Consider the following 228,290-nt stretch of genomic DNA (forward strand, 5'->3'; position numbering starts at 1 on the left):
ATTCCCCCGCTGGTCGGCGGTCTGGTCACGATGTCGTGGTGGGGTGCGTTCACCGCCTTCTTCTGGGGTTCGCTGGTCCGGGTCGCGCTGCTGCACCACGTGACGTGGTCGATCAACTCGATCTGTCACGCGGTCGGGAAGCGGCCCTTCAAGTCCCGTGACAGGTCGGGGAACGTGTGGTGGCTGGCGGTGCTCTCGTGCGGTGAGTCCTGGCACAACCTGCACCACGCGGATCCGACGAGCGCGCGGCACGGGGTGATGAGGGGCCAGATCGACTCGAGTGCCCGGCTGATCCGCTGGTTCGAGAAGCTGGGCTGGGCGCACGACGTCCGGTGGCCGGATGCTTCGCGTATCGCCTCCCGGCGCAAGGCCGCGGCCGCCGACCCGGCATGATTGACGACGTGGCGACCGACGGAAGTACCAGCGGCGAGAAGAGCAGGCCCGCCCCGACGAGAAGAGCCCGGCGGGTCCGGATGACGGGCAAGGAGCGCCGCGAGCAGCTCCTGGACATCGGCCGCACCCTGTTCGCCGACAAGGGCTTCGAGGGCACCTCGGTGGAGGAGATCGCGGCGCGTGCCGGGGTCTCCAAGCCGGTGGTGTACGAGCACTTCGGCGGCAAGGAGGGCCTGTACGCCGTCGTGGTCGACCGTGAGATGCGCCAGTTGCTGGACCTGGTGACGGGGGCGCTCACGGCGGGTCATCCGCGTGAGCTGCTGGAGCAGGCGGCGTTCGCGCTGCTCGACTACATCGAGACGTACACGGACGGTTTCCGGATCCTGGTCCGTGACTCGCCGGTCGCGCAGTCCACGGGCACCTTCGCGTCGCTGATCAGTGACATCGCGACGCAGGTCGAGGACATCCTGGGCCTGGAGTTCAAGGCCCGGGGCTTCGATCCGAAGCTGGCCCCGCTGTACGCGCAGGCCCTGGTCGGGATGGTGGCGCTGACCGGCCAGTGGTGGCTGGACGTGCGGAAGCCGAAGAAGGCCGAGGTCGCCGCCCATCTGGTGAATCTGGCGTGGCACGGGCTGGAGAACCTGGAGTCGAAGCCGCGGCTGATAGGCCACCGGAAGAGCTGACGCCCGGCGCGTCACCCACTGTGGCCGGCAGTCCTGGCCACCGCGAAGATCCGGCGGAACGGGAAGACCGTGCCGTGCGGGCCGGCCGGGTAGGCGGTGCGCAGCAGGTCACGGTATTCGGTGAGGAACGCGTCGTGGGCGTCCGGGTCGTCGGCGAGGGTGTCGAGGACGGGGCGCAGGCCGGTGCCCTTGACCCAGTCGAGGACGGGGTCCTCGCCCTGGAGGAGGTGCAGGTAGGTGGTCTCCCAGACGTCGACGGCCCGGCCGGGTGCGGTGAGGTGCTCCAGGTAGTCGGCGGGGGTGTGTACGGCGTCCGAGTGGCGCAGGACGCCGCCGAGGCGGTCGTGCCAGCGGGGTGAGTCGGCGAGTTCGCGCATGAGGGTGTGACTGGGCGCATCGAAGTTGCCGGGGACCTGGAAGGCGAGGGTGCCGCCGGGGGCGAGGGCGTCCAGCCAGTGGGGGAAGCGGGCGGTGTGGCCGGGGACCCACTGGAGCAGGGCGTTGGAGACGATGAGGTCGTACGTCTCGGTGGGCTCCCAGGTCGCGGCGTCGGCTTCGGTGAAGTCGAGGAGGGGCCCGGCGTGGGTGCGGGCGCGTTCGAGCATCTGGGGTGAGCTGTCGTAGCCGGTGATACGGGCGCCGGGCCAGCGGGCACCGAGGAGGGCGGTGACGTTGCCGGCGCCGCAGCCGAGGTCGGCGATACGGGGTGCGGGTTCGTGCGGGAGGGGTCCGGTCCGGGCCAGGAGGTCGTGGAAGGGACGGGTGCGGTGGTCCGCGTGGCGGAGGTACTGGCGGGGGTCCCAGGTGGGTGCTGTCATGGGGTCAGGATCACCAAGCGAATCTCTTGATGTCAAGACACTTGAATTCAAGAGACTTCATGTCGAGGGACCCTCTACACTGATCCACATGGAGGACGAGGTCGACCGACTGGTCGCTGCATGGCGCCGCGAGCGCCCCGACCTCGACGTGGAGCCACTCGAGGTCCTGAGCCGCGTCTCCCGTCTGGCCAGGCATCTGGACCGGGCCCGCAGGATCGCCTTCACGGAGCACCAGCTGGAGCCCTGGGAATTCGACGTACTGACGTCCCTGCGCCGGGCCGGCGCCCCGTACCAGCTCTCCCCCGGCCAGCTTCTGACCCAGACCCTGGTCACCTCGGGCACGATGACGAACCGCATCGACCGGCTGACCAAGAAGAATCTGGTGGAGCGGCTGCCCGACCCGAGCGACCGCCGTGGTGTCCTCGTCCGGCTGACCGACCTCGGCCGCGACAAGGCCGACCAGTCGCTGGCCGGGCTGCTCGACCAGGAGCGGGCCATCCTGGGCGAGCTCTCCCGCCAGCAGCGGTCCGAACTGGCCGGACTGCTACGCCAGTTGACCGCCCCGTTCGACAACATCCCCGGTTAGCGCGGCCGGGCCCACCCCGGCCCGCCGGGCCAGCGCCACGGCCGCCAGCGTCGAGTGCACACCCAGCTTTCCCAGCACGTTCTGCATGTGCGTACGCACCGTGTGCGGGGAGAGGAAGAGCCGCTCCGCGACCGCCTTGCGGCCCAGCCCCGCCACCATGCAGCGCAGCACCTCGCGCTCGCGCGGCGTCAGCGACTCGACGAGCTGTTCGCTCTCGGTGCGGTGCTTACGGGCCGCGGTCAGCTCCCGCAGGACACCGGTCAGCAGCGCGGCCGGCAGATGCGTCTCGTCGCGCAGGACACCCCGTATGACCGCCAGCAGCCGTTGCAGCGAGCAGTCCTTGGCGACCCAGCCCGAGGCACCGGCCTGCAGCGCCATCGCGGCCCGGCGCGGGTCGTCCTTCTCGGCGAGCACCACCGTACGGATCTGGGGCTGGCTCGAACGCACCCCCGCCACCAGCGATATGCCGTCCACCGGAGCGGCGGCGGGCGTACCCGGGGGCGCGCCGTCCGGCGCTCCGCGCGGGGCGGGAACGGTGCGGGTGCCACCCGGGGCGAGGGTGCCCAGTTCGGCGTCGACCAGCATCACGTCGTAGCGGCGGCCCTCGGCGGCCGCACGCTCCAGACACCGCAACGCGGCGGGGCCACTGCCCGCCGCGGACACATCGATGTCCGGTTCGGCCGCGAGGGCCGCCGCGAGGGACTCGGCAAAGATGCGGTGGTCGTCGACCACCAGAACCCGGATACGAGCCACAGACACCCCCATGCTGTGTGAGCTCCTGGGGCGCCCCGTTCATGGCCGACCCCGACGGGGACGGACCACGGCGGGTACGGCGCCCGGAGCACTCCGGTGGACCGCCGGCGCACGGCCGCCGCCGTGTGCCGGCCGGCCACCCGCTCCGGGCGCCGTACCCGACTGTCTCGTCCCCTGAAACGGCACCGGCCCCCACCGGTGCTGCGCATCAGCCTACGGCGGGCGGTGTGCGGCGGAAGGCGATTCGCAGAACTGACCGCCATGGGTGTTCAGGGTGTTGTTCATGTTCCGTATTGAGACCGAAGTAGACAGAGAACGTCGCATTCCGCTGGGTTCGGCCCCGGCACGCGGCTGCCCGCCGAGGCGGAGCGCCCCGGCGGGTGTCGCGGATTTCGTCCTGGTCAAGCAGCCGGAGCGATCCGCCGGCCGCCCGCCGAGGGAACCGCCGGGAAGATTCCCGGGGCGGCGTGACCGGCCGAGGTGAAGGCCTCGGAGACGGCCTTGGCGACGGTGTCCTCCATCGCCTCCTCCACCAGCACGATCGCCGAGCCTCCGAAGCCGCCCCCGGTCATCCTGGCTCCGAGCGCGCCGGCGTCGTTCGCCGCGGAGACCACGAGGTCCAGCTCCGGGCAGGAGACCCGCAGGTCGTCGCGGAGCGAGACGTGGCCCTCGTTGAGGACCGGACCCGCCGCGCGCACCTCGCCCGCGTCGAGCAGCGCGATGACCTGCTCCACCCGGTGGTTGTCGCTCACCACATGGCGGACGTAGCGCACGACCGACTCGTCCTCGCCGGCGGCGAGGGTCTCCAGCGCGGCGTCCAGGTCCTCGTACGGAAGGTCGCGGAGGGTGCCGATCCCGAGCGCGCGGGCTCCCGCCTCGCAGCCGGCCCGGCGTTCCGCGTACGCGCCGTCGCCCAGGGCGTGCTTGACGCGGGTGTCGACGACCAGGAGCTTCAGCCCGTGTGCGGCCAGGTCGAACGGGACCTGGCGCAGGGTGAGGTCGCGGGTGTCGAGGTGCAGCGCATGGCCCTCGGTGCAGCACGCGGAGGCCATCTGGTCCATGACGCCGCAGGGCACACCGACGAACGCGTTCTCGGCCCGCTGGCCGAGCACGGCGATCTCGGGGGCGCTCAGGCCCAGTTGGAAGAGGTCGTTCAGGGCGAGCGCGGTGACGACCTCCAGGGCGGCCGAGGAGGAGAGGCCGGCGCCGACGGGGACGGATGAGGTGAGCTGGATGTCCGCCCCGGTGACGTCGTGGCCGGCCTCGCGGAGCGCCCAGACGACACCGGCCGGGTAGGCGGCCCAGCCGTGGCCCGAGTGCGGGGCCAGTTCGTCGACGCGCAGGGAGACGACTCCGCCCGGTACGTCGGTGGAGTGCAGGCGCAGCTGCCCGTCGGTGCGGCGCGCGACGGCCGCGCGTGCGGTGTGCGGAAGGGCGAGCGGCATGACGAAGCCGTCGTTGAAGTCGGTGTACTCACCGATCAGGTTCACCCGTCCGGGCGCTGCCCAGATCCCTTCGGGGGCGGTCCCGTAGAGCTGGGTGAAGGAAGCGGTGAGCTCGGCGTTGTCGGTCATGGTGCGGTGGGCTCCTCTCGGCGGGCGAACGTCCACGCGTCGGCGACGATGGCGGCCAGGTCGGCGCGCGACGGCTGCCAGCCGAGCCGCTCCCTGGCGGTGGCGGCGGAGGCGACGAGGACGGCCGGGTCGCCGCCGCGCCGGGGCGCGGCGGTCTCCGGGACGGGGTGGCCGGTGACCTGGCGGACGGTCTCGATCACCTGGCGTACGGAGAAGCCGTTGCCGTTGCCGAGGTTGCAGATGAGGTGTTCGCCCGCGGTGGCCGCTTCGAGGGCCAGCAGGTGGGCCTCGGCGAGGTCGGCGACGTGGATGTAGTCGCGTACGCAGGTGCCGTCGGGGGTCGGGTAGTCGTCGCCGTAGACGGAGATCGACTCGCGCTGCCCGAGGGCGACCTGGAGGACCAGCGGGATGAGGTGCGACTCGGGGTCGTGGCGTTCGCCGTGGCTGCCGTAGGCCCCGGCGACGTTGAAGTAGCGCAGGGAGACCGCTGCCAGACCGTGTGCGGCGGCCTCACCGGTGATCATGTGGTCCACGGCGAGCTTGGAGGCGCCGTACGGGTTGGTGGGCGCGGTGGGGTCCGACTCGGTGATGGGGCTGGAGACGGGTTCCCCGTACGTCGCCGCGGTGGAGGAGAAGACGAGCGTGCGCACCCCGGCGTCGCGCATGGCGGCGAGGAGGGCGGTGGTGCCGCCGACGTTGTTGACCCAGTACTTCTCGGGGTCGACGACGGACTCGCCGACCTGGGAGAAGGCCGCGAAGTGCAGCACTCCGTCGTAGCTGGCGTCCAGCCACTTCGCGGCGTCCTGGATGCGGCCCTCGATGAACTCGGCGCCCTGCGGGACCCCCTCGCGGAAGCCGGTCGACAGGTCGTCGAGGACGGTCACGGTGTGACCGGCCTCCAGCAGGTGTGCGGCGACGACACCGCCGACGTATCCCGCGCCGCCCGTCACCAGGTACTTCTTGCCGGTGTTGCTCACTCGCTCGCTACCTCTCGCAGTCGCTGGGCCGCGGCCTCCGGCGGCACGTCGTTGATGAAGACGCCCATGCCGGACTCGGAGCCCGCGAGGAACTTCAGCTTGCCGGTGGTCCGCCTGATGGTGAAAAGCTCGAGGTGCAGCCCGAACTCCTCACGCCCGGGGACCCTGAAGGGTGCCTGGTGCCAGGCCGAGATGTACGGGGTCGGCGGCTCGCCGGGGCCGAAGATCCGGTCGAATCGCCTCAAGAGTTCCAGATAGAGCTGTGGGAACTCCGTGCGTGCGGCCTCGTCGAGTTCCCGCAGGTCGGGGACACGGCGGCGCGGGTGGAGGTGGACCTCGTACGGCCAGTGCGCGGCGTACGGCACGAAGGCGACCCAGTGCTCGCCCTCCAGGACGATCCGGTCGCCGTCGGCCAGTTCGCGGGCGACGACGTCGTCGAAGAGGTTGCGGCCGGTTTCGGCGCGGTGGGTCTCCATCGACCGGAGCATCTGCTCGGTGCGCGGGGTGACGAAGGGGTAGCCGTAGATCTGCCCGTGCGGGTGGCCGAGGGTGACGCCGATCTCGGCGCCCCGGTTCTCGAAGCAGAACACCTGGGCGACCTGCGGGAGCTCGGCGAGGTCGGCGGTGCGGTCGGTCCAGGCCTCCAGGACCAGGGCGGCCTGGTCCTCGGTGAGCCCGGCGAAGGAGACGTCGTGGTCGGAGGTGAAGCAGACGACCTCGCACCGGCCGGAGTCGCCGGCGAGGGAGGGGAAGCGGTTCTCGAAGACGACGACGTCGTAGTCGGTGTCGGGGATCTCGCTGAGCCTGCCCTCCCGTGAGGGGCAGAGCGGGCACTCGTCGGCCGGCGGGTGGTAGGTGCGCCCCTGCCGGTGCGAGGCGATGGCGACCGAGTCACCGAGCAGCGGGTCGCGGCGGATCTCCGAGGACGTCGAGACGGCATCCAGCGGCCGCAGGTCGACGGCGTCGCGGACGGTGTCGTCCGCGGAGTCGTAATAGATCAGCTCACGGCCGTCGGCGAGGGTCGTAACCGTCTTCTTCACCAGGCTCCTCCATGTAACGCCCTCTAAACAGAACCGCACATAACTAATCACAACTCAACAGGTGCGTCAATCACGTCGAATCCTGTGACGTCCCTGTGCCCCTGGGTAGCCGAACTCGGACATATCAACCCGTGCGATCACGATCAAACAAAGAACGCCATGCAGACTGTTCATTTTCTGAACACAAAGGCGTAGGTTCCGACGGGTTCAGTTCGCGCAACGAAGCGAGTACCCCCCCATGCAATATCTGGCCGAAGGGCTCCGGCTCCCCACGAACGGGCTCGATTACACAATCCTGGCGATCTACTTCGTCGTGGTGCTCGGCATCGGCTTCGCCGCCCGGGCCAGTGTGAAGACGAGCCTCGACTTCTTCCTGTCCGGACGGTCCCTGCCCGCCTGGGTGACCGGTCTGGCCTTCGTCGCGGCGAATCTCGGGGCCACCGAGATCCTGGGCATGGCGGCGACCGGCGCGCAGTACGGCGTCGCGGTCGTCCACTGGTACTGGATCGGCGCCATCCCCGCCATGGTCTTCCTCGGCCTGGTGATGATGCCCTTCTACTACCGGTCGAAGGTCCGATCCGTCCCGGAGTTCCTGCTCCAGCGCTTCGACAAGTCCGCGCACCTGCTGAGCTCCATACTCTTCGCCTTCGCGGCGATCCTGATCGCGGGCGTGAACCTCTACGCCCTGTCGATCGTCGTGGAGGCGCTGCTGGGCTGGCCGCAGTGGGTCGCGATCGTCGTCGCGGGGCTCTTCGTCCTCGTCTACATCACCATCGGCGGGCTCTCCTCGGCGATCTACAACGAGGTGCTGCAGTTCTTCGTCATCCTCGCGGCGCTGATCCCGATCACGCTGCTTGGCCTGAAGCGCGTCGGCGGCTGGGACGGCCTGAGCGGCTCGCTGGAGAAGCAGCACGGCGCGGACTTCATGTCCGCCTGGGGCGGCACCGGCATCGGTGACGCCAACCCGCTCGGCGCCAACTGGCTGACGATCATCCTCGGCCTGGGCTTCGTGCTCTCCTTCGGCTACTGGACGACCAACTTCGCCGAGGTGCAGCGCGCCCTGTCCGCGAAGAACCTCTCGGCCGCCAAGCGCACCCCGCTGATCGCCGCCTTCCCGAAGATCTTCATCGTCTTCGTGGTGATGATCCCCGGCCTGGTCGCCGCCGTGATCGTGCCCAAGATCGGTACGCCCGGTTCGGATCTCACGTACAACGACGCCATTCCGCTGCTGATGCAGGAGCTCCTGCCCAACGGTGTGCTCGGCATCGCGGTGACCGGCCTGCTGGCCGCGTTCATGGCCGGTATGGCCGCCAACGTGTCGTCGTTCAACACGGTGTTCACCACGGACATCTGGCAGCGGTACGTGAAGAAGGACCAGCCGGACGCGTACTACCTGAAGTTCGGGCGGCTGATCACCGCGGTGGGTGTGCTGGCGTCGATCGGCACGGCGTTCATCGCGGCCAGCTTCTCCAACATCATGACGTACCTGCAGACGCTGTTCTCGTTCTTCAACGTCCCGATGTTCGTCGTCTTCATCATCGGCATGTTCTGGAAGCGCGCCTCGATGAAGTCCGGTGTGTGGGGGCTCGTCGCGGGTACCACGGCCGCGATGGTCAACTACTTCGTCATCTACAAGCAGGGCATCATCGACATCCCGTCCGACCAGGGCGCCAACTTCGTCTCCGCCATCGTCGGATTCGTCGCCGGTGCGGTCGTCATGGTCGCGGTCACCCTGTTCACCGCCCCCAAGCCGGAGGCCGAACTGGCCGGTCTGGTCTACGGGACGGAGTCCCCGGACGCCGAAGAGGTCCCGGAGGAGGGCGACAGCGCCTGGTACCGCAAGCCCGCACTGCTCGGCTGGGGCGCCATGGTCCTCGCCGCCCTCTGCTACCTGCCCTACTCGCTCTGATCGGAGGCACTCACCATGTCCGACCTGCACAAGGAAGTCTCCGAGCTGGAGCGCAAGTCCGCGACGGCGGCACGGCTGTTCGACATCCGGCGGATCATCGGCGGTCTCTTCGTGGTCTACGGAGTGATCGTCACCATCGCCGGCATCAGCCCGTCCGATGCCGACCTGAAGAAGGCCGAGGGTGTCCACATCAACCTCTGGACCGGCCTGGCCATGCTGGCGCTCGGGCTCTTCTTCCTGATCTGGATGAAGCTGCGCCCGACCCAGGTGCCCGACGAGGCCCCCGGCACGCCGGAGAGCTGACCCCGGTACCCCCGCGGGGGCCGGACGATCACGCGTTCACGCGTGGCCGTCCGGCCCCTGCGGCGTTCCCGCCGCGGCCCGGTCGAGCAGCCCCGTGCGGGCCGCGAGCGCGGCGGCCTCCAGCCGGGACCCGACGCCGAGCTTCATCAGCACCCGCTGCACATGGGTCCGCGCGGTGCTCGGCGCGATCCCCATCCCGGCCGCGATCAGCCGGGTGTCCTCACCCTCGGCGACCCGCACCAGCACCTCGATCTCGCGCGGGGTCAGCATCCGCAGCAGCCGCTGGCCCTCGTCGTCCGGCTGCGCCGCCGGGTGCAGCAGCTCCGCGAAGGCGCCCCGCAGCAGCTGGGGTGCGACCGCGACCTCCCCCGCCCGGGCCTTGATCATGGCGCGCTCGACGCCCTCTATGCGCTCGTCGTGCCGGACGTAACCGGCCGCCCCCGCCGCGAAGGCCGCGGCGATCCCCCGCGGGCTCGGCACCGGGCCCAGCACCACCACGGCCACCTGCGGGCGCTCCCGTCCGATCCGCACGATCGGGTCGAAGGCCCCGGGTTCGGCGGGCGCCGCCGTGCCGAACAGGCAGACCTCCGGCGCCCTGCTGACGACCAGATCCGCGGCCCCGGACGTCGGCGCGGCTGCCGCGAGCACGCGGTGCCCACGCAGTTTCAGTGCCGAGGCGAGTGCCTCGGCGAGCAGTCGGTGGTCGTCGACCACCATGAGCCGCACGCCCATCGAGATAGCCCCCATGTGTGCAGCGCACCAGCGCTGCGTAACCCTGAACAGGCCCCCCGGCCCCTCTGACCCGGCAAGCTACACGCTTGTTCGACGCTGCGCGCCCCCTACCGGGCAGAAGCCCCCCAGAATGCCGAATTCTGCGTCATTCGGGGCCGCTTGCCCGTCGGAAAACGATCGGCCCTGCCGGTCGGATGATCAACCGGCAGGGCCGTCGCCGCCGGCCCGCGAACGGGCCGGGCGGGTGGGTCAGTTGGTGCTGAAGGAGACGACGAGGTACTGCTTGTCGTCCAGCGAGCTGGACTTGCTGGGCTCACTGACCATCTGCTCGGAGATGAACAGCCGGCCCTTCTCGTAGATGAACTCGGCGTAGTCGACGGAGAAGCTCGTCTCCGCGTCGCGGACCGACTCCTCGTCCGGGTTGACCATCAGCACGGTCTGCTCGAAGGTCGAGCCGTTGATGGAGACGATCTGGCCGCCCTTGTCGTAGGGCGGCTCCTTGTACGCGATGACGTTGGAGCCGTCCATGCGCAGCGGGGTCAGCGCGTAGCGGTCACCCGCGTCCGCCCTGCCGCCGACGAGCTTTCCGGTGGTGAGATCGAAGGCGACGATCTCGTTGGTCTCGCCGTACTCGCCGCCGCCCTCGTGCCTCTCGGTCGGCACGTAGAGCTTGTTGTTCCCGACGGCCAGGGCGGTGCACTCCTCGACCTCGGTGGAGCCGCAGTCCGCGGCGTACTTGTCCGCGTCGGCCGAGATCCGGACGATGAGCTTGCCCGTTGCCGCGTCGATGGAGAAGAAGTCCGAGATACTGCTGCCGTCGCCGGCGGTGTCGCCGACGTCGGCCGCGACGACGAGCGGCTTGGTGGAGACGATGCTCGCGTACTCGACGCCGGCCGGCATGTTGTACGAGGAGAGCGGTGCGCCGGTGGTCGGGTTCAGCGCCTGGATGGTCAGCTGCGGATCGTCGTAGCTGCCGCACTTGCGGACCACGGCGAGGGCCTCGCCGCCGCCGTAGCCCATGTCGTAGCAGTTGTTGGTGTCGGCCTTCGGCTTCCAGAGCTCGGCGCCGTTCGCGAGGTTGAAGGCGGCGCCGCCGCTGGTGCCGCCCGCGGCGACGGTGGATCCGCTGAGCGTGACCTCGTTGAACCTGACCGCCTCGTCACCGCTGGACGCGGAGGTGACGGACTTGCTCCACATCAGCTTTCCGGTGGCCAGGTCGAGCGCGCCGATCTGGGTGCAGGAGGGGTACTTGTCCTCGGCGCTCGGCTTGCCGTCCTCGAAGGCGATGGCCGTCCTGTAGTCCTTGCTCATGTGCCGGGAAGCGGCGCAGACCTGGCCGGTCAGCGGGATCGTCCAGAGCTTGGTGCCCTTGGCGAGGTCGTAACCGACGACCTCGTACACGCCGGTCTTCACATAGACCTTGTCCGTCACCCAGGAACCGGCCACGACCGTGGTGTCGGTGACCTTCGGGTGGGGAAGCTGGAAGCCGACCTTGGACTTGGTGTCGGCCGGGGCCTTCTCGGTGCCGCCGGCCAGGCCGCCGCCCTCGCCGCCCTTGCCCTCGCCGTCCTTGCCCTCGGTTCCGGCCGAGGACGCCTCGTCCTGCTTGCCGTCGTCACTGCCGCTGGAGGCGTAGAAGATCCCTCCGCCGACGATGAGCAGCACGGCCACGACCGCGGCGACGATGATCTGCATCTGGGTGTTGAACTTCTTGCCGCCGCCCGGCTGGGGTGCGACGTAATGCGGCTGCATCGGGGCGGTCGGGTAGCCGTACCCCTGCTGCGGAGGCATGCCGGGCTGTCCGGGCGGGGGCCCCTGCGGGAAGCCGTAGCCGGGCTGGGCCGGCGGCTGGCCGGGGGCCGGCGCCTGCGGGTAGCCGTACGCGGGATTCTGCGGCGGCTGCTGCCCGGGCGGGGGCGGGCTGCCGTAGCCACCGGCGGGCGGCGGGGGCGGACTGCCGTAGCCGCCCGCGGGCGGGGTGGGCGGACTGCCGTAGCCGCCCGCGGGCGGGGTGGGCGGTGGGGGCGGGGGCTGCTTGCCGAACGGGTCGGCCGGCGGCGGGGTGGGCGCGCCGAATCCGCCGGGCGGCGGGTCCTGCGGGGCTCCGAATCCGCCCTGGGGCGGTTCGTTGGGCGGCTGGGGCGGCTGGCTCATGGCGTACGTACCTCTGCGGAGTCTGAGAAGGAGGGGCTGGGGATGCCGACGTCGGCCGTCACTTGCCGAAGGCCATGATGGTGGTCTCGCCCTCCGAGTCGTCGTTTCCGCTGACACGGTCGCTGACGACGAAGGAACGGCCGCCCGCGTAGACGGTCTTGGACGAGTAGAAGTTCTCGATCTGCGCGGTCGAGTCCAGGTGCTGGAGCAGCACCTTCGGCGCGCCTCCGGTGGGTGCGATCGTCGCGATCGCCCCGCCCTCCTCGTACGAGGGCTCCATGTAGACGAGGACGTTGCCGCCCTCCATGCGGAGCGGCTTCATGGTGCGCTCGGCGGGGGCGGGGGCCTTCCACTTGACCTTGCCGGTGTTCAGGTCGAACGCGACGACCTTGTTGGTACGGGCGGCGCCGCTGGTGTCGTCCCCGGTCATCATGTAGAAGGTGTTCGCGTCGGCGGCCAGGCCGCCGCAGCCTTCGAGCGTGTCGGCGAAGTCGATGATGCCGCCACCGCACTCGACGGTGACCTTGTCCTCGTCGTCACCGTCGAGCTGTGAGCGAAGCGTTCCGTTCTCCTTGAGCGCGACGATGGCCCACTTCTTCTCCTCGTACTGGGTCAGCGAGACGACGAGGGGGCTGACCGAGTAGACCTTGTCGACCTCCCAGCCGCGCTTGACCTGGTACGTCCACTTGGTCTTGCCCGTCGTCGGGTCGAGCTCCTGGACCTGCTGCTGCGGGTTCTCCACGTCGCCGGTGCTGCAGTTGACCGCGGCGATCAGCTTGGGGCCGCCGGCGAACGAGTACGGCTTGCAGTTGCCCGAGGGGTTGCCGAAGAGCTCCTTGCCGTCGCTGACCCGGTAGGCGCTGGAGTTGCTCGTACGGCCGACGGTCACGGTGTCACCGCTGATCGCCAGGCCGATGTTGGTCAGCAGGTCCCAGGTGCCGTTCTTGGTGACCGTCTTCTTCCATCCGGCCTTGCCGGTGTTGAGGTCGATCATCTGGAGCACCGAGCAGTTCGCCTTGTCGGTGGTGCCGCTCATCACGCCGATGACGATCTTGCCGTCGGCGGTGGTCGTCGCGGGTGCGGCGCAGATGTCAGCGGGCAGCGGGAGGCTCCACTTCTGCTTGCCGTCGCCCACCGAGTAGCCGGTGACCGAGCGGTACATGCCCTTGACGAGCGTGTCCCCGACGATCCACGGGCCGTACACGTCCGCGCCGTTGCGCGGCAGGTCGATGTCGTTCGTCGTGGTCCAGAGGACCTTCGCCTCGCCGTCCTTGCGTCCGGCGTTCAGGTCGTCGTTCGCCTCACGCCCGTCGCCCTTGCCGTCGCCCTGGTCGACGCTGGGCGAGCCGCTCGGGTCCGGGGCGCCGCTGCTGGACTTGGCGACGGGCTTCTCCGGGTCGTCGTCGCCACCGCTCGTGGCGAAGAAGATGCCTCCGCCGACGACGAGGAGCACGGCGAGCGCCGCACCGATGATGACGGCGGGCTTGCCCTTGAAGGGACTGCCGCCGGAGCCGCCGGGTGCGGGCGCGCCGGGGTACTGCTGCTGCGGGTAGCCGTAGCCGGGCTGCTGACCGTAGGGGCCCGGCTGCTGGGCGTACGGGCCGGAGGGGGCGCCGTAGGGGCCGGGCTGCTGGGCGTACGGGCCGGGGGCCTGCCCGGGCGCCTGGGGGTAGCCGTAGCCGGGCTGCGCCCCGGGGGCCTGCGGGTAGCCGTAGCCCGGCTGCGCGGGCGGAGGCGTCTGCGGTGCCCCCGGCGGCGGAGTCTGCGGCGGTGCGGGCGGCATCTGGGGCGGAGTGGCGGGTGGCGGCGGCTGAGGAGTGCCCTGCGGATCCTGCGGAGCCCCGAAGCCCCCCTGCGGCGGTTGCTGGCTGGGCGGCTGGGTCATCAGCACGTCCCCCTTCGTGCGGTCCGGTGCCCGGTCCGGTCTCCCCCGCGATTCCGCTGGGCTCAGAGGATCAGGTGCAAGAAATCTCTGAATTCCCCCCGGAAAGGAGCGAATCGGGCATGGCTTCCGCGGCGTTACGACAGTCGAGCGGGGCTTCTTTGTACCACCCGCACCACACCCGGCACCGGATCGGTCCATCCCCTGTTCCCAAGGGAGAACCGGGCCGTGATGCCGCCGTTACGCGCCTGCGGCGGCCGCCCGGGGGCCCTTGCCCTCAATGCTCCGTCAACTGCGCCCGGCAGGTGCGGCTTTCACAGGATCCTCGCAGGTACGCCCTCGGACACGCCCTCTTCACCGAAGACCGGCAGCGCGGTCGCCGCCGTCTCCTCCTCGTCGTCGTCCGCGCTGATGCGGGTCGCCAGCAGTACGGAACGGCCTCCGCACAGGCGACTTCCGGCTCGGGCTGAGGAGGCCCCGGCGGAGGGTCGTACGCGGCCCCGAAGTCTCCCTCCGGCGGTTGCGGGCCGCGCGGCCGGGTCATCAGCACGTCGCCCCTTCGTGCGGTCCGGTGCCCGGCTCGTTCACACGGCCGGGCGGAGTTCTTCCGCCGCGGGACGGGCGGGCTGCCCGCTCACTCGCCGAAGGCGAGCATCGTCTTCATGCTCATCTCGGCCTCGTCGTCCTCGGTGGTGCCGACCAGCGGCAGGGTGAGGAGGGAACGGCCGTCCTCGTAGTCGACCTCGGCGGCGGTCATGCCCGCCTCGACGGCGGCCGTCGACGCCGGATGGGTGAGCAGCGTCCGGGGCTCACCACCGGTGGGTGCGAGCGTGGCGATCTCGCCACCCCGGGTCCTGGTGGCGGCCACGTGGACGAGCAGCTTCCCGCCGTCCACACGCATCGGTTCCATCCTCCGCCCGAGCGGGGCGTCGGCCGCCCATTTCTGCCGGCCGGTATCGAGGTCGAACGCGACGATCCGGTTGTCGATGTCGAACTCGACGTGCTTCCGCTTGGTGGAGATGTAGAAGGTGTCGTCGTCCGCGGCGACGCCCTCGCAGTCGTCCCTGTTCCGGGAGACGACCAGGTAACCGCCGCACCTCACCTCGTAGCCGGCGAACCCGAGGTCGACGTCCCGGGTACCCAGATCGATCCCCGAACGGTAGGTGCCGTCGTCCCGCAGGGCGACGAGCCGCCATGCGTCGTCCTTCCCCATCGCCACCACCAAGGGGCTGACCGAGTAGACCTGTTCGACGGACCAGCCCTTCTCGACGGCGTACCGCCACTTCAGCTCCCCGGACGCCGGGTCGAACTCCTGGACCTCGTGGCCCTCCGCGCAGTTCGCGAGGGCCACCATCCGGGGCCCGCTCACGAAGGAGTAGGACTGACAGCCGCGTGGCTGTGCGGCGAACAGCTCCTGCCCGTCCGCCGCCCGGTAGGTGTGGACCTGTCCGGGACGCGCGAACGTCACCGTGGCGCCGTTCGCCGCCATGGCGGGCCGCCTCTGGGTGTCAGGGTTGTTCGGCATGGACTTCGTCCAGCCCGTCTTCCCTGTCCGCAGGTCGATCATCCGCATGACCGAGCAGTCCGCGCCGGTGTCGGTCTTCTCCCCCTCGGTCACGACGACGATCTTGCCGTCCGTGGTGGGCAGTGTCGGTGCTCCGCAGATGTCCTCAGGCAGTCGCAGGCTCCACCGCACCGCTCCGTCGGACATCGAGTAGCCCGACACGGTGCGGTAGAAGGCCTTGGCGACGATGTCGCCGGCCCTCCACGGCCCGTACACGCCCATGGCCCGGGCCGGGAGGTCGACGCCCAGGCTCTGGACCCAGCGGACCTTCGCCTCGCCCGGCTCGCGGAGGCCGTCGAGCCGCGTCGCCAGTTCCGCGTCGCTCTCGCCCTTGCCGTCGCTCTTCCCGTCACCCTGGCCGGCCGTGGGCGCGGGTCCGGCGGCCGGCTTCTTGCCGTCGTCGTCACCGCTCAGGGCGAACCAGACGCCGCCCCCGGCGACCAGGACCAGGGCGAGCACGGCGCCGACGATCGCGCCGGTCCTGCCCTTGAAGCGCCCACCGCCACCGGGCCCGGCCGGTCCCGTGACGGCGGGCGGCTGCGGCGGATGGCCGTAACTCCCCTGCGCCGACGGCCCGTACGGCCCGGGATGCGGGGCGTACGGGGTCGGCGGGCAGCCGTATCCAGGGGGGCCCGGCGGCGGATCGTACGGTGCGCCGAAGCCTTCCTGCGGTTGCCGGCCGGCAGGCTGAGTCATCGGCGGAGTCCCCCTCGTACGGTCATGGTGCCGCAGGGGTCACGCCAACCCGGGCGGGCCTACTTTCTACCACTCGCCCGGGCGCGGCCTCCGGCCGTACCCGGGACCATCCGTCAGGCGTCCTCGGCCAGTTCGAGCCAGCGCATCTCCAGCACGTCCCGCTCCGCGACCAGTTCACGCAGCTCGGCGTCGAGCGCGGCGACCTTCTCGAAGTCGGTGGCGTTGTCGGCGATCTGCGCGTGCAGCGTCGTCTCCCTGGTCGACATCTTGTCGAGCTGCCGCTCGACCTTCTGGAGCTCCTTCTTCGCGGCACGCGCGGCCTGCGGCGAGACGGCCTCGGCCGGCGCCGCCTTGGGCGCCGAGGACCCGGCGGCGGACGCGGGCGTCGCCGTCTCCTCCATGCGCTGCCGGCGCTCGATGTACTCGTCGATGCCGCGCGGCAGCATCCGCAGCGCACGGTCGCCGAGGAGCGCCATCACCTTGTCCGTGGTCCGCTCGATGAAGAACCGGTCGTGGGAGATCACGATCATCGACCCGGGCCAGCCGTCGAGGAGATCCTCCAGCTGGGTGAGCGTCTCGATGTCCAGGTCGTTGGTGGGCTCGTCGAGGAAGAGGACGTTGGGCTCGTCCATCAGCAGCCGCAGGATCTGCAGCCGCCTCCGCTCACCACCGGACAGGTCGCCGACGGGCGTCCACTGCTTCTCCTTGACGAAGCCGAACTGCTCGCAGAGCTGGCCGGCCGTCATCTCTCGGCCCTTGCCGAGGTCGACCCGGTCGCGCACCTGCTGGACGGCTTCGAGCACGCGCAGGTTCGGGTTGAGCTCCGCGACCTCCTGGGAGAGGTAGGCGAGCTTCACGGTCTTGCCGACGACGACCTTCCCGTCCGCGGGCTGCACGTCGCCCTGGCTGCGGGCCGCCTCGGCGAGCGCCCGCAGCAGCGAGGTCTTGCCCGCGCCGTTCACGCCGACCAGGCCGATGCGGTCGCCGGGTCCGAGCTGCCAGGTGAGGTGGGTGAGGAGCGTCTTGGGCCCTGCCTGGACGGTCACGTCCTCCAGGTCGAAGACGGTCTTGCCGAGCCGGGCGTTGGCGAACTTCATCAGCTCGCTGGTGTCGCGCGGCGGCGGCACGTCGGCGATCAGCTCGTTGGCGGCCTCGATGCGGTAGCGCGGCTTGGACGTGCGGGCGGGGGCGCCCCGTCGCAGCCAGGCCAGCTCCTTGCGCATCAGGTTCTGCCGCTTGGACTCCTCGGTCGCGGCGATACGCTCCCGCTCGGCCCGCGCGAACACGTAGTCGCTGTAGCCGCCCTCGTACTCGTGGACGGCTCCCCGCTGGACGTCCCACATGCGGGTGCAGACCTGGTCCAGGAACCACCGGTCGTGGGTGACGCAGACGAGCGCGGAGCGCCGGGTCCGCAGGTGTCCGGCGAGCCAGGAGATGCCCTCGACGTCGAGGTGGTTGGTGGGCTCGTCGAGGACGACCAGGTCCTGCTCGGCGATGAGCAGCTTCGCCAGCGCGATCCTGCGCCGCTCGCCGCCGGAGAGCGGGGCGATGACGGTGTCCAGGCCGTGCTCGAAGCCGGGGAGGGCGAGGCCGCCGAAGAGCCCGGTCAGCACGTCGCGGATCTTGGCGCTGCCGGCCCACTCGTGGTCCTCGAGATCGCCGATCACCTCGTGGCGGATGGTGGCCCCGGGGTCCAGCGAGTCGTGCTGGGTGAGGACACCGAGGCGCAGCCCGCCGTTGTGGGTGACCCGGCCCGTGTCCGCCTCCTCGAGCTTGGCGAGCATCCGGATGAGCGTCGTCTTGCCGTCGCCGTTGCGGCCGACGACGCCGATCCGGTCGCCCTCGGAGACCCCGAGGGATACACCGTCGAGCAGGGCACGGGTGCCGTACACCTTGCTGACCTGCTCGACATTGACCAGATTGACGGCCATTTCACTCCTGCCTCGGGGGTCCTTGCGTCGGGGACCGCTCGATGTCCCAGAGTAGTCGCCGCGCGGGGTGCGATAGCGTGCGGCGATCGATCATGGGGAGTAACCCCAGGTCGGAGCGGTTCGGAACATCTCTGGGGTGGGGACTTCATGATGCGTGGTGCGGGGCGGGTCCTGGTTTCGGCGGTCGTGGCGACGGTGGCGCTGGCCGGCTGTTCGTCGTCGTCCGGCGGCGGCGGAACGGTCGCGGATACGGGCAAGAACGGGGACAGCGCCCCCTCGGAGGCCGCGGGGAGCGCCGCCACGGAGGAGGGCGTCACGCTCGGGGGCGCGGGTTCGGCCTGCGAGCTTCCGGTGACCTTCGATCTGGCGGCGGACTGGAAGCCGGAGGCCGTCGAGATCGAGCCCGGCTCCGACCTGGCCGCCCTGGGCGAGCAGGGCCCGGTCACGATGGTCTGCGAGGTGGACGCCAAGCCGGCGGGGAACATCGGCTACCTCCGGGTGTGGCAGGGCAAGCCGTCCGACGACGCCCCCCGCGCGGTGCTGGAGGCCTTCGTGACGGCCGACCCGAACGCGGGCAAGGCCACGTACACCGGTTTCCGCGCGGGCTCCCTGGCCGGGACCGAGGTCGGCTACACCGTGGACGGCGAGCTGCTGGACGAGCCCAAGGCCGAGCGCGCCTTCGCGGTCACGACGCCCGACGGCCCGGTCGTGGTGCACCTGGGCGGGCTGGACTCCCAGGAGCACCAGGAGATGCTCCCGGCGTACGAGCTCGCGAGGAGGACTCTGAAGCTGAACTGACGGAACGGGCCGGTCACCGCCCCGCCCGTTCGACCAGCAGCCAGCCGCCGAGCGCCATCGCGACGGCCGCGGGGGCGCTGACGTGGACGGCGATCAGCAGGGCGGTGTGCCCTTCCAGCAGTCCCGCGTAGCCCACCATGGACAGACCCAGCACGCCGAGCAGTGCGAGGGTCACACCGATCGCCGAGACGGCTCCCGCGCCGATCGCGGCCCGGCCGGGGGTGACGCGGACCGGCCGCTCGAACGTACGGAAGGCCGCGACCAGGGCCGCGGTGACCCCGGCGGCGACCACCATCCGCAGCGGCACCTGCGCCCACCATGCGCCGGTGGCCGGCTCGGGCAGCGGGACGCCGAGGGCGAGCATCGCCCCGTACACGCCGAGCATCGCGGTGAGGTGCCAGAGGAACGCGCTCATGGCGACGCCGTTGGCGGCCACGACCGCGCGCCAGACCCGGGGCCGGGCCACCAGCCGGGCACCCGGAGCACGCAGCAGCTCCACGGCGCCGACGAGCCAGAGGCCGTGGCAGAGCAGCGCGAGGGTGGGCGGCGCCATGTTGCTGATCTTCTCGCCGGGCATGCCGACCATGGACAGCGGATACGGGCCGAGGGCCACCAGCGCGGCCGCGGCGGCCAGTCCGCCGCCGGCGAGGAGCGCGGGGCGGCGGATCCGGCCGTCGGCGCGCAGGAAGCCGAGCTGGTGCACGGCGAGCCAGACGAACGCGAAGTTGAGGAATTCGAGGTACGGCGCCCCGGCGGCGAACCTCAGCACGTCCACCGCGGCGGCCGCCCCCGCGAGCGCGGCGAACGCGCCCCAGCCGTAACGGTCGTGCAGCTTCAGCAGCGGCGGGGTGAAGGCGACCATGGCCAGGTAGATCCCGATGAACCAGAGCGGCTGGGTCACCAGGCGGAGCGTGACACCGGTCAGGCCGCCGCCACCGCCGAGCAGTTGGACGAGCAGCGCCGCGGCGCCCCACACCAGGACGAAGACCATGGTGGGGCGCAGCAGTCGCTGCAGCCGGGCCCGGAGGAACGCCGCGTAGACGGAGTCCGTGGAGCCCTCGGGCCGCTTACGGAGCAGCGAACGGTAGGAGAGGGCATGGGAGAAGCCGCCGACGAAGAAGAAGACCGGCATGACCTGGAGCACCCAGGTCAGCGGTTGCAGGCCGGGGACGACGGCGAGGAGGTTGCCGACCCCGTCGGTGGTGACGGCGGCCATCAGCCAGTGGCCGAGGACGACCGTGCCCAGCGAGGCGACCCGCAGCAGGTCGATGTATCGGTCCCGGGTGGCGGGCGTCGCCCCGGCCAGTTCACGAACACTTGATCCCATGGGAGTACGGTCGCGTCGAGCGCGGGGCCGCGGCAGCGCGACCGTACTCAATTCCCGTCTGAGTACCGGCTGTCAGACGACGGTGGCGCCCGCCGCCGGGGACACCGCCACCCGTGCGTCGCGGCAGGTGCCGGACGCCAGCAGCGCGTCGGCCACCTTCCGCGCCGACTCCTCGTCGGCGGTCAGGAACGCGGTGGTCGGCCCGGACCCCGAGACCAGGGCGGCCAGGGCGCCGGCTGAGGTGCCCGCCGCGAGGGTGTCGGCCAGCGAGGGGCGCAGGGAGAGGGCGGCGGCCTGGAGGTCGTTGCCGAGGGCGCCCGCGAGTGCGGTGGTGTCCCCCTTGCGCAGGGCGGCCAGGAGTGCGGGGGAGGCGGCCGGCTCCGGCACGTCGGTGCCGGCGGTGAGCCGGTCGAACTCGCCGTAGACCGCGGGGGTGGAGAGTCCGCCGTCGGCGACGGCGAAGACCCAGTGGAAGCTTCCGCCGACCTCGACGGGTGTCAGCTGCTCACCGCGTCCGACGCCGAGTGCCGCCCCGCCGATCAGGCTGAACGGAACGTCGCTGCCCAGCTCGGCGCAGATCTCCAGGAGTTCCTCCCGGGTGGCGCCGGTGGCCCAGAGCGCGTCGCAGGCCAGCAGGGCGGCGGCGCCGTCGGCGCTGCCGCCCGCCATGCCGCCGGCGACGGGGATGTCCTTGGCGATGTGGATGTGCACATCGGGGGCGATGCCGTGCCGGGCGCCCAGCGCGATCGCGGCACGGGCCGCGAGGTTCGTGGCGTCCAGCGGGACCTGATGGGCGTCCGGCCCGGAGCAGGTGACGCGCAGGGTGTCGGCGGGGGTGACGGTGACCTCGTCGTAGAGGCCGACGGCGAGGAAGACGTTGGCCAGGTCGTGGAAGCCGTCGGGGCGGGGGGCGCCCACCGCGAGCTGCGCGTTGACCTTGGCGGGTACGCGGACGGTGACGCTGCGGGTCATGCGGAGGGCTCCGGCTTGTTCTCGGCGATGGCGGCGAACTCCTCGACGGTCAGGGACTCGCCCCGCGCCTGCGGCGAGATCCCCGCGGCGGTCAGGGCGGCCTCGGCGGCCGGCGCGGAGCCCGCCCAGCCCGCCAGGGCCGCGCGCAGCGTCTTGCGGCGCTGGGCGAAGGCGGCGTCCACGACGGCGAAGACCTCGGTCCTGCTCGCGGTGGTACGGATCGGTTCCGTGCGCCGGACGAGGGAGACCAGGCCCGAGTCGACGTTGGGCGCGGGCCAGAACACCGTGCGGCCGATCGACCCGGCGCGCTTGACGTCGGCGTACCAGTTGGCCTTGACCGACGGCACGCCGTAGACCTTGTTGCCGGGCCGGGCGGCCAGCCGGTCGGCGACCTCGGCCTGCACCATCACGAGCGTCCGCTCGATGGTGGGGAAGCGCTCCAGCATGGTGAGCAGGACCGGCACGGCGACGTTGTACGGCAGGTTGGCGACGAGCGCGGTCGGCGCGGGGCCGGGCAGCTCCGTGACCAGCATCGCGTCCGAGTGGACCAGGGCGAAGCGGTCGGCGCGCTCCGGCAGCCGTGCGGCGACCGTGGCCGGCAGGGCGCCCGCGAGCACGTCGTCGATCTCCACGGCGACGACCCGGTCGGCCGCCTCCAGCAGGGCGAGGGTCAGCGACCCCAGGCCGGGCCCGACCTCGACCACCACGTCGTCGGGCCGCACCTCGGCGGTCCGTACGATCCTGCGGACCGTGTTGGCGTCGATGACGAAGTTCTGACCGCGCTGCTTGGTGGGGCGTACGCCCAGCGCTGCGGCCAGCTCGCGGATGTCTGCGGGGCCCAGGAGGGCGTCGGGCTCTGTGGTGCTCACCCGTTAAGCCTACGGCCGCCGCGGCAGCCAGGAGGCGTCGCCCGGCACCGGGCCGAAGCCGCGTGCCTCCCGGAGGACGACGACCTCGTCGCCGTCGTCCAGGGCCGTGGCGGGGGCGGGGGCGACGGTGTCGCGGGTGCCGACCGTGACGCCCTCGGCCTCCAGGAGCTCCCCGACGTCGTCCGCGAAGGTGTGCAGGGTGCGTGAGGTCCCGTCGACGTCGACGCGGACGGCCTTGTCCTGGGCGAGGAATCCGGCGGTGCCGCCCGCCAGAACGGCGACGACCAGTGCGCGCGGGACGATCCGCCGCAGGCTCCCCGGAGCGCCGGCACCCACCGCACGCCGGTGGCGCCGGGCCGCCCGGTGTCCGCCGGTCTCCCTCCGCGGGACCGGCTGCCGGGGCACCAGCGGGGTGTCCAGCACGGTGGGGTCGTGGACCGGCAGGGGCCCGGTCCGGAGCCCGGCGACGATCGTCCGCTCCTCGTGGAGGGAGCGCGGCGGCGCCGGGGGCGGGAAGGGGGCACGCGCCGGGGCCTGCCTCCTACGCCGACTGCCGCGCGCCGCGCGGTGACTGCCCTGTGGATGGCCCACGACGCTCCAGACGTTCCGGCCTGCCGTCCCCGTTGCGCGGGCACGATAGCGGACACCTCGTAACCGTACAAAGTCGTACGATTACCCGACGTGTCGCCCGGAGCGCCCGGCAGCCCTCAGAAGTCGAACGCCCGCGCGGTGTTGTCGTAGACGGCGGCGGCCAGGGTGTCCTCGTCGGTGCCCCTCACCTCGGCCATGGCACGGAGCGTGACCGGAATCAGGTAGGGCGCGTTGGGCCGTCCGCGGTACGGGGCGGGGGTGAGGAAGGGGGCGTCCGTCTCGACGAGCACGAGCTCGGCGGGGGCGACGGCCAGCGCGTCGCGCAGCGGCTGCGCGTTCTTGAAGGTGACGTTGCCGGCGAAGGACATGAAGTATCCGGCGGCCGCGCAGATCCGGGCCATGTCGGCGTCCCCGGAGTAGCAGTGGAAGACGGTCCGCTCCGGCGCGCCGGCGTCGGCGAGGATCCGCAGCACGTCCGCGTGGGCCTCGCGGTCGTGGATGACCAGGGCCTTGCCGTGCCGCTTGGCGATCTCGATGTGGGCGCGGAAGGACTCCTCCTGGGCGGCCATGCCCTCGGGGCCCGTACGGAAGTAGTCCAGGCCGGTCTCACCGACGGCGCGTACGTGGGCGAGGGCGGCCAGCGCGTCGATCTCGGCGAGCGCCTCGTCGAGGGCCGCCTTCCCGCCCGGCTCCCTGACCCCCTGCCGCGCAGCGCCATCCGGGTCCCCGTGCACGATGCGGGGCGCCTCGTTGGGGTGCAGGGCGACGGAGGCGTGCACGGACGGGTGCGCGGCGGCGGTCTCGGCAGCCCAGTGGGAGCCCTTCACGTCGCAGCCGACCTGGACGACGGTGGTCACGTTGACCGCCGCGGCCCGGGCCAGCCCCTCCTCGACGGTTCCGTCCTGCATGTCGAGATGGGTGTGCGAATCGGCGACCGGAACCCTGAGGGGTTCGGGGAGCGGCGGGGCTTCGGTACGGCTCATGCCTCGACTCTACGAGGGCATGAACCTCCTCTCACCGCCGGTGGAAGGGGCGGAGCAGATCGGACAGCTGCCAGTGGTGCGATCCCGAGCCGGCCGCCGGGACGGCGGTGGCCACGGACATCTCCTCACGGGCCTCGTCCCCGCCCGCCATCACGGGACGTGTCAGTTCCCGGGGCCTGAGCAGCTGCTGGACGGTGGAGACCCGGCCGGCGCGCATGATCCGCACCACGTGGCCGCCGCAGTTCGCGCAGGTCGGGGTGGACAGCGGCGACGGCACGCGCAGCCCGTCCGCCTTGTACACCACGAACGCGTTGCCCGAGCCGTCGACGTGGTGCTCTATCTCGTAGGCCTGTTCCCAGCCGTGCCCGCACCTCATGCACGCGAAGGCGTACGCCTCGTGCACGGTGCCTGCTGCGATCTCACTCATGCCTGCTCCTCTTGTCCGCTGGACAAGCACTCCGGACAAGCACTCCGGATGGTGCGTTCCACCCTCAAGTGGACGCCTTCGCCGACGGCGATGCACCAGGTCTGCCGAGTGTTGGAACGCTTTTGGCCTATTCGTGGCCGAACGGCCCGGTACGCGGCTCAGGCTTTACATTTCAGGTTAGTCCTTTGCCCTGCTCCTGGCCGGTCCGAGCCGCGTTCTTTGCCGCGACCACCGCATCGAACACCTCGCGCTTGGGCAGCCCCGCCTCGGCGGCGACCGCAGCGATGGCCTCCTTGCGCCGCTCCCCCGCCTCCTCGCGCACCTGCACCCTGCGCACCAGCTCGGCGGCGTCCAGTCCCTCGTCGCCGGAGTCCGTCGCACCCTCGACCACGACGGTGATCTCGCCGCGCACACCCTCGGCCGCCCAGACCGCCAGCTCGCCCAGGGGGCCGCGCTTCACTTCCTCGTACGTCTTGGTCAGCTCCCGGCACACGGCGGCCCTGCGGTCAGCCCCGAACGCCTCGGCCATCGCGGCGAGGGTGTCGTCCAGCCGGTGAGGGGCCTCGAAGAAGACCATCGTGCGGCGCTCGTCCGCCACCTCGCGCAGCTTCCCCAGCCGCTCGCCTGCCTTGCGCGGCAGGAAGCCCTCGAAGCAGAAGCGGTCCACGGGCAGCCCGGACAGCGCGAGCGCGGTCAGCACGGCCGACGGGCCCGGTACGGCGGTGACCTTGATGTCCTGTTCCACGGCGGCGGCGACGAGCCGGTAGCCGGGGTCGGAGACGGACGGCATCCCGGCGTCCGTGACCAGCAGGACACGCGCGCCGCCGACGAGGGCCTCGACGAGTTCGGGCGTGCGCGCCGACTCGTTGCCCTCGAAGTAGGACACGACACGCCCCGTCGTGCGGATGCCGAGCGCCTGGGTGAGCCGGCGCAGCCGCCGGGTGTCCTCGGCGGCCACGACATCGGCCGTCTCAAGCTCGGTGGCGAGCCGTGGCGGGGCGTCCGCCACGTCGCCGATGGGGGTCCCTGCGAGTACGAGCGTTCCAGTCGTTCCAGTCACATCGGCCATCCTCCCAGCACGGGCGGCGCCACTCGCACAGATGCGTTCCCTACGATGGCGCGGTGACGAGTACTGCGCCCGAAGCCCAGCAGGGCAACGACGCCGGGGATCACACCGGCGACCAGCCGCCTTCCTGGCAGCAGCGGCTGCGCCGCTTCGGCCATTCCCCGCGGCCGGAGACGGGGCTGCGCGAGCGCCTCGATCCGCCCTACGCCCGCCCCGGCCGCCAGTTCTGGAAGGTGCTCGCCGTGCCGCCGGTCCTCGCCGGCCACCTGGTGCGCTGGTCCGCCTGGGGCGGGCCGCTGCTGGTCGCCCTGGTCGCCGGGGTGCTGCGGTTCTGGAACCTGGGCAGCCCGAAGGCGGTGATATTCGACGAGACGTACTACGCCAAGGACGCCTGGGCCCTGGTCAACCAGGGATACGAGGGCTCCTGGCCCAAGGACGTCGACAAGCTGATCCTCAGGGACCCGTCCTCGGTGGACATCCCGGTGGACCCGGGGTACGTCGTCCATCCGCCGGTCGGCAAGTGGATCATCGGGTTCGGCGAGCAGCTGTTCGGGTTCACCCCGTTCGGCTGGCGCTTCATGGTGGCGCTGCTCGGCACCCTCTCGGTCCTGATGCTGTGCCGCATCGGCCGCCGGCTGTTCCGCTCGACGTTCCTGGGCTGCCTGGCGGGCACCCTGCTGGCCGTGGACGGGCTGCACTTCGTGATGAGCCGCACCGCGCTGCTCGACCTGGTGCTGATGTTCTTCGTGCTGGCGGCCTTCGGCTGCTTCCTCCTCGACCGCGACCGGTCCCGCCGAAAGCTGGCCGCGGCGCTCCCGGTCGACGAGGAGGGGGTCCTGCGTCCGGACGCCCACATCGCCGAGACGCTCCGCCTCGGGTGGCGTCCTTGGCGGATCGCGGCCGGCCTGATGCTCGGTCTGGCCTTCGCCACGAAGTGGAACGGGCTCTACATCCTGGCCGCGTTCGGTGTGATGGCGGTGCTCTGGGACGTCGGCGCGCGGCGCACGGCGGGCGCCGTGCAGCCGTACCGGGCCGTGGTCCTCAGGGACCTGCTGCCCGCGTTCGTCTCCACGGTGCCGGTCGCGATCAGCACGTACCTCGTCTCGTGGACGGGCTGGATCGTCACGGACAAGGGGTACTACCGCAACTGGGCGGCCACCGAGGGCAAGGGCGGCAGCTGGACGTGGCTGCCGGACTGGCTGCGCAGCCTCTGGCACTACGAGAACCAGGTCTACGAGTTCCACGTCGGCCTGACCTCCGGCCACACCTACCAGTCCAATCCGTGGAGCTGGATCGTGCTGGGCCGCCCCGTCTCGTACTTCTACGAGGAGAAGACGGGCTGCCTGGAGTCCAGCAGCGGCAAGTGCGCCCGCGAGGTCCTGGCGCTCGGTACCCCGCTGCTCTGGTGGGCGGCGTGCGTGGCGCTGCTGTACGTGCTGTGGCGCTGGGCCTTCCGCCGCGACTGGCGGGCCGGTGCGATCGTGTGCGGGGTCGCGGCGGGCTGGGTGCCCTGGTTCTTCTACCAGGAGCGGACGATCTTCCTCTTCTACGCGGTCGTCTTCGTGCCGTTCCTGTGTCTGGCGGTCACGATGATGATCGGCGCCCTCCTGGGCCCCGCGGCCGGCACGGGTACCAAGCACCGTCTCGGCATGGACACCGCCGATCCCACGGGTGAGCGCAGACGCACTCTGGGCGCGATCGCGGCGGGCGTCCTGGTGCTGCTGATCGTCTGGAACTTCATCTACTTCTGGCCGATCTACACGGGCACGTCACTCCCGGACGACTCCTGGCGCGACCGGATGTGGCTGGACACCTGGGTGTAGCGGGGCAGTTGCGGGCCCGGGGTCCTGCGGCACGGTGCCGAGGGAGCCCGGGCCCTCGTGTGCGCGTGTGATTGACTCCTCCGCATGGCCCCGTCCCCGCTTCCGCCGGTTCGGCCGTGACCGATCCGGCCGCGGCCACCCGGCCCCGCAACCGCAAGCAGCTCATCGTCGAGGCGGCCGGCCGGGTCTTCAGCGAGCACGGGTACCACGCGGCGTCCATGGAGAAGATCGCGGCCGGCGTGGGTATCACCGCGGCGGCCCTGTACCGGCACTTCCCGAACAAGTACGCGCTGTTCGCCGAGTGCGCCGACGTCACGGCGGAGCGGCTCGTCACCGCGCTCGACGAGGTCCCGTCCGGGGCCCCCTTGGCGGAGGTCCTCGACGCCGTCACCCGCGTCACCGTCGCCCACCGCGCGTCGGGCGGCGTGTACCGGTGGGAGGCCAGGTACCTCGGGACCGAGGACCGCCGGCGCCTCATGGCGAAGTTCGGGCACGTCGTCGGACGGGTCGACGAGGCGGTGCGGCGCACGTACCCACTGCCCGGCGGGCGCCTGCGGGCCATGGCGGCCCTCGGTGCGATCGCGTCCATCACGATGCATCACACCTCGATCGCTCAACGCCGGGCCGAGGACCTGCTGTCGGCGTCCGCCCTTCGTGTCGCCGCGACCGACACCGCGGTTGCCCGGAGGAGCGGCGCACACCCCGTCGAGCTGCCCGCCCGGACGGTACCGCGTACGCGTCGCGCGGAGATCCTCGCGGCCGCCGTCCCGCTGTTCGCACGGGACGGGTTCACCAGCGTCACGAACGGGCAGATCGCGGAGGCGGTGGGGCTGGCGCCGTCGGCGCTCTACCGTCACTACGACGGCAAGGTCGACATCCTGGCGGCGGCGTGCCTCCAGGCGGCGGGACTTCTGGCCCAGGGTGTGGAGCAGAGCCTTCACGGGGTGGCCGGCCCGCACGAGGCCGTAGCCGCGCTGGCGGCGACGTACGTGGCCTACAGCTTCGAGTACACCGCGCTCAACAGCGTCGCCGAGGCCGAACTCGTCGGCCTGCCGGACGAACTGCGGCGGTCCTTGGTCCTCGCGCAGCGTGAACACATCGCCGTCTGGGAGCAGCAGCTGCGGCTGGCCCGTCCGGAGCTGGACCCGCGCCAGGCCCGGGTGCTGGTGCACGCGGGGTTCGGGGTGGCGGTCGAGGCCGGACGCGCGCTGCGGTGGCGGGACGGCCAGGACCGCCGTGACGCCGTGACCGCCCTGGTCGTGGGCGCCCTGGGCGTCTGAGGGCAGCCGGTGGGTGCCCCCGGGTGCCCACCCCTCGGCGCTGAGGCCGAGGGGTGAAGGCCTGTGGGGCCGGGGGCGGTTCAGCTCGTCGGCCTGTTCCCGGTCGGGATCGTGATCGGGGTGGTCGTCCCGGAACCGCCCTTGTTGAGGAACAGCATGGCCACGGCGCGCAGGAACTGGTCGAACATGTAGAAGGCGCCGGGCATGACGGGCGACAGTCCCTCACGGAACAGGATGAAGGCCGGCCACACGGTGCGGACGAGGGCCGCTGCCGCGTAGTCGCGCGGCAGTTTCAGCCAGTCGCCGACCTCGTTGCTCAGGGCGTAGCGCACGAACTCGTTCAGGAAGCCGCGCGTGACACCGAGATCGATCTCCGCGGTCAGGCCGAGCAGCACCTCGGCCAGGTCGAGACCCTCGGGCGTCGGGGCGAGGATCGGGGTGAGGACCTGCGCCGACTGCGCTTCCGCGGCCGCCCAGGTCTTCGGGATGTACTCGGTCGGCACCCCGAGCAGATAGATGGCGACCTGCCAGGAGTGCAGGAACGCCTCCTCGTCCGCGGCCGACATCGGGATCTTCCAGTCACGCATCTTCCTGTGCACGTAGGTGCCCAGGCTGTGGAAGGTGACCAGGATGTCGGCGACGCTGATCGGAATGGTCTGGTCGGCGCCGTTCTTCCAGTGCGGCGACTGCGGCAGCAGGTGACGCACCGCTCCGTGCACCAGCCGTGTCTTGTTGGCGGTGACGATGAACTGCCCGCTCGGCTCGAAGGCGCGCAGCTGGGACAGGTCGTAGCCGAACGTGAACGTCTTGGCCGCACGGTCCTTCATGTCGGCGCCGCCGAAGGACCAGTAGACGCTCCTGGCCTCCCGCGGGATCACGGTGCTCATGATCCCGCTGCCGAGGCCGTAGAGCATGAACAGGTAGGTGTCCTTGCGCCGGTTGAAGTCGGCGGCGCGGGTCAGCTTCGCGGTGTCGGCCCAGGCGGGCAGCTTGTTGAAGGTCCGCAGATGCGTGGTGAGGGCGGCCGGCAGTCCGCTGGGCAGCGGGTCACCGTTGTTCACCCACTTCTCCATCGCGGTGTTGACCGACGGGATCTGGCCATTCTCGAGCAGCGACACCATGAGGGGGTCCGTCGCGCTGTCCCACACGTACTCCGGATCGGCTCCCGAACCGGTTCCGGCCACCGAGTCGGCCGACGCCCAGGCCCACGCCTTGGCGGGGGCCGCCACACCCACGAGGCCGAGCGCGGCACCGAGCGACAGGATGCTTCGCCTGTTGAGATCGTGCATTTACTTACCCACTTCCCAGCTGGACCAGACGGCGCTATGCGCCTTTTCTGGCTTGCGAGTTGCACTGCCTCCACGTTCCGGATCGTGCTGAGTCATGTGATTCTCGATTAACATAGCGACGCATGCCACCGTGGGCAATGGTCGTGACCGACACCGCGCCACCGGACCTCCGCGATGCACGTACACACCGAGGTCGGAGCGCCGCGGCGAGGCCTCCGGGGCGCATCCCGGTCCGGTAACAACCCCCTCAGGGCCCACTCCCGTCCCGTAAAGTGCCGAGGGAACGCTCTTCTTGAACATGTTCAAGAAGAGCTCCTGGGGAGGGGGACTGCACAGATGCGCAGTGGAGCGAAGGTCGCCGTGGTCGGCGGAGTGTTCGTGCTGGTGGCCGGAGGGCTCGGCTACGGCGTGTACGAGGTGGTGCTCGGAGGGAGCGAGTCCGGGGGGATAGGGAACGCCTCCGAGTCCTCCGAGGTGAAGACCGGGCCTCCGGACAAGGAGGAGACCGAGGAGACCGCCAAGGGCTTCCTCGAGGCGTGGGCGTCGGGTGACGCGTCGGCCGCCGCCCTGCTCACGAACAACGAGTCCGTCGCCGAGCCGCTGCTGGCCGGTTACGCCGACGAGGCCCACGTCACGAAGGCGGTGATCACGCCGGGTGCCGCCGTCGGCACGAAGGTGCCGTACACGGTCAAGGCGACCGTCTCCTACGACGGGAAGACCAAGCCCTGGTCGTACTCCTCCGAGCTGACCGTGGTGCGCGGCCTGACCACCGGTAAGGCGCTCGTCGACTGGCAGCCCGCGGTGATCCATCCGCAGCTGACCGAGGGGGCGTCGCTGAAGACCGGCGAGTCCTCCTCGGCGGCGATCGAGGCCGTCGACCACGACGGCAAGGTGCTCGACAAGGAGACGTACCCGTCGCTCGGTCCGATCCTGGACTCCCTGCGCGAGAAGTACGGCGACAGGACAGGCGGTTCACCGGGGATCGAGACCTGGATCGAGCCTGCTGACGAGCAGCTTCCGGACACCACGCTGCTGACGCTCGCCAAGGGGAAGCCGGGCAGGCTGCAGACGACGCTCGACGCGGGCGCCCAGGCGGCGGCGGAGAAGGCGGTCAAGCAGTTCAGCGGGGCGTCGGTGGTCGCCGTGAAGCCGTCCACGGGCTCCATCCGCGCCGTCGCGAACAACCCGGCGACCGGCTTCAACGCGGCGATGCAGGGCAAGCAGGCGCCCGGCTCCACGCTGAAGATCATGACCGCCGCGATGCTCCTGGAGAAGGGCCTGGTCACGGCGGGCGGGGCGACGGAGTGTCCCAAGGACGTGATGTACCAGGGCCGCTCCTTCCACAACCTGGACAACTTCGAACTTCCTGCCTCCAGCAGCTTCTCCACCAGCTTCGCCCGCTCGTGCAACACCGCTTTCATCAAACTGATCGACGACACCAAGGACGACGCCGCACTCGCCAAGGAGGCCCGGGACGTCTTCGGAATCGGCCTGAACTGGCAGACCGGCGTGGTCTCCTACGACGGCAGCGTGCCCGAGGCCACCGGCGGTGAGGCGGCGGCGCAGTACATAGGCCAGGGCACCGTCCAGATGAACGCACTCAACATCGCGTCCATCACCGCGACTGCCCGCACAGGAACGTTCCACCAGCCAGTGATCGTCCCGCAGTCCCTCGACGACCGTCAGCTCGCCACCGCGTCCCGTTCGCTCTCGCAGAACGTCACCGGGCAGCTGAACGACATGATGCGGGCCACCGCCTCCTGGGGCACCGGCAAGGAGGCCATGGCCTCGGTCGGCGGCGACAAGGGCGCCAAGACGGGCTCCGCCGAGGTCGACGGGCAGTCCACGTCCAACAGCTGGTTCACCGGCTTCAGCGACGACCTCGCGGCGGCGGCGGTCGTCCAGTCCGGCGGCCACGGCGGCGACGCGGCCGGCCCGGTGGTGGCGGCGGTGCTGCGCGCGGGTTCGTAGCGGACGTCCGGACGGCCGGGCCGGAGGCGGGTCACGCCTCCGGCCCGGCCTGCTTTCCCGTGTCACCCCGTCCGCGTCGCCGGCGGGCGGCGATCGCCTCCGGGTCGATCTCCGGGCGGGACCACCGCTCCGCGAGGGCGAGACTGGTGGCACGGCCGTCCGCGACATGCTCATGGGCCAGACGGGCCGCACGGTCGGCGTCGCGGGCGGCGATCGCCTCGTACATCCTCTGATGTTCCGCGCACTGCTGGGCGGGGTCCCGCTGGGCCGTCAGGCGGAAGAGCCAGTGCATGCGCGCCTCCAGAGGCCGCATCACCCCGCTGAGCAGCGCATTGCCGGCGAGTTCGACGATGTCGGTGTGAAAGGCCGCGTTGGCCGCGGCGATCGCGGCACGGTCGTGCGCGCGGGTCGCGGCGCGGGCCGCCCCGAGGCCGTCCGCAAGACGGGCCAGCCCCTCCTCGTCCGCCCGCTCCGCGGCCAGGCGGGCCGCGAGGGACTCCAGCGATTCACGTACGTCGAAGAGGTCGCGCACGTCGCCGGGCGTGAACGGCGCGACCAGTGCGCCGCGGTGCGGTACCAGCAGCACGAGCCCGTCGGCCGCCAGGAGCCGCAACGCCTCGCGCAGCGGGATGCGCGAGACCTCCAGCTCGGCGGCCAGGTCGCGCTCGACGAGCCGCTCCCCCGGCTGGAGTTCGACCTCGATGATGCGCCGCCGCAGCGTCTCGTACGCGAGATCGCGCAGCGAGGGGCGTCCCGCGTCGGACGGTCGGGCTGCTGTCACCAAGGCTTTCCTCCGGTATCGGAACGGTCCCACCGTATGCGGATCACCAGCCGGGTCCGCTACTGCTAACCGCTCGCTAACACGGTGGCAACAAACGGCGCGGAAACTGGGGCGCCATAGCGGTATACCACTAACCGGCTCGCGGGCCCCGTCCCCTGGAGGCATCCCAGTGGCACCTTCCCGACCCCTCCCCTCCCCCGTCGCGGTCGCCGCGGCCGTCGTGTCCGGGCTGCTCCTGCTGACCGCCTGCGGCGGGTCCTCCGCGGCCGACGGCGGGGGCAAGGACGACGGCAAGCTCAAGGTCGGCGTCCTCTTCCCCGGTTCGCTCTCCGACGACGGCTTCATGGGCTCGGCCCACCTCGGCTACCAGCGGGCGGAGAAGCAGCACGCCGGCACGGTGGAGTTCAGCAAGGTCGAGCAGGTGGCGACCGCGGACTACGAGAAGGCGCTGGTCCGCTTCGCCACCACCTCCGACCTCGTGATCTCCCTGGGCGGGCAGACCGACGCCGACGTACGCAACGTCGCGGCGCGCTTCCCCCAGGTGAAGTTCGCCGAGATCGGGGGCCCCGCCGACGGCGAACCCCTCGCGAACCTCGCGCTGTACGACCCGCAGCAGGCCGAGGCGGCCTTCCTCTCCGGGGCGGCCTCCGCGCTGCTCTCCAGGAGCGGGAAGGTCGGATTCATCGGCGGGGCGGAACTCCCGGCGATCGTGAACGCCGCCAAGGAGTTCGACAGGGGCGCGGAGGCCGCCGACCCGCAGGTCGAGGTCCTCCCTCCGCAGTACGTCGGCGACTTCAACGACGTCGCCAAGGCCAAGCAGTCCGCGCTCGCCGACTTCGGCGCCGGCGCGGATGTCCTGGGGCAGGTCCTCAACCTCGGCCACAAGGGCGTCGCCCAGGCGGCCGGCCAACGCGACGGAGCACTCATCGGCGGCCCGATCGCCCACGCCTGCGGCAGCGATCCCGCGTACGCCGGGTATGTGGAGACGGACATCGGCGCCGAGATCGAGTACGCGGTGGATCACCTGGTCGCCGGTGACTGGAAGGCGGAAGCCGTCCACTTCGGGCTGACCTTCGAGGAGCCGCACAACGACATCGTGCTCTGCGCCGAAACCGACCCGGCGGTGGGCGAGAAGCTCGACGAGCTGAAGCGGAAGATCACGGCCGGCGAGATCACCACCCGATGAACACCGCCGCTCCCGCGCTGGAGATATCCGGACTCACCAAGTCCTTCGGCACGATGCGGGCCCTGGACGAGGTGGACCTCGTCGTCGAGTCAGGCACCGTCCACTGCGTGCTCGGCGAGAACGGCGCGGGCAAGTCGACCCTGTGCCATGTCGTGGGCGGTTCGCTGGTCCCGGACGGGGGCGGCCTCCGCCTGTACGGCTCGCCGTACGCCCCCCGCCGGCCCGCCGACGCCCTCGCCGCCGGGATCGCCATGGTGCACCAGCACTTCAGCCTCGTACCCACCCTGACCGTCGGCGAGAATCTGCGCCTGCTGCGGCTGAAGGACCTGCCGCGCCGGGTGGCGCGCGTCCGCGAGGAGTACGGACTCGATCTGGACCTCGGCGCGAAGGTGAGCGAGCTGCCCGTCGGCGTGCGCCAGCGGGCCGAGATCGTCAAGGCCCTGCTGCGGGAGCCCCGGCTCCTGGTGCTGGACGAGCCGACGGGCGTGCTGGGCCCGGCCGAGACGGACGCGCTGCTGGCGACCTGCCGCCGGATCGCCGATTCGGGTCACGCGGTGGTCCTGGTGACGCACAAGCTCGGTGAGGTGGCACGGGCCGGAGACGCGGCGACCGTGCTGCGCGGCGGCCGGGTGTCCGGTGGCGGACCGCTGGCCGAACTGCCGCCGGAGCGGCTGGTCCCGCTGATGATCGGCCGGCCCGCCGGCTCGCTGGACGCAGGGCTCGCCGGGACGATCGGGCTGGCCGCCGACGAGGACGCCGCGGAACCGGACGGGGACGCCCCGGAGACAGTGGCCTCCGTCAGCCGTCGGGAAAGGTCCGGCACTCCGACGCAGGCGCTGCGTCTGTGCGACGTCAGCGTACGGCGCGCGGACGGGACCACCGCCCTGGACGGCGTCTCCCTGGACGTCGGGCACGGGGAGATCGTCGGGGTCGCCGGAGTCGAGGGAAACGGTCAGAGCGAGCTCATGGCTCTGCTCGGCGGCTCCCTCGCCCCCGCCGCGGGGCGCGTGGAGCTCGGCGGACGGAACCTCACACGTACGGCACCGCGTGAGCGGAGCCTGGCGGGACTCGGCGTGGTGCCCGAGGACCGGCTCCACGAGGGATGCGTGCCACCCCTGCGGGTGGCCGACAACCTGTTCCTCGGCCGGCTCGAACGGTTCCGCCGGTACGGGGTGCTCCTGGACCGGCGGGCCATGGACCGTGCCGCGGACTCGGTGCTCACCGAGCACGGGATCCGGGCCGAGGGCCCAGGGGCCCTGATGTCGTCGCTGTCCGGCGGCAACCAGCAGAAGGTCGTGCTGGCGCGGGAGTTGGCACTCGACCCGCTGATCTGCCTGGCCGCGGCCCAGCCCACCCGCGGCCTGGACATCGGAGCGGTGGGCGCCGTGCACTCCCGTATCCGTGGCGCGGCCGCGGCGGGGACCGGCGTGCTGGTGGTCTCCAGCGAACTGTCCGAACTCCTCGCCCTGTGCGACCGGATCACCGTGGCGTACCGGGGGAAGCTGCTGGGTCCCGTCGACCCTGCGGAGCCGGACGCCCGGGAACGGATCGGCGCCCTGATGCTCGGCGCGCACGCACCTGGTTCCGGAGCGGAGAGCGCGGTCCCTGCCGCCGCCGAGCGCTGAACCCGTCCCCATCCGGCACCTCCGCCCGCCCCGGACGTGTGCCCTGACATCTCAAGGAGCCGCCATGCCGCCCCCTCCCCTCCCTCTGTCCCGCCCCGCTCCCGCTCCCGCCCCCGCCCGCCCGGCACGCACCCGCGTCGCTCCGGTCCTGACGCACCCCGTCGCCGTCGGTGTCCTCGCGGTCCTGCTCGCCGGCGCGGTCGGTCTCGGCCTCGTGAAGGGTGCCGGAACAGAGCCCTCGATCGCCTGGGACGCCCTCGTCGAGGGCATGTTCGGATCGCCTTACGCCGTCGGGAGCTCCCTCAACTCGGCGGCCGTACTGGCCCTCATCGCCACCGGGTTCACCGTGGCCCACCGCGCCGGGCTGGTGAACGTGGGCGGCGAGGGGCAGCTGTGCGCGGGAGGGCTCGCCGCCGCGGCCGTGGCACTGACGCTGCCGGCCGGCATCCCGGCCGTGCTCGGTGTGCCGCTGGTCCTCGTCGCGGGATGCCTGGCGGGCGGTGTCTGGGCCGGGATCGCCGGATGGCTGCGGGCGAAGAGGGGCACCAGCGAGGTCATCACCACGCTGCTGCTCAACTTCGTCGGCGTGGGGCTGGTCTCGGTGGCCGTCCACGAGGAGGCGCTGCTGCGCCAGCCCGTGACCTCGTCCGAAACGCTTCCGCAGTCCGCGCCCCTGCCAGAAGGCGCCCGGCTGCCGCTGATCGGGGGCATCGAGTCCCCCGCGACCGCGATCGTCGTGATCGCGGCGGTCGCAGCCGTGGTCACGGGTGTGGTGCTGCGGCACACGGCCGTCGGGCTGCGGCTGCGGTCCGTCGGCCACTCCCCCGCCGCCTCGGCCCGGCTCGGACTCCCCGTGGCACGCCTGGAGACGGGCAGCCTGGCCTTCGCCGGCGCCGCGGCGGGGCTTGCCGGCGCGGCCCTCGTCGCCATCGCCCCGTATGTGCTGGCCGAGCACTTCTCCTCCGGCTACGGCTTCTCCGGACTGGTGGTGGGACTGCTCGCCAGGGGCTCGCTCACCGCCGTGGTGGCCGTGTCGCTCCTCTTCGGCTTCCTCACCAACGGCGGCATCAACCTCCAGCTCGCGGCCGGGGTCCCCGCCTCCTCCGTGCAGATCGTGCAGAGCCTGCTCGTCCTGTTCGTCGCCGCGGCCATGTTCGGAACCACACGCAACGGGAGGGCCTCATGAGCGCGGTCGTGGAGGAGCTCGCCTCCGGCGGGGTGCGCCTGGCCGTACCTCTCCTGCTGGCCTCCTCGGGAGAGCTGCTGAGTGAACGCGCCGGCGTCCTCAACCTCTCCGTCGAGGGCATGATGCTGACCGGCGCCTTCGCGGGCGCGGCAGGGGCCCTGGTCTCGGGGAGCGCCGGTGTCGGCGTACTGGCCGCGCTGGCGGCGGGGCTGCTCTTCGCCACGCTCCAGGCCCTGCTCAGTGTCGTCCTGCGCGCGGACCAGATCGTCACCGGCATCACCGCGAACGCCCTCGCACTCGGTGCGACGACATACGGCTCCCGCGTCCTCTTCGGCGACGGAGCGGCGGACTCCGTGCCCGGTTTCGACCCGATCGCCGTCCCCGGCCTGCACCGCATCCCCGTGCTGGGGCCGGCCCTCTTCGAGCAGACCGCCCTCGGCTACGCCGCCTTCGCCGTCGCCGCGGTTCTGGCGCTGGGATTCAGCAGGCGTACGGGGTGGGGTCTGGCGGTCGACGCGATCGGGGAGGACGCCACCACGGCCGACCGCTGCGGCCTTCCGGTGCGGGCCGTCCGGTTCGCGGCCGTGCTGCTCACCGGAGCCGTATCGGGCCTGGCGGGTGCACAGCTGGCCCTGTCGGAGGTGCACGCCTTCAGCGACAACATCACCGGCGGCATCGGCTACCTCGCGGTCGTCGCGGTGATCGCGGGCCGCTGGCGGGCCTGGCCCACGATCGTCGCCTGCCTCTTCTTCGGCGTCGCGCAGTCGCTCCAGTTCGTCGCACCCGCGCTGGGACTGCATCTGTCCGCGCCCCTGCTGACCACACTGCCGTACGTCATCGCGCTGCTCGCGGTGAGCGGCCTGGTCGGCCGCAGCCGGGCACCGTCGGGGCTCACCGTCCCGTTCCTGCGCGGCACCTGACCGCCGCCGTCGTCCGCACCCGCACACCTCCCCCTGAGGACACACGACATGACGCTGATCCTGACCCGCTCCGACATCGCCGCGCTGCTCGCGGACGTCCGGGAGGACGTCGAGAGGGCGGTGGAGAGCTGTCACCTGGACCTGGCACTGGGCAGGGCCGTCCTGCCGCCCCCGCCGGCCATGCGGCTCCCGGGGTCGGACGGGACGTTCCTCGCGATGGCATCGGCTTCCGCTCCGGCAGGTCTCGCCACCGTGAAGCTTCTGGCGGACCTCCCCGCCAACCGTGAACGTGGCCTGCCCGTGCAGCGGTCGTCCGTCCTGGCCGTGTCCGCGGACACCGGTGAGTGCGAGGCGCTCCTCGACGGGGCCGAGGTCACCCGCGCGAGAACCGCCGCCGCCACCGCCGTCGCCACCCGGGCCCTCGCCAGGAAGGACGCACGCGTCCTGGGTCTCGTCGGCACCGGCCCGCTCGCCCGGGCCCACGCCCGCGCCCTGCTGCCGGGCCGCGCGTACGAACGGATCGTGCTGTGGGGGCGCGATCCCGGCCGGAGCCAGGAGCTGGCCGCCTGGATCGGCGCGGAGCTCGGCGTGGACGCGCACGTGCTGGCCGGGCCCCGGGCCGTGACCGAGGCCTCGGACGTCCTGTGCACGCTGACGCCGTCCCGGGAACCGCTGATCCGGGGCGCGTGGCTCTCCCCCGGCCAGCACATCAACGCCGTGGGCGCCCCGCCACGCCCCGACCACCGGGAGATCGACACGGAAGGCGTCGTACGCTGCCGGATCGTCGTCGACGCCTGGACGACGGCCCGGGAGAAGTCCGGCGAGGTGCTGATCCCGCTCGCCGAGGGCGCGCTCGGCGAGGACGACTTCCGCCGCGAACTCGGCGACGTGCTCACGGGATCCGTGCCCGGCCGGACCGCGGACACCGACCTCACACTCTTCAACTCGGTGGGTGTCGGACTCCAGGACCTGGCCGTGGCGCGGCTGCTCATGGACGCCGCGGCCGTGCGAGGGGCGGGCACCCGGATCGACCTGAGCAGCTGACCCGGGGACGGGGGCGGGATGCCCCCGCCCTCGGGGTCGTGAGGACCGGCACAGCACAGCCGGGGGAAACACGTGGTCCGCCACCAGGACCGTTCAGTAGCGTGCGGGTATGAGCACTTCCGGGACCACCCCCTCCACGACCTCGTCCGATGCCCACCCCCGGTTCGCCGAAGCACTGCGGGAGCTGGGCCTCGACGTCGAGGTACGCCGCTTCCCCGACGCCACGCGCACCGCGGTCGAGGCCGCCGCGGCGATCGGCTGCGAGCTGAGCCAGATCGTCAAGTCCCTGATCTTCGAGGCCGACGGCGTGCCCGTCCTGGTCCTGATGGACGGCTCGTCCCGCGTGGACGTCGAGCGCGTGAGGGCCGAGCTCGGCGCCGGAAAGGTCAAGCGGGCCGGAGCCGATCTGGTCCGGGAGACCACCGGGTACGCGATCGGCGGGGTCCCGCCCTTCGGGCACCGTACGAAGACCCGGGTGCTGGCCGACCGGGGCCTGCTGGACCACACGACGGTCTGGGCGGCCGCGGGCACCCCGCACACGGTCTTCGCGCTCGACCCCGGGAGCGTGGTCGAACTCGCGGGCGGCACAGTGGTGGACGTGCGGGAGGACACGGCGTGACCCCCCTGGTGGCGGCGGCCGTCCTGGCCGCCGCGATCACGCACGCCAGCTGGAACGCCATCGCCCATGCCATACGTGACCAGTTGGTGTCCTTCACCCTGATCTCCGGCGGCGGGGCGCTGATCGGGCTCGTGCTGGCCTGCTTCGCCCCGCTCCCGGCCGCCGGCGCCTGGCCGTACCTGCTCGTCTCCGCGGGTCTGCACGTGGCGTACATGCTGCTGCTGATGCGCTCGTTCACCCTGGGCGACTTCGGCCAGATGTATCCGATCGCCCGGGGCACGGCCCCCCTCGTCGTGACGGTCCTGGCCGCCGTGTTCGTCGGGGAGCGCCCGGACGGCTGGGCGACGGCGGGCGTCGCCGTGGCCTCGGCGGGGCTCGTCGGGCTGGCGCTGTGGGGCATCCGGGGCTCCGGCAAGCGTCCCCACTGGCCGGCGATCCTGGCGGCCCTCGCGACGGGTCTGGCCATCGCCGGCTACACGACGGTCGACGGTGTGGGGGTGCGCGCCTCGGGAACACCGATCGGCTACATCGCCTGGCTGATGATCCTGGAGGGGGTCGCCATCCCCGCCTACGCGTTCTGGCGCCGCCGGGGTGAACTGGTCCCCCAGCTCGCCCCGTTCGCCGCGCGGGGGCTGCTGGGCGCGACCCTGTCGGTCGCCGCGTACGGTCTCGTCCTCTGGGCGCAGACGAAAGCGGCGCTCGCTCCGATCGCCGCGCTCCGCGAGTCCTCGATCATCGTGGGCGCCGCGATAGGGACCCTGTTCTTCAAGGAGCGGTTCGGGGCTCCGCGGATCGCCGCGGCCGGGCTGATGGTGGTCGGCATCGGCCTGATGCTGCACACGAGTTGAGCGGTCCGGGCCGGCAGGGCGTCACCGTGCGGCCGATGCCGCCAGCTCCACGACCACCTCGCCGTCCTCCTCCTCGCCCGTGGGCCGGAAGCCGAGCGAGGTGTAGAGGTGTCCGGCCGCCGTGTTGACGGGATCGTAGGAGAGCCGGAGCACCTCGCAGCCCTCCTGCTCCGCCAGCCACGCGGCCAGCGTGCGTACGGCGGCGCGGCCGACACCCCGGCCCTGTTCGGGGCCGTCGACGAGCATCCCTCCGAGCCAGTACGAGCCGTCCTCGTCCCTGGCCCACATCACGTGCCCGGTCACGGCGTCGTCCCCGTACACCGCGAGCGAGTGCCAGGTGTCCTCGCGCAGGGTCAGCAGCAGATAGCGGGCGGCCAGTGCGGGAGCGTGGGCACGCTGGGCGTCGAGGGGCGCGATGTCGGCGACCGCACGCCAGTTGGCGTCGTCGACCGGGCGCAGGGTGACGCGCCGGCCGGTCCGGTCCGTGAGTCCGTGGTCGATCATCCGGGCAGGGTAGGCAGCGGTCCGGGGCCCCGGCTACCGGGTTTCCCTGTCCCCGTCCATGGCCGCGCGGAAGGCCGTGTTGACGGCGAGCAGGCCGCCGTCGACCCGCAGCGTGGTGCCGGTGATCCAGGCCGCGTCCGGGGAGGCGAGGAAGGCGACGGCGGACGCGATGTCGTCCGGTTCGCCGACCCGCCCGAGCGGGTAGAGCGCGGCGGCCCGCTCCAGCTCGGCCTCACGGCCCGCCCAGGCGTCCGTACGGATCGTGCCGGGCGCGACGAGGTTGACGCGGACGCCGCGGGGCCCTGCGTGGCCGGCGAGGGTCCGGGTCAGGCTGGCCAGCCCCGCTTTCGCGGCGCTGTAGGCGTGGCCGCCGAAGTCCTGTTCGCCGTTGACCGAGCCGATGTTGACGACGGAGCCCCGGCCGGAGGCCACCAGGTGCGGCAGTGCGGCGCGGGAGCAGCGGTACGGGCCGCCGAGCGTGATGTCGAGGCTGCGGGCCCAGGGTTCGTCCGCCTCGTCCTCGAAGAGCGGGGCGTCCACGTGGTCGGCGTAGGCGTTGTTGACCAGGACGTCGAGCCTCCCGAAGGCGGCGACCGCGTGGGCCACCGCCGCCTCGACCGCCGCCCGGTCGCCCACGTCGCAGGCCAGGGCCTCGGCGGTGCCGCCCGTCCCGCGTATCCCGGCCGCCGTGCGCTCGGCGCGGCCGGCGTCCAGGTCGGTGACGAGGACGGCCGCCCCCTCGGAGGCGAGCCGACGGGCGGTGGCCGCCCCGATGCCCTGTCCCGCGCCCGTGAGGAGCGCGGCGTATCCGTCGAGGCGAGGAGTCATAGCGCCGACCGTACTGCCCGGACCAGGGCCTGGGCACGGGGATCGGCGGTAACTCCCTTCTGCAGACCGTTCGTCACATAGCCGAGCGCTATGCCCGTTTCGGGGTCGGCGAAGCCCAGCGAACCGCCGCGGCCGGGGTGCCCGAACGACCCCGGGCCGAGCAGCGGCGCCGCCGGGCCGTGCAGCATGTAGCCGAGGCCGAAGCGGGTGCTGACGACCAGCACACGGTCCGGCCCCGCGGACTCCTCGGTGCGGGCCAGGGTGAGGGTGGCGGGCGCGAACAGCCGCTCTCCGTCGACCTGGCCGATCATCGCGGCGTAGCAGCGGGCGAGGCCGCGCGCGGTGGCGACGCCGTTGGACGCGGGGAGTTCCGCCGCGCGGTAGTCCGGGGCGTTCTCGTCGGGGAAGGGGTCGATCGCTCCGAAGGCGCGGCGGGTCAGCGAGGCCGGATCGGCGTAGGCGTCGACGACGGAGCGCTTGGGACGCATGCGCAGTGCACCGCTGCCCTCGGCCGGCGGGGGCTCGACGGGGCCGATCCGCCCGATGCGGTGCGCCTCGTCGGCCGGGAGCCCGAACCAGAAGTCCAGGCCGAGCGGGCGTGCGATCTCCTCCGCGACCCAGCGGCCGATGGTCCGCCCGGTGACCCTGCGCACCAGTTCTCCGACGAGCCAGCTGTAGGTCTGGGCGTGGTAACCGTGGTCGGTGCCGGGCTCCCACTGGGGCCGCTGGGCGGCGACGGCCGCGGCTCCGGTGGTGCCGTCCGCCGCCTCCTGGGGCGTCAGCGCCCGGTCGAGGGCGGCCAGCCCGGCCCGGTGGGCCAGAAGGTGGCGTACGAGGACACGCTCCTTCCCGTTCGCCTTGAACTCCGGCCAGTACGTGCCGACGGGGGCGTCGAGGTCGACCTGTCCGCGCTGGTGCAGCAGCAGCGGCACGGCGGCGGCGACACCCTTCCCGGCGGAGCGGACGATCTGGACGGTGTCCACGGCCCAGGGTTCGGTGCCGTCGACGTCTCTCGTACCGGCCCACAGGTCCACGACCTTGCGGCCGTGCCGGTAGAGGGCGACGGCCGCTCCCCGTTCGCCGCGCTGTTCGAAGTTACGGACGAAAGCGTCCCGTACCGCCTCGAATCCCGGCTCCACCGTGCCCCGTACGTCCACACCTGCCACCGCGCTCCCGCTCATCCCCCCATGGTGCATCGCGCAGCAGGTGGAACGGGTGGCGGGTCACCCCCTGTTCACGAACGCGGTACGGACACGGAACGCGGGTCGAAGCCGAAGGGCAGCTCCAGCCGGTGCCTGCGCATGAGGTCTTCGTCGCACAGGAGGTCGTAGGTGCGGTCGTCGGCGGCGATCACCCCGTCGCTCAGGATGACGGCGCGCGGGCAGAGTTCGAGGGCGTACGGCAGGTCATGGGTGACCATCAGCACGGTGACGTCCAAGGAGCGCAGGATGTCGGCCAGTTCACGCCGGGATGCCGGGTCCAGGTTCGACGAGGGCTCGTCCAGGACGAGGATCTCCGGCTCCATGGCGAGGACGGTGGCGACCGCGACCCGGCGGCGCTGGCCGAAGGAGAGGTGGTGCGGGGGCCGCCCGGCGTACTCCTCCATGCCGACCTGCTTGAGCGCGGTCATGACCCGCTCCTCCAGCTCGGGGCCGCGCAGTCCGGCCGCCGCGGGCCCGAAGGCGACGTCCTCGCGGACGGTCGGCATGAAGAGCTGGTCGTCGGGGTCCTGGAAGACGATGCCGACACGGCGGCGGATCTCGGCGAGGTGCCGCTTCTCCACCGGCAGCCCGGCGACCCGGACGGTGCCGGCGCCCGCGTCGAGGATTCCGTTGAGGTGGAGGACGAGGGTGGTCTTGCCCGCGCCGTTGGGGCCGAGCAACGCCACGCGTTCACCGCGGGCCACGGTCAGATCGACGCCGAAGAGGGCCTGGTGGCCGTCGGGGTAGGCGTAGGCGAGGCCGCTGACCTCGAGGGACGGGGCGGGGGCGGTGGGCAGGCTCATACGGTCCATCCCAGCAGACATACGACGAGGGCGAGCACGGGGAGGGCCGCGGCGTGCGCCCACTCGGTGCGGGAGGCGGTCACCTCGTCGATCACCGGCATGGTGCCGGTGTAGCCGCGGCTGACCATCGCGAGGTGGACGCGCTCGCCGCGCTCGTAGGACCGGATGAAGAGGGCGCCCGCCGTCTTGGCGAGGATGCTCCAGTGCCGCACCCCGCTCGCTTCGAAGCCCCGGGAGCGCCGTGCGATCGACATCCGGCGCAGCTCGTCGGTGATGACGTCGCCGTACCGGATCATGAAGGACGCGATCTGGACGAGCAGCGGCGGCAGCCGGAGCCGCTGGAGGCCGAGCAGCAGGGAGCGCAGCTCGGTGGTCGAGGCGAGGATCACCGAGGCGGCCACGCCGAGGGTGCCCTTCGCGAGGACGTTCCAGGCGCCCCAGAGCCCGGGGACGCTCACGGAGACGCCGAGCAGCTCGGTCTGCTCCCCCGGCACCACGAATGGCATGAGCAGCGCGAACGCCACGAACGGCACCTCGATGACCAGCCGCTTCAGCAGGAACCCGGCGGGGATCCGGGCCACCGCGGCGACGGCGGCGAGCAGCACGGCGTACAGGCCGAAGGCCCAGACGGCCTCGCGTGGGGTGGAGACGACGACCACGACGAAACAGAGGACGGCGGCGAGCTTGCAGTGCGGCGGCAGGGCGTGGACCGGTGAGTGCCCGTGCCGGTAGAGCTTGTGTGCGTGACCCGCGCCCATGTCAGACGGACTCGGTGGTGCGGGACTCGGGAGCCGCCGGCGTACGGCGTCGGCGCACAACCCAGAAGACGCCGCTGCCGACGGCGACGGTGACGCCGACGCCGATCACCCCGGCGAGGCCGCCGGAGACACGGGCGTTGCTGATGTCCTTGACGCCGTAGCCGGCGAGCGGGGAGCCCGCCGCGTCGTGTTCCTGGACCTTCTCGTCGATGCCCTTGTCGGCGGCGACCTTCTCCAGGCCGTCGGGGTTGGCGGAGGCGTAGAAGGAGACGAAGCCGGCGAGGACGAGCGCGGCGACCAGGCCGGCGGCCCAGACCCTGCGCGTGGAGCGGGCGGCCGCGGGTGCGGGGGCCGGTGCGGCCGGTGCGTCGACGAGTTCACCGTCGACACGGAGCTTGAGCGGGGCGGCGAGTCCGCGCGCCCCGTGCACCAGGTCGGGACGCACGGCGATCACGGCACCGACGGTCAGCGCGGTGATCGCCGCCTCCCCGATGCCGATCAGGACATGGACGCCGACCATCGCGGTGAGCACCTTGCCGATGGGTACGTCGGTGGTGCCCCCGATCGCGTAGATGAGGGTGAACGCGACGGCGGCGGCCGGCACGGAGACGAGCGCGGCCACGAAGGCGGCGGCGGTCGTCGAGCGGCGGGTGCGGGGCAGCACACGGGTCAGCCCGCGGAAGAGCGCGTAGGCGACGACGGTGGTGACGACCCCCATCACCGTGATGTTCACGCCGAGCGCGGTGAGGCCGCCGTCGGCGAAGAGGATGCCCTGCATCAGCAGGACGACCGCTATGCAGAGCAGCCCCGTGTAGGGGCCGACCAGGATCGCGGCCAGGGCCCCGCCCAGGAGGTGTCCGCTGGTGCCGGCCGCGACCGGGAAGTTCAGCATCTGCACGGCGAAGATGAACGCGGCCACGAGCCCTGCCAGCGGGGCGGTCCTCTCGTCCAGTTCACGCCGGGCGCCGCGGAGACCGACGGCGACCGCGCCTGCGGCGACGACACCTGCGACGGCGGAGACGGGTGCGTTGATGAAACCGTCGGGTACATGCATGGAGTGGCTCCGCTTCGGGCGTTACTGCTGCGGGGTCGGGAAACGCTCCATGATAGAGCCCTGTTGCAAATAGTTCGCAAGAGCGCAGGGACGACAACTACGCCAGCCCTCAACATGCCCAAATGGGAATATATGGGACATTAGGGGGAGAGATTTTCACACAGGAGGAGCCGGCCATGTCCCTCGTGATCCAAGAACACGCCCGAGCCCGGCTCATCACCGACGGCCCGGACCCCCGGCGGGTCCCCGTCGAACTGCGCTACGACCCCGAGGAGCCGCAGACCGTCCAGGTCCGGCTTCCCGGCGCCGACCGGACCTTGGGCCTCGACCTCCTGGAACGCGGGCTGCGCTCCCCCGTCACCCGCGGCGACATACGGATATGGCCGTGCGGCCGGGCCCAGCTGATCCTGGAACTGCACTCGACGGACGGTGTCGCCGTCTTCCAGTTCGACATCGCCCCCGTCATCCGCTTCCTGTCGCGGACCCGCGCACAGGCGGCGAAGCGCCCGCCGGCCGCCACCACCACCCCCGCCTGAGCAGGGATGAGCCCCCGTGCCGCGTGCACGGGGGCTCATCGTCGCCCCGGCCCCCCGTCCCCACAGGTAACCGGCGCTCCGGGGCCGCGCTCCGCTCGGACGCGCGCCCCGGGGTCTCGGTGCGTCAGGCGCGGATCAGCTCCCGCTCCCCGCCGCCCTCGGCCGGGCCGCCGGCGGAGAGGTCCTTGCGCAGACCCTCGCCCTCGACGTCCACGTTGGGCAGCGCACGGTCCAGCCAGCGCGGCAGCCACCAGGCACGCCTGCCGAGCAGGGCGAGCACGGCCGGCACGATGGCCATGCGCACGACGAAGGCGTCGAAGAAGACGGCGATGGCGAGCGAGAAGCCGATCATCTTGATCATCTGCTCCGAGGAGCCGATGAAGCCGGCGAAGACGGCCATCATGATCACGGCGGCTGCCGTGACCACCCGGGCCCCGTGCTTGAAGCCGGTGACGATCGCCTGTCCGGGCGTCTCCCCGTGGACGTACGCCTCGCGCATCCGGGTGACCAGGAAGACCTCGTAGTCCATCGCGAGGCCGAAGACCACGCCGACCATGAAGATCGGCATCATGCTCATGATCGGACCGGTCTGTTCGACCCCGAAGAGCGATCCGAGCCAGCCCCACTGGAAGACCGCGACGACGGCACCGAGAGCCGCGACCACCGAGAGCAGGAAGCCGAGGGCCGCCTTCAGCGGAACGAGGACCGAGCGGAAGACCACCATCAGCAGCAGGAACGCCAGGCCGACGACGAGCGCCAGGTAGGGCAGCAGCGCGTCGTTCATCTTCTGCGAGAAGTCGATGTTCATGGCCGTGGCGCCGGTGACCAGCACCTCGGCACCGGTCTCGCTCTTGACGGTCTCACCCGCGTCACGGATGGCGTGGACCACGTTCTCCGTCTCGACGGAGCTCGGCCGGTCCTTGGGGATGACCGTGATGGTCGCGGTGTCGCCGGCCTTGTTGAAGGTGGCCGGCGTGACGGCGGCGACGCCGCCGGAGCCTTCGATCTCGTCGGAGACCCTGTTCACCGCGGCCTTGCCGTCGGAGCTGTTCCTGGTGTCGACGACGACCATCAGCGGACCGTTGAACCCGGGGCCGAAGCCGTCGGAGAGCATGTCGTACGCCTGGCGCTGCGTGGTCGACTTCGGCTGGGCGCCGTCGTCCGGGAGCCCCATCTCCAGCGAGGCGGCCGGTACGGCGATGGCGCCGAGGCCGATGACGCCGGCCAGCAGGACCCAGACCGGCCTGCGCAGCACGAACCGTGCCCAGCGGGTGCCCATGTTCGGCTTCGCCTCGGGCTTGTTCTCCGCCTCGGCGGCCTTGCGCGCCCGGCGTCCCATGACCCGCTTGCCCGCGAAGCCCAGCATCGCCGGCACGAGGGTCAGCGCGATGAGGACGGCGATGGCGACGGTGCCCGCGGCGGCGAAGCCCATCTTGGACAGCATCGGAATGTTCACGACGGCGAGGCCGACCAGGGCGATGACCACGGTGAGGCCCGCGAAGACCACCGCGGACCCGGCCGTTCCGACGGCCCGCCCGGCCGCTTCCTCACGTTCCCGGCCCTCGGCCAGTTCGGCCCGGTAGCGGGAGACGATGAAGAGCGCGTAGTCGATGCCGACCGCGAGACCGATCATCATCGCGAGCGTCGAGGTGGTGGAACCCAGGTCCAGGACGTTGGCGAGCGCGGTGATCGTGGAGACCCCGATGCCCACCCCGATGAGGGCGGTCAGCAGCGGCAGCCCGGCAGCGATCAGCGAGCCGAAGGTGATGACCAGGACGACGGCCGCGATGGCGACGCCGATGATCTCGGTGGCGCCCGTCTCCGGCATCACCTGGAGCGCGTCACCACCGATCTCGACCTTCATGCCGCTGCTCTGCGCGTCGTGGCCCGCGTCCTCCAGAGCCTCACGCGTCCCGTCGGTGAGCTCCATGGAGCTCACCTTGTAGGAGACGGAGATGTACGCGGTGGAGCCGTCCTTGCTGACGGCGTTCGCCTGGTACGGGTCGGCGACCGAGGCGATCTGGTCCGAGCCGGACTTCAGCTCGCCGACGATGTCCTGGATCTCGGCCTTGTTGGCGGCCGCGGTGACCGTCTCGCCTTCCGGCGCCTTGAAGACGACCCGGGCGGTCGCGCCGTCGGCGCTGCCTCCGGGGAAACGTTCATCCAGCAGGTCGAAGGCGCGCTGGGCCTCCGTGCCGGGGATCGAGAAGGAGCTGGAGGTGGCGGTGGCCGCGGAGGTGGCGCCGAATCCGGCCAGCGCCAGCAGAGCCACCCAGATGAGGGCGACGTAACGGCGGCGCCGGAAGGCGAGCCGTCCCAATTTGTACAGGAATGTAGCCACGGAGGGGTACTCCCGGTCAGGTCGTGGAGTGGAAGAGGGCGTGAGGAACCAGCCCGACGACGAGAGCGGCGTGTCAGGTGGAGCGTCGGGGAGACAGGTCGTACTGGAAAAGGGGGACGTCAGACGCCGAGGGCGGGGAACACCACGGCTTCCGCGTAGTCGGTGAGGAACGCCTGGTCGACAGGGCGGTCGTCGACCAGTTCCCGGGCGGCAAAGGCACCGATCATCATGTGCGGCACATAGGGAAGCGCAGGATTGTCCGGCCGCACTTCCCCTCGGTCCACAGCCCGCTGGAGCATCGACCCGAGACCGGTGATCTCCGGCTCGATCAGCAGCTCGCGCAGCGCCTGGAACAGATCGGGGTTGTTGTGGACGGCATGGCTCAGACCCCGCAGCAGTGCGGAGTTCTTCTCCATCTTGCAGTCGTCGGTCTGCCCCATCACGGCCAGGAAGTCACCGCGGAGCGAACCGGTGTCGACATCGGCGAGGTGCACCGGCTTGTCGTTCCGGAGCGCCTTGACGACCAGCTCGGCCTTGCTCCCCCACTGGCGGTAGAGGGTGGCCTTGCTGGAATGGGTGCGGGCGGCAACGGCGTCCATGGTCAGGGCTTCATAGCCGACCTCGCCGAGCAGGTCGAGCACGGCGGAGTACAGCTCGCTCTCGCGTTCGGGCGTGAGCCGGCTGCGTGCCATGGGTCGACCTCCTCTTCCTTGCGTCCGCTGGATCGTACGTCAGCCGAAGATCAACTAACGGAACGAAACTGTTTCGTACACCTTGACCGTACTCCTCTCCCCAAGCGAAACGAAACAGTTTCGCTTGTGTCCTGCACCACAAGTTGCCGCGGGCCCTCCGCACCGAAAGCATTGGAGGGTGAGTGACGACGTCGCGTATCTCCGTTTCCCGCACCTCCACGAGGACTTGCTCTGCTTCGCGGCGGAGGACGACCTCTGGGTCGCTCCTCTCGCGCCGCCGGGGCAGCGGCCCGGCCGGGCGTGGCGGCTGACTGTCGACCGGACCAGGGTCAGTCATCCGCGCTTCTCGCCCGACGGGGGCCGTATCGCCTACACGACCTGGCGCACGCTCGATCCAGAGATCCACCTCGCCCCCGTCGACGGCGGGCCCGCCCGCAGACTCACCTACTGGGGGTCGACCGACGCCCGGGTCTGCGGCTGGAGCCCCGATCCGGGCGACTCGTCCCAGATCCTCGCCGTGTCCTCGCACAACCAGCCGTTCTCGTACTTCTCATGGGCGTACAGCGTCCCCACCGACGGCAGCCCCGGCGGCAAGCTCCCCTGGGGACCCGTCTCCGACATCGCGGTCGCCGACATCGACGGTGAGCGCCGCACCCTGCTGCTCACCGGGAAGCCGCCGCACGAGCCGGCGGCCTGGAAGCGGTACCGGGGCGGTGCCATGGGCAGGCTGTGGCTCCACGGCGAGCGGTTGCTGCCGGACATCGGCGGGCACCTGGACGCGCCGATGTTCGTCGGGCGCAGGATCGCCTTCCTCTCCGACCACGAGGGCGTCGGCAATCTGTACTCCTGCCTGATGGACGGCAGCGACCTGCGCCGGCACACGGACCACGACGCGTTCTACGCCCGGCACGCCTCCAGCGACGGCAGCAGGGTCGTCTACCAGTGCGCCGGCGATCTGTGGCTGGTCGAGGATCTGGAGTCGCCGGACGCGGTACCGCGGAAGCTGGAGGTGCGGCTCGGAGGCCCCCGCACGGGCCGGCGTACGTACCAGGTGCCGGCGTCCAGCCATGTCGACTCGCTGACCGTCGACGAGACGGGCCGGGCCAGCGCCGTCTCCGTGCGCGGCAGCCTCTACTGGCTCACCCACCGTGACGGCCCCGCCCGTACGATCGCCGACACCCCGGGGGTCAGGGTCCGGCTGCCGGAGATGCTCGGCAGCAGCGGCCAGGTCGCGTACGTCACGGACGCGGAAGGGGAGGACGCGGTCGAGATCGCCTACCTCCCCCGGGCCAGCGGCGACCGTCCGCCCCGCAGGCTGGCCGCCGGGCGGCTGGGCAGGGTCCACGAGCTGATCTCCGACCCGGAGGGTGAACGGCTGGCCATCGCGTCGAACGACGGCAGGCTGCTGCTGCTGGACACGGCGGAGGAGGCGGAGGCCGGGGCCGTCGAAGTCGTCGAGGTCATCGAGGACCTCGAGAGCGGGCGGGTCGAAGGCAGCATCGTGGAGGCCGGGAACACCGGGGCGGGGGGCTCCGGGGCGGAGGTCACCGAGCTCATCCGGTCCGTGAACGGCCCCGTCCGCGATCTGGCGTTCTCCCCCGACGGACACTGGCTGACCTGGTCGCACCCCGGTGTCGGACGGTCGCTGCGGCAGATCAAGCTCGCCCGGATCACCGGCCCGGACGCCCCGGTGATAGTCGATGTCACCAACGGCCGCTTCGAGGACGAGAACCCCGTCTTCACGGGCGACGGCCGCTATCTCGCCTTCCTCTCCTGGCGCGGATTCGACCCGGTGTACGACGTCCACACCGGCGACCTCTCCTTCCCGCTGGGCTGCCGCCCGTATCTGGTCCCCCTCACCTCGGCCACCCCCTCCCCCTTCGCCCTGCTCCCGGACGGCAGGCCCGCGGCGGGCGGCCTGGACCCGGTGGACATCCCCGAGGGCCCGGTCGAGGGGCCGACGGTCATGGTGGAGTTCGAGGGGCTGGAGAACAGGGTGACCCCGTTCCCCGTCTCCGCGTCGAAGTACTCGGGCCTCCAGCCGGTCAGCGGCGGCGGCCTCGTCTGGCTGCGCTGGCCGATCTCCGGCGCCCTGGGCGAGACCTTCGCGAACCCGGCCGACATGTCGGGCCGTCCCACACTGGAACACTTCAACATCGCCAAGGCCCGCAAGACAGAACTGGTCGGCCATCTCGACTGGTTCGCGGTCAGCGGGGACGCGACGCGGCTGGTCGTCATGGACGACGGCGAGCTGCGCGCCGTGCCGTCCAACGAGCCCGGCGACAACGACACGACGGTCTTCCTCGACCTGCGCCGCATCCTGCACGACGTCGACCCGGCGGCCGAATGGCGCCAGGCGTACGGGGAGGCGGGGCGCATCACCCGGGCCTACTTCTGGGAACCGGACATGTGCGGCATCGACTGGGACGGCGTCCTGGAGCAGTACCGGCCGCTGGTCGAACGGGTCGCCTCCCCCGACGAGTTCGCCGACCTGCTGCGCGAGGTCCTGGGCGAGCTCGGCACCTCCCACGCGTACGTCTCGCCCGCCCGCCGCAACGAGGGCCCCCCGCACTACCAGCGGGCGATCGGGCTGCTGGGCGCCAACCTCGTGTGCCGGGACGGCGACTGGACGGTGCAGCGGATCCTGCCCGGCGACTCCTCCGACTCCAAGGCCCGCTCACCACTGGCCGGTACGGGGATCCGGGAGGGCGCCGTCCTCACCCATGTCGACGGCCGGCCGGTCGACCCGGTGGCGGGGCCGTACCCGCTGCTGACGGCTGCGGGCGGCACCACGGTGGAGCTGACGTTCCGCCCGGCCGGGGGCGAGTGCGGCGGCCGGTCCCGGCGCATCGCGATCGTCCCCCTGGTCGACGAGCGTCCGCTGCGCTACCAGGACTGGGTGGCCAAACGCCGTGAGGTCGTACGGGAGTTGAGCCACGGCAAGTGCGGGTATCTGCACATCCCCGACATGGGCGGCTCCGGCTGGGCCCAGTTCAACCGCGACCTACGGCTCGAGGTGGCGCGCCCGGCACTGATCGTGGACGTACGGGGCAACGCGGGCGGACACATCAGCGAGCTGGTCGTCGAGAAGCTCACCCGCACCATCCTGGGCTGGGACCTGACCCGCAACGCCCAGGCGGTCAGTTACGCGTCCAACGCGCCCCGGGGGCCGGTCGTCGCCCTCGCCGACGAGGCCACCTCCTCCGACGGGGACATGATCACGGCCGCGTTCCGGCTGCTGAAGACGGGGCCCGTGGTGGGCCAGCGCACCTGGGGCGGCGTGGTCGGGATGACCGGCCGGCACAAGCTCGGCGACGGCACCGTGATCACGGTGCCGATGAACGCGGCATGGTTCGACACGTACGGCTGGTCCGTCGAGAACCACGGCGTCGAGCCCGACCTGGAGGCCCTGCGCACCCCGCTGGACTGGGCGGAGGGCCGCCACGCGGTGCTGGACGACGCGGTCAGGGTCGCCCTGGACCTCCTGGCCGCCCACCCGGCGGCCACACCCCCCACCTACGACACGGCCCCGAACCTACGCAGGCCCCCACTGCCGCCGAGGTGACCAGCCCCAACCCGAGCCCAGCGGGGCACGATCAAGCCCCTTGGGGGTCCCCCGGACGAAGTCTGGGGGAGTTTGACGAGCGGGGTCCGGGGCAGAGCCCCGAAGCCCCGCTCCGCGCGCAACCCGCACCGCACGGCGCACCCGCACCGCGCACGCGGAAGGGGCGTACCCGGCACCCGGGTACGCCCCAACAGACCGCGGACGCTAGACGCGTCGGCCGTCAGCGCTCAGAACGCTCACGCGTCCGGTCCGCCGCGTCCTGCGCCCGGTCACGGGCGCCGGGCCGACGGCCCTGCGCCTGCTCCGAGGCACGGTCCTGGCGGCCCGAGGAACGCTCACGCGCCTCGTCCCGCTTGCCGCCGGCCTTCTGCTGCTTGGCCTGGTCGGCGAGCTCCTGCGCCTTGTCCTTGAACTGGTCTGCGATGCCCATGCTGTTCACTCCTATGTGGGTGCGTGGGGTCGGCCCCGGTGGGACCTCGATCAGACTTACACACCCGGACATTCACCGCATTTCGATCATCCGCGCTGCACTCGCGCCTTCCGGTCGGCCTCGCCTCCGGCCCCCACGAGCCCCTTGCTGACACCGTCCAGCCGGGACCCGAAGCGCTTCATCTCGCGCTGTCCGACAGTCCCTATCACTGCCGGGAGGTACCCCCGGATCGACTGCATCCCCCGCAGCCACCACTGGGCGTACACATGCGCGGAGCGCCGTTCGATCCCGGCCACGATCCGGTCGACCGCCGGGCCGAGGGGGTACGTGCGGTTCGTCGGCCACGGCAGCCGCTGCCTCAACTCCCGCATGACGTCGTCCTCGTCGGCGCCACGCACCATGTCCGTGTCGGTCCAGGACAGGTAGCCGACCCCGACCTTCACACCCCGGTAGCCGACCTCGCCTCGCAGGCAGTGCGCGAACGCCTCCACGCCCGACTTGGACGCGCAGTACGCGCTCATCATCGGCGCCGGGGTGATCGCCGCCAGCGACGCTATCTGGAGGAAGTAGCCACGGCTCTCGATGAGCACCGGCAGGAACGCCCGTGCCGTCACCGCGCCGCCTATCAGGTTCACCTCGATGACCCTTCGCCACGCCTCCGGGTCGGAGTCCACGAGCGGACCTCCGGTGGCGACGCCCGCGTTGGCGACGACGACGTCGATCTTCCCGAAGCGCGCCTTGACCTCTTCGGCGACCCGGCCCATCGCCTCATGGTCGGTGACGTCCGCGTGCCAGTGGTCGCTCGGGGAGTGCAGCCGCTCCGAGACCTTCTTCAGCTCGTCCGGCTCCAGGCCGACGAGCGCCAGCGTGGCGCCACGCGCCGACAGCTTGCGGGCCAGCAACTCACCCACGCCCCGCGCCGCACCGGTGACGACGACGACCTGTCCTTCGAGACTCCGCCTGCCGCTCATGCGACCTCCTCCTCGCTCACGGCTTCCGCCGTACTGCCCGCACCGTCCACAGTGACGTACAAGGCCACCAGCTCGCGTAGCTTCGCCGTGACCGCCTCCGGTGCCTCGACAGGCGTCATGTGGCCCATGCCCGCCAGTTCGGTGAGCCCGAGGCTCTGCGGCAGCGCCGCCTCGATGGCCCTCGCGTGCACGGGCGGCGTCAGCCGGTCCTCCGTGCCCGCGATCACCGCGGTCGGGAGCCGCAGTTCCCGTAGACGCGCCTCGAGGTCGAGCTCCGCGAGCACGTGCCCCCAGGCGACGCGTGCCCCGCGAGGACACGCATGGACGATCCTGGCACAGGCTTCCACCCGTTCCGGGGCAGAACCACGCCCCATCGTGGCGTACTTGAGGATCGCCTTCGACACCGCGTTGACCGGACCGAGCGGCGCGCGCGCACCTAGGACCGCCGCGGTCATCCGGGTGCGGAGGGCACCGGCCCGCAGCGGGAGCACCAGCGACTCCGCCGTGAGGCGCGAGCTTCCGGTGCTGCACAGCAGCACGGCCGCCCCGTGGTCCCGTACGGCGGCGCGGCCGGCCGCCGCCATCAGAGTCATCCCGCCCATGGAGTGTCCGCCGAGCACGGCCTTCTGCCCCGGCGCGAGCGTGGCCTTCAGCACCGCCTCCAGGTCGTCGGCCAGCGCCCTCGTGCTGTACCCGCCGGGGCCGGGGGCGGGCGTACGCCCATGACCCCGCTGGTCGTAGACGACGACCCTGTGGTCCACCGCGAGGTCCCGCACCTGGGCGTCCCAGAAGCGGGTGTTGCAGGTCCAGCCGTGGGCCAGGACCACGGCTGGGGCGCCCTCGGGTCCGTGCAGTTCGACGTGGATGCGCGAGCCGTCGGCGGAGACGACGCTCGGTTCGCGTACGGCCACGGGTATGAGCGGGGTCTCCGCCCGCTGGGTCAGCCTGCTCATCGTGCGGCCTCCTCGGTCACGGCCTGCGCCGCGGAGTGGATGACGGGGGGACGGATGACGTCGTACTCGCCCAGGTCGACCGAGCGGGTGGCCCGCCGGAAATCGGCCGTGGTGCCCGGCCAGACCGTGGTGTTGCGCCCGTTGGCGTCGAGGTACCAGCTGGTGCAGCCGCCGGTGTTCCAGACGGTCCGCTTCATCCGTTCCTGGACCCGGTGGTTCCAGGCGCCCACGGCGGCGGGCCGCGCGTCGAGTGCGACGCGCCCGCCCAGGACGTCCAGCTGGCGCATGAAGTCGGCCATGTAGTTCAGCTGGGACTCGATCATGAGGATCATCGAGGAGTTCCCGAGCCCCGTGTTGGGGCCGATGATCGTCATCCAGTTCGGGAAGCCGGCGGCGGTCGCACCCCGCAGCGCCTGCATCTCGTCCTTCCAGGACTCGGCGAGGGTGATGCCGTCGGCGCCGACGACCCGGGTCGCGATCGGCATGTCCGTCACGTGGAAGCCGGTGCCGAGGATGATCACGTCGGCCTCGGTCTCCGTGCCGTCCGACCCGACCAGCGTGGAGCCCCGCACCTCGGAGAGGCCGGAGTCGACCACGTCCACATTCGGCTGCGCGAGCGCCGGGTAGTAGGCGTTGGAGAGCAGGATGCGCTTGCAGCCGATGCGGTACGAGGGGGTCAGCTTGGCCCGCAGCGCGGGGTCCTTGATGGCCCGCGCCATGTTCGACTTGGCTATCGTCTCGACCAGCCCGAGCTGGTTGGGGTGCTTGGTGAAGGCGCCCACCTGCAACTCCCGGATGCCCCACAGGAGTCCGCGCCGCGCGGTGGCCGTGAAGGGGAGCGCCCGGTGCAGCCACTTCTCGGCGCCGCTGATGGCACGGTCCATGCGGGGCATGACCCAGGGCGGCGTCCGCTGGAAGAGGGTGAGCCGGCCGGCCTTCGGCTGGATCTCCGGAACGATCTGGATCGCGGAGGCGCCGGTGCCGACCACGGCGACGCGCTTGCCGCTCAGGTCGTAGTCGTGGTCCCACTGCGCGGAGTGGAAGACCTTGCCGGGGAATTCGGCGAGCCCCGGTATGTCCGGCAGCTTCGGGTCGGAGAGCGGGCCGGTGGCGGACACGACGGCTTCGGCCGTGATCGTGGCGCCGTTCGCCGTCTCGATCACCCAGTGCAGCTCGTCGTTGTCCCAGCGCATGACCGTGACTTCGTGGTTCAGCCTGATGTGGGGGCGCAGCCCGAAGGTGTCGGCCACGTGCTCCAGGTAGGCGCGGATGTGCTGCTGCCCGGAGAAGGTGCGCGGCCAGTCGGGGTTGGGCGCGAACGAGAACGAGTACAGGTGGGACGGGACGTCGCAGGCGCAGCCCGGGTAGCTGTTGTCCCGCCAGGTGCCGCCGACGGCACCGGCGCGTTCGAGGACCAGGAAGTCGGTGATGCCTTCGCGGCGGAGCCGGACCGCGGCTCCGAGGCCCCCGAATCCGGATCCGATCACCGCCACTCGTACGTGCTCGTGCTGGGCCATGCTGCCGCCTCCCCGCGGTACGTGACACGACTCTGCCAGCAATCACTGGCATTGTTGGGAGAGTAGGGCAGCTCCGTACCGATGGGTAGGGGTCGGACCGAGGAAAGTTACCGGCGGTACAACATAGGGTGCGGGTGTGGCTGAAGGACGCGAGCACCGCGAGTACCGCATGGAGGAGCTGGCCAAGGAGGCCGGCATCCCCGTGCGCACCCTGCGCTTCTACCGGGAGCGCGGCCTGATCCAGCCACCTCGCCGCGAAGGCCGCATCGCCTGGTACGACGACCACCACCTGGCCCGGCTGCGTACCATCACGGGCCTGCTGGAGCGGGGCCACACCCTCAACGGCATCGCCGACCTCGCCAGCACCTTCGACAGCGGCCGCGATGTCGCCGAGGTGCTGGGCCTGGGCGAGCCGACCGAGGAGACCCCGGTCCGGCTCACGCCCGAGCAGCTCGCCGACTACTTCCAGGACCAGGCCACGGCGGAGAACCTCGCCGCCGCCATGGAGCTGGGCTATCTCGGCATCGACGGCGACGAGATCGTCCACATCAGCCGCCGGCTGCTGGAGGCGTCCTCCGAACTGGTGCGGGCCGGGGTCCCGCTCGACGCCGTGCTCACCGCGGGCCGCCAGGTCCGCGAGCACGCCGACGCCCTCGCCGACCTCTTCGTACGCGTCCTGCGCACCCACACCGCGCAGACCGAGCCGGAGCAACTGCGGACGCTCGCCCAGGCGGTGGTGGACGCCGAGCTGTCGATGGCCCTGGACCGGCGACTGCGCGAGGACGACCAGCAGCACCCGTAGCCGACGGCCACCGACCCGAGGGCGAGCAGCGCTCGTAGCCGACGACTGCCGACCCAAGGGCGGTCAGCCCCCGTAGCCGACGCCACCGACCCGAGGGCGATCAGCGCTCGTACGTGACCGTCACCGGTGCGTGGTCGCTCCACCGCTCGCCGTGCGTGGCGGCGCGCTCCACCCACGCCTTCGCCGCACGCCCGGCGAGGCCGGGAGTGGCCACCTGGTAGTCGATGCGCCAGCCGGCGTCGTTGTCGAAAGCCCTGCCCCGGTAGGACCACCAGGAATACGGGCCCTCCTCCTCCGGGTGCAGCGCGCGGACCACATCGACGTACGCCGCCTCGTCGAACACCCGGGTCAGCCACTCCCGTTCCTCGGGGAGGAAGCCGGAGTTCTTCTTGTTGGCCTTCCAGTTCTTGAGGTCGGCCTCACGGTGGGCGATGTTCCAGTCGCCGCACACGACCACCTCGCGCCCCTCCGCCGCCGCCCGCACCTTCAGGCCCTGGAGATAGGGGAGGAAGGCCGCCATGAAGCGCTCCTTCTCCTCCTGCCTCTCCGTGCCGACCTCGCCGGAGGGCAGGTAGAGGCTGGCGACCGTCACGCCCGGCAGGTCCACCTCGATGTAGCGGCCGGAGGTGTCGAACTCCTCACACCCCGGCACCTCGAACCCACCGAACCCGGTCTGGACGCGCTCCGGCGCGTGCCGGGTATAGACGGCGACCCCCGCACGCCCCTTGGCCGCGGCCGGGGCGAACACGACGTGCCAACCCTCGGGCTCACGCACCTCTTCAGGGAGCTGCTGCGCTTCGGCGCGGACTTCCTGGAGGCAGATCACATCGGCCTCGGTCTGCCCCAACCACTCGACGAAGCCCTTCTTCGCGGCGGCACGGAGCCCGTTCACGTTCACGGTGGTAACAGTCAGCATCCAGGTACAGTACCTACACATAGTGGATGCATACATGTACTATGGCGCGCATGAATATCCACCCTCGGCCCTTCGACCACCCCGACGCCGTGAAACTCAACGACCAGGTGCAGCTCGAATACGCCGCGCGCTACGGCGACGAGGGCGACATCACACCGCTCGACGCCACCATGTTCGACCCGCCTCGCGGACTGTATCTGCTCGCCTACGACGAGCAGGACCGTCCTGTGGCCACCGGCGGCTGGCGCAGCCAGGAGCGGAACGACGAGGGCTACTCCGACGGCGACGCCGAGATCAAGCGGATGTTCGTCATCCCCGAGGGCCGCGGCCGGGGTCTCGCCCGCCGCCTCCTCGCCGCCCTGGAGGACGACGCCCGCGCCGCCGGCCGCACGCGCATGGTCCTGGAGACCGGCGACCAGCAGCCCGAGGCCATCGCGCTGTACACCTCCAGCGGCTACACGCTCTGCGAGAAGTTCGGGCACTACCGCACGTACGACAGCAGCATCTGCATGGCCAAGCCGCTGCGGCAGCCCTCCTAGGGGACCCGCGCCACCCCCACGTAGAACCCGCTCCGCTCGTACGCCGGCGCGGGCTCATCCTGGTACCACTCGGGAGCCGTGACCAGCCCCGGCTCGACGAGCTCCAGCCCCTCGAAGAACGGCTCGACCTCCGCGCGTGAACGCATGCGCAGCGCGATCGCGCCCTTCCTGTACGCGGACTCCGTCTCCTGCCTGAGCTCAGGATGCTGATCGGCGGTCCCGTGCGACAGCACGAGGAAGCTCCCCGGAGGCAGCGCCGCGACCAGCGTGCGGGTGATGCCGTACGGATCCTGCTCGTCGGGCAGGAAGTGCATCAGCGCGATGAGGGACAGCGCGACGGGCTTCCCGAAGTCGAGCGACCGCGCCGCCTGTTCGAGAATCGCCTCCGGCTGCCGCACATCCCCGTGGATGTAGTCGGTCGCGCCCTCGGGATGGCTCACCAGCAGCGCTTCCGCGTGACGCAGCACGATGGGGTCGTTGTCCGCGTAGACGACCCTGGCACTCGGGGTGACGGCCTGGACGATCTGATGGAGGTTCGGCGAGGTGGGGATGCCGGTCCCGATGTCCAGGAACTGACCGACGCCCTGCCGGGCCAGCCAGGCGGAGGCACGGTGCATGAAAGCCCGGTTCCGCGCCGCGTTCGCCCGCGCCTCGGCGGGCAGCTTCTCCGCGACCTCCTGGTCGACCGGGTAGTTGTCCTTCCCACCCAGCAGCCAGTCGTAGACCCGTGCCGGATGCGGCTTGCTGGTGTCGATACGGGAGCTGGGTATACCGGCTGTCACAGTGCGCCCTCCTACGGAACCACGAACAGGCACCCCCGCACCTGACCCGCGCAGCCCTCAACAGCGGTCACCGGAAGGGCGGGTGAGCGAGGAAGGCCCAGGCTACCGGGTGGTCGGCCGGGCGAGCGCCGCCCCGGCCGGGCCGGGCGCACCGGCCCGTCGCTCCGGGCAGCCCTCATGAACGCCACCGGGAAACGACGAGATCCCGCCCGATCTTGCGATCGGACGGGATCTCGTGTGTGCGGTGGACCTGTGGGGATTTGAACCCCAGACCCCCTCGATGCGAACGAGGTGCGCTACCAGACTGCGCCACAGGCCCTTGCAACGAGTGAAACTCTAGCACCCTCATCGGGGTGCTCGGAAATCCGTATCCCGGCAGGTCACCGAGTCGGGTTCCCAGCCGGGCTCACTCGTTGGCCGCGCGCGGCCGGTCCTCGTCGTCGTACTGGTCGAAGAGGGGCGTACGGCCGCGGTCACGGGTGCGCTTGGCCGGGTTGCCGCGGCGGCGGGGGGCCGGTTCGGCGTCGGGTGTGGCGGACTCCTGCGTGCCCGTCCGGGTCGGCTCCGCCGGGCTGGAGCGGGCCGCGCTCCAGGTCTCCGGGTCGCCGACCTCGACGCCGCCCGTGGCACGCGGGGCGACCGGGGCGGTGACGTAGGTCGGCAGCGGGACCGGCACCGGCTCCCAGCTGTCGCCCTGGGCGGGTCCGCGTTCGCGCTGCTGGTCGACCCACTCGGCGTGGTCCGTCTGCTCGACGAGGGCGCGGCGGCCCGCCTCCTGGGGGGAGACCGTGGGGACGGGGACGGCCGCTTCGGGCTCCTCGTCGGGCTCGGCGGGAGCCGAGGACGCGGGCTGGTGTCTGCGGGGCCGGTTCTCGCGCAGCCGCTGCGCGGCCACCTCGGCCCGGCGCCGGTCCATGGTGAAGACGAAACGACGGCGCTCCTGGGCCCGCAGATGCACGATGTACGAGCTCAGCAGCACGGCCGGAACGGCCGGCGCCCACAGGAAGCGGAGTCCGCCCACCGCCGCGACGACCGCGCCGAGCGTGAACGCCATGAACAGGATCGTGGTGGTACGCCGACGGCGCGCCAGGACCTGCGAGCGCCGTCGGCGCTCGCGCTCGGTCTCGGCGCCGGAAGGCCGCCGCCCCTCCCGCCGGACGGACTCCGGACGGGAGGCCCGGTCCTGCGGGCGCTCCTGGTCCGGCCTGCCGGGGGCCGGGAGGCGCAACCGCGCTTCCGTATGTGCCGGGGGCGCGGAAAAGGCCCGGACGTCGACGGACTCCAATCGGTCCGTGACGGCATCCGGGTCCACGTCGCCAGGCGCCTCCTCGGCATTCCGCTCCCGCAGCTCCTTGGCGTAACGGCGCTCCATGGCCGCCCGTCCGGACAGCAGCCGGATGGCGGTGCTGAAGCGTTCCGTCGGACGGGCTTCATTGAGCTCGTCCTGCCTGCGGAGCCACATCGGCACCAAGTAGGCGGCCCATGCACCGACGATGACTGCGTAGATGAGGCCGCTGCTGCTCACGCTCACACCGTAGAGGGGTTTGGACGGCGGCATCCGCCAATTGGCCCGGTGTGTCGCACGATCCGGCTGATATGACGGACTTTTTTTGCGATTGTTCGGCTCAACAGTCGCCGAAAGTGAGGTTCATTACCGTCAGAGAGCGATCAAATTCGAACACTTATTTTATTTCCCCGGGTGTGCGCGGCGTCCCCGGAGTACCCGGCCGCATCCTGCGCCAACGCCGCAGCAGCCCGTCGGGCACTTCCTCGGCGGTGAGGGCGAAGATCAGATGATCCCGCCACGCACCGTCGATGTGCAGATATCGTGGACGTAGTCCTTCCGCACGGAATCCGAGTTTCTCCACGACCCTTCGACTGGGGGCGTTCTCGGGCCGAATGCATACCTCGATCCGGTGCAGCCCGACCGTACGGAAACAGTGGTCGACGGCGAGAGCCACCGCGGTCGGCATCACACCGCGGCCCGCCACCTCCTGGTCGACCCAGTAGCCGACATGGCCCGAGCACATCGAGCCCCAGGTGATGCCCGCCACCGTCAACTGCCCGACGAGACGCCCCTCGTACTCGATGGCGAAGGGCAGCATGCGCCCGGCGTTCGCCTCGGCACGCAGGTGGCGGATCATCTGCCGGTAGGTGGGGCGCTGGGCCACCGGGCCGCCGGGGGCGGGCGGCGGGACGGTCGCCTCCCAGGGGCGCAGCCAGTCGCGGTTACGGCGGTTGACCTCGCGCCACATGCTCTGGTCACGCAGCTTTATCGGGCGGAGGGTGACGGCGCCGTCGGTCAGGATCACCGGCCAGGTCCGGACGTTCAGCTCGGGCTCCCCGGTCGGGGGTGATCGCCGCCGCGCAGCTGGTCGACGGCGTGCACCAGGAGCCTGCTCAGGACCGCGAGCCCGTCGCGTACACCACCGGTCGAGCCCGGCAGGTTCACGACGAGGGTGCGGTCAGCGACGCCTGCGAGGCCGCGGGAGAGTGCGGCGGTGGGGACCTTGTCGCGACCCTCGGCTCGGATCGCCTCGGCGATGCCCGGGATCTCACGGTCCAGGACGCTGCGGGTGGCCTCGGGCGTGCGGTCGGTGGGCGAGATGCCCGTACCGCCGGTGGTGACGATCACGTCGTAGCCCGCGGCCGCTCCGGCCCGGAGGGCCGCTTCCACCGGATCTCCGTCGGGCACGACCTGGGGGCCGTCGACCGCGAACCCGAGACCGGTGAGGGCCTCGGCGATGACGGGGCCGCCCTTGTCGGCGTAGACGCCGGCGGAGGCACGGTTGGAGGCGGTCACGACGAGGGCGCGGTATCCGCCGGTGGCAGGGTCGCTGCCGGGCGCGGTCATACGTCCGCCCCCTCCGGTGCGGGGCGCCGGTAGTCGCCGGACTTGCCGCCCGATTTCGCCTCGACCCGGACGTCCGTGATCACCGCGCTCTTGTCGACCGCCTTGATCATGTCGATCACCGTGAGCGCGGCGACCGACACGGCGGTCAGGGCCTCCATCTCGACGCCCGTGCGGTCCGTGGTCTTCACGGTGGCCAGGATCTCCACCGCGTCGTCGGCGACGCTCAGGTCGACCTTCACACCGGAGACGGCGAGCGGGTGGCAGAGCGGGATCAGGTCCGGGGTGCGCTTGGCCCCCATGATCCCGGCGATGCGCGCGGTGGCGAGCGCGTCGCCCTTGGGGACGCCTTCGCCCCTGAGGAGTTCGACGACACGCGGTGACACGAGGACCCGGCCGCTCGCCCGGGCGACACGTGCCGTGACGTCCTTCTCCGACACGTCGACCATGCGGGCGGCGCCCGCCTCGTCGATGTGCGTCAGCCTGTTCTGCGTACTCAACTCACTCCGCCTAGCGGTAGGGCGCCGGTTGCCCGCCCGTCCGCACCGTGGCGCGGACCGAGGGGCCGGGGGGCTTCCCCCGGTAAGGCACAGCGCCAGATACGGTACCGCCACCGCGCCGAAGTCAGCGGAGGAGGATCACCTCGACCTCCGTGCCGGGCTCGGCGGAGGTGACGTCCTCGGGCAGCACGATCAGCGCGTCCGCCTGGGCGAGGGCGGCGATCAGATGCGATCCGGGCCCACCGACCGGAGTCACGGTGCCCGCCTCGGCGTCGTAGGTCCCGCGCAGGAACTGGCGTTTGCCGGACGGCGAGGCGAGGGCCTCGTCGGTGCTGAGCGTGGCCCGCACCTTCGGGCGGTGGACGTCGTCGAGGCCCATCAGCGTCAGGATCGCGGGCCGGACGAACAGCTCGAAGGAGACGTACGAGGAGACCGGGTTGCCGGGCAGCGCCAGCAGCGGCGTGTGGTCGGGGCCGATCGAGCCGAAGCCCTGCGGCTTGCCCGGCTGCATGGCGAGCTTGCGGAAGTCGATGCCCCCGCCGGGCTCGTCCTCGTCGCCCACGGAGGACAGGGCCTCCTTGACCACGTCGTACGCACCGACACTCACACCGCCCGTGGTGACGACGATGTCGGCTCGGATCAACTGGTCCTCGATCGTGGCCCGCAGCGTCTCGGCGTCGTCGGCGACCGCCGGCACACGGTAGGCGATGGCGCCCGCGTCCCGGGCCGCGGCGGTCAGCGCGAAGCTGTTGGAGTCGTAGATCCGGCCGCCGGTCAGCTCCTCGCCCGGCTGCGCCAGCTCGCTGCCGGTGGACAGCACGACGACGCGCGGACGGGGCCGCACCCGCACCGTCGAGCGGCCGATCGCGGCGAGCAGCCCGATCTGCGGCGGCCCGACGACCGAACCCGCGCGCAGTGCCAGGTCGCCCGGCTGTACGTCGCTGCCCTTGGCCCGGACATGGGCGCGCGGCTTGACGGGACGGTGGACGCGGACCTCACCGCTCGCCCCCTCCGGGGCGTCGCTGTGGGCGCGCATGGCGGAGGCGGGGCCGCCGCCCGTGCCGCCGTCGGTCCACTCGACCGGGACGACCGCCTCGGCCCCCGCGGGCAGCGGAGCGCCGGTCATGATGCGGGCGGCCTCGCCGGGGCCGACGGACCGGCCGTCGGCCAGGCCGCCGTCGCCGGCGGCCACGTCGCCGATCACGGTCAGGACGGCGGGGAACTCCTCGCTGGCGCCCTCGACATCGGAGATCCGGACGGCGTATCCGTCCATCGAGCTGTTGTCGAAGGGCGGCAGGGCGACCTCCACCACGACGTCCTCGACCAGGACGCAGCCCTGGGCGTCCGGCAGTTGCAGCTCGATGGGTTCGAGCGGCTTCACCGCGGCGAGGATGTCGTCCAAGTGCTCGTCCACCGACCAGTTCGTGCTGCTCAAGCTGTTACAACTCCTCGTCGACGTAACTGCGCAGCCAGGTCCGGAAGTCCGGGCCCAGGTCTTCACGTTCGCACGCCAGTCTGACAATGGCACGCAGATAGTCACCGCGGTCGCCGGTGTCGTAGCGGCGGCCCTTGAAGACGACACCGTGCACCGGGCCGCCGATCTTCTCGTCCTCGGCCAGCAGCTGGAGGGCGTCCGTGAGCTGGATCTCGCCGCCGCGGCCGGGCTCGGTCCGGCGCAGTATGTCGAAGACCGCGGGGTCCAGGACGTAGCGGCCGATGACGGCGAGATTGCTGGGCGCCTCGGCCGGGTCGGGCTTCTCCACGAGCCCGGTGACCCGGACGACGTCGCTGTCGTTGGTCACCTCGGTGGCCGCGCAGCCGTACATGTGGATCTGCGAGGGGTCGACCTCCATCAGGGCGACGACACTGCCGCCCACGCGCTCCTGGATCTCGACCATCCTGGCGAGGAGAGGGTCGCGCGGGTCGATGAGGTCGTCGCCGAGAAGCACGGCGAACGGCTGGTCGCCGACGTGAGGGGCGGCGCAGAGGACGGCGTGGCCGAGGCCGCGGGGGTCACCCTGGCGCACGTAGTGCATGGTGGCCAGGTCGCTGGACTCCTGGACCTTGGAGAGCCGTTCGGCGTCTCCCTTGCGGGTCAGCGCGGACTCCAGCTCGTAGTTCCGGTCGAAGTGGTCCTCCAGGGGACGCTTGTTGCGACCGGTGATCATCAGTACGTCGGAGAGGCCTGCGGCGACAGCCTCCTCGACGACATACTGGATGGCGGGCTTGTCGACGACAGGCAGCATCTCTTTGGGAGTGGCCTTGGTGGCCGGCAGGAACCGGGTGCCGAGACCTGCAGCTGGGATGACAGCTTTGCTGATCCTGGGGTGCGACTGAGTCATGCCCAGAACTGTAACCGGTGCGTATGGGCGGAAGATGAGGCTCCGGTTAACTTCGTTCTCATACATCCACATAAAAGAACTATGTGAGCACCCGTTGAACGATGACATGTCCGGAAAGACAACACTGCGACGTGAACTGCTCGCCGCGCGGAGGCTCCTCACCTCGGAAGACGTCAGAAGGACCGCCGCGGTTCTCGCCTCGGCCGCCGCGGATCTCCCCGAGCTGACCGACGCCCGGACCGTCGCGGCCTACGTGTCCGTGGGGCGCGAACCGGGAACGCATGCCCTCCTGGACGCCCTGCGGGCGCGGGGCGTACGCGTACTGCTCCCGGTCCTCATGGCGGACAACGACCTGGACTGGGCCGTGTTCGAAGGCGCGGAGCACCTCGTGCCCGCCGGCCGGGGGCTGCTGGAGCCGGACGGCGCACCTCTCGGCCCGCAGGCGGTCCTGGACGCCGACGCGGTCCTGCTGCCCGGCCTGGCCGTGGACGGCCGCGGGATGCGGCTGGGGCGGGGCGGGGGCAGCTACGACCGGGTACTGGCCCGGCTCGCGTCGGCCGGGGCGCACCCCGCTCTGATCGTCCTGCTGTACGACGACGAGGTGGTCGCGCGGGTTCCTGATGAACCGCACGACCACCCCGTGGATGCCGTGGTCACGCCCGCCGGAGCGCTGCGCTTCCCGCCCGGGGACCGGGCCTAGGGTTTCTTGAGCGTCAGGCTGTCGACGGTGGACTGCTTCACGGCGTCCGCCCCGAATGACCAGTCGAGCAGTTCGCCCTCGACCCACTTGTCGGTCTGATCGGTGTAGTGCGCGCTGAACGCATGCCCCGAGGAGCCGGTGAGGTTGATCCACCGGGACTTGTCCCAGTCGCCGACGTTGACGACCATCCGCATCGACGGGACCCAGATGACCTCATAGCCGCCCGCCGCGTTCCAGCCGGTCGCGTTGACCGCCGCCTCGCCGCCGCCGAGGTCCCAGGGGCCCCGGTTGAGCGCCCGCTGCAGGAGGTCGGGTCCCTCCTTGCCGAGCGTCTGATTGCGCAGGGTCAGCTGGTGCAGCCTGCCCCAGCTCCAGGTGGACATGTCCTTGCCGAGCTCGGCGGTCAGCTCCCAGCGCGCGTCCTCCATGGCACGGGCGAAGAGCTCGTCACGGCTGTCGATGGCCTCCTCGCGGCCCTTGGCCGGGACCTTCCACCACGCGTTGTCCTGGTCGTCCAGGATGCTCTCGACCACCTCGTACCAGCGGTCGCCGCCGTCCGGCTGCGCCGCGTCCGGGGCACGCTGACCGCATTCGCGTACGAGCTTGTTCTGCTCGTCCACGGGCCCGGTGCCGGGGACCGGCTTCACATAGACGCAGTCGCCCTCGGCCCGCATCTCCTTGGGAAGCTTGTCGCCGAACGCCAGCTTCAGGATGTTGCGCCAGACACCGTTGAAGTACGCGGCGGCGGCCGAGTCGGACTCCTGGGTGTAGTCCCAGCCCTCCAGCAGCTTCTGCGCCTCGCGGACACTCTTGTCGGCGATGCCGATCTTCTTCAGCTCCGGCACCAGCTTCGCGGCGATCGCGCTCTGGTTGTCCATCTGCATCGTCTGCATGTCGTCGGTCGAGATCTTCTCGCCGCCGTCGATCTTCTTCTGGATCAGGTCGTTGATCCGCTGGCTGCGGGTGCCGTAACCCCAGTCCTTGGTGAGCATGTGCTCGTAGTCGTCACCGATGACCGCCTGGTTGGCGGTGACGATGTAGCCGCGGTCCGGGTCGTACTCGTACGGCAGTTCGTCGAACGGGACGGGTTCCTTCTCCCAGCCGTAGGCGGCGGACCAGCCGGGGCTCGGCGTCGTTCCGTCACCCTTGAGGCGGACCGGGATCTTGCCGGGCGCCTGGTAGCCGATGTGCCCCTCGGTGTCCGCGTAGATGAGGTTCTGCGACGGCACCTCGAAGTGCGCGGCCGCCTTACGGAAGCTCGTGAAGTCCTTGGCCCGGTTGAGCTCGAAGACCGCGTCCATGGACTTCCCCGGGTCCAGCGCCGTCCACTTCAGGGAGACCCCGTACCCGTCACCCCGGTCCGGTGCCGAGGTGGTGACGGGAGCCTTCTTGCCGACCTTCTCCAGCTCGGCGCTGCGGTCGGAGACCAGCGGACCGTTGTTGGTCTCGCGGACGGTGATCGTCCTGCTCCTCCCGCCCGCGACCTTGATGGTCTCCTCGCGGGTGATGAAGGGCTCGGTCTTGCCGTCGTACTGGTATCCGTCGGCCGAGACCTTCTCCAGGAAGAGGTCGGTGACGTCCGCGCCCAGGTTGGTGAAGCCCCAGGCGATGTCCTGGTTGTGGCCGATGATCACACCGGGCATCCCGGAGAACGTGTAGCCGGCCGTGTCGTACTGGCACGACTCCGAGAGCTGACGGCAGTGCAGCCCCATCTGGTACCAGAGCGAGGGCAGCTGCGGCGCCAGGTGCGGGTCGTTGGCCAGCAGCGGCTTGCCCGTCGTCGTGTACTCGCCGGAGACGACCCAGGAGTTCGATCCGATGCCGTTGCCGTTGGGGCCGAGCAGCGCCGGGATCTCGTCGAGGCTCTCGGAGAGCGCGGAGAGCTGGGTGTTCAGGCCCTCGGTCGCGCCCTCGACGGTCCCCGAACCGATGGCGTCCGACGGCTCGGCCTCGGGGTCGTACTTACCGGTGACCGGGGAGACCGCACCCTCCTCGACGATCGGCTTGTTCTTCTCGTAGGGGTAGTCCGGGTAGAGGTCCTTGATCTGCTTCGCACTGAGCCTGCTGGTCATCAGCGAGCGGTCGATCTCGTCCTGCATGTTCCCGCGCAGGTCCCAGGCCATCGCCTTCAGCCAGGCGACCGAGTCGACCGGGGTCCACTCGGCGGGCTTGTAGTCGTTGGTCAGGCCGAGCGCCGCGTACTCGACGGAGATGTCCTTGCCGTCCTTGCCGTCCAGATACGCGTTCACCCCCTCCGCGTACGCCTGGAGGTTCTTCTTGGTGTCCTCGTCCAGGACCTCGTCGTACTCCTGCTGTGCGACCTTGCGCCAGCCCAGCGTGCGCAGGAAGGAGTCGGTCCCGACCTGGCCGGCGCCGAACATCTCGGAGAGCCGTCCCGAGGTCATGTGACGGCGTACGTCCATCTCCCAGAAGCGGTCCTGGGCCTGGACGAAGCCCTGGGCGCGGAACAGGTCGCTGTCGGTGTCCGCGTAGATCTGCGGGATCCCGTAGTCGTCGCGTTTGACGTCCACGTCGCCGGAGAGGCCCTTGAGTTCGAGCGAACCGGTGGTCTGCGGGTACGAGGCCCGGACTGTGGAAACGGACCAGTACGCGCCGTATCCGACACCCGCGACAAGCGCCAGCACCAGGACGATCACGATCAGGCGGGCGCGTCGCCCCTTCTTCCTGCCGGTCTTCTTCGCATCGGAAGACCCGGAAGGGGCGGTTGTGTTGGCGGGCATCGCTGTCCTTCGAGGGGCAGGGTGGTCCTGGGAGTGCAGGAGCAACCATAGGCGCCCCGCCGAAGCCACTCGGACGCGGTATGGGGATGCATCCATTTGCGCACCGGTTCGCACGAACACTCGAAGGCGTCAAGAAAACGTTAAAGATTAGGTAAGGTAACGAAGTACTGGCCGCCGGAGGACGATCCGGAAGGCTTACGCAGGGAAGGAACGGACCCTGACTGTCCACGCGCTCAACGAACTTCTGCTCGTCTGCTCACTCGTCCTGCTGGTCGCCGTCGCGGCCGTACGCATTTCGTCCCGCAGCGGGCTCCCCAGCCTGCTCCTGTACCTCGGCATCGGCATCGCCATGGGGCAGGACGGCATCTTCGACGTCAAGTTCGACAACGCCGAGCTGACCCAGGTGATCGGCTACGCCGCCCTGGTCGTCATCCTGACCGAGGGCGGCCTGGGCACGAAGTGGAAGGAAGTGAAACCCGCGCTGCCGGCGGCGGCCATGCTGTCGACCATCGGCGTGGGCATCAGCGTGGGCGTCACCGCGAGCGCGGCGCACTATCTCGTCGGCCTCGACTGGCGGCAGGCCCTGATCATCGGAGCCGTCGTCTCCTCCACCGACGCCGCGGCCGTCTTCTCCGTCCTGCGCAAGGTCCCGCTGCCTTCCCGCATCACCGGTGTCCTGGAGGCCGAATCCGGCTTCAACGACGCCCCCGTGGTGATCCTCGTGGTGGCGTTCTCCGCCGTCGGCCCCGTGGAGCACTGGTACGTGCTGGTCGGCGAGATAGCCCTGGAGCTGGCCATCGGTGCCGCGATCGGCCTCGCGGTGGGCTGGCTGGGCTCCTACGGGATCCGCCATGTGGCGCTGCCCGCCTCCGGGCTCTACCCGATCGCCGTGATGGCCATCGCGGTGTCGGCGTACGCGGCGGGCGCCATGGCCCACGGCAGTGGCTTCCTGGCCGTCTACCTGGCCGCGATGGTCCTCGGCAACTCCAAGCTCCCGCACTGGCCGGCGACCCGGGGCTTCGCCGACGGGCTCGGCTGGCTGGCGCAGATCGGCATGTTCGTCCTGCTCGGCCTGCTGGTCACCCCGCACGACCTGATCGACGACTTCTGGCCCGCCGTGGTCGTGGGGCTGGTCCTCACCGCCGTCGCCCGGCCGTTGTCCGTCTTCATCAGCCTGGCGCCGTTCCGGCTGCCACGGCGCGAGAAGGCGCTGATGTCCTGGGCGGGCCTGCGGGGCGCCGTCCCCATCATCCTGGCCACCATCCCCATGGTCTCCGGGATCGAGGGGAGCACCCGGGTCTTCAACATCGTCTTCGTGCTCGTCATCGTCTACACGCTGATCCAGGGACCGACCCTGCCCTGGCTGGCGAAGACCCTGAAGATCTCCGACGACCCGTCGGAGACCGCCGACCTCGGCATCGAGTCGGCACCCCTGGAACGGCTGCGCGGCCACCTGCTGTCCGTCGCGGTCCCGGGCAAGTCCAAGATGCACGGCGTGGAGGTCGCGGAGCTGCGGCTGCCCGCCGGGGCCGCGGTCACCCTCGTCGTACGGGACGGCAAGAGCTTCGTCCCCGCCCCCTCGACCGTGCTGCGCCGCGGGGACGAGCTACTGGTCGTCGCGACCGATCCGGTGCGCGACGCGGCGGAGGCCCGGCTGCGGGCGGTCGGACAGGGCGGCAAGCTGGCCGGCTGGCTGGGGACGGGCGGGGCCGACCGGTCCGACGAGGCCACGGTGGACATGCCGCACCTCGCGAAGCTGGCCCGGAAGCTGGGCAAGGGCGGCGAGAGCCGTCCGGCGGACAAGGCGGACAGCGGCCGGACCCCTCACTGACCGGAGTGGCGGCGAGGGCACCCGCGCACAATCGCAGGTGTACCGGGGCCAAGGCCTGTAAGATGAAGGACCGGATCTTCGGATCCACACGATGTGAACGTGATCGACCAACCCTGATCGACCAACTCTGTCTGATGCAGAGCTGGCGCGACCGTATGGCGGTCGTGGCGTCCTTCGCCTCTGGAGCGAGCGCCCGGCATCTACCGCAGTCCCGCGCGAAGAGGACAGCTCTCGGCAGCTCCCGCACGCTCCACGCACTCCGGTGCGAGGCGTCCCGGGGACACGGCCACCAGGCGGCAGAAAGGCATGGACCGTGGCGTCCACGGTCTCCGACCGCCCCGGTTACGGGCAGTTGCTGCGCACCCCGGGTGCGTGGACCTTCCTCCTCCCGGGCTTCGCAGCCCGGCAGCCCTTCGCGATGCTGACCATCGGGATCGTGCTCCTGGTTCAGCACACCACCGGCTCGTACGGCAGTGCGGGCGCCGTCGCCGCCGTCTCCGGCGTCTCCATGGCGCTGTTCGCGCCGCAGAGCGGCAGGCTCGCCGACCGGTTCGGCCAGCGGGCCGTGCTCCTGCCCGGCGTCCTCATGCACGCCGTCTCCGTCGGCGGCCTCACTGCACTCGCCCTGGCGGACGCGCCGCTGTGGGCCCTCTTCCTGGCGGCGGTGCCCACCGGGGCGTCCATCCCGCAGATCGGGCCGATGGTGCGGGCGCGCTGGGCGGCCCGGCTCGGCGCCGCCCCGGGGCGTCCGGCCTCCCCGCTGATGGCCACGGCCGCAGCCTTCGAGTCCGTGACGGACGAGTTCACCTTCGTCGTCGGGCCCGTGCTCGCGACCGCGCTGTGCACCGGCGTGCACCCTGCGGCCGGTCTGATCGCGGAGGCGGCGCTGACACTGCTGGGCGGCATCCTGTTCGCAGCCCAGCGCTCCACCCAGCCCGCCCCCCGGGGCGCGGCCACGGCGGACGGACCGCACCGCTCGGCACTCTCCGTGCCGGGGGTGCGCGTCCTCGCGATCACCTTCCTGGGCATCGGCGCCGTGTTCGGCGGCATGCAGGTCTCCCTGACGGCGTTCTCCGAGGAGATCGGCCGGCCGGGCGTGAACGGGCTGCTCTACGGAATCTTCGCGGCCGGCAACATGCTGGCAGGTCTCGCCTGCGGGGCCATCGCCTGGAAGAGCAGTCCGCGCCGCCGGTTGATCGTCGGCTACGTGGCCCTGACGCTGACCGCTTCCGGTCTCTGGGCCGTGCACTCCGTACCGCTGCTGGCGGGGCTCGGACTGCTGGTCGGACTGTGCATCGCGCCCGCGCTGATCAGCGGCTACACCCTCGTCGAATCCCTGGTGCCCGCGTCCGCCAGGACCGAGGCCTTCACCTGGCTCACCGGCGCCGTGGCGCTGGGTCAGGCCGCAGCCGTCACGGTGGCCGGACAGCTCGCGGACGCCCATGGCGCGAGCACGGGTTTCGTGGTCCCGCTGGCCGGCACGGCGCTGGCCCTGGCGACCCTGCTGACCCTGCGTTCACGGCTGACGCCGAGGGCCGGAGGACGGACGGTGGCACGTGGGATCGGTCACCGTGAGCCGGTCACGGTGGACTGATCGCTCGGAATAGGTCAGTATGGAGCGTCGTTAGCACTCATTGAGTGAGAGTGCCAGGAGGAGCAAGTGCCGACCTATCAGTACCAGTGCACCGAATGCGGCGAGGGCCTCGAAGCGGTGCAGAAGTTCACCGATGATGCCCTGACCGTGTGCCCGAACTGCGAGGGACGCCTCAAGAAGGTGTTCTCGGCCGTCGGCATCGTCTTCAAGGGATCCGGTTTCTACCGGAACGACAGCCGCGGCTCCTCGTCGAGCAGCACGCCGGCCACGTCGTCGTCCGCGAAGACGTCCGATTCCTCCGCCGGGTCGGCCTCCGGGTCCTCCTCGGCGAAGTCGGACGCGAAGCCGGCCGCCTCGGCCGCGTCCTCGACCTCCTCCTCGGCTTCTTCCTCGTCGAGCGGTACGTCGGCCGCCTGAGGCACCCGCACACCACACGTTCCACCCCGGACCCCGCTGATCGACTCGGCGGGGTCCCGGTCGTGCGCGCCCGGTTAGTGTGACCGCATGGTGAACGCAGAGACGGCTACAGCGGAAATCGGTGTCATCGGCGGATCGGGCTTCTACTCCTTCCTGGAGGACGTCACAGAGATCCAGGTGGACACCCCGTACGGAGCGCCGAGCGACTCCCTCTTCCTGGGTGAACTCTCGGGCCGCCGGGTGGCCTTCCTCCCGCGGCACGGCCGCGGCCACCACCTCCCACCGCACCGGATCAACTACCGCGCCAACCTCTGGGCCCTGCGTTCCGTCGGCGTACGCCAGGTGCTCGGCCCGTGCGCGGTCGGTGGTCTGCGTCCGGAGTACGGCCCCGGCACCCTGCTCGTACCGGACCAGATGGTCGACCGTACGAAGGCCCGCACGCAGACGTATTACGACGGTGAGCCCCTGGCCGACGGCACCGAGCCGAACGTGGTGCACCTCGGCTTCGCCGACCCGTACTGCCCCCAGGGCCGCAAGGCGGCCCTGGCCGCGGCACGCGGCCGGGACTGGGAGCCGGTGGACGGCGGAACCCTGGTCGTGGTCGAGGGCCCGCGTTTCTCGACCCGCGCCGAGTCGCGCTGGCACGCCGCGATGGGCTGGTCGGTCGTCGGGATGACAGGGCATCCGGAGGCGGTGCTCGCCCGTGAACTGAACCTCTGCTACACGACGCTGACGCTGGTGACGGACCTCGACGCGGGGGCCGAGGCCGGCGAGGGCGTCAACCACGCCGAGGTGCTCGAGGTGTTCGCGGCCAATGTGGACCGGCTGCGGTCGGTGCTCTTCGACGCGGTGGCCGCTCTGCCCGCGAACGAGGGCCGTGACTGCGTGTGCGCGCACGCGCTGGACGGGGTCGATACGGGGATCGAGCTGCCGTAGCCCGGCACGTCCCGGGCGCCACCGGGCTCGTGCTCTGCCGCCTCGGCCCCGTACGGGTGGCGGGGTTGTCCACATCGTGGGGGCTGTCCACAGGGCCGGGCGGGATTTCCGCGGAGGGTGGATCATGAGGGGGTCCGGCGGGGCCTCCCGCGGGACTCCCCTCACGGCAGGTGGTGTTGGCCATGTTTCCGTCGGTTCCAGATACACGTCCGGCGCCTCCCGCACCGTGCGGGGTCCCGTCCTTCGGGCCCCTGCGCGTGCGGGGCGGCGGCGGGCGGCGTCTCCGGCGGGCGCTGCGGGGGCAGCGCCGGGCGCTGGCCGCGGGCTTCGCGCTGGCCTCCGCCGTGCTCGCCGCCTCAGGGCTGGGCGGGGAGAGAGGGGCGGCCGCGGTCGGCGGGGAAGCGCCGCCGGGGCCCGACCGGCGGCCGGTACGTCTGGTGTCCGCTCCGGTGCGGATCGCCGACGCGGCGACGGTGGGGCTGCTGCGGCCGGGCGACCGCGTCGACGTGCTCGCCACGGCCGACGGGGAGCCCCGGGCCGGAGTGGTGGCACGGGACGTGCGGGTGGCGGAGGTTCCACGCGGTGCGGGCGGCGCGGAGGCGCCGTTCCCTGCGGCCGACGGCGGGGCGGGGATGGGACATGGCGCCCTGGTGGTCCTGTCCGTGGAACGGGAGACCGCGGCGGCTCTGGCAGGCGCCGGTGCGTCGGGGCGGCTCGCGGTGGCGGTGTCCCATGCCGAATAGAACTGGTATCGCGTCAACTCACCCGTGCGACGTACCCGATTGGACAGTGTTGGCTTCTGCCGCCTTATGTGGCGGGGCGGTTCGCTCCCCCTACGGCACGCGCAGAGGAAGGCTCATTTGTGAGCGAGAAGAAGGTCGGCCTTCTGGAGGGCTTCAAGGCGTTTCTGACGCGCGGCAATGTGATCGACCTCGCGGTCGCCGTGGTCATCGGTGCCGCCTTCACGAACGTGGTGAACGCGGTCGTGAAGGGAATCATCAATCCGGTGGTCGGTGCGTTCGGCACCCAGGACCTGGAGAAGTACACATCCTGCCTCCAGGGGCCCTGCGCGGTGGATCCGGAGACCAAGAGGATGGACGGCATCGAGATCCTGTGGGGCTCGGTGCTCAGCGCCACCCTCAGCTTCCTGATCACCGGCGCCGTCGTCTACTTCCTGATGGTGCTGCCGATGGCGAAGTACCTCGCCAGGCGGGCCGCCTCCCAGGCGGCGAAGGAGGGCGTGCAGGAGACGCTGGAGGTCAGCGAGCTGGAGGTGCTGAAGGAGATCCGGGACGCGCTGGTCGCCCAGCGGGGCCAGGCCTGAGGTCGTCTCCGGACGGCCGGAACCCTGCCCGGCACGCCGCGTCAGATGTGGTGGGGAGGCTTCTCGTCGAGGAAGCGGGCCAGGTCGGCCGCGCCGCCGCCGGCCGGAGCCCGCTCACCCCACCCCTGGTCCGTGTCGTCCGCGGACTGCCGGTCCAGCGGATCGTCGAAGACCAGAGCCGACGGCTTGGGCCCGGACTCCTGCGGGGGCCGCTGCTGGGGCTGCGGCGGCTTCGACTCTCGCGGTCCGGGGGCGGGGGCGGTACTCATACCTCCAGGGTACGGCCGCCCTCAGCGATCCTTGGGATCGAGCAGCCACAGTCCCAGCACGACGAGGAACGACAGGCACAGAAAGCCGGCGCCCCACCAGGCCGTGCCCGTGTCGCCCTCCATCCACACGTTGACGACCTCCGTCAGAGCCCACAGCTGGCCGATGACGACGCTCATCGCCAGCACCAGCCGGGCCGTCAGCTTCGCGGAGCGCTCGGGTTCCTGCTCGGAGCCCGCTCCCGGCCCCGGGCCGGTGTGGCGCACCCGGGGGTCGGCGTAGCCGCTGGTGGGCCGGATCTGGGGGTAGCGCTCATGGAGGGGGCGGTTCAGCTCGGCCCGCTCGCTGCCGGGGTGGTAGTCGGGATACCGCGTGCCGGCGGGGCTGGGGGGCCGCGGCGGCTCGATCGGGTCCAGGGGTTCGGTCATGACTGCCTCCCCGGGCGGACGGCGTCGGACGGAGCCGGCGCGGGTGGCGCCTCCGCGCCGCCACCGGTGCCGGGGCAGCCGATCCGTGCGGCGAGATCTGGGCGGTCCTCGCCGAGCTGGCGGCACAGCCCCGCTTCGGCGCTCTCCCCGGAGCGGGTGGTTCCGACGGCCCAGATACTGCCGTCCTCCAGCTCGGTCAGCACCACCTTCGGCAGCCCGCGGGGCGGCGGGCCGGCCGTGACCGCACCGGTGCGGGCGTCGAAGACTCCCTCGTGGCAGGGGCAGTACAGCTCGCCGTCCGTGCCCCGGTCCTTGCGCCAGAGGACGCCACAGGCCAGATGGGTGCAGACGGCGGAGTAACCGACGAGGGTGCCGTCGTCCATCCGCACGGCGACCGCCCGGTCCTCGTCACCGGGGTAGCGGAAGGCGAGGGACTCTCCGGGCGGCAGCTGCGCGGCGATCCGCTTCGGGGACGGTGCCTTCCCGTCCTCCGTCTCGCCGTGCCGGTGGAGGATGCCGCCCGCCACCGCCAGACCGCCCACGGCGAGGCCACCGGACACGGTGGCGACGATCCGGAGGTAGTCGCGGCGGGTGGTCAGCGAGTCGGCGGCGATCCGGTCGTGCAGGGCTTCACGGGGGTCGCTCCCGGAGCCGTGGTCGGGGCCCGGCTGCTGCTGTTCGGTGACGCTCATCGGCGGACGTCCTTCCCGTTGATCTCGACGACGGGAAGTCCGCCCGGTACCGGCCACTGGACCCGCTCCGCGGGCACGACCATGGCCACGCCCGTGCGGACCTCGCTCTCGCCGAAGACGAACGTGTCGGCGACCTGCACACCGGGGCGCTCCGCCTGGAGCTCCTCGAGGGTGCCGTAGTAGAGGGCACCGGTGGGGCAGACGGTGGCGCACATGGGGGCGAGGCCGTAGGCGGTGCGGTCGTAGCAGAGGTTGCACTTCATCTGCAGCTTCGCCTGGAGGTCGATCTTCGGGACACCGAAGGGGCAGGCGTTCACGCAGTTGGCGCAGCCGATGCAGCGGGTGGTGTCGGCCTGCTGCACGACGCCGTCCGCGGTGACCAGGATCGCGTCGGCCGGGCAGACCTCGGCGCAGGGGGCCACCGGGTCCTCGCAGTGCATGCAGACCGTGGGGAGGGAGGCGACGGATGAACCCTCGTCGGTGTAGTCGAGGTGGATCATCGACTTGCCTCGGTGCGAGTCGCATTCCCGGCAGGCGGAGACACAGGCCTGACAGCCGATGCAGCGCCCCGGGTCGATGAACATCGTTCTGCCCATCATCCGGGCATCAGCTCCTTTCCGAGGTGCCGCGGCCCTGCGGGGCCGTGGGCGGCAGCGGGTCGGTGCGGGAGACCTGGGTCTCGGGATAGGCGACATGGCCGGGGGCGACGGGGGGTGCGGGGACCTCGTCGATCGCCTCGGCGTGCTCGATGCGGCAGGCGCAGACCTTGTACTCGGGGATCTTGGAGCGGGGGTCGAGGGCGTCGATGGTCAGGGCGTTGGCAGCCGTGGGGACGGGCCAGTGATAGGGGATGAACACCGTGTCGGGGCGGATCGCCTCGGTGACCAGCGCGGGGAAGACCTCGCTGCCGCGCCGGGTGACGACGCGGACCGGTTCGCCGTTGCGGAAACCGTGGGAGGGGTGGACCTCGGCCCAGGGCCGCGGGGTCTGCTCCACGAGGGCCCCCAGCCGGCGGGTCTGGTTGCCGGAGAGGAAGTGGGCGACGGTGCGCCCGGTCGTCAGCGTCATCGGGTGCTCGGCGTCGTACGGGTCCGCCGGCGGGTGCCACTCGACGACCTGCATGTGGATCTTGCCGTCGGCGTGGTAGGTCGTACCGTCCTCGAAGAGCCTGGGGGTGCCGGGGTGGTCGGTGGACGGGCAGGGCCAGGAGATTCCGCCGGTCTCCTCGAGCCGTTCGTAGGTGATTCCGGAGTAGTCGATGATCGTGCCCGCGGAGGCCCTGCGCAGCTCGTCGAAGACCTCGCGGGAGCTGCCGAAGGCGAATTTGTCGCCTTCTCCGAGGCGGCGGGCGATCTCGCACATCACCCAGGTGTCGGTCCGCACCCCGGACGGCGGTTCCTGCGCCTTGTTGTGCTTGACGACGCGAGCCTCCGCGTTGGCCATCACCCCTTCGTCCTCGGCCCAGATGGTGACGGGGAAGACGACGTGCGCGTTGGCGGCGGTCTCGGAGAGGAAGAAGTCGAACTGGGCGTGGAATTCGGTGGTGTCGTACCCCTCCTTGACCACGGCGTAGTTGGGGAGCGACACGAAGGGGTTGTTGCAGATGCCGATGAGACCGCGGATCTCCTGGCGCTGCATCTGCCAGACCATTTCCATCATCGAGGTTCCGGCGGCCGGGAGTTCGGACTCCTCGATGCCCCAGACCTCGCAGATCTGCCGGCGGTGCTCCTCGTTGAGGATCGAGCGGCCGCCGGGGAGGAGGTCGGCCTTCTGACCGTGCTCCCGTCCTCCCTGGCCGTTCCCCTGCCCGGTGAGGGTGCCGTATCCGGCGCCGGGCTTGCCGATGTGGCCGGTGGCGGTGCAGAGGTTGATCACGCTGAGGCAGTTCTCGACGCCCTGCGTGTGGTGTTCGATGCCCCGGGCGTGGAAGGCCATGGCCTTGGGCGCGCGGGCGAAGGCACGGGCGACCTGGACGACCTGCTCGGCGGGGATCCCGCAGATCTCGGCGGCGCGGGACGGGGGGTACTGGGCGACGTTGGCCTTGACCTCCTCCCAGCCGGTGGCATGGGCCGCGAGGTAGGCCTCGTCGGTGAGCCCCTCCTCGACGACCACGTTCAGCACGGCGTTGAAGAAGGCCGAGTCCGTGCCCGACTTGAGTGCGACATGGATGTCGGCGGTGCGCGCGACCGCTGTCTCGCGCGGGTCGACGACGATCAGAGTGGCGCCGCGGTCCCGGGCCCCCCAGACGTACTGGGTCAGCACGGGGAAGCACTCACCGACGTTGGCCCCGGCGAGCAGGAGGCAGTCGGTGAGCAGGATGTCGGAGAAGGGGTTGCCGGCCCGGTCGATGTTGAAGGCGAGCTTGTTGGCACCGGCGGCGCTCACCATGCAGAGCCGGCCGTTGTAGTCGACGTGCTTGGTCTTCAGCGCCACCCGCGCGAATTTGCCGACCAGATACGTCTTCTCGGAGAAGAGGCTCGCCCCGCCGAGGACGCCGAAGGCGTCCCGCCCGTGCGCCTGCTGGATGCGCCTGATCTCGGAGACGGTGAAGTCGAGCGCCTCGTCCCAGGAGACCTCCCGCAGTTCCTCGTCGCGGGAGCGCCGCATGAGGGGTGCGGTGAGCCGGTCCGGGTGGTTGACCTGCTGGTAGGCGTTGATGCCCTTGGGGCAGAGCCGCATGCGGTTGATGTCGTGGTTGCGGGGCTCCACGCCGAAGACCTTGCCGCCGCGGTCCACACGGAGATACATCCCGCACTGGACACCGCAGAAGCAGCAGTGGGTGGGGACGAGCGTCTCGCCGTTCTGGTCGGCGTGCCACTGGTCGGCCGGGATGCCGCCCGCGTCGCGGAAGCCACGGGTGCCGGGCGGGGCGAGGGAGGGATCGAGGGGGACGGTCGTACGGCTGTCGGCTGCGCGTGGGTCCGCGGTCACTTGAAACCCTTCTTGACCTGGGTGAGATAGGCGTTGCCGCGCAGTACCCGCTTGCAGCGCGGGCAGTATTCGGCCCATGCGTCGAAGCCGAGTTCGAGGTCACGCATGGTGCCGCGCAGATTCTCGACGTACGGGCCGGTGTCGATGGCCTCCCCGCAGCGGCGGCAGGCGAAGACCTCGTCGTCCTGGCGCCCGGTGTACTTGAAGAGCTGCATGCCGACCGCTGCCGGTCGCTGCACGATGTGGAAGAACTTCCCGAAGGGGATGTAGATGAGGGTGAATACCACCGACACCATGTGGAGGATCGCCAGGAACTCGTAGCCTCCGCCGTGCAGGAAGATCGAGGAGAAGGTGAGCAGCAGACCCGTCACGGAGATGATGATCAGAGCGAGCAGCGGCACCATGTCGTAGGCGAACCGCTGACCGGTGATGGCCCCCCGGTCCTTCATACGGCGCCAGAGGAAGTACCCCGCGCCGGGGATGACGAGCACCGCTGCGATGTCCAGGCCGTGGAACATCAGCCAGCCGATGATGTTCAGCGAGTCGAAGCCGATGACCTTGAGGCCCCAGATGCGCATCTCGTAGCCCGGCCCCGACCCGGTGTCGGAGGTGAAGGTGAACCAGCCCCAGGTCAGCGGGAAGGTGATCAGTGCGGCGAGGATGCAGCCCCAGAAGATCAGCTGGTGGGCCGCCCAGCGTGCGTGGGAGCGGGCGCCGAGGAATTTCTGGAAGCCGAGGTAGGTCGCGATCATCTTCGGCAGGGCGGTGGGTGTCCTGCGGAAGTTCTCTGCCGAGAACAGGCTGCCCCAGCCGTTCTTGAAGAGCCGTCGGGCGCCCGGTGCCGAGACCCAGACCGTGTAGCGGTAGGCGACGCCGAAGGCGAGGAAGACGCTGGCGACGGCGTACGGGAGCAGCGCCGAGTCGAAGTCGTGCAGCAGGCGGCTGCCGAACACGATCGCGAGAATCAGCAGGCAGGAGACCACGGCTCCGGCCAGCGCCGCGCGGCCGGAGACGGATCGCGGAAGGTTCCGGGCCGCCCTCGCGACGACGGAGGGCCCCTTGCCGGGTTGCCGGCCGTCCGTCCCACCGGACGTGGCGGTGCGGACACCGGTCTCGGGCTGCTCGGCTGCGGCGGGTTCTGGTGGCTCGGTCACCCGGCCACGGTAGGGCCGCAATGGGCGTTTGGTCCCGTTATGTGCCCCGATGGTGTGAGCGCGTCGCCCAGGTGGCCCGAGCCCTGCTCTTCCCGGATCCCCGTGCGCCCATCACCGGACGCAACCGCGGCAGCCGAGGCAGTTACTCGTCGGCCGGTTCGTCCGAGGAGGCGTCGCGCTGCTGCGGGCGGCCGATGGCCACGGCACCGCGGAAACGGTCCGCCGAGAGGGTCGACATCGTGTCGAGCGACGAGTCGGGGACCGGCAGCAGGTGGGCGTCGACCCAGGTGTCCCCGGCGGCTGCCTGGGCCCACGGGTCCTCGATCACTACGGCGCCAGGCACGACGCCGTGGCAGAGCACCCAGTGCGGCACGTCGAACCCCTGCATCCTTGCCAGCGAGAGCAGGAGCAGCACGTGCTCACGCCTGCCGATCGCGCTCCGGATCGCGGCAAGGGAGAGATGGCCCGGGTCGACCGGGACGCCGGTCCGCCCGGCTTCCGTGCGCGACGTGTGCTGGAGCAGGGCTCGCCACTCCTGTTCCTCCTCCGTGTAGTGGTCGAGCAGGACGGGCCGGTCCGTATCGAGGTGGACCGTGACGGGGGCCGACGGCCACGCCCGGCGCACGGCGACGCCCAGTCCGATCGGCTCGCACGCGGGGAAGTTGGTGGCGTCGCGCCACAGGGTCAGCTCCGCCTCGCGGTCGAGTGCTTCCCAGGGCAGCGTCCCCCCGTGCGCCTGCGCGACCAGGGCGGTCACGGCTCCGCACGTGAAGTGCGTGGTCTGCCCGTAGTACGGGGGGTCGGTCCCCGGGCCGTCGCACAGCCAGCGCACGTAACCGGTGCCGGGCCCTGCCCCGTCCTCCACCGGCGACAGCGGAGGTCGCAGCGGGGCGAATCCGGCCGCAGCGGCGGTCTCCGGGCTCGCTGTCCATCCTTCCCACTTGACCTGTACGAGCCCGCGGTCCCGTGCGTGCGCGACGACGGCCTCGACGGCCGCCGGCACGTCGCCGACCGCGTCGACGATCTTGAGGTAGGCCGTGTGCGGGCGGGCCGTCACGAGCGCGGCGGCCCGGTCCCCGCCCTCATCACCCGGAACAGCCACGATGTGGGGGGCATGGGCGGAGCGGTCGACCGTGTGCCAGCGCTCCGGGACCTCGTACCCGAGGCGCCCCAGTGGGCTCGGGGACGTGTCGGGCTCGAACGGGACCACGACGCTTTTCACGGGCGTTCCCTGCGGGGACGGCATTCCGGCACTCCTTGGCGGGTCGGGGAGGTGAAGGACGGGTTCTCGGGAACGGGATCCCGCCCGGTGTCAGGCACGGGACCGCCGGAGCACCCATACGAAGTACGGGGCGCCGACCAGGGCGATCATGAGGCCCGCCGGCACCTGGGCCGGTACGACGACCGTGCGGCCGAGAGCGTCGGCCACACAGACCAGCAGTGCTCCGAGCAGCATCGCGACCGGGATCGACCGCCCGTGGCGGGCGCCCACCAGAGACCGGGCGAGGTGCGGGGCGACGAGCCCCACGAAGCCCACGACACCGACAGCGATCACGCTGAGCGCCGCGAGCACCGCTGCGATGGCCAGTGCGGCGAAACGCGTGCGTTCCGGCCTGACGCCGACGACGCGCGGGGTGTCCTCGTCGACGGCGAGCAGGTCGAGATGGCTGCGCATGGCGAGCAGCACGGGTAGCGCGAGCGCCAGGGCCACCGCGACCGGTACGACGTCGGGGAACGTACGCCCGTAGGTCGTGCCGGAGAGCCAGGTGAAGATCCGCGGGGTGTTCCACGGGTCGGCGCGCAGCAGGAGGAAGGTGGTGAGGGAGGTGATGCCGTACCCGCAGCCGATGCCGATCAGCACGAACCGGTCGGGCAGGAAGCCCCCGCGCCAGGACAGCAGGGCGATCAGCCCGAACGTGGCGAGTCCCGTCACGACCGCCGCCACGATGAGCAGCGGCCGTCCGCCGGGCAGGCCCGAGGTGACGACGGCCACCGCGCCCAGCCCGGCGCCCGCCGTGATGCCGAGCACGCCCGGCTCCGCCAGCGGATTGCGTACCGCACCCTGTACGACGCATCCGGCCAGTCCGAGAGCCGCGCCGGCGAGGATCGCGGCGAGCACGCGCGGGACCCGGTCGTCGAGCGCCTGCCCGATGAGGTCGGGGGCCGTGCCCTGGGCCCAGAGCGCGATGTCCCCCGTCCGGAGCCAGAGGCTTCCCGCCAGGACCGCGACGAGAGCCGCCGCCGCCAGGAGTGCCACCGCGCCGAGCGCGACGAGAAGGAAGGCGCGGCGCGACCGTGCCGCGACCCGTGCGTGCGGTGGCTGACGGAGCCGGCCCGTGTCGCGGAGGCGGAGCGCGAGGATCACGATGACGACGGAGCCGAGCAGCGCGGTCGGCACACCGGTGGGGATGGAGGCGGCCCCGTCCGCGCCCTGCAGCGCGCGCAGCGACGCGTCCGCGAGCAGGATGAGCAGCGCGCCGAGCAACCCGGCCGCGGGCACCAGGAAGATGTGCCGCCGCAGCGCCCGGACCCGTCCCGCGATCAGCCGCGCGAACACGGGGGCGCCGAGGCCGACGAAGGCGATCGGGCCCGCGAGTGTCACCGCCGTGCTCGTCATGACCACCGCGCAGATCACGGCGATCACACGGGTGGTCCGGATCGGCACGCCGAGGGTGGACGCGGCGTCGTCGCCGAGGTTCATCACATCGAGCCTGCGGGACAGCGCCAGAGCTGCGCAGAGCACCATGGCCAGAAGGGGAAAGGCGCGTAGCGACGCGTCGATGTTGATCTGGGCGAGCGAACCGCTCCCCCAGGCGAAGAGGCCGGTCGTGTTCTGCTTGAACAGGATGAGGACCATCGCGGTCGCCGCGTCCAGTGCCAGCGCCGTCGCCGACCCGGCGAGGATGAGGCGGGTGCCGGTGGTGCCCGCGGCCCGGCCCGCGAGGAGCAGCACGAGTGCCGCCGCGGCCAGGCCGCCGGCGAACGCCACGGCGCCCGACGCCCAGAGCGGGACGGCGAGACCGAACGCCGCGACGAGCGAGAGCGTGAAGTAGGCCCCGGCCGTGACCGCGAGGGTGTCGGGGGAGGCGAGCGCGTTGTGCGTGACGGACTGGAGCAGCGCCCCGGCCGCGCCGAGGGCGACGCCCACCGCCACGCCCGCGAACAGGCGCGGCAGGCGCGAGCCGGTGAGGATCTCCCCGACCGGAGCCCCACCGGTGTTCCCCCGTTCCCCGCCGAGGTAGCGCACCAGGTCACCGACGCCGACACCCGATGTCCCCTGCGTCAGGTGCCACATGCCCACCAGGACGGTCACGACGAGAAGGAGTACGAGGACGGCCACCCCGGTGGGGCCGCCGCCGCGCTCGGCGCGCGGCAGCGCCTCCCTCCGGAGTGCCGATGACTGTGTCGTGCTCACTTCTTGTCGAGTACGTCGACGTAGGCGTCGATCGCCTGCGCGCAGGAACGCGGGCCGCCGGCGCCCCACACCCGCGCCGGGAACGCGTGCGCGCGGCCTTCCTTCACGGCGGGCATGGTCTTCCAGAGCGGGTTCTTCTCCAGTGCGGCGACGTACCCGCCGGCTCCTTCGTCGTTGGCGTAGAAGAGGTTGGCGTTCCCCACCGAGGTCAGCCCCTCGACGTCGGTCTGCGCGAGACCGTACGAGGGGTCGACACCCCCGTCGCCGTGCGCCTTGTTGACGTCGTCGGTCCACGCGGGGTTCATGCCGAGCTCTTTGCCGATCTCGGTGAACAGGGCGCCGTCGCTGTAGGGGCGGACGGTGAGGTTGCCGCCCTCCAGCCATCCGTCGAAGAACAGGAAGTCCTTCGTCGGCAGATCGGCGTCGGTGACCTGCTTCTTGGCCGTCGCGAGGTGCGTGTCGAACTCCTTGAGCACCTGGTCGGCCCGTTCGGTGCGCCCCGTGGCCTTGCCGATCATGCTGAACACTTCTCGCATGTTCCCGATCGGGTCCTTCGGGTCCGCCCCCCGCGTGGCCATCACGGGCACGCCCCGCTTCTCCAGCTTCGCGATGGTCTCGTCGTCGGCGTCGAACGCCTCCACCACGATGAGGTCGGGCTTCGCCGCGTAGAGGGTGTCGAGGTCGGGCTCCTCACGGGTACCGATGTCGGTCACCCCGCCGGGCAGCTTCTCCGCGCTGACCCAGGTGCTGTACCCCTTGGCGTCGGAGACGGCGGTGGGGGTGACGCACAGGGTCAGCGCGTCCTCGACCTGCTGCCACTCCAGGACCGCGATCCGTTCGGCGGGCTTGTCGAGCTTCACCTGACGGCCCACGCCGTCCTTGAAGGAGACAGGCTTCGTCGAGGTGGTCGTGGTGTCCTGGGCACAGCTCTCCGAGGCGGGCGCCGCGTCGGCGCTGCTGCCGGCACCGGCCTTGTCGACGGTGGTCGTGCCGCAGGCCGTTGCGGCGAGGACTATGAGCCCTGCGGAGGCTGACGCCGCCAGGCGACGGGCACGGTTCATGAACGATCCTCTTCCTTGCGATGAGTTGCGGCGGCGGATGTGCCGCTTCAGGCGGAGTGGCGTACGACGGCTTCAGCCGGGATGGCGTACGGCCGCTTCAGCCGGGATGGCGTCCGATCGGGTCGATACGGAGACGGCCCGTGCGGGGGTCTACGCCGACCTCGACACGGATGTCGTAGACCTCGCCGATGTTCTGCGCCGTGAGGACGTCGACGGGTGCGCCCGCCGCGTGCACTCGGCCGGAGCGCATCAGGACCAGCGTGTCCGCGACGCGGGACGCCTGGTCGAGGTCGTGCAGCACGATCCCGACCGCGATGCCGTGCCCCTCGACGAGATCGCGCACCAGGTCGAGCGTCTCGATCTGGTAGCGCAGGTCCAGGTGGTTGGTCGGTTCGTCCAGCAGCACGACGCCGGTGTCCTGGGCCAGGCAGGCCGCGAGCCAGACCCGCTGCATCTCCCCGCCGGAGAGCTCCCCGACCGGCCGCCCGGCCATGTCCCGTACACCGGTCACGCCCATGGCGTGATCGACGGCACTCCGGTCCTCGGCGGTCGGTCCGGCGAAGCCACGCCTGTACGGGTGGCGGCCGAACGCCACGACCTCCGCGACCGTCAGCCCTTGGGGTGACGGCCTCGACTGGGAGAACAGCGTGACCTCCCGGGCGAACTGACGGGCGCCGAGCAGGGCCGCGTCACGCTCGGTCGGTCCGCCGGGGGCGCCGAGCGTCACCCGGCCGCCGTCGACCCGGTGCAGTCGCGACAGCGCGCGCAGCAGCGTGGACTTCCCGCTGCCGTTCGGCCCCACCAGGGCGGTCGCGCGGCCGGGTTCCAGCGTCAGCGAGACGCCGTGGACGACCTGTGTGCCGCTGTACCGCAGTACCAGGTCGTGCCCGTTGAGGGCTGCCGCCGGCGTGGCGGTGTCGGCCGCGGGGCGACCGGCGCGCCGGGAAGGGCTCGTGAACATGGGTGGGTCCGGACGCTCGGAGGGGCAGGGAGTGCGGCACCCTCCGTCCGGCTTTCGCCGGCCGGGCAGCGGACTCCCCCACGCACGGAAGCACCGTGCGCGGCGAGCAAGAACTTAGGGTCGCCTAACTCCGAGAAGGGTATGTTCCGGTTGCCACGTCGGCAATCAGGAGTTTTGGACAGGCAATACGGGATTCCGGACATCCCCGGATGAGCTGTCGGCGGCGTCGAAGTAGGCGCCCGGTGTGGTGCCCATGACCCTCCGGAAGGAGGCGATGAAGGTGCTGGGCTGCGCATAGCCGAGCGACTCGGAGACGGTCGCCACGTCGAGCCCCTCGGAGAGGAGCGTCAGCGCCCGGTGCACCCGCAGCACCTGCCGCCACTGCGCGAAGGACAGGCCCGTCGCGTGGCGGAACGCACGGGTGACCGTGCGGTCGCTGACCCCCAGCCGCCGCGCCCACTCCTCCAGCGAGCGGCAGTCGGCGGGATCGTCCAGCAGCGCTTCGGCGATGGCGTCGATCCGGGGGTCACCGGGCAACTGCAGCACCAACTGGCGTTCCGACGGCCGGAGCACATCGAACACGACCGACTCCGCACGTGCTCTGGCCGACGCGTCGAGATCCGCGCGGGACAGATGGGTCAGCAGCGACTCCAGCAGCGGCGTCATCGCGATCGCCTGTGGCTCCTCGAACGCGAACGGCGCGCGGTCGGGGGCGAAGAAGGCCTCGTAGAACCTGGCGCCCGCCGTCGCCCTGCCGCCGTGCACCAGTCCGGCGGGCATCCACAGCCCCTGCCCCTCGGACACGGTGAAGACGCGGTCCGCCACCCGGGACGTCAGCGTCCCCCCGCGTACCCAGACGAGCTCGTGGAGGGAGTGCGAGTGGGGCGCCCACTCCGTGGGAACGGGAGGTATCTGCAGCCCGGCGATGATGGCGAACGGGGCTGTCGCATGCTCGTGGAGGGGCGCGACCCGGCGCACGACGGTGCCCGCCTCGCGCCGCCACATCCCGGGGCGCGCGTCGCCATGGGACGGTCGGACCATGCGGACGACTCTATCCGGCCACCCCCGCTCCCCCGTCCGCCGCCTGTACGTTCGCCCCTGCACGGCGACCCCGCACTCACGAGGAGCTCTCCATGACCGAGGAACTGCCCGGCCAGGGCCCGCTGGACGCGCTGACGGACGTGGACGGGATCCGCGTCGGCCACGCCGGGGTGCCGGGCGAGGGCGCGCTGAGCGGGACCACCGTCGTCCTGGCGCCCGAGGGGGGAGCGGTGGCGGCCGTGGACGTACGCGGCGGAGGCCCCGGCACCAGGGAGACGGACGCCCTCGATCCGCGCAACCTGGTGCAGCGGATCGACGCGGTCGTCCTGACCGGCGGCAGCGCGTTCGGCCTCGACGCCGCGTCCGGCGTGATGGCCTGGCTCGAGGAGCAGGGGCGCGGCGTCCGGGTCGGCCCGGACGCCTCCCAGGTGGTCCCGGTGGTGCCGGCGGCCTGCCTGTTCGACCTGGGGCGGGGCGGTGAGTGGCGGGCCCGCCCCGACGCGTCGACCGGCCGCGCCGCCGTGGAGGCCGCCGCCACCTCCGAGCCGGGCGCACGGGTGACCGAGGGCTCGGTGGGCGCGGGGACGGGAGCGGTGGCCGGGCAGGTCAAGGGGGGTGTCGGCACGGCGAGCGTGCGCCTGCCCTCCGGGGCCACGGTCGCCGCTCTGGCCGTCGTCAACGCGGCGGGCTCCGTCCTGGATCCCCGGACCGGGGTGCTGTACGGGGAGTACGGCGCGGGAGAGCCGCCCGTGCACCCCGCGCCCGCCGTGCACGAAGCCGCGCGCCGGCGGCTGGCGGAGATCCGGGGCGCGCGGGCGGACCGGCCGGAGGAGGCCGGCGGCGCCTTCAACACCACGATCGCCGTCGTCGCGACCGACGCCGCCCTCACCCGGGCCCAGGCGCAGAAGCTCGCGGGCACGGCGCACGACGGGCTGGCGCGCGCCGTCCGGCCGGTCCACCTGCTCACCGACGGGGACACCGTCTTCGCCCTCTCCACCGGCCGTCTGCCGTTGCCCCAGGAATCCGTCGCGGCGCTCAACGACATCCTGGCGGCGGGGGCGGCCACCCTGGCCCGCGCCATCGTGAAGGCCGTCAGGGCGGCACGGGGTTCCGACGGCCCCGGAGGCACGTTCCCCTCGTACAGCGAGCTCTACGGCACATCCTGAAGCTGCCGGGAACCTCTTGCGGGGTATCCCGAACAGCCGGGAATTTTCTGCGTGCGCGGTACGTTTTTCGTGAACCCCGGTCACGATGACAGACCCAGGGACTACGTTATGCACGCATCGGGTAACACGCGGCGACGGCCTGGAGACAGCACCTTGAGCGATCCGTACGAGACAACCGAGCAGCACCTCGAGCGACTCCTGCGATGCGCCCTCAACTCCTTCGAACTGTCCGACACGACGGTCGACCGGCTCGGGACGGCACTGGCGCACAGCAGCTCCCTGCACTCGTCCCACCACAGCTCCGTACTCCACCGCGAGACCTACCGGCACACGTATCTGCTCTCCGACGGCACCACACTCACCCTGTGGGAGCTGGTCCACGGCGGCGGCAGGGACATCCCGGCCCCTCGCAGCCACGAGCTGTACGACGACGAGGGCGACGCCCAGCTCGCCGCCACGCGCCTCGCCGGCAGCTTCTGGGACGCCCCCGCCCTCGGCGACGAAAGCCTGCGGGAGGACCTGGAGGCGCTCGCCCTGCTCATGAGCGTCCCCCCGGCCCCCCTGCCCCGCATGTACGCCCCGGACAATTCGGCGGACCACGCCCGCCGCGTCCTGCGCCGCGCGGAGAACGGCGACCGGCCGGGCGCCGCGACGGCCGGGCTCCTCCGGGCCGCCTTCGCCCACCACATCACCCAGGTCTTCGGCCGCCAGTACCACGTCGACGGACGGGATGCCGGTTTCACGCTCTACGAGCACGCCTTCCTGCTCCTGGACGGCAGCGAGACGAGCCTGTGGGAGGTCGAGCACACGGCCACACCCGACGGCCGGCACATGTGCGAGGTGTACGACGACGAGCAGAGTGCCCGCATGGCCATGGAGAACCGCACCCGGATCTGCTGACCCGGCTGTCCGGTTCAGCTGGTCAGCGCGGGCTCCTTCCGGACCTCGCCGTCCTGGGGCTCTCCGGGGCCCGTGTCCTCGTCGGCTCCGCCCTCCAGGTGCACCTGGGGCCTGGCCGGCAGGGCGAACATCACGAGGAAGATCACCGCGAGCACCCCGGCCACCCACCACAGCGACTGCTGGAACGCGTCCACGAACGCCGCACCCATCGCTTCCGGCGGCAGCCGGTCGCTGATCGAGCCGAAGAAGACCACCGAGACGAGGCCGAGCCCGAGCGCCGTGCCCATCTGCTGCACGGTGTTGATCAGCCCGGATGCCGAGCCGGAGTGCTCCTTCGGCACACCGGAGAGCACCGCGTCCGTCAACGGGGCCACGATCAGCCCCATTCCCACGCCCATGACCACCAGCGGGAACGCCATCTGCCAGGTGCTGATGGCCAGCCCGTAGCGCCCGGCCTCCCAGATGTAGAGCAGCAGCCCGGCAATCATCAGCAGGGCACCGGCCTGCAGCACCTTGCGGCCGAAGCGGGGCACCAGCTTCTGCACGGAGATCCCCGCCGCCGCCGAGACGGCGACGGAGAACGGGATCCCGGTCGAACCGGCGCGCAGGGCGCTCCAGCCGAGTCCCATCTGCAGGTAGAGCGTCCAGACCAGGAAGAAGATGCCCAGGGCGATCCCGAAGGTCAGCTGAACGGCGGTGCCGGCGGCGAAGCTCTTCACCCGGAACAGCGAGAGTTCGATGAGCGGCGAGCCGTCCCGGTCCGCCTTCCTGCGCTCGAACACGATGAGCGCCGCGAACACCAGGAGGCTGGCGGCCATCGACAGATGGCCCCACAGCGGCCAGCCCAGCTCGCGTCCCCTGGTCAGCGGGTAGAGCAGCATGAGGAGGCCGAGCGTCACCAGGGCGACGCCGGTCAGGTCCAGCCGGAGTGCCTTCGGAGCCTTGGACTCGCTGATGAACTTCCGCCCGAGCACCAGTCCGGCGATGCCTACGGGCAGGTTGATCAGGAAGATCGGCCGCCACTCCAGGCCGAAGAAGTTCCACTCGGTGAGCAGGGCGCCCAGCAGCGGCCCGGACACCGCACCCAGACCGACGATCGCGCCGAACAGCCCGAAGACCTTGCCGCGCTCGTGCGCCGGGAAGGTGGCGTGCACGATCGACAGCACCTGCGGCACCATCAGCGCGGCCATACCGCCCTGCAGGATGCGCGAGGCGACCAGCATCTCCGGGTTCACGGCGAAGCCGCAGAGGGCCGAGGCGATCGTGAAGCCCCCTATGCCGATGAGGAAGAGCCGCTTGCGGCCGTGGATGTCACCGAGCCGGCCGCCCGTGATCAGACCGGCCGCGAAGGCCAGCGCGTATCCGGCGGTGATCCACTGGATCGACGTGAACGAGGCGCCGGTGTCCCGCGTGATGCTCGGGATGGCGATGTTGACGATCGTGACGTCCACCAGGTCCATGAAGGCCGCGGTCATCACGATCGCGAGCGCGAACCAGCGGCGCCGGTCCGCCGGGTCCTGCGGCGTGGCCCGCCCTGTCGGCTCCGGGCGGGCGGCTGCCGTGACCGGCAGAGATTCGGATGAAGTCATGGGAGGAAGCTAGAGGCCCAACAGGTCAGATAGTGACCTAATGGATGGGCATGCTGTACCCATGACCGACACCCCGGCACGACTGCTGAAGCTGCTGTCGCTCCTCCAGACACCTCGCGAGTGGCCGGGCAGCGAGCTGGCCGAGCGGCTCGACGTCACCGCGCGCACCATCCGCCGCGACATCGACCGGCTCCGCGACCTGGGCTATCCGGTCGAGGCGTCGCGGGGTTCGGTCGGCGGCTACCGCCTGGTCGCGGGCACCGCCATGCCGCCGCTCCTCCTCGACGACGAGGAGGCGGTGGCCATCGCGGTGGGCCTGCGGGCCGGGGCCGGTCACGCCATCGAAGGCGTCGACGAGGCATCCGTACGGGCACTGGCCAAGCTGGAGCAGGTGCTCCCGTCACGGCTGCGGCACCGGGTCTCCTCCCTGCAGAACGCCACCGTGCCGCTCACCCGCGGCGACGGTTCGACGATCGACCCCCGCACGCTCACGGCGATCGCCTCGGCGGTCACCGGGCGGGAGCGGCTGCGTTTCGCCTACCGCTCCGGGGACGGCACCGCCTCCAAGCGGCAGGCCGAGCCGTACCGGCTGGTGAGCACGGGCAGCCGCTGGTATCTCGTGGCGTACGACATGGACCGCGAGGACTGGCGCACCTTCCGGGTGGACCGGGTCAGCGAGCCCTTCGCCACCGGCTCCCGCTTCACCCCGCGCGAACTGCCCTCCGGGAGCGGGGACGCGGCGGAGTTCTTCACCGCGTCGATGTCGCGCACACAGCCCGAGCTGCGCCTCGACGTGACCTTCCGTGCCCCGGCGGGCTTCGTGACGGCACGGCTGCCCTCGACGCTCGGCCCGGTGGAGCCGACGGGTGAGCGGAGCTGCCGGCTGCGCACGGCCTCCTCCGACTCGATGGAGTGGGTGGCGCTGCGGCTGGCACTCGTGGACTGCGAGTTCGAGGTGCACGGGCCCCCGCACCTGGTGGAGCACCTCAGCGGCCTGGGTGCCCGACTGACCCGCGCCGCATCGGCCGACCGCGGGGCTGAGGTGAAAGCTGCGGGCGGACATGAATGAGCCCCGGCGCCGGGGGGGGTGGGCGCCGGGACTCAGCTCAGGGGACCGGAAAGGAGACCGGTCGTCGGGCCGGTGCGAACCGGCTTGATGGGGAGATTACGGGCTATCGGCTCACGCCGCAGCATCAAAGCCCGTGTCGTGAGCCATTCGCTTCAATTCGAGCAGTGCGTGCTTCTCGATCTGGCGGATCCTCTCCCGCGTCAGACCGTGCTGCTTGCCCACCTCGGTGAGGGTCCGCTCACGGCCGTCCTCGATGCCGTACCGCATCTTGATGATGGAGGCGGTGCGGTTGTCGAGCTTGGAGATGAGCTCCTCGAGCTCCTCGCTGCGCAGCAGCGTCATCACGGACTGCTCGGGCGACACGGCGGAGGTGTCCTCCAGCAGGTCACCGAACTGTGTGTCTCCGTCGTCGTCCACGGACATGTTCAGGCTGACGGGGTCACGGGCCCAGTCCAGGACGTTGCCCACGCGCTCGGTGTTGGAGTCGAGCTCGGCGGCGATCTCCGCGTGCTCCGGGTCGCGCCCGTGCTCACGGTTGAACTCGCGCTGCACACGCCGGATCCTGCCGAGCTCCTCCACGAGGTGGACGGGGAGCCGGATCGTGCGGGACTGGTCGGCGATGGAACGCGTGATGGCCTGCCGGATCCACCAGGTGGCGTACGTCGAGAACTTGAAGCCCTTGGCGTAGTCGAACTTCTCGACCGCGCGCACCAGGCCGGCGTTCCCCTCCTGGATCAGGTCGAGCAGGGGCAGACCCGCCCTGGGGTAGCGCCTGGCCACGGCAACGACGAGCCGGAGGTTGGAGCGGATGAATATGTCCTTGGCGCGCTCGCTCTCGGCGACCAGCGCCTCCAGCTCCTCACGCTTCGCTCCGCCGGCCTCGCTCTCCACCACTCCGTCGAGGATCTGCTGGGCGTAGACGCCCGCCTCGATCGTCTGTGAGAGCTCGACCTCCTTGGCGGCGTCGAGCAGCGGTGTGCGAGCGATCTCGTCCAGGTACATGCCGACCAGGTCGCGATCGGCGATCTCCCCGCCCACGGCGCGAACACTGCTTGCCCGGTCGGTCCCGCCGGTGCTGGCGGACGAACGACGGGCGACGGCACGGGTTGCCATGCGTGCTCCCTTGCTGAGTAGGTCGCGACACCCTCCCGGGTGCCCTGCATCCGATGGAAACAACGACTGGAATCCGGACAGAATTCCCACGGGGGCCATTCACTTTCGAGATCATGCAGTACCCTGTCGCCCCCAACGCGAGGACACAAGGTGCAGATACCCCCAGAAACGCAGGTCAGGCCCGGTGTGGAAGCCGACCTGGAGGCCCTGACGGACATCTACAACCATTACGTCCGTGAGACCGCGCTCACTTTCGACACGGTTGCCTTCACCCCGGAGGAGCGCCTGCCCTGGTTGCGCTCCCATCCGGAAGACGGCCCCCACCGGCTCCTGGTTGCTCTGGACCCGCGTACCCGGGACAACGCTCCGCATGTCCTCGGCTATGCCACCAGCAGTCCGTTCCGCCCCAAGGCCGCCTACAGCACCTCGGTCGAGGTGAGCGCGTACTGCGCCCCCGACGCGACGGGCCGCGGCATCGGCACGCTCCTGTACAAGGCGCTGTTCGAGGCTCTGGCCGACGAGGACATCCACCGCGCGTACGCCGGGATCGCGCAGCCGAACGAGGCCTCGGGGCGGCTGCACCACGCCTTCGGCTTCCGGCACATCGGCACCTACACGGAGGTGGGCCGGAAGTTCGGCCGGTACTGGGACGTGGCCTGGTACGAGAAGCCGTTGCTCAGCCGAACTGCACGGAGCGCTTCGCCAGACCCATCCAGAAGCCGTCGATGACGCTGCGCCCCTGATCGAGTTCGCCCTCGGCCGCGCCGAGGGTGACGAACAGCGGCGCGAAGTGCTCGGTGCGGGGATGGGCCAGCCGGCCGGCCGGCGACGCGTGCTCGAAGTCCAGCAGGGAGTCGACGTCCTGCGCCTGGAGCGCACGGTGCCCCCAGTCGTCGAACTCCGCCGACCAGCCGGGCGTGGAACCCCCGGGGTGCCGCAGCGCCGCCAGGTTGTGCGTGAAGAAGCCGCTCCCGACGATCAGCACACCCTCGTCGCGCAGCGGCGCGAGCTTGCGCCCGATGGCCATCAGCTTCTGCGGGTCGAGCGTCGGCATCGAGATCTGGAGAACGGGGATGTCGGCGCCCGGGAACATCTCGACCAGCGGCACGTACGCCCCGTGGTCGAGGCCCCGGTCGGGGATGTCCTGGACCGGGGTCCCGGCGCCGCGCAGCAGCTTGCGGACGTCGTCCGCGAGCTTCGGAGCCCCCGGGGCGGCGTACGTCACCTGGTAGTAGTGCTCGGGGAAGCCCCAGAAGTCGTAGACCAGCGGCACGGACCGGGTGGCGCCGAGAGCGAGCGGGGCCTCCTCCCAGTGCGCGGAGACCATCAGGATCGCCTTGGGCCTCGGCAGCCCCTCCGACCAGGCGGCCAGCTCTCCGGGCCAGACCGGGTCGTCGGCGAGCGGCGGCGCACCGTGGGAGAGGTAAAGGGCGGGCATGCGTTCCGCGGTGACTGTCATGACACTCCCATTCCTCTGCCGATCAAGGTATGTGTGTTCTCTACAGGTACCGGGAACGGGCAACTGCGCGAGCACCGGGGATTCGGCAGATCGGCCCCTCAGGACCGAGTCTTTGAATCTTCAAGTTCCAACTACCAGAGACCTTAGCTCTATCTAGTTCAACTTTCAAGAAAAGGTCGTACAGTGGAGTACATGACCACGGCATCCCCCGGCGGGCCCCGGTGGCTCACCGACGAAGAGCAGGGCGTGTGGCGCGCCTACCTCCACGCCACCACGCTCATGGAGGACCATCTCGACCGCCAGTTGCAGCGCGACGCCGGCATGCCGCACGTCTACTACGGACTGCTCGTCAACCTCTCCCAGGCCCCCCGGCGGCGGAAGCGCATGACCGAGCTGGCCAAGGACGCCAAGATCACCCGCTCCCGCCTCTCGCACGCCGTCGCCCGGCTGGAGAAGAACGGCTGGGTCCGCCGCGAGGACTGCCCCTCCGACAAGCGCGGCCAGAACGCGATCCTCACCGACGAGGGCTACGACATGCTGGCGCGGTCCGCGCCGGGCCACGTCGAAGCGGTGCGCCAGGCGATGTTCGACCGGCTCAGCCCTCAGCAGGTGCAGAGCCTGGGCGAGATCATGCAGGTCATCGCGACCGGCCTGCAGCCGGAGGGCACGGACGCGGATCTGCCCTGGCTCCGCTGAGCGGAACCAGGGCAGACGTGCGGGGCCGTGCGCTCAGTGCGCGACGACCGGGATCTTGAACTCTTCCTCGATCCCGTCCGCCAGGTCCCCCGAGCCGCTCGCGGCGCCGGTGCCCGGACGTCCGGTGTTGATCAGGCCCACCGCGATCGCCGAGGCGGCGACCAGGATGCCGACCGCCCACCAGATGGCGCTCGCGAAGCCGGCGACCATGGCCTGCAGCTGGAGCAGCTTCGGGTCGCTCGCACCGGCGGCGTGATCGGCGATGAACGCGGTGGTGGCACCGGCGGCGATGGTGTTGAGCAGCGCCGTACCGATGGCCCCGCCGACCTGCTGCGAGGTGTTCACCATCGCGGAGGCCACACCCGCGTCACGCGGCTCGATGCCGTGCGTGGCCAGCGACATGGCCGGCATGAACGCCGTGCCCATACCCAGGCCGAGCAGCAGCTGGCCCGGCAGGATGACCGCCGCGTACGAGGTGTCGATGTCCAACTGGGTCAGCAGCAGCATGCCGACGGCCGCCATCAGGAACCCGGGGCCCATCAGCAGCCTCGGCGGGACCCGGGTCATCAGCCGGGCGCCGATCTGCGTGGAACCGGTGATCATGCCGACGATCATCGGCATGAAGGCGAAGCCGGTCTTGACCGGCGAGTATCCCTTGACCACCTGCAGGTAGTACGTCAGGAAGAGGAAGAGCCCGAACATCGCGATGATGGCGAGGCCCAGCGAGAGGTAGACCCCTCCACGGTTGCGCTCGGTCAGGACGCGCAGCGGCAGCAGCGGCGACTTCACACGCGACTCGGTGACGACGAAGGCCAGCAGCAGCACCGCGGCCGCGACGAACATTCCGATGGTCAGCGAGTCCGACCAGCCGGCCGACTCGGCACGGGTGAAGCCGTACACCAGCGAGACCAGGCCCAGCGTGGACAGGACGACGCCGGGGATGTCGAGCGTCGAGCGGTTGCGGCCGCCGGCCGGCTCGCGGATGACGAAGTAGGCACCGGCCGCGGCGACGATCGCGAACGGGATGTTGACGAAGAAGGTCCAGCGCCAGTTCAAGTACTCGGTCAGGAAGCCGCCCAGGATCAGGCCGACCGCGCCACCGCCACCGGCGATGGCCCCGTAGATACCGAAGGCCTTGGCGCGCTCCTTGGCGTCCGTGAACATCACGGCGAGCAGGGAGAGGGCCGCGGGGGCGAGCAGTGCGCCGAAGACACCCTGCAGGGCGCGGGAGCCGAACATCATGGCCTCACCCTGGGCCGCGCCGCCGAGCGCGGAGGCCGCGGCGAAGCCGAGCAGGCCCACGACGAAGGTGCGCTTACGGCCCCACAGGTCGGCGATGCGTCCGCCGAAGAGGAGGAGTCCGCCGAACGCGAGGGCGTAGGCCGTGATGACCCACTGCTTGTTGCCCTCGGAGATGCCCAGGTCGGTCTGGGCGGAGGGCAGGGCGATGTTCACGATGGTCGCGTCGAGCACGACCATCAGCTGGGCGAGGGCGATGAAGGCCAGCGCTTTCCAGCGACTGGGATCCGGAAGGGTGCCGGCTGTTTTCGACATGGGAGTAGCCACCTAAGGACACGAGGAGTTACGGGTCCGGCGTACGGGCCGCGAACGGACCCGCGTGCGAAACCGGAAAAGGGCGAACGGCGCCGACGGCCGGACGCATGAGGTCCGGGCCGGCATTCAGGGCTGGTGCGGCCGCCGAGGGCTGCTTACTGAGGGCTGTGGGTCGGGGTTCTCCGGTGCGCGGGTGTCAGCACCCGCTGCGCAGGTCCTCCAAGGTCGCCGCCGATCCGGGCAACTCCGAGCGGGCCGGGGCTTCCAGACCGTCAAGGAACAGCTGCAGATGGCGGTGGGTGAACCGGTCGATGTCCAGGCAGGCGATGCCGGGCAGGGGCCGGGTGAGCTGGGAGAGGGCGACGAGTACGTCACCGACGGCGATGTCGGTGCGCAGCCTCCCTGCGGACATGGCACGCTCCACGAGCCCTTCGACGGCCTCTTCGAGGCGTCGGCGCTCGGCGAGCAGTTCGGGATGGTCGGTGTCGAAGCCGCCGGACAGCATCGGGCACAGGGCGCCGATCCGTTCGTCGGCCGCCGCGTGCACGAAGCGGCTGAGGGCGGCGAAGGGGTCGGACTCGGCCGCGACGGCTTCCTCCGCCCGGTCGGTGGTGCGGGAGGTGACGGCGAGGACGACCTCGTGGATCAGGGCCGCCCGGTCGGGGAAGTTCCGGTAGAGCGTGGCGTTGCCGACTCCTGCCCTCCGCGCGACCTCGTCGAGCGGCACATCCGGGCCGAACTCGACGAACATCTCGCGCGCGGCCGCCACGATCCGCTCCCGGTTGCGCAGCGCGTCGGCCCGCGGGCGGGACGTACGGCGCTGTGCGGCGCAGGTGGCGACGGGCTTCACGGCTTCCCTTTCCGGTGTGTGACCGGCCCCTCGTGTCAACCGGGGACCGTTTCCCCGTTTCGCGGGGACACAGGTGCAAACGGGGAGAGGGTCCCCGGTTATTTCCCGCCCTCCATGTGACCTGCATCACATATATGCCGTGCCAAGAAACCCTCCATCGGCGCACCCAGCGAGCGGTCCCCCACGACCCGGCAGAGGCTGATCGCCAGAGCGCAGTCAGGGCCGGCCGGCTGCCGCGGACCGAAGGCGACGCCCTATGCAGCAGCCCCGCCACCGGATACGCGGGCACCGCCGCCCCCTCGCGCTCGCCGGAGCGACGGCCCTGGTCATCGCCACGATGGCATCGGCCAGCTCCACCCTCCCCATCGCCAGCCGCGCCTCCGCCGGACCGGCGGCCACCCCTCGGGGCACCGGCCTCGCGCCGTGCCGAATACCCACGGCCATGGGCGTACAGATGTCGGAGGGCCTGCCGACGCCCCCCGGCTACGCGCGTTCCACCGGCCGGATCAAAGCGCTCAACCTGATGATCGATTTCCCCGACGCGCAGGCGACGGAACCCGCCGAGGACCGGCTCGCGGAATTCTTCCCGCAGACCTCCGACTGGTTCCGCACCAGCTCCTACGGCCGGCTCACCTACCTGCCCGAAACACCCGTGAAGGACTGGCTGCGGATGCCGCTGCCGTTCTCCGAGTACGGCATCGAGCGCGGCTCACCGTACGAACCGGGCTACCGCAAGATGGTCAAGGACCTGGTGACCGTCGCCGATCCGAAGGTCGATTTCTCGGCGTACGACCTGATCAACGTGCTGGTCACCCCGAACGCCGGACCCTCTGCGCTGGACACCGTCCTCTCGGTGACCTTCTCCGGCAACGACGACGCCCCCTTCGCCGACGGCATCCCGCTCGCCAACACGTCCTTCGTCTACAGCCGCCAGGACGACGGCTCGGGCTCGTACGCGGAGACCGGCTACCGGGTGCTGCCCCACGAGAACGGCCACGTCTTCGGGCTGCCCGACCTCTACACGATGGAGGGCGGCGGCTCCGTGGGGCACTGGGACATCATGTCCGAGGACTGGGGGGCCAACAACGACCTCCTGGGCTGGCACAAGTGGAAGCTCGGCTGGCTGGCCAACGACCAGATCAGCTGCGCCGCCATGCCCGGCACCAGCGAGCACCTCCTCGGACCGCTGGCCACGACGGGCGGCCCCAAGCTGGCCTTCGTCCCGGTGAGCGCGGAGTCCGGCTACGCGGTGGAGGTACGGACCCCGGAGGGCAACGACGAAGCGGTCTGCCGGCCCGGTGTCCTCATCTACAAGGTGAGCTCCGACGTCGACACCGGCCAGGGCCCGGTCTCCGTCGAGGACAGCACCGAGGACAGCGGCGGCTGCACCCGGCGGCCCAATGTCCACGCCGAGCTCTCCGACGCCCCGTTCGAACCCGGCGAGACGTTCACCGACCGGGCCGACGGCATACGCATATCCGTACTGGAGAAGGACCCCGACGGGAACTACCGGATACGGATCACCCGCCCGTAGAGCCCTGGAAGCCCTGCCGCGCACGCTCCTGGACCACGCCGCGCAGCTCCCGCTTGAGGATCTTCCCCGTGGCGTTCCGCGGCAGCGGCTCCCTGGTCACCAGCACATGGGCGGGGACCTTGAACGCCGCCAGGCTCCGGCCCACGTGCTCCCGCAGCGCGTCCGCCGTGACGGCGGAGTCCGGGCTCACCCTGACGACCGCCGCGACCTCCTCGCCCAGGACCGGATGCGGGACGCCGAGCACCGCCGCGTCCTCGACGTCGGGGTGGTCGTGCAGTGCGGCCTCGACCTCCACGCAGTACACGTTCTCGCCGCCCCGGATCACCATGTCCTTGATCCGGTCCACGACGGACACCCGCCCGTCCCGCACGACGGCGAGGTCCCCCGTACGGAACCAGCCGCCGGTGAACGCCTCGGCCGTCGCCGCCTCGTCACGCCAGTAGCCACGTACCAGGGACTGACCGCGCAGCCACAGCTCGCCGGTCTCGCCGTCCGGGAGCGCCTCGCCCCGGGGCCCGGCAATCCGCACCTCGGTGACCGGCGTCGGGGTTCCGACGGAGTCCGGGTGCGCCCGGTAGGCGGCGCCGAAGACGGCCAGCACCCCGCCGCTGGTCTCGGTCAGGCCGTAGCCGTTGCGCGGCTCGATCCGCTCGCCGTGCCGGGCCGTGAGCCGGGCGACCAGGTCCGGCGGAGCTGCTGCGCCCCCGGTGTTCAGCCCCTTCAGGCTCTCCAGCACGTCGCCCGCGCGGTCCGCCGCCGCGAGCAGCTGGAGCGCGGTGGCCGGGACTCCCGCGTAGTGGGTGACACCGTGCCGGCGGATCAGCCGCAGGGCCTCCTCGGCATCCCACTTCTCCATCAGGACGAGGGTGCCGCCCGCCGCCATTGCCGCGTACAGGCCGGTGAACGCGGCGACGTGGAAGAACGGGAACGTCATCAGCGTGACCGGCGCCGGACCCTGGCCCGGGACCACTCCACGGCCCAGCGCCGAGGCTGCCGCCTGGTAGCGCGGGTTGAGGGCCGCGCCCGCCTGCGCGAGGTGGGTGGCCACGGCCCCCTTGGGCCGCCCCGTGGTGCCGGAGGTGTAGATGATCGTGGAGTCGTCCTCGGGCCTGATCTCCACCTCGGGCGGCGCGGCGTACGGATCGGGCTCCGGCAGGTCCGCGTACCTCTCGGCCCCGGGCGGCAGCTCCCCCTCCCCCTGGAAGACGACGAGGCGCGCCCCCGTCTTCCGGCACCGGTCCGCCACCTTCGGCAACTGCTCCCCGTCGACCAGCAGCACCGCCGGCTCGCAGTCGTCGAGGGCGTAGCCGAACTCCGCCTCCGTCCACCATGTGTTGAGCGGCACGGCGACGAGACCGGCGAGCTGCGCGGCCCAGAACGCGATCTGCCACTCGGGGCGATTCCGCATCGCCACCACGGCCCGGTCCCCGGGGCGGAGCCCGTACGACTCGGTGAGCCGCCGGGCGAGCGAGGAGGCGGCCGCGAAGAACTCACCGTACGAGCAGACGCGTTCGCCCGAGATCAGGAACGGCTGGTCGCCGAAGGCCCAGGTGGCCTCCACGAACTCCCGCAGTGTGCGCGGGCCGCTCGCGTAGATGAGGGGCCCGTGCTCGGCGCGCACCACGGCGAACGGCGCCCCGGGGCCGGTCAACGACGCCTCGATACGGGCGGGGGCTGCGGGCTCGGACGAACTGCTGGGTTCGGCGTGCGGCACGGACGGCCTCTCGATGCACTGCGGACTGGCTCAGCGACCCGGCGACGCTATGCCCGCACCCATTCCCCGTCAACCGGCCCCTACCGGAAGGCGGGCAGGCTGCGCTCCGCCCACGCGGCGAAGGGGGCGGCGGGGCGGCCGAGGACCTTCTCGACGTCCGGGCTGACGCGCTGCTCAACGGGGAGCGGCAGCCCCAGGATGTCCAGGGTCCCGTCGACGACGGCCCCCGGCATGAACTGCGACATGTGGGCGAAGGCGGCCTCGCGGGTCAGCTCGACGAACGCCACTTCCTCGCCCAGGAGATCCGCCAGGGCCGCGGCCTGCTCGCGCGGAGTGACAGCGGCCGGCCCGGTCAGCTCGTAGGCCTGCCCGGCGTGGCCGTCCTCCCGCAGGACGACCGCGGCGACCTCGGCGATGTCCGCGGGGTCGACGACCGGCAGCGCGACATCGCCGAACGGCGCGAGCACGGTGCGCCCGGTGCGCACCGAATCGGCCCACGCGAAGGCGTTGGAGGCGAATCCGCCGGGCCGCAGAATCGTCCACTCCAGGCCCGAGTCGCGGACGGCGTGCTCGAACTCCCGCAGTCGGCTGTGCGAAACCGCTTCCGGGCGGGTCGCGGTGACCTGCGAGGAGAGCAGGACGACCCTGCGGACCCCCTCCTCCCTGGCGACGCTCAGCAGGGCCCCGGCGCTCTCGCCGCCGGTCAGCATCTCCCCGGCCAACAGGATGAACAACGCGTCGGCACCCTTCAGTACGCCGCGGAGGCTTTCCGCCACCCCCAGGTCCGCCCGCACGTGGCGGGCGCCTTCGGGCAGCTCGGCGGGGAGCGGCCCACGCGAGACGGCGGTGACCTCCTCGCCCTGGGCGGTGAGGGCGGCGACCAGCGCGCGGCCCACGTTTCCGGTGGATCCGGTGACAACGATCACGAGACTGCTCCTCGACAGGGGACGGAGAACCGCCGGCAGACAGCGCCGGTGACATCGCGTTCTGTGGCTTCTTTCGGGAAGCTAGCATCCTGAATAAAGTAGGTACCTAGAGGAAAGTGACTACCCGGAGGGTTCGTATGACCACCAGCACCGCACGGCCGGACACCTGGGCCGCCCCCGCGCAGGGAGTGACCTCGGAGCAGGCATGCCCGATCGCCCCGGTGCTCGACATCGTCTTCAGCCGGTGGACGACGCCGATCCTCTGGACGCTCCACGCTTACGGGCGCCAGCGCTTCGTCGTGCTGCAGCGCAACATCGGCACCATCACCCCGAAGGTGCTCACACAGCGCCTGCGGCAGATGGAGCGCGACGGTCTGGTGCTGCGGACGTACCACCCGGAGGTGCCTCCGAGGGTGGAGTACGAGATCACCGGCCTCGGAAGCAGCCTGGCACCGCTCTTCGCCCACCTCGCGGACTGGTCCGCGGACAACCTGCCGCGCGTCGAGCAGGCGCGGCGGGAGTTCGACGCGACGGAGGAGACGACCTCCGGCCGCGGCCGCTGAACGCGAGAGCGGCGCCTCGGCACGGCCGGGACGCCCCCCTGGCGGAGCGCGCCCACCCGCTACACTGATCCCGGTGCAGGGCCACACCCTCGCACCGCACGGCTCAAAGGAACCGAGTGCCTGGGTCCGCAGGGACCCGATACCCGTTTCCCGGGCCGCGCCTTCGTAGCTCAGGGGATAGAGCACCGCTCTCCTAAAGCGGGTGTCGCAGGTTCGAATCCTGCCGGGGGCACAACGCGTTACTGCTCTGACCTGGGGTTTCTCCCCAGGAAGGGGCTCTGCTCGGCCTCGGACTTCTCGTCCGGGGCCGTTTGCGTGAGCAGTGCGTGAGCGGACGGACCGCCAAGGCCCGATTTTCCTCCCGCCTGATCAGCATCAGTCGGCACAGACACCGCCGTGATGTCGGACGAGTGCCGCCTGCAGCCCACTAACCCCCGGCGATCCACAGCGAGGGTGCTCCTAGCTCGACTAGGCTTCCCTCGTTGCCGGAGCAGTACGGGGAGGGGCAGCAGTGGCGCAAGTGGGGCGTGAACATTTCGTCGCCGTCGTAGAAGAGCTCACGGCACGGTGGCTTCAGGACGGCGAGCGAGAACTGCCCGTCCGCACGCGTGCGGAATTGATCGGAGAACGGGCCCTCGACTCATACGAGAGGGCAGCGTCCGAGGGCGCTCTCCCTGACGCCCTCGCGGCGCTGGGTGCAGCTGACGCCCTCGGCTCCAACCTTCCGGCCCTGCGGCAGCGGCTGGGCCACCTCTCCGACGCGGTCAGGTATGCCCGGCCCCAAAATGCAGAGCTCCAGGGCCGGTCCGAACCGGATGTAACCCGGCTTGACGAGCTGCACGGCCTTCTTCGCGTACAGGCCAGTGAGGGCCGAACCGCCTACCGGGCTCTCCGTCCCAGCCTGGAAACCGCCCGCGGCTATGAGAGCGAAGCCCTAGGTTTCGCCCTACTGGTCTACACCTGCCAGCTACGCGACGCACTCGACACGCACCTGGAAGAGGTCAGAAACACCCCGCCTATCGAGCACACCCAGCTCTCCCCTAATGACCGCGCTCGCCTCCTCCAGTGCGTCCGCACCCGAGCCTCTGGCGCACTGAACCAGGCGGTCGACGGACTGCAGACTGCCGTCGACGCCAGCACCAACGACGGGCATCCTCGGGGACGGAGCTACACGCTCGGCGATCTGGCTCAGGCCCTGCTTCTGCGCTACGAGGCCCTCAAACGACCTTCTGACCTCGAACATGCGGTGAGCAATGCCAGGGCAGCGGTGCGGCTGGCTCGGGGCGTCGACGATCGAGACTTGTCCCTATTGTGGACGGGTGTGCTCGGGGTTGCGCTACGAATGCGGCACGATGCCAATGGTGACAGCGAAGATCTGAAAGCTGCCGCCGACGCACTATGGCAAACCAAAGACCTGAACTCGCTGAGCATCGAACGGGGCGCGCTGAACGGGTGGGTGCGAGCCGTAGGGGCTGTGCAGCGGTATTACTACGCCATCTCGCATGAAGTTCCCTATCTGGAAAAGGCGTTCGAGACCCATCTCGGCCTCTTGCAAGCACACGCATCGCTCGACCTACGCGATGCTCGTGGCACCTCCTCATCCGCGGTGTACGCCAGTTTCGGCTACAGCTGCCTCACCATGTATGAGCACTCAGCCGAGCCGGACCTGCTTGGCAGAGCCGCGCATGCCCTGGACAGCGCCTTGGACCCGGCAGCTTCCGAGGAACGCGGCCCGGTCGAATGGACGGAGTGGACAGGAGCTCTCGCCACAGCTCTGCGGCTCCTCTTCGAACAGCAGGGCGACTCCACCTCCCTAGAGCGGCTGGTCACCGTCCTCACCCTCGGTCTGAAGTCCCCAGCCCTACCGGAGTCGAGCCCAGACCGTACGAGGTGGCGTAAGAAGCTCGGTGAGGCATTGCTGCGACGCTATGAACTCACCGGCGCAGCTACGGACTTGCACACCGCCCGCGGCCTCCTGAGCCATGCGCACTCAGACGCCCAACTCGCCGCTGCACATTACGCCGAATATCTACGCGCCAGCGACCTGCGTGCTCTGGACAGCGCAGTCCTGACCGCCGTCGCAGCAGTTCGAACTGTGGTGGGGCCGGAAGGTGCACACCTTCCGGCAGCCTTCCAGCTCGCTCAGTGCCTGCTCGCCCGCGCAGACGTGCTGCGTGCGCCAGACGACGCAAGGCACGCAGCCGATCTACTTGAGCACTGCCTGGGGTGGTCCGACCAGCCAGCCGAACAGCTAGCACTGCAGACCGTCGAGTACGGACACGCACTACTGACGCTCTATGAGGCACGGACGTCCCCAGTATTGGGCCTCGGAGGGGGCGACCCCCCGGATATCAGCACCCTGGAAACCGCAGTGGTGACTCTCACGGAGGTGCTGGTTAATCCCGGCCCTCGGGAGAGGGTCAAAGCACGGGCTGCGAGCCTTCTGGAGCAAGCCGTGTCACTGGACAGGGAGCGCCGCGCGCGTTCCCTTCGACGGGCTGAGGACGACTACGGCAGTCATCTTGACGCCCACGCGTGGCGGCAAGCTCACGCCGTCCTGGAGGAGCGGGCCACGGACGACAGGCGGCCTCATCGGCCACGAGCGACGGACGACCTCCGCGGCGACCTCGCAGCGATCCGGGACGAGCTTCACCATCGTGTCGTCGATGTGGTGATGGAACACCCCGACGCCGGGCCAGTCGTGCAGGCCCGGTTGGTTACGGCCAAGGCCGACGTTCTTGCTCGTTGGTGCCTGGAGGCCGGTGAGATCCGCGCCGCCCTCGAAGTCACGGAGTCGGGTCGGGCTGTGCTGACGGCAGCGGCCGCAGGAGCAGACGTGATCGGTGACCGGATCGCCCTACGGGCCCTTTCCTCCCTACAGGAGCAGGGTATGGAAACCCGGGTCGCGATCGATGCCGCGGAAGTCGGCCGGCTGGCCACCGCCGATCCACGCCATGCCCTACCCGAGGCCGTCTCCGGGCGCAGTCGCCTTCCCCTACCAGAGAGCATGCGGGAGTCTGTGCGTGCTGCCCTTCGTGACGTCATTCCCCCACCCACGGCGCATGACATTGCGGAGTGGTGTGGTTCGCTGGGAATCGATGCCGTGGTGCATCTATTCGCCGGACGGCACTGTGGCTGGGCTCTCATCACCCTCTGGGACGGGCGCATCGCTTCTCTGCGGCTGCCCCTCCTTCGACTGAACGCAACCGAGTTGGTTCATTTCACGGCAGCGCACGACAGCCAGCTACGTGGGAGCCCGCCAGACGATCTTTCCCGACGGACGGCTATGCGCAATGTCTGCGACTGGGCCTGGAAAGCTGCGATCGGGGCACTGCACGAACATCTCGCCACCGTAGGAATCGAAGGTATACCGCGCGTCGCCGTTATTCCGGCCGGGCCCCTGGGCCTCGTGCCGTGGCACGCGGCCCGGCACCGTGTGAAGGAACCCGGCGGATGGGGACACCGTTTCGCAATCGAGTCGATGGCGTTCACCTACGCGCCGTCAGCACGAGCTCTGTCCTGGTACGCCTTCCGTGCCCTCCTGCCACTCACGGGAAGTGGCGTGGTTGTCGTCGACCCAACCCGGGACCTACCTCATGCCCGCCAGGAGGGCGAGGACGTTTACCGCTGGTATTACTCCAAGGGCCGACGGTTCAGCGGGTCCGGCGAGCCCGGCTCGGTGCCCGCTACCCCGCGAGCAGTGCTGTCCGCGCTGAGTGACACGTTCGACGATCTTTCACCCCCATACCCGGTGGCCCATTTCGCTTGCCACGCGCGCAGTCTGGCACTCGCCAACGAGTCGCACCTGGTCTTGGCGAACGAGCAACGGCTCAGCGTCGCCACGGTTCTCGACCGACTCCGATGGGATAGCCAAAGGCCAGGTCTAGCACCGCTGGTCGTGCTGTCCGCCTGTGCCACGGCCGTACCGGGAGCGCACTATGACAGCGCCTTGAGTCTGGCCACAGCATTCGGAGCAGCAGGCGCGGCAGCCGTAGTGGGGTCGTTGTGGGCGGTGGACGACGCCACGACCGCTGCTCTGATGCGCGACTTTCACACGCTACTCAATCTGGAGGGACTGCCGCCCGCCGAGGCACTGCGCACGGCACAACTACGTGCTTTGCGGGAGTGCCGGGCCCGAGCACGAGGGAAGAAGACCAAAGCCAAGGCCATGGCTGGAGACCCTTCGTCCTGGGCCGCATTCGTCCATCAGGGTCTCGGAAACGCACCGGCCACTCAGGGCTCGGTCGTCTCCTCCGCTGTCGCCAGGCTCCCAGAAGGTGAGGGCTCCAACGTCGGCTCTGCGCCCGGCAGCCCGGGGCTTCGTCTGCCGATCTTCGCAAGCCTCCCCGGGCCAGATCCATCCGCCATCGTATGGAAGTGTCCGGTGGACGACTGCATCCAGCAGGCCGACGGCGATATGGACTCCCCGTTCGACGCCGACTGCTGCCCGAGCCACCCCGACAACGCGTTCATTCTGGCTTAGGGGCAGAGTTGGGCGGCCTGGTCAAAGGACTCCTCGAACCCATCGCGAAGCGGTGGAGTGCGGTCATGGGTGGCCCCCTGCTTCTGTTCTGGCTGGCGGGTGCGGTGGCCGTGGTGTGGCGGCGGGGTTCAGGTAAGGACCTATGTCGCCTGCCTGAGCGCCACACCGACGTGCTGTGCACGATCGCTGCGCAGAGGCCGTTGGGGCCAATCCTCTGGGCTGCGGCGGCGACCGCGGTCATCGTGATGTCGGCGTGGGCACTGTCAGCGTCGGCAGGGTTGGCACTTGAGATACTCGCCGGCCGCTGGGGTACCTCAAAGATCGCTCTCGCGTATACCCGGCACCGCATAGCCCGGCATCGCGCCCGCCGCAGTGACCTCGCCACCTGGCGTCAGGCGCCACCCGCTGGCCTGAGCCGCGAAAACCTTGATGCCTGGCACAGTCAGAACGGTTGGCGCGCCACCCGAAGGCGGGCCGCGTATGCGCGCTACCCACGGATGACCGACTCCCACCACCTGCTCCCTACGTCTGTGGGCAATGCCCTCGTTTCCGTGTCGGCCGAAGCACGTCGCACATACGGACTCGACCTCGCCGTATGCTGGGACCCGTTCGTGAAGGCCCTAGAAGCACCCGTACGGAGCGAACTAACCGTCGCCGCGACCCGCGTCTTTGCCCGGGTGCAAGGGCTTGTGTGCGCGGCGGGGGCCGCTCTCTGGGCGGCCGTGATCCCGGGAGTGCTACCGCGGCTGCTATGGGTGGCGGTATGCGTACTGCTCGTCTGGGGCGCGCACCGTTCTATTCGGGCTGGCGTCGACGCGTACTGCCGTGACGTGGCCAGCCTCTTCGCTATTCATCGTGTGCGGCTCTACTGGGCGCTGGGATTTACTCCGCCGGCGACCGCGCAGGCCGAGGCGGACTGCGGCGCAACCCTAAGTGCCGTACTGTCCCGTAGCCTTCCCACCGGCGCAGACCCGGTGCCGTATGAGTGGGCCTCGCCGGGCGATTCGGGCGCTTAGCAGGGCGGTTTCAGGGCACGTCAGACAGCAGAGATACGAAGAGGTAGACCCGAGTGAGACAGCAGTGGTCGGCCCTTTCACCAGCCGCGGTATACCCAAAGGCATCTCGGAAATGATTCCGCAGGTTCAAGGCAGATCCAATTACCGATCTGACCTGGGGTCTAGGTAGCAGATTCATCCGTCCTCGAACTCCTCGTTCGGGGCCTATTGCGTGGGTGGGCGGCTGCCGGATGCCAGAGGACCACCCAACTGATCGGCACCATCTGGCACAGTGAGCCCTTTCCAACCTCACGCGGAGGCGTGTTGAAGGATGAGGACGGCTTGGACGATCGCGGTGATGCGGTTGGTGCTGCAACGGAGCTTTCGTAGGAGGCGCCAGTCCTTCAGGGTGGCCATGGCCTGCTCGCCGAGGCAGCGGATCTTGGCGTGTGTGCTGTTGTGCCGGCGCTGCCAACGGCCTCTTGCAGGACAGCCGTAGACGGTGGTTGATCGGTGTCGTAGCCGTCAGCGTTGCCGTCAAAGACACCAGGAGCGGGAAGCCGGAGACGGCCGCATAGATCGAGCCGACCAACCCTGCGCCGGCCACGCCTGCCAGGTCCGCCTGAACAAGCCGCGCAAGCCAAGCACCCCGCGACCAGTGGCCGCAGGGCTGTTCTATGTGCAGACGGTCGAGTCCCCGTGCCCGCCGAACCAACTCCGCGCTCACTGCTCAGGCAGTAGCCACTCCTCTATGACCGATGCGGTTTCCTCGACACAGCTGTCAACGACCTCGACGAACGATGCAGCGTCGTGCGACGGAAAATAGATCGGCACGAGTCCAAAGAGTGGCTGAGTTACATCCACCCTCGCCAGGTCGACGCGAGAGTCTAGGTTGTAGTGCATCAGGGTGTTGCGGAACGGCTTTGCTGAGCGATCCATAATCAGGCTTGCCGACCACGTGCCCGTGATCTTCTCGATAAGCCTCGTGGACTGCGTGGTGAGGTCACCGGGTCGTTCGTCATGAAGCATCTGCAAGCTGCCAAGAACCTGGTACAGGGTCAGAAAGCGCATCTTGAATACGGTGTACTCGACCTCATTCGCATCTGCGCCCAGCCCGACCATCGAGTCGACGAAATTCATCAAACCCCGGAACACCATCAGTAGCCGGTTGATGTCTGGCGTACCCTTGCCATTAAATACCTGACCGTAGTACTTAGTCGATCGAACGTCGTTGTCCCGCTGATCAAAGCGCATCGGATCGAGATGACTCACAAAGGTCTTCGCGCCTGAATCGGTCCTCGCGCCCAGACCGCGGAAGTAACGGCCGTACTCTTCGTAGACGGATTGCAGATTCGGACCCGACCCCTCCTCCAGTAGTGCGACAGGATCAAATCCCAGATGGAACGTGGCGGCATGCGTTGTCGAGATAATCCTTCCGTCGTAGCTATAGAGACCCAAGTCTGTCTCTAGAAAGCGGGCGGCCTTAAGCCACGTGTTGTTCAGGAACCTATCCGCGTGTGCAGGCGAGATCTCGTCACGGAAGTACGCAAGCTGCCCTTCAATGCCGCGCCGGTTGTCCTCGAAAAGCTTCAAACTGTGGCGTGAACGCGCCACGATTGCTTCGGCGTCAGCCGACAACAAGGCGGGCAATGCGGGATCAATGCGCTTGAGCTTGCTATACGACTCATGTACAAACAGTGACAGGTACGGCGCCAAACAGAACATGATGGTACCGCTGTGTCCGGAGGCTCTCGATGCACCCAAATCGCGACTGAACCGGCCGACATAGGCAGCATCACTTCTTATGCCGAGCGCCACCACATCATCTTGAACTGTCATTATTCCCTCTTCTTTCGATCAGAATTATTCTCGGCGCACCTGACGTCATGACATCATCACAATGGCCCAAGTCATCCGTACGCTAAGGGTGACTGCTAGTGAGAAGTCTTCACACCTACCCCTGACCTACTGGGTTCGCCTACGCTGGGTACTTCCTCATGAAGGCTTCTACTCCACCGATGAGCCGACGTACCTGATCGCGGTCGTAGTCGGCGTAGTCCCCTTGGGCTGCCTTGTTCCGGAGGTCCATCCAGGCGGTAACTTCCTTCTGCTGCAAGCCGTCGTACACTCCAGCCTTCTTGAGGTCGGCGTTCATGGTGTCGGCCTTCTTTGGCTTGCCTGCCACTGCCGTGGTCACATTGTTCTTCGCGCACAGAGCACGCACGTGAACTTCGAGGGACGTTCCCGTGATGACGGCCGCGGCGTCCTTGTATCCCTTGGCAAGCAGCCCCTCCGCCATTTCCAAGTAATCGCGGTAGGTATCGGCGTGCACCAGCTCGACGACCGATTCAACCCACCCGGCGACCAAATCGTCACGTAGTCCCAGTGCGACGATGCGCACTTCTCTGAGTCGATAAGGCTGTACTCTACGGCGGGCAGTGTCAAGCTGCTTTATATACATAGAGGTCGGTCGCGTAGCTCGCTCGATTGCGGCTTCGAGCCGGTTGCTGAGAACAACGGGGTCGTCTGCCCCGTCATGCAGGAGAGACCAGTTATCGTTCCGTGCGTAGTTTTCGGAAGCCTTGATCAGAAAGTTGAGCTGCTCGACTAGCTTGTCGATGTTGGCCATCGTTTAGTCCCCTTGTCTGCGCGCTATGCCGAGTACTTCAGCATGAAGTCCCGCACGCCATCAATGAACATACGTACCTGGTGTTCGTCGTACCTTTGGTAGTCACCGTGCGCCGCCTTGTTGCGCAGGTCCATCCAGGCCGTAATCTGCTTTTGCCGTAGTCCGTCATAGACGTCAGCCTTCTTCAGGTCGGCGTTCATGACGTCGGCCTTCTTCGGTGCACCGCTGGCCAGTTCGGTGTATACGCCATATTTAACACAGAGCGTTCGCACATGAACTTCCAATGACGTACCTGTGATGACAGCTGCGGCGTCCTTGTACCCCGATTGCAGCAACGTCTCTGCCATATCCAGGTAATCGCTATGGGTGTCAGCGTGCACCATCTCAACAACTGTCTCCACCCATCCGGATGCCAGATCGTGATGGAGGCCAAGAGCAATGCTAAAGACCTCGCGAATCTTCAGCGAGGTTCGCTTTTGTTCCCGATAGACATCTAGCTGCCTTACGTAGCTACTACCAGGAGGTGCCAAGCGATCGATAGCGGCTTCGAGACGGCTCACAAGGAACTTGGCTCGATCAGAGGCCAGTACTCCTTCGGTACGGGTGCTGATCATTTCTCGGTACTCAACAATAAGCTCATCAAGCTGAGCCATCATCCTCGCTACGTCCATCAACTCGCAGCCTCCGTGTAGTAGTTGATCATCGAAGAACGGATCAGGATATGACCCGACAGCGCCCTCGCGCCAGTGGATTGCCGAGGTCCACCGAACCGGCGCGGCCTGCTAGGCCGTGTATCGAAAGTGGATCTTGGGCAGTGAGCCTTTTCCAACCTGACGGGTGGTTGGGCTGGCAGCCCCGGCGGCGGGCATGAAGAAAGCTCCTGGTAGACGGGTTCACGACCAAGATCACCAGTCCTCCAGGAGCTTTCGCGTGCTTGTCTACCCGTCCGGCTCGATCTGCTCGTCCTGGCCCACCTACGCTGCGGCGACACCTACGCCCGCCTTGCCGCGGGCTTCCGCATCGGGATCGCCACGGCCTACCGCTATATACGCGAGGCCGTCGACCTACTGGCCGCCCTCGCGCCCACGCTGCAACAGGCCATGACGACCGTCCGGAAGAAGGCGTACGTGATCCTCGACGGCACCGTGCTACCCATCGACCGTATCGCCGCCGACCAGCCGTACTACTCCGGGAAGAAGAAGCACCACGGGATGAACGTGCAAGTCCTCGCAGATCCCGCCGGGCGCCTGATCTGGGCCTCGGACGCACTGCCGGGAGCCACACACGACCTGACCGCGGCCCGGAACCACGGCATACCCGCCGCCCTAGACGACATCAAGTGCTGGGCCGACAAGGCGTACCAGGGCGCCGGCCCTGCGATCCGTGTCCCGATCCGTGGCAAGCACCTCCGCGGCTGGCGCCGACACCACAACCGCGATCACGCCAAGATTCGCAGCCTCGGCGGGCGCGCCATGGCCATACTCAAGTCCTGGCGGCTCCTGCGGAAGCTCCGCTGCAGCACCACCCGGATCACAGCCGCCGTCCGTGCCGTCGTCGCCCTCGAACTCGCCATTTGATCAAGATGGAAAAGGCTCAGTGCTTTCCGCCTCTTCGGACTGAGGATCTACCTCGGACCCGGTGTCCCAGGATGCGACCCGGGCTCGCGGCACAAGCCGCGCCGCGGCCTCCGCGATCGCCAGATCCGCCTCGGGGAGCAGGCTGGTGTACGTGTCCGACGTGATGGTGATCGACGAGTGGCCGAGCATCTCCTGGATGTCCTTCAGACCGGCACCCGCTGCGTGAGCCAGAGTCGCGGCACCGTGACGGAGGTCGTGAAGCCGGACCGGCGGGAGACCGATCTCCTCGCACACTTCGATGAATCGTCGAGTGACGTTGGCGGGGTGGAGCAGCTCTCCGTTCTCGCGGGTGAAGACCCTTCCGGTCTCCACCCAGGCGCTTCCCCACTTCTCTCGGTCCCTTTCCTGCTGGGCTCGGTGCCGCTTGAGGGCCTGGACCGTGTCGGAGTCGAGGGCGATGGTGCGCGCTCCGGCGTCGGTCTTGGGGTCGTCCTCGTACACCTCCCAGCCGTTCACCACGAGTTGCTTGGCGACGGTAAGAAGGCCGGCGCTCAGGTTGGTGTCGGTCCACCTCTGACCGCATGCCTCACCTCGCCGTAGCCCGCGGAAGGCGACCAGGTGAAACAGCGCGTACAACCGGTCCTCGGCTACATGGTCGAGGAAAAGGCCGGTGTGTTCCGGCGTCCAGACCATCACCGGCGAGGGCTTCTCGCCGGTGCGCCTCCAGTGGAGGATGCGCTCCTCGGTCCACACGAGCGCCTTGGGACGCCTGCCGGCCTCCAATTCGACGTGGGAGGCCGGGTTGAAGGTGATCAGCTGTTGAGCGATCGCGGCGTTCAACGCAGCACGCAGTGTGGAGCGAACGCGTTGGCGCGTCGCCGGACCGACGATCCGGCGGTAGGGCTCCATCTCAGCGATGGCCGCTTTCATCGCCTTACGGCGGGCGCGCGGCTCGCGCCCCTTCCAGGGGATCTGCGCGAGATCCTCGACCGCTTTGCGCCGTGCGACGTTTCCCTCGGCGATCTCGACGTTGTCCTCGGCTATGGCCTCGAACATCTCCGACAGATGGGTGACCCGAAGGCGGTCGAGTCGTAGGTGTCCGATGCGCGGCTGGAGATGGACACGAATGCTGCTCTCGTCGCGGCTGATCGCGCTCTGCCGCCCCTTCTTGCCCGCCAGCCAGATATCCAGCCAGTTGCCGACCGTGAGGCGGCTGGTGAGGTCCAAGCCGTGGCTCAGCCGCCGCCGGGTCGACTCGACGTCCGGTAGCGGGGCCTTCTCGTCCGCCACCTTCTCCAGCAACTCGGCGATCTGATCCAGACCTTCGGAGTCGTCGGCGTCGGCAAGGCCGAGGAGCGCGCGTATGTGGTCGAGATCGGCTTGCGCGGCTTTGAGGCTCTCGTAGCCGGCACGGCTGAACGAGCGGCGGGTTCCGTCGGCACGGGGCGGAAGTTCCTGGCGTACGGAGTAGGAGCCGTGCTTGCGGCCAGCGAGCCTGGGGCACTTCTTGCCGAGCGGCTTTCCGGTCTTGGGGTCGCGGCAGTAGCAGCGGCGGTGGGTGGAGCCCTTCAAGGGCGTTCCTCCTGGGTGGTATCAGGGGCCCATTCGGGCGGGTCTACGTCGTGAAGTGCGGGTGGGAGGTCGGGTGGGGTGGCTCCGTCTTCGCGGAGCTCGCGACGAAGGTAGCGGAGCTTGTACTTGGCGGAGATGGCCTGGTCGGCGTACTCGCTCTGCTTGCGTTCGGCCTCTTCCTGCTGGGCGCGGCTCGTTGCCGTCCTGGCCGCGAACCGTGCCTGCTCTTCCTCGTCGAGCGCGGCCAGTGCGGTGCGCACGAGACTGGTGTGGGCTTCAAAATCGGGCACAAGGCCCGAGTCATAACCGAGCACTTCCTCTTCGCCGGTGAAGCGCCGCAGGGCATCCCAGGTCGGCACAAGGCCCTGGAAGGGGAGTTCCTGCGTCCGGTCGACGTAACCGACCGGGAAGATCAGGCAGGCAGGGTGCGTCTTCAACGCGGCGGCCAAGACGATGACGTCCACCAGCGGGAGGCCGGCCCGACGGCCCGACTCCATGTTGGCGATCACGTTGCGGGGAATGGGGTGCCCGAGCTCCTCGCAACGATCGGCCAGCTCCTGCGCGCTCCACCCCATCTCCTTCCTTCTCCGGCGGACCTCACCGGCAACGTTCGCCTGGACCCGGTCCACCCACTCCGGGAAGTCGTGCTCTTCATCATTCAAACGGTGTTGTGTCATGAAGACACATTAGCTTGAGGATGCTGATTGGTAGACGCCTGGAGCCGAACGGGATGACCACGTTCGCCGAGGGCTGTACCGAAAGGGATGCCGTATGCGCGAAAACACCACAGGGGGACAGGCCAAGGGCATGAGCCGAGAAGACCTGTTGGCCTTGCCGGTAGCCGTTGACCTGGAAACGAGCAACCGAGCCCTGGGCCTTGGCCGAAGCAAGGGGTACGAGCTGGCGAAACGGGGCGCGTACCCGTGCAAGGTCCTGCGGCTTGGCAACGCCTACCGCGTCGTGACCGCAGATCTGCTGGATCTGCTTGGGCTGGCGGCATGAAGGGACGGCAGCGTAGCAAAGCGTTCTGCGTTGAGCTGACACAGAATCGCTGGACTGTCACCAGGAGTGGACGTACGGTCCGTGTTCCCTCGGGGTACGAAGTGGGCCTCCGGCGAGGCAACGCCGGAGGCCCGAGCAGCCCCGAACGGCCCTGGAAGAACCAACCCGGCGGCAAGGGCAGGCAAGCCCACCACCGCCAGACGAGGAGCTGCCGCGTGGAACACGCGGGAACCGAGCCCTATTCCAACCCTGACAAGCCTTCGTGGCCGCCGGTGGCCATACCCGGCCAGTCGACGAGCAGCCCTGCTTCACCGGGAGAGCCGCCCGCAGCCGTCTCCGAGACTGCCCCGGTATCCGAGGGGGATCAGGTGCTGACGGAGCTGCTGGAGCAGATCCGCCGTTACGTCGTACTGCCGAGCGAGGAAGCGTTCACAGCCGTGACGTTGTGGGTGGCGGCGACTCATCTGCAGACGGCGTGGCAGCACGCCCCGCGCCTGGCCGTGGTCGGGCCGGCAAAGCGGTGCGGCAAGTCTCGGCTGCTGGACGTGATCACCGAGAGCGTCCACGATCCGCTGATCACGGTCAATGCCTCGGCCGCTGCGGTGTTCCGGTCGATCACCGCCACGCCGCCCACCCTGCTGGTCGACGAGGCCGACACTCTCTTCGGCTCCGCGAAGGTCGCGGAGAAGAACGAGGAGATGCGTGGCCTGCTCAACGCTGGGCACCAGCGCAACCGCCCCACCCTCCGGGTCTCCGGGCCCAACCACGAGGTCGCGAAGTTCCCCACCTTCGCCATGGCGGCCCTCGCCGGCATCGGCGACCTGCCGGACACGATCATGGACCGGTCGATCGTCATCCGGATGCGGCGCCGCAGGCCGGGCGAGAAGGTGGCGGAGTTCCGTACCTTCCGTGACACCCCGCCCCTCCACGCGCTGCGCGACCGGCTCGTCGCCTGGCTGACTCCGCTGCACGCCGAGGCGATGGAGCTGACACCGGTCATGCCGGTCGAAGACCGCGCGGCCGACACCTGGCAGCCGCTGGTGACCGTTGCCGACCTCGCCGGCGGGCCGTGGCCCGACCTTGCCCGCACTGCCTGCCGGGTCATGGCCAAGCACGAGGCCGAGCAGGACCAGGACAGCAGTAGCCTCGGCATCCGCCTCCTGGCCGACATCCGCCGCGCCTTCGCCACCGAAGGCAATCCACCGGCTCTCCGCACCAGCCGGCTCCTCGACATCCTCAACCAGGACGCCGAGACCCCCTGGCCGGAGTACACCACCAACGGCCTGACTCCTCGGGGCCTGCAGATCCTGCTCAAGGAGTACGGCATCAGCTCCGCCCCCCGCCGCTTCCATGGCAACGTCCAGGCCCGGGGCTATGCCCTCCTGCATTTCACCGACTCCTGGGCACGCTACTGCCCCGAGCCCGAACCGGAAGCCACGACCGGGGGCTGACCCGGCACGACCCGTCGCGACTCGTCTCCGCGCAGGTCAGAGCGGTGACGAGTCGGGACCCGGTGACGAGTCGACTCGATGTCACCTCCGCACCCGTACCTGCCCTGACCAGGCACGCGACGAGTTGCGACGGGTCTCTCCCACCCGCCACCGGGCCACACCAGTCTCATCTCCGTACTCCTGGAGCGCTCCCCCTTGCCTTCTCCCACTTCCACCGCAGTGCCTTCCCCTGCCCCGGTGCCCTTGACCGCAGCGATCCGCACGGGCGTGGCGCTGCTGGCCGTAGCAGCCTTCGCGCTGTCCTACGACGCCCTGCGTCAGATGGCCGCCGCCAGCCATATCCACCCGGCGCTCACCTACGCCTTCCCGCTCGTCATCGACGGGTTCATCGCCATCGGGATCGGCGCCCTGCTCGTCCTGCGGACCGCGCCCCTGTCCGCGCGCCTCTACGTCTCGGCGCTGGTCGGCACCGCCACCGCCACAAGCATCTGGGCCAACGTCCTGCACGCCATCCGCCTCAACCAGCAGACCCGCCACAACGGACTCTCCCTCGACGACCTCACCGTCGGGGCCATCTCCGCCATCGCGCCACTCGCCCTGGCCGGAGCCGTCCACTTCTACCTCCTCGTCGCCCGGCGCCCCGCTACCCCTGACCGCCACAACCCCGAAGCCCGCCACGAACCCGCCAACGAACACCAGACCGGCCCGCTCGCTCCGCCAGCCGTCACAGACACCGACGACGGCGTGCCTGGGCCACCCGCGAAGCGAGAGACGGAGACGCCACAGCAGCCTGGGAAGCCGGGAAACAAACGGCCGAGCGTTTCCCGAGAGCAGGCCGTGGCTATCGGCCGCACGGCTCCGCTCGGACGAGCCGGCCGTGCCTCGCGCCGCAGCATCGAGAAGGCAGTCAGGGACGAGGGTTTCGGGATTTCCCGAAGCCGTCTGGATGAGGTCAAGGACCTGCTGCAGGCCGAGCTCGACGCTGCCACCACAAGCACCGGCTGAGGCACGCAGCCCACGTTCCCCAGCCCGTTCCTCCCGCGACCAGGACGGGAGGAACGGGCCCTCTCCCTCCACCACCGCTTGCAGGAGCCCACATGAACAGCCCCAACCACGAACTCTCGTCACCCAAGCAGCAGCTGACCTCATCCCCAGCACCAGGCGGAGCAAGGTATGGCGTTGGACCGTCCAAGGGCCGGTCCAACGCGATCCCCGCCCCAGGGGTGGCGGAGGTACCTGGGAGCGCGGGCGCTCCCAGGACAGAGACCGGCGTGGTGCGAGCTGCCGATGAAGCCGCGCTCTATCGGGTGGCCAGCCGCCGTTCACGCCAGGACGTGCAGCGCACCGAGCGAGTCGACGTCCGGTACAGCGTGGACGAGAAGAGCGAAATCATGGCCGAAGCCCGGCGGCTCGGGCTTGCCGGCGCCCACTTCGTCGGCGCCGTCGTCATGGCCCATCTCCACGGCGACCATGTGCTGCCTGGCCACCGCACACGGATCGACGACCTGATCGACGAACTTGCCGCCCTGCGCACCCAGGTTGCTCGTATCGGGACCAACGTCAACCAGATCGCCCACCGTCTCAACGCCGGTGGCGATCCACACCCTGGGGACAAAGACACGCTCGCGAACGCCGGCCAGGTCCTGCTCCACGCCCGCCAGGCGGCGACCGCGATCGACACCGCCGCCGTGGCGGCCGCCACAACGCACCGGGCCGCTTAATTGATCGCGAACATCGTCAAGCCCGGCCGCAAAACCCGCGGTGTCCTCAACTATCTCTACGGGCCCGGCCGCGCGAACGAGCATGCAGATCCCCACCTTGTGGCCTCCTTCGACGGCTTCGCCCCCGATCCCGGCCGAGACCCCGACGCCACCCTCGCCCAACTGACCGCCGTACTCGACCTGCGCGTGATGCAGGCCGGCGAACGGGCTCCGAAGGAGCATGTGTGGCACTGCTCGATCAGGGCCGCGCCCGAGGACCGGCTCCTGTCCGACGAGGAGTGGGCCACAATCGCCCGGCGCGTGCTGAACGCCACAGGCATCGCCCCGGCCGGTGACCCCGACGTCTGCCGCTGGATCGCCGTCCGCCACGCCAACGACCACATCCACATCGTGGCCACCAAAGTCCGAGGCGACCTCCGACCGCCACGGAACTGGAACGACTACCTGCATGCCGACAACGAACTCGTCGCCATCGAGAAGGAGTACGGACTACACCAGGTCCCGCGAGGAGACCGAACCGCCGCGAAACGGTCCACGCGCGCCGAGCAGGAGAAAGCTCACCGCACCGGTCGGCCCCAGACTGCCCGCGAGCGCCTGCGGATCACCGCCCGCACTGCACTTGCCGCAGCCACCACGCCGCAGGAGTTTTTCACCGTTCTCGGCGGTTCCGGGGTACTCGTGGAGATCCAGCGCTTCCCCTCAGGCGACATCCGCGGGTACAAGATCGCCCTCGACGGCGACACCAACAAGGACGGCCAGCCCGTTTGGTTCGCCGGATCCACTCTCGCCCCTGACCTCTCCTATCCCAAGATCAGCGAGCGCCTGACACCTGAGGAAGCGCCCTCGGCGATATCGCCCCAACCCGACGCCTGGCGACGACTCGCACAGGCCACGGACCGCGTGCCCGATCTGCTCGCATGCGGCGATGACGGGACCGGGCAGGCGCACATCGCGGCACTCGCCGAAACCCTCGACGCACTGCCCCTGCGCGCTCCGGCTGATCTGCGCCCCCAGCTCATGCGGGCAGCCACCGCGTTCGAGCACGCCGGCCGATCACGCATTCGCGCCCACCATCAGCAAGCCCGCGCCACCCGGAGCGCCGTCAAGGCGATCCTGCGTGAACCCGCTCCCAAGGACGGGGCGGCCCTCGCAATCCTTCTGGACGCCCTTGTCCTGGCCGTCATCGCTGCACGCCACTGGCACCAGACCCACCACCACGATCAACAGGCCGAAGCCGCACGACAGGCAGCCGAGCACCTCCGTGCCGCATACCGGGCGGCCACAGTCCAGCCGATTGCTGTAATTCACCAGCGGGGCCGCCACCTCGGCCTCTACCTGCAGGAACAACAGGCCGCAGTCACCCGCCAGGCCCTGCCAGACGTGGCCGAGCAGATCCTTGCCGAACCCGGCTGGCCCGCCCTCGCGGCCACACTCGTCGCCACGAAGAAGGCCGGACACGATCCAGCCGCTCTCCTCACTCAGGCTGCCCGGCACCGCGAACTGGACACAGCCACCAGCTACAGCGAGGTCCTCACCTGGCGCCTGAACCGCCTCGCCAACCTCCCGCAGCACACCCAACCCATTGCTACCGAACCACCGTCCCCGGCCCGAGCCGTCCGCCCCACTCAGCAGCGCCGTACACGCTGAGCCTCCGCATGCCCAGGAGAATCCCGACGGACTCAGCCCCCACGCCCGCACGCCCATCACCTGCCTGACCACGCGGACATGACACCGTGATGCCACCGGGGCTCGCGTGCGCAGCGCTGACCCCGGTGGCATGCTCACGTTTCGTCTCTCAGGCCGTAGCAACACCTGAGAGAGTTCCGTCACCGAGGGCACCTCGGAGAACGTGGGCGATCTCCTCGGGCTTGAGATCGATGCCGTCGATCCCCTCCACGGTCAGCGGGACCTCCTCCAGCGCATATTCGCCCCGGCCAGGGGCACTGAACTCCGGGCCGGTGCGGTCATCGAAGGACCAGGTCGCAATGCGGGTGAGGTAGAACAGCTGACGCTCGTCGCCGGACTCCATCGTGTGCAGGAGGCGGACGATGTCCGCCTTCCCTGCGATCTCCTCGTGGATCTCCCGGTGAAGGGCAGCTTCCCGGGATTCGTCTTCGGCTTCGACACCTCCACCGGGAAGCACCCAGTACACGGGAACTCCGGGCTTAGTGCGGCGGATGACCAGCATCGTGTCGTGCTCGGTGACGAGGACGGCGCGGACTCGTTCGATCATTCGGTTCTGTCTCCTTGCTTGTTGACGGTCTCAGTGCAGCAGCCAGCCGCCATCGACGTGGACTGATTGCCCGGTGATGAACGATGCGGAGGGCCCGACGAGGAACGCCACGAGCGCCGCGACATCTTCGGGCCGCCCCCGGCGGGGAACACACTGGCGCTTGATCTGGTCCTCCGGGCTGGCGCGATGGCGGGCGGGGATCGCGGTCTCGGCCTCGACCTGGATGGCGCCGGGCAGGACCGTGTTGACGCAGACTCCGTACGGGCCCAGTTCACGGGCGAGGGATCGGGTGAGGCCCAGGAGCCCTGCCTTCGCGGTGCTGTAGGCAACGAGGTTGGTCCGGCCGGCGCGGGCGTTGACGCTGCCGATGTTCACAATGCGGCCCCAGCACCGTTCGGCCATGCCAGGAGTCACCGCGTGGCAGGCGCGGTAATGCGCGGTGAGGTTCACGTCGAGGGAGTAGTTCCAGGCAGCCTCGTCGGTGTCCTTCCACGGGACACGTGGGTAGGCCCCGGCGTTGTTCACGAGGATGTCGATCGGGCCGGCCTCTGCACGAACCCGGTCGGTCATCGTCTGGACTGCGTCAGGGTCGGTCAGGTCGGCGTCCACGGCCACGCCAGGACTTCCGCCGCGGTCGAAGGCGGCGAGAAGTGCCTGCGCCTCCCTCTCCTGACCGAGGTGGTTGACGGCCACGGTCGCCCCTGACATGGAGAGTGCGCGGCCGATCTCGGCACCGATCCCGGTGGCCCCGCCGGTGACGAGGGCCGTCCGGCCTTGCAGCGGCCGGGCCTGGAGATGGGTCTCAAGCAGGGGCAGGTACATTGCGGCTCCGTTCGGCGGGGTCGGAATGAAGAGCCGGTGCGGTGGTGAGGAAGGCGCCGAGGTCAGTACCGGGGTGCTGGCTCTCGGCAAGCTTGACCAAGACGAGCAGCAGGTCGTGGCTGGTCAGCCGGGCGGCCGGAATGACGCCGAGGATGCGCAGGGCGAAGAAGGCACGGAGTTCATCCATACCGATGCCGCCATGGCCGCAGAGTCCGTGCAGTGCCCCCGCAAGGGCGGCGTGACGGCCGGCGCCGGTGTTCCAGGTGTACCGAATGTCGATGCGCCGTGTGGCGGCGTCCAGTTCCAGGTGGTCGATGTGGGGGCTGGTGCAGGAGGGCAGGGCCAGCCGGAGGGTACGCGCGTACACGTCGGGCTGGTACCGGGGAACGAGCCAGCCGCCCAGGGCCATGAGGTACCAGAGCAGGTTCGCGGCTTCGCCCGCGATGGTGTTGCGACCGGCGAACTCGAAGTCGAGCCAGCACAGCGGGTCGGCGATGTTGGGTTCGGTGGGGTCCCCCTGCGTCAGCCCTGTGGGCCAGAGCCGGTCGGGGTTCAAGGTGTGGCGGACGCTGTCGATGGTCGCGGCGACGTTCAGCGTGAGCGGTCGACCGTTGGCGGTAACTGTGTAGCCGGCCAGTTCCCGGGCGGTGAGGGTGACGTCGGAGTGGGGCAGGGTGATCGGCAGGTCCCGTCGCGTGTACCAGCGGTCGAGCCGGCCGCCGGGCCGGATCCGGTCGAGGTAGAGGTCCGGCACGCACTCGGCGAGCGGGACCACCTTTCCGGTCTCGCCGGCCGCCGCCCGCAAGTCGTGGCAGACGCCGTCCACGAGTCGGGCCAGGCGCGACAACGCCTCCGGATCGCGATCAGCCAGGGCGATCACGTCGCCGAGCAGCAGCTCGCACCGTCCGCTCGCGAAGACATCCTCGTACGCCAGCAGATGGCGGCTCGGCAACGCAGGACGCCCTCGCAGGGCCGGGACCCGGATCCGAGAGGCGAGCTGCGACCAGCCCCGTACTTCGGCTTCGGCAGCCTCCCGGGTCGCGACTTCCTTGTGGAAGGCGACCGCGGTTGAGGCCCTCGGCCCGCCACTCGCGCTCACCCCGCTTCTCCGGGAAGGGTGGCCAGCCAGCTGCGCAGGACAACCTGCGCCAGATCCTCGGCGGCAGACCGCTCGGTGCGGGCCGCCGCGACCATGCTCGAGTCCGGGCAATCCGCCTCCACCAGGGCCTGCAGGGCGTCGTTGTCAGAGGGGCACTCGATCCCGCTGAACCGCAGCTGGATCTTCGCCAGGAGTGCGGTGACCTTGTAGAGGTCGCGAAGGTCCGGCGCCCCCTTGAGGAGCTGGCGCCGGATCTCGACGGCAGCCTGGATCCCGTCACGCAGGCTGACGTCAACGTCGGTGGCCGCGTCAGGGGCAGGCAGAGCGAACCCCCGATCACACCACAGGGGTACGAGGCCGCCGCTGCCGATGAGCGCGAGGATGTGCAGGAGTCTGGAGGTCACGGCTCCAGACCGGCACTCAGCACGGGTCAGCACGGTCATACCGAGCTTGACGCCGCCGAGGTCGGCTTCCAGGTCGGCCAGGACGCGGCGCATCCCGTCCAGGGACTCGGCGTCGGCAACGACGAACACGTCGAGGTCGCTCCAGCCGTGCTGGTACTTGCCCCGGGCGCCGCTGCCAGTGACGGCCAGTAGGTCGATCAGCGGCTGTGGTCCGGTCAGGCGGTCGAGGAGTGTGGAGAGGTAGGACTCCAGGTGTACGGGCAGGCCCAGGGCGTTGACCGGCATGGTGTTCGGCTGGTGCTCGGGCCATCGGCGGGCCAGGACCAGGTGGTCCAATCGGCGTTCCAGCACCAGGCGCGGCCCGTCGTTGCTGATGACCTCTTGGGCGATGGAGGCGATCTTGTCGGCGCCCCTGGCGCTCTTGACGCGGTCCCGGTCTGCCACGTCTTGGGCACCCGCAGTCCCACGCTGCGCGCGAACGGCTGCGGAGGTGTCCAGGTAGGTGAGGGTGAGCTGGGGTCCGAGCATTCTGGCGAGCTCGACCGCCGAGTCGAAGTCGTGCAACGACTCGACGCTGACGCGGTCGAGGAAGTGGTGGGCCTGGCAGTACCGATCGAGGCCGTCCACGATCAGTTCGGCCTGGACAACCGGCGGCACCCGGTACGGGTCCGCGATGCCCGCCCGGTCGGCGGCGTCCTCGATCAGGTAACCGATCTTGAGGCGGGCGTGCCCGTGGTGGGTTCGCAGGTACTCGCCGGCCGTGCTCTTGCCGCTCTCCGACATCCCGCCGAGGGCGATGATGTGCACGCCTGCCATCGCCCGGCTGGGAATGGCGGAGTGCAGTGGCGCCAGGAGTCGGCGGACCTCGTCCTGGATGGTGATGGTCGGTCGGTCGCCGATGCGGATCAGCATGGCGAAGCGGCCGTCCGCGACAAGCCGGTTGATCTGCGTGTGGAGATGGCGCTGGTAGGCCGCGTAGATGTCCGTGACAGTTGCCTCGTGGGACAGGCTCCGGCGGGTACCTTCCTCGGCGTCGTCACAGTGCAGGAGCAAGAGGGCACGTTCGTCTCGTTCTGCTGCCCGGAGATCGGACTCGTACGGCGCCAGGAGGGAGCGAGCGCGGTCGGCGGCCCGCCAGGCGTCCAGGTTCTCCCGTACGGCGACGGTGGCCGCGACGGATGCCTCCAGCATCGGGATCCCGCGGTCCAGAAACCGTACGGGTGCGGAGTGCGGATGCCAGGAGCGCTCCAGGTAGGAATGGGCGAGGACATCGGCGACCTCCTCGGCCGGCCCCGTCTCGAACCACCAGCGGGCCATGCCGTCGGCCTTGATGGCCGCCCAGCGCCGGTCGTAGTGGTCAAGGGGACCTGCTGAGGTGGCTGCGGAGCCCATGCGGCGGGCGAGGATTCCGATCTGTTTGGTCTTGCCGGTGTTGTCGGGACCGCTGAACGCGACCGACACGGGCAAGGGCTGCGTGTCGCTGCTGAGCTGGCTGATCATCGGCTTCCCTTCGCAGGGTGGTGCAGAGCAGGGAGGGCATGGCGGGACCGTGGTGGTCCTATCCGGCGGCGTCGTCCGGACCTGGGTCGTCGACGTTGAGCGAGGTGTGTGCCAGGAAGTCCTGATCAGCCGAGTACTCGCCTTGGGCGAGCGTGCTGATCATGGCGAGTCCTGCGGCTGTTCCGAGCGCCCACACCCAGGCCAGGGCAGTTCCGAGCGGATCGGATAACGCGGGCCGCATCATGTGGCTGCTGCTTCCTGGGCCTTCGCGCGCAGGGCGACGGCCCGCTCCAGCTGGGCGCTCAGCAGGAGGACTCTGCCCGGGTCCATTTCGAGGGTTGTGGTGGTCTTCGAACCGTCGAGGAAGCAGACCTCGATCGGCAGGGCCGCGTGCCCGGTCCGCTGGTCGTAGCGGGGGTCCCTGTCCAGGAGGGCAAGGCTGCAGACGATCGGGGTCGTCTGCCGGAAGTCACGTCCGGCCACCTTGTGGGGCGCCGGATTCTGCGTTGTCTCGCCCGCCGCCGAGGGCGGGGTCGTGCGGATGCGGGGGTCGTGGTCGGTCGTCGTCACCGGTGTTCCTCTCACGCGTCCGGACAGGCACCAACGGGCCCTGAGCAGGGCCTGTTCGAGCCAATCGGAGATCCAAGGGGTGATGTTCAGTCAACGACGATCCACGCTCCCGGGGCAGGGCCCAGGATGTAGTCCTGCGTAATCCCGCGTAATCCAGGTGGGGAGGGTGACGGGGTGCCGAAGAACCCGGCTGTCGCGGAGCTGATCAAGCGGGCTTGTCACGAACGCGGCTGGGGTCCATCAGAGTTGGCACGCGCGCTCGGACTGGCAGAGAGTGGCGACCCACGTCGTCTGCAGCGCCAGCACGCTCGGCGCTGGATCGAGGGCGAGCGGACCCCCGACCACTGGTGGCCCTACATCGCGCAGGTGTTGGGACTGGACCCGGAAGCGATCAACCTTCCAGAGATCGCTCCGACGGCACTCCACGCCGATACCGTGGCATCAGTCCTCCAGCTGGGAAGGAACGACGTGGACCGCCGGAACTTCATCCTCGCCTCCAGCGGATACGCCCTGTCTGCCCTCGGCCTGCCCGACATGGACAGCATCACCCGCCGGACCACAACCGTCTCGCCAGGAGCCGTCCGCGTCGGCAGGGGCGAAGTGGCAGCTGTGCGCCACATGGTGAAGGCCCTCGGCGACTCAGCATCCGAACTCGGCGGCGGCCACGCACGCCATCTAGCAGTCCGCTACCTGACCCAGGACGTCGCTCCCTGGCTGGAAGGCCGCTTCACCGAAGCCACCGGACGCCAGCTGTTCGCCGCGACCTCCCAGCTCGTCCACCTCGCCGGCTGGATGGCCCAGGACGAAGGCGACACCCCTGAACTGCGCGGGCTCGCCCAGGGCTACTACGCCCACTCCTTCCGCCTGGCCGCCGAGGCCGGCGACGCAGAACTGTCCGCCACAGCCCTGCGGGGGCTCGCCGTCCAGTGCGTCGACCTGGGCTACCGAGCCGAAGCCGTCCAGCTCGGCGAAGCCTGCGTGGAGTACGGCCGCCACCTGGACAACCCGCGAGCCGTCGCCTACTACGAAGCCACCCTCGCCAACGCCGCCGCCCAGGACGACGACCGCCACATGGCGACCAAGCACCTCGCCATGTCCGAGACCGCCATCGGCAGACCCGCTGCCGCAGGCAGCGACTCCTGGGCCGCCCACTACTCCCCCGGACGCTGGGCCCACGAATCCGGCATGATCCTCTCCCGCCTCGGCGACCTCGACGCCGCCGAAGAACACCTCCACCTCGCCCTCGACATCCACGGCCTCGACCGCCGCCGCACCCGCGCCATCGTCCTCGCCGACCTCGGCGGCGTCCGCCTACGCCAAGGGGACGTCGACGGCGCCATGGCCACCTGGCGCGAATTCCTCGACTGCGCAGACGGCATCCGGTCGGTCAAGGTCCAGGCCGCGCTGCGAGACATGCACGTGCGCCTGCGGCGGTACAGCGGAGTTCCAGAGGCGCAGGAACTCCGTGAACGGGCAGCTCGCGTCACTGCCTGATTTGGCGAGGGCCTGAGAGCAGCGCGGCCGGTCACCGCTGGGCATCGTCAGCTAGTGGCCGCCTGTCCGCACTCCGCACCGCACCTGCGACCACTGCCTCGGCATTCGTCCCCACGCTCGCCAATCGTCACGACGACGATCGGCAACGGCTGCATGGCGGGATACGCACTTCTCCACTTGCGCTGGAATGGGGACACCCCCGGCTCAAGTGGCCGCCACCGCTCCGCCGCCCGACCGACGACGAGCGACGGAGGCTGGCGTTGGGCGTTGTGCGGGGCCGTGGGGGGCACGGCCACGACCTGGCTCTGAGGGCGCAGGCACTGAAACCGAGGCAGGGGGCACTGTCGCTGTCGCCGCGAGATCGTTCAGCGTGGCGTTCACCACCGGCCAGCACATGTCGAGCGTGTCGCGGTTCGGACTGTGTCCGGTCTTCTTCTCCGCCAAGGGATGGACGAGATTCCTGTAGTGCCGGACAAGCTCGGAGGCCAGCTTGGCATCGTGCTCGATCCATTTGTTCTTGAATGCGAACTCCACGAAGTCATTTAGCCCCATGCTTCGCAACGGCTTTGGCATGCGCTCGCCCGTCGTGCGGACCTGTGCCGCATGGGCGAGCACTCCCTCGAGAAGGCTGCCCAGCATGATGATCGCCGACGTGTAGGCGCCGTGCTCGTAGCAGGTGCGTGCCTCGTCCAGCCTAAGCTGCACAGCTGTAGCGAGATCCGGGTCGCTCACCACATCCTTCACAGAGACCTTCAGCTCGACACGCGGCAGCTGCAGTACCTCGTCCTCGAAACCGGCTTCGCAGCGGACGAGGGCCGGCTGACCTCCGTCCTCGCCGATCCGACGCCCGTCGAGCACGAGTACCTCGTTAAGCCGCTTTAGCGTGGCGCGGTACTCGTGCTGTTGGTTGTAGTACTCAAGGCGGTTCGCGAGGCGCAGGATTGCGCGCTTGGCGTCGTCCGTGCCGTCCTCCTGCCGCTCCTTGAGGAGTTCCCGGGCCCACTTGTGTCTAGGTGTGCCGTCGAAATCCGGAACGTCGTCCCAGCCCGCCCGCTGAAAGAACGCAGCAATCTCGTACCCCTTCCGGTAGAGAAGCGACGTCTCGTCCCCGCAGATCAGGTGGGCGATCTCCGTCAGCGTGCTGTCATCAAAAATCTCGTTCACATCAGACTCCTTCGAGATGGACGGACGCATCCTCATCGAGCATGGCGTCGAGTTCATCGGCGGTGAGGTCGGCATCATCCACCTCGACCGGGACCCATGTGCTCGCCGATTCGCCCTGGGTCTGCTCGATGACCCCGGGCCGGATGCCCAGAGCGTCAAGGCGCTTCCACAGCGGCGCTAGCGAATCCTCCGGGGACAGAGCGAACTCGCTACTCCGGACACGCCAAAACTGCCAGCCTGCCCGGCGCAGTTCCCGCTCTCGCTCGTAGTCGTCACGGATCTGGTCAGGGGAGGAGTGATACGGGCTGCCGTCGCACTCCACGGCGAGGCGCCCCGTCTCTCCGACGACGACGAGGTCGATACGTTTGCCGCTGGCCTTCCACTGCGGGACGACGTGATAGCCGTTCTCTTTGATCCTGCGAAATACCCGCTGCTCAAACAGAGAGTCGAACGGTTCGCATCGATCGTCGGGTGACACCGTGGATAGGCCGGGAGAGGTTCCCTGGAGTTCCGGCGGCGCCTGCATATAAGTGAGCAGAGAGTGGCGCAGGTCCTTGCTGCGCAGCTGGTCCGGCGTGACGGAGGTGAACAGCCACATCTGGTCACGGGCCCGGCTGGCGGCCACGTTAAATCGCCTTCCGTCGCCCTGGCCAGTCAGGGCCCGAGTGTTGTCAGCATCGACTACCAGAGAGAGCAGGATGACGTCCCGTTCGTCCCCCTGAAACTGTTCGGCCGTGCCCACTCGCATGTTGTGCCGCTCCTGGACTGCGGAGTCGATCCGTGTGTCGATGAGATTTTCCAGCAGCCGCGTCTGGTGTCCGGAACGGAGCACGATCACTCCAAGACTCTTTTTCGCGTACGCCTTATCCTCTGCGAGTTCCTGCAACTTGGCGACGATGCGCTCAGCCTCTGGCCGGTTGACCAGCGTCTCTCGCCGTCCTTCGCAGTGGCCTTCATGGACGTGGACGACTTCGAGGGGCCGTAGCCGGTCCGCTCCGTACTGCCGCAGGGGTACGAGTTCGTTGTCGGGATAAAACTGAGCGGAGGACCACTTGATGATCTCTGGCATGCATCGGAAGTGCTCGGTGAGTCGGATCGTCTCGCTGAATCGCGCGGACAGCAGGTCGTATAGGTTCGACTTGGGGCTGAGCCCGTCCCGCTGCCAGTCGGTGAGATGGGGCAGGAGTGAGTCGAGGAGTTCGTTGAAGCGCTCGTGCTTACCGCCCGTGTAGAACGGAACACACTGCTTGTCGTCACCGACGACGATGACCCTCGGAGCGAGCCACAGCAGCATCAGGCCGTCCAAACCGACCTGGCTTGCCTCGTCCACGATGACGACATCGAAGGCGTCCGGTTCGGGATCGATCATTTCGGCTACTTGCTTTATCGGCATAACCCACGCCGGCACCGCGTCACGTGCGTCACGCATCGCGGAACGAGCCGCTTTAAGATGCCGTTTGCCGAGTGCCGTCATTCCCCTGCCGGCGTTCGCCGTGGCCGACGCGTAGGCACTCAGCGCCTGCTTCTGGCCGGCCGTCATCCGGTCCAAGCAGTGGTACAGCGCTCTGTCGGCCGCCAGTTGGGTCACCGTGCTCTTCAACTGCGCCTCGACCGCTTCCAGCTCCCCCTCCAGCTTGGGTTCCCTGCCAGGTGTCAGCATCGTGTCCTGGAAGGTACGCGCACGCCGCCATGCCCAGGCACCGTCCAAGTGCACGAGGCGGCTCTCCCAAGCCTCATCGGTCGGGGACTGGGCAAAGCGACGGGACAGTTCGGGGTGATCCCCGGACAGTCGGTCCAGGAGTTTGCGGGCCTCCCGGCGATCGGCCTCGCGATGGAACGCCTCGGTCAGTGACTCGATCGCGGCCACGTACGCTTGCGGATCACGGGTGGTGACGGCTCGGTGCACCTCCGCCAGCTCAGCCACTCCGTGGGCATCGGGTCGCGGCAGCTGCTCGCCGATCGACCGGAGCCTCTCCTCCGCCGCTCGGGCCTGCAGCAGCAGTCCCGCACAGTTCGCCGATGTACGGACGTCGTCCCACTGCTGCGCCGTCCGCACTGTGGCCTTGATTCGGGCCTTGAGTAGAACGTCGTGCAGCGTACGCACGGACTGAGTGAACCCGTCCACCGCACGGAGCGTCGGCACCCGGTCCAGCAGCTCCGACAGAGCGACCTCCGTGGAACCCTCGGCGGCAGGTGCGCCGACACTCTGCCAGCGCTCGTTCAGCTGCCGAACGCACTGGCGTGCGGCCAGGTGAGCCACGAGTGCGGAGATCTCCTCCGGCGTACCGGGCAGTCGCCCGTCCACTCGGCAACCTTGAAGCAAAACTTGGGCTTCCTTCTGGACCGGCTTCGGCACCAATTTCCGCAGCTTGCCGCCACCTCGCAGGAACTGTTCGAGGTCCCTCCCAGCGGCGATGAGGCGCGACTCCTCGGCGAGCGCCACGTCAGGTACGTCGAGCACAGCAAAGGGATTTCGCTGAAGCGCGCTCTGCACCTCCTCAGCGCGTGCGGCCGACCGGCGCACTGCGTCCCACAACTGGCTACGCTGGCCGGCCATACCGTCCCGCAGGGCACGCGTGGTCCATTCGCCCGGCAACCACGCCGCTGGCTCACCTGGTAGCCCTTCACTCTGGAGTGCGTGCTCAGCTGCATCCAGAAGCTCTACCAACGTCGTGATCAGATCGGGCCCCTGATTCGCGAGTTCGACGGACAGCGTGTCGGATGATGCTTCGGCGCAGGAGCGCATCGCTGCGTCCAAGGTGCTGACCGCCTCTTCGAACAACACGGGTGCCACAAAGTCTGCGGGGTCCGGGCAGCGAGCGGCATGCTCTTCCAGCACCTCCGCCCCATGCCGGGCCACTAGACCTAGTAAGCGCTGGGCCTCGTTCTCGCTGAACGAGGGTTCACGCGGTGCCGATGTGGGCAAGGCGGGCATCCAGTCATACTTCGGCGCACCGGCAGCGACGGTCTCCACGATCTCCGCGAGCCGCCCCTCGTAACCCGGTGCCACATCGAGGTGTTCGTACCACTCCGCCTCACGAACAGTGCGGAGTTCGTCCCGAAGCCGCGCGCGGGTGTCAGACAGCTCCGAGCGCAGCGCCTCATGGCCCTTGATCCGAATGTCCAGACGCTCCGTCGACTGGGTGGCACTGAGCTGGGAGAGTGCGCGCACGGACTGCTCAAGGTCACCGCTGCCGTCCTCGCGCCGGCCGCCCTGGAGGACACATAGGCTGCGCAGCTCGGCGGGCAGCTGTTGCCTCAAGACCTTCAGTGCCTGGCTCTTCTCGCTCGTCACGAGCACCCTCTTGCCATCCGCCAACAAGGCACACACGAGATTGGCGATGGTGTGCGTCTTTCCCGTGCCGGGCGGTCCCTGAACGACGACGCCGGTATCGGTCTGAAGGCGCCTAAGCACCTCCCGCTGGGCTTCGTTCGACAGCAGCGGAAACAGTGGGTCGGGGCCGAGGGCGGGGGGCACGTCCCGGCCACCCGCCGTGCCCCACACCCTGCGGTCCTCCGCTTCCAGCTTGTACAACAACTGAGCCAGCCCGAGGGGGGCGATGGCACCAGGCTTGGAAAGGCGGTTCGCGATGCCATCGTAGAAGTTCACGAGGGCGCCCTGGCCCCGCTGACGGAGAATGATCGCCGGCGTGAACCCGAGTGTGGGCACCGGCAGCGCCGGGTCGGCAGGCGGGCGGCCCCAGCCGTGGTGGAACGCCACCGCGCGATCGGTACCAAACGCCCTCTCCGACCAAGCAGCCAGCGCATCCTGGGAGTCACGGGACAGCGGATGGAATCCTTCCGCGTCGACACGGTCCCGCAGCGCGCCCAGTAGCCGTGTGCTGTATCCCTCGTCGGCGTCAAGGAACTCGCTGTCCTCCAGCCGCGCAGGGTCGCCGGACGTGAGAGCGACGGTGATGGTCATATTGGCGGAATTCATGGTGAGCATCAGCGGCGCCGTCAGGATATGCCGGGCTATCCGCGCCGACGGACGCGCAGATCCGATATTCAGAAATCCGGCACCCAGCACAGCCTCGTATTCCTCGCCGTCCTGCTGAATCCTGGTCACCATTCGGTATAGCTGCTGATGAAGTTCCCGATACGGCCGGTCGACACGCTCCTTTTCCGACCACTTACGCCACGCGTCGAGCCATCGCGAGTAGGCCCGCAGCACTTCGTGTGCTTCCTCCCGGAGGATTTCGGAAACCTCGAACAGGTCTCCGTTCTCGTCCTCCTGCCACCCCTGCCCCGGACCCGACTCGGCTAGCGGTGGCGCTTCGGGCGTCGCGGTAGCGGCGGCCTCGGGGTCGACCCATCCCACCAGCACCTCGGGCAGTGCAGGAGCCGGCCTTGGCGGGCGGTGTGGCACCTTGAGCAGCAGCCGGTCACCGTCCGGGTGCCGCTGCAGCCTGTCGTCCGGCACGCTGGAGAGCCAGAGGACCTCCGGATACTTCTGCCAATCCCGCACCGGCTTGTGCGAACCGCGAACAATTTCGCGCATATATTCGATAAGTTGGCGCGCGCGGTGGACCGCCTCTGGATTGTTCGCACGAAGTGCAGCGTGAAGAGACACCTATCCCCCAGGTCATGGTTCGATGGAAAGCCTTCCAGGATGCGAGAAAGGAGTGGTTTCATCAACAGGGACTGGCGAGTAACGACGTAAACAAGCCGCATTCCACGAAGGTTGGCTGTAACCCGGCCAATCGTCAGCCAGCTTGCTCTCGGGTGCTTACTACTGGATTAGGTGACTCCACGCCCCTTTACCGCCGAGGCTGGCTCAGGGCGTCCACAGCGGGGAAACCTGGCGCGTCGTCGACCAATCTGCCAGGAGCGACCTCACACCCCCGGGGACACCGAGTCTCAGCAGGGCCCAGTCGAGTGCAGCGGCTTCGGCATCGCACATTCTGGCGATCAGGTTCGTCTGATCAGGCAGAAGTATCTTCCGGGGGATCACGATCGTCTCGCGGACCCGGTCGAGGGGCAGGCCCCGTTGGAAGCCCTGCGCAGCAGGGCGCAGCGCATCCTCGTCCAACGGGAGCGGCAGGCGTCGGCGGGCCGCGTTCGACACGATGATTCCAGCGACATGGACGTACTCCTCCAAGAGCGGCCCGAACAGATCCGCGAGCGCGTCCGTCTTGGCCGCGAGGGGCATTTCAGCGAAGGGCATCGGAAAGTAGAAGAGGCCGCTGTGGTCCTCCACCCAAATCCACGCAGTGCCAGCCCCCGCCGTTTTGTGGCATTTGCCCCGCACCTTGCCTAGCAGCCGCCTGCCTTGGTCGCTCTCCACGGTCTCCCCGGTCAAGGTGGTGCCTTGGGGCACATTTCCGGGCTGGACGGTCAGCCGCCTCCCGGCGTTGCTGAGAACATCAACCGCAGTCTCCAAGTCCGCGCACTGTTGAGCGGCCTCCTCGGTCCGCTTCTTCCACGTCTCGAAGTCGTCGCCGTTGAGGAGTTCGGGGAAGTCGCCTTCCCAGTGGATGTCGCGGCCCCTGTCCAGGGCAAGGAGGTGGACCCGGCAGTTCTGGCGGAACTTCTCGTAGTCCTGGAGCTTCTGGTCCTCGGCGAAGGTCACGACCTCGATGAAGACCGGACCGATTCGGATATCGCCGGGACCGCCGCTGGCTTTCGTCGGCTCCAGCTCGACCGGGAGTCCCCGGGAGACCCCCATGAGCGCGAGCCGGGCCTGCGTCTGGGTGTGTAGGAACCGGGACAGGGTGATGTCGCGTCGGACATCCCGCCGAACCGACGCAAGGCCAGGCACCCCCGTTTCCTCCAGAAGCGCGTACGTCGCCCACCACCGGACCGCTTCCACCCATGCTCCCTGCTCGGCGCCTTTCATGATCTGGAGTACTGGGGCGGCCCGGCCCAGACCGACGAACGTGTCGCTCGCCCGGCCCGGGGCAAGGGAGGGGGTCACGGCCCTTGGCAGCCAATCGCTGCCAAGGAACGCGGTGAGCCCGGCCACCGCGCGTGCGGTCACCTCGTGGCCTGCGCGCGAGAGATAGTCGGCGCCCTCCGGGCAACCGAACCACGCCTCCCAGTCGATCACTCGGAAGCCCTGGTCGATCGCCAGCCATATCTCTTTGTCACGAGGGTGCATGCCCGTCAGCATGAAGGAAGCGCAACAAGAGCGCGGAGATTTTCCCGAAGCGCGGTTCTCCTTCCCGGCCCGGGGGAGCGAGCTGTCGGTGGAGCGCTGGCGCCGTCAGCGACGCGAGCAGGGCGAAGAGGGTGTCCGGTCGACGCCGAGACGCCCGAGGTTTTCCGCAAACCACATTGCGCAGGTGGAGCTGGAGTTGGAGCGGGAGTTGGAGCGCGGTCGTCCGCTCGCCCATGGCTGCGCTGACCAGCGGTGGACATTGGCCTGGGGGAGGCTCTGATCGGGCGGTTGTTCCACGTCAGCTACACGGTGGAGGGGACATGGCGGCTGCTGAAGCGCCATGGCTGGTCTTGGTAGCAGCCGGCCCAAAGGGCGATCGAACGTGAAAACGACGCAGTGGAGTTGTCAAAGAAGGGGGTGCTGCCACAGAAAAGCACGGCGGCGGCCCGCGATTGCCTGGATTCTCTTCGAGATCGAGGCCACCCAGTCGCTGAGGCCGTCACGCCCGAGGTCCGTTCTGCAGCAGCTCCGCCGACACTGCACAGAAATGAGAGGCCGCGGCGTCTTTCGCCAAGGTGCTCAGGCTGCGGCTTCGCCGGGGTCCTCGTCCTGCGAAGGGTGGACCCAAGTGGTCCCGGGAGCTAGGTCGTCCCCCGTCTCCGCCTTGTACTGCGCCCTCTTTTCATCGCTGGCGTTCCAACCCTCACGGAGCTTCCGAACGTGAGGGCTGGGGGGCTGCCGAGGCTCGCCCATGGTTTCAGCGGTGGAGTCCGGTTCGGAATCCGCGATGTTCTCGACCTCGTACGTCTCGGCGTCATACCTCTCGGTGTCCTGCCTCTCAGCGAGATGGCGGACCACGGCCAGACCCACGGCCAGACCCACGGCTCCTGCGGCGCGGAGCTTCGGCTCGTGCTTCTTGCACCAGTTCTTCGCCTTGGCGAAGGAAGTGGGCTCGCCGTCCTCGCGAGGCGTGGAGTCGTTCACACGCACATTTCTACCGGACCCGTCCCTGACCTGTCAGGCAATCACCCGACATCGCCCAATCAAGTTCAGTAGCGCCCATACGTTGAGTTCACTCTTCAATTCGCTGCAGGCTGGCTGCCCGGTGGTCACCTGCGGCTGCCAACCCGTCGACGAGGCGTCGCCACCGTGCAATCTGATTTGGCGGCATTGCGTCTCGCAAGTGAAGTGTCTTGAGCCAGTCGAGGAAGTACCAGCACTTGTTTGCGATAACGCGATAGTTGCCATCGATCAATTGCTCCGCCAAGTTCAGACCCTTATCTCGCTGCCACGCCAGCGGAGCACATTTGCCGAGTTTCGCAAGTGCGTCGAGGGCCTTGGGTTCCTGCCCAGCAATCCTTGTCCAGCGATCTACGAGGCCAGCGAGGCTGTCGGGGTGTATCCAGCCTTCTCGAGCGCGAGCTAGGGTCGCGTCGATTTCGGTGTCGCTCATGTCGATCTCGGGAGCGGGCAGAAGCGCCCCCAGTGCGTAATCGCCCCAGTGGCGGTCGGTGCGTAGTTCGATGCCGTCACCGATGGCGTCGAGGGCGGCCCCCATGACGACAGACCAAACGTCCAGAAGGGACGGGCGTAGGTCATCCTCGTAGGTGAAAAGCACGGCGAGGTCATGGAGGAAACCGTGCAAGGCCCGACTGTTGGCAGCGAAACACTGCGCGTGCGCCATGAGCGGCTTGGTGTTGCCCTTGATCGCCAGGTCAACGATGACACGAGCACCCTGCTTACTGCGTCGGTTCTCGTACCCTTCCCTCGCCCAGTGGTCGGCGGCGCGGGCGTGGGCGTCAAGCAGGACTTCAGCGAGTCCGTTCGCCTGATCTGCCACACAGCTGTTGCTGAGGGACGCTGAACCGGCAGCAATAAGTGGCGGAATCAGTGACGTCAGATAGAGCCGCTCCGTCTCGACCTCGGGCAACGTCTGCTCGTAGGGACCGTCGAGCCGGGGACGGCCGCGTGAACCAACTACTGGGTCCCAGTCTCCCAAGCGGCAGTCCTCTAGACCCGCCCGCACGACGTTGAGCGCTACTTGGTGGCGGCACGGGCTCGACTGCTGGTCAGCGTCGCACGGGGCACCCCAGACCCGTTCGACAGCCAGGGCAAACGCAATGCGTACCTCGTCGAAGTGGTTCGTGGTGCAGCGGTCCAAGGCGCCGATGATTGCCTGACGATCGAGGTCGACGTCATCAGATGCCACGGCCAAGAGTGCCGGCAGTCCAGTCGCCGCAGATCGATCAGCACCCACCGAGTAGAAGGAAGAAGAGATGTACTCAGCCCGACTCGGTTCGGCGATCGCCTCGATCAGGACATCCGTCGCCCAACGCAAGTCGTCAACCGGCACCTGGATCCGTCCGCGGGCGTGTGCGACGGCTGCGGCAGCAGCGACGGCAGCAATCGGCTCAAGGCGGTTGAGAGCAGGACTGGGTGGGTCGTCGCCCAGGGATCGCGCCAAGGCGATGTCAGCCAGAAGAGTGTCAACCGGGGCAACGCGATCGGCGGATCTGGCGTAGGTGTTCTGCAAGCGCAACGCCTGGCCGGCACGGTCGAACATCTCAGCTTCGGGCTGCATGCGAGTCGCCAGCGGCTCGGGGTGCTGATACTGCACGATCAAGTTGCCAGACTCATCTGTTTCCGGATGAAAATTCTCCGGACTGAACGTCGCCGCCCATCCCCGTACTGAGGTGAGCATCCGATCAACATCCGCACCGCCCTGGGAGTCAGCGACTAGTTCCTCGGCACGACGGATGAGTTCCTCGCCTGTGGCCGCGAGCTCGTTCAGCCTGTTCTGATCACCGGAGAGGGTCGCTCGGATGGTGAGTTCGGCGGCGACGTCACGCAGATTGCTTCGACGGCGAGAGCGTCCCACAAGGTCAGGTTCGTCCGGGCCTTGTACGTACAGCACTCCTTCACCAGCGACTCGCGCGAATTCCAGATGCCATACGTCTGGGTCCCGCATCCAAGGATCCAGCAGATCACCCGCCTGCTCCAGATGCCGCACAAGGAACCCGACCACGAGGCCAGGCATGGCCAGGTTGTTGCAGTCACGCAACAGCAACTGCATAACCCGAGCCATCGAGATATCAGCGATGGCCACAAGCTGGTCCGCGAGGCGCTCAACCGCGAGCAGCGCACTCATACACGGGTACGGGCCGACTGACGACCCTCGATACCAGGCCCATACGTGTTCGTCCCCGACGCAGTGTCTGACACCGACCCCCGGCAAATCCAGATCCACGCCGGTCAGCTCACCTTCGGGAATCTGAACGTGGCTATCGCGGTCTCCGACCCGGATGGCCGCCGCGTGGTCGAGCATCCGATTGATCAACGCCAGCGTGGGCACGGTGCGGGCCTTCAGCAGCTGCCAGAAAGGGCCGTGGTACCAACCTGCCATCCGTTCAGTGATGCCTCCATGAGCACGGTGGTGCCGGATGCCATCATCAAACGGGTACGAACGAAACCCGCCGTATTTAGCCGCCTCGGAGTCGTATCGTTCGATGTAATAGGACTCAGCAAAGACCAAAAGTAGATCCGGCTGATGCCTAGCCATGCCCGTCACAGGCCAGAAATTCTCCACGACAGGGTCGAGACGTGCACCACCGTCGGCAGCAATTCCCCTGAGGAACGCCTCGGCCCGTCCATCGAGATCTGGTCCAAGCAGCGCCAATGCTTCCACAGCAAATTCGTCCCAATGCTCTGGCTCGGCTGCGAGGATGCGGTCCCTCACCGTCTGCCGAATTGGGATGGATGCACCCCCCTCAGCTCTCACCAGTCCGCGCAGCCAGGCCAGCACCAGTTCGCGGATGGCGCGACTCATGTCATAGGTAGCCCGGGAGCTGTCATCGGAGTCGGCATCGTGTTCGCGGCAGAAGGTCAACTCGACCAGCGGCGCAAGCACCACCGGGTCGCCGACGTCATGGGACGCGTAGCGCTGCATGGCCAACCGAACCGTTGTACGCAATCCGGCTTGCCTGTCCTTCTGCAACTCGGGCCATGCCCGGCCGAGGACCTCGCCGGCTGTACCGAGGGTGAGCACTGCTTCCCACGGCACATCCGACCACCGCTCGCCGTGGTCAACCGCGATCTGATCAAAGACGGCACGCAGGTGTGCAAGTGACCGCCTGACGTCAGCAGTAGTGAGTAGCTGGGCCTGGCATGCGACACGTGCGGCACGTAGCGCCCAGCGCGGCGCATCGGCAGCTGAGAGGAGATCGAAGCCTTCCGTGACGAGCAGCCGCACCATTGCCATGTCTCGCACGAGATCGCTGGCAAATCGATCGGACGGGTTCCAGGCACTGGTCGCGTTCAGCGGCGCCAGCAAACCGTCGGAACGCAGGGAAGGCAACGCGGCTGAATCAGGTGGCGCAGAGTTCTCGTGCGGAAGCAGCTGACGCCTGGCCAGTGCACGAAGAGATTGATCACGAGCGTCAGGGGAGGGCCCTCCTGCCACCACCATCTCTCCGCGGCGCACCAAGAGCCCCCAGACGGCAGCGAACAGGTCGGCCTCCGACGCCACTCCTTGAGGGGCCGCCACACTCGGACCTGCACGCAGCAACATGTCAACCAGACCTGGCCTGCCCAGCAACCACTGCGCCCGATCGTCACTGGCCCACCGCTGCAGTTGCGGAAAGACCTCAACCAACTGCGTGATCTCAACCGAGGTCAGCCGAGGGACCTCATGCTCACGAACGAGGTTCTCGATGACCTCGCCGTGCCGCTCCACACTTTCCGCTGCCTGCATGAGGACATCACGTGCGGCTCCGGAACCATCCGTGCGGGTTACCGCCACCACGCCAAGCCCGGCAGTCATGGCCGCCCGCGCAAGGTCAGAGAGCAACCGGGCACGGCCTTCCAACACCGACTCTGCGCCATCAACGACCAGAAGGCGCCCCGTACCGACCGCTGAGGCACCGAGCACCACTGCGAGGCGGGCACCGAGCAGCGTCTCGAATTCCACCAGGGTCGCGGGAATCTCTCGCAGGTTCAGCACTGTGACTGCGACCCCGTCGGCTCGCAGCTGGCCGGCGGTACGCAAGGCCAGAGCCGACTTGCCAGCATCAGGCTCACCGTGAACGATCAGTGCGGTCGCCTGCGATGCAACCGCTCTTGCTTCGGCAGCCAGGGCGCTTCCGGCCTCGACGCGCTCCAACTCAAGGTTCTCGCCAGCGCCGGTCAACCGGAACCGTACGAGATTCTCAGCCGTCTCCGACAAGGCGTCGAGGACACGCCACGCTGCGGGGTGGGACGGGGAGCGGTCAAGAGCCGCAGCCCCGGAAAGCTGCCTTCGCAGCATGCTCTCGGTGACAGTGGCCGCTGCCGGGGCGTACCCCTGAGAGAGCCGGCCCAGCGCTTCGAACAGTGCGTCGGCACCCTCTGCGGAGGAGTCGGGAGCGATACCCCGCAGACGCCCCACGACCGCTGTGCGGTCGGACTCGTCGACTCCCTCCAGCCTCAGCTCCCACAACCAGAGCACGTGCAGGACTCGCCAGGTCAGCTCCGCGTCAGGTGTCTCGGTACGTACCTTCGGGCTGGCAGCCGCCTTAGCGATCAACGCATCCAGATGAGTCAATCGCGTGCGAACAGCGTTGCTCGTACGTCCCGCCTGTTCTACGGCTGCGCGGAACGACTCCTCATCGGGCTGCCCATGAGCGATCACAGCCAGCTCACGCACCTGTTGTACGGCCGGATTGGGACTGGCCACTGCAACTGCCAGGCGCCAGCCTCCCGTACTGGCCTCGTCCCAATGGTCGGTAACAACCCGCAGGTAGGACACAAGTAGGTCCGCTGTGGAATCGTCGCTGGTTACGAAGCTCGGGGCCCTACGCACTCCGATCGACAACCGCCGCTGCGCTCCGTCGGCTGTGTTGCCGACGACGATCAGGTCGTCTACGGCACTGAAATGACTGTCCTGGAAGCGCACTTCCACCGGCGTCACTTCGTCGCCCAAAGCCGGTACTGGATCGCTCAGGAGAAGGTGAGCCAGTAGGACAGCACCGAAACGGTGCTCCAAGACCGTGCCACCGCCACCAGTCGAGTACGGGCTGGCCACCTGTTCCGCTCCGTCGCGCCCCACCATCTCTGCATCATATGGCGCACCACTGACATCGCAGATGGGTACGGCGATAGGAGGTAGTCCCGCCTTCAGTCAACTGCCACGCGACGGTAGGGGCGCCCTCTCGGGCTGGAGAACGGCTGGTCACACGACCGAATGCGTGCGCGATGCGTGCGCGGACGGAGCGGCATACGGTGTCAGGGAGCAGGGGTGGGCGTAAGACCAGGTGGCGCTGACCTGCACGGACAGCACCACCCGGCATGGATGATCACTCCCGATCACAGATTCGATCCCACTCCTAAAGCGGGTGTCGCAGGTTCGAATCCTGCCGGGGGCACAGCACCAAGGGCCAGTTCGGAGGCTTGATCCTCTCGAACTGGCCCTTTCGCATGATCACGTCCGTGCCACGGGTAACCACGGTCGATCACGGGTGCCACGGTGAGCCCCAGGGTTCTCCCTGGCACGCATCTCCGCAGGTCAGTCATCCAATGCAGGCAACAGGACCCGGTGATTCCCAAGCTCAGGTGTCAGACGCGTCCGTACCGGTGGAAGCCGTAGGCCTTCTTCCATGGTGACTGCGACTGTCCGCGAGTGGAACGACGAGGAAGGGTGGGGTGTTCTTGACTCACCCGAGACCCCCGGCGGCTGCTTCGGCCACTACGCCGAGATCCAGGCGACCGGCTTCCGCACGCTGTCGGCCGGCGAGCAGGTCGAACTCGCATGGGAAGCCCCTGGCTTCAAGCAGGACGGGTACGACTACCGCGCGGTGAGCATCGTGCCTCGGGCTGCCTGACATCCACAGCTGACATCAGCGACGGCGTATGTCCACGGTCCCCAGCAGTCCGCAACGCCACCGCACTCTTCACCGCGGGCAGTAGCTCCAGGTTGATCGCGCTCCTGAAGCGCGAATCGCAGGTTCGAATCCTGCCGAAGGCACAGGCGAAAGGCCCCGGACCGATCATGGTCCGGGGCCCTTTGCCGCCAGGTGCGGCAGCGGCCACGAATGTGATGACGCGCGACCCTCCGTGCTTCGAGCGGCACGGAGCCGCCGTAACGCTGGTTCAGCGGCGGCGGCCCGGCAGCGGGACCTCGGACCAGTCGGTGTCCGAGGCCAGGTAGAAGCCCGGGTACGCCGGTTGGTTGTACGCGGTCTGCTGCCGCGCCACCTCGGCGCGGTACTGGGCGTCGTGCATCAGCGTGTACATCTTGTGCCCGGTGACCTCGGTGCTGAGGAACATGCGGATCGCCGAGCTGTCCGCCGTGCGCACCAGCATCTCCTCGCGCCAGTCGCCGAAGACGTCGGCCACCAGCGAGGGGTTGCCCTTGGTGCCGTTGTTGGTCCTGGTGGCCGTGGCGGTCAGCAGGGTGCCGCGCCGCCAGTCGTTCACCGTGGGCGTGGTCTCGCCCGAGCCGTCGACCAGCTGGGTGGTCAGGTCGCCCGCCCACCTGATGCTCATGTTGGTGCCGGGGGTGGCCGTTCCGACCGGTTCGCCGGCCGCGGTCCACAGCCCGGAGCCGTCCGAGCCGTCCGGCATCGAGGCCCAGGTCTCGAGGCCCGGGTGACTCGGGTCCACATCGCCGACCATGCCGCGCCCGGTGTCCCGTCCGCTGTACGCGCCGTACAGCACCTCGCCTGTCGCGGCGTCACGCAGCGCGTAGCCGTAGGGCGCCGAGGTGCCACCCTCGTGCACGGTGTAGATCTCCATGCCGGGGCGGTCGGGGTCGATGTCGGTCACGTGCATGGCGTCGCCGTGGCCGAGGCGTGCGTCCTGGCCGGGGGCCGGGCTCTGGGGCGGCATGGCGTCGGAGGAGCTGTAGAGCAGAGTGCCGTCGTCGTCGACGGTGGCAGAGCCGTAGACGATCTCCTGGCGGCCGTCGCCGTCCACGTCGGCGGCGCTGAGCGAGTGGAAGCCCTGGGTGGTGAGGGTGCCGAACTCCGGATCGGTGCCCTCGACACCGTGCGGGGAATCGTTGAACGGGTTGGACATCGGAGTGAAGCCGCTGTCCACGTCCCAGTCCTTGCGCAGGCTTCGACCGTCCCACCGGTAGGCGGCCATGGTGGTGCGGGTGTAGTAGCCGCGGGCGAACACCGCGGAGGGGTGTCGGCCGTCGAGGTAGGCGACTCCGGACAGGAAGCGGTCGACCCGGTTGCCCGGCTCGATCCGGCTCATGGCGTAGTCGCCCCACATCAGCCCGTCGTCGTGCCGGCCGGGCTCGTAGCGGACGGTGTCCAGCTCGCGGCCTGAGGCGCCGTCGAAGACGGTCAGGTATTCGGGCCCGTCGAGGATGAACCCCTCGAAGGCGCGCAGATTGTTCCTGGTGCTGCGGCTGGGCGCGTAGACATCGATGAAGTGGTCCGCCAGTGCCTCGGCGTCCGCCTGGGAGAGCGGGTAGGCGTAACGGTCCTCGATGCCGAACGCCGACTCCAGGGTCGCGGGCCAGTTACCGGCGGCGACTTCGGGGTGCTCGTGCCAGTGGCGGAACATCTCGACCAGGTGGTCGTAGTAACCGGCCGCGCTCAGGCGATAGTCGTCGGTGTTCGCGTACCCGGCCCGGAGGTCGGCGCGGGGCATGGTGATGTACCGCTCGGAGGCGACGCTGCCGTCCGCGCGGTAGCGGATGCTCCTGGTGCCGGGGGCGGTCTTGAACATCATCTCCGAGCGGCCGTCGCCGTCGAAGTCGTAGACCAGGAACTGGGTGTAATGGGCGCCCGCCCTGATGTTGGGACCCAGGTCGATACGGTTCAGCAGCGTGCCGTCGAGCCGGTAGGTGTCGATGTAGGTACGGCCGGTGTACCCGACCTGGGAGACGTCCTTGGCGTTGGACGGGTCCCACTTGACGACGTACTCGTACTGGCCGTCGCCGTCCACATCGCCGACGCTCATGTCGTTGGCGGAGTAGGTGTAGGCCTCGCCCGCGGGTGTGACGCCGCCGGCGGGCTTGCGCAGCGGCAGGTCGTAGAACCCGTCGGCCCACGGCGAGACCGGGTCACTGCGCCGGGCCTCCCGGCCGTCGACGATGGCGGCGACGCGGTACTCGGCGTCGGAAGCGCCTTGCCGGTCCAGGTAGTTGGTGCTCTCCGTGACGGTGGCTATCGGCCTGCCGTCACGGTAGACCCGGAAGTCGGCGCCGGCCAGGCCGGTGTCGGTGTGCCCGGTGGCCTCCGGGCCGAGGAGCCGCCAGCTCAGGAACACTCCCTCGGCGCTGGACACGGCGACCAGTCCCCGGTCCAGCCGCTCCAGTTGCGTGCCTCTCGCTCCCTGCCCCGCCGGACCGGACTGGGCTGCCTGCGCATCCACTCCCATGCCGACGGCCAGCACCCCCGTCAGCAGCGCGACAGCCCATCTCCGTGTCTTCATCGACAACCTTCTTACGCCGGGGGATGATTCGTTTCATTGAGTCGTTTCAATTCTGGCCAGGCGCGACAGTACGAGGGGTCCGGACACCCGTCAAGACTTCGCACCGCCATCCGAAGTCGTCCACCGCGAACACCGGGACGGAGCGGCCGTCTGCCGGCCGAGCGCGTCGTCCCATGGCACCGATGTCGTCCCCGGCCCGCCGCACCAAGCCGCATCGCGGTGCTCGACGGCTACCGGGCGGCTCTGCGGGTGCCGCTCGCCGCGGTCGTGCTCGCGATGCTCATCAGCGGCTTCCGGATGCGCCCCCGTAAATCTGCCGGCAGCCAGGTGAACGGTGAGGGTGGACGGTCGGCCGACGACCGTACGCCCCGAACTCCTCACCGCTCATGAGCCGTTCACGCGAGCAGACCGACGAGCCGTTCACGGACGTTGTCCTTGCCCCCCTCGGGGTCCGGCACCAGCTTCTCCCGGTCGCCGGGGCTCCGGACAAGGGCATGCAGCCGTCCGCCACTGCGGGCCAGCACCAGATCCCTGCTGCTGCCCGCGGTCTCGGCCGATCCCTGCGCCGTGTAGTCGGTGACGGTGATCAGCGCGGAGCGCTCCGAGGCGGCGAGCACGGCCTCGGTGTCCACTGCCTTATCGGGATCCGCCGACGAGCCTCGCGGCAGCCACTCGGTGAGCGTGTCCAGGGCTTCCTTGAGCTTGTACAACCCCAACTGGTGGACGCCGAGCGCGTCGATGCGGACCATGAGGCAGATCCGCTCGGGTTGGGGGAGCAACAGGATCCGCCACGGCTCACCCGGACCCGACCCGGTCGTGCGGGCGTCGAGCACCTTGCGGGCCCTTTGCTGGAACGCCACGGCGATGCCCAGGTCTCCCTGCACCTGGACCTGCTCGCCCGTGTCACCCGCCAGCAGCAGCTGCCGGGCCGCCAGCGAGCGGACGGCCTCGGCGATCACCTCGTCCGACGGCCTGGCCTCCAGGAAGTCCACGATCGCGTCCACGGCGGTGAGCTCCGCGACGGTGTACGCACCGAGCAGCACCGGACCTGTGTCGACCAGGTTCACCACGGCCGACACCAGCCCCGGCGGGGCGGACGCCGCACCCGCGTCCGACGGTTCCGCAGCGGGGACCTCGCGCTGGTCGTCGTCACTCATGACAACCCTCCCGGCTGCAACAGTGGGACCGCAGGCGGTACGCGACTCTCACGGAGCACCGCGGCGGCGCTGCGTGAGAGGGTCTCGGTCACCCACACCTCGGAATTGCCGAACAGCCCACGGCCCGCCCTGCCGGACAGCGACTGTCCCAGCTCGCCGGCCAGGTCCTCCCGGTCCGGGGGCGGGAACCGAGCCGCCAGGTCCGTGGAGACGGCGGTGGCGTCGTCGCTCTCCTCGATCCGGCGCAGCGCCTGGGTCAGCACCCGCGCGACCGGAGGCTTCAGGGACGTCGGCACGGCAAGGAACGGCGCCAGGTAAAGCGGCCGCCGTTCGGTCATCCGGGACAGCCCCCAGGGCCCGACATTGCTGCGCGTGATCCGGTAGACGACATAGTCCATGAGGTGGCGGAGGTCGCTCACGCTGGGCAGCTTCCGCCCGCCGAAAGCGGCCGGTGTCTTCTCCAGCTGCACCCAGGTGCCCTGGGCGGTGCGCCCGTGCAGCTTCTCCCGCACCACGGCCCCGCGCATCCCGATGTCGGGATAGAGCGCCTTGTCGATGTCACGGTGGTGGCTGGACAGGCGCTCGTGACTCACCTCGGCGAACCGCCAGTCCTCGTACAGCTGCGGCTCGTCCACCAGCACATGGCCGCCGCACAGCACGTCGTGCAACTGGGGCACCTGCAGTCCGTGGCGCTCCAGATCCGAGAGGACCGCCGCTTCCTCCGGGCCGAGGCGGCGAGCTGCCGCGACCAGCCCTTTCCGGTAGGCCCCTGCCTGCGCGGTGATCTCGATCATGAGCCGGACCCGGGTGCGCACCCGCTCGGCCCGCCGGTCACTCACACTGTCCGAAGCCGCCCCGCCGGACCGCCTCAGATGGGTGACCGATGTCAGTGCGTGCTTTCGCTCCACGTCGCCAGTACAGCACGGCGGGCCCGTGCACGCACCAGTTCGGTGCCCCCGCCGGGGCGGGCACGGCACGGAGGGGTCCGGTGCGCCGGATGCGGCTTTTCAGCCCTGGTCCGCGTCGTCCGTCGGGTGGGGGAGCAAGGGGAACAGCCGGGTGATGAGGGCCACCGGTCGAGCACCGTCCGGCCGGGCCAGGGGGCGCTGTTCGCGGGCCCGGTAGGGCGCGAGTGTCTGTTGGATCGCGTCCGCGACCCGGCTCATCTCCTCAGGTGTCAGATAGGCGACAGCGCTGAAGGCCTCGTCGTGCCTCCACTCGGCCGGCGCCTCGTCCCGTCGGGTCAGCCATCGTTGCCAGCTCTCGTCCTCCAGCCCCCGGGCCAAGTCGCCGAACCGGTCTCCCGCGGGCCCCTCGGCCGTGGGGGTGTCCTGCTTCAGCCTCCAGGGGCGGGCGCGACCTCCGCTGCGGGGGGCTTCTTCGATATGTCCGTGGCGTGCGAGCTGCCGCAGGTGGAACGAACAGAGACCGGAGCTGTAGCCCAGACGAGAGGCGGCTTCGGTCGCCGTGACGGCACCCACCTCGGCGAGCAGGCCCAGCAGGCGGGTACGGACCTCGTGCTCGCGCAGCTCTTCGCCGCCGCTGCTCGCCCGGGCGCTTGGTGTGCTGACATCATCTTCGGTCACTTTGCAAATTCTGCTACTTTGCAAAGCGCTTGGCAACCGGCGTTCGTACGTGCACCTGAGGGGAGACAGCCATGTCTGTTCGTCACGAGGAGTCCCGTTCCGCCGACCGGCGTGTCCGTCTGCAAGGCCACCCGGTCGACTCGTATCCGGTTCTGCAGCCAGAGGCGGAACGGGGTTCGGTACGCCGGATCACGGTGGTGGGTGAGGAGATCCTGAACCGTTCCTGCCAGGTGGTGACCGATTTCGGCTCCCCCGAGCTGTCGGCGCTGATCGACGACATGTTCCTGACGATGTACGTGGCCGACGGCGCCGGCCTGGCTGCCAACCAGGTGGACGTCGACCTGCGGCTCTTCGTGTACGACTGCCCGGACGACCACGGGGTCCGGCATGTCGGCCACATCATCAACCCGGTCCTGGACCTGCCCGATCCGGGAAGCCGCCGGCTCGTCGACGACTTCGAAGGCTGCCTGTCCGTCCCCGGTGCGGGCATGGCCGTCCCCCGCACCGATCGTGCCGTCGTCCGCGGGCTCGACAAGGACGGCAACACCCTCGTCATCGAAGGAACGGGCTACTTCGCCCGGTGTCTTCAACACGAGACCGATCACCTTTCCGGCCACACGTATCTCGACCGGCTCTCCAGGCGGGACCGCAAGGACGCACTGCGGCAGATGGAGGACCACCGTGAGGAGGTCTTCGCCCGACGCGCCGTCAAGGCCGCGAGCCTGGGCCGGTGAGAGCCCGGCACCCGCAAGAGCACCCCGGCCTGACGCCACATCCCGCATGTCGGCACTTCACATGCCATACGGGCCTCGTACCCGGGCGTTACGAGGGCGCGGGCCCCGTCTCCTCCAGGATCTCGCCGATCACCTGCCGGGCCGTCCCCGCCATCACCGGGTTCGACGTCCGGTAGTACGAAAGCTCCATGAGCGCGATCGACAGGGCCCAGCCCCGCCCCCGTGCCCACGTCGCCGCGTCCGCCCCCACCCGCGTACGGAAGGTGCGCCTCGCCCCGGCCCGCAGCAGGTACCAGCCGGCGATGAGGTCGACCGCGGGGTCGGCCAGGCCCATGCAGCCGAAGTCGATGACCGCGCTCAGCCCGCCGCCCGAGACCAGGACGTTGCCCGGCTGGAGGTCCCCGTGGACCCATACGGCCGGACCCTGCGGTGCGGGGGCCCGCAGGGCGTCCGTCCACGCGGTGGCCGCCGCCCCGGTGTCGATGACGCCGTGCAGCGCGTCCAGGGCGGCCCGGGTGGCCGTGTCCCGTGAGGCCAGCGGTTCGCTGCGGTAGGCCGGCGGGCCCTCGGTCGTCTCCACGCGGCGCAGCGCGAGGACGAACTCCGCGATGTCGGCTGCGAATTCGGAACTGCCCGCACCGGGGGCCGGGTTGGTGCCGTCGAGCCAGCGGCAGACCGACCAGGACCAGGGATAGCCCTCGGCAGGCACACCCTCGGCCAGGGGTGTGGGGACGGCGAAGGGGAGGTGCGGGGCGAGGCGGGGCAGCCAGCGGCTCTCGGTCGCCACGTCCTTCGAACCGCCTTCGATACGGGGCAGCCGTACGGCCAGATCAGTGCCCAGCCGGTAGATGGCGTTGACCGTGCCGTGGGAGCCGACCGGCTCGACGGGGAGATCCGCCCACGCGGGGAACTGCGCGGCGAGCAGGCGCCGTACGAGCGCTGCGTCGGTCTTGGTCTCATCGGCGTGCATCCGGCCCATGCAAGCCGAACCGGGCGGGGGCTGTCGAGCGAAATCCGGTGGGCCGCACCTCCCCCGCTGCGGCAGGATCCCTGCCCATGACCCTCGTACTCCCGCCCCGTCTCACCGCGTCCGCCCGGACCCTCCGCGACAGCGCCCGGCGACGGGGGCTGCACACCGTGCGACTGCCGGACCACGAGGTGCCCGAGGGGCTGCGCGGCGGGAGCGCGTATCTGCACGCCGGTCCTTCCTTCGCCGACGCCGTGGCCCCCGCGCTGGGTGTCACACCGCTCGAGGCTCCCGCCGACTGGCTGGCCCGGCTGCCCGCCGAGTTCGTCCGGCGCGAGATCCGTGCCGTGCCCATCCACGAGGCGTACGGGCTGCGCCGCCCGGTCTTCGTCAAGTCGCCGAACGACAAGGGCATCCCGGCTCTGGTCTACGCGGACGGATCCCGTCTGCCGGGGCCGGACGCGGTCGATCCGGAGACGGTGGTGCTGGTGAGCGATGTCGTCGTGTTCGACGCGGAGTACCGGCTGTATCTGCTCGACGGGCAGGTTCACACCGGCAGCCGCTACGCCGTCTCGGGGCGGCTGCACCTGGCGCCGCTGTCCGCCGCGGCCCACGCGTTCGGCACGGAACTGCTCGCCGCGGCGGGGCACACCCTGCCGTCCGCGATCGTCGTCGACGTCGGAGTCACCGACAGCGGCCAGTGGGCGGTCATCGAGGCCAACGCCGCCTGGGCCAGTGGCTGTTACGCCTCCGACCCGGACCGCGCACTGGAGGTGGTGCTCCGGGCCGCCGGCCCTGCCGCACACCTGGCGGAACGGGACAGCCCGTTCGTCCGGTGAACCGCGTCAGCGGCAGGAGGCCTTCACCTGGGCCGCCGCGTGGTGCGCGCCCACCAGTTCCGCGTCACCCCAGTCCCGGCCCCGGTCGACCATCTGCACCGCGAAGGTGTCCCCCTTGACCGGGTAGCTCCGTACGTCGACGGCGGTGCCCCGGTGCTCGGGCTGGTGCACGGCGAAGCCCGTGTAGGCCGAGTCGGTGTCGTCCGGGTCGGACAGGACCCGGTAGACGGTCGGGTCGCCCGCCACGTCCCGGTCGCGGACGCTGCTCGGCACGAAGACCGTCAGGGCGCACTCACGGAAGCCGTCACCGAGGTGCCAGGACCAGACGGCGCTGCTCCCCCGGTCCTGGCCCGGGCTCCCCGACATCGGGACGGCACTGAACCGGCCGTCGCACGGACCGCCCGCGAAGCCGCCCGAGTCGACGGTGTACCAGCCCGCGTCGCCGTTCTCGAAGCGCCCGCGCTCCACGTAGCCGCCCGTGGTGCAGCCGGGCCCGGCCCACTCCGTGTAGCGGTAGCGGCCCGTATCGGCAGAGGGCTCCGGTACGCCGTCCCCGGGCCCGATCGGCCCGATCCGGGTCGGGGCCCCGCCGCCGATCGGTGCCGGCACGGCGCCGGCCCGGCCGGCCGTCTCCGGGCGCGCCCCTCCGGCACCCGTGGCGATCAGCGACACGGCGGTCGCCAGACTGCCCGCGGCGACGACGACTCCCGCCACGAGCAGCGCCTTCCGTCGCCGGGGCAGCGTGGAGAACCGGCCCGTCAGGGTCTCCTGGGCGATCCATGAACCGCTGCCGCGAGGCGAGCGCGCCACGGAACCGCACCGGGGGCAGACCATGCCCGGCAGCGGACCGATGTGTTCGCCGCCGCAATGTTGGCACCTCATGGCAGCACACCATGCCAGTGCGGCGGGCCCGGAGGGAGAGTTCCCGCACTTATTGGCGCAGTTCCTCGGGACAGGGCGTGCCCGGCTGGAACTGGTACGGCCCCGCCAGGCGGTAGACCCCCGGGCGCGGTGCGAGGAGCTCGGTCCACTCGTCGCCGTCCGCGTCCTCCTCCACCTTGATCAGGCAGCCGTGATCGTTGGTGAACTCCTTCGGAGCGTTCCCGTCCTCCTCCGAACGCTTCTTGGACGCCTCCGTCTCCTGCGGCCGCTCCACTCCCTTGCCGTCCTCGTCGACGACGGCCAGCCACCGGGAGTACGGGATCCGGATCAGGACCCGGCCCGCCGACTGCACGCGGATCGTCAGCCTGTCGTCGCCGGCCCGCTCCACCGTCGCGGGCGGATCGGCGAGCGGCACCGGGTCGACGACCCGGAACAGCTTCCAGTTGGCGTCGCGCCAGACCGCCTTCAGATAGGGCAGTCCCTTCTCGACGAGCGCGGTCTCCTGCTCGGCCCCCGAGTCCGGCTTCCCGGTGGGCAGCACCACGTAGTGCACGGCCCAGCGGTCCAGCCACTCGCGGTAGTTCACGGCGTTCAGGGTGTCGTCGTAGAAGAGAGGATTGCGCTTCATGTCGGCCTGCCGGTTCCAGCCGCGCGCCAGATTCACGTACGGCACGAGCGCCGAGGCCTCACGGTGGCTGCTGGGGGGTACGACCTCGACCCTGCCCCGCTCCGCCCCCACCCTCTGGAGCTGGTTGACCAGCGGGGCCAGTGAACGGTTCCAGGACGCGTCGGGGGCGGTGCGCACGATGTCGTCGACGCCCTTGAAACCGATCCAGAAGTTCAGCCCCGCGAAGACGACGAGCAGCGCGTACCAGCGCCGGGTGCGCGGAGCCGTGTACGGGAGTGCCGCGAGCAGGACGACACCGGCGAACAGCATCGCCATGCGCGAGACGTTCGAGCCGATCTGCGAGTCGACCACATAGGTCAGCAGCGTCCCGGCGCCGTAGACCGCGGCGGCCGTCCGCACGGTGCGCCAGTCGCGGGGCACCAGGAAGAAGACGAAGACCGAGTACAGGAACGGCAGCGACAGGGTGCCCAGGGCCATCGGCTGAGTGCCCGAGAACGGGAACAGCCACGAGGACAGGACCACCACCGCGACGGGGGCCAGACCCAGCGCGTACGCCCCGGGGCGCCGTTTGTTCAGGAAGAGCGCCGCGGCGACCACCCCGAGGAAGAGCCCGGCGACCGGGCTGCCCGCCGTGGCGAGCCCGGCCAGCGGCGCGGCGATTCCGGCCTTCGCCCACCGCTTGTAGCGCCAGCGGTGGGGCCAGCAGAAGACGGCGGCGACGGCACCGAGCGCGAACATCATGCCGAGCCCGAACGTCACCCGGCCGGACAGGGCGTTGCACAGGTACGCGAAGACCCCGGCGAGCGCGCACGCCACGGGGTTACGGACCGCGGGGACCCGCACCAGGATCAGGGCGGTGAGCGCCGAGGACACCGTGCCGGCGACCATCATCGTCGACCGGACACCGAGCACCGACATCAGGTAGGGCGACACCACGCTGTACGAGACCGGGTGCATGCCCCCGTACCAAGCGAGGTTGTACGCCGTACCGGGGTGGCGGCCCACGAACTCGGACCAGGCGTCCTGGGCGGCGATGTCACCGCCGCTGTTCGCGAAGAAGAAGAACCAGAGGAGGTGTACGGCCGCTGCGACCGCGGTGGTCAGCAGGACCGGGTGGCGCAGGAGACGGCTCCGTATCGAGCTGTCGGCACCGTCGCCGCCACCGGTGGCCTGGGCCGGGATCCGGACCGGGCTGCTCCCGGCGGGCGGACCGGCCTCGGCCCGTGTCGGCTCAGCGGTGGTCACTGCGACTCTCCCCGTCCTCGCCCGGGCCTGCCGAACCGTCCATGTACTGCACGGCCTCATCCGTATTCGGAAGGACGCGTCCCGGCGCCCGACCGTTGCCTTTGGGACGCTAGCACGCGGCATTTTCGCCGCGCTGCCCTATTGGGGACACGCCCCTGTCCCCGCAAGGACGGGGACAGGGGGGCGTCCGTCAGGTGATGCGGGTGAGCTTGTCGCCGAAGCCCGGTTCCGTCATCTCGCTCTGCAGGGCGACCGGGGCGGATACCTTGCCCGTCCCGGTACCGACCGTCACCTCGCCGACGACGGTGCCCGCCTTCGCCGTGTGGGCGGGCACCTTGCCGCCGTCGGTCAGCTTGAGATCCACCTCGAGCCCGCCCCAGCCGACGGCCTTGAGGTCCTTGGTCGCGACCACGGGGGTCTGCCCGCCGAAGCCGTTGTCGACGTAGCCGACGACCTGGCCCTTCTTGACGACGGTGGCGGAGTCGACGCCCTCCTGGGCGGTCCGGATCAGCGCCAGACTGCTCTGCAGGGCACGCTGCAGCTTGGCGTCCAGGGTGCCGTCGACATCGGCACCCATCACCGCGCCGATGATCCGCCGGGTCTTGCCGTCGATGACCGTGTCGGCCGTCCAGATGAGGTTGCCGCCTGCGGGGGTCGACGAACCGGTCTTGATGCCGCTGACGCCGGGCTCCAGCAGGATGTTGTTGTTGTTGTAGATCATCTTGCCGATGCCCGGGATCTCGGCCTGCGGCATGTTCACGATCTCGCGGAAGACGTCGTTCTGCATGACCGCCTTGGCCAGCTTGAGCTGGTCCGCGGGGGTGGACCGGGTGGTGGCCTCGAGACCGCTGGGGTCCGTGTACACCGAGTTCGTCATCCCGAGGTCCTCGGCCGCCGCGTTCATCTTCTCGACGAACGCCTTCTCGGTGTCGGCGTCCCAGCGGGCCAGGAGCCGCGCCACGTTGTTGCCGGACGGGATCATCAGGAGCTGGAGCATCTGACGCTCCGTGTACTTCTGCCCCTCCTTGATGGGCGCCGTCGACTCGTCAGGCCTGTTCGCCTCCTCACCGGCCTTGGCGTCGACCACGATCTGGTCGCCCGCCTGCTTGCCGGTGATCGGGTGGCCCTGAAGGATCACGTACGCCGTCATGATCTTCGCGACGCTCGCGATCGGCGCGGACTTCTCCTTGCCGTACGTGCCGATGGTGCCGACACCCTCGACCTCCACGGCACCCTGTCCGTCCGCCGGCCACGGCATGTCCAGCTTCTCGCCGCCGAAGGTGTACGTGGGCGAGGCGGAGAGGGTCAGCGTGGGGTCGGGCAGCGGACGCATCGCCTGCGCGATCGCAAAGATGACCAGGACGAGCAGGAGGAGCGGCGTCCAGATCTTCACCCGCCGGACCGCGGTGCGGACCGGGGTCTCCGGGGGCGGCGGGGTGTTCGTGAGCTCGGCGAGCAGGTCGAGCGGCGGCCTGGGCGGCATGGGCTGCTGCCTGGTCCGCTCGGCCTCGGCGAAACCCGCCCCGGGGCTCGCGGGGGTGCCGGGCCCGGCCGCGACGTCCGGGGTGACCGTGGGACCGACCACGGGCGCGGGGCGTACGTCGTCCGAGCGCAGCGGCACGAACTTGCTGGTCCGCTCGGCGGGCGCCTCAGGGGCCTCGGGGGCTCCGGAGGCCTTGGCGGCCCAGGAGGCGGGCTTCCGCGCGGCCACCTTCTCCTTCGGCGGGAGCTTCAGCGCGGTCGTCGGGTGGTCGACCTGCTCGGCCCGCGGCGCCTTGAAGACGGCCGTCGGATGATCGATTCCTCGCCCGTCGCGCGCGGGGTCCGTCTCCTCCGCCGGAGAGGCCTCCTCACGGGTCTTCGGCACCCGGGGGGCGTCGTCGGAGGTGCGGGTGGCCGGTCCGTCGTCCTCGGCGTCCGCGGACTCGGCGGCGACGTCGGACGCCTCGGCCGCTGCGGGCTCCTCGGCGTCGTCGGGCTCCTCGGCATCGCTGCCGGCCGGGGTCTTGGGGTCGCTGCCGACCGGAGCCTCGGCAGCGCCGCCGACCGGGGCTTCGGCGTCCTCGCCGGCCCGGGTCCCGGCGGCGGGGGCGGCCGGTGTCCCGGTGTCCTCGTCCGCCGACGAGTCGTCGTCGCCGGCCGGGGTCACGTCGGCGTCCGGCGACGTCTCGTCGTCGGCGCTCTCCGCTTTCCCCTCGGTGGCGGCCGGAGCCTCGCCGCTGCTCGCGGACACCTTGTCGTCGTCCTCGGACGGCGTGTCCGCGCCCTCGGCCGCACTGCTGCGACCTGCGGCTTCCTCCTCGGGCCCGGTCGCCACCCATGCTGCGACCACGGCACGCAGCCGAGCGTCGGTGGGCGTCGATCCGGCCTCGGAACCGGCCTCCGACTCGCCATCCGAACCAGCGCCGTCGGCACCGTCGGCGTCGGTTCCCGGGGCAGCGTCCGGTGCGGACGGGGACTCCGAAGCGGGCTCGGCGGCCCCCTCGCGCTCGGAGCCGGAGCCCGCCCCGGCGTCGGAACGGCCGGAATCGACCTCGACCTCGGTGCCGGATCCCGGGTTCGCCTCCTCCGAGGAAATCGACGAGGGCGCCTCAGGCGCCGCCGTGGCTTCCCCTGCCGCACCCTCCGCCTTCTCGGCCTCCCCGGCCGTCTCACGGGGCGTGGAGGCCCTCTCAGGGCCCTCTGCGCCCTCCGAGGCGCCGGAGGCGCCCCCTGAGGCGTCGGCCTCCGCGGAGTGCGGCAGGCGGAAGACAGCCGTCTCGCTGTCTTTCGCGGTGCCTGACGCCCCCTCCGCCGTGCTCCCGTCCGCCGCAGCGTCCGGTTCACGGAACACGGCGAGACGCGGATCGCGTTCCTCAGCCGTCCCCGACGACTTCCGCTGCTCCGACTTGTCGGGGGACTCGCCCGCCACCGATACCTCCTTGATGAGCCGCGGGGACATGCCCGCACTGTCCGAACCATCTACCAGTGTCCTGTGTGAACCCTTGACCGAGCCGCTAGACGAGAACGACATACCTAACGGTTCCCTCACAAAGCACCCAGGCACCCTCGACAGACCAATGTGAGAGGGGTCACCCTGTCATTCATCCACGCGGGGAGGCATGGATGGGCAGGAGCCGCAGAACAATTCCGGAGGAGCTTCTGCTGCTCGCTCTGGACCCGACCACGGGTACCACAGCGCAGCCGCAGTCGCTCGACCTCGGCCTGGCCGGGGCACAGCTAGTGGAGCTGGCTCTGGCAGGACGGATAGCCCCTGACGGGGATCGTATCGCCGTGGTGATGCCACGGCCGACAGGAGATCCGACTCTGGACTCCGCACTGGAACTGCTGCGCCGTCGTGGCAGTCCGGTTCGGGCGGTCCACTGGATCGGCGGGCCCCGGCTGGGACTTCGCCAGATCTACCTCGCTCATCTGGAGCGGTGCGGCATGGTTCATGCCGTGGCGGGCCAGATGTGCGGAGTGCTGCCGACGACTCGCTACCAGGCGACGGACACGGCAATCAGCCGGGACATCAGAGCCCGGCTGGACAACGCGATCCGCACCGGCGTACCGCCGGACCCGCGGACCGCGGCGCTCGCCGCACTGGCCCACGCGGTCGGACTCGGCAAGCACCTGTACCCCGGGAACGAGGGGCGCTCGTCGCGCTCCCGGCTCCGGGACCTGATCAGACACGACCCGATGGGCGGTCTCGTGGCGCACGCCGTGATGGACGTCCAGAACGGCGTGGCCGTCCAGCCACGCCGTAATCAGCAGACGGCAGGCGTGCCGTTGCAGCCGCAAGCACAAGCGCATCGCGGCAGCATGGCGCACACCTCCGTCCACTGACAGCACGACCGCGCGGACACTTGGCGCGGAGTACTGAATACGCCATACCGCCGCACCGACGTCCCCATGACCCGGTTCGGGAGCCGCACCAGGCGCGGGGCAGCCGGATCCACCGGCTGCCCCGCGCTCTTGCGTGCGCTGATTGCGTGTGGCCATTTCCCAGCGCGGCCGGGGCCCCGGGTGGCAATCTGCTGAGCAAGCAGATACGCACAGCTACAACAGCTGCATAGCCGGAGGTGCCGTTCCCGTGCCGACCAACGTCAATCCCACTGTCAGGCGACGCCGGCTGGGCCAGGAACTGCGCCGCCTCCGCGAGATCAAGGGCATGACGGCCGAGGAGGTGGCGGAGCGGCTGCTGGTCTCGCAGTCGAAGATCAGCCGGCTGGAGAACGGCCGCCGCTCGATCAGCCAGCGCGACGTACGCGATCTCTGCGGGGTCTACGAGGTCGAGGACCACCGCATCGTCGACTCGCTGATGCAGATGGCCAAGGACTCCCGCCAGCAGGGCTGGTGGCACGCCTTCGGCGACATCCCGTACAGCGTCTACATCGGCCTGGAGACCGACGCCGAGTCCCTCCGGGTGTACGAACCCCAGGTGGTTCCCGGGCTGTTGCAGACCCGGGGATACGCGGAGGCTCTGATCAACGGCGCCCTCCCCGAGGCGCCGCCGTCCGACATCGAGAAGCGGGTGAACGTCCGGGCCCGCCGCCAGGACCGCGTCAACGCCCCCGAGCACCCCCTGCGCCTGTGGGCCGTCATCGACGAGTCCGCCCTGCGCCGGCTCGTGGGCGGCAAGCAAGTCATGATCCAGCAGCTGGAGCACCTCATCGAGCAGTCCCAGCTGCCCCATGTGACCGTGCAGGTGCTGCCCTTCGACATGGGGGCGCACCCCGGCATCAACGGGCAGTACGCCATCCTGGAATTCCCCGACGCCGCGGACTCCAGCGTCGTGTACATCGAGGGGGTCACCAGCGACCTCTATCTGGAGAAGGCGAACGACGTACAGCGCTACAGCGTCATGTACGAGCACCTGAGGGCGCAGGCACTGAACGTGGACCAGACCCGCCAGTTCATCGGCGACATCGCCAAGAGCTACACCCGCTGAGAGCCTCCGGGCACCCACCGGAACAGGCCTGCCCGACAAGACCCTTATGCGGGAAATGCTGTGATGTAAGCGAGGTGGGGGCGGGACGATACACCGCCACCACCTCGCAGCGGAAGACACACATGGAATATGCCATCCGGTCGAGTGAACGGCCCCACCACCACGCGATGTTGGCGAGTAGCGTCGATCACGCCAACAGGAACGAAGTTGGTGCCACTCACATCAACTCTCTGAACCGGAGTGAACATGGCCATTCTTCAGGGTGCTACGGATAACTGGACGAAGTCGACATACTCCGGCGGCAACGGCGCGTGCGTCGAAGTGAAGTCGCCCGTCACGCAGGCCATCGCCGTGCGCGACTCGAAGGCTCCCGAAGGCCCCTCGCTCTCCTTCGTGTCCGGAGCGTGGAACACCTTCGTGCGCGACGTCGCGTCGGGTTCGATCAACGCCTGACCGGTACACCGGTCCTCACGCGCCACACCATGGCCGGTCACCGAACACGACCGCCAGGAGCCCTCTCGACTGGCCCGCCGTCCTGGCCGAGGGGGCTCGACCCGCCATCGGAACCGGCGTCGTCGATGGGTGTACCCCACACATCACCACGTCAGCATTCGGCACCGACAGCACGCTCAGTGCCATCGGTGCGCAAGCGTCACGTACAGCTTTCCCCCTTCTCCGGCCGCACGGGACCCGCATCCCGTGCGGTCGTTCTGCGTTCTCGGGCGTTCCTGCCTTGCGTCGATCTCTGCACAGCCTGACGAAGTGCCCGCTTATCGTGTGGCCGTGGTCACGTTCACGACAACGCTTCGATAGGTCAAGAACGAGTAAAATCGTTCGCCTTGCTGATCCGCGTTCACATCCCTGACCAAGAAAACCTTGACCGAGGACCCGGACAGGCGGTTCAATCCCCGAAGTCCCCGTTCCCGCACGGGGCCCCGCTGAACGGCCGTACTGACGAAGTGCGTTCCCGTTCACAAGGCGGACCCCTGGAGGGGGCACATGAACAGTCTCGACTGGGCCGTGCTCATCGGCTACTTCGGTGTGATGGTCGCGATCGGACTCTGGTCGCACAAGCGCGTGGACAACGTCAGCGACTTCTTCACAGCCGGCGGCAAGATGCCGTGGTGGCTGTCGGGCATCTCGCACCACATGTCCGGTTACAGCGCGGTGATGTTCACCGGCTACGCGGGTATCGCGTACCAGTACGGCGTCACGTCCTTCGTGACCTGGTCCCTGCCGATCGCGATCGGCATCGGCATCGGCGCCAAGCTCTTCGCGCCCCGGCTCAACAGGCTGCGTTCGCGGCTGCACGTGGCCTCGCCGCTCGAATACCTCAAGAACCGCTACAACATCCAGACCCAGCAGGCCCTCGCCTGGTCCGGTCTGCTGCTGAAGATCGTGGACGTCGGTGCCAAGTGGGCGGCCATCGCCACGCTGCTCTCCGTCTTCACGGGCATCACCCTGACCCAGGGCATCTTCATCACGGGCGCCATCACCGCCGTGTACTGCACGGTCGGCGGGCTGTGGGCCGACGCGCTCACGGAACTCGGACAGTTCATCATCCAGCTCTTCGCCGGTGTCGCCATGCTGGTCATCGCCATGAGCAAACTGGGCGGCTTCAGCTCGCTGTGGACGGTCTGGGACAAGCTGCCCGACGGCCACACGAGCCCGACGGCCGGCCCGTACACGGTGACGTTCCTGCTCGCGTACCTCTTCATCAAGACCTTCGAGTACAACGGCGGCATGTGGAACCAGGCCCAGCGCTACATGGCCACGGACTCCGCACGCTCCGCGACCCGTTCGGCGTGGCTCTCCGCCGCGCTGTGGCTGGTCTGGCCGACGGTGCTCTTCTTCCCGATGTGGGTCGCTCCCCTGCTCGTCGAGGCCCAGAAGCCCGACGCCTCGGACAGTTACGCCCTGATGACCGAGCAGCTGCTGCCGCACGGTCTGCTGGGTCTGGTCGTCGTCGGCTTCTTCTCGCACACGATGGCCATGTGCTCCTCCGACGCCAACGCCATCTCGGCGGTCTTCACCAGGGACATCGCACCGGTCTTCTCCAAGGCGGCCCGGACCTGGAGCAACCGCAGCGGTCTGCTGGCCGCACGGCTGTCCACGCTCGCCTTCCTCGGACTGTCGATGGCGCTGGCGACCCAGATCAACTCGCCGACGTTCAAGGACATCATCTCGGTCGTCATCAAGTGGGTGGCCGGCCTCATGGGCCCGATCGCCATCCCGTTCATGCTGGGCCTGCTGCGCAGGTTCCGCCGGTCCGGCCCGACGGCGGCCCTCACCAGCTGGGCGGCGGGGCTGCTGGCGTTCTACTTCACGAACTACAACTTCGACGGTTCGGTGAAGACGAATGTCGCCCTGCAGTACCAGGTGGCGCTACCGCTCGCGATCTCGCTGGTGCTCTACATCGTCATCGGCTACATCAAGCCCGAGGACACACCGGAGCGCGACGCCCTGATCGACAGGATCAACTCGGACGACGGGAGCCCGGCGGGCGGAGCCGCGGCCGCAGCCGTCCCCGCGCAGAGGCCCGGTCCGGAGAGCACGGGAGTTCCGGAGGGCGTGAAGGACTGACCGCCCCTCACGCGAGGGGCACCTGAACGGTGGGCGGGCGCGGCGGCGCCCGCCCACTTCTGCCTTCCCGGACCTCCGGGGAGCCTTCGCTCAGTCCCGCGGGTAACGGGCCAGCCAGCCCGGGGCTACCGCGGTCGGGCTGTGCAGGGCGGGCCCCTGGGTCATCTCCATCGCGAAGTCGTCGGAGAGTTCGAGAAGCGTCGAGCGCCCCTCCAACTCCGCCAGCCAGGCAGGCGGCAGCGCCGTCTCCCCGTGCAGCGCCCCGAGAAGGGCCCCGCAGACGGCCCCCGTGGCCGCGGACGGTCCGGAGTGGTTCACGGCGAGGCGCAGCCCGTGGCGTACGTCCTCGCCCACCAGCGCGCAGTACAGCGCCACGGCGAGGACCTCCTCCGCCGAGTCGGTGTCTCCCAGCGCCTCGATGAGGGCCGGCCCGGGTATCCCCTGGCGTACGGAGCCGAGGGCCTGCCGGAGCGCCTCGGTGACCTGCTCGTTGCCCGGACGCTCGGCGAGCAGGGCGAGCGCGTGCTGGACCGAGCCGTCCAGGGTCTCGCCACGGGCCAGGCCGTGCACCATGACGGCGAGGGCTCCGGCGGCGAGCTGAGCGGTGGCGTGGCCGTGGGTGTGGGCGGCGCACTCGACGGCCAGCTGGAGGACGAGCTGGGGCTCCCAGCCGACGAGCAGCCCGAAGGGCGCGGAGCGGGTGAGCGCGGCCGAGTCCCGCGCCGCGGGATTCTTGGGCACGGCGAGGGTGCCCATCGTGGCGTCACCGAAGCCGACGAGGCACTCACGGGTCGGGGCGCGGCGGGTGTACAGCCACTCCTCCCTGGCCAGCCAGCCGTTGTCCTTGCGGCGTTCGTCGGGTCCCCAGGCGCTCTGGGTGGCCGCCCAGCGCAGATGGGCGCGGTGCACGTCGGTCGGTGGATGCCAGGCGCCGGTGTCCCGGCGGACCTGGGCGCGGATGAGCCCGTCGACGGTGAAGAGGGTGAGCTGGGTGACGGCGGTGACGGCGCCGCGTCTGCCGTGCGCGGGGACGAAGTCGGCCACCCCGTCCACACCGTGGGCGGCGCGTATCGCCTCCAGGGTGAGCCCCGAGACACCCGCCCCGAGTGCGTCCCCGATGGCCCCGCCGAGCAGGGATCCCCGTACCCGCCCGCGGAAGTCCTGCTGCTGGGCACGGCCCCAGACAGCTGTGGTCCCTGTGCTCACCGTGCCCCTTCCGTCCGGCCCGCCGCCTGCGACTGCGCAAGCACTGTAATCGAACGGGAAGGAGCGGTTCAGGGGCGGAACGGAATGTACGGACTGGTACGCGAGAGCACTTCTGCGCGGCATTCCTCATGGTTTCCGGCCCGCGCCCCCGCGGCCGGGAGAGCGTCCCCGGCCGCGGGTGGCGAGGTCAGCCGAACATGCCGGGCCGGTAGCCGCCCGCGGGCTGCTGGACGATGACGTTCAGCCGGTTGTACGCGTTGATCACGGCGATCAGAGCCACCAGGGCGATGAGTTGGTCCTCGTCGAAGTGCTTGGCGGCGTTCGCCCACACGTCATCCGGCACGCCGCCGGCGGCGTCGGCGATGCGGGTCCCCTGCTCCGCCAGCTCCAGGGCGGCGCGCTCGGCATCGGTGAAGACGGTGGCCTCGCGCCACACCGCGATCAGATTGAGCCGGAGCGCCGTCTCACCCGCCTCCGTGGCCTCCTTGGTGTGCATGTCGGTGCAGAAGCCGCACCCGTTGATCTGGCTGGCGCGGATCTTGACCAGCTCCTGGGTCGCGGCGGGCAGCCCCGAGTCGGTGACCACCTTCCCGGCCGAGTTGATGTGCTTCAGGAAGTTGGCGGCGGCCTTGTTGCCGAAGAGGTCGAGACGAGCGTTCATGATCAGCTCCTGAGCTGTTGCCGATGCTTACACCCCCTCGACGAAGCGGCCCCGGCGAGATGTGACACGGCTGCGTGTGACCTGGGTCTCATCAGTTCTTGTCCTACAGGTCCACCGCGGGAGGTCGCGGCCCTGATCGCGTTCCTGCTCTCCGACGTGGCCGGAAACATCACCGGCGCCGACCTCGTCATCGACGGCGGCACGGTCAAGGCGCTCTGACGTCCTGCTGCTCCCCGGACGCGGAAGTCCTCCCGTACAGCCAGGACTTCCGCGCCCGGCTCAGCCCACGGTGCCCAGCGTCGGGTAGTCCGTGTAGCCCGTCTCCCCGCCCACGTACATCATGTACGCGTCCCGTACCTGGTTCACCGGGGCGCCCGTACGCATACGCCGGATCAAATCGGGGTTGGCGAGGAAGGGGCGGCCGAGCGCGATCACGTCCGCTCCGGCGGCCAGCAGCCGCTCGGCGTGGGCGATGCCGCCGTCCTCCGGGATGCGGTCCTTCGGCAGAACGGGGTTGGCGATCAGCGTGCCCTCCCAGTCCTTCCGGATCCGCTGGAAGACGGGGTCCTCCGGGTCGGCGTACCCCACGTGCAGATAGGCCAGGCCGGTCCCCGCCAGGGCCGCGAGAAGCGCCGGGTAGATCTCCTCGGTGTCGCCCTCCGCCATGCCGTTGACCGTGCTCCACGGCGACACGCGCAGGCCGACCCGCTCGGGACCGACCGCCGCCGCGACGGCCTCTGCCACCTCCACGACGAAGCGGATGCGGTGCTCCACGGGCCCGCCGTAGGCGTCGGTCCGCCGGTTGGTCCCCTGCCCCAGGAACTGGTGGAGGAGGTGGCCGTTGGCGCTGTGCACCTCGACGCCCTCAAAGCCCGCCTCGACGGCGTTGCGGGCCGCGGAGGCGAAGTCGGCCACGGTGGAGGCGATGTCCTCGGCGGTCATCTCGCGGGGCACGACCGAGGGCACACGCCCGGCCGGGGTGTGGATCGTCTCCGGCAGCGCGATGGGCGAGGGGGCGACGGGGGTCAGTCCGCTGGTGTCGGGATGGCCGGCGCGCCCGCCGTGCTGGATCTGGAGGAACATCCGCCCGCCCTCCGCACGGACCGCGTCGGTGACCCGCCGCCATCCCTCGACGTGGGCCGGGCTGTGGATCGCGGTGATGTTCGGGTACGTCTGCCCCACGGCGTTCGGCGTGGACGCCTCCGCGATGATCAGCCCCGCCGAGGCGCGCTGCGCGTAGTACGTGGCCATGAGCGGGGTCGGGACACCGTCGGCGGTGGCGCGGTTCCGGGTCAGCGGAGCCATCACGAGGCGGTGGGGAAGGGTGAGGGGGCCGAGTTCGACGGTCTCGAAGAGCTTCGCGGGGGAAGTGGCTGCGTTCGTCATGCCGGAACGGTAAGAATTGACACTGGTGTCAGGTTCAAGCCCCGGAGGCGAGGAAACCATGCGGATCGGCGAGCTGGCCACACGTACGGGCGTGAGCGAGCGCTCCCTGCGCTACTACGAGACCCAGAATCTGCTGGTGGCCGACCGCACCCCCGGAGGCCACCGCGACTACGCCGAGAGCGCGGTCGACCGCGTGATCCGCATCCAGGAGTTCTACGCCGCCGGGCTGTGCAGCTCGAAGATCGCCGAACTCCTGCCCTGCGTACGGGACGCGGACGGCGGCCCCTCCGAGATCGCCACCCCGCGCCTGGTCAGCGACCTCTCCGTGGAGCGCGACCGCATCGACAGGAAGATCGACGAGCTGCGGCGCTCCCGGGAGGTACTGGACGACGTGATCGCCACGGCGGCGGGTGAGACCCCGAGCGGACCCTGAACCGAGCGCCAAGCGTTCTGAATCGCTCAGTACAAAACGTGCTAGCGTGCTCCGCATGGCCCGACCACGCTTGTTCGACGAGGAACGCGCCCTCGATGCCGCCATGCGGCTCTTCTGGCTGCAGGGCTACGAGGCCACTTCCACACAGGACCTGTGCGAGGCGACCGGCCTGGGCCGCAGCAGCATCTACAACACCTTCTCGAGCAAACACACCCTGTTCGTACGGTCGCTGACGCGGTACCTCGACTCCATGACAGCCGGTCAGCACGCCCTCCTCGCGGACACGGAGCTCCCGGCCACCGCGCGCCTGCGGGCCCTGTTCACCTCCGTCATCGACACGGAGGAGTCCAACCGCCGGGAGGGTCGCGGCATCGGCTGTCTCGGCGTCAACACCAGCACCGAACTCTCGGGGCGCGACCCCGAGGTGGCCGAGCTCCTCCGCCGCGATCTGGAGCTCCGGCTCGCCTCCCTCGGTGACGTCATCACAGCGGGGCAGCTCGCCGGGGAGATCTCCCGCAGGCGCCGCCCCGACGACCTCGCACGCTTTCTGAACGCCGTCGTCGCGGGCATGCGCGTCTCCGCCCAGAACGGCGCCGACCGCACCACCCTGGAAGCCGTTGCCGACGGCGCCATGGACTCCCTCATCCCCTGACCCGCACACCCTCCGCACCGGGGTGCCGCACGGGCAAGTTTTGAACCGACCGATACAAAACCACTGAGGACGTGATACTCGTGCCGCGTGCCGTCTACATACTGGCCCTGGGCATCTTCGCCATGGTCACCAGCGAGTTCGTCGTCGCGGGGCTGATGCCGCAGATGGCCGAAGGGCTCGGCGCGTCCATCCCGGAGATCGGCTATCTGATCACCGTCTTCGCCGTCGCCATGGCGGTCGGCGGCCCCGTCCTGACCGTCGCACTGATGCGTCTGCGCCCCAAGCCCGCGCTCCTCCTGCTCTTCGCGGTCTTCCTGGCCGGCAACCTCATGGCCGCGACGGCGCCGACCTACGGCGTCATGGTGACGGCCCGGGTCGTCACCGGCGTCGCCTCCCAGGCGTTCTTCGGCCTCGCCGTCTCCGTGAGCTCGTCGCTGACCCGCGAGGAGGTCCGCGGCCGGGCCATCGCCGTGGTCATGAACGGCCTCATGCTCGGGACCCTGCTCGGCCTGCCGATGGCCACTTTCATCGGCGGCCGGGCGGGCTGGCGCGCGGCGTTCTGGGCCATCGCCGTACTCACCGTCGTCGCCGCCGCGGTCACCATGGCGCTGGTCCCCCGGCTGGACCGCCCCGGGAGCTCCGGCACCGGCACCTTCCGCGAAGAGGTGCGGGTCTTCCGGGCGCCCCGGCTGTGGCTGGCTCTCCTGACGAGCACCCTCATCATCGGCGCGACGTTCTCCGCGTTCAGCTACTTCAACCCGATCCTCACCGAGGTCAGCGGGTTCGACGAGGCCACCGTGCCCGCCCTGCTCATCGCCTACGGCGCTGCCACGGTCATCGGCAACCACGTCGTCGGCCGCCTCGCCGACCGTCGGACGATCGGCGTCCAGGTTGCCGGGCTGGCCCTCAACGCCCTGTTCCTGGCCGGCTTCGCCCTCCTGGCAGAAGCCGGCGCCGCCGCCGTGGCCCTCATGATCGGCATCGGCCTCGTCGGCGTCACGATGAACCCCGCCATGGCCACCCGGGTCCAGCGAACCGGCAACGCCGGGCCGCTCGTGAACACGGTGCACTCCTCCTTCATCACCCTCGGAGTCATCATCGGCTCTTCGGCAGGCGGCGCCCTCGTCGGCCTGTTCGGCCTGCGCGCGCCCCTGTGGCTCGGCGCCGCCCTCGCCGTCCTGGGGCTCGTCTCGCTCCTGCCACGAGCCGCTCGGCGCGGCAGCGTTCCCGTGGCCGTCCCCACCGACGGCCCAGGCCGCGAGTCAGCCGGAAAAAGGGGACACACGGTGTCGGGTATTGCGTCCAGCATGGTTTCACCGGTCGCCGGCGATGACATCCATGGACCGGGTCGTACAGCCGGATAGGACTCGAGGAGATTCATGCCCACCACATCGACACCGTCACTCCAAGGAAGGATCGCCCTGGTCGCAGGCGCCACCCGGGGCGCCGGCCGTGGCATCGCGGTCCAGCTGGGCGCGGCGGGTGCGACCGTCTACGTCACCGGCCGCACGACTCGGGACCGGCGCTCGGAGTACGACCGGCCCGAGACGATCGAGGAGACCGCGGAGCTCGTCACCGCCGCGGGCGGCACGGGCATCGCGGTGCCGACCGACCACCTGGTCCCCGAGCAGGTCCGTGCGCTGGCCGGGCGCATCGATGCCGAGCAGGGGCGGCTCGACGTACTCGTCAACGACGTCTGGGGCGGCGAGCGGCTGTTCGCGTTCGACAAGCCGGTCTGGGAGCACGACCTCGACGACGGGCTGCGGCTGCTCCGGCTGGGCGTGGAGACCCACGCGATCACCAGCCACTTCACGCTTCCCCTGCTGGTGCGGCGGCCGGGCGGGCTCGTGGTCGAGATGACCGATGGGACAGCCGCGTACAACGGAGCGAACTACCGCAACTCCTACTTCTACGACCTGGTGAAGAACAGCGTGCTCCGCATGGCGTTCGTCCTCGCCCACGAGCTGGAGCCGCACGGCGGGACGGCGGTGGCGCTCACCCCGGGCTGGCTCCGCTCGGAGATGATGCTCGACGCCTTCGGTGTGGCCGAGGAGAACTGGCGCGACGCGCTGACCGAGGTGCCGCACTTCTGCATCTCGGAAAGCCCGGCGTACGTCGGGCGCGCGGTCGCGGCTCTGGCCGGGGACCCCGGCCTCGCCCGCTGGAACGGCCGGTCGCTGTCCAGCGGGCAGCTCGCCCAGGAGTACGGCTTCACCGACCTCGACGGTTCGCGCCCGGACTGCTGGCGCTACCTGGTCGAGGTCGAAGGCGCCGGCAAGCCGGCCGACGCGACGGGGTACCGGTGACGGCCCCGTCGCGTCGGGCCGGACGAGAGAAGCCTCTCAGCCCTCCAGCACCGGCAGCAGCTCCGGCAGGTGTCCGTCCGATGCCGCCGCGGCCGTGACGCGCTCCTCCGGGACCTCGCCGTACAGCGTCGTACGCGGCTTCGCCGGCCGGCCCGCCAGGTCGGCGATGGCCACGAGGTCCTGGATCGAGCGGTACGAGCCGTAACTGGATCCCGCCATACGGGAGATGGTCTCCTCCATCAGCGTCCCGCCGAGGTCGTTCGCGCCCGAGCGCAGCATCTCGGCGGCCCCCTCCGCACCGAGCTTCACCCAGCTGGTCTGGATGTTGGTGATGTGCGGGTGGAGCAGGAGGCGGGCCATCGCGGTGACGGCCCGGTTGTCGCGGTCGGTGGGGCCCGGGCGCGCGATGCCCGCCAGGTAGACCGGGGCGTTGGTGTGGATGAACGGCAGCGTCACGAACTCGGTGAAGCCGCCGGTCTCCTGCTGGAGGCGGGCCAGCGTCCGGAAGTGGCCGAGCCAGTGCCGGGGCTGGTCGACATGGCCGTACATCATCGTGGACGAGGAACGCAGGCCCGTCTCGTGCGCCGTCCTGATGACCTCCAGCCAGTCGGCCGTCGGCAGCTTGCCCTTGGTGAGGATCCAGCGGACCTCGTCGTCGAGGATCTCCGCGGCGGTGCCGGGGATCGAGCCGAGGCCGGCCTCCTTGGCCGCGGTCAGCCAGTCGCGGATGGACATGCCGGTGCGGGTCGCGCCGTTGACGACCTCCATCGGCGAGAAGGCGTGGACGTGCATGCCGGGTACGCGTTCCTTCACCGCCCGCGCGATGTCGAAGTACGCGGTACCGGGCAGGTCCGGGTGGATGCCGCCCTGCATGCAGACCTCGACCGCGCCGACGTCCCAGGCCTGCGCCGCACGGTCGGCGACCTGGTCCAGGGAGAGGGTGTAGGCGTCGGCGTCCGTACGCCGCTGGGCGAAGGCGCAGAAGCGGCAGCCGGTGTAGCAGACGTTGGTGAAGTTGATGTTCCTGGTGACGATGTAGGTGACGTCGTCACCGACCACGTCACGGCGCAGGGTGTCCGCGATCCGGCACAGCTCGTCCAGCGCCGGCCCGTCCGCGTGGAGCAGGGCGAGGGCCTGGTCGTCGGTGAGCTTCGTGGGATCGTCGGCGGCCTGGCTCAGGGCCTGGCGTACGTCGGTGTCGATACGGGACGGCACCATGCCGGGGGCGGCGGCCTCCCTCAGGGCCTCCCAGTCGCCGTACACCTCGTCGAAGTCGTCGCGCCGGTCGCCGGTGCGGCCCTCGGTGTCGATGGTGCGGTGCAGGTCGGTGCGGCCGGACGAGCCGAACTCCTCGTCGGGTTCCTGCCAGGGCAGCCCGGCCGGGATCGCGCCCTCCTTCGCCAGACCCGTCTCCGGGTCGGCGAGCGCGCGCACGTGCGGCAGCAGGCGGGGGTCGAGCCACGGCTCGCCGCGTTGGATGAACTCCGGGTAGATGGTGAGGCGTTCGCGCAGCTGAAAGCCGGACTCGGCCGTGCGGGCGGCGAGTTCGTCGATGTGCGGCCAGGGACGCTCGGGGTTCACATGGTCCGGCGTGAGGGGCGAGACGCCGCCCCAGTCGTCGATTCCCGCGCCGATCAGCAGGGCGTACTCGGCGTCGACGAGATTCGGCGGGGCCTGGATACGCGCCGACGGGCCCAGGATGTGGCGGGCGACGGCGATGGCCGCGGCCAGCTCCTCCAGCTCCGCGTCCGGCATCCCGCGCATCGCGGTGTCCGGCTTGGCGCGGAAGTTCTGGACGATGACCTCCTGGATGCCGTGGTAGGCGCGGGCCGTCTTGCGCAGCTCGAAGAGGGAGTCGGCGCGCTCCTCGTACGACTCGCCGATCCCGATCAGGATGCCCGTGGTGAACGGCACGTTGGACCGGCCGGCGTCCTCCAGCACGCGCAGCCGGACGGCCGGCTCCTTGTCGGGGGAGCCGTAGTGCGGGCCGCCCTTCTCCGACCACAGCCGGGTCGCCGTCGTCTCCAGCATCATGCCCATGGACGGCGCGACGGGCTTCAGCCGCTGCAGGTCCGTCCACGTCATCACACCGGGGTTCAGGTGCGGCAGCAGCCCCGTCTCCTCCAGCACCCGCACCGCCATGGCCCGCACATACGCCAGGGTGTCGTCGTAACCCTCGGCCTCCAGCCACTCCCGTGCCTCGGGCCATCGGTCCTCGGGCCGGTCGCCGAGCGTGAACAGGGCTTCCTTGCAGCCCATTTCGGCGCCCCTCCGGGCGATGTCGAGGACCTCGTCCGGCGACAGGAACATCCCATGGCCCGCGCGCTTGAGCTTCCCCGGCACGGTGACGAAGGTGCAGTAGTGGCAGGTGTCCCGGCAGAGCCGGGTCAGCGGGATGAAGACCTTGCGGGAGTACGTGATCACTCCCGGCCGGCCCGCGGCTTCGAGACCCGCGTCCCGGACCCGGGCGGCGGACGCGGCGAGATCGGTCAGGTCCTCCCCCCGCGCCTGGAGCAGGACGGCGGCCTCGGCCACGTCGAGGGCGACACCGTCGCGGGCCCGCCGGAGGGCGCGCCGCATGGCGTTGGTCGTGGGGCGCTGAGGAACGGTCATGATCCGAGCATACGAGCGCGTCACTCCTTCCGGACCAGGGCCTCTTCCCCGCGTAACCGCCCCGTCGACACTGGCGCCTTGGCCGTTATGTCCCGCTTGCCCCGTAGGCTCGGGGAGGTGATGGAAACGATCGTCTTCGACATCGGCGAAACCCTCGTCCGCGACGACCGCCACTGGGCCTCGTGGGCCGACTGGCTCGGGGTCCCGCCGCACACCGTCAGCGCCCTGGTCGGCGCCGCCGTCGCCCAGGGCCGCGACGGCACCGACGCGTTGCGCATCCTGCGCCCCGGCATGGACGTCGCCGAGGCGTACCACGCACGGGCGGCGGCCGGGCGTGGCGAGCACCTGGACGAGACGGACCTCTACCCCGACGTCCGGCCGGCCCTGGCCGAACTGCGCGCGCTCGGCCTGCGGGTCGTCGTGGCGGGCGACCGGACGGCCCGGGCCGGAGAGCTGCTGCGGGCCCTGGACCTGCCGGCCGACCTGGTCGTCACCTCTGAGGAGTGGGGTGTCACCAAACCGGACCGGGAGTTCTTCGCCCGCGTGCTGGAGGTGTCGGGCGCCTCACCGGAGGCCACCCTGTACGTGGGGGACCACCCCGCCGACGACCTCTTCCCGGCGAAGTCGTCCGGACTGCGGGCGGCCCACATCCGCCGTGGCCCGTACGGACATTGGTGGGCGGACCACCCGGACGTCATGGAGACGGCGGACTGGCACATCAGCGCCCTGACCGAACTGCCGGGACTGCTGGGCGGAACCACACGGCGGAGGCCGGCCCCGGGCCGAACCGAGGAACCCGCACCGCGCGAGGAACCCACGTCGCGCGAGGAACCCGCACCGCGCGAGGATTCAGCCCCGCCCGAGGGTTCAGCCCCCTCCGAGCATGTACGGGCCTGAGCTCCTGCGCCCTACTCGTCGGACCCCCGCAGCGAGAGCCGCAGCCGGTCGCTGGCCAGCCTCATGTGCTCGGCCATCGCCGCGTCCGCGCCCTCCGGGTCCCCCGCCCGGATCGCGTCGAGCACGGCCCCGTGCTCGTGCAGCGTCCCGCTGACCGTGCCCTCGATGTCTCCCGCCCGCTCCATCCACACCTGGAGCAGCGCACGGATGGAGTGCAGGATGTCGCTGAGCACCGTGTTGCGGGCGATGTTCGCGGTCTCCAGGTGGAAGGCGATATCGGCGTCGATGAACGCCTTGACGTCCGTCCCCGCCTCCCGCATCCGCTCCAGGTGCTCCTCCAGGCGCTCCACGTCCGCCTCGGACGCCCGGTCCGCGGCCAGCCGCGCCGACATGCCCTCCATGAAGGTGCGGACCTCGACCAGGTCCTGGGTGCGGCGCTGACCGAGCATCAGGCCCCAGTTGATGGCCCGCGGCAGGAACTCCGAGGTCCCCTCACGGACGTACGAACCCGAGCCGGGCCTGATCTCGATGATGCCCAGGACGTCCAGCGCGGACAGCGCCCCGCGCACGCTGGACCGCGCGACGCCGAGGGCGTCGGCGAGCTGGCGCTCGGCGGGCAGGCGCGTGCCCGGCTTCAGGTTCCCCTCGGACAGGTGATCAAGGAGCCGCTTGGCCACCTCACTGACCGAGGACTCCCGTACGACGGGGCGCAGAAGTGACGTGAAATCGGGCGCTTCGGGCTGCGTGGACACGCTGACCAGTACATCAGACGGGGCGGCGGAACCCCGGAGCGGGCGGACGATAACGCGCTCATCGGCCCAGGAGAAGAGCTCAGGGGAGCGACCTACGTCACTTTGGTAAATTGGTGACCAATTTAGGATCCAGGGCTAGCTTGGAGTTGTTCACCGGCCGGAAACACAACCTTCCACGGTTCGCCTTCGCCTGCCGGAGTAGACACGGAATCGGACAAAGCGGTCCGCAAGCGAGGAGTCTCCATGGGCGCCACTGCGCATTCAGCGATCGAGAGATCAGCGATCAAGAAGGTCTCGGTCCGGCTCGTCCCCTTCGTGGCCCTGATGTTCTTCGTGAACTACCTGGACCGGACGGCCGTCTCGTTCGCCGAGCCCAACGGCATGGGGCAGGACCTCGCCCTCACCGCGGCACAGTTCGGCTTCGCCTCCGGCGTCTTCTTCATCGGCTACATCATTCTCGAAGTGCCCAGCAACATGGCACTGCACAAGTTCGGCGCCCGGCGCTGGCTGGCCAGGATCATGGTGAGCTGGGGCGTCGTCGCCCTCCTCTTCACCTGGGTGCAGAACAGCGAGCAGCTGTACACGCTCCGCTTCCTGCTCGGTGTCGCCGAGGCGGGCTTCTTCCCCGGCGCGATCCTCTTCCTCAGCCAGTGGGTGCCCTCCCGGCACCGTACGAAGGTGCTCGGCCTCTTCTACCTGGCGCAGCCCCTGACCACCGTCATCGGGGCCCCGCTGGCCGGGTGGTTCATCAACCAGCACGGCCTCTTCGGCCTCGAGGGCTGGCGCGTGATGTTCCTCGGCGTGTCCATCCCGGCGATCCTGCTGGGCGTCATCGCCTGGTTCTACCTGATCGACAAGCCGGCCGACGCGAAGTGGCTGACCCCCGAGGAGCGGGACTGGCTCACCGATGAGCTCGCCGCCGAGAACGCCGGCAAGACCGGCGCGGACGAGAAGACCGCCCACGGCAAGGCGGCCCTGAAGGCCGCCTTCACCAACAGCCGCGTCTGGACACTCGCCCTCATCTACTTCGGCTTCATCTACGGCCTGTACGCCCTCGCCTTCTTCCTGCCGACGATCATCAACGGCTTCCAGGAGCAGTTCGGCACGACGTTCAGCGTGATGGACAAGGCCCTGATCACCGCCATCCCGTATCTCCCGGCCGCGATCGTCCTCTACTTCTGGTCCCGCCACGCCACCAAGCACGGTGTCCGCACCTGGCACATCGCGGGTCCGGCCGTCGTCGGCGGGATCTCCATCCCGATCGCCCTCTACATGGGCTCACCGGCCGCCACGGTCGCCGTCATCACCGTCACCGCCTGTGCGATCTTCGCCGCGCTGCCGGTCTTCTGGTCCGTCCCCTCGCAGTTCCTGACCGGCGCGACAGCCGCGGCCGGTATCGCCCTGATCAACACCGCGGGCAACGTGGCCGGCTTCGCCGCCGGTTACGTCACCGGCTGGCTGAAGGACTTCAGCGGTGCCTACTACCTGCCGCTGTTCCTCGTCGGGGCTTTCATGCTCATGTCCGCCGCGCTGATGCTGTGGCTCGCCAACCGGTCCAGGGGCCGGGGCGCGAACCAGGGCCGGCCCCTCGCAGAGGTCCGCTGATGACACGCCTGTCCAACGACCCCGCCGCCTTCGCCGACGAGGCGCTCGAAGGCTTCGTCGCCGCCCACCCCCGCAGGGTCCGCCAGGTCCCCGGCGGCGTGGTCCGGGCCACCCGCACCGCCCCCGGTCAGGTCGCCGTGGTGGTCGGAGGCGGCTCCGGCCACTACCCGGCCTTCTCCGGGCTGGTCGGCCAGGGCCTCGCCCACGGCGCGGCCGTCGGCAACGTCTTCGCCTCTCCCTCCGCCCACCAGGTGCGCCAGGTCGCGCGGGCCGCCGAGACCGGCGGCGGCGTCCTCCTCGCGTACGGGAACTACGCGGGCGACGTCCTGCACTTCGGCCAGGCCGCAGCCCGGCTCACCGCGGAGGGCGTCCCCACCCGCACGCTCGGTGTCACGGACGACATGTCCAGCGCCTCCCCCGACGAGGCACACAAGCGCCGCGGTGTCGCCGGGGACCTGGTCGTCTTCAAGACGGCCTCGGCCGCGGCCGAGGCCGGACTGCCGCTGGACGAGGTGACCAGGATCGCCGAGCTGGCGAACGCCCGTACCCGGTCCTTCGGTGTCGCGTTCTCCGGCTGCACCCTGCCGGGCGCCGACCACCCCCTGTTCAGCGTCCCCGAGGGCCGGATGGCCGTCGGACTGGGCATCCACGGCGAACCGGGCATGGGCGAGCAGCCCGTGCCGACCGCCGACGAGGCGGCCGAGCTCCTGGTCGCGACCGTCCTCGGCGAGCTCCCCGAAGGCGTCGGATCCCCGCGCGGCGAGCGTGCGGCGGTGATCCTCAACGGCCTCGGCTCGGTGAAGTACGAGGAGCTGTTCGTCGTCTACCGCCGGGTCGCCCAGCTCCTCGCCGAGGCCGGCGTGGAGGCCGTGGACCCCGAGGTCGGCGAGCTGGTCACCAGCTTCGACATGGCCGGTGTCTCGCTCACCCTGTGCTGGCTCACCGACGAGCTGGAGCCTCTGTGGACTGCCCCGGCCGACGCCCCCGCCTACCGCAAGGGCACCGTCGAGGAGGCTGACCTGTTCGTACCCGACCCGTCGGCGGAGACGGCCGAGGAGACCGTCCCGCCCGCCACCGACGCCTCCCGCGAGGCCGCCCGCACGGTCCTCGCCGCCCTGCGCGTACTCAAGGAGACCGTCGACGTCCACGCCGAGGAGCTCGGCCGGATCGACGCGGTCGCCGGTGACGGGGACCACGGCATCGGCATGCAGCGCGGCTCCACCGGGGCGTACGACGCGGCTGCCCGTGCCGAAGCGCTCGGCGCCGGTGCAGAAACGCTTCTGCACCGGGCCGCCGATGCCTGGGCCGACCGGGCCGGCGGCACCTCCGGCGCCCTGTGGGGCGTCATCCTCCGGGCGCTCGGCACCGCGCTCGGCGACACCGAGCGGCCCACGGCCCCCGTCGTCGCCACCGGGGTCGCCCGGGCCGCGGCGGGCGTGATGGAGCTGGGGAAGGCGGAGGTCGGCGACAAGACCATGGTCGACGTCCTGGTCCCCTTCTCCTACGCGCTCACGGCCGCCGCCGAGGCGGGGCAGCCCCTGGCCACCGCCTGGGACACGGCCGCGCACTCCGCCTCCGCCGCCGCCGAGGCCACGGCGGACCTGCTCCCGCGAATGGGCCGCGCCCGCCCGCACGCCGAGAAGAGCCTCGGCACCCCGGACGCCGGAGCCCACTCGCTCGCCCTGATCGTCCGTGCCGTGCACGGCGTGTTCGTACCCACCCTGGAGAACCACTGATGTCCGAGAAGCGGTCCGAGAAGCCGTCCGAGAAGCTCCGCGTCGTCGTCGGCTCCGACGACGCCGGCTACGCGTACAAGGAAGCCCTCAGGAAGGACCTGGAGGCCAGCGGCCTCGTCGAAGCCGTCACCGATGTCGGTGTAGACGCGGACGGGCACACCGCCTACCCGAAGGTCGCCATCGCCGCGGCCGAGATGATCGCCCGCGGCGAGGCCGACCGCGCGCTGCTGGTCTGCGGCACGGGCCTCGGCGTGGCCATCGCCGCGAACAAGGTCAGGGGGATCCGGGCCGTCACCGCCCACGACTCCTTTTCCGTAGAGCGCGCGGTGCTCTCCAACAACGCCCAGGTCCTCACCTTCGGCCAGCGCGTCGTCGGCCTGGAGCTGGCCCGCCGGCTGGCCTCCGAGTGGCTGACGTACCGCTTCGACGAGGCGTCGGCGTCCGCCGCCAAGGTCGCGCTCATGGACGACTACGAGAACAAGCAGGAAGCCGCAGCCTGATGCCCGCGCAGAACCGCCCCCAGGTCACGATCGGGGTGAGCCTGAAGATGTACTTCGGCCACCACGAGACCCTCAACTGGGCCCGCAGCATCGCGGATCTGGCCGCCCGGCACCCGGCCGTCACCGACGGCACGGCCGAGCTGTTCGTGCTGCCCGCCTTCCCCGCACTCGTCCCGGTCACCGGCATCCTCGCCGGCACCCAGGTGCGGACCGGGGCGCAGGACCTCGCGACCGACGACTCCGGCCCGTACACCGGCGAGGTGAGCGGCGCGCACCTGCACGAGATCGGCGCCCGCTACGCCGAGGTCGGGCACGCCGAGCGCCGCCGGCTCTTCGGCGAGGGCGACACGGTCGTCGCCGCCAAGACGGCCGCCGCCCTGCGCAACGGGCTGACCCCGGTGCTCTGCGTAGGCGAACTCGACCAGGTGTCCCCCGCCGAGGCGGCTGCCCGCACGGTCGCCGAGGCCGAGCGCGTCCTGGCCACGGCGGCCCACGACGGCCCGCTCGCCCCGGTCGTCCTCGCGTACGAACCGCAGTGGGCCATCGGCGCCCCCCGCCCCGCCTCCCCCGAGCACATCCGCACGGTCTGCGAGGCCCTCACGGCCTGGCTCGCCACCCAGCCCTCCCTGTCCGGCAGCCGCGTGATCTACGGGGGCAGCGCGGGCCCGGGGCTGCTGACCGAGCTGGGCCCGTGCGTCGACGGCCTGTTCCTCGGCCGCTTCGCCCACGACCCGGCAGCGGTGGAACGCATCCTCGACGAGGCGCGGGAAGGAGCCGCCGCGTGTACGGCCTGAGCACCTACGCCTTCTTCTGGCGCATCTCGGACAGGGCCCCCCGCCCTCTCACGCTCGACGAGATGCTCGCGCAGACCCGGGAGCTGGGCGGCGAGGTCTTCCAGATCTGCGACTACCCGCTGATCGAGTCGTACGGCGACGAACAGCTCGACGCCCTGCGCGCCACCGCCGCCGGCCACGGCATCACGCTGGAGCTGGGCACCAGGGGCGTACGCACGGAACACCTCTCCACCTACCTCCGCATCGCGCGGCGCCTGGGCGTCACCCTGGTCCGCTCCATGCTGAACACGGCGGACCACCGGCCGTCCGTCGCGGAGGCCACGACGCTCCTGCGCGAAGCCGTCCCCGCCTACGCGGCGGCAGGCGTCACGCTCGGCCTGGAGACCTACGAACAGGTCTCCACCGACGACCTGCTGGCCGTCGTGCGCGGTGTGGACAGCCCGAACCTCGGCGTCGTCCTCGACCCGGGCAACAGCGTCGCCCGGCTGGAGCGCCCGGTGGACGTCGTCGACGCCACCGCCCCCTACGTGGTGAACATCCACGTCAAGGACTTCTCGTTCTCCCGCCGCGACGGCTGGGTCGGCTTCACCTTCGCCGGCTGCCTTCTCGGCGAAGGCCTCCTCGACTACGACCACATGATCCGCAAGGTCGGTCCCGACGAGCGTGGCATCAACCAGATCGTGGAGCACTGGCTCCCCTGGCAGGGCGATTTCGAGGAAACCGCCCGCCTGGAGGACCGGTGGACCCGGCACAGCATCAACACCCTTCTGAGGAGCAAGTAATGGCCACCGGATCCAAGACCGTCGCCGTCATCGGGGCCGCAGGCAAGATGGGGCAGCGCGTCTCCAACAACCTGGTCAAGAGCGACTTCACCACCCTCTTCGCCGAGAACTCCCCCAAGGGCCAGGAGCTGATCCGCGAGCTCGGCCGCGAGCTGACGGACAGCGCCGACGCGGCCGCGCAGGCCGACGTCGTGATCCTCGCCGTCCCGGACGTCGTCCTCGGCACGGTCTCCGAGCAGCTCGTCCCCGTCATGAAGCCCGGCGCGATCCTGCTGACCCTGGACCCGGCCGCCGCGTACGCCGGTCTGCTGACCCGCCGCGCGGACGTGCACAACGCCGTGGCACACCCCTGCCACCCGTCGGTGTTCCTGGAGCGCACGACGAAGGAAGAGTGGGCGGACACCTTCGGCGGCATCGCCGCCCCGCAGGAGGTCGTCGCCTCCTTCGAGCCCGCCGCCGAGTCCGCCGACCCGGCGGCCCAGGAGCTCGCCGAAGCGGTCATCAGCACCATGTACGCCCCGGTCGTCGAGGTGCACTGGGTGACGGTCAAGCAGCTCGCGGTCCTGGAGCCGACCCTGGTCGAGACGATCGCCTGCATGGTCGGCGCCCTGCTGACCGAGGCCCTCCACGAGACGGTCCACACGGTGGGCGTCCCGGAGAAGGCGGCTCGCGCGATGCTCCTCGGCCACACCCAGGTCGCGCTGGCCAACACGCTCAAGGGCTCGAACCCGTTCTCCGACGCGTGTCTGATCGCGATGGACTACGGCCGCGAGTCGATCGTCCGCGACGACTGGAAGAACGTCTTCAAGGACGACGAGCTCGACAAGGTCATCACGCGGATGCTCAAGATCAAGGAGATCAAGCGCTGACCCGGTCCTGACACCGGCGCCACCGCTCAGGTCCCCCGCGAAACCGGGCCGGGCTCTCCATCAGGGGTGGAGGGCCCGGCCCTTCGTGTGCCCTCCCGCCTCACCCCCCGAGGATGCGGGAGATCCCGTAGTCGAAGCGTTCGTCGAAGGAGGCGTCCTCGAAGTGCTTTGCCGCCCGGGACAGTGACGGGTACTCCCCCGCACCCAGCCGTCGGGCGAACGCCGGGCCCCTCGCGTCCGGCAGCGCCTGCTCCTCCTGGGCCAGCCCGAGGGTGAAGTAGACCAGGGTCCAGGCCGTCCAGACAGCCTCCCGCTCCCGCAGCCCGCCGGTCAGCAGCGCCTCGACCACCAGCTCGGCGAAGCGGAGCGTGGCGGGTTCGGCGGCATACGTGCCGGCCACGATCCTGGCGCCGTCACGGTGGGCGAGCAGAGCCCGGCGGTAGCGGTGGAACAGCTCGCGGACGCGGGGCTCCCAGGGCTCGGGCAGCCCCTCCACCGGCACCTCGGCCAGGATCGCGTCCGCCATCAGCTCCAGCAGCCGCGCCTTGGTCTTCGCATGCCAGAGCACGGTGTTCATCCGTACGCCGAGCCGGTCCGCGATGCCCCGGATCGAGAGCCCGTCCGCGCCCTTCTCGTCCAGCAGCTCCAGCCCCGCCCGCACCACCGCGTCAGGGCCGAGCCGGGTGGGCGCGGGATTCTCCGCTTGCTTCTTGGTCACCGACCTAGTCTACTGGGCACACATCCCATTGGTCACTGACCAAGAGCACGAGGAGCCGCCCCATGGAACACGTCGTCATCGCGGGAGGCGGGCCCACCGGCCTGTGGCTGGCCGCCGAACTGCGCCTGGCCGGGACGCCCGTCACCGTCCTGGAAGCCAGGCACGAGCGCGACCCCCACTCGAAGGCCCTCACCCTCCACCCCCGCACACTGGAGATCCTGGGCTTCCGGGGTGCCTTGGAGCCCTTCCTCGCCGAGGGGCGGCGCATACCCAGCGGACACTTCGGCGGCCTGGACGCCCGGATGGACTTCGGCGCCCTGGACACCCCGTACCCCTTCACGCTCGCCCTGCCGCAGGCCCGCACCGAGGAGTTGCTGGAGGAACACGCTCTGGCGGCGGGCGCCGACATCCGGCGCGGACACCGGGTGACCGGCCTCGCCCAGGACGAGGACGGGGTGACCCTGGAGGTGTCCGGCCCCGAAGGCCCGTACACCCTGCGCGCCGCGTACGCCGTCGGCTGCGACGGCACCCGGAGTACCGTGCGCGAGGCCGCCGGGATCGACTTCCCCGGCACCGACGCCACGACGTGGGGCTGGCTCGGCGACGTCGTCCTGGACACCCCGCCCGAGGGCGCGGCTTACGCCGCCTCGGGCCCGAAGGGCGGCGTCATGGTCGTCCCGATGCCGGGCGGCATCCACCGGATCGTCGGCGGCGACACGGACAGCAACGGCCCGGACCACCCGGGCGAACTGACCCTGGACGCCCTCCGCGCCAAGGTGACCCGGATCGCCGGCACCGACTTCGGGATGCGCGACCCGAGCTGGCTCTCCCGGTTCGGCAACGCCACCCGCCAGGCCGCCTCCTACCGCAAGGGCCGCGTCCTGCTCGCGGGCGACGCCGCGCACATGCACTTCCCGGCCGGAGGCGTCGGCCTCAACGTCGGCCTGCAGGACGCGACGAACCTCGGCTGGAAGCTGGCCGCGACGCTGGCGGGCTCGGCTCCCGACGGCCTCCTCGACAGCTACCACTCCGAACGCCACCCGGTGGGCGCAGACCTGCTGATCAGCACCCGGGCCCAGACAGCCCTGATCAACGCCCACTCGGCCGAGGGCCAGGACCTGCGCGCCCTGCTCAGCGAACTCATCGCCACCGTCCCCGAATTCTCCCGGAACCTGGCCGAACGGCTCTCCGCGATCGGGGTCGCCTACCCGCCCCTGGCCCCAGGCCACCCCCTGACGGGCCACCGTGCGCCCAACCTCGAACTCGCCGACGGCACCGACCTGTTCACTGCCCTCCACTCCGGCCGACACGTCCTCCTCGGCTTCGCCGGCACCCCCGCGCCGATGCCCGGAGCCCTCACCCGTGCCGCGTCCCGGCCCTGCACCCGCCCCGCCTGGTCCACCGTGCACACCGCGCTCATCCGCCCGGACGGGCACGTCGCCCGGGCGAGCGATGACCCGAACGTGATCCGGACGTGATCGCCGGCCCGTAATCTCCCTCCGGTCAGGGGGACCCACGGCGTGAACGGACAAGCGGGGGGCAGCACATGGGATACGGGCGCGCGGCGATACCGGTACTGGCCGGAGGGGTGCTGCTCACGGCGCTTCTGTGGTGGGCGGGGGCCAGCGCGAGCGCGCTGCACCTCCAGGGTGCCACCGACGTGCTCGGCGGCCGGGTGGTCGCCGATCTCCAGCAATGGCTCTCGCCATGGTCGTACGATCCCCCGGACTCGGTCCGCTTCGGCACCGGGGTGCTGGGGGACATCGCGGACCCTGCCTCGGCCGACCCCGAGCGCTATCTCTCGCTGTACGAGACGGGCATGCAGATCCGGTTCGCCGCGGTCTTCGTCTTCTTCGTGGCAGGGGCGCTGGTACTCGTGCGCAGGCTGCCTCCGGTGAACCGGCGGACGCCGGCCGCGCTGCTCGCGGTGTGGGCCTGGGGCATGGTCGCCGGAATGCTGGCGGCGACCGTCTCCGCGCCCTGGATCGTCGCCTCGTACGGGCACGGCAGTTACCGCCTCCTGCCCCAGCTGGCGAGCATGACCTCCTCCGGGCAGCAGATCAACGTGGTGGCCTCGTTCGTCGCGGCGGTCGTCACCGTGCTCGTGGCGCGGATCACCGCCAAGGGCGCCGGCCCGCTGCCACTGGGAGCCGTTCCGGTGGGGGCGGCCCGCCTGGCCGCGACCGCCGGCACCGCCGTGGTCGCCCTCTCCTTGGTGGTCCTCTCCTACGAGTCCGTGGCGGCGTCCATCCAGACGGCCTCCCTCTCCGGCGGGCTGCTCTCCGAGCCGGGCGACCTGCTGCGCGCATGGCTGCTGCTCGGCGGCTGGAACGCCCCGACGGCCGGCTCCCCCGGTCTCTGGTTCCTGTACCGACTCGCCGACGTGCTGCTGCTCGCCTTGGTGTGGTGGGCGCTGCGGCTGCTGCCCGTCCTGCTGACCCGGGCCACGGTGCCGGCGACGGCGGTCTGCGGGGTCTGCGCGACGGTCGTCGGGCTGCTGGCGAGCCAGCTGTTCCAGTTCGCGGTGATCGGAGCGGACTCGAGCCTGCGGTGGGGCGGGCAGTACCTGACCGGCGCCCTCGGCGGCCACGTCCCGGCCGCCCTGACCTGGGGCCTTCTGGCGGGCTTGACCGCGGCCGTGGCCCTGCGGCTGGCCGGAGGCAGCGCGGAGGGCGCGGAGCCCGTGCTCTCCGTCCCCCCGGTCGCGCCGACGCCCGCGGGCCTGCCGCACCGGCCCGCCGGATGACCGCAGCCCCCGTCCGGTGTGTCACCGGACGGGGGCTGCGGTTCACAGGGTGCCCGGTTACTTCCCCAGCACCGCCTCCATCACGTCCTTCGCGATCGGGCCGCCCAGGCCACCGCCGGAGATGTCCGAGCGGGAGATGTCCATCGCCGTCGGGTCGATGAACACCGCGACCGCCACGGACTGGCCGTCGGCCTTCTTGCCGTACGAGACGAACCAGCCGTACGGGACTTCCTTGCTCACGTCGTCGCCGCGCTGGGCCGTACCCGTCTTGCCGCCCACCGTCACACCGTCGATCAGGGCGCGCTTCGCACTGCCCTCCTTGGCGGTGAACTCCATCATCTCCTGGACCTTCTTCGCCGTCTCCTCGGAGACCGCCTCGCTCTTGAGCTGCGGCTCGTGCTCCTCCAGCGTGGACAGGTCCGGGCCGTCCAGCTTCTCCACGATGTACGGCTGCATCAGCTTGCCGTCGTTGGCGAGGGCCGCCGTGACCATCGCCATCTGCATCGGGGTGCTCGTGAGGCTGCCCTGGCCCATGCCGGTGAGGGCGGTGCCGGGCTTGTCGAGCTTCTCGGGGTAGAGGCTCTTGGTGGCGAGCATGTCGCCGAAGGCCTCGGAGTAGACGTCCGCGTTGAAGCCGAACTTCTCGGCCGTCTCGCGCATCCCCTGGTCGCCCACCTTGAGGGCGGCGTCCAGGAAGACGTTGTTGCAGGAGTACTGCATGGCCGTCTTCATCGACGCCTTGTTGCAGACCGCGTCGCCGGCCTCGCTGCTGATCTTGCTCGACGACAGCGGCAGCGGGTACGGGGAGACCGCGCCGGTGGGGGCGTCGACGTCCGTGACGACGCCGTGTTCCAGGGCCGCGGCGGCCGTGAGGATCTTGAAGGTGGAGCCGGGCGGAAAGGTCTCGCGCAGCGGCCGGTTGGCCAGCGGCTTGCCCTTGTCGTCGACCAGCGCCTGGAACTTGTCGCCCTCCTTGAAGGAGTTGCCGGCGAAGACCGAGGGGTCGTACGAGGGCGTCGAGACCAGGGCGAGGACCTTGCCCGTCGACGGTTCGAGGGCGACGACCGCGCCCCGGGCGTCCAGGTCGCTCAGGCCCTTGTAGCCCGCCTCCTGCGCCTTCGGGTCGATGGTGGTGACCACATTGCCGCCGCTCCGCTCCTCACCGGTGAGGATGTCCTTGGCCTGCTGGAAGGCGAAGCGCTCGTCCTGGCCGCTGAGGACGCTGTCGTACGTGTTCTCCAGGAGGGACATGCCCTGCGCCTGGGAGGCGTAGCCGGTGACGGGGGCGTACATCGGACCCTGTTTGAACGTCCGCTGGTACTTGAAGTCGGTCCCCTCGACCTCCTTCGACCCCGTGACCGCCTTGCCGCCCACGATGATGTCGCCACGCGGGGTGGCGAACTGGGTGATCTTGACCCGCCGGTTGTATTCGTGGGTGGCCAGCTCCTCGCTCTGCGCGTACTGGAGCCAGTTGGCCCGTATCAGCAGGGCCAGCATCAGCAGCCCGCAGAAGATGGCTATGTGGCGCAACGGCCTGTTCATCGTGCTCCCGCTCCCAGGCAGCCGAGCACACACGCACACGGGCCGCACCATCGATGTCCGGAGGTGATAGATGCGATTTTAGCGTCGTCGGTTGCATCGAAGGTCACGCCCGACCGCTTCTCGGCCACGGTTCCCTCACAAATGGGCGGCGTAAGCGTCCAGGGCACGCAGCACCTCCGCCTCCCCGGCCGGGGGCAGTTGGAGGACGACCTCGTCGACACCGAGATCCGCGTAGTACGCCAACTTGCCCGGGGAGGGCCGGACGGCGTAGGGCACCACCTGGAGCTGCTCCGGGTCGCGGCCGGCCTCCTCCCAGGCGGCGCGCAGCTTCGGCACGGACTCCGACAGGCCGCGCCCGCCGATCGGCAGCCAGCCGTCCGCGTCCTGGGCGATCTGCGTGAACAGCTTCGGTCCCGCCGCCCCGCCGATGAGGGTGCGCGGGCCGTTCACCTGGCCGCGCGGCGCCTGCACCGGCTTCGGGTAGGCGTGGCTCGCCCGGACGGAGCCGAACTCACCCTCGTACGCCGTCGGTTCCTCCGCCCAGAGGGCACGCATCAGGGCCAGCCGGTCGCTGCCGAGGGCGCGCCGGGTCGACCACTCCACGCCGTGGTCGGCGGCCTCCTCCACATTCCAGCCGAAACCGATGCCGAGTGTGAACCGGCCACCGGAGAGGTGGTCGAGCGTAGCGGCCTGTTTCGCCAGGTCGATCGGGTCGTGCTGGGCGATCAGCGTGATGCCGGTGCCGAGGGCCAGCCGTTCGGTGACGGCGGCGGCCTGTCCCAGGGCGACGAACGGGTCGAGGGTGCGGCCGTATTCGGGCGGCAGCTCGCCCCCTGCCGGATACGGGGTCTCCCGGCTCACGGGGATGTGGGTGTGCTCGGGCAGATACAGCCCGGCGAACCCCCGCTGTTCCAGCTCGCGAGCGAGCCGGACCGGCGTGATCGTCTCGTCGGTGAGGAAGATCGTTGTGGCGATCCGCATGCGAGGCACCTCCGTCGTCGTCCGTGACGGTCCCAACGTATGCCGTGCGGCGGGTGAATCAGAGCCTCGTCAGGTGATTCAGTCCTGCACGACCAGCGCCGGGGTCTCCTTCGTCAGCACCTCACCCCGGAAGAACGCCGGGCTCCGGCGCCGCGTGGCCTCCATCAGCACCACACCGAGCAGCAGCAGCCCGACACCGATGACGAAGACGGAGCCGACGCCGAACACGGAGGAACCGGAGCCGTAGGCCGGGTCCCACATGTCGTACAGGGTCTTGCCGAAGACCGCCGTGAGCAGGATGCCGCCGACGACCGGGAACAGGCCCTTGAAGACGAGGTCGCGGGCGGACCGGGTGAGGTCGGCGCGGAAGTACCAGGCGCAGGCGAAGGCCGTGAGCGCGTAGTAGAAGCAGATCATCAGGCCGAGCGCGTAGATCGTGTCGACCAGGACGTGCTCGCTGACCAGGGTCATCACCGTGTAGAACACCCCGGTCGCGACACCCGCGACGACCGTGGCCCTGCCGGGCGTACGGAAGCGGGGGTGGACCTTGGCGTACGAGGCGGGCAGGGCCTCGTACGCCGCCATCGCCAGGACCGTGCGCGCCACCGGGATGAAGGTGGTCTGCAGGCTCGCGGCGGCCGAGGCCAGCACCGCGACGAAGAGCAGGATGCCGAGGCCGGGGCCCATGACCGGGCCGGCCAGGGCGGCGAAGACGTTGTCGGAGGTGTCCGGGTTCGCGAGGCCCAGACCCGATCCGCCGGTGCCGACGACCATCTGGGCGGCGATGCCGGTGGCGAGGTAGGAGCCGACCAGGACGACCATCGCGATGAGTGCGGCGCGGCCGGGGGTCTTCTCGCTGCCGGTGGTCTCCTCGTTGGCGGTGAGACAGGTGTCCCAGCCCCAGAACATGAAGATGGAGAGGGACAGCCCCGCGGTGAAGGCGCCGAAGGACTGGACGGCGAACGGGTTCAGCCAGGACCAGGAGAAGTGCGTCGAGGTCGCGGCGAAGTCGCCGTCGGCCGCCTTCTGCACGGCCATCGCGACGAACACCGCGAGGACCACGAGCTGGAGGGCCACGAGGGTGTACTGGAGGCCCTTGGTGGCCGTCATCCCCCGGTAGCTGATCGCCGTCGCCACGGCTATCAGGAGGAGGCACGTGAGGATGTGGACCGGCTTGCTGTCGTCCAGGGCGGCCACCGTGTCGCTGCCGGTGATCTCGCCGGCCAGCAGCCAGAAGTAGGAGGTCGCGACGCCCGCGAGGTTCGACAGGACGATGATCGTGGCGATCACCAGGCCCCAGCCGCACATCCAGCCCAGGCGCGGCCCGAAGGCCTTCACCGTCCAGGTGAACGAGGTGCCGCAGTCCGGCACGGCCTTGTTGAGCTCCCGGTACGCGAAGGCGACCAGCAGCATCGGGAGGAACCCGGCCAGGAACACGGCGGGCATCTGCACGCCGACCTCACCGGCGGTGGAGCCGAGGGTGGAGGTCAGGCAGTACACCGGGGCGACGGTGGAGATGCCGAGCACGGCGCTGCCCATCAGGCCGACGGAGTTCCCGCCGAGCCCCTTCTCGCGTACGCCGCCGTCGGCCGGAGCACTTCCCCGTACCGTGTCTCCGGCCTGTGGCCGCGCGTCCAGCTCAGTCATGGAGAGGACGCTATGCGCTGCGATTTCCATATCCGGAGGATGAGACTCCGACGTCTCACCCTTGATTAACCACGTCCGGTCGGGACTTGAGCATCTACATCGAAAGCTTCAGGTGAACATGACCTTGCATTCACTGGCCCATAAGAGGGCGAGCAGGCATACGGGAATCGCACCCCTGTCCCTTTTGTGGTGATTCAAAATTTGTCCGTCGGGTGCCTGCCGGACGCTCTCGAATGTGGCCTGGCCGCGCGGCGGGCCTCAAGGAGCACCGACCGGCGTCACGAAGCGGCCCCCGCTACTGCTTGCGGTACAGCTCCTCGATCTCCGCGTCGAAGTCCCGGATGATCGCGTCTCGCTTCAGCTTCAGCGACGGCGTGAGGTGACCGCTCTCCTCGGTGAAGTCCTTGGGCAGGACCGTGAACCTACGGATGGACTCCGCGCGCGAGACCAGCCGGTTGGCCTCGTCCACCGCGCGCTGCAGCGCCGCGCGCAGCTCCTCGTCCTCGACGAGCTCGCGCAGGGGAATGCCCTCCTTCTTCCGCATCCGGCGCCAGTGCGCGAGGCCGTCCGGCTCCAGGGTGATCAGGGCGCTGATGAACGACCGGTTGTCCCCCACGACCATGCACTGGCTGACCAGCGGGTGGGCGCGGAGCCAGTCCTCCAGCGGGGCGGGGGTGACGTTCTTGCCGCCGGACGTGATGATGATGTCCTTCTTGCGGCCGGTGATCGTGAGGTAGCCGTCCTCGTCCAGGGCTCCCAGGTCGCCCGTCGCGAACCAGCCGTCCTCCAGATGCGGCCTGGCCTCGCCGCGCTCGGTGTCCCAGTAGCCCCGGAAGACCTGGCCCCCGCTGAGCAGCACCTCCCCGTCGTCCGCGATGCGCACGGAGGTGCCCGGCAGCGGCCATCCCACCGTGCCCAGACGGGGCTTGAGCGGAGGGGTGACCGTGGCGGCCGCGGTGGTCTCGGTCAGGCCGTAGCCCTCGAAGATCTGCATGCCGGCCCCCGCGTAGAACGCGGCGAGCCTGCGTCCCAGCGGGGAGCCGCCACAGATCGCGTACCGGACGTGGCCGCCCAGTGCGGCCCGGATGCGCCGGTAGACCAGCGGGTCGTAGAGGGCGCGGGCGGCGCGGAGTCCCAGGCCGGGGCCGGGGCCCGTGCCGTGTTCGGCGGCCTCGACCGCCTCGCCGTAACGCCGCGCGATCCGGGCGGCACGGTCGAAGGACGAGGCGCGGCCCATCTTCTCGGCCGTGGCCCGGCCGGTGTTGAAGACCTTCTCCAGGACGTACGGGATGGCCAGCAGGAACGACGGCTTGAAGCCCGCCAGGTCCGCGAGCAGGTCCTCCGTACGGATGGACGGCGCGTGCCCGAGCCGTACCCGTGCCCGCATGCAGCCGATCGCGACCATCCGGCCGAAGACGTGCGAGAGGGGCAGGAACAGGAGGGTGGACGCGGGGTACTTGGAGACCGACTTGAAGACCGGGTGGAGCAGCTCGATGGCGTTGTCGACCTCGGCGAAGAAGTTCCCGTGGGTCAGGACGCAGCCCTTGGGCCGGGCCGTGGTCCCGGAGGTGTAGATGAGGGTGGCGGGGCTGTCCGGCCCCAGGGCGCTCCGCCGGGCGGTGACGGCCGCGTCGGGTATGTCCTTGCCGAGCGTCTTCAGCCGGCCGATCGCGCCCGTGTCGAACTGCCACAGATGGGCGAGGTCCCCGAGCTGCTGCCGCTCCTGGCTGACCAGCCGCCCCTGCTCCTTGGTCTCCACGGCGCAGGCGACGGCCCCGGAGTCCTGGAGGATCCAGCGCGTCTGGAAGGCCGACGAGGTGGGGTAGACGGGCACGGTGACCAGCCCGGCCGCCCAGGACGCGAAGTCGAGCAGCGTCCACTCGTAGGTCGTACGGGCCATGATCGCGACCCGGTCACCGCTCTGCAGGCCCTCCGCCACCAGACCCTTGGCGACGGCCAGGACCTCGGCGGCGAACTCGGCGGCGGTCACGTCCTGCCAGCTGTCGTCGGCCTGCTTTCGGCTGAGGACCGCTTCGGACGGGGCCTCCCGGGCGTTGTCGAAGGGGATCTCGGCGAGCGAGCCACGTCGCACGGCCGGCGCGAGCGGCGGCACGGAGACTTCCCGTACGGAGCCGTCGGCCGCCCTGACCTTGGTCGGCTCGACCAGGACCGGAACGGTGGGCGCGGCGGGTACGGCGGCGGGGGCGGGCGTGGTCACGAGCGGCTCCTCGACGTGGGGTCCGGCGCCGGGCCCCGCTCCTGGGGTCCGGCGCCGAGGCGGCTGCTGGGTGCGCGGGTCGTTCACGTACGGATGGCGGCTGAGGGGGATGCGGTTGCGGTCAGGGGCGTTCCAGGACGGCGGTGACCCCCTGGCCGCCCGCCGCGCAGATCGAGATCAGGCCCCGGCCGGGCACCTCCCGCTCCGCGAGGAGCTTGGCCAGGGTCGCCACGATCCGGGCGCCGGTCGCGGCGAAGGGGTGGCCGGTGGCGAGGGACGATCCGACCACATTCAGCTTGTCCCTGTCGACGGGCGCGAGCCCCTGCTGCTCCCAGGACGCCAGGGTGGCGAGCACCTGGGAGGCGAAGGCCTCGTGGATCTCGAAGAGGTCGAAGTCCTCCATGGTGAGCCCGGCCCGCTCCAGCATGCGCGGCACGGCGTACGCGGGCGCCATCAGCAGCCCGTCCTCGCCGTTCACGTAGTCCACGGCGGCCGTCTCGTAACGCGACAGGTACGCCAGCGGTTCCAGGCCGTGCGCCTCGGCCCACTCCTCGCTCGCCAGCAGGACGGTTGCCGCGCCGTCGGTGAGCGGGGTCGAATTGCCCGCGGTCATCGTCGCGTCGGGGTGGTCTGCGCCGAACACCGGCTTCAGCGTGGCGAGTTTCTCCACCGTGGAGCCGGGGCGCAGGTTCTGGTCGCGGTCCAGGCCGAGATACGGGACGACGAGGTCGTCCAGGAAGCCGCGTTCGTAGGCCGCGGCGAGCCGCTGGTGGCTGGTGGCGGCCAACAGGTCCTGGTCCTGGCGGGCCACCCCCCACTTCCGGGCGGTGACCGCCGCGTGCTCGCCCATCGAAAGGCCGGTACGGGGCTCGGCGTTGCGTGGGATGTCCGGGACGAGGTGCCCGGGACGGACGGCGGCGAGCGCCTTGATCCTGGCGCCCGTGGACTTGGCCCGGCGCGCCTCCAGCAGGATCCGGCGCAGCCGGTCGTTGACGCCCAGGGGCGCGTCGCTGGTGGTGTCCGCGCCGCCGGCGATCGCCGAGTCGACCGCGCCGAGCGCGATCTTGTTGGCCGCGGCGACGACGGCCTGCAGACCGGTGCCGCACGCCTGCTGGATGTCGTACGCGGGCGTGCGCGGATCCAGTGCGGAGCCCAGGACGGTCTCGCGGGCCAGGTTGAAGTCCCGGCTGTGCTTGAGGACCGCGCCGGCGACGAACTCGCCGACCTGCTGTCCTCGCAGGCCGAAGCGCTCGACCAGTCCGTCCAGCGCGGCGGTCAGCATGTCCTGGTTCGACGCCTGCGCGTACGGGCCGTCGGAGCGTGCGAACGGGATACGACTGCCACCGATGACCGCGACCCGGCGCGGCTGCGGAAGTGCGAGGGGAATCAACTCGACCAGCTCATCTCGACAACTCCTGACCCTTGAGTAACCTTACTCTGGAGTAAATCTACGACCGAGCAGGAGTCCAGACAATGGCCGACCGCTATCTGCACTTCACCGGCACGGCACCCGGCCGCTTCCTGACCCGCAGGCTCGGCCTGCCACAGCCCGCCCCGCTGCGCCGCTGGACACTGGAAACCCCGTCCCTCGACGGGCCGTTGCTCCACCTCACCGCAGGTAGCTCCGCCCACTCCGGCACGCTCGGTCCGGTACTCGCCGCGACCGGCCTGAAGGTCACCGACCGGGCCGGACGCCCGGCCGCCGTCGTCCTGGACGCAACCGGCGTCACCACGGCCGCGGGACTCGCCGACGTACACGCCGCTCTCCACCCCGTCGTCCGGTCACTGGCCGTCGGCGGCCGCGTCGTCGTCCTCGGGACCGCCCCGTCCCCCGACGACCACCACCAGGCGGCGGCGCAGCAGGCGCTCGAAGGGTTCGTACGCTCACTGGGCAAGGAGATCGGCCGGGGCGCCACGGCCCAGCTGCTGCGGCTCGCGCCCGGGGCGGACGCGGCCTCCGCCGAGTCCACCCTCCGCTTCCTGCTCTCCCCCCGCTCCGCCTACGTCAGCGGCCAGGTCGTCGAACTCACCGCCGACGCACCCGGCGTGGTCACCGACTGGGCGGCACCGCTGTCCGGGCGCACCGCCCTGGTCACCGGCGCGGCGCGCGGCATCGGCGCATCCGTCGCCTCCGTGCTCGCCAGGGACGGCGCCCAGGTGGTCTGCCTGGACGTCCCGCAGGCCCAGGAGGAGCTCGTCCGCACCGCGGACCGCCTCGGCGCCACCGCCCTGCCGCTGGACATCACCGCACCGGATGCCGCCGACCTCATCGCCGCGGCCGTCCCCGACGGCCTCGACATCCTCGTCCACAACGCGGGCATCACCCGGGACCGCCGACTCGCCAACATGCCTGCCGACCGCTGGGCCTCGGTCATCGACGTCAACCTCGACAGCGTCCTGCGCACCACGGACGCCCTCATCGGGTCGGGCACCCTGCGCCGCGGCGGCCGGATCATCGCCACTGCGTCCATCGCCGGCATCGCGGGCAACAACGGCCAGACCAACTACGCGGCCAGCAAGGCCGGAATCATCGGCCTGGTCCGCTCCCTGGCCCCGCGCGCCGCCGCCGAGCACGGCATCACCGTCAACGCGGTCGCGCCGGGCTTCATCGAGACGGAGATGACGGCCGCCGTGCCCCTCTTCATCCGGGAGGCCGGGCGCCGGATGAACTCCCTGTCCCAGGGCGGCCTTCCGGTGGATGTCGCGGAGACCACCGCCTGGTTCGCCCAGCCCGCGTCCGGAGCGGTCAACGGCCAGGTCGTACGGGTCTGCGGCCAGAGCCTGCTGGGGGCGTGACGCGATGACCGGCCTGAGCCTCTCGCTCGTCCGCGGAGCCATCACCTCACCCTTCAAGCGGGCCGGGCGCCCCGGCGCCACCCTGCCGCCGGCCCGTGAGGTGATCCCGCCGGGACGCATCGCCCCCGGCCCCCTCGCCGCGTACAGCAGGATCTGCGGCTTCGCCGAATCGGGCCCGCTGCCGCTCACCTACCCGCACGTCCTGGGCTTCCCCCTGGCCATGCGGCTGATGACGGGCCGCGACTTCCCCCTGCCGGTGCTCGGACTGGTCCACACCTGGATCGAGATCACCGCACACCGGGTGCTGCACCCGACGGACGCGCTCGAACTCACCGTGTACGCCGACGACCTCACGCCGCACCGGCGCGGCACGGAGGTCACGATGGTCACCGAGGCGCGGCTCGACGGCACACTCGTCTGGGAGTCACGCAGCGGCTACCTCTCCCGGCACGCGACCGGAGCGGAGGCACCCCCGCCCTCTTCCCAGGCCTCGCTCCCGGAACCGCCCGCCGTGGCCGAATGGCGGCTGCCCGCCGACCTCGGGCGGCGGTACGGGGCGGCTTCGGGCGACCGGAACCCCATCCATCTCCACCCCCTGGCAGCACGCCTCTTCGGCTTCCCCCGGCACATCGCGCACGGCATGTGGACCGTCGCCCGCTGCCTGGCGGAGGCCGAGGGCGGGAGCGGCTCCGGCGGGCCGGGCCGGATCCGGTCCGTGCGGGCGGACTTCAAGGCGCCCGTCCTGCTGCCCTCCACCGTCACGTACGCCGCCGACGACACCGCCTTCCAGGTGCGCGGCGGCAGCCGCGTCCACCTCACCGGCAGCGTGGTCCGGGAGGGCTGAGAAGCTCCCGCTCAGTCCCCTCGGGACTGCCAGCCGCGCCCGTGCATCAGGTTCTCGAGACCCGCCCACGAGAAGTTCATCAGGGTGGAGGCGGCCTCCTTGGCCGAGACGCCGGGAGTGGCGTTCGCCCACCCGGCGAGCGCCTCCGCCGCCCCCACCAGCGCCTGCGCGAGCCCCGCCACATCCCGGTCGGGCAGCGCGGGATCGCTGTGCGCCTCGCGTGCCGCCGCGCCGATCAGACCCGTCACGAACGCAACGATCTCCTCACGCAGCGCCCCCACCTCGCTGACGAACGGCTCCCCGTGCGAGCTCGCCTGCTGGTGGAGCACCGCCCAGCCGTCCGGGTTCTCCGCGGTGTGCGTGAAGAACCCCCGCAGCCCCGACCACAGTTGCCGGTCAGCCGGAATCCCCGGCTCCACCGCGGCCTGCACGGCCTCCACCAGCGCTTTCGACTCCCGGCGGATGCACGCGGTGAAGAGCTCCTCCTTGGAATTCAGGTACAGATAGACCAAGGGCTTGGACACACCGGCCAGTTCCGCGATCTCGTCCATCGAGGCGGCCCGGTACCCGCGCTGCGCGAAGGTCCGCACGGCCGCGTCCATCATCTGCTGCTCACGCACCGCGCGCGGCATCCGTTTGCTCTTCACTGCACTCACGTCAGACATCCCTCCCGCCCCCACTGCGCTACTCCTCGGTAAGACTACGGCGCGGCCCCGCCCGCCGTCGTACGGACGGAACACGGCCCGGCCACGATGGCCGGTAGTGGTCCACATACTTCCGCGGTGGCGAATTGGCAGGCCGGTCGGGTGCGGGTGATTCGGGGCGGGAGGCGCCTGTTCAACACCCGCCACCATCTTGCCGAGGCCGGTCTCACGAAGGCGCGGTGGCGGGAACGCTGGGAGGCGGAACGCTGGTTTCTGGCGGCGGACGGCGAGTCGGGGAAGCGGTTCGGCAACGAGACGGTCCGCGTCACCCCGCAGGGCGAGGTGTCGATCAAGCTGCCCGCCCGGCTGGCCCATCTGGCCAACGCCAAGCATGGCCGCTACACCCTCACCGGCACGGTGGCTTTCGCCCACCGGGGGGTGGAGTGGGCCGACCGCGTCGAAGCGAACCGGTCTGTCGCCTACCGCATCCATCTCGATGTGGGCCGGGGCCGTTGTATCTGACCGCGTCCTGGCAACGCCCCCTCGTGCAGACCCTGTCGTTGGAGGCGGCTCGGCCCCGGGGCATGATCGCGTGTCACCGAACGGGACGCGAAAGCGGGAACCCAGCGCATCCAGCACCGTTCGGGATGCGCCCAGAACACATCAGTGGGTCCAGGACTCACTCATGCGCACTGGATAGGAGCGGTAGCACCGCGTACATCCCAGGTAGCCCACGGATCACCCTGCGGACCGATGCTCCAGCCCGGGCCCGCCGCCTAGTGTCCACAGCATGACGATGAGACTCCGCAGACGGACGGCCGTCGCCGCCCTCGCAACCACGCTCCTGCTGGCCACGCCCGTCGCCACCGCCCAGGCATTATCCGGCCCGGCGCCCGCGCAGGCCGCCTCCGCCACCGCCACCGCCACCGCCACCACCACGGTCGACGAACTGCCCCGCCCGACCGGCCCGTACACCGTCGGCACCGAGGTCCTGAACCTCACCGACCACGACCGCACCGACCCCTGGGTGCCCAAGGCCGGGGACCGCGAGCTGATGGTCTCCCTGTACTACCCCGCCCGCCATGGCCGGCCGGGTGCCACCGCCCCGTACATGACCATCGGGGAAGCCCGGATGGTGCTGGCGAACACCGGGCTGGAAGACACCGTGCCACCGTCGGCGTTGAGCGCGCTGGGCACCCACGCCCGCACCGGCGCCCGGACAGCCCCTGGGCGCTTCCCCCTGGTGCTGCTCTCCCCCGGATTCGGCAACCCCCGGGCGACTATGACCTCGCTCGCGGAGGACCTGGCGAGCCGCGGTTACGTGGTGGCGAGTGTCGATCATGCCTACGAGGCATTCGGGACCGAACTGCCCGACGGCCGGGTACTGACCTGCGTGGCCTGCGAGAAGATGGAGTCCGCGCCATCCGATGAAGCCCGGGAGGAGCTGGGCAGGCTCGTCTCCACCGGACGGGCCGCCGACCTCTCCTTCGTGCTGGACCGGCTGACCGGCCACCGTCCCGTCTGGAAGAGCTCCCGCATGATCGACCCGGGCCGGGTCGCCGTGGCCGGCCATTCCATCGGGGGCAGCGCGGCCGCCTCCGCGATGCTCGACGACCCGCGCTTCGACGCGGGGATCAACATGGACGGCACGTTCCAGGAGCGCGTTCCCGCGTCAGGCCTCGGCGAGCGCCCCTTCATGATGCTGGGCACCACGTCCTTCCACACCCCCGGCGGCGGGGACGTGTCCTGGGACGAGGGCTATCAGCGGCTGGACGGCTGGAAGCGCTGGATCGGCGTCGAGGGCTCCGGCCACTCCAGCTTCACTGACGTACCCGTCCTGGAGGACCGGATGGGTGTGACGCTGGACCCCACGGTCACGCTGTCCACCGACCGTCAGGTCCGGATCACCCGTGACTACGTCAGCGCCTTCCTCGACCAGCATCTGCGCGGCCGGCACCAGCGCCTGCTGGACGGCCCCACACCCGGCAACCCCGAGGTCGTCTTCCAGACACCCTGACCGCCCCGCCACACACAGGAGCGCCCCCGGACGCAGAGGTCCGGGGGCGCTCGTGCGCGTGCGGGTCACGCCGTGACGGGAACGCCCTTCGGCTCCACGTCGTGCGCCTCGGGCTCCTCGACCGGTGAGGCCGACGCCGAGTTGTACGCGTCGTGGTCGAGGATCTTCTCGCGGGCCGCGACGATCACCGGGACCAGAGCCTGTCCCGCCACGTTCGTGGCGGTGCGCATCATGTCCAGGATCGGGTCGATGGCGAGGAGCAGGCCCACGCCCTCCAGCGGGAGGCCCAACGTCGACAGGGTGAGGGTCAGCATGACCGTGGCACCGGTGAGGCCGGCGGTGGCCGCCGAGCCGATGACCGAGACGAACGCGATCAGGATGTAGTCACCGATGCCCAGCTGGACGTCGAAGATCTGCGCGATGAAGATCGCCGCCAGCGCCGGGTAGATCGCGGCGCAGCCGTCCATCTTGGTCGTGGCACCGAACGGCACGGCGAAGGAGGCGTACTCCTTCGGGACGCCCAGGCGCTCCGTGACCTGCTGGGTGACCGGCATGGTGCCGACCGAGGAGCGGGAGACGAAGGCCAGCTGGATCGCGGGCCAGGCGCCCTTGAAGAACTGCAGCGGGCTGACCTTGGCGACGGTGGCGAGCAGCAGCGGGTAGACGCCGAACATCACCAGGGCGCAGCCGACGTAGACGTCCGCGGTGAAGGTGGCGTACTTGCCGATCAGGTCCCAGCCGTAGTCGGCGATGGCGTAGCCGATGAGGCCGACGGTGCCGATCGGGGCGAGGCGGATGACCCACCACAGGGCCTTCTGGAGGAGCTCCAGGATCGACTCGCTGAGGGCGAGGATCGGCTTGGCCTTCTCGCCGAGCTGGAGCGCGGCGATACCCGCGACGGCGGCCATGAAGACGATCTGCAGGACGTTCAGCTCGGTGAACGGCGTGATCACGTTCTCCGGGATGATGCCGGTGAGGAAGTCGAGCCAGGAACCGGCGTGCTCGGGCTTGGCGCCGTCCTTCGGAGTGAGGTCGGTGCCGGCGCCCGGGTTGGTGATCAGGCCGATCGCGAGGCCGATGGCGACCGCGATCAGTGATGTGATCATGAACCAGAGCAGCGTGCGCGTGGCCAGCCTGGCGGCGTTGTTGACCTTGCGCAGGTTGGTGATCGACACCAGGATCGCGAAGAAGACGAGGGGCGCGACGGCCAGCTTGAGCAGCTGGACGAAGATGCTGCCGACCTTGTCAAGGGTGGTGACGAGCCAGCTGACGTCCTGGCTGCGGGCGAGCCAGCCGAGCAGGACGCCGAGGACGAGACCGGCGACTATCTGTATCCAGAACGGGATTCTGGGCAGGCGGAAGCCGGAACCGGACGGCTTGCCGGCTTCGGTCTCGGCGGTGGGCGCGGGATTCGCGGACACGGACACACTCCAGATGTGACGCATCGGGACGTACGAGGGACAGACGTACGATCGTGCGGTCGAACAGGGGGACGGGGGTGCGGCGCCCGCGTCAGGGGCGGCGCCGCTGCATGATGCCGGTTCAGACGTTGCGGCAACAGACCGCGGACATACAGCGGCAGAGATCGACATGCAGGCGCACCACGAGCGGGACGCTCAGAGCGTGATGGGTGCGCACTGCAGTAATCATGTCGAATACGTTAACACTGCAACTTTGAGAACCTCAAAGGTACGCTTCTTGATCATTTCGGGGGCGAGCCCGCCCGGACGCACGGAAGCCCCGGTACGGGAGCGGCTGCTCCGGTACCGGGGCTTCGTCTGTGCGTGGGTGCGGTGTGAGGAACCTTACGCGGCGCCTACTGGGCGACGCTGTCCTCGCGGGTGCGGTTCGCCTCGAGCCTGGCCTTGGTCCGGTCGACCGTCGAGATGAGCTGCTCGGACATCTCGTCGCGCTGCTTGCGCAGCAGGATGAAGCTCAGCGGGGCGGAGAGCAGCAGGCCGAGGAGGATGACCCAGACGACGTTGGAGCCGCCGACACCGGAGGGGAGCACACCGAAGTGGACCGCTACACCGGCGATGAAGAAGCAGCCGACGAAAATCAGCAGGCGCATGGCGGTGTACCGGATCGTTGCGCTCGGCTTGGCAGCGGACACGGCTGGCCTTCTCTCTACGTCCGACGTTCCTGCGGTCGTGCAGTCTGGGATCCTGCCCGACCAGTGAAGCATGCCCCGAATTCGATCAGTTCGCAGGGTTGTCCCGACGCCGTGGAATCTGCCTAGCGGAAGAGCGGGAGCAGCATGATGACGTCGTCGCGGTAGTCGTCCTCGGCGACCCGGATGGCGTTCGGGACCCGGCCCACCTCCTTGTATCCGCAGGAGGCGTAGAAGCGGTCGGCACCGGTCCCGCCCCGGCAGGTGAGGCGGATGGCGTCGATGCCGTCGAGCGCCAGGGCGGCGTCGGCCGTGGCCGCCATCAGCGCGCGCCCGAAGCCCTTGCCCTGGTGGCGCGGGTGGACCATCACCGTGTACGCGCCGATCCAGTGCCGCATGAGCCGGTGGGTGTTGTGGGTGAGGAAGGCGGTGGCGGCCACCGCGCCGTCCTCGTCGCGCCCGACGACCAGGTGGGTACGGCCCTCGGCCATTGCGGCGAGGTGCTTGACCAGCTCCGGCCGGACCTCCTCGTCGGTGACGGGCGGCACGAAGCCGACGGCTCCGCCGGCGTTGCTGACGTCGGCCCAGAGCGCGGCTATGCCGTCCCGCAGGGTCCGGTCGAATGCGGGATCCACTTCAAATGTAAGCGCCATCTGAGCAGATTAACTATTACCATGAGTCCCCTTCAACCCGCGTCCACCACGCGAGAAAGCCCCGGCCGGGGGACGGCAGGCCGGGGCTTTCGTACAGCGGGACACCCGGAACACCCGCTACGGGCGCGGGGCGTCGGGCGGGCGCGAGGCCTCAGACGCGCATCGGCTGCGGCGTCTCGCGCCGGCCTGCCTCCGGGCCCGGGTACTCGCGCAGGATCTCGTACCGGGTGTTGCGCTCCACGGGCCGGAAGCCCGCGTCCCGGATGAGGTCCAGCAGGTCCTCACGGCCGAGCTTGTTCGGCGTGCCGTAGTCGTCCGCGTCGTGCGTGATCTTGTACTCGACGACCGAGCCGTCCATGTCGTCCGCACCGTGCTGGAGCGCGAGCTGCGCGGTCTGCACGCCGTGCATGACCCAGAAGACCTTGACGTGCGGGACGTTGTCGAAGAGCAGCCGCGAGACCGCGAAGGTCTTGAGCGCCTCCGCGCCGGTCGCCATCGACGTCCGCGCCTGGAGGGTATTGCGGACCTTGCCGTCCTTCATGTCCACGAAGTCGTGCTGGTAGCGCAGCGGGATGAAGACCTGGAAGCCACCGGTCTCGTCCTGCATCTCCCGCAGCCGCAGCACGTGGTCGACGCGGTGACGGGGCTCCTCGATGTGCCCGTACAGCATCGTCGCCGGGGTCTTGAGACCCTTCTCGTGCGCGAGACGGTGGATGCGCGACCAGTCCTCCCAGTGGGTGTTGTGGTCGACGATGTGCTGGCGGACCTCCCAGTCGAAGATCTCCGCGCCGCCGCCGGTCAGCGACTCCAGACCGGCCTCGATCAGCTCGTCGAGGATCTCGGAGGCCGAGAGGCCCGAGATCGTCTCGAAGTGGTGGATCTCCGTCGCCGTGAACGCCTTGAGCGCCACCTCCGGCAGAGCTTCCTTGAGCGCGCTGAGCGAGCGCGGGTAGTAGCGCCACGGCAGGGTGGGGTGCAGCCCGTTGACGATGTGCAGCTCGGTGAGGTTCTCGCCCTGCATCGCCTTGGCGAGGCGGACGGCCTCCTCGATGCGCATCGTGTACGCATCCTTCTCGCCCGGCTTGCGCTGGAACGAGCAGTACGCGCAGGACGCGGTGCACACGTTGGTCATGTTGAGGTGACGGTTGACGTTGAAGTGGACGACGTCGCCGTTCTTCCTCGTACGCACCTCGTGAGCCAGCCCGCCGAGCCATGCCAGGTCGTCGGACTCGTAGAGCGCGATCCCGTCCTCGCGGGTCAGCCGCTCGCCGGCCCGGACCTTCTCCTCCAGCTCGCGCTTGAGTCCCGCGTCCACTAGGGCGCCTCCATGTCTCTCTGTAGTCGTTCCGCCAGCCCACGGTACTCCCCCGCCCTCCGGGCGGAGGCACCCCCGTCACCGCTCGGCGTCACTCCTCCTCGGGGAGCTCCCCGACCCGGTTCTCCCACTTGGTGGAGAGCACGACCGTCGTACGGGTCCGGGAGACCCCCCTGGTGCCGCTGAGCCGCCGGATGGTCTTCTCCAGGCCGTCCACGTCGCCGACCCGCACCTTGAGCATGAACGAGTCGTCGCCCGCGATGAACCAGCAGTCCTCGATCTCGGCGAGGTCCTTCAGCCGGTGCGCGACGTCCTCGTGGTCGGCGGCGTCGGAGAGGGAGATGCCGATCAGCGCGGTGACGCCGAGCCCGAGCGACGCCGCGTCGACGGTCGCGCGGTATCCGGTGATGACACCGGCGGTTTCCAGCCGGTTGATGCGGTCGGTGACGCTGGGCCCGGAGAGCCCGACGAGCCGTCCCAGCTCGGCATACGAGGCCCTGCCGTTCTCTCTGAGGGCCTGGATGAGCTGCCTGTCCACCGCGTCCATGTGACTGAAACCTTCCATTGTTCAGCAGTACCGCGAGCTTACGTGTAGAATCTAAGGCGCAACAGGGTCAGGCCCTGTAAATCTTTCCCAGTATCCAAGAAATGCTTTCGAATCTTCAGGAGTGAACTTCACCGTGTACTCGATCGAGATGGCCTACGCCCGGATGCGCGAGCTGCAGGACCTGGCCAACCGCTCGCGTGCCCACCAGCCCGCCGCCGCCCACCGTGTCGACCGCGCCCGCGCCCCGCGCATCGGCAGGAAGAAGCGCTGACCTCACCGGTTCAGCTCCGGGAGGCGCCACCGAGCTCCCCCTCCCACCGGTGGTACAGCTGGTGCGGCACCCCCGCCGCGTCCAGCACCCGCCCGGCGACGAAGTCCACCAGGTCTTGGATGTGCGTCGCCCCCGCGTAGAACCCCGGAGAGGCGGGCAGCACCACGGCGCCCGCCTCGTCGAGCGCGACCATCTGCCTGAGCGTCTGGCCGCTGAGCGGTGTCTCGCGCACCGCCACGACCAGCTTCCGCCGCTCCTTGAGCGTCACGCTCGCGGCCCGCTGGAGCAGATCCTTCGAGAGCCCGAGCGCCACCCCGGCCACACACGCCGTCGACGCCGGGACGATCAGCATCCCCTTCGCCGGATACGACCCCGAGGACGGCCCTGCCGCCAGATCGCCGGCCGCCCAGTGGCGCACGCCGTCGATGTCGGGCCGGAAGGTGTCCGGCTTCCCGTCCGCGCCCCGCGCCAGCCAGCTCCGCAGGTCCTCCTGCCAGTGGGCGTCACGGAAGGCGAGCCCCGTCTCGTCCAGGAGCGTCAGCCGCGAGGCACGGCTGACCACCAGATCGACGCTCTCCCCGGCCGCCAGCAGTCCGCGCAGCACCGAGGCCGCGAACGGCGTGCCCGATGCGCCCGATACCCCGACAATCCAAGGCCTGCGCTCCTGCTGACTCATCGAAGTCCCGGCTGTCACACCGCCGAGCCTATCCGGCCCCCCGTCCCAGGAACTGAGCCAGGGGCTCCGGACGTTGCAACGGATGAGGGAACAGCCATGGACAGGGGGTGACCATGACGGGGACACGCACCACCGCCACCGCACGGGCCGTCACGGCCGGCGCGGTCATGCTCGCCTGGGTCGCGCTGCTGTGGCTGCTGGAAGGCATCGACATGGCGACGGGCAATTCCCTCGACGGCTACGGCGTGAGCCCGCGCGAACCCGCCGAGCTGGCCGACGTCGTCCCCTCCGCGTTTCTGCACAGCGGCTGGGAGCACGTGGCGTCCAACAGCGTCCCGCTGCTGGTGCTCGGCTTCATCGCCGCGCTCGGCGGGATACGCAGGTTCGCCGCCGTGGTGCTCGTCGTGATCGTGACGGCCGGCGTCGGCGTCTGGCTCACCGCGCCGCCGAACACGGTGACGCTCGGCGCGTCCGGCGTGGTCTTCGGCCTCTTCGGCTATCTGCTGGTCCGCGGTTTCGTGGACCGGCGACCGCTGGACATCGTCGTCGGCGTGATCATCGCCGCGGTCTACGGCTCCCTGCTCTGGGGCGTGCTGCCGACGGACTCCGGCATCAGCTGGCAGGGCCACCTCTTCGGCCTCATAGGCGGGGTGGCGTCGGCGTTCTTCTTCCGCCGCCCCCGCCGCCCGCAGGAGCCCAAGGGCTACATCACGGTATGAGGGTCACGGTGTGAGGGTCAGGGTGTGAGGGTCAGGGTGTGAGGGTCAGGGTGTGAGACCCCGCACCAGCAGATCGAGCAGCGCACACGCGAAGAGCGCGATCCCGATGAAGCCGTTGACCGAGAAGAAGGCCCGGTTCAGCCGGGACAGGTCGTGCGGCCGCACGACCCGGTGCTCGTACACGAAGGCCACGGCGACGACCACCATGCCGATCCAGTAGAAGATCTCCGCGTCCGTCGCCAGTCCGAACCACACCAGCAGCCCGGTCGTCACCACATGGCAGACCCGTGCGCCCCAGAGGGCGGCCGGGATCCCGAAGCGTGCGGGGAAGGAGAGCACTCCGTGGGCCCGGTCCGCCTGCACGTCCTGGCAGGCGAAGATCAGGTCGAAGCCGCCGATCCAGATGCCGACGGCGAGCCCCAGGATCACCGCGTCCCACGACCAGCTCCCGGTCACCGCCAGCCAGGCGCCGATCGGCCCCATGGCCTGGGCGATCCCCAGGATCGCGTGCGGGAAGTTCGTGAACCGCTTGCCGTACGGATAGACGACCATCGGCACGACGGCGACCGGAGCCAGAGCCAGACAGAGGGGGTTCAGCAGGGCGGCGGCGCCCAGGAAGACGACGACGGCCACGATCGCGCCGGTCCACGCGGACTTCACCGTGACCGCGCCGGTCACCAGCTCCCGGCCCTCCGTGCGCGGATTACGGGCGTCGATCTCCCGGTCGATGATCCGGTTGGCGGCCATCGCGAACGTACGCAGCCCGACCATCGCGACGGTCACGAGCAGCAGCGTGCCCCAGTGGAACGTGCCGTCCAGCTGGAACATCGCGGTCAGCGCGGCGATGTAGGCGAACGGCAGCGCGAAGACCGAGTGCTCGATCATCACCAGCCGCAGGAACGCGCGGGGCTTACTGCGGGGCTGCGGCACAGCGGCGGCTGAGGCGCTCACAGTCCGTACTCCTTCCATCGGCGGTCGACCTTCGCCGCCGTATCCGGGTCGGACTCGACCATGGCCGGCCAGCCGCCGTCCCGGGTGTAGCCCTCCTCGGGCCATTTCCTCGTCGCGTCGATCCCGGCCTTGCCGCCCCAGAACTGCTGGTAGGAGGCGTGGTCGAGATGGTCGACCGGCCCCTCGACGACGGTGAGGTCGCGGGCGTAGTCCGTGTTGCCCAGCGCCCGCCAGGAGACCTCGTGCAGGTCGTGGACGTCGCAGTCGGAGTCCACCACCACGATCAGTTTGGTCAGCGACATCATGTGGGCGCCCCAGACTGCGCTCATCACCTTCTGGGCGTGCTTCGGGTACTTCTTGTCGATCGAGACGATCGCGCAGTTGTGGAAGCCGCCCGACTCCGGCAGGTGGTAGTCCACGATGTCCGGGACGATGATCTTGAGCAGGGGCAGGAAGAACCGCTCGGTGGCCCGGCCCAGCGGACCGTCCTCGGTGGGCGGCCGGCCCACGACGATCGACTGCAGCAGCGGGCGCTTCCGCATCGTCACACAGTCGATCTTCAGCGCGGGGAAGGGCTCCTGGGGGGTGTAGAAGCCCGTGTGGTCGCCGAACGGCCCCTCGGGCAGCATCTCGCCCGGCTCCAGCCACCCCTCGATGACGACCTCGGCCTGGGCCGGGACCTGGAGCGGGACGGTCTTGCAGTCGACCATCTCGATCCGCTTGCCCTGGACGAAGCCGGCGAAGAGGTACTCGTCGATGTCCCCGGGCAGCGGTGCCGTGGAGGCGTACGTGACCGCGGGCGGCGCACCGAACGCGATGGCGACGGGCAGCTTCTCGCCACGCCTGGCGGCGACCTGGTAGTGGTTGCGGCTGTCCTTGTGGATCTGCCAGTGCATCCCGATGGTGCGCTTGTCGTGGCGCTGCAGCCGGTAGAGACCGAGGTTGCGGATCCCCGTCTCGGGGTCCTTGGTGTGGGTGAGGCCCAGGTTGAAGAAGGAGCCGCCGTCCTCGGGCCAGGTGAAGAGCGCGGGCAGCTGGTCCAGGTCCACGTCGTCGCCGGTGAGGACGACCTCCTGGACGGGGGCGCTGTCGGACTTCACCTTCTTCGGCGGCAGGTGGGTCACCGCGCCGAGCTTCCCGAAGGCCTCGCGGATCCCGACGAAGCCCTGCGGCAGTTCCGGTTTGAGGAGTCCGCCGATCTTGTCGCTGATCTCGGCGTAGGACTTCAGTCCGAGCGCCTTGAGCAGCCGCCGGTCGGTCCCGAAGACGTTCATGGCCAGGGGCATGGACGCCCCCTTGACGTTCTCGAACAGCAGCGCGGGCCCGCCCGCCTTGTTCACCCGGTCGACGATCTCGCCGACCTCCAGATACGGGTCGACCTCGGCCTTGATGCGCTTGAGATCGCCCTCGCGCTCCAGAGCCCGGAGCAGGGAGCGAAGATCGTCGTAAGCCATAAGGCCAAGTATCGGACACCCGCTACCCTGGGCCCGTCACCGGGGGCGGTCCGTGCGCCTCCCCACCTCACCTCGGGGGACCTTCCACCATGCTCAGGGCCTTGATCTATCTCCTGCCGCTGGCACTGACGATCTACGCGTTCATCGACTGCCTGAACACCCCGGAGGACGAGGCGAAGCACCTGCCGAAGATCGCCTGGGTCTTCATCATCCTGCTGTTCTGGATCGTCGGGCCGATCGTCTGGCTGGCCGCGGGCAAGCCCCGCCACGCGCCCGCCGGGGGCCGTACGCCCTCCGAATGGCACCGCGGCCGCCGCACGACATGGGTGGCGCCCGACGACAACCCGGACTTCCTCAAGTCGCTGAAGGACGAGAAGTCGCTGAAGGACGAGAAGTCGCTGAGGGACGGGACCAGGAGCGACGAGGCGCGCCTCGACGAGCGGGAGGCCGACCTGCGCCGCCGCGAGGAGGACCTGAAGCGCCGTGAGGGCGGCGCCGGCCCCGACGACTCGGCTCCGCCCGCCACCTCATGAGCCCTGTCCTCACGGGTTCATGACTTCATCTCACGGTTCATGAGTTCACGAGGACAGGAGCCGCCCCAGCCGGTCGAGCAGGGGCAGCAGCGCCGTGCGCTCCTCGGGGGTGAGCGCCTCCAGCGCGCCGTGCACCACGCGCATCTCGGCCCGGATGCGGTGCGCCAGCTCGGTGCCCTCCGCTGTGCGGGAGGCCACCTTGGAGCGGCGGTCCTCCGGCGCCGGGGTGCGCGTCACCAGGCCGCGGGCCTCCATACGGCCGATGAGACCGGTCGCGTTGGACGCGTCGCACACCAGATGACTGGCCAGCGCGCTCATGGGCATGGGTTCGTTGAGGGCGATCAGCGCCCGGGCCTGCGAGGTGCTGAGACCGTGGCGGCCGGCGACGGCGGTGAGGTCGTCGTGGTGGCCACGGACGACGACTGCGAGGGGTTCGAGCAGTTCGTCCGGAGTAGGGACGGCGCGGGGTGCCGGTTCCGTCGTCATGGTCGGTCATCCTTCGATCGGTGCGCGTGGTCCGGAGGCCCGGACGCTGTCCGCCACGCACCCGCATTCATTTGACATGCTCAACTTTGACCCGTTACATGAAGGGTATTGCTTGAGCATATCAAGCTTCATGTTTCACGCGTCTCGCGTCTCGTAGGGAGCACCCCATGTCCTCCGTACTCTTCGTCCTCACCGGTGCCGACCACTGGACACTCAACGACGGCACCGCCCACCCCACCGGCTTCTGGGCGGAGGAACTCGCCGCCCCCCACCGGGTCTTCTCCCAGGCCGGCTTCGACATCACCATCGCCACCCCCGGCGGGGTCGCCCCCACCGTGGACAGCGTCAGCCTCACCGCCGAGTACAACGGCGGCCAGGACCAGGCCGACGCCGTGGCCTCGTACCTCGCCGCCATCGACGAGACGCTCCGCATCCCCGCCCGGCTCGAGGACGTCGTGCCCACGTCGTACGACGTCGTCTTCTACCCCGGTGGCCACGGCCCCATGGAGGACCTGGCCGTCGACGAGACGTCCGGCCGGCTGCTCACCTCGGCCCTGGACTCCGGCACCCAGGTGGCCGTCCTGTGCCACGCCCCCGCGGCCCTGCTGCCCGCGCGCCGCGAGGACGGCAGCTGGCCGTTCGCCGGGTACCGCATGACCGGCTTCAGCAACGTCGAGGAGGCCCAGGCCGGACTGGCCGACAAGGCGCCCTGGCTGGTCGAGGACCGCCTCGTCGAGCTCGGCGCCGACTACACCGCCGCCGAGGCCTGGTCGGTGCACACCGTGCACGACCGCAACCTGCACACCGGCCAGAACCCCGCCTCCTCCGAGCAGCTGGCCCGCGAGATCCTGGCGGCCCTGTGAGCGCCGCCGAGACCGTGCGGGAGTCCCCGGCCGATGTCGTGGCCCGGCTCCGTGGAGCCTTCCGTACCGGCCGCACCAGGGACCTCGCCTGGCGCACGGACCGGCTGACGCGGCTGCGCGCCCTGCTCACCGAGCGCGGTGACGAACTGGCCGAGGCACTCCGGGCCGACCTCGGCAAGAGCCGCAAGGAGGCCTACCGGACCGAGATCGACTTCACGGTCCGCGAGATCGACCACACCCTGGAGCGCCTGGCCGGCTGGCTGGAGCCCGAGCCCGCTCCCGTACCGGCCGTACTCGCCGGGGCCACCGCCCACACCGTGCAGGACCCGCTCGGTGTCGTCCTCGTCATCGCGCCCTGGAACTACCCGGTGCAGCTGCTGCTCGCACCGGTCGCCGGCGCGCTGGCCGCGGGCAACACCGTCGTGGCGAAGCCCAGCGAGCTGGCGCCCGCCACCTCCGCCGCCCTGGCCCGGCTGCTGCCGGAGTATCTGGACGCCGACACACTCGCCGTCGTGGAGGGCGGGGTCCCGGAGACCACCGCGCTGCTCACCGAGCGCTTCGACCACATCTTCTACACGGGCAACGGCACGGTCGGCCGCATCGTGATGGCCGCGGCGGCGAAGCACCTCACGCCGGTGACGCTCGAACTGGGCGGCAAGTCGCCCGTGTTCGTCGACCGTGGCACGGACCTGAAGACGGTGGCCGCCCGGCTGGCCTCCGGGAAGTTCCTCAACGCCGGCCAGACGTGCGTCGCGCCCGACTACGTCCTGACCGACCCGGAGACCGCGCCGGCCCTGGCGGACGCCCTCGCGACTGCGGTCGAGGGGCTGTTCGGGCAGGACGCGTCCACCAGCCCTGAGTACGGCAGGATCGTCAACGAGCGCCACTTCGACCGGCTGGTGGGCCTCCTGGACTCCGGCCGTACGGTGACGGGCGGCGCCCACGACCGGGACACGAAGTACATCGCCCCGACCGTGCTGGCCGATGTCGCCCCGGACTCCCCCGTGATGCGGGAGGAGATCTTCGGCCCGGTCCTGCCGGTCCTCACCGTGGACGGCCTCGACGAGGCCATCGATTTCATCAACGACCGGGACAAGCCCCTGGCGCTGTACGCGTTCACGGAGTCCCCCGCCGTACGCGAGCGGCTGCTGGCCGAGACGTCCTCGGGCGGGGTCGGCATCGGCCTGCCGCTGGCCCACCTGACCGTGTCCGACCTGCCGTTCGGCGGGGTCGGCGAGAGCGGCATGGGCAGCTACCACGGCCGGTACTCCCTGGAGACCTTCAGCCACCGCAAGGCGGTCCTGGACACCCCGCTCGGCTGACGCCCGTACATGCCGCGAGGGCGCGACCGCACCGAAGCGGTCGCGCCCTCGCGGCTGTGCCGGTCAGACTCCGGCGTAGGAGTGCTTGCCGGTGACGAAGATGTTCACGCCGTAGTAGTTGAAGAGCCAGCAGCCGAAGGCGATCAGCGCCAGGTAGGCCGCTTTGCGTCCCTTCCAGCCGGCCGTCGCGCGGGCGTGCAGGTAACAGGCGTAGGCGACCCAGGTGATGAAGGACCAGACTTCCTTGGGGTCCCAGCCCCAGTAGCGGCCCCAGGCGTCGCCCGCCCAGATGGCGCCCGCGATGATCGTGAACGTCCACAGCGGGAAGACCGCGGCGTTGATGCGGTACGAGAAGGTGTCCAGGGTCTTCGCGGCGGGCAGCCGCTCCAGGACCGAGGTCGCGAACTTGCCCGGCGTGCCACCGTTCGCGATCTTGTTCTCGTAGCTGTCGCGGAACAGGTAGAGCAGCGTGCCGACGGCGCCGAGATAGAAGACGGCGCCGCAGATGATGGCGGTGGAGACGTGGATCCACAGCCAGTAGGAGTGCAGCGCCGGGACCAGCTGGTCGCTGTCGGTGTACAGCGTGGTGGTCGCGATGCCGAGGTCCAGCAGGACGGTGGTGACCAGCAGCAGACCGATCCAGCGGACGTTCTTCTTCAGCGCCAGGAGGATCAGGTACGCACCGACGGCCACGGTGGAGAAGGTGATCGAGAACTCGTACATGTTGCCCCAGGGGGCACGCTGCACGGACAGGGCGCGTGCGACGACTCCGCCGGCCTGGACGGCGAAGGCGACGACGGTCAGGGAGACCGCGATCCGCCCCCACAGGTCGCCCTTGAAGGTGCCGCCCGCGGCTCCGGGGCCGTCCGGGACGTCCCGGGTCCCGGCGGCGGAACGGGTGACGATCTTGGGGCGCTCCAGCACTGCGGTGCTGCCGCCCTGGGCGGCCTGCACCTTCACCGTCGAACCGCCGGTGGCCGAGTCCTTCTTCAGCGCGGCGGCCGTGCGGCCGACCTTGCTGCGGCTGCCGAACACCCACTCCGCGATGTGCGCGAAGAAGGCCAGGGTGTAGACGGCCATCGACGAATAGATCAGCGTGTTGCTGATGTTCGCAAGATTCTCGTTGGTTGCGGCGGCGAGATTCACTTCTCAGCCCCTTCGGCAGGTTCTTCGGAGGGTTGTTCGGTCTCGGGTTCGAGATCGGGCGCGGTGGGCGCCACGGTGTTGAGCGCGACCGCGAGATCGGCCAGCTCCTCGGGCAGCTTCGCGGACTCGCTCCGCCCCAGGCCCGCCATCTCGACGACGGTGACGCCGTCCGCGCCCCGGACCGCCCGCACCCAGACGCGTCGGCGCTGGATGAAGAGCGAACCGGCGAGCCCGATGATGGCGGCGACGGCGCCGGTGAGCGCCCAGCCGCTGGCGGGCTGGCGCGAGATCTGGAAGCTGGCCCATTCCTCGACGCTCTCGAAGGTGACCGAGCCCGCGCCGTCCGGGAGCTTCATGGTCTCGCCGGGGCGCAGTCGCTTCTTGAGCTTGTCCCCGTTGCTGTCCTTGAATTCCTTCATCTTGGACGTGTCGAGCTGGTAGACGTTCTGCGGCAGTCCGGAGTCGACGCCGAGGCTGCCGTAGTAGCCGTTGAGCGCGAGGACCGGGTAGTCGAGTCCGGGGTACTGCGAGAACATCGTGCCCTGGCCGTTGCCCGCGAACGTCGGTACGAAGAAGGCCTGGAAGCCCAGCTGGGTCTTCTTGCCGTCGGTCCCCTTGTAGCCGTCCATCACCTTGATCGCGCCGGTCGAGGTGACGTTGTTGTCGATGGGCAGCAGGGGCACGGCGGACCTGTAGACCTCCTTGCCCTTGCCGTCCTTGACCGAGATGACGGGGGCGTAGCCGTGGGCGTTCAGGTAGACCTTCGTGCCGTCGACGACGAGCGGCTTGTTGACCTCGATGACCTTCTTCTTCGGCTCACCGTCGGCGCCCTCGGCGTACGTCACGCGGGCCTCGTAGGTCCTGGGCGTGCCGCGCTGCGGGCCGCTCCGCTCGTACGTGCCGACGAAGTCCTCCAGGTCGAAGCTGAAGGGGGTGAGGTCGTCGGTGTCGAAGAGCGAGCCGGACTTGAAGTCGTCGTACTGGGTGATCGTGTTGGCGAAGCCGTCACCCTCCACGATCAGCTTGCCGCCCTCGGACTTGAAGAGCTGCCCGCCGGCGAACGCGACGAGCATGACGATCAGCGCGATGTGGAAGAGCAGGTTCCCGGTCTCGCGCAGATAGCCCTTCTCCGCGGCCACCGCGTCGCCCACCGCGTGCGAGCGGAAGCGCCGCTTGCGCAGGATGCCGAGCGCGGCCTCGCGGACCTGCTCGGGCTCGGCGTCGGTGCGCCAGGTGGTGTAGGCGGGCAGCCGGGTCAGCTTCTTCGGGGCGCCGGGCGGACGGCCGCGCAGCTGGCCGACGAACTGGCCGGTGCGCGGGACGATGCAGCCGATCAGGGAGACGAACAGCAGGATGTAGATCGCGGAGAACCACACCGAGCTGTAGACGTCGAAGAACTGGAGCTTCTCGTAGATCGGCGTGACGGTGGTGTGGGCTTCCTTGAAGGTCTGCACCTTCAGCTCGTCCACGCTGTTCTGCGGGATCAGTGAGCCGGGGATCGCGCCGAGCGACAGCAGGAAGAGCAGGATCAGCGCGACCCGCATCGAGGTGAGCTGGCGCCAGAACCACCGGGCCCAGCCGATGACGCCCATCGCGGGCACGGAGGACGCGGACTCTTCGCGCGGGGCGGTGGACAGTTGCTCTCCGGCCTCGCCGAGGTCGCGCTCGTCCGTGGTGTGCGTGTTGCTCATGGACTCAGATCCCTACAGTGAAGCCGTTGGACCAGGCCTGCATCTCCTGGATGAGCGCGTCCCAGGCGCCCGTCAGCAGGAGCAGTCCGGTCACGATCATCATGCCGCCGCCGATGCGCATGACCCACGCGTAGTGGCGCTTGACCCAGCCGAACGCTCCGAGCGCCTTACGGAAGGCGACCGCCGCCAGGACGAAGGGGACACCGAGTCCGAGACAGTACGCCACGGACAGGATCGCCCCGCGGCCCGCGGTCGCCTGCGTGAAGGCGAGCGTGTTGACGGAGGCGAGCGTCGGCCCGAGGCACGGCGTCCAGCCGATCCCGAAGAGGGCGCCGAGCAGCGGTGCGCCGGCCAGGCCGGTCACCGGCCGCTTGTGGATGCGGAACTCGCGCTGCGTCATCCAGGGCATGAGGCCCATGAAGAAGATTCCCATGAGGATCATCAGTACGCCGAGGACCTTGGACAGCGTCCCGCTGTACTCCTGGAGCGTCTGCCCGAAGAAGCCGAAGAGCGCGCCACCGGACACGAACACGACGGTGAAGCCGAGCACGAAGAGCGAGGCCCCGGCGACGGTTCGGCCACGCCGCTGTTCGGCCAGGTCGGCGCCGCTGACCCCGGTGACGTAGCTGAGGTAGCCGGGCACCAGGGGCAGGACGCACGGCGAGAAGAAGGAGACGAGACCGCCGAGCAGAGCGATGGGCAGCGCCACTATGAGAGCTCCGCTGAGGACCGTCTCGTTTCCGCCGGCCGCGGCCAGTTCGAGCACCGGAGTCACTTCTCCGCGACCAGCGGGTCGATCATCTCGCGCAGTTTCTCCGCGTCGAGCGCGGCGAGCGACCGGGCGGCGAGCTTCCCGTCCCGGTCGATGACCACGGTCGACGGGATGGCCTGGGGGTTCAGCGTGCCCTTCGGGAAGCGCAGGAGCAGCTTCCCGGTCGGGTCGTAGATGCTCGGGTAGGTGACCCCGAAGTCCTTCTCGAAGCTGACCGCGAGGGACTTCTGCGGGTCCCTGGTGTTGACGCCGACGAACTGGACGCCCTGGTCCTCGGTCGCCTTCGCCACCTTCTCGAAGTGCTTGGCCTCGGCGCGGCACGGGCCGCACCAGGATCCCCAGAAGTTCAGGACGACGATCTTGCCCTTGTAGTCGGCGACGGCGAGGTCCTTGCCGTCCAGGGTCGTGCCGTCCAGCTTCGGCGCGTCGGTGCGTTCGCCCTTGGCGACGGTGGAGATCCCTCCGCTGCCGGTGACGAAATTCGTGTTGCCGCCGCCGCCCGCCTTGGCGCCGTCACCACTGCATGCGGACAGGGTCAGGGCACCGGCCACCGCGGTTGCGGCGAGCAGGGTGAAGCGGCGTCGGGGTACGCGGCCAGAGCTCATGTGAAAAGTTTCGCATGGCAGTTCCGGGGATCTTGGGCACCCCCCTCGGTGACCGTAAAGCCCCTTGTCAAGCCTGTTTAAAGAAGGCGTTCCAGCCACCTTCGGGGGCCTGTCCCACCTGGAGCGTACGGAGCTTCGCGAGCACCGCCGGGTCCTGTGCGTCGAGCCAGTCGACGTACTGCCGGAAGGAGACGAGGCGCACATCCGGCTTGCCCGCGATGTGTTTGAGCGCGTCCTCCACGGCGTCCATGTAGATGCCGCCGTTCCACTCCTCGAAGTGGTTTCCGACATAGAAGGGCGCACGGTTCGTCTCGTAGGCGCGGTCGAATCCGGCGATATACGCGTCGGTGGCCTGGGTGCGCCATCCCGGATAGCGGGAGGGCATGCCATTGGTCGAATTCTTCGACTGGTTGGCGAGGATGTTGTAGTCCATGGAGAGGACTTCGAAGGTGTGGCCGGGGAAGGGAATGCCCTGAAGCGGAAGGTCCCAGACGCCCTGGCGCTTCTCGGGCCACATCTGGCTGCCGCCCGGCGAGCTCGCGTCGTACCGCCAGCCGAGCTGCTTCGCGGTGGGGAGGAGATTGTCCTGGCCGAGCAGACAGGGCGTACGACCCCCGACCAATTCCTTCCGGTAGTCGAACGGCAGCGGTTCGACATCCTCCCACCCGGTGTTGGTCCGCCATTCGGTGACGAACGACACCGCCTGATCGATCTCGCTCTGCCATTGCGCGGGTGTCCAGTTGCCCACCGATCCGGAACCGCCGCAGAAATGCCCGTTGAAATGGGTGCCGATCTCGTGCCCGTCGAGCCAGGCCTGGCGGACGTACTTCAGGGTCTGCTTGACGTGGTCATCGGTGAGATAACCGATGTCGGAGGCGCCCCGGGGGTTGTTGGGCGGGCGGTACAGCGACTTCTTCGACTCGGGCAGCACATAGAGCCCGGAGAGGAAGAAGGTCATCGCCGCGTCGTGTTCCTTGGCGAGTTCGAGAAAGCGCGGGAAGAGTCCGTTGCCGACCTCGCCCGCCCCGTCCCAGGAGAAGATCACGAACTGCGGCGGCTTCTGGCCCGGTTCGAGCGGGACGGGGGCGACGGGCTGATTCGGCTGTTTTCCGGTGTCCGACGTGGAGCCGTCACCGATCAGTCTCACCTGTTTTCCGGGTGCGCCTCCGCCATTCCCGTGCGTCCCTTTGCCGCCGTTGGAACTCTTTTCGGGATCCGCCCGGCTGTCCGACGATCCGAGGGAGCCGCAGCCGGCCATCGACAGCGCGGCTGCGGCTCCGAGCCCTGCCCCGAGCAGGCCCCTTCGGTTGATTTCACGCATAGCGTCCCCATCTGCGGTCGTATTACCTCAAGGCCATACAAACTGGCGATGGCTTAGATGAGGAAACCAACACGACGGTTCCACCGATAATCACAAAAGTTGTTACGTGAACAGACCCTTACAGGTGCTGCACACGGCATACAGGACGGCGGGAAACGCGAGCCCCGGCGCGCGGCACATGGGCGGCTACGCCCCGAACGCCTTGGACTTCCCCTTGACCGGCTTCGCACCCGCGAGGAGATGCGCCGGCACCAGGTCCCGGGCGGGCTCGGTGTATCCGACCGACACGATCTCGTCGCCCTGGTACGTGAAGGTCGTCAGCGAGGCCAGGGTGCACTGCCGCTTGCGCGGGTCGTGCCACAGCCGGCGCCGCTCCACGAAGCTCCGCACGATCCAGATCGGCAGCTGGTGGCTGACGCAGACCGCCTCGTGCCCCCGGGCGGCGTCACGCGCCGCGTCCAGGGCGCCCATCATCCGTACGACCTGCTCGATGTACGGCTCACCCCAGGACGGCTTGAAGGGGTTGGTGAGGTGCTTCCAGTTCTCGGGCTTGCGCAGCGCGCCGTCGCCGACCCCGAAGGTCTTGCCCTCGAAGACGTTGGCGGCCTCGATGAGACGCCGGTCGGTCGCCAGGTCCACGCCGTGCGACTTGGCGATCGGCGTGGCCGTCTCCTGGGCGCGCTCCAGCGGGGAGGCCACGACATGCGTGATGTCGCGCTTCTCCAGGTGCTCGGCGACCCGGTCGGCCATCTTGCGGCCGAGCTCGGACAGGCTGTAGCCGGCGCGGCGTCCGTAGAGCACGCCGTCCGGGTTGTGCACCTCACCGTGGCGCATCAGGTGGACGACGGTGATGTCCTTCGCGCTGTTCTCGCTCATGCGGTGGCCTCCGATGCGGCACGGGCGGCGGCGGGCAGCGCCGCGGCGATCCGCTCGAGCGCCCGCGCGTCGTGGGCGGTGGAGACGAACCAGGACTCGAAGGCGGACGGCGGCAGATAGACGCCCTGCTCCAGCATCGAGTGGAAGAACGCCGTGAAGCGGAAAGCTTCCTGCTTCTTCGCGTCCTCGTAGTTCCGGACGGGCTCGTCGGTGAAGAAGACGGAGAACATGTTGCTCGCCGCCGACACGGTGTGCGCGACGCCCTCCTTGGTGAACGCCTCGCCCACCAGGGAGCGCAGCTCCGCGGAGACCGCGTCGACCTTCGCGTACGCCGCGTCGTCCAGCAGCCGCAGCTGCGCGAGGCCGGCAGCGGTGGCGACCGGGTTCCCGGAGAGGGTGCCCGCCTGGTAGACGGGGCCCGCGGGCGCCAGGTGCGCCATCACGTCGGCACGGCCGCCGAAGGCCGCGGCGGGGAAGCCGCCGCCCATGACCTTTCCGAAGGTCATCAGGTCGGGCCGCACGCCGTCGATGCCGTACCAGCCGGCCTTGGACGTACGGAATCCGGTCATCACCTCGTCGGAGATGTACAGCGCGCCGTTGGCCGCGCAGATCTCCTTCAGCCCGGCGTTGAAGCCGTCCAGGGGCGGTACGACGCCCATGTTGCCCGGCGACGCCTCGGTGATCACACAGGCGATCTCACCCGGCTGCGCGGCGAACGCGGCGCGCACGGCCTCCAGGTCGTTGTACGGCAGCACGATCGTGTCGCCCGCCTGGGCCCCGGTCACGCCGGGCGTGTCGGGAAGGCCGAAGGTGGCGACCCCGGAGCCGGCCGAGGCCAGCAGCGCGTCGACGTGCCCGTGGTAGCACCCGGCGAACTTCACGACCTTGGCGCGCCCGGTGAAACCACGGGCGAGCCGGATCGCGGACATGGTCGCCTCGGTGCCGGACGACACCAGCCGCACCTGCTCCACGGGCTCGATCCGGGCCACGATCTCCTCGGCGAGCGCGACCTCGCCCTCCCCCGGCGTACCGAAGGAGGTACCCCGGGCCACCGCGTCCTGGACGGCCGCGATGACTTCCGGGTGCGCGTGGCCGAGGATCATCGGCCCCCACGAACACACGAGGTCGACATACTCACGGCCGTCGGCGTCGGTGAGGTACGGACCCGTACCGGACACCATGAACCGGGGCGTACCGCCCACGGCCCGGAAGGCACGCACGGGAGAGTTCACGCCGCCGGGCGTCACGAGGGACGCACGGTCGAAAAGCGTCTGCGAAACTGGGGCTTCGTATGAATACGCCACTTTGGTCCTGATCTGCGATTCGGGTTTCGGGGGGCCTGGCCGGAATTCCCGGCCGCCGGTGAGCGGGGAGCGCGCTCTCCCCGTATGAGGCTCGTACAACGAAAGGGCGTCAGTCTCCTCGCGTCTGCGAAACTGGGGCGTCATAGGGAAAGCTCACACATGCCATGGTGTCAGAGGCGTCGACGGTCTTGCGGACAGGTGTTTCACCGCACGCCCGTGGGGGAGGTCACTGACGATGATCGGGTTGCGCGGCGGGGCTGTGTCTCCTAAGAAGTAGTCGGGTGGATGAGATATGCATCGCGGTGGCGGAGTGGGCGAAGGGACCGACGACCTGGGGCCCGAGCCTGCCCGGCGAGGGCGGCACCGGCGTAAGGCCGAACGCGAGGCCGAGCGCGTACGGGACGTCCAGGCGGGCGGCGTCGACGGTTCGGGGAGCAGGAGCAGTGGACGGGTGGGGGTGACCTACAAGTACTTCGGTGCCCCTGACGGGGCCACCGCCGCACGTGTGCCCATCTCCATGCGTCCCGAGGAGCTGGGCGGCGACGAGCTGGGCATGGGCGGCATGTTCAGCAAGATCAAGCCCGAGACGGTGGCGGCCATGGTGCTCACCGGCATACAGGGCATACCCCTGAACAAGGTGCCCCCGCTGGAGCTGGTCGTGCTCCATCCCGACTACGCCGTGGTCAAGCTGCCGATGACGGTGGTCGACCCGCTGCGGGACGTCGGTGAGGAATCGGTCGGCGCGGCGGCCTTCATCTGGTCCACGGTCCCGGACCGCGGCGGCCCGCGCGACGCGTTCAACGTCTACCAACTGCTCCATGAGTGGCAGGACTTCTCCCACCGGCTGCACGACGCGGGCCACCAGGCGTACTGCCTGGTGTGGCCCTGACGCTGCAGCCGGTTTCCCCGGTTCCTCCGGTGTAGGAAAATGCGACCCATGACGGCGGATGAACTGCGCGTGGTCGTGGAGGCCACGGATGACGGTGTCGTACTGATCCGTGTCCGGGGAAGCCTGGACGGGTGGTCGGGTACTTCCGGACTGGCCGAGGCGCTGGACGAGGCGGCCGGGAGCGGGGGGCGGCTGACCGTGGCCGATCTGTCCGGGCTGGAGTTCGCGGACTCTGCGGCGCTGCACGCCTTGCTGAACGCACAGCACCGCCACGCCGCGGCCGGGGTGCCGCTGATCCTGGCCGGGCCGCTCGGGACGGGCGTACGCAGGCTCTTCGACGTCTCGGGCACCGGCGGAGTCTTCACGTTCGCCGACACGGTGGACGCGGCGCTGACATGCTGAGCGCCTGCGGGAGGCGCCGTCCGTCGGCCGGTTCCCCGGCCGGGAGTGTGACCGGAGACCGTTCGGGCAGGCGCAGAGGGTAATGGACGGGGAACGAGAAGTGCTTGAGGACGGCAGCCGTCGGGCCGGAGAGCCGGACGAGGCCGTCGGCTCGCCTGCTCCGGAGAAGCCGGGGGGCACGGGCCGCGCGCCCGGCGTGCCGCGTAACGCGGCCGCCGCACGCGACGCCGTCGTCCGGCTCCTGCAGGAGCGTTTCTGCGGGCTGGACGGGGAAGGGCCGGCCGATGTCGTGGTGGCCGACGCGCTGCTGGTGACGTCGGAGCTGGTCACCAACGCCGTCAGGCACGGCGGCGGGCTCACCGGATTCACGACGGAGATCACCGACGAAGGCCTCCTCCTCACCGTCAGCGATGCCAGCACCCGGCCGCCGGTCACGGCGGAACGCGATCCGTCCGCCGCCTCGGTCGGGGGCTACGGCTGGCTCCTGGTGCGCCGTCTGGCGAAGCGGGTGTCCGTCACGTATCTCCCCGAGGGCAAGCACATCGTCGCGCTGATCGCCCTCACCTGAGCGGGCGCCGAACGGCGGCTGCGCCGGTGGTCACCGGCAGTTGGCATAATTCCCGCATGGCCCGCGATCACCTCGACAACTCCGCGCCGGCCGGCCTTCCCGTGGTGGCGGCCGAAGGCGAGATCAACGGTCACTGGGTCGTCCGGGCTCAGGGCGATCTCGACTCCGACAGCGTCGATCCGCTCTTCGTCGCCATGTGGCAGGCCGTGGCCGGGCACGAGACCGTCGTACTGGAAGCGTCCGCGATCACCTTCGCGGACTCCTCGTTCCTCAGTCTCCTCATCGAGGTGCACCAGCGGACGGATCTGCGCATCGCCGCACCGGGCACGACCCTGACGCGGCTCCTGCGGACCGCGGGGGTGGACCGTGTGCTCCGGAGCTACCCAACGCTCGACGCGGCCCTCGGTGCGCCGCCGACCGCTCGGTGACCGCCCCGGCCGTCAGCCGGACGGGGCGGGAGGAGTACCTTCCTCCTGCTCGGTCTGCCGGCCGGCTCCGTCGAGGACGAAGAGCCGCGCCGTCCCGGTGACGTCCAGCATCCTGCGGAGGAAGGCGGGCGGGTTCTCCAGGTGCAGCGCCACACCGCGGGACGAGGTGCCCCGGTGGATCAGCAGGAGACTGGAGACACCCATCGAGTCGCAGAGCCGCAGCCCGGAGCAGTCGAGGAACAGGTCCTGCGGGCCGGGCTCGGCGGCGAGGCAGGCCCGCGCCCGTTCCACGAGCAGGTCGCTCGTGTCGAAGTCCAGGTCACCGGCGAGACGCAGCCGTACGGCATCCGGGCCGGCCTCGACACCCACGGTGAACGGCGGAGAGGGAAGTCCGGTCATCCGAAGGCTCCGGGGTGGTGGCCGGCGGTCGTCAGGAAGGCGTCCAGGACGGTGCGCGCCCGGCCGAGCAGCCGGGTGGACCGGGGAAAGTCCTTGAGCTCGGTCCCCAGGACGTCGAGGACCGGTTTCAGGGACACTGCCGGGACCCGCCGTGCCTCCAGGATGCCCGCGGTCCACGCCAGGAAATCGGTGAAGAGCTCGTCGTCGTCCATGTAGAGGGCCACACCCAGGTAGTCGACGATGTGGGCGATGTCCTGCGCCGTGTGCTCGCGCTGCTGCTCCGTGTAGGTGGCCGCCGCCGGGAAGCGGGTCTCGAGCTGGGCCAGCACCTCCCGCACGAGCTGCGGCCTGCTGCGCACGACGAGGGTGTACTCCTGGTCGCCGAGGTGCGGCAGATCGTCGATCTGCTGCCTGCCGGCGGACGGCACCGCGATGCCGTCCGCGATACGGCGTGCCGCCGAGCGCGCGTCCGGCTCCCAGGCGTCGGCGCCCAGCCGGCGCGCGTGGCGTCCGTCGGGCCCGAAAGCCGCCCCGCCCGCCAGCACGGGTACTCCTACGGCCTGGCAGGCGGTGATCGCCGCGTGCGCGGTGGGCAGCCGGGTGGGGATCGAGGAGGACAGCGCGACCACGTCCGCACCGTTGGTGTGCAGGTGACCGATGAGATGGGGCGTGGGCACCTGCGCCCCGAGGAAGTCGACCTGCCATCCGCGCAGCGTGAGGACCTCGGCCAGCAGACGAGCCGGCAGCACATGCCATTCCTTGTCCACACAGGCCACGGTGACCCGGCCCAGCCGCGGTTCGGTGCGCACGGCCGGGTGGTGGGCGAGCGCGGCGATGACCCGTTCGGCGATGGCGCTCGCCGCGTGTTCCTGCGCCACGCTGAGGCGGTTGGCCGCCCATTCGGTGCCGACCCTCGCCTGCACGGGCGCGATGACGTCCAGCAGCGCCGTCTCCGCGTCGATCCCGTCGTCCAGAGCGGTGAGGATCACCGCGGCGGCGGCGTGTTCGTCCCGGTCGGTCACCGCGGCCCACAACCGGTCCTGAAGGCCGCGCATCCGGGGAGCGGCAAGCGTGTGTGTGCTCATCCCGTGTACCTGCCCCGGGTATGGCCGTCCACCGCGCTGAGATGGGTGGTCAGCGGGGCGGTGATCGCGACGAGGGCCATGTCGTCGTGCCGGCCGTCGTTCAGCCACTGGGACGCGAGCACCTGGACACGCTCGACCACGGCCGTGCCCGGCATGCCCCCGCACTCCGCCAGGGCCCGCCTCAGCCGCTCCTCACCGAAGAGTTCGTCGCCGAGGGGGCCGCCGCGTGCCTCGGTCACACCGTCTGTGTAGAGCAGACACGTCTCGCCCGGCAGGAGATCGGTCTCCACGGTGCCGGCCTCGATGTGGGGCAGCGCCCCGACCAGCGTCCCCCGGGTCTCGATCTCCTCGACGCGGCCGTCGTTGCGGATCACCAGGGGGGCGGGGTGGCCCGCCGATGTGAGGCGCAGCCGCACCCGGTTCTCCTCGCGCCGGACCGAAGCCAGCACCAGGGTCGCGAAGCGGGTGTGGTGCGAGTTGAGGAGTGCCCCGTTGAGGAGCCGCAGCATCTGCTCGTGGTCGCCGGCCATCGGCGTGAGCGCCTGGAGCGTGTTGCGGATCTTGCCGGTGAGCACCGCCGCGTCCAGGCCCTTTCCGCACACGTCACCGAGGACCGCCAGTGACGCGTCGTCGGGCGTGCTGCCGGGGTGCACGTCGTAGAAATCACCGCCCACCCGGTCACGGTCGGCGGAGGGCCGGTAGCCGCCGGCGAACTCGACCCCGTGCACCCGGTTCAGCTCAGGAGGCAGCAGATCCCGCATCAGGGTCCGCGTGATGTCGCTCTGTTCCGCGTACAGCCGAGCGGCGGACAGGGCGGCGCCGGCCCGCGCGGCGAACAGCCGGGCGAAGACCTCTTCGCTCTCGTCGAACTCGGTGGCCCCCGTGCCCCGCAGCAGGACCAGGACCCCCGCCGGGACCCCGTGGCCCGGCAGAGGGGTGACGGCGGCCGACCCGACGGTGCCGGCGAAGTCCTCCGGGACAAGCCATGCGGGCAGTGAGGCGGGGTCGATCCACCGGGAGGGTACGGGCGGGAAGCCCTGCAGCGCCTCGCTCAGGCCGGGCACCTGTGCCGGGTCCGCCGTCACCGTGCCGCACACCGCCGCCTTGCCCTCGACCGCGTACGCCACGGGCAGCTTCCGCCCGACGGCGGGCCCGATGACGACGGCGGCGTCGGCGAGGTGCCGGGAGGCGAGTTGCGCGGTGACCCGCATGCAGCGGTCGGTGTTCAAGGAGGCCAGAAGCACGTTCGACGCCTCGGCCAGGAAGGTGGTGCGCGCGCGCTCCGCGGCCAGTTCCTCCTCGGCGGACTGCCGGTCGGTGGTGTCGGCCAGCCACCACACCAGGTCGCCGTTGTGGTTCGGGGCCGGGTGCGCCTCGAAGCTCCGCGCACCGATCCGCCCGTGGAAGGCGGTGCCGCGCGGGCCGGAGGCCGGGTCGTCACCGGCCGTACGGGGGGCGGGGCCGGTCGCCTCCTGGTGGGCACGTGCCAGCCAGGCCGGCACCGCCTCCGTCAGAGCGGTGCCCCGAGGCGCGCCCCCGAGGAGCGCCTCGGCGGCCGGGTTGAGGTCGACGACCGTTCCGGCCGTGTCGACGACGAGCACTGCGTACGGGGCCTGGCCCCACAGGTCGGTCTCGGACGCTGGATCCTGCTGAGTTCTTTTTGCGATGGGTTCCTTCAGAGGTGCCATGAGGGGGGACCCGCCTGCGGCGAGTCGCACCACCTTCCCAGTGGATGAGAATCACTTTCCCACCGGCAACCATTGCCCAGCGGAGGAGCTGATGGCAACCCACCCCCCTGCGCGGGCATGAGCGCGGAGCGGCGCGCACACCGTACGCACCGAGGAACTTCACGAGAAGCACACAGTTCGCGCGGGCCCCCGGGCCGGGCGGGTGCGGCGCCTTCCCCACTGTCCCCTCGGCGCGTCACCGCTTCCGCGCAGGCTCAGTTGCCCCCGGCGAGCCGGCCGCTGAGCGAGCCGTGGAGATCGGCGCTCCGCTCGTTGAGGCCGATGATCTCCACGCTCTTCCCGCGCTGTTCGTACTTCGTGGTGATGGCGTCCAGCGTCGCGACCGCCGAGGCGTCCCAGATGTGTGCCGCGGTCAGGTCGATGACGACCAGCCGGGGATCGGCGGCGTAGTCGAACCGTCCGACGAGGTCGTTGGACGAGGCGAAGAAGAGCTCACCGAAGACGGAGTAGACGACCCGGCCGCCGTCCCGGTCCGTGACGGACGTGACGTCGGCCAGGTGGGCGACCCTCCTGGCGAAGATGACCATGGCGGTGACCGAGCCGACGACCACGCCGACGGCGAGGTTCTCGGTGGCGACCACACAGACCACCGTGATCACCATGACCGCGATCTCCCCGGCGGGCATCCTCTTCAGGGTCCCGGGCGCGACGGAGTGCCAGTCGAAGGTGGCGAAGCACACCATGACCATGACCGCGACGAGGGCCGCCATCGGGATGCGCGAGACGAGCGGTCCGAACGCGATGCAGAGCACCATGAGGAAGACGCCCGCGAGGAACGTGGACAGCCGGGTGCGGGCGCCGGAGACCTTTACGTTGATCATGGTCTGGCCGATCATGGCGCAGCCGCCCATGCCGCCCAGGAAGCCGGTCACGATGTTGGCGATGCCCTGGCCGATGGACTCACGGGTCTTGCTGGAGTGGGTGTCGGTGATCTCGTCGACCAGTTTGGCCGTCATCAGCGACTCCATCAGGCCCACGAGCGCCATGGCCAGCGCGTAGGGGGCGACGGTGGTCAGGGTGTCGAGGGTGAAGGGCACGTCGGGCAGGCCGGGGACCGGCAGGGACGAGGGCAGCTCGCCCTTGTCGCCGACCGTCGGCACGGCGATGCCCGCGGCGACGGTGATCGCGGTCAGGATGACGATGGAGACCAGCGGGGCCGGAACCGCCCTGGTGATCCTCGGGAAGAGCACCATCAGGACCAGCCCGCCGATGACCAGCGGATACACCGGCCAGGGGACATCGCTCAGTTCGGGGACCTGTCCCATGAAGACCAGGATCGCCAGCGCGTTGACGAAGCCGACCATCACGCTTCGGGGCACGAACCGCATCAGCCTGGCGACACCGAGCGCGCCGAGGACGACCTGGAAGACCCCGCCCAGGATGACTCCCGCGATCAGGTATCCGAATCCGTGCTCCCTGTTGAGCGGGGCGATCACGAGTGCGACCGCGCCCGTCGCCGCGGAGATCATCGCCGGCCTGCCGCCGACGACCGAGATGACGACGGCCATCGTGAACGCGGCGAACAGGCCGACCGCCGGGTCGACCCCGGCGATGATCGAGAACGAGATCGCCTCGGGGATCAACGCCAGCCCCACCACGAGGCCGGCCAGGACCTCCGTGCGGAAGACCTTCGGGGACAGCCAGGAGGGCCGGAAGCCGCGCAGCCGGCCGGCCGGGGACAGTACGGATGAGGGCAAGGGAGGCGTGACCTGTCGTTGCTCGGGCATGCCCGGCGGACCGGGGTGTGCGGGGGCGCGGAGGCCGGACGGCGTCCCGCGGATCGTCCACGGCGGCGGACGGAAGTATGGGGGCGGACAGCGCGCGGCCGTCGCCGGGATCGCGGTGAGCGACCGTGACGGGCGCACGCGCTCCACCGGTCGCCGGGCTCCTGGTCGGGCCGGCCCCGATCGCCCGGCCCGGACCGCGCCGGGGGCATCGTCGGCCCCGGACAGCCGGCGCCGAGCAACTCTACCCTAACGTTAGGGTAGGGAACGGAACGCCGTCCTCCCGTGGTCACGGCGGGAGTCGAGAGGGCACGTGGGCACCGTGAGCAACGAGCACATGCAGATCGGCGAGGTCGCCGCGCGCACCGAGCTGTCCCTGCGCACGATCCGGCATTACGAGGACTCCGGGCTCGTGGCTCCCTCCGCACGCTCCCGTGGCGGGTTCCGGCTGTACACCGAGGCGGATGTGGCCCGGTTGATGGTCATCCGCCGGATGAAGCCCCTCGGTTTCACCCTGGACGAGATGCGAGGGCTGCTGGAAGTGGTCACCCGGCTCGACGAGGACGGGGAACTGGCGGCGGGCGAGCGGAACGAGCTCCTGGAGCGGGTCACCGCCTACGAGCGGACGGCGTCCGAGCAGGTCGCCAAATTGAGGGTCCAGCTGGCGCGGGCCGAGGAGTTCGCCCAGGCCCTGCGCATACGTCTGGACCGGAGCGGGCCACCGGACGCGTGACCCCTGGGGCCCTGACGGCCCGGCGGGGCTGCCGGGTTGTCGTCCTCGGGGCGCGAAGACCATTCTTCGGCCATTCATTGGCCGAAGAATGATCTCCAGCCGCACCGCAGGGTCTGCCGATGCAAGGAGCACGACCCCCGAGGAGGCCCCTGCATGGACGACCTGCTGCTGACCCTGGCCGTCCCGGCGGTGGTCATCGCGAGCGGGGTGTACGCCGTCTGCGACTGCCGGCGGCAGCGCCGGAAGCCCCCGCCGCCGTACACACGCCGGGCGGCCCGTCTCGCGGCACGCGACGTGCTGGTCCGGGCCGACGCCGTCGTCGACAGCGCGTACGCCGGCCTCGGCAGGCTCTACGCCGATCCGGCCGGCCCCCATCCGGCCGGGAGCGCCCCGGCCGTCAGCGGCCGGCCGGACGCCAGCCGGGATCGCGGCCCGTCACGGCCAGCACCCGCTCGAAAGCGGTAGCTCCGGGCGCCACGGGGAACGGCTCGCCGAACACCTTCATCTCCCGCGCCTGCGGGGCCATCGCCGCCAGTCCCGGCTCCAGTTCCGTCACCACGGCCGGGTCCGGCGCGAAGTCCTGGCCCGTGGCCCGGGCCAGGTCCCAGGCGTGGACGGTCAGGTCCCCCAGCACCATGAGCCCCACCGTTCTGGCCGGCATCGCCATGCCTCCGGCCTCTCCTTCCTCCGCACCCGGCTCGGCCCACGCCTTCACCAGCTGCGCCGTCCTGTCGTCGAACCGGCCGCGCCAGTCCCCCGTGACGACGTCCTCGGTGCCGCTGAAGTCGGGAGTTCCCTTGGCCGCGAGGATCCGGAAGTTGTCGATCACCAGGAAGAGATGGTTCAGCAGGGCCCGGACGTCGTACTCGCTGCACGGCGTGCCGTCGGCCAGCCGGCCGTCGTCGATTCCCCGCACGACGGGGACCGCCTGCGCGGCTGCCTTCTCGAGGAGTTCGCTGATCGTCTTCATGTCTCCGACGATGCACCCGGCGGGCCATGGCGTCTTGAAGAAACACGACAGTGCCACCCCATAGGATCCGGCCATGGCCGGACCCGGACGTGAGACGCGGGGCATCGTCGACGCCCCTGACCTGTTCACCCGCGTACATTTCCGCCTCCGCGACCCCGCACCCGCGCTGCGTCCTCATCTGGAGCACTACTGGCTGATCGACTGGGACCTCCCGGAGCCGTACACCTCGCACGTGGTGCCGCACCCGAGCGTCCACCTGGTCTTCCAGCGGACGGAGTCGGGCGGCGAGGCGGAGCAGGAGGACTCCGCCGAGGTCTACGGCATCGTGCAGGGCCTGTTCAGCCGGCGGCTGGAGGGCAGGGGACGGGTGTGCGGCGTGAAGTTCCGGCCGGGAGCCTTCCGGCCGTTCGCCCCGCAGTGGCCCGTGTCGGAGTGGACCGGACGCCGGGTCCCCGCCGACGAGGCGCTGGCCGTCCCGGAGCACGGGCAGCCCGCCTCCGCGACGGCGCGGACGGTACTCGACCCGGCCGACGAGGACGCCCGGGTCGCGGCTCTGGACACGTACGCCCTGTCGCTCCTCCCACCGCCGGACCCCCAGGCGGAACTCGCCACGGAGCTCGCCGAGCTCGTACGCACGGACCGCTCGCTGCTGCGGGTCGACGCCCTCGCCCGCACGGCGGGCCTGTCCGTCCGCTCGCTGCAGCGGCTGTTCTCCGCCTATGTGGGGGTCGGGCCGAAGTGGGTCATCCTCCGCCACCGCATCCACGAGGCGCTGCAGCGCGCCGGGACGGACCCGGAGCCCGACTGGGCGGAGCTCGCCGCCGATCTCGGCTACAGCGACCAGGCGCACCTGGTCAGGGACTTCACGGCCACCGTCGGCGTCCCCCCGACGGCCTTCGCCCAGCGCTGACAGCGCCCCGCCCCCGCGGCAGGGTCACGAGGTGCACGGGACGGGGTGGGCGGTCCTCACCGGTTCCCAGGGCCCCGGCATCACGTCCGCCGCCGGCGCGGCCGTCGCCGTGCCGCCCCGCTCTGACGTGGCGGCCGGAAAGCTCTCGCCGCCACGCCTCGCGCAATGGCATCCTGACCAGGTGAACGGACCCGAGATCACCCTCGAAGTAGCCCCGGAACTGCGGCTCTTCGTCGCCCACGACCGCCGACGCGGGCGCACGGCCGTCACCACGGACGGCTCGTCGACCCTCGGACATGTCGTGGAGTCCCTCGGCGTCCCGCTCACCGAGGCCGGGCAGCTCCTCGTCGACGGCCGCCCCGTGCCCGTGTCCCACATCCCCGGAGCCGGCGAGCTGGTCGAGGTGCGGGCGGTGCGACGCCCCCAGCAGGTCCCGGGCGCACCGCTGCGCTTCCTGCTGGACGTCCATCTCGGCACGCTCGCCCGGCGGTTGCGGCTCCTGGGCGTGGACGCCGCGTACGAGAGCGAGGACCTCGGGGACCCGGCGCTGGCCGCCCTCTCGGCTGAACAGCGACGTGTCATGCTCTCGCGCGACCGCGGGCTGCTCCGACGCAGGGAGATCTGGGCGGGGGCGTACGTCTACAGCGACCGGCCCGACGAACAGCTCCGCGACGTCCTGGGCCGCTTCGCCCCCGTACTGGCGCCCTGGACCCGCTGCACCGCCTGCAACGGGCAGCTCACCGCGGCCGACAAGGACTCCGTGAGCTCCCGGCTGGAGAAGGGCACACAGGCGGGTTACGACGTGTTCGCGGAGTGCACCGTCTGCGGCCGGGTGTACTGGCGGGGCGCCCACCACGCCCGCCTGGAAGGCATCGTGACGGACGCCGTGCGCGAATTCGGCGGGGCGGCGGGGAGCCAGGCACCGACGGCCTGAGGGCCTCGGGCCCCCGCTCAGGGCTGTTCGGCCGTCAGATAGCGCTGGACCGTGGGCGCGAGCCAGGCGACGATCTCCTCCCGGGACATGGCGACGGCGGGCTCGAACCGCAGGACGTACCGGGCGAGCGCCATGCCCAGGATCTGCGAGGCAACGAGCGCCGCGCGCCGTGGGGCGTCGGTGGGGTCGGGGCAGACTCCCTCGGTGATCGGCCCGAGCTGCTCGGTGAAGACCGCTCGCATCCGCTCGGCCGCCGCTTCGTTGGTGACGCCGACCCTGAGCAGGCCCGTCAGCACGTCGTCCTGCTCCCAGCGGTCCAGGAAATGCCCGACGAGCACCGCGCCGATGTGCTTGCCGGGCAGCGCGCCCAGAGCGGGCAGCCGCAGGTCGAACGCGGAGGCGGCGGCGAACAGCCCCTCCTTGGAGCCGAAGTAGCGCATCACCATCGACGGGTCGATGCACGCGTCACGGGCGATGGCCCTGATCGTGGCGCGCTCGTACCCGTCGGCGGCGAACCGCTCACGGGCGGCTTCGAGGATCGCCGCCTTGGTGGCGTCCGAACGGCGTGGGGAGGGGGCGCGCACTGTCATGCCAACAACTGTAGGCCAACATCCGTTGACAAGCCATCCACGCCCGCTCTACCGTTGCCAACAAGCGTTGCCCAACAAGCGTTGGCATTTGCCATACGGAGGCCGTCATGACCGGCACGTCCAGCACGGGATCCAGCCACTCCGGCACCACCGATGTCGTCGTCGTGGGCGCGGGCCCGACCGGCCTGCTCCTGGCGGGCGACCTCGCCGCCCAGGGTCTGGCGGTCACCCTCGTCGAGCGCCGCCCGCAGGAGACGGGCAACCTGACCCGCGCCTTCGCCGTGCACGCCCGCACGCTGGAGCTGCTCGACACGCGAGGTCTCGCCGACGCGCTGGTCGCGACCGGCACGCGTCTCAGACGGATGCAGCTCTTCGGCCGGCTCTCGCTCGACCTCACCCGGCTCCGTTCCCGCTTCCCTTTCCTCCTCATCACTCCGCAGTACGAGGTGGAACACCTGCTGAGGGAGCGCGCGCTCAAGGCCGGCGTGGACTTCCGGTTCGGGACGGAGCTGCTCGGTCTGAGCCGCCCCGCCGCCGGAGACACGGTCACCGCCGAGATACGCGACGCCGACGGCATCCGCTCCACCGTCGAGGCCCGGTATCTCGTGGGCACGGACGGCGTGCGCAGCTCCGTTCGCCGGGCACTCGGCCTGCCCTTCCCCGGTGAAGCCGTGATCAAGTCCATCGTCCTGGCCGATGTCCGGCTCACCGAGGCACCCACCGGGGTGCTCACGGTCAACGGCGCGGGCGACGCCTTCGCCTTCATCGCCCCCTTCGGCGACGGCTGGTACCGCGTCATGGGCTGGGACCGCACCCACCAGGCCGACGACGGCGACCCCGTGGAGCTCGACGAGCTGCGCGAGATCACGCGCACGGCGCTCGGCACCGACCACGGGATGCATGACGCCCGCTGGGTCTCACGGTTCCACAGCGACGAACGCCAGGTGCCCGCCTACCGCGCCGGCCGGGTCTTCCTCGCCGGTGACGCCGCCCATGTCCATTCCCCGGCAGGGGGCCAGGGCATGAACACCGGCCTCCAGGACGCGGCGAACCTCTCCTGGAAGCTCGCGGCCGTCCTGCGCGGGCACGCCACCGACCCGGAAGCACTGCTCGACAGCTACCACGCCGAGAGGCACCCGGTCGGCTCCCAGGTCCTGCGCGCCAGCGGTGCGATCATCCGTCTTGCCATGGCCAGGACCCCGTTGCAGCGGCTTGTGCGGGCCGCCCTCACCAGCGCCCTCTCCGTCGTCCGCCCGGCCTCGGACAAGATCATCGGAAGAATCTCCGGAGTCGGGATCTCCTACGGCGCGCCGAAGGGCAGCCACCGCCTGTCGGGCACCCGCGCCCACGACCTGCGGCTCGCCGAAGGCCGTCTGCTGGAGCTCCTGCGCGACGGCTCCTTCGTCCTGGTCACACCGCGCGACGCCCCCGCCCCTCCGACCGGACCGGCCCCGCTCGTCCACGCCCACTGGGCGGGCGACCGCACCACCACGCTGCTCATCCGCCCCGACGGATACATCGCCTGGGCGGGCGAGCGCCCCGGCCCCGCCGCCCTGCGACGGGCCCTGGGCCGATGACCGGCCCCGGACGGTCCCCGCCCCCGCCTCAGAAGGCGTACGCGTCACCTGTGGAAAGGGCCAGCACCTCATGCGTATCGTTCCGCCGGTTCCGGTCGCTCGCGCCGCCGTTCCACAGGGTGTCCACCCGCACCACGACCTCGGCCGGCCGGCTCGTGAGGCGCAGGCCGAGGGCGGTGCGCCTCGCCTCCGCGGCCACGCGCAGCGGACCGGTCCCGCACAACACCGTCCGGCTGTCGCTGCGCAGACAGCCTTGGGGCAGCCTCTGCCAGGGCGCGAGCGGCACGGAGAAGCGCAGCCGCACGGTGGCGTCGTCGAGTGGCGACGGCCCCCGGTTCCCGGTCCGCAGCTGGATCCCGATCCGCTCCTCCTGGAGAGAGACGCGTCCGTGGTGGGACACGTCCGCCTCCGGCGCGATCCCTCGCGGCGCCGGCTCGGCCACGGCGGAGAGCCACGGCCCCAGCACCACAGCCGCCACCATCGCCGTCACGGCGGGCACGTTCAGTACTGCTCTACGCGTCACTCGCATCCGCCGAACCTACCGACAGGCGGCTAATCACCCCTGTATACGGACTCGTTCGCCGCGCCTGCCCCACTCGCACGGCCCACCCTCACGGCCCACTCACCGCCGCCGACACCGCCGGCCGGGCCTCCACGCGCACGGCCTCGTCCCCGCATGACACGCTGGCCCCATGCTCGTCGCCCGTTCCGTCGCCCTCTTCGTCGTGGCCGCTCTCTTCGAGATCGGGGGCGCCTGGCTCGTCTGGCAGGGCGTGCGTGAGCACCGCGGCTGGATCTGGATCGGCGCGGGTGTCATCGCCCTCGGCGCCTACGGTTTCGTGGCCACGCTCCAGCCGGACGGGGACTTCGGCCGGATCCTCGCGGCGTACGGCGGGGTGTTCGTCGCCGGTTCGATCGCCTGGGGCATGGTCGCCGACGGCTACCGCCCGGACCGCTGGGACGTGACCGGCGCACTGATCTGCCTGGCCGGCATGGCGTTGATCATGTACGCCCCCCGCAACCACTGAAGCCGCAAACCGCTGAACCCGGGCCGGACGCCCACGCCTATCCTGGCCCCGTATCGATCAGCTGCCCGAGGAGTTCCCATGGCCGCCACCCCCATCGCCGTCATCACCGGCGCGAGCAGCGGCATCGGCGCCGCGACCGCCAGGCAGCTGGCCGCGGCCGGATACCGCGTGGTGCTCACCGCACGCCGCAAGGACCGCATAGAGGCACTGGCCGCCGAGCTCACCGAAGCGGGCCACCAGGCGACGGCCTACACCCTGGACGTCACCGACCGCGCGGCGGTCGACGAGTTCGCCACCGCGTTCCGGTCCCTGGCCGTCCTGGTCAACAACGCCGGCGGAGCACTGGGGGCCGACCCCGTCGCCACGGGCGACCCCGCCGACTGGCGCCAGATGTACGAGACGAATGTCATCGGCACGCTCAACGTCACCCAGGCCCTGCTCCCCGCCCTCACCGCGAGCGGCGACGGCACCGTCGTGATCCTCTCGTCGACGGCCGGTCTCTCCACGTACGAGGGCGGTGGCGGTTACGTCGCGGCCAAGCACGGCGAGCACGTGCTGGCGGAGACCCTCCGGCTGGAGATCGTCGGCACCCCGGTCCGGGTGATCGAGGTCGCGCCCGGCATGGTCAAGACCGAGGAGTTCGCCACCACCCGCTTCCGCGGCGACACCGAGAAGGCCGCCAAGGTCTACGCGGGCGTCGACGCCCCGCTCTCCGCCGACGACGTGGCCGACACGATCACCTGGGCCGTCACCCGGCCCAGCCATGTCAACATCGACCTGCTGGTGGTCCGCCCCCGGGCCCAGGCCTCCAACTCCAAGGTGCACCGCACCCCGTGACCTCCTCTCGGCCCGGCGGGACGGGGCCGGCGCACGGCCGGCCCCGTCTCAGCCCTTCACGCACACGACCTGCTTCAGCTTCGCGACGACCTCGACCAGGTCCCGCTGCTGGTCGATGACCTGCTCGATCGGCTTGTACGCCGCAGGGATCTCGTCCACCACACCGGAGTCCTTCCGGCACTCCACGCCCCGCGTCTGGTCCTCGAGATCCTGCGTGGAGAACTTCCGCTTGGCCGCGTTCCTGCTCATCCGCCGGCCCGCGCCGTGCGAGGCGGAGTTGAACGACTTCGCGTTCCCGAGCCCCTTCACGATGTACGAGCCGGTCCCCATGGAGCCGGGGATGATCCCGAACTCCCCCGAGCCCGCACGGATCGCGCCCTTCCGGGTGACCAGCAGGTCCATGCCGTCGTACCGCTCCTCCGCCACGTAGTTGTGGTGGCACGAGATGACCGGCTCGAACGTGACCCTGGCCTTCTTGAATTCCTTCCGGACCACGTCCTGGAAAAGGCCCATCATGATCGAGCGGTTGTACTTGGCGTACTCCTGCGCCCAGAACAGATCGTTGCGGTACGCCGCCATCTGCGGGGTCTCGGCGATGAAGACCGCCAGGTCACGGTCGACGAGGCCCTGGTTGTGCGGAAGCTTCTGAGCCTGTCCGATGTGGAAGTCGGCGAGCTCCTTGCCGATGTTCCGGGAGCCGGAGTGCAGCATCAGCCACACAGATCCGGCCTCGTCGAGACAGAACTCGATGAAGTGATTGCCCGATCCGAGCGTTCCCATCTGCTTCGTGGCGCGCTCCTGACGGAATTTGACCGCCTCGGCGATCCCGTCGAACCGCGACCAGAAGTCGTCCCAGCCGCTCGTCGGGAAGCCGTGGAGCTTGCCCGGGTCGACCGTGTCGTCATGCATCCCCCGGCCGACCGGGATCGCCTGCTCGATCTTCGACCGCAGCCGCGAGAGGTCTCCCGGCAGGTCGTTGGCCGTGAGCGACGTCCTCACTGCCGACATCCCGCAGCCGATGTCCACGCCCACCGCGGCGGGGCAGACCGCGCCGTGCATCGCGATCACCGAGCCTACGGTCGCGCCCTTGCCGAAGTGGACGTCCGGCATGACCGCGAGGCCCTTGATCCAGGGCAGTGTGGACACGTTCCGCAGCTGCTGCATCGCGACGTCCTCCACCGACGCCGGATCCGCCCACATGCGGATGGGAACCTGCGCCCCCGGTACCTCTACATACGACATAACCCCTCGATTCCCCCGAAAAGACTGAAAGCGCAAAACCGGTGCCTAGGTCGGCATACAGGTCGGCCGACCGGCATTCACAGCGGCGCGTGCGATACACATTGTGTCCATCGGCCGCTATCGAGCGGCAACCCGTTTTCGTACCGAAGGGAGCCTGGGACCGTGCGACACATGGCGTACGTACCCGGCGTCGCGCTTCTCGTGGCGCTCGTCGCCGGCTGCAGCGCCGGCTCCGACGCCGACGACCCCGCCGCCGACAGCAAGCCCGGCAGCCCGACGGTCACGGCCGCGCCTCCCGGGAAGTACCGGACGCTGCCCGAATCCTGCCGGGCGGTACCGCTCTCCACGCTCAAGGACCTGCTGCCCGGCGCCGCCGGACTGCCCGAGGACCAGCAGGAGAAGGTGTACGAGGGCACGGCCGCCGTCACCTACGACACCGACCGCAAGGTCGGCTGCCGCTGGAAGTCGGACGCCCCGGACGCCTCCCGGAATCTGTCCATCGACTTCGAGCGCGTCGTGTCGTACGACCCCGCCGTGAGCGACGACGACCGCGCCCGGGACGTGTACGCGAAGCAGCAGGACGCCGCCGCCCTCCCCACCACATCGGCAGGTGCCACCCCCAGCGAGACGCCCAGCGGATCGGCCTCCGCGTCGCCCGGCGGCACACCGTCCGGCTCCCCGGGCGGCTCGTCGTCCGCCTCGCCCTCCGCCGACCCGTCGGGCAGCACCACCGGGGCCGACCCCGACGAGGACCTCCGGCCGCGGCTGCTCGACGAGCTCGGGGACGCCGCGTTCCTGGACGACGCTCTCACCCGGGCCGGTTCCACCGCGCAGCTCCGCACCGTGAGCGTGGTATTCCGCACATCGAACGTCATCGTGACCGTCCACTACACGGAGCAGCCGGCCCGCGCCACCGAGGTTCCCGACAGCAGGGAACTGCAGGAGAAGGCCCAGGCCCTGGCCCGGAAACTGGACGAGGCCCTCAGCGACTGACCAGGCCCCGACGGCCTCCGGCCGGGGCTCGGGGCGCACCCCCGGGCCTCGGGCCGAAGGCGGCATCCGGTCGCCGTCCGTCGTACCGTGGCCCCCGACCGACATGCCGCGAGACACACCGCCCGACGCAGCGAACCGACGCAGCGACCGGCGTACCGCCCGACCACCCGCACGACCGAGACCGCCGTGCCGTCCGAGTGAAGGAACCATGCACCGATCAGCCCCGCGACTGTCCCGCATACTCGCCTGCGCCGCCGTTCCGGTGATGCTCGTCGTCGCCGGCTGCTCGTCGGACTCCGACGACGCGAAGGGCTCCGCCTCCTCGGCCTCTCCGAGTGCGAAGAAGTCCGAGCCCACCGTCGAGCCCGCGAAGTTCACCACGCTGCCCGACGCCTGCACCTCGATCGGGAAGAAGACGATCGAGGACCTGGTTCCGAAGGCCAAGACCAAGGGCGGCACCCCGGGCAAGTCCAGCGACACCGCGAGCCGTGGCAGCTGCTCCTGGAACGGCCTGGACGACAACGGCGTCAAGGGCTCGCAGTACCGCTGGCTCGACGTCGGCTTCACCCGCTTCGACTCGGACCAGTCCCTGGGCAGCGGCGCCAAGCGCGCGACGGACGAGTACACCAAGCAGGTCTCCAAGGCACAGGCGACCGAGGGCGCCAAGAAGGCCTCGGCCAAGCCCGCCAGCGGCATCGGTGAGCAGGCCACCTCCGTCACGTACGGGCTGAACAAGTCGAGCGAGGACTTCGAGTACGCGACGATCGTCGCCCGCACGGGGAACGTCGTCGTCAGCGTCACCTACAACGGGGCCGGGTTCGCCGGCGCCAAGACGCCCTCCGCCGCCGACATCCTCAAGGACGCCCAGAAGGCCGCCGAGGAAGCCGTCGCCGCGGTCGGCGACGACGCCGGAGCGGGGAAGTCCTCGGCCTCCCCCTCCGCCAAGGCATCGTCCTCCCCGTCGTCCAAGTCGTCCGCGAAGACGTCCGCGAAGTCGCCCTCCAAGTCGCCCTCGAAGTCGTCCTCCAAGGCCGTCGACAAGTCGTGACCTGAGCCCGGCAGGAGCGCCAACTCCCCTGCCCGGAGGCGCCTTGACGTAGCCCGGTGCTCCCGTGAGTACCGGGCTACGCCCCCTCCCCACGCAGCACGCCCGGTCGGCATGTGCCAGGCTGTGCGCGCGCCGGGTGCCGAAGTGGAACCGGTTCATCGAAGTCGGGAGGGGATTCGCGGGTGGCCGCCATGCAGCTGACACGCACACACCGCGTGCTCATCGGGGTCGTCGTCGCCGGGGCCGTGCTCATCGCCGCGATCGGTTTCGCGGGCTCGTACGCCGCCGTGCGCGAACTCGCGGAGGAAAAGGGCTTCGGCGAGTTC

The 228,290-nt window shown here is 70.2% G+C and carries 201 protein-coding genes, 2 tRNA genes and 4 pseudogenes (2 of these 207 running past the window's edge); 88 read left to right on the forward strand and 119 right to left on the reverse strand.

Annotated features, from left to right (window positions below):
- Nucleotides 1-393: the end of a fatty acid desaturase gene (locus OG379_RS16405; protein ID WP_362927833.1), read on the forward strand. 594 nt of this gene lie to the left of the window's left edge; only the last 393 of its 987 coding nucleotides appear in the window; its start codon lies off the left edge, out of view; its stop codon occupies nt 391-393.
- On the forward strand, nt 390-1,076 hold the full coding sequence (locus OG379_RS16410) for a TetR/AcrR family transcriptional regulator (RefSeq protein ID WP_099177320.1): 687 nt from the start codon (nt 390-392) through the stop codon (nt 1,074-1,076). Before OG379_RS16405 ends, OG379_RS16410 begins: the two co-directional genes overlap by 4 nt.
- Nucleotides 1,077-1,087: 11 nt before the next feature.
- On the opposite strand, the gene OG379_RS16415 is transcribed toward OG379_RS16410, so the two are convergent.
- Nucleotides 1,088-1,894: a trans-aconitate 2-methyltransferase gene (locus tag OG379_RS16415; protein WP_405663436.1), complete on the reverse strand. Its 807-nt coding sequence runs from the start codon at nt 1,892-1,894 to the stop codon at nt 1,088-1,090.
- Nucleotides 1,895-1,982: 88 nt separating this feature from the next.
- Between OG379_RS16415 and OG379_RS16420 the strand changes: the two genes are divergently transcribed.
- Nucleotides 1,983-2,480, forward strand: a complete 498-nt coding sequence (locus tag OG379_RS16420; protein ID WP_405663439.1) for a MarR family winged helix-turn-helix transcriptional regulator — start codon at nt 1,983-1,985, stop codon at nt 2,478-2,480.
- Here the strand turns inward: OG379_RS16420 and OG379_RS16425 are convergent.
- The 4 genes from OG379_RS16425 to galT all read right to left on the reverse strand — a co-directional run bounded on the left by OG379_RS16425 (nt 2,439) and on the right by galT (nt 6,824).
- Nucleotides 2,439-3,245, reverse strand: a complete 807-nt coding sequence (locus OG379_RS16425) for a LuxR C-terminal-related transcriptional regulator (RefSeq protein ID WP_405663441.1) — start codon at nt 3,243-3,245, stop codon at nt 2,439-2,441. The two genes, OG379_RS16420 and OG379_RS16425, sit on opposite strands and share 42 nt — an antisense overlap.
- Before the next feature lie 389 nt (nt 3,246-3,634).
- Nucleotides 3,635-4,807 (reverse strand): galactokinase, encoded by a 1,173-nt coding sequence (gene galK / locus OG379_RS16430; RefSeq protein ID WP_405663443.1) that lies wholly within the window; start codon nt 4,805-4,807, stop codon nt 3,635-3,637.
- Nucleotides 4,804-5,784, reverse strand: coding sequence for a UDP-glucose 4-epimerase GalE (gene galE / locus OG379_RS16435; protein ID WP_393758713.1), 981 nt, complete (start codon nt 5,782-5,784; stop codon nt 4,804-4,806). The genes galK and galE overlap by 4 nt, the downstream gene beginning before the upstream one ends.
- Complete coding sequence (galT, locus tag OG379_RS16440; protein WP_405663447.1) at nt 5,781-6,824, reverse strand: galactose-1-phosphate uridylyltransferase; 1,044 nt, start codon at nt 6,822-6,824, stop codon at nt 5,781-5,783. The genes galE and galT overlap by 4 nt, the downstream gene beginning before the upstream one ends.
- A 238-nt stretch (nt 6,825-7,062) precedes the next feature.
- On the opposite strand from galT, the gene OG379_RS16445 reads away from it, so the two are divergent.
- Together OG379_RS16445 and OG379_RS16450 are read left to right on the forward strand one after the other, a co-directional pair.
- Nucleotides 7,063-8,733, forward strand: coding sequence for a sodium:solute symporter family protein (locus OG379_RS16445; RefSeq protein ID WP_393758709.1), 1,671 nt, complete (start codon nt 7,063-7,065; stop codon nt 8,731-8,733).
- A gap of 15 nt (nt 8,734-8,748) precedes the next feature.
- Nucleotides 8,749-9,036, forward strand: a complete 288-nt coding sequence (locus OG379_RS16450; RefSeq protein WP_393758707.1) for a hypothetical protein — start codon at nt 8,749-8,751, stop codon at nt 9,034-9,036.
- 36 nt (nt 9,037-9,072) lie between these two features.
- Here OG379_RS16450 and OG379_RS16455 read toward each other — a convergent pair whose 3' ends face one another.
- From OG379_RS16455 to OG379_RS16475, 5 genes are all read right to left on the reverse strand, one after another.
- The gene (locus tag OG379_RS16455; RefSeq protein ID WP_405668532.1) at nt 9,073-9,768 is read right to left on the reverse strand and encodes a LuxR C-terminal-related transcriptional regulator; all 696 of its coding nucleotides are present in this window, start codon (nt 9,766-9,768) and stop codon (nt 9,073-9,075) included.
- Between the two features lie 249 nt (nt 9,769-10,017).
- On the reverse strand, nt 10,018-11,922 hold the full coding sequence (locus OG379_RS16460; protein WP_405663450.1) for a PQQ-binding-like beta-propeller repeat protein: 1,905 nt from the start codon (nt 11,920-11,922) through the stop codon (nt 10,018-10,020).
- Nucleotides 11,923-11,980: 58 nt separating this feature from the next.
- The gene (locus OG379_RS16465) at nt 11,981-13,807 is read right to left on the reverse strand and encodes a PQQ-binding-like beta-propeller repeat protein (RefSeq protein ID WP_405663452.1); all 1,827 of its coding nucleotides are present in this window, start codon (nt 13,805-13,807) and stop codon (nt 11,981-11,983) included.
- A 631-nt stretch (nt 13,808-14,438) separates the two neighbouring features.
- The gene (locus OG379_RS16470; RefSeq protein WP_405663455.1) at nt 14,439-16,064 is read right to left on the reverse strand and encodes a PQQ-binding-like beta-propeller repeat protein; all 1,626 of its coding nucleotides are present in this window, start codon (nt 16,062-16,064) and stop codon (nt 14,439-14,441) included.
- 113 nt (nt 16,065-16,177) lie between these two features.
- Nucleotides 16,178-17,995, reverse strand: a complete 1,818-nt coding sequence (locus OG379_RS16475; RefSeq protein ID WP_393758697.1) for an ABC-F family ATP-binding cassette domain-containing protein — start codon at nt 17,993-17,995, stop codon at nt 16,178-16,180.
- A 147-nt stretch (nt 17,996-18,142) separates the two neighbouring features.
- On the opposite strand from OG379_RS16475, the gene OG379_RS16480 reads away from it, so the two are divergent.
- Nucleotides 18,143-18,793 carry a lipoprotein gene (locus OG379_RS16480; RefSeq protein ID WP_405663458.1) on the forward strand — a complete coding sequence of 217 codons (651 nt, stop codon included), beginning with the start codon at nt 18,143-18,145 and terminating at the stop codon, nt 18,791-18,793.
- Between the two features lie 13 nt (nt 18,794-18,806).
- On the opposite strand, the gene OG379_RS16485 is transcribed toward OG379_RS16480, so the two are convergent.
- The 7 genes from OG379_RS16485 to rsmI all read right to left on the reverse strand — a co-directional run bounded on the left by OG379_RS16485 (nt 18,807) and on the right by rsmI (nt 25,031).
- Nucleotides 18,807-20,120 (reverse strand): acyltransferase, encoded by a 1,314-nt coding sequence (locus OG379_RS16485; protein ID WP_405663461.1) that lies wholly within the window; start codon nt 20,118-20,120, stop codon nt 18,807-18,809.
- 72 nt (nt 20,121-20,192) lie between these two features.
- Nucleotides 20,193-21,092 carry a 4-(cytidine 5'-diphospho)-2-C-methyl-D-erythritol kinase gene (locus tag OG379_RS16490; RefSeq protein WP_405663464.1) on the reverse strand — a complete coding sequence of 300 codons (900 nt, stop codon included), beginning with the start codon at nt 21,090-21,092 and terminating at the stop codon, nt 20,193-20,195.
- On the reverse strand, nt 21,089-21,961 hold the full coding sequence (rsmA, locus tag OG379_RS16495; protein ID WP_405663467.1) for a 16S rRNA (adenine(1518)-N(6)/adenine(1519)-N(6))-dimethyltransferase RsmA: 873 nt from the start codon (nt 21,959-21,961) through the stop codon (nt 21,089-21,091). The genes OG379_RS16490 and rsmA overlap by 4 nt, the downstream gene beginning before the upstream one ends.
- Before the next feature lie 9 nt (nt 21,962-21,970).
- Nucleotides 21,971-22,552, reverse strand: a complete 582-nt coding sequence (locus OG379_RS16500; protein WP_405663470.1) for a ubiquitin-like domain-containing protein — start codon at nt 22,550-22,552, stop codon at nt 21,971-21,973.
- Nucleotides 22,553-22,668: 116 nt separating this feature from the next.
- On the reverse strand, nt 22,669-23,535 hold the full coding sequence (locus OG379_RS16505) for a TatD family hydrolase (protein WP_405663473.1): 867 nt from the start codon (nt 23,533-23,535) through the stop codon (nt 22,669-22,671).
- Nucleotides 23,536-23,566: 31 nt separating this feature from the next.
- Nucleotides 23,567-23,962, reverse strand: a complete 396-nt coding sequence (locus OG379_RS16510) for a hypothetical protein (protein ID WP_405663475.1) — start codon at nt 23,960-23,962, stop codon at nt 23,567-23,569.
- A gap of 172 nt (nt 23,963-24,134) precedes the next feature.
- The gene (gene rsmI, locus OG379_RS16515; protein WP_405663477.1) at nt 24,135-25,031 is read right to left on the reverse strand and encodes a 16S rRNA (cytidine(1402)-2'-O)-methyltransferase; all 897 of its coding nucleotides are present in this window, start codon (nt 25,029-25,031) and stop codon (nt 24,135-24,137) included.
- 53 nt (nt 25,032-25,084) lie between these two features.
- On the opposite strand from rsmI, the gene OG379_RS16520 reads away from it, so the two are divergent.
- The gene (locus OG379_RS16520) at nt 25,085-26,851 is read left to right on the forward strand and encodes a dolichyl-phosphate-mannose--protein mannosyltransferase (protein ID WP_405663479.1); all 1,767 of its coding nucleotides are present in this window, start codon (nt 25,085-25,087) and stop codon (nt 26,849-26,851) included.
- Nucleotides 26,852-26,922: 71 nt separating this feature from the next.
- Complete coding sequence (locus OG379_RS16525) at nt 26,923-28,131, forward strand: TetR/AcrR family transcriptional regulator (RefSeq protein ID WP_405663481.1); 1,209 nt, start codon at nt 26,923-26,925, stop codon at nt 28,129-28,131.
- An 80-nt stretch (nt 28,132-28,211) separates the two neighbouring features.
- Here OG379_RS16525 and OG379_RS16530 read toward each other — a convergent pair whose 3' ends face one another.
- Nucleotides 28,212-29,420 (reverse strand): oxygenase MpaB family protein, encoded by a 1,209-nt coding sequence (locus tag OG379_RS16530; protein ID WP_405663483.1) that lies wholly within the window; start codon nt 29,418-29,420, stop codon nt 28,212-28,214.
- A 336-nt stretch (nt 29,421-29,756) separates the two neighbouring features.
- On the opposite strand from OG379_RS16530, the gene OG379_RS16535 reads away from it, so the two are divergent.
- Nucleotides 29,757-31,391, forward strand: a complete 1,635-nt coding sequence (locus OG379_RS16535) for a penicillin-binding transpeptidase domain-containing protein (RefSeq protein ID WP_405663485.1) — start codon at nt 29,757-29,759, stop codon at nt 31,389-31,391.
- A 31-nt stretch (nt 31,392-31,422) separates the two neighbouring features.
- Here the strand turns inward: OG379_RS16535 and OG379_RS16540 are convergent, their stop codons facing one another.
- Nucleotides 31,423-32,172, reverse strand: a complete 750-nt coding sequence (locus OG379_RS16540; protein ID WP_405663487.1) for a GntR family transcriptional regulator — start codon at nt 32,170-32,172, stop codon at nt 31,423-31,425.
- Between the two features lie 169 nt (nt 32,173-32,341).
- Here OG379_RS16540 and OG379_RS16545 point away from each other — a divergent pair, with 169 nt between their 5' ends.
- The 7 genes from OG379_RS16545 to OG379_RS16575 all read left to right on the forward strand — a co-directional run bounded on the left by OG379_RS16545 (nt 32,342) and on the right by OG379_RS16575 (nt 39,600).
- Nucleotides 32,342-33,358, forward strand: coding sequence for a BMP family protein (locus OG379_RS16545; RefSeq protein ID WP_405663489.1), 1,017 nt, complete (start codon nt 32,342-32,344; stop codon nt 33,356-33,358).
- A complete protein-coding gene (locus tag OG379_RS16550; RefSeq protein ID WP_405663491.1) occupies nt 33,355-34,983 on the forward strand; it encodes an ABC transporter ATP-binding protein in 1,629 nt (542 codons plus the stop codon). Before OG379_RS16545 ends, OG379_RS16550 begins: the two co-directional genes overlap by 4 nt.
- Nucleotides 34,984-35,047: 64 nt before the next feature.
- Complete coding sequence (locus OG379_RS16555; RefSeq protein WP_405663493.1) at nt 35,048-36,169, forward strand: ABC transporter permease; 1,122 nt, start codon at nt 35,048-35,050, stop codon at nt 36,167-36,169.
- Entirely contained in the window at nt 36,166-37,089 is a 924-nt protein-coding gene (locus OG379_RS16560; protein ID WP_405663496.1) for an ABC transporter permease, read from the forward strand. Before OG379_RS16555 ends, OG379_RS16560 begins: the two co-directional genes overlap by 4 nt.
- A gap of 48 nt (nt 37,090-37,137) precedes the next feature.
- Nucleotides 37,138-38,133 carry an ornithine cyclodeaminase family protein gene (locus OG379_RS16565; RefSeq protein ID WP_405663498.1) on the forward strand — a complete coding sequence of 332 codons (996 nt, stop codon included), beginning with the start codon at nt 37,138-37,140 and terminating at the stop codon, nt 38,131-38,133.
- 109 nt (nt 38,134-38,242) lie between these two features.
- On the forward strand, nt 38,243-38,752 hold the full coding sequence (locus tag OG379_RS16570; protein WP_393758665.1) for a YbaK/EbsC family protein: 510 nt from the start codon (nt 38,243-38,245) through the stop codon (nt 38,750-38,752).
- A complete protein-coding gene (locus tag OG379_RS16575; RefSeq protein WP_405663500.1) occupies nt 38,749-39,600 on the forward strand; it encodes an EamA family transporter in 852 nt (283 codons plus the stop codon). The genes OG379_RS16570 and OG379_RS16575 overlap by 4 nt, the downstream gene beginning before the upstream one ends.
- A 21-nt stretch (nt 39,601-39,621) precedes the next feature.
- On the opposite strand, the gene OG379_RS16580 is transcribed toward OG379_RS16575, so the two are convergent.
- From OG379_RS16580 to OG379_RS16605, 6 genes are all read right to left on the reverse strand, one after another.
- The gene (locus OG379_RS16580) at nt 39,622-40,104 is read right to left on the reverse strand and encodes a GNAT family N-acetyltransferase (protein WP_405663502.1); all 483 of its coding nucleotides are present in this window, start codon (nt 40,102-40,104) and stop codon (nt 39,622-39,624) included.
- Between the two features lie 33 nt (nt 40,105-40,137).
- Nucleotides 40,138-40,932 carry an SDR family NAD(P)-dependent oxidoreductase gene (locus tag OG379_RS16585; RefSeq protein ID WP_393758659.1) on the reverse strand — a complete coding sequence of 265 codons (795 nt, stop codon included), beginning with the start codon at nt 40,930-40,932 and terminating at the stop codon, nt 40,138-40,140.
- Entirely contained in the window at nt 40,929-42,089 is a 1,161-nt protein-coding gene (locus OG379_RS16590) for a serine hydrolase domain-containing protein (RefSeq protein WP_405668533.1), read from the reverse strand. The genes OG379_RS16585 and OG379_RS16590 overlap by 4 nt, the downstream gene beginning before the upstream one ends.
- Nucleotides 42,090-42,166: 77 nt before the next feature.
- The gene (locus OG379_RS16595; protein WP_405663506.1) at nt 42,167-42,937 is read right to left on the reverse strand and encodes an energy-coupling factor ABC transporter ATP-binding protein; all 771 of its coding nucleotides are present in this window, start codon (nt 42,935-42,937) and stop codon (nt 42,167-42,169) included.
- Nucleotides 42,934-43,695, reverse strand: coding sequence for a cobalt ECF transporter T component CbiQ (cbiQ, locus tag OG379_RS16600; protein WP_405663508.1), 762 nt, complete (start codon nt 43,693-43,695; stop codon nt 42,934-42,936). The genes OG379_RS16595 and cbiQ overlap by 4 nt, the downstream gene beginning before the upstream one ends.
- A 1-nt stretch (nt 43,696) precedes the next feature.
- Nucleotides 43,697-44,749, reverse strand: coding sequence for an energy-coupling factor ABC transporter permease (locus tag OG379_RS16605; RefSeq protein WP_405663510.1), 1,053 nt, complete (start codon nt 44,747-44,749; stop codon nt 43,697-43,699).
- Nucleotides 44,750-44,925: 176 nt separating this feature from the next.
- On the opposite strand from OG379_RS16605, the gene OG379_RS16610 reads away from it, so the two are divergent.
- Entirely contained in the window at nt 44,926-45,285 is a 360-nt protein-coding gene (locus OG379_RS16610) for an SsgA family sporulation/cell division regulator (protein ID WP_405663511.1), read from the forward strand.
- A gap of 124 nt (nt 45,286-45,409) precedes the next feature.
- Here the strand turns inward: OG379_RS16610 and OG379_RS16615 are convergent, their stop codons facing one another.
- A complete protein-coding gene (locus OG379_RS16615; protein WP_405663513.1) occupies nt 45,410-47,626 on the reverse strand; it encodes an MMPL family transporter in 2,217 nt (738 codons plus the stop codon).
- 119 nt (nt 47,627-47,745) lie between these two features.
- Nucleotides 47,746-48,318 carry a TetR/AcrR family transcriptional regulator gene (locus tag OG379_RS16620; protein WP_393758647.1) on the reverse strand — a complete coding sequence of 191 codons (573 nt, stop codon included), beginning with the start codon at nt 48,316-48,318 and terminating at the stop codon, nt 47,746-47,748.
- 178 nt (nt 48,319-48,496) lie between these two features.
- Here OG379_RS16620 and OG379_RS16625 point away from each other — a divergent pair, with 178 nt between their 5' ends.
- Complete coding sequence (locus OG379_RS16625) at nt 48,497-51,883, forward strand: S41 family peptidase (RefSeq protein WP_405663515.1); 3,387 nt, start codon at nt 48,497-48,499, stop codon at nt 51,881-51,883.
- A 220-nt stretch (nt 51,884-52,103) separates the two neighbouring features.
- Here OG379_RS16625 and OG379_RS16630 read toward each other — a convergent pair whose 3' ends face one another.
- The 4 genes from OG379_RS16630 to OG379_RS16645 all read right to left on the reverse strand — a co-directional run bounded on the left by OG379_RS16630 (nt 52,104) and on the right by OG379_RS16645 (nt 55,754).
- A complete protein-coding gene (locus OG379_RS16630) occupies nt 52,104-52,313 on the reverse strand; it encodes a hypothetical protein (protein WP_405663517.1) in 210 nt (69 codons plus the stop codon).
- 86 nt (nt 52,314-52,399) lie between these two features.
- Entirely contained in the window at nt 52,400-53,284 is an 885-nt protein-coding gene (locus OG379_RS16635; RefSeq protein ID WP_405663519.1) for an SDR family oxidoreductase, read from the reverse strand.
- On the reverse strand, nt 53,281-54,237 hold the full coding sequence (locus tag OG379_RS16640; protein ID WP_405663522.1) for an alpha/beta fold hydrolase: 957 nt from the start codon (nt 54,235-54,237) through the stop codon (nt 53,281-53,283). The genes OG379_RS16635 and OG379_RS16640 overlap by 4 nt, the downstream gene beginning before the upstream one ends.
- Nucleotides 54,234-55,754, reverse strand: a complete 1,521-nt coding sequence (locus OG379_RS16645) for a flavin-containing monooxygenase (RefSeq protein ID WP_405663525.1) — start codon at nt 55,752-55,754, stop codon at nt 54,234-54,236. Before OG379_RS16645 ends, OG379_RS16640 begins: the two co-directional genes overlap by 4 nt.
- Nucleotides 55,755-55,923: 169 nt before the next feature.
- Between OG379_RS16645 and OG379_RS16650 the strand changes: the two genes are divergently transcribed.
- Nucleotides 55,924-56,556, forward strand: a complete 633-nt coding sequence (locus OG379_RS16650) for a MerR family transcriptional regulator (protein ID WP_405668535.1) — start codon at nt 55,924-55,926, stop codon at nt 56,554-56,556.
- Nucleotides 56,557-56,656: 100 nt separating this feature from the next.
- Here the strand turns inward: OG379_RS16650 and OG379_RS16655 are convergent, their stop codons facing one another.
- Complete coding sequence (locus OG379_RS16655; RefSeq protein WP_405663527.1) at nt 56,657-57,472, reverse strand: exodeoxyribonuclease III; 816 nt, start codon at nt 57,470-57,472, stop codon at nt 56,657-56,659.
- A gap of 50 nt (nt 57,473-57,522) precedes the next feature.
- Between OG379_RS16655 and OG379_RS16660 the strand changes: the two genes are divergently transcribed.
- Complete coding sequence (locus OG379_RS16660; protein WP_405663529.1) at nt 57,523-58,011, forward strand: GNAT family N-acetyltransferase; 489 nt, start codon at nt 57,523-57,525, stop codon at nt 58,009-58,011.
- Here OG379_RS16660 and OG379_RS16665 read toward each other — a convergent pair.
- The 8 genes from OG379_RS16665 to galU all read right to left on the reverse strand — a co-directional run bounded on the left by OG379_RS16665 (nt 58,008) and on the right by galU (nt 64,486).
- Nucleotides 58,008-58,793 carry an SAM-dependent methyltransferase gene (locus OG379_RS16665; RefSeq protein ID WP_405663531.1) on the reverse strand — a complete coding sequence of 262 codons (786 nt, stop codon included), beginning with the start codon at nt 58,791-58,793 and terminating at the stop codon, nt 58,008-58,010. The two genes, OG379_RS16660 and OG379_RS16665, sit on opposite strands and share 4 nt — an antisense overlap.
- 245 nt (nt 58,794-59,038) lie before the next feature.
- A tRNA-Ala gene (locus tag OG379_RS16670) sits at nt 59,039-59,112 on the reverse strand.
- A gap of 87 nt (nt 59,113-59,199) precedes the next feature.
- Nucleotides 59,200-60,351 carry a gephyrin-like molybdotransferase receptor GlpR gene (gene glpR / locus OG379_RS16675; protein ID WP_405663533.1) on the reverse strand — a complete coding sequence of 384 codons (1,152 nt, stop codon included), beginning with the start codon at nt 60,349-60,351 and terminating at the stop codon, nt 59,200-59,202.
- A 124-nt stretch (nt 60,352-60,475) separates the two neighbouring features.
- Entirely contained in the window at nt 60,476-61,105 is a 630-nt protein-coding gene (locus OG379_RS16680) for a GNAT family N-acetyltransferase (RefSeq protein WP_405663536.1), read from the reverse strand.
- A gap of 17 nt (nt 61,106-61,122) precedes the next feature.
- Nucleotides 61,123-61,647, reverse strand: a complete 525-nt coding sequence (locus OG379_RS16685; protein ID WP_405663538.1) for a molybdenum cofactor biosynthesis protein B — start codon at nt 61,645-61,647, stop codon at nt 61,123-61,125.
- A complete protein-coding gene (moaC, locus tag OG379_RS16690; protein ID WP_362927882.1) occupies nt 61,644-62,144 on the reverse strand; it encodes a cyclic pyranopterin monophosphate synthase MoaC in 501 nt (166 codons plus the stop codon). The genes OG379_RS16685 and moaC overlap by 4 nt, the downstream gene beginning before the upstream one ends.
- 124 nt (nt 62,145-62,268) lie before the next feature.
- Entirely contained in the window at nt 62,269-63,579 is a 1,311-nt protein-coding gene (gene glp, locus OG379_RS16695) for a gephyrin-like molybdotransferase Glp (protein WP_405663541.1), read from the reverse strand.
- Nucleotides 63,580-63,583: 4 nt separating this feature from the next.
- Nucleotides 63,584-64,486, reverse strand: a complete 903-nt coding sequence (gene galU / locus OG379_RS16700; protein ID WP_405663543.1) for a UTP--glucose-1-phosphate uridylyltransferase GalU — start codon at nt 64,484-64,486, stop codon at nt 63,584-63,586.
- Between the two features lie 106 nt (nt 64,487-64,592).
- On the opposite strand from galU, the gene OG379_RS16705 reads away from it, so the two are divergent.
- The gene (locus OG379_RS16705) at nt 64,593-65,186 is read left to right on the forward strand and encodes a 5-formyltetrahydrofolate cyclo-ligase (RefSeq protein ID WP_405663545.1); all 594 of its coding nucleotides are present in this window, start codon (nt 64,593-64,595) and stop codon (nt 65,184-65,186) included.
- Here OG379_RS16705 and OG379_RS16710 read toward each other — a convergent pair.
- Nucleotides 65,183-67,927, reverse strand: coding sequence for a penicillin acylase family protein (locus tag OG379_RS16710; protein WP_405663548.1), 2,745 nt, complete (start codon nt 67,925-67,927; stop codon nt 65,183-65,185). The two genes, OG379_RS16705 and OG379_RS16710, sit on opposite strands and share 4 nt — an antisense overlap.
- 244 nt (nt 67,928-68,171) lie before the next feature.
- Between OG379_RS16710 and OG379_RS16715 the strand changes: the two genes are divergently transcribed.
- The 6 genes from OG379_RS16715 to OG379_RS16740 all read left to right on the forward strand — a co-directional run bounded on the left by OG379_RS16715 (nt 68,172) and on the right by OG379_RS16740 (nt 74,029).
- The gene (locus OG379_RS16715; protein WP_405668537.1) at nt 68,172-69,758 is read left to right on the forward strand and encodes a potassium/proton antiporter; all 1,587 of its coding nucleotides are present in this window, start codon (nt 68,172-68,174) and stop codon (nt 69,756-69,758) included.
- A 313-nt stretch (nt 69,759-70,071) separates the two neighbouring features.
- Nucleotides 70,072-71,352 (forward strand): MFS transporter, encoded by a 1,281-nt coding sequence (locus OG379_RS16720; RefSeq protein WP_405663549.1) that lies wholly within the window; start codon nt 70,072-70,074, stop codon nt 71,350-71,352.
- 66 nt (nt 71,353-71,418) lie between these two features.
- Nucleotides 71,419-71,769, forward strand: a complete 351-nt coding sequence (locus OG379_RS16725; protein ID WP_362927888.1) for an FmdB family zinc ribbon protein — start codon at nt 71,419-71,421, stop codon at nt 71,767-71,769.
- A gap of 87 nt (nt 71,770-71,856) precedes the next feature.
- Entirely contained in the window at nt 71,857-72,705 is an 849-nt protein-coding gene (locus OG379_RS16730; protein ID WP_393758612.1) for an S-methyl-5'-thioadenosine phosphorylase, read from the forward strand.
- Between the two features lie 182 nt (nt 72,706-72,887).
- Complete coding sequence (locus OG379_RS16735) at nt 72,888-73,448, forward strand: RcpC/CpaB family pilus assembly protein (protein WP_405663552.1); 561 nt, start codon at nt 72,888-72,890, stop codon at nt 73,446-73,448.
- 119 nt (nt 73,449-73,567) lie between these two features.
- Entirely contained in the window at nt 73,568-74,029 is a 462-nt protein-coding gene (locus OG379_RS16740; RefSeq protein ID WP_405663554.1) for an MscL family protein, read from the forward strand.
- Between the two features lie 41 nt (nt 74,030-74,070).
- On the opposite strand, the gene OG379_RS16745 is transcribed toward OG379_RS16740, so the two are convergent.
- The 11 genes from OG379_RS16745 to OG379_RS16795 form a co-directional block, all read right to left on the reverse strand.
- Nucleotides 74,071-74,298: a hypothetical protein gene (locus tag OG379_RS16745; RefSeq protein ID WP_356709782.1), complete on the reverse strand. Its 228-nt coding sequence runs from the start codon at nt 74,296-74,298 to the stop codon at nt 74,071-74,073.
- Nucleotides 74,299-74,319: 21 nt separating this feature from the next.
- Nucleotides 74,320-74,724 carry a hypothetical protein gene (locus OG379_RS16750; RefSeq protein WP_104786664.1) on the reverse strand — a complete coding sequence of 135 codons (405 nt, stop codon included), beginning with the start codon at nt 74,722-74,724 and terminating at the stop codon, nt 74,320-74,322.
- The gene (locus OG379_RS16755; RefSeq protein WP_405663557.1) at nt 74,721-75,416 is read right to left on the reverse strand and encodes a ubiquinol-cytochrome c reductase iron-sulfur subunit; all 696 of its coding nucleotides are present in this window, start codon (nt 75,414-75,416) and stop codon (nt 74,721-74,723) included. Before OG379_RS16755 ends, OG379_RS16750 begins: the two co-directional genes overlap by 4 nt.
- Nucleotides 75,413-76,015: a 4Fe-4S dicluster domain-containing protein gene (locus tag OG379_RS16760; protein WP_356709788.1), complete on the reverse strand. Its 603-nt coding sequence runs from the start codon at nt 76,013-76,015 to the stop codon at nt 75,413-75,415. The genes OG379_RS16755 and OG379_RS16760 overlap by 4 nt, the downstream gene beginning before the upstream one ends.
- A 7-nt stretch (nt 76,016-76,022) precedes the next feature.
- Nucleotides 76,023-78,347 carry a molybdopterin oxidoreductase family protein gene (locus tag OG379_RS16765; RefSeq protein ID WP_405663561.1) on the reverse strand — a complete coding sequence of 775 codons (2,325 nt, stop codon included), beginning with the start codon at nt 78,345-78,347 and terminating at the stop codon, nt 76,023-76,025.
- Complete coding sequence (locus OG379_RS16770; RefSeq protein ID WP_405663564.1) at nt 78,344-79,501, reverse strand: MFS transporter; 1,158 nt, start codon at nt 79,499-79,501, stop codon at nt 78,344-78,346. Before OG379_RS16770 ends, OG379_RS16765 begins: the two co-directional genes overlap by 4 nt.
- Before the next feature lie 142 nt (nt 79,502-79,643).
- Nucleotides 79,644-80,747, reverse strand: coding sequence for a peptidase C39 family protein (locus OG379_RS16775; RefSeq protein WP_405663567.1), 1,104 nt, complete (start codon nt 80,745-80,747; stop codon nt 79,644-79,646).
- Between the two features lie 66 nt (nt 80,748-80,813).
- Nucleotides 80,814-82,916 (reverse strand): iron ABC transporter permease, encoded by a 2,103-nt coding sequence (locus tag OG379_RS16780; RefSeq protein WP_405663570.1) that lies wholly within the window; start codon nt 82,914-82,916, stop codon nt 80,814-80,816.
- Nucleotides 82,913-83,977, reverse strand: coding sequence for an iron-siderophore ABC transporter substrate-binding protein (locus OG379_RS16785; RefSeq protein ID WP_405663574.1), 1,065 nt, complete (start codon nt 83,975-83,977; stop codon nt 82,913-82,915). Before OG379_RS16785 ends, OG379_RS16780 begins: the two co-directional genes overlap by 4 nt.
- 97 nt (nt 83,978-84,074) lie before the next feature.
- Complete coding sequence (locus OG379_RS16790) at nt 84,075-84,938, reverse strand: ABC transporter ATP-binding protein (RefSeq protein ID WP_405663577.1); 864 nt, start codon at nt 84,936-84,938, stop codon at nt 84,075-84,077.
- Between the two features lie 165 nt (nt 84,939-85,103).
- Nucleotides 85,104-85,979 (reverse strand): helix-turn-helix domain-containing protein, encoded by an 876-nt coding sequence (locus OG379_RS16795; RefSeq protein WP_393758591.1) that lies wholly within the window; start codon nt 85,977-85,979, stop codon nt 85,104-85,106.
- 92 nt (nt 85,980-86,071) lie between these two features.
- On the opposite strand from OG379_RS16795, the gene OG379_RS16800 reads away from it, so the two are divergent.
- Together OG379_RS16800 and OG379_RS16805 are read left to right on the forward strand one after the other, a co-directional pair.
- Complete coding sequence (locus OG379_RS16800; RefSeq protein ID WP_405663580.1) at nt 86,072-87,145, forward strand: P1 family peptidase; 1,074 nt, start codon at nt 86,072-86,074, stop codon at nt 87,143-87,145.
- Nucleotides 87,146-87,298: 153 nt separating this feature from the next.
- Nucleotides 87,299-88,045, forward strand: a complete 747-nt coding sequence (locus tag OG379_RS16805; protein ID WP_405663583.1) for a DUF6227 family protein — start codon at nt 87,299-87,301, stop codon at nt 88,043-88,045.
- Nucleotides 88,046-88,059: 14 nt separating this feature from the next.
- Here the strand turns inward: OG379_RS16805 and OG379_RS16810 are convergent, their stop codons facing one another.
- Nucleotides 88,060-89,634 (reverse strand): MFS transporter, encoded by a 1,575-nt coding sequence (locus tag OG379_RS16810; protein ID WP_405663586.1) that lies wholly within the window; start codon nt 89,632-89,634, stop codon nt 88,060-88,062.
- A 61-nt stretch (nt 89,635-89,695) separates the two neighbouring features.
- Here OG379_RS16810 and OG379_RS16815 point away from each other — a divergent pair, with 61 nt between their 5' ends.
- Nucleotides 89,696-90,703 carry a helix-turn-helix transcriptional regulator gene (locus OG379_RS16815; RefSeq protein ID WP_405663589.1) on the forward strand — a complete coding sequence of 336 codons (1,008 nt, stop codon included), beginning with the start codon at nt 89,696-89,698 and terminating at the stop codon, nt 90,701-90,703.
- 111 nt (nt 90,704-90,814) lie between these two features.
- Here OG379_RS16815 and OG379_RS16820 read toward each other — a convergent pair whose 3' ends face one another.
- The gene (locus OG379_RS16820) at nt 90,815-91,816 is read right to left on the reverse strand and encodes a sigma-70 family RNA polymerase sigma factor (RefSeq protein WP_393758581.1); all 1,002 of its coding nucleotides are present in this window, start codon (nt 91,814-91,816) and stop codon (nt 90,815-90,817) included.
- Between the two features lie 150 nt (nt 91,817-91,966).
- Between OG379_RS16820 and OG379_RS16825 the strand changes: the two genes are divergently transcribed.
- Nucleotides 91,967-92,545: a GNAT family N-acetyltransferase gene (locus OG379_RS16825; protein WP_405663592.1), complete on the forward strand. Its 579-nt coding sequence runs from the start codon at nt 91,967-91,969 to the stop codon at nt 92,543-92,545.
- On the opposite strand, the gene OG379_RS16830 is transcribed toward OG379_RS16825, so the two are convergent.
- The gene (locus tag OG379_RS16830; RefSeq protein WP_405663595.1) at nt 92,493-93,275 is read right to left on the reverse strand and encodes a dioxygenase; all 783 of its coding nucleotides are present in this window, start codon (nt 93,273-93,275) and stop codon (nt 92,493-92,495) included. The two genes, OG379_RS16825 and OG379_RS16830, sit on opposite strands and share 53 nt — an antisense overlap.
- Nucleotides 93,276-93,458: 183 nt before the next feature.
- On the opposite strand from OG379_RS16830, the gene OG379_RS16835 reads away from it, so the two are divergent.
- Nucleotides 93,459-93,971: a MarR family winged helix-turn-helix transcriptional regulator gene (locus OG379_RS16835; protein WP_405663598.1), complete on the forward strand. Its 513-nt coding sequence runs from the start codon at nt 93,459-93,461 to the stop codon at nt 93,969-93,971.
- Nucleotides 93,972-94,004: 33 nt separating this feature from the next.
- On the opposite strand, the gene OG379_RS16840 is transcribed toward OG379_RS16835, so the two are convergent.
- The gene (locus OG379_RS16840) at nt 94,005-95,525 is read right to left on the reverse strand and encodes an MFS transporter (protein WP_405663601.1); all 1,521 of its coding nucleotides are present in this window, start codon (nt 95,523-95,525) and stop codon (nt 94,005-94,007) included.
- A gap of 196 nt (nt 95,526-95,721) precedes the next feature.
- Nucleotides 95,722-96,375 (reverse strand): TetR/AcrR family transcriptional regulator, encoded by a 654-nt coding sequence (locus OG379_RS16845; protein ID WP_405663604.1) that lies wholly within the window; start codon nt 96,373-96,375, stop codon nt 95,722-95,724.
- 256 nt (nt 96,376-96,631) lie between these two features.
- Between OG379_RS16845 and OG379_RS16850 the strand changes: the two genes are divergently transcribed.
- Nucleotides 96,632-97,909 (forward strand): M6 family metalloprotease domain-containing protein, encoded by a 1,278-nt coding sequence (locus OG379_RS16850; protein ID WP_393758569.1) that lies wholly within the window; start codon nt 96,632-96,634, stop codon nt 97,907-97,909.
- On the opposite strand, the gene OG379_RS16855 is transcribed toward OG379_RS16850, so the two are convergent.
- Nucleotides 97,896-99,623: a class I adenylate-forming enzyme family protein gene (locus OG379_RS16855; RefSeq protein WP_405663607.1), complete on the reverse strand. Its 1,728-nt coding sequence runs from the start codon at nt 99,621-99,623 to the stop codon at nt 97,896-97,898. The two genes, OG379_RS16850 and OG379_RS16855, sit on opposite strands and share 14 nt — an antisense overlap.
- A gap of 80 nt (nt 99,624-99,703) precedes the next feature.
- Complete coding sequence (locus OG379_RS16860) at nt 99,704-100,549, reverse strand: NAD(P)H-binding protein (RefSeq protein WP_405663609.1); 846 nt, start codon at nt 100,547-100,549, stop codon at nt 99,704-99,706.
- Between the two features lie 137 nt (nt 100,550-100,686).
- On the opposite strand from OG379_RS16860, the gene OG379_RS16865 reads away from it, so the two are divergent.
- The 3 genes from OG379_RS16865 to OG379_RS16875 all read left to right on the forward strand — a co-directional run bounded on the left by OG379_RS16865 (nt 100,687) and on the right by OG379_RS16875 (nt 105,595).
- Entirely contained in the window at nt 100,687-101,112 is a 426-nt protein-coding gene (locus tag OG379_RS16865) for a winged helix-turn-helix transcriptional regulator (RefSeq protein WP_405663611.1), read from the forward strand.
- A gap of 159 nt (nt 101,113-101,271) precedes the next feature.
- Nucleotides 101,272-101,344: transfer RNA gene (locus OG379_RS16870), tRNA-Arg, on the forward strand.
- Nucleotides 101,345-101,623: 279 nt separating this feature from the next.
- Nucleotides 101,624-105,595 carry a CHAT domain-containing protein gene (locus tag OG379_RS16875; protein ID WP_405663613.1) on the forward strand — a complete coding sequence of 1,324 codons (3,972 nt, stop codon included), beginning with the start codon at nt 101,624-101,626 and terminating at the stop codon, nt 105,593-105,595.
- A 1,304-nt stretch (nt 105,596-106,899) separates the two neighbouring features.
- Here the strand turns inward: OG379_RS16875 and OG379_RS16880 are convergent.
- From OG379_RS16880 to OG379_RS16895, 4 genes and pseudogenes are all read right to left on the reverse strand, one after another.
- Nucleotides 106,900-107,079: pseudogene (locus OG379_RS16880) on the reverse strand (transposase family protein); the annotation flags it as partial.
- A 234-nt stretch (nt 107,080-107,313) separates the two neighbouring features.
- On the reverse strand, nt 107,314-108,429 hold the full coding sequence (locus OG379_RS16885; protein WP_405663615.1) for a hypothetical protein: 1,116 nt from the start codon (nt 108,427-108,429) through the stop codon (nt 107,314-107,316).
- A 139-nt stretch (nt 108,430-108,568) separates the two neighbouring features.
- Nucleotides 108,569-109,219, reverse strand: coding sequence for a hypothetical protein (locus OG379_RS16890; RefSeq protein ID WP_405663618.1), 651 nt, complete (start codon nt 109,217-109,219; stop codon nt 108,569-108,571).
- A 23-nt stretch (nt 109,220-109,242) separates the two neighbouring features.
- The gene (locus OG379_RS16895) at nt 109,243-109,890 is read right to left on the reverse strand and encodes a hypothetical protein (protein ID WP_405663620.1); all 648 of its coding nucleotides are present in this window, start codon (nt 109,888-109,890) and stop codon (nt 109,243-109,245) included.
- Nucleotides 109,891-110,166: 276 nt separating this feature from the next.
- On the opposite strand from OG379_RS16895, the pseudogene OG379_RS16900 reads away from it, so the two are divergent.
- Nucleotides 110,167-110,796: pseudogene (locus OG379_RS16900) on the forward strand (transposase family protein); the annotation flags it as partial.
- Here OG379_RS16900 and xerC read toward each other — a convergent pair.
- Nucleotides 110,797-112,368, reverse strand: coding sequence for a tyrosine recombinase XerC (gene xerC, locus OG379_RS16905; RefSeq protein ID WP_405663622.1), 1,572 nt, complete (start codon nt 112,366-112,368; stop codon nt 110,797-110,799).
- Nucleotides 112,365-113,045 carry a helix-turn-helix domain-containing protein gene (locus tag OG379_RS16910; protein ID WP_405663630.1) on the reverse strand — a complete coding sequence of 227 codons (681 nt, stop codon included), beginning with the start codon at nt 113,043-113,045 and terminating at the stop codon, nt 112,365-112,367. The genes xerC and OG379_RS16910 overlap by 4 nt, the downstream gene beginning before the upstream one ends.
- Nucleotides 113,046-113,139: 94 nt before the next feature.
- On the opposite strand from OG379_RS16910, the gene OG379_RS16915 reads away from it, so the two are divergent.
- The 5 genes from OG379_RS16915 to OG379_RS16935 all read left to right on the forward strand — a co-directional run bounded on the left by OG379_RS16915 (nt 113,140) and on the right by OG379_RS16935 (nt 118,189).
- Nucleotides 113,140-113,370: a hypothetical protein gene (locus tag OG379_RS16915; protein ID WP_405663631.1), complete on the forward strand. Its 231-nt coding sequence runs from the start codon at nt 113,140-113,142 to the stop codon at nt 113,368-113,370.
- A 215-nt stretch (nt 113,371-113,585) separates the two neighbouring features.
- The gene (locus OG379_RS16920; protein WP_405663633.1) at nt 113,586-114,821 is read left to right on the forward strand and encodes a DUF3631 domain-containing protein; all 1,236 of its coding nucleotides are present in this window, start codon (nt 113,586-113,588) and stop codon (nt 114,819-114,821) included.
- Between the two features lie 195 nt (nt 114,822-115,016).
- On the forward strand, nt 115,017-115,826 hold the full coding sequence (locus OG379_RS16925) for a DUF2637 domain-containing protein (protein ID WP_405663635.1): 810 nt from the start codon (nt 115,017-115,019) through the stop codon (nt 115,824-115,826).
- A gap of 266 nt (nt 115,827-116,092) precedes the next feature.
- Complete coding sequence (gene mobC / locus OG379_RS16930) at nt 116,093-116,542, forward strand: plasmid mobilization relaxosome protein MobC (RefSeq protein WP_405663636.1); 450 nt, start codon at nt 116,093-116,095, stop codon at nt 116,540-116,542.
- Nucleotides 116,543-118,189: a relaxase/mobilization nuclease domain-containing protein gene (locus OG379_RS16935; protein ID WP_405663638.1), complete on the forward strand. Its 1,647-nt coding sequence runs from the start codon at nt 116,543-116,545 to the stop codon at nt 118,187-118,189.
- Nucleotides 118,190-118,337: 148 nt separating this feature from the next.
- On the opposite strand, the gene OG379_RS16940 is transcribed toward OG379_RS16935, so the two are convergent.
- From OG379_RS16940 to OG379_RS16960, 5 genes are all read right to left on the reverse strand, one after another.
- Nucleotides 118,338-118,775 carry an NUDIX domain-containing protein gene (locus OG379_RS16940; protein ID WP_405663640.1) on the reverse strand — a complete coding sequence of 146 codons (438 nt, stop codon included), beginning with the start codon at nt 118,773-118,775 and terminating at the stop codon, nt 118,338-118,340.
- Between the two features lie 30 nt (nt 118,776-118,805).
- Nucleotides 118,806-119,597, reverse strand: coding sequence for an SDR family NAD(P)-dependent oxidoreductase (locus tag OG379_RS16945; protein WP_405663641.1), 792 nt, complete (start codon nt 119,595-119,597; stop codon nt 118,806-118,808).
- On the reverse strand, nt 119,578-120,549 hold the full coding sequence (locus OG379_RS16950; protein WP_405663642.1) for a hypothetical protein: 972 nt from the start codon (nt 120,547-120,549) through the stop codon (nt 119,578-119,580). The genes OG379_RS16945 and OG379_RS16950 overlap by 20 nt, the downstream gene beginning before the upstream one ends.
- A gap of 143 nt (nt 120,550-120,692) precedes the next feature.
- A complete protein-coding gene (locus OG379_RS16955; protein WP_405663643.1) occupies nt 120,693-122,600 on the reverse strand; it encodes a nucleotidyltransferase domain-containing protein in 1,908 nt (635 codons plus the stop codon).
- A gap of 240 nt (nt 122,601-122,840) precedes the next feature.
- Complete coding sequence (locus OG379_RS16960; RefSeq protein WP_405663644.1) at nt 122,841-123,170, reverse strand: hypothetical protein; 330 nt, start codon at nt 123,168-123,170, stop codon at nt 122,841-122,843.
- Between the two features lie 435 nt (nt 123,171-123,605).
- Between OG379_RS16960 and OG379_RS16965 the strand changes: the two genes are divergently transcribed.
- Nucleotides 123,606-124,664 carry a tetratricopeptide repeat protein gene (locus OG379_RS16965; protein WP_405663647.1) on the forward strand — a complete coding sequence of 353 codons (1,059 nt, stop codon included), beginning with the start codon at nt 123,606-123,608 and terminating at the stop codon, nt 124,662-124,664.
- A gap of 204 nt (nt 124,665-124,868) precedes the next feature.
- Here the strand turns inward: OG379_RS16965 and OG379_RS16970 are convergent, their stop codons facing one another.
- The 3 genes from OG379_RS16970 to OG379_RS16980 all read right to left on the reverse strand — a co-directional run bounded on the left by OG379_RS16970 (nt 124,869) and on the right by OG379_RS16980 (nt 131,928).
- Nucleotides 124,869-125,828, reverse strand: a complete 960-nt coding sequence (locus OG379_RS16970) for a hypothetical protein (RefSeq protein ID WP_405663649.1) — start codon at nt 125,826-125,828, stop codon at nt 124,869-124,871.
- Nucleotide 125,829: 1 nt separating this feature from the next.
- Nucleotides 125,830-130,329: an AAA domain-containing protein gene (locus OG379_RS16975; protein WP_405663651.1), complete on the reverse strand. Its 4,500-nt coding sequence runs from the start codon at nt 130,327-130,329 to the stop codon at nt 125,830-125,832.
- A 276-nt stretch (nt 130,330-130,605) separates the two neighbouring features.
- Entirely contained in the window at nt 130,606-131,928 is a 1,323-nt protein-coding gene (locus OG379_RS16980; RefSeq protein ID WP_405663654.1) for a hypothetical protein, read from the reverse strand.
- Between the two features lie 309 nt (nt 131,929-132,237).
- On the opposite strand from OG379_RS16980, the gene OG379_RS16985 reads away from it, so the two are divergent.
- Nucleotides 132,238-132,285: a hypothetical protein gene (locus tag OG379_RS16985; protein WP_405668539.1), complete on the forward strand. Its 48-nt coding sequence runs from the start codon at nt 132,238-132,240 to the stop codon at nt 132,283-132,285.
- 222 nt (nt 132,286-132,507) lie between these two features.
- Here OG379_RS16985 and OG379_RS16990 read toward each other — a convergent pair whose 3' ends face one another.
- The gene (locus OG379_RS16990) at nt 132,508-132,912 is read right to left on the reverse strand and encodes a hypothetical protein (RefSeq protein ID WP_405663656.1); all 405 of its coding nucleotides are present in this window, start codon (nt 132,910-132,912) and stop codon (nt 132,508-132,510) included.
- 88 nt (nt 132,913-133,000) lie between these two features.
- Nucleotides 133,001-138,013 (reverse strand): hypothetical protein, encoded by a 5,013-nt coding sequence (locus OG379_RS16995; protein WP_405663657.1) that lies wholly within the window; start codon nt 138,011-138,013, stop codon nt 133,001-133,003.
- Between the two features lie 544 nt (nt 138,014-138,557).
- On the opposite strand from OG379_RS16995, the gene OG379_RS17000 reads away from it, so the two are divergent.
- Entirely contained in the window at nt 138,558-138,782 is a 225-nt protein-coding gene (locus tag OG379_RS17000; RefSeq protein ID WP_405663660.1) for a cold shock domain-containing protein, read from the forward strand.
- 268 nt (nt 138,783-139,050) lie between these two features.
- On the opposite strand, the gene OG379_RS17005 is transcribed toward OG379_RS17000, so the two are convergent.
- The 4 genes from OG379_RS17005 to OG379_RS17020 all read right to left on the reverse strand — a co-directional run bounded on the left by OG379_RS17005 (nt 139,051) and on the right by OG379_RS17020 (nt 144,091).
- Nucleotides 139,051-141,348 (reverse strand): rhamnogalacturonan lyase, encoded by a 2,298-nt coding sequence (locus OG379_RS17005; RefSeq protein WP_405663663.1) that lies wholly within the window; start codon nt 141,346-141,348, stop codon nt 139,051-139,053.
- Nucleotides 141,349-141,743: 395 nt separating this feature from the next.
- Nucleotides 141,744-142,505, reverse strand: coding sequence for a hypothetical protein (locus OG379_RS17010; RefSeq protein ID WP_405663665.1), 762 nt, complete (start codon nt 142,503-142,505; stop codon nt 141,744-141,746).
- A complete protein-coding gene (locus OG379_RS17015; RefSeq protein ID WP_405663668.1) occupies nt 142,502-143,413 on the reverse strand; it encodes a hypothetical protein in 912 nt (303 codons plus the stop codon). The genes OG379_RS17010 and OG379_RS17015 overlap by 4 nt, the downstream gene beginning before the upstream one ends.
- Before the next feature lie 99 nt (nt 143,414-143,512).
- Nucleotides 143,513-144,091 carry a helix-turn-helix domain-containing protein gene (locus OG379_RS17020; RefSeq protein ID WP_405663670.1) on the reverse strand — a complete coding sequence of 193 codons (579 nt, stop codon included), beginning with the start codon at nt 144,089-144,091 and terminating at the stop codon, nt 143,513-143,515.
- 71 nt (nt 144,092-144,162) lie between these two features.
- Here OG379_RS17020 and def point away from each other — a divergent pair, with 71 nt between their 5' ends.
- On the forward strand, nt 144,163-144,825 hold the full coding sequence (gene def, locus OG379_RS17025) for a peptide deformylase (RefSeq protein ID WP_405663673.1): 663 nt from the start codon (nt 144,163-144,165) through the stop codon (nt 144,823-144,825).
- An 88-nt stretch (nt 144,826-144,913) separates the two neighbouring features.
- On the opposite strand, the gene OG379_RS17030 is transcribed toward def, so the two are convergent.
- Nucleotides 144,914-145,795 (reverse strand): aminoglycoside phosphotransferase family protein, encoded by an 882-nt coding sequence (locus tag OG379_RS17030; RefSeq protein WP_405663675.1) that lies wholly within the window; start codon nt 145,793-145,795, stop codon nt 144,914-144,916.
- Nucleotides 145,796-145,881: 86 nt separating this feature from the next.
- Here OG379_RS17030 and OG379_RS17035 point away from each other — a divergent pair, with 86 nt between their 5' ends.
- Nucleotides 145,882-146,631, forward strand: a complete 750-nt coding sequence (locus OG379_RS17035; protein ID WP_405663677.1) for an ATP-grasp domain-containing protein — start codon at nt 145,882-145,884, stop codon at nt 146,629-146,631.
- A 6-nt stretch (nt 146,632-146,637) separates the two neighbouring features.
- Here the strand turns inward: OG379_RS17035 and OG379_RS17040 are convergent, their stop codons facing one another.
- From OG379_RS17040 to OG379_RS17050, 3 genes are all read right to left on the reverse strand, one after another.
- Complete coding sequence (locus tag OG379_RS17040; protein ID WP_405668541.1) at nt 146,638-147,465, reverse strand: adhesin; 828 nt, start codon at nt 147,463-147,465, stop codon at nt 146,638-146,640.
- A 97-nt stretch (nt 147,466-147,562) separates the two neighbouring features.
- Nucleotides 147,563-149,386 (reverse strand): MFS transporter, encoded by a 1,824-nt coding sequence (locus OG379_RS17045; RefSeq protein ID WP_405663679.1) that lies wholly within the window; start codon nt 149,384-149,386, stop codon nt 147,563-147,565.
- 190 nt (nt 149,387-149,576) lie between these two features.
- Nucleotides 149,577-152,327, reverse strand: a complete 2,751-nt coding sequence (locus OG379_RS17050; protein ID WP_405663682.1) for a serine hydrolase — start codon at nt 152,325-152,327, stop codon at nt 149,577-149,579.
- 164 nt (nt 152,328-152,491) lie between these two features.
- Between OG379_RS17050 and OG379_RS17055 the strand changes: the two genes are divergently transcribed.
- From OG379_RS17055 to OG379_RS17070, 4 genes are all read left to right on the forward strand, one after another.
- A complete protein-coding gene (locus OG379_RS17055) occupies nt 152,492-153,211 on the forward strand; it encodes a GPP34 family phosphoprotein (RefSeq protein WP_405663685.1) in 720 nt (239 codons plus the stop codon).
- Between the two features lie 247 nt (nt 153,212-153,458).
- A complete protein-coding gene (locus OG379_RS17060; RefSeq protein ID WP_393758543.1) occupies nt 153,459-154,316 on the forward strand; it encodes a helix-turn-helix domain-containing protein in 858 nt (285 codons plus the stop codon).
- Nucleotides 154,317-154,562: 246 nt separating this feature from the next.
- The gene (locus OG379_RS17065) at nt 154,563-154,769 is read left to right on the forward strand and encodes a DUF397 domain-containing protein (protein WP_356709852.1); all 207 of its coding nucleotides are present in this window, start codon (nt 154,563-154,565) and stop codon (nt 154,767-154,769) included.
- Nucleotides 154,770-155,315: 546 nt separating this feature from the next.
- Nucleotides 155,316-156,899, forward strand: a complete 1,584-nt coding sequence (locus OG379_RS17070) for a sodium:solute symporter family protein (RefSeq protein ID WP_405663689.1) — start codon at nt 155,316-155,318, stop codon at nt 156,897-156,899.
- A 90-nt stretch (nt 156,900-156,989) separates the two neighbouring features.
- Here the strand turns inward: OG379_RS17070 and OG379_RS17075 are convergent, their stop codons facing one another.
- Nucleotides 156,990-158,105, reverse strand: coding sequence for an ADP-ribosylglycohydrolase family protein (locus tag OG379_RS17075; protein WP_393758539.1), 1,116 nt, complete (start codon nt 158,103-158,105; stop codon nt 156,990-156,992).
- A 187-nt stretch (nt 158,106-158,292) separates the two neighbouring features.
- On the reverse strand, nt 158,293-158,766 hold the full coding sequence (locus tag OG379_RS17080) for a carboxymuconolactone decarboxylase family protein (RefSeq protein WP_393758537.1): 474 nt from the start codon (nt 158,764-158,766) through the stop codon (nt 158,293-158,295).
- Nucleotides 158,767-158,880: 114 nt separating this feature from the next.
- On the opposite strand from OG379_RS17080, the pseudogene OG379_RS17085 reads away from it, so the two are divergent.
- A pseudogene (locus tag OG379_RS17085) lies at nt 158,881-158,985 on the forward strand (SDR family oxidoreductase); the annotation flags it as partial.
- A 60-nt stretch (nt 158,986-159,045) separates the two neighbouring features.
- Here OG379_RS17085 and OG379_RS17090 read toward each other — a convergent pair.
- Nucleotides 159,046-160,152 (reverse strand): alkene reductase, encoded by a 1,107-nt coding sequence (locus tag OG379_RS17090; protein ID WP_405663692.1) that lies wholly within the window; start codon nt 160,150-160,152, stop codon nt 159,046-159,048.
- 58 nt (nt 160,153-160,210) lie between these two features.
- On the opposite strand from OG379_RS17090, the gene OG379_RS17095 reads away from it, so the two are divergent.
- The 4 genes from OG379_RS17095 (at nt 160,211) to OG379_RS17110 (ending at nt 163,543) form a co-directional block, all read left to right on the forward strand.
- Complete coding sequence (locus tag OG379_RS17095; protein ID WP_405663695.1) at nt 160,211-160,585, forward strand: MerR family transcriptional regulator; 375 nt, start codon at nt 160,211-160,213, stop codon at nt 160,583-160,585.
- 55 nt (nt 160,586-160,640) lie between these two features.
- Complete coding sequence (locus OG379_RS17100; protein WP_405663697.1) at nt 160,641-161,237, forward strand: TetR/AcrR family transcriptional regulator; 597 nt, start codon at nt 160,641-160,643, stop codon at nt 161,235-161,237.
- A gap of 80 nt (nt 161,238-161,317) precedes the next feature.
- Complete coding sequence (locus OG379_RS17105) at nt 161,318-162,601, forward strand: MFS transporter (RefSeq protein ID WP_405668543.1); 1,284 nt, start codon at nt 161,318-161,320, stop codon at nt 162,599-162,601.
- 15 nt (nt 162,602-162,616) lie between these two features.
- A complete protein-coding gene (locus OG379_RS17110; RefSeq protein WP_405663699.1) occupies nt 162,617-163,543 on the forward strand; it encodes an SDR family oxidoreductase in 927 nt (308 codons plus the stop codon).
- A 36-nt stretch (nt 163,544-163,579) separates the two neighbouring features.
- On the opposite strand, the gene OG379_RS17115 is transcribed toward OG379_RS17110, so the two are convergent.
- On the reverse strand, nt 163,580-166,156 hold the full coding sequence (locus tag OG379_RS17115; protein WP_405663701.1) for a bifunctional FO biosynthesis protein CofGH: 2,577 nt from the start codon (nt 166,154-166,156) through the stop codon (nt 163,580-163,582).
- 120 nt (nt 166,157-166,276) lie between these two features.
- Here OG379_RS17115 and OG379_RS17120 point away from each other — a divergent pair, with 120 nt between their 5' ends.
- Nucleotides 166,277-167,053 carry an HAD family hydrolase gene (locus OG379_RS17120; RefSeq protein WP_405668545.1) on the forward strand — a complete coding sequence of 259 codons (777 nt, stop codon included), beginning with the start codon at nt 166,277-166,279 and terminating at the stop codon, nt 167,051-167,053.
- Between the two features lie 11 nt (nt 167,054-167,064).
- On the opposite strand, the gene OG379_RS17125 is transcribed toward OG379_RS17120, so the two are convergent.
- A complete protein-coding gene (locus tag OG379_RS17125) occupies nt 167,065-167,805 on the reverse strand; it encodes a FadR/GntR family transcriptional regulator (RefSeq protein ID WP_356709873.1) in 741 nt (246 codons plus the stop codon).
- Between the two features lie 243 nt (nt 167,806-168,048).
- Here OG379_RS17125 and OG379_RS17130 point away from each other — a divergent pair, with 243 nt between their 5' ends.
- The 6 genes from OG379_RS17130 to OG379_RS17155 are packed head-to-tail and all read left to right on the forward strand — an operon-like array spanning nt 168,049 to nt 174,091.
- The gene (locus tag OG379_RS17130; RefSeq protein WP_405663703.1) at nt 168,049-169,410 is read left to right on the forward strand and encodes an MFS transporter; all 1,362 of its coding nucleotides are present in this window, start codon (nt 168,049-168,051) and stop codon (nt 169,408-169,410) included.
- Nucleotides 169,410-171,146, forward strand: a complete 1,737-nt coding sequence (locus tag OG379_RS17135) for a dihydroxyacetone kinase family protein (protein WP_405663705.1) — start codon at nt 169,410-169,412, stop codon at nt 171,144-171,146. The genes OG379_RS17130 and OG379_RS17135 overlap by 1 nt, the downstream gene beginning before the upstream one ends.
- A complete protein-coding gene (locus OG379_RS17140; RefSeq protein WP_405663708.1) occupies nt 171,146-171,646 on the forward strand; it encodes a ribose-5-phosphate isomerase in 501 nt (166 codons plus the stop codon). The genes OG379_RS17135 and OG379_RS17140 overlap by 1 nt, the downstream gene beginning before the upstream one ends.
- The gene (locus OG379_RS17145) at nt 171,646-172,440 is read left to right on the forward strand and encodes a triose-phosphate isomerase family protein (protein WP_405663711.1); all 795 of its coding nucleotides are present in this window, start codon (nt 171,646-171,648) and stop codon (nt 172,438-172,440) included. Before OG379_RS17140 ends, OG379_RS17145 begins: the two co-directional genes overlap by 1 nt.
- Entirely contained in the window at nt 172,428-173,222 is a 795-nt protein-coding gene (locus tag OG379_RS17150) for a sugar phosphate isomerase/epimerase family protein (RefSeq protein WP_405663713.1), read from the forward strand. Before OG379_RS17145 ends, OG379_RS17150 begins: the two co-directional genes overlap by 13 nt.
- A complete protein-coding gene (locus tag OG379_RS17155) occupies nt 173,222-174,091 on the forward strand; it encodes a phosphogluconate dehydrogenase C-terminal domain-containing protein (RefSeq protein ID WP_393758518.1) in 870 nt (289 codons plus the stop codon). The genes OG379_RS17150 and OG379_RS17155 overlap by 1 nt, the downstream gene beginning before the upstream one ends.
- 100 nt (nt 174,092-174,191) lie before the next feature.
- Here OG379_RS17155 and OG379_RS17160 read toward each other — a convergent pair whose 3' ends face one another.
- Nucleotides 174,192-174,809 (reverse strand): TetR/AcrR family transcriptional regulator C-terminal domain-containing protein, encoded by a 618-nt coding sequence (locus tag OG379_RS17160; protein ID WP_405663716.1) that lies wholly within the window; start codon nt 174,807-174,809, stop codon nt 174,192-174,194.
- A gap of 62 nt (nt 174,810-174,871) precedes the next feature.
- On the opposite strand from OG379_RS17160, the gene OG379_RS17165 reads away from it, so the two are divergent.
- Complete coding sequence (locus OG379_RS17165) at nt 174,872-176,287, forward strand: FAD-dependent monooxygenase (protein WP_405663719.1); 1,416 nt, start codon at nt 174,872-174,874, stop codon at nt 176,285-176,287.
- 68 nt (nt 176,288-176,355) lie between these two features.
- Nucleotides 176,356-177,555 carry a hypothetical protein gene (locus tag OG379_RS17170; RefSeq protein WP_405663721.1) on the forward strand — a complete coding sequence of 400 codons (1,200 nt, stop codon included), beginning with the start codon at nt 176,356-176,358 and terminating at the stop codon, nt 177,553-177,555.
- A 57-nt stretch (nt 177,556-177,612) separates the two neighbouring features.
- On the opposite strand, the gene OG379_RS17175 is transcribed toward OG379_RS17170, so the two are convergent.
- From OG379_RS17175 to OG379_RS17195, 5 genes are all read right to left on the reverse strand, one after another.
- Entirely contained in the window at nt 177,613-179,097 is a 1,485-nt protein-coding gene (locus tag OG379_RS17175; RefSeq protein WP_405663723.1) for a peptidoglycan D,D-transpeptidase FtsI family protein, read from the reverse strand.
- Between the two features lie 135 nt (nt 179,098-179,232).
- On the reverse strand, nt 179,233-180,078 hold the full coding sequence (locus OG379_RS17180; protein WP_405663726.1) for an LLM class F420-dependent oxidoreductase: 846 nt from the start codon (nt 180,076-180,078) through the stop codon (nt 179,233-179,235).
- Nucleotides 180,079-180,156: 78 nt separating this feature from the next.
- On the reverse strand, nt 180,157-181,725 hold the full coding sequence (locus OG379_RS17185; RefSeq protein ID WP_405663729.1) for an APC family permease: 1,569 nt from the start codon (nt 181,723-181,725) through the stop codon (nt 180,157-180,159).
- A gap of 295 nt (nt 181,726-182,020) precedes the next feature.
- Entirely contained in the window at nt 182,021-183,943 is a 1,923-nt protein-coding gene (locus tag OG379_RS17190) for an AMP-dependent synthetase/ligase (RefSeq protein ID WP_405663731.1), read from the reverse strand.
- A 121-nt stretch (nt 183,944-184,064) separates the two neighbouring features.
- The gene (locus OG379_RS17195; protein ID WP_405668546.1) at nt 184,065-185,342 is read right to left on the reverse strand and encodes an acetyl-CoA C-acetyltransferase; all 1,278 of its coding nucleotides are present in this window, start codon (nt 185,340-185,342) and stop codon (nt 184,065-184,067) included.
- A gap of 74 nt (nt 185,343-185,416) precedes the next feature.
- On the opposite strand from OG379_RS17195, the gene OG379_RS17200 reads away from it, so the two are divergent.
- Nucleotides 185,417-186,739, forward strand: coding sequence for a 3-oxoacyl-ACP reductase (locus OG379_RS17200; protein WP_405663733.1), 1,323 nt, complete (start codon nt 185,417-185,419; stop codon nt 186,737-186,739).
- 4 nt (nt 186,740-186,743) lie between these two features.
- Nucleotides 186,744-187,583 carry a MaoC family dehydratase gene (locus tag OG379_RS17205; protein WP_405663736.1) on the forward strand — a complete coding sequence of 280 codons (840 nt, stop codon included), beginning with the start codon at nt 186,744-186,746 and terminating at the stop codon, nt 187,581-187,583.
- Between the two features lie 11 nt (nt 187,584-187,594).
- On the opposite strand, the gene OG379_RS17210 is transcribed toward OG379_RS17205, so the two are convergent.
- Entirely contained in the window at nt 187,595-188,215 is a 621-nt protein-coding gene (locus OG379_RS17210; protein ID WP_104786749.1) for a TetR/AcrR family transcriptional regulator, read from the reverse strand.
- A gap of 147 nt (nt 188,216-188,362) precedes the next feature.
- Between OG379_RS17210 and OG379_RS17215 the strand changes: the two are divergent.
- Both OG379_RS17215 and OG379_RS17220 read left to right on the forward strand, forming a co-directional pair.
- A pseudogene (locus OG379_RS17215) lies at nt 188,363-188,812 on the forward strand (IS200/IS605 family accessory protein TnpB-related protein); the annotation flags it as partial.
- A 205-nt stretch (nt 188,813-189,017) separates the two neighbouring features.
- Entirely contained in the window at nt 189,018-190,244 is a 1,227-nt protein-coding gene (locus OG379_RS17220; RefSeq protein WP_405663738.1) for an alpha/beta hydrolase family protein, read from the forward strand.
- 65 nt (nt 190,245-190,309) lie between these two features.
- Here the strand turns inward: OG379_RS17220 and OG379_RS17225 are convergent, their stop codons facing one another.
- From OG379_RS17225 to OG379_RS17245, 5 genes are all read right to left on the reverse strand, one after another.
- Nucleotides 190,310-191,665, reverse strand: coding sequence for a dicarboxylate/amino acid:cation symporter (locus OG379_RS17225; RefSeq protein ID WP_405663741.1), 1,356 nt, complete (start codon nt 191,663-191,665; stop codon nt 190,310-190,312).
- A gap of 395 nt (nt 191,666-192,060) precedes the next feature.
- On the reverse strand, nt 192,061-192,357 hold the full coding sequence (locus OG379_RS17230; RefSeq protein WP_393758494.1) for a DUF4229 domain-containing protein: 297 nt from the start codon (nt 192,355-192,357) through the stop codon (nt 192,061-192,063).
- Between the two features lie 122 nt (nt 192,358-192,479).
- Nucleotides 192,480-193,007, reverse strand: a complete 528-nt coding sequence (locus OG379_RS17235) for a GNAT family N-acetyltransferase (protein ID WP_405663744.1) — start codon at nt 193,005-193,007, stop codon at nt 192,480-192,482.
- Nucleotides 193,008-193,158: 151 nt separating this feature from the next.
- Entirely contained in the window at nt 193,159-194,322 is a 1,164-nt protein-coding gene (mqnE, locus tag OG379_RS17240; RefSeq protein WP_104786756.1) for an aminofutalosine synthase MqnE, read from the reverse strand.
- Between the two features lie 91 nt (nt 194,323-194,413).
- Nucleotides 194,414-194,869, reverse strand: coding sequence for an Lrp/AsnC family transcriptional regulator (locus tag OG379_RS17245; RefSeq protein WP_104786757.1), 456 nt, complete (start codon nt 194,867-194,869; stop codon nt 194,414-194,416).
- 121 nt (nt 194,870-194,990) lie between these two features.
- Here OG379_RS17245 and OG379_RS17250 point away from each other — a divergent pair, with 121 nt between their 5' ends.
- A complete protein-coding gene (locus tag OG379_RS17250; RefSeq protein ID WP_393758489.1) occupies nt 194,991-195,140 on the forward strand; it encodes a hypothetical protein in 150 nt (49 codons plus the stop codon).
- A gap of 10 nt (nt 195,141-195,150) precedes the next feature.
- Here OG379_RS17250 and OG379_RS17255 read toward each other — a convergent pair whose 3' ends face one another.
- A complete protein-coding gene (locus OG379_RS17255) occupies nt 195,151-195,816 on the reverse strand; it encodes a UbiX family flavin prenyltransferase (RefSeq protein ID WP_405668549.1) in 666 nt (221 codons plus the stop codon).
- A gap of 113 nt (nt 195,817-195,929) precedes the next feature.
- Here OG379_RS17255 and OG379_RS17260 point away from each other — a divergent pair, with 113 nt between their 5' ends.
- The gene (locus OG379_RS17260) at nt 195,930-196,535 is read left to right on the forward strand and encodes a rhomboid family intramembrane serine protease (RefSeq protein WP_405663748.1); all 606 of its coding nucleotides are present in this window, start codon (nt 195,930-195,932) and stop codon (nt 196,533-196,535) included.
- Between the two features lie 45 nt (nt 196,536-196,580).
- Here OG379_RS17260 and mqnP read toward each other — a convergent pair whose 3' ends face one another.
- Together mqnP and OG379_RS17270 are read right to left on the reverse strand one after the other, a co-directional pair.
- Entirely contained in the window at nt 196,581-197,504 is a 924-nt protein-coding gene (gene mqnP, locus OG379_RS17265) for a menaquinone biosynthesis prenyltransferase MqnP (RefSeq protein WP_393758485.1), read from the reverse strand.
- Complete coding sequence (locus OG379_RS17270) at nt 197,483-198,940, reverse strand: menaquinone biosynthesis decarboxylase (RefSeq protein WP_393758483.1); 1,458 nt, start codon at nt 198,938-198,940, stop codon at nt 197,483-197,485. The genes mqnP and OG379_RS17270 overlap by 22 nt, the downstream gene beginning before the upstream one ends.
- A gap of 89 nt (nt 198,941-199,029) precedes the next feature.
- On the opposite strand from OG379_RS17270, the gene OG379_RS17275 reads away from it, so the two are divergent.
- Nucleotides 199,030-199,473, forward strand: a complete 444-nt coding sequence (locus OG379_RS17275) for a PLD nuclease N-terminal domain-containing protein (protein ID WP_405663752.1) — start codon at nt 199,030-199,032, stop codon at nt 199,471-199,473.
- A 45-nt stretch (nt 199,474-199,518) separates the two neighbouring features.
- Here the strand turns inward: OG379_RS17275 and OG379_RS17280 are convergent, their stop codons facing one another.
- Entirely contained in the window at nt 199,519-199,959 is a 441-nt protein-coding gene (locus OG379_RS17280) for a MarR family winged helix-turn-helix transcriptional regulator (RefSeq protein WP_405663755.1), read from the reverse strand.
- A gap of 167 nt (nt 199,960-200,126) precedes the next feature.
- Here OG379_RS17280 and OG379_RS17285 point away from each other — a divergent pair, with 167 nt between their 5' ends.
- Together OG379_RS17285 and OG379_RS17290 are read left to right on the forward strand one after the other, a co-directional pair.
- A complete protein-coding gene (locus tag OG379_RS17285; protein WP_393758477.1) occupies nt 200,127-200,822 on the forward strand; it encodes a type 1 glutamine amidotransferase domain-containing protein in 696 nt (231 codons plus the stop codon).
- Nucleotides 200,819-202,144: an aldehyde dehydrogenase family protein gene (locus tag OG379_RS17290; RefSeq protein WP_405663758.1), complete on the forward strand. Its 1,326-nt coding sequence runs from the start codon at nt 200,819-200,821 to the stop codon at nt 202,142-202,144. The genes OG379_RS17285 and OG379_RS17290 overlap by 4 nt, the downstream gene beginning before the upstream one ends.
- 63 nt (nt 202,145-202,207) lie before the next feature.
- Here OG379_RS17290 and ccsB read toward each other — a convergent pair whose 3' ends face one another.
- The 7 genes from ccsB to hemL form a co-directional block, all read right to left on the reverse strand.
- Entirely contained in the window at nt 202,208-203,290 is a 1,083-nt protein-coding gene (gene ccsB, locus OG379_RS17295; RefSeq protein WP_405663761.1) for a c-type cytochrome biogenesis protein CcsB, read from the reverse strand.
- Entirely contained in the window at nt 203,287-204,981 is a 1,695-nt protein-coding gene (locus tag OG379_RS17300; protein ID WP_405663763.1) for a cytochrome c biogenesis protein ResB, read from the reverse strand. Before OG379_RS17300 ends, ccsB begins: the two co-directional genes overlap by 4 nt.
- Before the next feature lie 4 nt (nt 204,982-204,985).
- The gene (locus tag OG379_RS17305; protein ID WP_405663766.1) at nt 204,986-205,747 is read right to left on the reverse strand and encodes a cytochrome c biogenesis CcdA family protein; all 762 of its coding nucleotides are present in this window, start codon (nt 205,745-205,747) and stop codon (nt 204,986-204,988) included.
- Between the two features lie 5 nt (nt 205,748-205,752).
- Nucleotides 205,753-206,358 carry a TlpA family protein disulfide reductase gene (locus tag OG379_RS17310; RefSeq protein ID WP_401630769.1) on the reverse strand — a complete coding sequence of 202 codons (606 nt, stop codon included), beginning with the start codon at nt 206,356-206,358 and terminating at the stop codon, nt 205,753-205,755.
- A gap of 67 nt (nt 206,359-206,425) precedes the next feature.
- On the reverse strand, nt 206,426-207,679 hold the full coding sequence (locus OG379_RS17315; RefSeq protein ID WP_405663768.1) for a hypothetical protein: 1,254 nt from the start codon (nt 207,677-207,679) through the stop codon (nt 206,426-206,428).
- Nucleotides 207,680-207,865: 186 nt separating this feature from the next.
- On the reverse strand, nt 207,866-208,555 hold the full coding sequence (locus tag OG379_RS17320; RefSeq protein ID WP_393758464.1) for a histidine phosphatase family protein: 690 nt from the start codon (nt 208,553-208,555) through the stop codon (nt 207,866-207,868).
- Nucleotides 208,552-209,859 carry a glutamate-1-semialdehyde 2,1-aminomutase gene (gene hemL / locus OG379_RS17325; protein ID WP_405663771.1) on the reverse strand — a complete coding sequence of 436 codons (1,308 nt, stop codon included), beginning with the start codon at nt 209,857-209,859 and terminating at the stop codon, nt 208,552-208,554. The genes OG379_RS17320 and hemL overlap by 4 nt, the downstream gene beginning before the upstream one ends.
- Before the next feature lie 292 nt (nt 209,860-210,151).
- Between hemL and OG379_RS17330 the strand changes: the two genes are divergently transcribed.
- The 4 genes from OG379_RS17330 (at nt 210,152) to OG379_RS17345 (ending at nt 212,146) form a co-directional block, all read left to right on the forward strand.
- Nucleotides 210,152-210,748, forward strand: a complete 597-nt coding sequence (locus OG379_RS17330; protein ID WP_393758460.1) for a hypothetical protein — start codon at nt 210,152-210,154, stop codon at nt 210,746-210,748.
- Nucleotides 210,749-210,796: 48 nt separating this feature from the next.
- Nucleotides 210,797-211,150, forward strand: coding sequence for an STAS domain-containing protein (locus OG379_RS17335; RefSeq protein WP_405663774.1), 354 nt, complete (start codon nt 210,797-210,799; stop codon nt 211,148-211,150).
- A gap of 82 nt (nt 211,151-211,232) precedes the next feature.
- Nucleotides 211,233-211,718, forward strand: a complete 486-nt coding sequence (locus OG379_RS17340) for an ATP-binding protein (RefSeq protein ID WP_405663777.1) — start codon at nt 211,233-211,235, stop codon at nt 211,716-211,718.
- Nucleotides 211,719-211,774: 56 nt separating this feature from the next.
- Entirely contained in the window at nt 211,775-212,146 is a 372-nt protein-coding gene (locus tag OG379_RS17345; RefSeq protein WP_405663780.1) for an STAS domain-containing protein, read from the forward strand.
- 12 nt (nt 212,147-212,158) lie between these two features.
- Here the strand turns inward: OG379_RS17345 and OG379_RS17350 are convergent, their stop codons facing one another.
- The 4 genes from OG379_RS17350 to OG379_RS17365 form a co-directional block, all read right to left on the reverse strand.
- Nucleotides 212,159-212,545 carry an STAS domain-containing protein gene (locus OG379_RS17350; RefSeq protein ID WP_405663783.1) on the reverse strand — a complete coding sequence of 129 codons (387 nt, stop codon included), beginning with the start codon at nt 212,543-212,545 and terminating at the stop codon, nt 212,159-212,161.
- Nucleotides 212,542-213,630 (reverse strand): B12-binding domain-containing protein, encoded by a 1,089-nt coding sequence (locus OG379_RS17355; RefSeq protein ID WP_405663786.1) that lies wholly within the window; start codon nt 213,628-213,630, stop codon nt 212,542-212,544. The genes OG379_RS17350 and OG379_RS17355 overlap by 4 nt, the downstream gene beginning before the upstream one ends.
- Nucleotides 213,627-215,318 carry a SpoIIE family protein phosphatase gene (locus OG379_RS17360; protein ID WP_405663790.1) on the reverse strand — a complete coding sequence of 564 codons (1,692 nt, stop codon included), beginning with the start codon at nt 215,316-215,318 and terminating at the stop codon, nt 213,627-213,629. The genes OG379_RS17355 and OG379_RS17360 overlap by 4 nt, the downstream gene beginning before the upstream one ends.
- A gap of 254 nt (nt 215,319-215,572) precedes the next feature.
- A complete protein-coding gene (locus OG379_RS17365; protein ID WP_405663793.1) occupies nt 215,573-217,075 on the reverse strand; it encodes a SulP family inorganic anion transporter in 1,503 nt (500 codons plus the stop codon).
- A 349-nt stretch (nt 217,076-217,424) separates the two neighbouring features.
- Between OG379_RS17365 and OG379_RS17370 the strand changes: the two genes are divergently transcribed.
- The gene (locus tag OG379_RS17370) at nt 217,425-217,835 is read left to right on the forward strand and encodes a MerR family transcriptional regulator (protein WP_405663796.1); all 411 of its coding nucleotides are present in this window, start codon (nt 217,425-217,427) and stop codon (nt 217,833-217,835) included.
- A gap of 153 nt (nt 217,836-217,988) precedes the next feature.
- Nucleotides 217,989-218,300 carry a hypothetical protein gene (locus OG379_RS17375; RefSeq protein ID WP_405663799.1) on the forward strand — a complete coding sequence of 104 codons (312 nt, stop codon included), beginning with the start codon at nt 217,989-217,991 and terminating at the stop codon, nt 218,298-218,300.
- On the opposite strand, the gene OG379_RS17380 is transcribed toward OG379_RS17375, so the two are convergent.
- Entirely contained in the window at nt 218,233-218,805 is a 573-nt protein-coding gene (locus tag OG379_RS17380; RefSeq protein WP_405663802.1) for a TIGR03086 family metal-binding protein, read from the reverse strand. The genes OG379_RS17375 and OG379_RS17380 overlap by 68 nt on opposite strands.
- A 73-nt stretch (nt 218,806-218,878) precedes the next feature.
- Between OG379_RS17380 and OG379_RS17385 the strand changes: the two genes are divergently transcribed.
- Both OG379_RS17385 and OG379_RS17390 read left to right on the forward strand, forming a co-directional pair.
- The gene (locus OG379_RS17385; RefSeq protein WP_393758442.1) at nt 218,879-219,715 is read left to right on the forward strand and encodes a DUF6597 domain-containing transcriptional factor; all 837 of its coding nucleotides are present in this window, start codon (nt 218,879-218,881) and stop codon (nt 219,713-219,715) included.
- Between the two features lie 181 nt (nt 219,716-219,896).
- Entirely contained in the window at nt 219,897-220,649 is a 753-nt protein-coding gene (locus OG379_RS17390; protein WP_405668550.1) for a Mut7-C RNAse domain-containing protein, read from the forward strand.
- Between the two features lie 17 nt (nt 220,650-220,666).
- On the opposite strand, the gene OG379_RS17395 is transcribed toward OG379_RS17390, so the two are convergent.
- Nucleotides 220,667-221,239, reverse strand: a complete 573-nt coding sequence (locus OG379_RS17395; protein WP_405663805.1) for a TetR family transcriptional regulator — start codon at nt 221,237-221,239, stop codon at nt 220,667-220,669.
- Between the two features lie 107 nt (nt 221,240-221,346).
- Between OG379_RS17395 and OG379_RS17400 the strand changes: the two genes are divergently transcribed.
- The gene (locus OG379_RS17400) at nt 221,347-222,816 is read left to right on the forward strand and encodes an FAD-dependent oxidoreductase (protein WP_405663808.1); all 1,470 of its coding nucleotides are present in this window, start codon (nt 221,347-221,349) and stop codon (nt 222,814-222,816) included.
- 28 nt (nt 222,817-222,844) lie between these two features.
- Here OG379_RS17400 and OG379_RS17405 read toward each other — a convergent pair whose 3' ends face one another.
- Nucleotides 222,845-223,345, reverse strand: coding sequence for a hypothetical protein (locus tag OG379_RS17405; protein ID WP_405663811.1), 501 nt, complete (start codon nt 223,343-223,345; stop codon nt 222,845-222,847).
- 163 nt (nt 223,346-223,508) lie between these two features.
- Between OG379_RS17405 and OG379_RS17410 the strand changes: the two genes are divergently transcribed.
- Nucleotides 223,509-223,844 carry a YnfA family protein gene (locus OG379_RS17410; RefSeq protein ID WP_099177679.1) on the forward strand — a complete coding sequence of 112 codons (336 nt, stop codon included), beginning with the start codon at nt 223,509-223,511 and terminating at the stop codon, nt 223,842-223,844.
- A gap of 78 nt (nt 223,845-223,922) precedes the next feature.
- Nucleotides 223,923-224,681 (forward strand): SDR family NAD(P)-dependent oxidoreductase, encoded by a 759-nt coding sequence (locus OG379_RS17415; protein ID WP_405663813.1) that lies wholly within the window; start codon nt 223,923-223,925, stop codon nt 224,679-224,681.
- Between the two features lie 48 nt (nt 224,682-224,729).
- Here the strand turns inward: OG379_RS17415 and OG379_RS17420 are convergent, their stop codons facing one another.
- A complete protein-coding gene (locus tag OG379_RS17420) occupies nt 224,730-225,923 on the reverse strand; it encodes an RtcB family protein (protein WP_405663816.1) in 1,194 nt (397 codons plus the stop codon).
- 171 nt (nt 225,924-226,094) lie between these two features.
- Between OG379_RS17420 and OG379_RS17425 the strand changes: the two genes are divergently transcribed.
- The 3 genes from OG379_RS17425 to OG379_RS17435 all read left to right on the forward strand — a co-directional run.
- Entirely contained in the window at nt 226,095-226,916 is an 822-nt protein-coding gene (locus OG379_RS17425) for a DUF3558 domain-containing protein (RefSeq protein ID WP_405663819.1), read from the forward strand.
- A 208-nt stretch (nt 226,917-227,124) separates the two neighbouring features.
- Nucleotides 227,125-227,964 (forward strand): DUF3558 domain-containing protein, encoded by an 840-nt coding sequence (locus OG379_RS17430; RefSeq protein ID WP_405663822.1) that lies wholly within the window; start codon nt 227,125-227,127, stop codon nt 227,962-227,964.
- A 182-nt stretch (nt 227,965-228,146) separates the two neighbouring features.
- Nucleotides 228,147-228,290, forward strand: the 5' portion of a protein-coding gene (locus OG379_RS17435; RefSeq protein ID WP_405663825.1) for a DUF2637 domain-containing protein. The gene runs 1,230 nt beyond the window's last position; 144 of the gene's 1,374 nt are visible here — the first part of the coding sequence; it begins with the start codon at nt 228,147-228,149; the stop codon falls past the right edge of the window.

This window comes from Streptomyces sp. NBC_01166 (genome assembly GCF_045039765.1).
Taxonomy (GTDB): domain Bacteria; phylum Actinomycetota; class Actinomycetes; order Streptomycetales; family Streptomycetaceae; genus Streptomyces.

What these genes read in the sequence shown, in the direction of transcription:
- OG379_RS16410 (WP_099177320.1), top strand. Translation starts at nt 390, where the DNA reads ATGATTGACGACGTGGCGACCGACGGAAGTACCAGCGGCGAGAAGAGC.
- OG379_RS16415 (WP_405663436.1), bottom strand. Translation starts at nt 1,894, where the DNA reads ATGACAGCACCCACCTGGGACCCCCGCCAGTACCTCCGCCACGCGGAC.
- OG379_RS16420 (WP_405663439.1), top strand. Translation starts at nt 1,983, where the DNA reads ATGGAGGACGAGGTCGACCGACTGGTCGCTGCATGGCGCCGCGAGCGC.
- OG379_RS16425 (WP_405663441.1), bottom strand. Translation starts at nt 3,245, where the DNA reads ATGGGGGTGTCTGTGGCTCGTATCCGGGTTCTGGTGGTCGACGACCAC.
- galK (WP_405663443.1), bottom strand. Translation starts at nt 4,807, where the DNA reads ATGACCGACAACGCCGAGCTCACCGCTTCCTTCACCCAGCTCTACGGG.
- OG379_RS16445 (WP_393758709.1), top strand. Translation starts at nt 7,063, where the DNA reads ATGCAATATCTGGCCGAAGGGCTCCGGCTCCCCACGAACGGGCTCGAT.
- OG379_RS16450 (WP_393758707.1), top strand. Translation starts at nt 8,749, where the DNA reads ATGTCCGACCTGCACAAGGAAGTCTCCGAGCTGGAGCGCAAGTCCGCG.
- OG379_RS16455 (WP_405668532.1), bottom strand. Translation starts at nt 9,768, where the DNA reads ATGGGCGTGCGGCTCATGGTGGTCGACGACCACCGACTGCTCGCCGAG.
- OG379_RS16460 (WP_405663450.1), bottom strand. Translation starts at nt 11,922, where the DNA reads ATGAGCCAGCCGCCCCAGCCGCCCAACGAACCGCCCCAGGGCGGATTC.
- OG379_RS16465 (WP_405663452.1), bottom strand. Translation starts at nt 13,807, where the DNA reads ATGACCCAGCCGCCCAGCCAGCAACCGCCGCAGGGGGGCTTCGGGGCT.
- OG379_RS16470 (WP_405663455.1), bottom strand. Translation starts at nt 16,064, where the DNA reads ATGACTCAGCCTGCCGGCCGGCAACCGCAGGAAGGCTTCGGCGCACCG.
- OG379_RS16475 (WP_393758697.1), bottom strand. Translation starts at nt 17,995, where the DNA reads ATGGCCGTCAATCTGGTCAATGTCGAGCAGGTCAGCAAGGTGTACGGC.
- OG379_RS16480 (WP_405663458.1), top strand. Translation starts at nt 18,143, where the DNA reads ATGATGCGTGGTGCGGGGCGGGTCCTGGTTTCGGCGGTCGTGGCGACG.
- OG379_RS16485 (WP_405663461.1), bottom strand. Translation starts at nt 20,120, where the DNA reads ATGGGATCAAGTGTTCGTGAACTGGCCGGGGCGACGCCCGCCACCCGG.
- OG379_RS16490 (WP_405663464.1), bottom strand. Translation starts at nt 21,092, where the DNA reads ATGACCCGCAGCGTCACCGTCCGCGTACCCGCCAAGGTCAACGCGCAG.
- OG379_RS16505 (WP_405663473.1), bottom strand. Translation starts at nt 23,535, where the DNA reads ATGAGCCGTACCGAAGCCCCGCCGCTCCCCGAACCCCTCAGGGTTCCG.
- OG379_RS16510 (WP_405663475.1), bottom strand. Translation starts at nt 23,962, where the DNA reads ATGAGTGAGATCGCAGCAGGCACCGTGCACGAGGCGTACGCCTTCGCG.
- rsmI (WP_405663477.1), bottom strand. Translation starts at nt 25,031, where the DNA reads ATGGCCGATGTGACTGGAACGACTGGAACGCTCGTACTCGCAGGGACC.
- OG379_RS16530 (WP_405663483.1), bottom strand. Translation starts at nt 29,420, where the DNA reads ATGCACGATCTCAACAGGCGAAGCATCCTGTCGCTCGGTGCCGCGCTC.
- OG379_RS16535 (WP_405663485.1), top strand. Translation starts at nt 29,757, where the DNA reads ATGCGCAGTGGAGCGAAGGTCGCCGTGGTCGGCGGAGTGTTCGTGCTG.
- OG379_RS16550 (WP_405663491.1), top strand. Translation starts at nt 33,355, where the DNA reads ATGAACACCGCCGCTCCCGCGCTGGAGATATCCGGACTCACCAAGTCC.
- OG379_RS16555 (WP_405663493.1), top strand. Translation starts at nt 35,048, where the DNA reads ATGCCGCCCCCTCCCCTCCCTCTGTCCCGCCCCGCTCCCGCTCCCGCC.
- OG379_RS16560 (WP_405663496.1), top strand. Translation starts at nt 36,166, where the DNA reads ATGAGCGCGGTCGTGGAGGAGCTCGCCTCCGGCGGGGTGCGCCTGGCC.
- OG379_RS16565 (WP_405663498.1), top strand. Translation starts at nt 37,138, where the DNA reads ATGACGCTGATCCTGACCCGCTCCGACATCGCCGCGCTGCTCGCGGAC.
- OG379_RS16570 (WP_393758665.1), top strand. Translation starts at nt 38,243, where the DNA reads ATGAGCACTTCCGGGACCACCCCCTCCACGACCTCGTCCGATGCCCAC.
- OG379_RS16580 (WP_405663502.1), bottom strand. Translation starts at nt 40,104, where the DNA reads ATGATCGACCACGGACTCACGGACCGGACCGGCCGGCGCGTCACCCTG.
- OG379_RS16585 (WP_393758659.1), bottom strand. Translation starts at nt 40,932, where the DNA reads ATGACTCCTCGCCTCGACGGATACGCCGCGCTCCTCACGGGCGCGGGA.
- OG379_RS16595 (WP_405663506.1), bottom strand. Translation starts at nt 42,937, where the DNA reads ATGAGCCTGCCCACCGCCCCCGCCCCGTCCCTCGAGGTCAGCGGCCTC.
- cbiQ (WP_405663508.1), bottom strand. Translation starts at nt 43,695, where the DNA reads ATGGGCGCGGGTCACGCACACAAGCTCTACCGGCACGGGCACTCACCG.
- OG379_RS16605 (WP_405663510.1), bottom strand. Translation starts at nt 44,749, where the DNA reads ATGCATGTACCCGACGGTTTCATCAACGCACCCGTCTCCGCCGTCGCA.
- OG379_RS16610 (WP_405663511.1), top strand. Translation starts at nt 44,926, where the DNA reads ATGTCCCTCGTGATCCAAGAACACGCCCGAGCCCGGCTCATCACCGAC.
- OG379_RS16620 (WP_393758647.1), bottom strand. Translation starts at nt 48,318, where the DNA reads ATGGCACGCAGCCGGCTCACGCCCGAACGCGAGAGCGAGCTGTACTCC.
- OG379_RS16630 (WP_405663517.1), bottom strand. Translation starts at nt 52,313, where the DNA reads ATGGGCATCGCAGACCAGTTCAAGGACAAGGCGCAGGAGCTCGCCGAC.
- OG379_RS16635 (WP_405663519.1), bottom strand. Translation starts at nt 53,284, where the DNA reads ATGAGCGGCAGGCGGAGTCTCGAAGGACAGGTCGTCGTCGTCACCGGT.
- OG379_RS16640 (WP_405663522.1), bottom strand. Translation starts at nt 54,237, where the DNA reads ATGAGCAGGCTGACCCAGCGGGCGGAGACCCCGCTCATACCCGTGGCC.
- OG379_RS16645 (WP_405663525.1), bottom strand. Translation starts at nt 55,754, where the DNA reads ATGGCCCAGCACGAGCACGTACGAGTGGCGGTGATCGGATCCGGATTC.
- OG379_RS16650 (WP_405668535.1), top strand. Translation starts at nt 55,924, where the DNA reads ATGGAGGAGCTGGCCAAGGAGGCCGGCATCCCCGTGCGCACCCTGCGC.
- OG379_RS16655 (WP_405663527.1), bottom strand. Translation starts at nt 57,472, where the DNA reads ATGCTGACTGTTACCACCGTGAACGTGAACGGGCTCCGTGCCGCCGCG.
- OG379_RS16660 (WP_405663529.1), top strand. Translation starts at nt 57,523, where the DNA reads ATGAATATCCACCCTCGGCCCTTCGACCACCCCGACGCCGTGAAACTC.
- glpR (WP_405663533.1), bottom strand. Translation starts at nt 60,351, where the DNA reads ATGCCGCCGTCCAAACCCCTCTACGGTGTGAGCGTGAGCAGCAGCGGC.
- OG379_RS16685 (WP_405663538.1), bottom strand. Translation starts at nt 61,647, where the DNA reads ATGACCGCGCCCGGCAGCGACCCTGCCACCGGCGGATACCGCGCCCTC.
- galU (WP_405663543.1), bottom strand. Translation starts at nt 64,486, where the DNA reads ATGACTCAGTCGCACCCCAGGATCAGCAAAGCTGTCATCCCAGCTGCA.
- OG379_RS16705 (WP_405663545.1), top strand. Translation starts at nt 64,593, where the DNA reads ATGTCCGGAAAGACAACACTGCGACGTGAACTGCTCGCCGCGCGGAGG.
- OG379_RS16710 (WP_405663548.1), bottom strand. Translation starts at nt 67,927, where the DNA reads ATGCCCGCCAACACAACCGCCCCTTCCGGGTCTTCCGATGCGAAGAAG.
- OG379_RS16730 (WP_393758612.1), top strand. Translation starts at nt 71,857, where the DNA reads ATGGTGAACGCAGAGACGGCTACAGCGGAAATCGGTGTCATCGGCGGA.
- OG379_RS16735 (WP_405663552.1), top strand. Translation starts at nt 72,888, where the DNA reads ATGTTTCCGTCGGTTCCAGATACACGTCCGGCGCCTCCCGCACCGTGC.
- OG379_RS16745 (WP_356709782.1), bottom strand. Translation starts at nt 74,298, where the DNA reads ATGAGTACCGCCCCCGCCCCCGGACCGCGAGAGTCGAAGCCGCCGCAG.
- OG379_RS16750 (WP_104786664.1), bottom strand. Translation starts at nt 74,724, where the DNA reads ATGACCGAACCCCTGGACCCGATCGAGCCGCCGCGGCCCCCCAGCCCC.
- OG379_RS16755 (WP_405663557.1), bottom strand. Translation starts at nt 75,416, where the DNA reads ATGAGCGTCACCGAACAGCAGCAGCCGGGCCCCGACCACGGCTCCGGG.
- OG379_RS16760 (WP_356709788.1), bottom strand. Translation starts at nt 76,015, where the DNA reads ATGATGGGCAGAACGATGTTCATCGACCCGGGGCGCTGCATCGGCTGT.
- OG379_RS16775 (WP_405663567.1), bottom strand. Translation starts at nt 80,747, where the DNA reads ATGCCGTCCCCGCAGGGAACGCCCGTGAAAAGCGTCGTGGTCCCGTTC.
- OG379_RS16785 (WP_405663574.1), bottom strand. Translation starts at nt 83,977, where the DNA reads ATGAACCGTGCCCGTCGCCTGGCGGCGTCAGCCTCCGCAGGGCTCATA.
- OG379_RS16790 (WP_405663577.1), bottom strand. Translation starts at nt 84,938, where the DNA reads ATGTTCACGAGCCCTTCCCGGCGCGCCGGTCGCCCCGCGGCCGACACC.
- OG379_RS16795 (WP_393758591.1), bottom strand. Translation starts at nt 85,979, where the DNA reads ATGGTCCGACCGTCCCATGGCGACGCGCGCCCCGGGATGTGGCGGCGC.
- OG379_RS16800 (WP_405663580.1), top strand. Translation starts at nt 86,072, where the DNA reads ATGACCGAGGAACTGCCCGGCCAGGGCCCGCTGGACGCGCTGACGGAC.
- OG379_RS16810 (WP_405663586.1), bottom strand. Translation starts at nt 89,634, where the DNA reads ATGACTTCATCCGAATCTCTGCCGGTCACGGCAGCCGCCCGCCCGGAG.
- OG379_RS16815 (WP_405663589.1), top strand. Translation starts at nt 89,696, where the DNA reads ATGACCGACACCCCGGCACGACTGCTGAAGCTGCTGTCGCTCCTCCAG.
- OG379_RS16820 (WP_393758581.1), bottom strand. Translation starts at nt 91,816, where the DNA reads ATGGCAACCCGTGCCGTCGCCCGTCGTTCGTCCGCCAGCACCGGCGGG.
- OG379_RS16830 (WP_405663595.1), bottom strand. Translation starts at nt 93,275, where the DNA reads ATGACAGTCACCGCGGAACGCATGCCCGCCCTTTACCTCTCCCACGGT.
- OG379_RS16840 (WP_405663601.1), bottom strand. Translation starts at nt 95,525, where the DNA reads ATGTCGAAAACAGCCGGCACCCTTCCGGATCCCAGTCGCTGGAAAGCG.
- OG379_RS16850 (WP_393758569.1), top strand. Translation starts at nt 96,632, where the DNA reads ATGCAGCAGCCCCGCCACCGGATACGCGGGCACCGCCGCCCCCTCGCG.
- OG379_RS16865 (WP_405663611.1), top strand. Translation starts at nt 100,687, where the DNA reads ATGACCACCAGCACCGCACGGCCGGACACCTGGGCCGCCCCCGCGCAG.
- OG379_RS16885 (WP_405663615.1), bottom strand. Translation starts at nt 108,429, where the DNA reads ATGACAGTTCAAGATGATGTGGTGGCGCTCGGCATAAGAAGTGATGCT.
- OG379_RS16890 (WP_405663618.1), bottom strand. Translation starts at nt 109,219, where the DNA reads ATGGCCAACATCGACAAGCTAGTCGAGCAGCTCAACTTTCTGATCAAG.
- OG379_RS16895 (WP_405663620.1), bottom strand. Translation starts at nt 109,890, where the DNA reads ATGGACGTAGCGAGGATGATGGCTCAGCTTGATGAGCTTATTGTTGAG.
- OG379_RS16910 (WP_405663630.1), bottom strand. Translation starts at nt 113,045, where the DNA reads ATGACACAACACCGTTTGAATGATGAAGAGCACGACTTCCCGGAGTGG.
- OG379_RS16915 (WP_405663631.1), top strand. Translation starts at nt 113,140, where the DNA reads ATGCGCGAAAACACCACAGGGGGACAGGCCAAGGGCATGAGCCGAGAA.
- OG379_RS16940 (WP_405663640.1), bottom strand. Translation starts at nt 118,775, where the DNA reads ATGATCGAACGAGTCCGCGCCGTCCTCGTCACCGAGCACGACACGATG.
- OG379_RS16945 (WP_405663641.1), bottom strand. Translation starts at nt 119,597, where the DNA reads ATGTACCTGCCCCTGCTTGAGACCCATCTCCAGGCCCGGCCGCTGCAA.
- OG379_RS16955 (WP_405663643.1), bottom strand. Translation starts at nt 122,600, where the DNA reads ATGATCAGCCAGCTCAGCAGCGACACGCAGCCCTTGCCCGTGTCGGTC.
- OG379_RS16975 (WP_405663651.1), bottom strand. Translation starts at nt 130,329, where the DNA reads ATGCGCGAAATTGTTCGCGGTTCGCACAAGCCGGTGCGGGATTGGCAG.
- OG379_RS16980 (WP_405663654.1), bottom strand. Translation starts at nt 131,928, where the DNA reads ATGCACCCTCGTGACAAAGAGATATGGCTGGCGATCGACCAGGGCTTC.
- OG379_RS16995 (WP_405663657.1), bottom strand. Translation starts at nt 138,013, where the DNA reads ATGGTGGGGCGCGACGGAGCGGAACAGGTGGCCAGCCCGTACTCGACT.
- OG379_RS17000 (WP_405663660.1), top strand. Translation starts at nt 138,558, where the DNA reads ATGGTGACTGCGACTGTCCGCGAGTGGAACGACGAGGAAGGGTGGGGT.
- OG379_RS17005 (WP_405663663.1), bottom strand. Translation starts at nt 141,348, where the DNA reads ATGAAGACACGGAGATGGGCTGTCGCGCTGCTGACGGGGGTGCTGGCC.
- OG379_RS17010 (WP_405663665.1), bottom strand. Translation starts at nt 142,505, where the DNA reads ATGAGTGACGACGACCAGCGCGAGGTCCCCGCTGCGGAACCGTCGGAC.
- def (WP_405663673.1), top strand. Translation starts at nt 144,163, where the DNA reads ATGTCTGTTCGTCACGAGGAGTCCCGTTCCGCCGACCGGCGTGTCCGT.
- OG379_RS17030 (WP_405663675.1), bottom strand. Translation starts at nt 145,795, where the DNA reads ATGCACGCCGATGAGACCAAGACCGACGCAGCGCTCGTACGGCGCCTG.
- OG379_RS17035 (WP_405663677.1), top strand. Translation starts at nt 145,882, where the DNA reads ATGACCCTCGTACTCCCGCCCCGTCTCACCGCGTCCGCCCGGACCCTC.
- OG379_RS17040 (WP_405668541.1), bottom strand. Translation starts at nt 147,465, where the DNA reads ATGGTCTGCCCCCGGTGCGGTTCCGTGGCGCGCTCGCCTCGCGGCAGC.
- OG379_RS17050 (WP_405663682.1), bottom strand. Translation starts at nt 152,327, where the DNA reads ATGTCCCCGCGGCTCATCAAGGAGGTATCGGTGGCGGGCGAGTCCCCC.
- OG379_RS17055 (WP_405663685.1), top strand. Translation starts at nt 152,492, where the DNA reads ATGGGCAGGAGCCGCAGAACAATTCCGGAGGAGCTTCTGCTGCTCGCT.
- OG379_RS17065 (WP_356709852.1), top strand. Translation starts at nt 154,563, where the DNA reads ATGGCCATTCTTCAGGGTGCTACGGATAACTGGACGAAGTCGACATAC.
- OG379_RS17070 (WP_405663689.1), top strand. Translation starts at nt 155,316, where the DNA reads ATGAACAGTCTCGACTGGGCCGTGCTCATCGGCTACTTCGGTGTGATG.
- OG379_RS17080 (WP_393758537.1), bottom strand. Translation starts at nt 158,766, where the DNA reads ATGAACGCTCGTCTCGACCTCTTCGGCAACAAGGCCGCCGCCAACTTC.
- OG379_RS17090 (WP_405663692.1), bottom strand. Translation starts at nt 160,152, where the DNA reads ATGACGAACGCAGCCACTTCCCCCGCGAAGCTCTTCGAGACCGTCGAA.
- OG379_RS17095 (WP_405663695.1), top strand. Translation starts at nt 160,211, where the DNA reads ATGCGGATCGGCGAGCTGGCCACACGTACGGGCGTGAGCGAGCGCTCC.
- OG379_RS17100 (WP_405663697.1), top strand. Translation starts at nt 160,641, where the DNA reads ATGGCCCGACCACGCTTGTTCGACGAGGAACGCGCCCTCGATGCCGCC.
- OG379_RS17110 (WP_405663699.1), top strand. Translation starts at nt 162,617, where the DNA reads ATGCCCACCACATCGACACCGTCACTCCAAGGAAGGATCGCCCTGGTC.
- OG379_RS17115 (WP_405663701.1), bottom strand. Translation starts at nt 166,156, where the DNA reads ATGACCGTTCCTCAGCGCCCCACGACCAACGCCATGCGGCGCGCCCTC.
- OG379_RS17120 (WP_405668545.1), top strand. Translation starts at nt 166,277, where the DNA reads ATGGAAACGATCGTCTTCGACATCGGCGAAACCCTCGTCCGCGACGAC.
- OG379_RS17130 (WP_405663703.1), top strand. Translation starts at nt 168,049, where the DNA reads ATGGGCGCCACTGCGCATTCAGCGATCGAGAGATCAGCGATCAAGAAG.
- OG379_RS17135 (WP_405663705.1), top strand. Translation starts at nt 169,410, where the DNA reads ATGACACGCCTGTCCAACGACCCCGCCGCCTTCGCCGACGAGGCGCTC.
- OG379_RS17140 (WP_405663708.1), top strand. Translation starts at nt 171,146, where the DNA reads ATGTCCGAGAAGCGGTCCGAGAAGCCGTCCGAGAAGCTCCGCGTCGTC.
- OG379_RS17145 (WP_405663711.1), top strand. Translation starts at nt 171,646, where the DNA reads ATGCCCGCGCAGAACCGCCCCCAGGTCACGATCGGGGTGAGCCTGAAG.
- OG379_RS17155 (WP_393758518.1), top strand. Translation starts at nt 173,222, where the DNA reads ATGGCCACCGGATCCAAGACCGTCGCCGTCATCGGGGCCGCAGGCAAG.
- OG379_RS17165 (WP_405663719.1), top strand. Translation starts at nt 174,872, where the DNA reads ATGGAACACGTCGTCATCGCGGGAGGCGGGCCCACCGGCCTGTGGCTG.
- OG379_RS17170 (WP_405663721.1), top strand. Translation starts at nt 176,356, where the DNA reads ATGGGATACGGGCGCGCGGCGATACCGGTACTGGCCGGAGGGGTGCTG.
- OG379_RS17175 (WP_405663723.1), bottom strand. Translation starts at nt 179,097, where the DNA reads ATGAACAGGCCGTTGCGCCACATAGCCATCTTCTGCGGGCTGCTGATG.
- OG379_RS17180 (WP_405663726.1), bottom strand. Translation starts at nt 180,078, where the DNA reads ATGCGGATCGCCACAACGATCTTCCTCACCGACGAGACGATCACGCCG.
- OG379_RS17185 (WP_405663729.1), bottom strand. Translation starts at nt 181,725, where the DNA reads ATGACTGAGCTGGACGCGCGGCCACAGGCCGGAGACACGGTACGGGGA.
- OG379_RS17200 (WP_405663733.1), top strand. Translation starts at nt 185,417, where the DNA reads ATGGCCGACCGCTATCTGCACTTCACCGGCACGGCACCCGGCCGCTTC.
- OG379_RS17205 (WP_405663736.1), top strand. Translation starts at nt 186,744, where the DNA reads ATGACCGGCCTGAGCCTCTCGCTCGTCCGCGGAGCCATCACCTCACCC.
- OG379_RS17210 (WP_104786749.1), bottom strand. Translation starts at nt 188,215, where the DNA reads ATGCCGCGCGCGGTGCGTGAGCAGCAGATGATGGACGCGGCCGTGCGG.
- OG379_RS17220 (WP_405663738.1), top strand. Translation starts at nt 189,018, where the DNA reads ATGACGATGAGACTCCGCAGACGGACGGCCGTCGCCGCCCTCGCAACC.
- OG379_RS17235 (WP_405663744.1), bottom strand. Translation starts at nt 193,007, where the DNA reads ATGGCGCTTACATTTGAAGTGGATCCCGCATTCGACCGGACCCTGCGG.
- OG379_RS17245 (WP_104786757.1), bottom strand. Translation starts at nt 194,869, where the DNA reads ATGGACGCGGTGGACAGGCAGCTCATCCAGGCCCTCAGAGAGAACGGC.
- OG379_RS17255 (WP_405668549.1), bottom strand. Translation starts at nt 195,816, where the DNA reads ATGAGTCAGCAGGAGCGCAGGCCTTGGATTGTCGGGGTATCGGGCGCA.
- OG379_RS17260 (WP_405663748.1), top strand. Translation starts at nt 195,930, where the DNA reads ATGACGGGGACACGCACCACCGCCACCGCACGGGCCGTCACGGCCGGC.
- mqnP (WP_393758485.1), bottom strand. Translation starts at nt 197,504, where the DNA reads ATGGAAGGAGTACGGACTGTGAGCGCCTCAGCCGCCGCTGTGCCGCAG.
- OG379_RS17270 (WP_393758483.1), bottom strand. Translation starts at nt 198,940, where the DNA reads ATGGCTTACGACGATCTTCGCTCCCTGCTCCGGGCTCTGGAGCGCGAG.
- OG379_RS17275 (WP_405663752.1), top strand. Translation starts at nt 199,030, where the DNA reads ATGCTCAGGGCCTTGATCTATCTCCTGCCGCTGGCACTGACGATCTAC.
- OG379_RS17280 (WP_405663755.1), bottom strand. Translation starts at nt 199,959, where the DNA reads ATGACGACGGAACCGGCACCCCGCGCCGTCCCTACTCCGGACGAACTG.
- OG379_RS17285 (WP_393758477.1), top strand. Translation starts at nt 200,127, where the DNA reads ATGTCCTCCGTACTCTTCGTCCTCACCGGTGCCGACCACTGGACACTC.
- OG379_RS17300 (WP_405663763.1), bottom strand. Translation starts at nt 204,981, where the DNA reads ATGAGCAACACGCACACCACGGACGAGCGCGACCTCGGCGAGGCCGGA.
- OG379_RS17310 (WP_401630769.1), bottom strand. Translation starts at nt 206,358, where the DNA reads ATGAGCTCTGGCCGCGTACCCCGACGCCGCTTCACCCTGCTCGCCGCA.
- OG379_RS17315 (WP_405663768.1), bottom strand. Translation starts at nt 207,679, where the DNA reads ATGCGTGAAATCAACCGAAGGGGCCTGCTCGGGGCAGGGCTCGGAGCC.
- OG379_RS17320 (WP_393758464.1), bottom strand. Translation starts at nt 208,555, where the DNA reads ATGAGCGAGAACAGCGCGAAGGACATCACCGTCGTCCACCTGATGCGC.
- OG379_RS17330 (WP_393758460.1), top strand. Translation starts at nt 210,152, where the DNA reads ATGCATCGCGGTGGCGGAGTGGGCGAAGGGACCGACGACCTGGGGCCC.
- OG379_RS17335 (WP_405663774.1), top strand. Translation starts at nt 210,797, where the DNA reads ATGACGGCGGATGAACTGCGCGTGGTCGTGGAGGCCACGGATGACGGT.
- OG379_RS17340 (WP_405663777.1), top strand. Translation starts at nt 211,233, where the DNA reads ATGGACGGGGAACGAGAAGTGCTTGAGGACGGCAGCCGTCGGGCCGGA.
- OG379_RS17345 (WP_405663780.1), top strand. Translation starts at nt 211,775, where the DNA reads ATGGCCCGCGATCACCTCGACAACTCCGCGCCGGCCGGCCTTCCCGTG.
- OG379_RS17350 (WP_405663783.1), bottom strand. Translation starts at nt 212,545, where the DNA reads ATGACCGGACTTCCCTCTCCGCCGTTCACCGTGGGTGTCGAGGCCGGC.
- OG379_RS17355 (WP_405663786.1), bottom strand. Translation starts at nt 213,630, where the DNA reads ATGAGCACACACACGCTTGCCGCTCCCCGGATGCGCGGCCTTCAGGAC.
- OG379_RS17360 (WP_405663790.1), bottom strand. Translation starts at nt 215,318, where the DNA reads ATGGCACCTCTGAAGGAACCCATCGCAAAAAGAACTCAGCAGGATCCA.
- OG379_RS17375 (WP_405663799.1), top strand. Translation starts at nt 217,989, where the DNA reads ATGGACGACCTGCTGCTGACCCTGGCCGTCCCGGCGGTGGTCATCGCG.
- OG379_RS17380 (WP_405663802.1), bottom strand. Translation starts at nt 218,805, where the DNA reads ATGAAGACGATCAGCGAACTCCTCGAGAAGGCAGCCGCGCAGGCGGTC.
- OG379_RS17385 (WP_393758442.1), top strand. Translation starts at nt 218,879, where the DNA reads ATGGCCGGACCCGGACGTGAGACGCGGGGCATCGTCGACGCCCCTGAC.
- OG379_RS17395 (WP_405663805.1), bottom strand. Translation starts at nt 221,239, where the DNA reads ATGACAGTGCGCGCCCCCTCCCCACGCCGTTCGGACGCCACCAAGGCG.
- OG379_RS17400 (WP_405663808.1), top strand. Translation starts at nt 221,347, where the DNA reads ATGACCGGCACGTCCAGCACGGGATCCAGCCACTCCGGCACCACCGAT.
- OG379_RS17405 (WP_405663811.1), bottom strand. Translation starts at nt 223,345, where the DNA reads ATGCGAGTGACGCGTAGAGCAGTACTGAACGTGCCCGCCGTGACGGCG.
- OG379_RS17410 (WP_099177679.1), top strand. Translation starts at nt 223,509, where the DNA reads ATGCTCGTCGCCCGTTCCGTCGCCCTCTTCGTCGTGGCCGCTCTCTTC.
- OG379_RS17415 (WP_405663813.1), top strand. Translation starts at nt 223,923, where the DNA reads ATGGCCGCCACCCCCATCGCCGTCATCACCGGCGCGAGCAGCGGCATC.
- OG379_RS17420 (WP_405663816.1), bottom strand. Translation starts at nt 225,923, where the DNA reads ATGTCGTATGTAGAGGTACCGGGGGCGCAGGTTCCCATCCGCATGTGG.
- OG379_RS17425 (WP_405663819.1), top strand. Translation starts at nt 226,095, where the DNA reads ATGGCGTACGTACCCGGCGTCGCGCTTCTCGTGGCGCTCGTCGCCGGC.
- OG379_RS17430 (WP_405663822.1), top strand. Translation starts at nt 227,125, where the DNA reads ATGCACCGATCAGCCCCGCGACTGTCCCGCATACTCGCCTGCGCCGCC.